We start from the raw sequence: 172,173 nt of genomic DNA, 5'->3' as shown, positions 1-172,173 counted from the left end.
TAAAAAATCGGTATCAACAAACATGGCACACTATTGAGTTCTCAAACAACAGACACACCCGGCACCACCCAAACCAAACATTCAGGATCGCTCCGGAGCAACTTTCCAAACTTACCCGCTGACTTCCAGCTTGTCAAACCGGCCACCGCGAACTTCCTCAGCGAGATGCTTGGGGTTCCGGTTTTCCGTCTGACTTCGTGGATCAGCGCGGAAATAAACTCTACCACCACTCTTCCGGGATGGCCAATCCAGGCTCGGGGACTCCTCCCCCGGTCGTCCTCAGGACAGCAAAAAGCCCGGAATCACGGGGGATCCCAGGCTTTCTACTGTCCTGAAGACGGAGGTGTTCCAGCCCGCCGTCAGCTTCCGGCCGAAGCTCCGGGCTTGAAGAACGAAGCTCCCAGCGGGGGAAGCGTAACGGTCAACGTTGCCGGCTGGCCGTCCTGCCCAACGTCGGTGGCCTTCAGTTCGCCCGCGTTGAGGACGCCGGACCCGCCGTAGGTGGCGTGGTCCGTGTTGAGGACCTCTGTCCAAAGACCGGAAACCGGCACTCCCAGGGTGTAGCCCACATGCGGGGCGCCCGAGAAGTTGATGGCGCAGACGATCGGGTCGCCGTCGGCACCCCAGCGGATGAACGACAGGACATTCCTGTCCGCGTCTCCCCCGTTGATCCATTGGAACCCGGCCGGAACATTGTCCTGGGTGTACAGGGCCGGCGTCGCCTTGTACAGCTCGTTAAGGTCCTTGGTCAGCAGCTGCAGGCCCTTGTGTGCGGGGATGTCCGCGAGCCACCAGTCCAGGCCGTGCTGCTCGGACCACTCCGCTTCCTGGCCGAATTCGGTGCCCATGAAGATGAGCTGCTTGCCGGGGTGCGCCCACTGGTAGGCGAGGAAGGCGCGGAGGTTGGCCAGCTGCTGCCAGCGGTCGCCCGGCATCTTGCGCAGCATGGAACCCTTGCCGTGGACTACTTCATCGTGGCTGATGGGCAGCAGGAAGTTCTCCGTGAACGCGTACACCAGCGAGAACGTGACCGTGCCGTGGTGCCACTTACGGTTGACCGGGTCCTCGGAGGCGTACTTGAGCGAATCGTGCATCCAGCCCATGTTCCATTTCAGGCCGAAGCCCAGTCCGCCGTGGCTGGTGGGGGCAGTGACGCCGGGGAATGCAGTGGATTCCTCCGCGATCATGACGGCACCCGGGTGCGTCTTGTAGACCGTCGCGTTGACTTCCTGGAGGAAGGAGATGGCCTCAAGGTTCTCCCGGCCGCCGAAGCGGTTGGGCCGCCACTGGCCTTCCTGGCGCGAGTAGTCGAGGTAAAGCATGGACGCCACGGCGTCCACGCGCAGGCCATCGATGTGGAACTCGTCCAGCCAGTAGAGCGCGTTCGCCACCAGGAAGTTCCGCACCTCGGTACGTCCGAAGTCGAAGATCAGCGTGCCCCAGTCGGGGTGCTCGCCGAGGGCCGGGTCGGAGTGCTCGTAGAGGGCCTCGCCGTCGAACTTTGCCAGGGCCCACGAGTCCTTGGGGAAGTGCGCGGGCACCCAGTCCAGCAGGACGCCGATCCCGGCCTGGTGGAGGGTGTCCACCAGGTAGCGGAACTCATCCGGGTGGCCGAACCTGGAGGTCGGGGCGTAGTACGACGTGACCTGGTAACCCCAGGAGCCGCCGAACGGGTGCTCGGCCACGGGCATGAATTCCACGTGGGTGAAGCCAAGCCACTTCACGTACTCCACCAGTTCCTTGGCGAGTTCGCGGTAGCCGAGCCCCAGTCGCCAGGACCCCAGGTGCACCTCGTAGACGCTCATCGCGGAGTTGTGCGGGTCACGCTTGGCCCGGGCCGCCATCCATTCGTCGTCCTTGAACGCGTAGGAGCGTTCCACCACGCGCGACGCCGTCAGCGGCGGCACCTCGGTGTTGAATGCCAGGGGGTCGGCCTTCTCCACCCAGTACCCGCCCCGGGTCAGGATTTCGAATTTGTAGCATGCCCCTGCCGTAACCCCCGGGAGGAAGACTTCCCAGACCCCGGACGACCCCAGCGAGCGCATCGAGTGTTCGCGTCCGTCCCAGGCGTTGAAGTCGCCCTTGACCCGGACTGCCTGCGCGTTCGGCGCCCAGACAGCGAACGAGACACCGTCAACGTCCCCCATCGAAGACTTGTAGTGCTGCACGTGGGCGCCCAGGACTTCCCAGAGTTTCTCGTGCCGGCCCTCGCCGATCAGGTGCAGGTCCACCTCACCCACCGTCGGCAGGTAGCGGTACGGCTCGTCCACCGTGACCGGGTCCTTCCCGGGGTAGGTGACGGAAAGCCGGTAGTCGGGAACATGGCCCTGCTGCGGCGGTTCAAGCACTGCCACCCACACCCCGTGCGCTTCGTGCTGCATGGGAACCTCGCCGCCGGCGGTGACGACGGTGACCGCGTCAGCGAGGTGCTTCACGGTGCGGATGGTGACATGACCGTAGTCATCGAGGTGCGCGCCCAGGACTGAATGGGGGGCATGGTGTTCGCCGTTTGCGATCCGGCCCAGGGTGCCTTCATCCACGTGCAGCGGCACCCCCGGGCGGTCAGTTCGTGCTGAGCCTGTCATTTCGTTACCTTCCGATGCTGCACCGACCTGATCGCCGGTGCCGTTACCGCTCAAAAGCCGCCTGGCGGCGTTCACTGGGATCGCCAGCCAGTCGGGCCTGTTACGCATTTCATAAACAACTTCGTACAGCGCCTTGTCCAGCCACAATGCCACAAACAGGGGCGAGGTCCGGTCAACCGTACCCGGAATGACCCCCGAATAACCCTCGAGGAAGGCGTCGGCGCAGTCGTCCACCCAGGAATCCGGAACCTGGGCGCCCTCCTGCTCACGCTGGGCCGCACCGGCCGCATAGTCGAACGACCGCAGCATGCCCACGACGTCGCGCAGGGGCACGTCCGGCACGTTCCGCTCGGCGATGGGCCGCAGCGGTTCACCCTCGAAATCGAGGATGGCCCAGCGGGACTGGTCGCCCGTTTGCCCGGTGACCTGGAGGATCTGGCCGAGATGGAGGTCGCCGTGGATGCGCTGGAGGGGGCTGCCGGGTGCGGCATCGAGGCCTTCCAGCAGGGCGTCCAGCGCCTGGTCATAGGGGCCGACGGCGGAACGGGCTTCCGCCCATGCGCTGCGGACCCGCTGGGCAACAGCCTGCCCCACTGACGGTCCAGTTCCCGTCCCGGCCGATTGCCCCAGCGTTTCCGCGAGGCGACGGTGAACGGTGGCGGTGGCCGCACCCAGGGCTCTTGCCTCCGAGGTGAAGTCGGTTCCCGAGCGGGCCGCATCGACGGCCAACCGCCAAGCGTCGCGGCCGCCGACAAGGAACTCGTGGGCCACCGCCAATTCGCCCTGGACAGGCTTGGTGCCCTGGCCGTTGCCGGCTTTGGCCAGCCACTCGCCGCGGACCCAGCCGAGGGTGGCCGGAACTTCAGCAGTGCCGGCCTTGGTCAGCGCTGCCCCGACTTCGATTTCGGGGTTTGTGCCGTCCGAAAGCACACGGAAGAACTTCACCATCGCCGCCGATTCGCCGTCGTCAACAATGACGGAACTGTTCGACTGCTCACCGCTCAGGACCTTCACCACGCCCTTGGCTGTGGGCAGGCGGTAGGGGCCCTCTACGCGGTACCCCCTGGCGCTTCCGTTCGGTGCCTTTTCCTCCTGCCGGATCAGTTCCAGCCAGGCGCCCACGAATTCGGGGTCGTGCACTGCGTCGTAAACCCAGGGGCGGGACGGGTCTGTTCCCGCGGCTTCCCCGACGAGCGCGCGCTCCATGCCGCCCGCGGGTGCCGGGCGGAAGCTGAGGGGGACCTGGACCACCGCAGTCCGCGTGCCGCCGTCGGGCGCTTCCGTGGTGACGTCCAGCAGGAAGACTGCCAGCGCGGCGTGGCCGGTGGGATCTTCCAGGCCCAGGCTGCCTGCCTGGGACATTTGGAAGTCGGGAGACTTGACGGGGAACCATCGCTGCCGGGGCAGCCATTCCTTGAGCAGCGCGGTCAGGGCGGGAGTGAGGATTGGCTGGTTCATCTCAGTTCTCTATCGACAGGATGGGCATGGCCTGGGTGTAGGGCGAGGACGGGTTGGACGCCGCGGACCTGACGCGGAGCCAGAAGAAGTCGTGGCTTCCCAGTGTCAGGGTCAGGCTCCCGTCGTCATTGATGCCGGGGAACGGCTGGCCGCCGAAAACGTCACGCAGGCCGCGCCCGGCGTAGTCGGGGACGCGCAGCCTGGCAGCGACGGGGTGCTGGGAGAGGTTGAAGGCGCAGAGGACGCTTTCGCCGGCGGCACCGGCAGGGTTGTTGTCCGGAAGCTCGCGGAGGTACGCCAGCACGGCGTCGTGGTCTGCTTCAACATGCTTGAATCCGCCCAGGCCGAACGCTGGGTGGTTCTTGCGGACGCTGAGGATCTGCCGGGTCCAGCGCAGCAGCGAACCCGAATGGGCAGCCTCGGCTTCCACGTTGGCCATGCTGTAGTTGTACACCAGCGACTGGATGGGCGGCAGGTAAAGCTTGCCGGGGTCGGCGTTCGAGAAGCCTGCATTCCGGTCCGGGTTCCACTGCATGGGGGTGCGGACCGCGTCGCGGTCTTCAAGCCAGATGTTGTCTCCCATGCCGATCTCGTCCCCGTAATACAGGAACGGGCTGCCCGGTAGCGAGAGGAGCAGGGCGTTGATCAACTCGATCTCCGCCCGGGAGTTGTCCAGCAGCGGGGCCAGGCGGCGCCGGATGCCGATGTTCGCACGCATGCGCGGGTCCGGCGCGTACCAGCCGAGCATGGCTGCGCGTTCATCGGCCGTGACCATTTCGAGGGTCAGTTCGTCATGGTTGCGCAGGAACGTGCCCCACTGCGCACCCTCCGGGATATCCGGGGTGTCGCGCATGGTCTCGATGATGGGTGCGGCCTTCTGGTCCCGGAGCGCGTAGTACAGGCGCGGCATGATCGGGAAGTGGAACGCCATGTGGCATTCGGGTTCATCTTCGGTGCCGAAGTACTCCACCACCTCGTTGGGCGGCTGGTTGGCTTCGGCGATGATGACCCGGCCTGGATAGCTTTCGTCCACCATGGCGCGCAGTTGGCGGAGGAACTCGTGGGTGGCCGGGAGGTTCTCGCAGTTGGTGCCTTCCTCCTCGTAGAGGTAGGGAATGGCATCAGCCCGGAACCCGTCGATGCCCTGGTCCAGCCAAAACCGGACGACGTCGAAGAGCGCGTCGATGACCTTGGGGTTTTCGAAGTTCAGGTCAGGCTGGTGGCTGAAGAACCGGTGCCAGAAGAACTGGCGGCGGATGGGATCGAAGGTCCAGTTCGATTCCTCCGTGTCCACGAAGATGATGCGGGCGTCCTGGTATTTCTCGTCGGTGTCGCTCCAGACGTAGAAGTCACCGAAGGGCCCGTCCGGATCCTTCCGGGATTCCTGGAACCAGGGGTGCTGGTCGGAGGTGTGGTTCAGCGGCAGGTCGATGATGACCCGCACGCCACGGGCGTGGGCTTCGGCCACCAGTCGCTTGAAGTCGCTGATGGTGCCGAACTCATCCAGGACCGAGTTGTAGTCCGAGATGTCGTAGCCACCATCCCGCAGGGGCGACTGGAAGAACGGCGGCAGCCAAAGGCAGTCCACGCCCAGCCACTGAAGGTAATCCAGCCGGTCGATGAGCCCGGAGAAATCTCCGGACCCATCGCCGTTGGCATCCGCGAAGGCCCTGACCAGCACCTCGTAGAACACGGCCTTCCGGTACCACAGCGGATCATGCTGGAGGCCGGGTGCATTGAGCTCGAATGTGTTCTTGGGAGTGAAATGGCCGGAACTTTGCGGATTGAAATTCACGAATGCATTCTCCTCACGCTCAGGATGTGGGCCGGCTCCACGTGCGGGTCAAGGCGCACGTAGTTGTACTCGCCCCACTCCCAGCTTTGGCCGGAGATCAGGTCATCCACGTAGAAGCCGCCGCCCGGCGTGAGGTCCTGCGGATCCAGTTCCAGGGCCGCCAGGTCCAGGGCCACGCTGCATTCCTTAGTGACGTGCGGGTCCACGTTGACCACCACGATGAGGGTGTCCTTGGACCCGTCGGGCAGCGTCTTGTGCTTGGAGTACACCACTGTGGACTCATCCGTGCTCTGGTGGACCGTGAGGTTCTGCAGGTCCAGCAGCGCGGGGTGGTCCCGGCGGATGTGGTTCAGCCGGGTGATGTAGGGAGCCAGGGTGCGGCCGGATTCAGAGGCGGCGTCCCAGTCGCGGTGCTTGTATTCGAACTTCTCGTTGTCGATGTACTCCTCGGCGCCCGGCCGGGCCACGTGCTCGTACAGTTCGTAGCCGGCGTAGACGCCCCACAGCGGGCTGCCCGTGGAGGCAAGGACGGCCCTGACCCGGAACGCGGCGGGGCCGCCGTACTGCAGGTACTCGGTGAGGATATCCGGCGTGTTCACAAAGAAGTTGGGTCGGAAGAATGCCGGGGACTCGTGGCTGACTTCGTTAAAGTAGGCCTCGATCTCCTTCTTTGTGTTGCGCCAGGTGAAGTAGGTGTAGGACTGCTGGAAGCCGGCCCTGCCCAGTGCGTGCATCATGGCCGGCCGGGTGAAGGCTTCGGCCAGGAAGACGACGCCGGGAACTTCTTTATTGACTTCCGCAATAAGCCATTCCCAGAACCACACCGGTTTGGTGTGCGGGTTATCGACCCGGAATATCTTTACCCCGTGGCTGACCCAGAGCAGCACAATCCGGAGAATTTCGCGGGAAAGCCCTTCAGGGTCATTATCGAAATTGAGCGGATAAATGTCCTGGTACTTCTTGGGCGGATTTTCCGCATACGCAATACTGCCGTCCACGCGCGTGGTGAACCACTCGGGGTGGGACTGCACCCAGGGGTGGTCCGGTGCCGCCTGGAGGGCAAGGTCCAGGGCAACCTCGAGGCCAAGTTCATTGGCCCGCGCCACGAAGGCGTCGAAATCGTCGAAGGACCCGAGGTCGGGATGGATGGCGTCGTGGCCACCCTCCTTGGCACCGATGGCCCAGGGCGAACCGGGGTCGTTGGGGCCGGCCACCAGCGTGTTGTTGGGTCCCTTGCGGTGCTGCACGCCGATGGGGTGAATGGGCGGCATGTAGAGGACGTCGAATCCCATGGCGGCCACGGCGTCGAGCCGCTTGGCGGCGGTGCGGAAGTTGCCGGAGGTCCAGGCGCCGGTGGTGTGGTCCTTGACGGCGCCTTCGGACCGGGGGAAGAACTCGTACCAGGCGCCGCGGCCGGCGCGGTCCCGCTCCACCAGCAGGGGGAACTCTTCGGAGACAGTGACGAGCTCACGGATGGGCTCGCGGTCAACGATGCCGGCAATCTCCTGGCTGAACCCGGCTGCGAGCCGTTCTTCCGTGCCGCGGGACTGGTCGGCCAGGACGTCGGCGGCGTGGCGGAGCGTTTCCCGGTCCGCTTCGCTGCGGAAGTCCTCCTGCGCTGCGTCGGCCAGCAGCTTGGCACCTTCGGCGAGCATGAGTTCGACGTCGATGCCCGCATCGATCTTCACCTCGGCATTGTGATGCCAGGTTCCGTAGCGGTCATGCCAGGCTTCGATGACAAAGGACCAGTTGCCGGTTTCCGACGGCGTGAGGATGCCTTCCCAGCGGTCCGTGCCCATGCCTCGTTCCCCGCGGGGCGGCGCGAGCCGTACACGCTGGCGCTCGGCTCCGGCTGGATCCAAAAGCACGGCGCTGACGCCGAGCTGGTCATGGCCTTCGCGGAAGGCGGTGGCACCGACAACGATGCCCTCCCCCGGCACTGCCTTGGCCGGAAACCTGCCGCCCTCGACGACGGGCTGCACGGCGGTGATGGGAAAACGCCCGAACCGCAGACCCTCGGTGATGCGGCGCTGGAGCATTTTGGTTGATGCGGCACTGGTTCCTGAGTTAGTCGTCACAGGCTCGACGTTAGCGAGAAACGGCGAAGATTGCTAAGGCTGCTCATCAATTTCGCCGTGCCGCCCGCCATTTTCTTCATGCCCCGGTCATTTACCCAAAAGAAACCCAATGCTGGTTCCCGGCAGGCAGGTTGTCGGTTAGTGTGACGCAGGTGAAGGCAATCCGCAGGTTTACGGTCCGTACAGTCCTCCCTGAGCCCATTCGGCCGCTTGCCCGGCTGGCCAGCAATTTGCGGTGGTCCTGGCACCGCCCCACCCGCGAACTGTTCGCTGGCCTGAACCCGCGCCTCTGGGAGGAAAGCGGGCAGGACCCCATCGGTTTCCTGGGCATGGTCAGCCGTGAGGAGTTCCAGCAGCTTGCGGCGGACCAGTCGGTGGTGGACCGGGTGCGGGCGGCGGAACAGGACCTTGACCGGTACCTCGACGAGCCGCGCTGGTACCAGGGGCTGGGTCCCGACGCGCCGGCCTCCATTGCCTATTTCTCCCCCGAGTTCGGCATCACCGAAGTCCTCCCCCAGTACTCCGGCGGCCTGGGCATCCTGGCCGGCGACCACCTGAAGGCCGCTTCGGACCTGGGCGTGCCGCTGATCGGCGTGGGCCTGCTGTACCAGGCCGGCTACTTCAAGCAGTCCCTCTCCCGGGACGCCTGGCAGCAGGAGACCTACCCTGTCCTGGACCCTGACGGGCTGCCCCTCACCCTGCTCCGCGAGCCCTCCCCCGACGGCAACGGCAAGGCGCTGCAGATCTCGCTCCCCCTGCCCAACGGCAGGCGGCTTCTGGCACACATCTGGCGTGCCGACGTCGGGCGTGTCCCCCTGCTCCTCCTTGACTCCAACGTTCCGGGCAACGATGACGCCGCCCGCAGTATTACCGACCGGCTCTACGGCGGCGGCGGGGACCACAGGCTTCAGCAGGAGCTGCTGCTGGGCATGGGCGGCGTGAAGGCCCTGCGCGCCTTCCAGAAACTGACTGGCTGCGCCGCCCCGGAGGTGTTCCACACCAATGAGGGGCACGCCGGTTTCCTGGGGATCGAGCGCATCCAGGAACTCATGTCCGGGGAGCAGCCGCTGACCTTCGACGAAGCCCTCGCCGCCGGGCGCGCCTCTACTGTGTTCACCACGCACACCCCGGTGCCGGCGGGCATCGACAGGTTCGAGATCGCCCAGATCAGCCACTTCTTCCAGGCCGGCCTGGCGCCGGACGTGCCGGTGGACCGGATCCTGGAACTGGGCCGGGAGAACTATGCGGACGGCAACCCGTCAGTCTTCAACATGGCCGTGATGGGCCTGCGGCTGGCCCAGCGTGCCAACGGCGTTGCCAAGCTCCACGGCGAGGTGTCCCGCAGCATGTTCTCCGCTCTGTGGCCGGGCTTTGACCATTCCGAGGTTCCCATCACCTCGGTGACCAACGGCGTGCACGTGCCCACCTGGGTGGACAGCCGCATCTCCAAGCTCGCCCGGGACCAGTTCGGCAGCGAAGCGGAAGCGCTGGGTAAATGGGACCTCGCCTACAACGTCAGCGACGCCGACGTGTGGGCGCTTCGCCGCGAGATGCGGGCAGCGCTGGTGGAGGATGTCCGGCGCAGGCTCCGGGCAGCGTGGAAGAAGCGCGGTGCCGCCGATGCCGAGCTCGGCTGGACAGACAGCGTCCTGGACCCGGACGTCCTGACCATCGGGTTTGCCCGCCGGGTGCCCACCTACAAGCGGCTCACCCTGATGCTGCGCGAGCCGGCGCGGCTGAAGGCACTGCTCCTGCACAAGGACCACCCCATCCAGCTGGTCATCGCCGGAAAGTCGCACCCTGCGGACGACGCCGGGAAAAAGATGATCCAGGAGCTGGTGCGGTTCACGGACGACCCCGAGGTCCGCCACCGGATCGCGTTCCTGCCAAACTACGACATCGCCATGGCCAGGACGCTGTTCCCCGGCTGCGACGTCTGGCTGAACAACCCGCTGCGGCCGTTGGAGGCCTGCGGCACGTCCGGCATGAAGGCGGCGCTGAACGGTTCGCTGAACCTCTCCGTCCTGGACGGCTGGTGGGATGAGATGTACGACGGCGAGAACGGCTGGGCGATCCCCACCGCCAACAACGACGCGTCCCCCGAGGAGCGGGACGACATCGAGGCGGCGGCGCTGTACGAGCTGCTCGAAACGCAGGTGGCGCCGCGCTTCTACGGAAGCACCGTGTCCGAGGCGGCAGGCGCGGCCGGCCCGTCGACCACCAGGAGCGAGAAGGTCCCCACGCACTGGGTGTCCATGATCAAGCACACTCTGTCCCACCTCGGCCCCGCAGTCTCCGCCGAACGCATGCTCCGCGACTACGTGAACATCCTCTACCGCCCCGCGGCAGAGGCGGGACGCAGTGCCACCGCGAACTCCTACGCGCAGGCGCGGGCCCTGGCCGCCTGGTCCGCGAAGGTGCGTGCCGCCTGGCCCCAGATCCATGTGGAACACGTGGATTCGGTGGGCGTGTCCGAGGACCCGCAGATCGGTGACACCCTCCAGGTCAACGCGTACGTGGCCCTCAATGCGCTGACCCCGGAGGACGTCTGCGTGGAAGTGGCATACGGGAAGGCTGAGGAGAATGACACCCTGGCCGACATCACCATGATGGAGCTGAAGGTCCAGGAACATTTGGGCAGCGGCCGCCACCTGTTCAGCGGTTCCCTGGTGATCGACCGTTCCGGGCCTTTCGGCTACACCGTCCGGGTCCTCCCGCGGCACGACGCCCTGGCTTCCAAGGCCGAGCTCGGACTGATCGTCAACGCTTAGGCGCCGCTCCGGTGGGTAAGGCTCCTGCAGGCAGGGCACCAACCCCGACGCAGGAGGACACCATGACCGAACGTACCGTGGCCGACGCCATCGTGGAGCGGCTCAGGACCTGGGGAGTGAACCGCGTCTTCGGATACAGCGGTGACGGCATCAACGGCTTCATGGGTGCGCTCCGCAGGACTGAGGGCAGCACCGAAGGGCAGGTTGAGTTCGTCCAGGCCCGGCACGAGGAAACCGCGGCGTTCATGGCGGTTGGCCACGCGAAGTACACCGGTGGCGTGGGCGTGGTGACGTCCACCCAGGGTCCTGGCGCCGTGCACCTGCTCAACGGGCTCTATGACGCCAAGCTGGACGGCGTTCCGGTGGTGGCGATCGTGGGCCAGCAGAGCCGCACCGTGCTGGGGTCCGCCTACATGCAGGAGATCGACCTTCCCGCCCTGTTCAAGGACGTGGCGTCGCAGTTCGTGCAGCTGGTCAGCGCGCCCGAGCAGGTTCCCATGGTTCTGGACCGTGCCTTCAGGACTGCGAAGGCCACCTCGTCGCCCTGCGTGGTGATCGTCCCCCACGACATACAGTCAGCACCCGCACCCGGGCTGGAGCAGCAGCACGGGATCGTGGTGACGGCACCGTCCTGGAGTGCCGCGGCCAAGACGCCGCGGGACGAGGACCTGGACGCCGCCGCTGCGCTCCTGAACTCGGCAGAGCGTGTTGCCCTCCTGGTGGGACAGGGTGCGCGCCGGGCCGGACAGGAAGTCGTTGCAGTGGCGGAGAAACTCCAGGCCGGGATTGCCACCAGCCTGCTGGGCAAGCCCTATGTCGACGAGAACCTGCCGTTTGCCGTCGGCACGATGGGCCACCTGGGCACCACCGCAAGTGCGCACCTCCTGGGCAACTGCGATGCCCTGCTCATCGTGGGCTCCAACGACCCCTGGACCGAGTTTTATCCGCCGCCCGGCGCGGCCCGCGCCGTGCAGATCGACATCGACGAGAAAAAGATCGGCAACCGCTACCCGGTGGAAGTGGGCCTGGCCGGGGACGCCGGCTCCGCCCTGGAAGCCTTGAACAGCAGGCTCGAACACCGTCCGCGCAGCCAATGGCGCTCCGACGTGGAGGAACAGGTCAGCCGCTGGCGCATCCTCGCCGCCGACCGCGCCGCTGTTCCTGCCAGCCCCGTCAACCCGGAACGGGTGGTCCGCGAGCTCAACGGCCGGCTCCCGGCGGACGCCCAGGTGAGTATCGACGTCGGCAGCTGCGTGTACTGGTATGCCCGGCAACTGATCTTGCCGCCCGGCGTGCCCGTGCACCTGTCCGGGACGCTGGCCAGCATGGGATGCGCCATCCCGTACGGCCTCGCCGCCAAGCTGGCCAGGCCCGACCTGCCGCTGGTGGCCTTGGCCGGGGACGGTGCCATGCAGATGTCCGGCCTGGCCGAACTGGTGACCGTGGCGCACCGCTGGCAGCAGTGGCAGGATCCGCGGTTCGTGGTGTGCGTCTTCAACAACCGTGAGCTGACCGAGGTCACGTGGGAGCAGCGCGAGTCCGAGGGCGAACCGCGGTTCGCCGACAGCCAGCAGCTTCCCGATTTTCCCTTTGCCGGCTATGCGGACCTGCTGGGGCTCCGCGGCATCCGCGTGGAAGATCCGGAGGACATCGGCGCTGCCTGGGAGGAGGCCTTCGCCGCGGACAGTCCCGTGGTGATCGAGGTGCTGACCGACCCCGAGGTGCCGCTGCTTCCGCCGTTTCCCGCGGGCCGGGAGAAGGCGGAGAGCATGCGCAAGGGCCTGGCAGCGGAGGACGACGGCGGCCGGGCCGCCGCGTTGCTGGACACCTACGCTTCGCAGGAGGAGCGCAAGCAGGCCTGACTCCTCCCCCGTGGCCTTCAGCCGGACGCGCTCCTAGAGCAGGACGGCGGTCACGGCCAGGTCCTTGCCGGCGTAGCGCTCGGCGTCCTGCAGGATTTCGCAGATGATGCCGAACGACCTGTCGGCGCGGAACGGAGCAGCCACCTGCCACAGCACGGTGACGGGAGGGTTGCCGTTGTCGGTGATGCTGTCCGCGAAGTCGTGGAGTGAATCGTTCAGGGCATCCAGGTTCACCCCATAGTGCTCCGGGAAGCTGAGGACCTCGCCGAAGGTTTCCAGGACGGCCCGCTTGCTGTCCGCGGGCGGGACCACGAGGCTGCGCCGGCCGGCGTCGGCCACCTGTTCCTGCAACTCTTCCAGGGTCCAGGTGTCGCCGGAGAAAATCTTCATGGTTGTGCTAGCTGCCTTCCGCTATGTACTTGAACGTTTCGTAGTGGTCTGCCGTGTAGTACTTTTCCCCGCCCCCGCCGGCCACGATGCGGCGGGCACCCCGGTCGGATTCGCCCGGCGTGGGAACCGTGTATTCGCGGTAGTACCCCCTGTTCCGCTGCGGCAGGACCCGTTCGAAGTTGCCGAAGGCCTGGTCGTCCTGGCTGTAGGCAAAGGGGCCGCCGGACCGGATCAGGGCCAGGACCTTCCGCCCCTCCGCCGGCAGGTCCGATTCCCGGATTTCCGGCAGGCTGGACGGGTTGGCGGCGCGGGCCGGGCTGGAAGTGGCGCCCGGCGTCGTGCCCTGGCTCTGTTGTCCTTGCCCCGCGTGCCCTTGGCCGAATTGGTCAAGGAGGCTGGTCCCCAGGCCGGTCCCGCCGAAGGCGAGCAGGGCTGCCACCACCAGGGCAGCCAGCAAGAGGGTACGGACGGAGCGGTTATGCACTGGCAGGCCGGCCTAGGTCCGGTAGATGCTGATGGACTGGGCTTCCACGAGATCCTTTTCCCCGGACAGCACCTCGGTCCCCTGGCGCAACTTGTGCAGCGGCGACGTGGTCAACCGAAGCTCGTAGGTGCGGGGGGAGGAACCCTGGACCGCGCGGGGCAGGGTGACCTGCACGTCCGAGGCGCCGCCGTTCACCACCACCAGGCCCGCCAGGTCGCCGTTCCCGGATCCGAGCAGGAGCTGCATCACCCGGTGATGGGGATCGTTCCAGCGGTCGGCGGACATGGGGTGCCCGTCCTGGTCGAACCAGTGGAGGTAGGACTGTTCGTCCCGTACCGGAAAGTCCCGTGGCTGCGCCGCAAGGAACTCCTTGCGCAGCCGGATGTACCGCTTTGTGCTGCGCAGCATCTCGTGCGCCTCCGGGGTCAGCGTCCAGTCCAGCCAGGTGATGGCGTTGTCCTGGCAGTAGGCGTTGTTGTTTCCCTGCTGCGTCCTTGCCAGTTCGTCCCCGGCCGTGATCATGGGGACACCGAGCGAGACCATCAGCGACGCCATCAGGTTGCGGCGGGACTGGGCACGCCTGGCCAAAATTGCGCCGTTCTCCGTGGGCCCCTCCACCCCGTGGTTGTAGCTGCGGTTGTCGCCGTGGCCATCGCGGTTCTCTTCACCGTTGGCTTCGTTGTGCTTCCGGTCATAGGACACGAGGTCGTTCATGGTAAAGCCGTCATGGGCGGTCACCAGGTTGACCGAGGCCAGGCGCGAGCGGCCGGATGGCTGGAAGAGGGCGGCGGAGCCGGACAGGGAATCGGCAAGCCTGGCCATCGTGCCGCCATGACCTCCGGACGCCAGTGAAGCCTGGTCGGCCAGCCAGAACGTACGGACGGCGTCCCGGAAGTGGTCGTTCCAATCCACCCAGCCGATGGGGAACCGCCCGGTCTGCCAGCCTCCGTAGCCAATGTCCCATGGCTCGGCGATCAGTTTGGTGTCGGACAGGACGGGGTCGGCGGCAACAGCAGTGAGGAAGGGGTGCTTCGGGTCGAATTCGTTCTCCGCGTTCCGGCAGAGCGTGACGGCGAGGTCGAACCGGAAACCATCGATGTGGTACTCGTCCACCCAGTAGCGCAGCGAATCGACCACCATCTGGACCACGCGCTGTTCGCTGAAATCCAGGCTGTTGCCGCAGCCGGTGGTGTCCACATACCTGCCATGGCTGTCCATCCGGTAGTACGTGTCCTCGCCGAGCCCGCGGAAGCTGAGGACCTGCCCGTCGGCACCGCCTTCGGCAGTGTGGTTGTAGACGACGTCGAGGATGACCTCCAGCCCGGCCGCGTGGAGCGACTTCACCATGGCCTTGAACTCGTCTTGGACTGCCTGGGGGCCCACTTCCTGGGCGGCCCGGGTGGCGTAGGCGGGGTGCGGGGCAAAGAACGCAGCAGTGTTGTAGCCCCAGTAGTTGGTGAGCCCGAGGTCCTGCAGGTGCGGCTCATCGATATGGAAGTGAACCGGCAGGAGTTGGACGGACGTGACGCCCAGGCTGGTGAGGTGCTCGACGACGGCGGGGTGTGCCAGCCCCGCATAGGTTCCACGCAGCTCTTCCGGAACATCCGGATGGAGCATGCTTTGTCCGCGGACATGGGCTTCGTAGATGATCGTGTTGCGCCACGGCAGGCGCAGGCGATCGTCAGTACCCCAGTCGAAGTCGGTGGCCGTGCGGACGCTGGTGATGACGCCGTCGCGCTGGTCGATGCCGTGGCAATACGGGTCCAGCAACAGGGGCTGGTTGCCGGGCCCGTCCACATCCGCGGTGGGCACCGCCAGCGGCAGGGACTGCCCGTCCCGCGCCGGACGGAAGCCGTAGCGCGAACCGTACGGCAGGTCCTCCACGATGCCGTGGTGCACGCCCCCGGTGGTGTTGGGAAGGGCCTGGACCCGCCACTTGCCGCCGGGCGGGCAGTACACGACCTCCAGGCTGGAAACGGCGGGGGCGAAGCAGGCCACGTTCGCACGGCCTCCGGCGTGGTGGCGGGTGCCGCCGGAGTCAGTGCGCGGAACGCTCACGCCAAGTGGAACAGCCGTGGAGGCCTCCATGGCGGACGTGGTGTCGAAAAGCGGCATGACCATCACCTAAATAGTAGCCGCCAGCGGCATCTGGCCAGCCCGGACGCCCCTGCGGCGCCGGGTGGTGTGTGGAATTTATGTGGGAGTTGGGCTACTTTGCGGCGCGCTGCCGGGAAACCTCGTACAGCGAGATGCCCACGGCCATGGAAGCGTTGAGTGATTCCATCGCGGAGTCGATCGGGATCGAGACGATCTGGTCGCAGTTCTCCCGGACCAGGCGGCTGAGCCCCTTGCCTTCCGAACCCACCACTATGCACACCGGTTCCTTCGCCAGGGTGAGGTCCGGCAGTGAAACGTCGCCGTCGCCGTCGAGCCCCAGCACGAAGATCCCCATGCCCTTGAACTGCTTGAGGGCGTTGTTCAGGTTGGCCGCGCGCGCCACCGGGACGCGGACCGCGGCACCGGCGCTGGTCTTCCAGGCTGAGGCGGTGACGCCAACGGAGCGGCGCTCGGGAACGATGACCCCGTGGCCGCTGAAGGCGGAGACGGAGCGGATGATCGCGCCAAGGTTCCGGGGATCCGTGATGCCGTCAAGCGCGACGAAGAGCGGCGCGTTGGCAACGTACCCCTTCTTCCACTTGTCCACTGTCTCTTCGGCCAGCTCGTAGGCGTCCGCATAGTCGTAGGGCGGGATCTGCAGAACCAGGCCCTGGTGCACGGCGTCGTCGGTCATCCGGTCCAGCTCGGGTTTGCCGGTCTCCAGCAGCGGGATGCCGCGTTCGGCGGCGATCTTCAGGGACTCCTTGACGCGGTCGTCCATTTCGATGCGGATGGCCACGTGCAGCGCCTTCGCGGGGATGCCGGCGCGCAGTGCCTCCACCACGGAGTTGCGGCCGGTGACGACTTCCTCGGTGGCGCGTCCCTTCGGGCCGGACTTGCCGGCCCCGGCGCTGCGGGCACCGGCGTTGCGCTTGGCGGCCGAGCGTTCAGCCAGCTGCCTGGCTTTGTGGGCCTTGTGGTAGACGCGGTCCTCTGCCTTGGGCGTGGGCCCCTTGCCCTCGAGGGCCTTGCGCCCGTGGCCCCCGGTTCCGATGGTTGGGCCCTTCTTCGCTTTAACCGATCGGCGACCATTGTTGGCCATGATGTTCCACCCTTGATTGTGCTGACTGACTCTGCCTACCAGTCTACTGACCAGGAAAAAATCGACTGGTTAAGGCGTCTGGATCCGGCCGCTGCCCGGGTGCGTTCAGTCGCGGCGCAGGTTCCAGGTGGCACCGTCCGGGCCGTCTTCGACGACGATCCCGGCCTGCTTGAGGGTGTCGCGGATGGCATCGGACGCGGCCCAGTCCTTGTCCGCCCGTGCCTGGGCGCGGGCGGCCAGCTGCGCCTCCACGAGGACGCTGAGGGCCTCAGCCTCGCGGGTATCCGCCGCTGCCGTGCCTGCGACGGCGTTGAGGCCCAGGACATCCGTCATGGCAGTGGCGGCATGCATCGCATTCCGTGCGGCCTCATCGTCGCCGTCAGCCAGCGCCGTGTTTCCGGCCCGGACGGTTTCGTGCAGTGCCGCCAGGGCACGCGGGACGTTCAGGTCGTCGTCCATCGCTTCCCCGAACGCCTGCATGCTCCCGCTGGACGGTCCGTAGTTCCCGGCGACGACCCCGGACCCGCCGCCGAAGCGCGCCACGGTCTTGGCCAGGAACCCGTCGATGCGCTCGACGGCGGCCGCGGCTTCCTGGAGGGAAGTGGGCCGGTAGTCCAGCACGGAGCGGTAATGCGCCTGGCCGAGGTAGTAGCGCACCACGCGGGGCGAAGCCAGCTCCAGCATCTCTGCGGGGCTGATGGTGTTGCCGATGGATTTCGACATCTTCTCGCCCTCGTAGGTCACCATGCCGTTGTGCATCCAGAAGTTGGCGAACGGGTGCCCTGCCGCCTGGGACTGCGCCATCTCGTTTTCGTGGTGCGGGAAGCGCAGGTCCAGGCCGCCGCCGTGGATGTCGAATTCGGTGCCGAGGTACTTGGTGACCATCGCGGAGCATTCAAGGTGCCAGCCCGGACGGCCCGCTCCCCAGGGGGATGCCCAGCTGGCCGTGGCAGGTTCCCCTGCTTTGGACCCCTTCCAGAGGGCGAAGTCGCGCGGGTCCTTCTTCCCCCGGGGGTCGGCGTCCGGGGCGGCCTGCATGTCCTCGATGTTCTGCCGGGTCAGTGCGCCGTACTTGCTCCAGGAACGGACGTCGAAGTACACGTCGCCGGAGTCGTCCAGTGCCGGGTAGGCGTGCCCGCGGTCGATCAACTGCTGGATCAGGGCGTGCATTTCCGGGATGTGCCCGGTGGCCCTGGGCTCGTAGGTGGGACGGGAAACGCCCAGGGTGTCGTATGCCTTCAGGAATTCCTGCTCGTAGCGGTAAGCCAGCGCCCACCATTCCTCGCGCGGCACCTCGCCCGGCTCGGGGCTGAAGTCCGACGCGAAGGACGCCTCGGATTTGGCGAGGATCTTGTCGTCGATATCCGTGACGTTCCGGACCACGGTTACGCGCAGCCCGCGGTACTGCAGCCACCGGGTCAGCTGGTCGAAGGCGATCGCGGAGCGGATGTGGCCCACATGCGGCATGCCCTGCACCGTGGCCCCGCAGTAGTAGAGGCTGGCCTTGCCCTCGACCAGGGGGACGAAGTTCCGGACTTCGGCGGAGGCAGTGTCATAGAAGCGCAGGGTCACCGCTCCAGATTAGCCGATGCCTTGCCGGTGCCGCGGGTAGACCAGGGCGGTGGCCACCGCGGAGACGCCTTCGCCACGGCCAGTGAAGCCCAGTCCGTCGCTGGTGGTCGCCGTGACGCTCACCTGCGCGCCGGCCGCCTCGCTGAGGACCCTCTGCGATTCTTCCCGGCGAGGCCCGAACTTGGGCCGGTTGGCGACGAACTGGACCGCCACATTGCCGATCTCGAAGCCGGCCGCCCTGACGATCCTGGCGGCTTCCGCGAGGAGCGTTGCCCCGGAGGCGCCGGCGAATTCGGGCCGGTCAGTACCGAAATGGGTGCCAAGGTCGCCCACACCAGCGGCGGAAAACAGGGCATCGGCAGCTGCGTGAGCCACGGCGTCGCCGTCCGAATGCCCGGCGAGGCCGCGTTCACCGGGCCACAGGAGGCCGCCCAGCCACAGGGGCCGGGGCAGGTCCTCGGGGGTGTACGCGTGGACGTCGATGCCCACGCCGGTACGCGGGAGGACCGGCTGCTGTGCGCCCATGACTAGCCCTCCACCCAGCGGGCTCCGAGTGGCCCTTCCAGCAGCCCCTCGGCGAAGATCAGGTCAAGGGGCGTGGTGATCTTCAAGGACTGCGTGGAGCCGCGGACCACGTGGACCGGCGTCCCCAGCATCTCAACCAGCATGGCGTCGTCCGTGACGGCCGCCGATTCCTGCCCGTCCAGGTCCTGCGCGGCCCGGTGCGCCGCCAGCAGCGTATCCAGCCGGAAGCCTTGCGGGGTCTGGACCGTCCGCAGTTCCCCACGCGCCACCGTCCCGGTCACCAGCTCGGGGGCGAGTGCGGCGTCGCTCCCCGTCGTTGCTGCCACCGTCTTGATCGTGTCCACAACCGGCAGGGCGGGAATGACGGCAGCCGCGCCGGAGGCCAACGCGTCAGCCACCCGGTGGAATACGGACTCAGGGGCAAGTGCACGGGCGGCGTCATGGACCAGGACCGCCTCGATGCCGTCCATCAGCGCCGCGATGCCGGCCCGGACGGAGTCTGCCCTGGTTGCCCCGCCGTCGACGACGGTTACCAGGGGGCCGCCGTCGGCAAGTTCCGCCCGGAACTCCTCGCACAACTTGCGCAGGCCCTCATCCCCTGCGGGCAGGGCAACACAGACCTGGGTAGCGACTTCGGAGGCGACAATGCCCCGCAAAGCATGCATCAGGATCGTCTCGCTTCCCAGCGGCACCGCCGCCTTGGGCATGCCGTAGCCAAGCCGTTGCCCCGAACCTGCGGCAACCACGACGACGGCGGTGACCAGGCGGGATGGTGTTTCACTCATGCGGACTAGCCTACGACGGCGCCGCTTGCTTGAGTGCCGAAGACGCCCGGGGTTTCGGGGCGGCAAAGTTTTAGGGCAAAAAGAAGCCCCGGTGGCACTTGGGTGCCGCCGGGGCTTAATTCTTAGGAAGCCAGGACCTCGTCGAGAACGCTTGCAGCCTTCTCCTCGTCGGTCTTTTCAGCCAGCGCCAGTTCTGAAATCAGAATCTGGCGGGCCTTGGCCAGCATTCGCTTCTCGCCTGCGGAAAGGCCCCGGTCGTGATCACGGCGCCACAGGTCGCGGACGACCTCTGCCACCTTGATGACATCACCGGAAGCAAGCTTCTCCAGATTCGCCTTGTACCTGCGCGACCAGTTGGTGGGCTCTTCGGTGAACTCGGCACGAAGCACATCAAACACGTGCTCCAAGCCATCCTTGCCCACTACGTCCCGGACCCCAACAAGGTCAACGTTTTCTGCTGGAACTTCAATGGTCAGATCACCCTGAGCCACCTTGAGCTTGAGATACATTTTCTCTTCGCCCTTGATGGTGCGCATCTTGATCTCTTCGATCTTCGCGGCACCGTGGTGAGGGTAAACTACTGTCTCGCCGACCTCAAATACCATGTGGACATTTCCCCTTTCCCGCAGACCAGTTTATCACGATTCAGGCATATGACCGGCCGGAGAAAGGGCTCCCAACCGCAGAAATACGCGGAAAAACGGCCCAATCGACCCCCTCAACCCCCTTGACGGATCGGGATAATAGTGCATCGCGTGAGCGTTCCCACTGCCGATGTGACAGTGCCGAATCATTGTTTGCCCCTGTTTGCGGATAGGCTATGGCTGAAAAAGACTTCAAAATTCTCGAGGAGTACGTGACGTGCGTTCCACTGCGATGAACCGGGCCCAGCGCGGCAAACTGGCACTGACGGCTGCCGCCCTTGGCGTCAGCCTGCTGACCGCAGGCTGCGGTTACATCACGCCCCAGCAGACCAGCCACCAGTACTCCGCCTCTGACGGCATCCGCGCGGACCTCGGCCCGCTGCAGCTGCGCAACATGCTCATTGTCTCCGCGGGCGAAGACAAGCCGGGCCGCCTGATCGGCGCCGTCTACAACTCCTCCTCGAAGGACGTGAAGCTCACGGTCAACGGTGCCAAGGGCTCCCAGACTGAAGTTCCGGTGAAGGCCAACTCCTACACCCTGCTGAACGAAAACTCTGACGAAGCGATCCTGAGCACCAGCGGCGGCAAGCCTGGTTCGCTGGTGGACGTCAAGATCAGCGAAAACGGCACGAACGTGTCCAGCACCGTCAAGGTTCCTGTCCTGGACGCCACCCTGGCGGAGTACAAGGACTACCTGCCGGCGTCCAGCACCCCATCGCCCAGCACCTCGGCTGGCCCGACGTCGTCGGCTTCCCCTTCCGGGACCGCCAGCTCTTCCGCAAGCCCCAGCGCATCCGCCACCACCGGCGGACACTAGGCGCGCAGGGCAGGAAACGCATAGCAAAAGGGAGGGACCGGACGGTCCCTCCCTTTTGCTATGCCTGCCTTTTCGCTATGCCTGCCGCCTACGGCTCGAACTTGTACCCGAGGCCGCGGACGGTCACCAGGTAGCGGGGAGCGGACGGGTCGGGCTCAATCTTGCCGCGGAGCCGCTTCACGTGCACGTCCAGGGTCTTGGTGTCGCCGACGTAATCCGAGCCCCAGACCCGGTCGATGAGCTGGCCCCGGGTCAGCACCCTGCCGGAATTCCGAAGGAGCATTTCCAGGAGCTCAAACTCCTTCAGGGGCAGCAGCACCTGCTCGCCGCCAACGCTTACCACGTGCCGTTCAATGTCCATCCGGACCGGCCCCGCCTGCACCGTGGACGACACCAGTTCCTCCGGCTCCCCCTGCCGCCGCAGCACTGCCCGGACCCTGGCCACCAGTTCCCGGGAGGAGTAGGGCTTGGTCACGTAGTCGTCCGCGCCCAGCTCCAGGCCCACCACTTTGTCGATCTCGGAGTCCTTGGCGGTCAGCATGATCACCGGGACGCTCGAACGCTGCCGCAACTGCCGGCACACCTCAGTGCCGGAGAGCCCGGGAAGCTGCAGGTCAAGCAACACCAGGTCTGCACCGTTCCGGTCGAATTCGGTGATGGCGTCGAGCCCGTTGTCCACCACCTCCACCTCGAACCCCTCTTTACCCAGCAAGTAGGACAGGGGGTCGCTGAAGGACTCCTCGTCCTCCACAATCAAAATCCTGCTCAAGCGCTAGCTCCTCGTTCTTTTGCGCCGGCGGCGCGGGATCCTTGGACAACACTCTGCTGGGCGGCCGCTTCACGGGCCGTCGCCAGGGCCGGGACCGGGGAAGCCGGAACCTTTTCGCCGCCCTCCTGCTCTTCCATCTCGGGAAGGCGGAGGGTGAAGGTGGAGCCCTGGCCCGGCTGCGACCAGAGCGTGACCTCCCCGCCGTGGTTTGATGCCACGTGCTTGACGATGCTCAGGCCCAGGCCGGTACCCCCGGTATGGCGGGAGCGCGCGGCATCCACCCGGTAGAAGCGTTCAAAGACCCGTTCCTGGTCCTCGGCGCTGAGCCCCTCCCCCTGGTCGGTCACGGAGATGGAGACCACGCCTTCCTTGGAACGCACCCCGATCCCCACCCGGGTGTTCGCAGGGGAATAGCGGATGGCGTTGTCGATGAGGTTCCGCAGCGCCGTGACCAGGAGGTCCTGGTCCCCGAAGACCTTCCCGTCGGTCCGGCCGCCCACCACGATGGTGATGTTCTTGCTTTCCGCCGGAAGCTGCGAGCGGTCCACGGCCTCGGCGATGACCGCGTTGATGTCCACCGGGCGGCCCTCCTGGATCACGCTGGCCCCCTGCAGGCGGGACAGTTCGATGATGTCCTGGACCAGGGCGGCCAGGCGGGCCGATTCCTTGTGCATGCGCTTGGCAAAGCGCCGGACGGCCTCTTCGTCGTCGGCAGAGGATTCGAGCGCCTCCGCAAGCAGGGAGATGGCGCCTACCGGTGTCTTAAGTTCATGCGAGACGTTGGCAACGAAGTCGTTGCGGATCTCCTCGGTACGCGTGATCTCAGTCCGGTCGTCGGCGAGGAGCAGGATGTATTCCTCACCCAGCATGGCTGCCCGGACCTGGACGATGATGGTCCCGTGCCCGAGCGGACCGCGTGGAAGCTCCAGTTGCCGCTCAAGGATGACGCCGTCCCGGCGCACCCCGGCGGTCATGTCCAGGAGTTCCTTGTGCACCACGGTGTGGCCGCGCACCAGGCCGTAGGCATAGGCTGCGGGGCTGGCACGGACCACGCCGTCCACATCGTCCAGCACCACGAAAGCGCGTCCGACGACCGCCAGTACCTCGGCTGCGCCCGCTGGCAGCGCGGGCTCCCCGGCGTCGACGTCCAGCAGCTCGCGCTGCTTTTCGCTCACCCGGTAGGCGAGCACGCCGAACGTGCCGAGCGCCAGTCCGATAAGGCCGGCCACCAGACCGATGAGCATAGGATCCACAGCTCCACTTTATGCTCCTGCTGGCAGTGGCCCGGCGCGTCCGGCCCCTTCAAGCCAACGGTTCAACTAACGTTCACCTTCATGCGCATAATCGTTTACCGGGTGCTGGCAAAGTTGCTGGTTGGAGCGCCCATTGGCGACACAATTCCTGCTGCCCTCGTGCGGGCGGGGGGAGTTACAAGGAAAGGACGCCGACGTGCGTAAGGTTTTTCAGGAAGAGCTCACCCAGGTCGGTGACCAGCTGGTGGAGATTTCGCGGCTTGTCAGCGAAGCGATGGAAAAGGCCACCACCTCGTTCCAGGTGGCGGACGTTGACCTCGCCCAGGATGTCATTGCGGCGGATGCGCGGATCGACTTCCTGCAGAACAGCCTGGATGAGCGGGCCATCGACATCCTGGCCCTGCAGGGTCCGGTCGCCAGTGACCTGCGGATGATCGTGGGTTCCCTCCGGATGAGCGCCTCGCTTGAGCGGATGGGCGACCTCGCCCGGCACATCGCCCAGCTCGCGCGCCTTCGGTACCCTTCGACCGTCATTCCGGCATCCATGACGGAGACCTTTAACAAGATGGCGGAGCTGGACCAGGAGATCGCCGAGAAGCTCACCGTCCTGCTGGAAACCCGGAACCTTGAGCTGGCCCGGGACATCCTGAAGGCGAACACGGCGATCAACGACCTGCACCTGAGCGTCTTCAAGGCCATCGCGGCCCCCGAGTGGGTCGAGTCGCCCGCCACGACGGTGGACGTGGCCCTGGCCAGCCGCTACTTCGAACGCTTTGCGGACCATGGCGTCTCCGTCGCCCAGAAGGTGACGTACCTGGTCACGGGTGCCTGGCAGCCGAACGGCATCGAGCACAGCTGACGCCCGGTCCGAACACGGGAAGCACGACGGCGGGCTGGTCACCTAAGGTGGCCAGCCCGCCGTCGTACGCGTTAATGCCTTATTTTTTGCCCTGGTTGGCGACGGCCAGGATGGCTTCCTCGGCGGCCTCCGGGTCCAGGTAGGTGCCGCCCGGCTTGACCGGCTTGAAGTCCTCGTCCAGGTCGTAGACCAGCGGGATGCCCGTGGGGATGTTCAGGCCGGCGATCGCTTCGTCGCTGATGCCGTCCAGGTGCTTGACCAGGGCGCGCAGCGAGTTGCCGTGCGCCGTGACGAGGACGGTCTTGCCTGCCTTGAGGTCTTCCTTGATGTCCGATTCCCAGTAAGGCAGGAGCCGCACCAGGACATCCTTCAGGCACTCAGTACGCGGCAGCGCATCGCCGAGGCCGGCGTACCGGGGGTCGTGGGCCTGCGAGAACTCGGAGTCGTCCGACAGGGGCGGCGGCGGGGTGTCGTAGGAGCGGCGCCATTCCATGAACTGTTCCTCGCCGTATTCGGCCAGGGTCTGGGCCTTGTCCTTGCCCTGCAGCGCGCCGTAGTGGCGTTCGTTCAGGCGCCAGTCGCGTTTGACCGGGATCCAGCCACGGTCGGCCTTGTCCAGGGCGATGTTCGCCGTGTTGATGGCACGCTTCAGCAGGGAGGTGTAGAGCACGTCCGGCAGGACGTTGTTCTCCACCAGCAGCTCACCGCCGCGCGCTGCTTCCGCGCGGCCCTGGTCGTTCAGGTCGACGTCCACCCAGCCGGTGAACAGGTTCTTGGCGTTCCATTCGCTGTGGCCGTGGCGCAGCAGAATCAGCTTGTAAGTCATGATTTTCATCCTAGCCGAGCCCTGTCGCCGCCTGCCCAGCGTTACAAGGCCCGCCGGACAGGACACCGCCGGGCAGGCAGGGATAGGGTTGGGCGGTGGTTCAAAAGGCTGAACGGGTCAACTCCCCGCAACTGTCCGGCCGGACGCCCGCCGCGCGGCAGGGCCGGCCGGTGGGCAACGTGACCCGCGGCACCACCAACCCCAACCGGATGCGGCGGGTGGACCGCTGGCTCACCGGACCGCAGGCCTGGCGGCTTCGCGCCGCCAAAGAACCCCTCGTCGTGGACCTCGGCTACGGCGCCACCCCGGCCACCGCCGTCGAACTCTATGAACGGCTCGCGGCTGTCCGCCCGGACGTGCGGGTCTGCGGGATCGAGATTGAGCCCGAGCGCGTCCGGGCCGCGCTGCCCCTCCAGCGGCCGGGCCTGACCTTCCACGTCGGTGGATTCGAACTTCCCGTCCCCGGACGCCCGGCCCTGGTCCGCGCCTTCAACGTCCTGCGCCAGTACGAGGAGCAGGATGTCCCTGGCATCTGGCGGCTGGTGCAGGACCGGCTCGCCCCGGACGCGCTGTTCATTGACGGCACGTGCGATGAGATCGGCCGCCGGGTCGCGTGGGTGGCACTTGATGCACAGCGCCCGCTGTCCCTGAGCATCTCGGTGCGGTTCGGCAGCTTCGACCTGCCATCGGAAGTTGCCGAGCGGCTTCCGAAGGCCCTCATCCACCGGAACGTCCCCGGCGAACCGGTCCATGCGTTCCTGCAGGCAATGGACCGGGCCTGGCTTGAGTGCGCGCCCCTCGCCGCATTCGGCAACAGGCAGCGCTGGGTGGGCATGTGCAGGGCATTGCGCGACGCCGGATGGCCGGTCCAGGACGGACCCGCCAGGTGGCGGCTCGGGGAGCTAACGGTGGGCTGGGAGGCGGTGGCCCCTGGCCACCAGGGTCCTGGTCACCAGGGTCCTGGTCACCAAGGGCCGTAAGGCCCCATGTTGCGGCTGCCGCCGCGGCCCGCATCCTTGACCGCTGGCCGGACATCAGCCAGGTAGACGGACGCTGCCACCACCGCGGCGAGGCCGAAAAGACCGAAGGTTCCGAGGAAGCCGCCGCCGGACGTCAGGAGCGAGAGGACGCCGATGAGGGCGGCGCCCCCGGTCAACGCAAGCCAGAAGGTCTTGGTCCGCTTCCCGGTGGCTTCGAAGGCGTTGGCCCGGTGCCTGGCGCAGTCGATGACAGCCCAGAGCTCAAGCCCCAGGGCCACCAACGCAAGGATCCAATACAGTGCCTGCTCTACAGGCCGAATAATCAGTTCACCGTCCACAGACCCAGCCTATCCGTCCAGCGCCTTCAGGGCCTGCTCCAAATCAGCCCAAAGGTCCTCCAGGTTCTCAATACCGACACTCAGCCGGACGAGGTTTTCCGGCACGCTGGCCGGTTCGGCCGTGTGCCTGCGCCGGCGCTCGATCAAGGACTCCACCCCGCCCAGGGAGGTCGCCGGGAGCCAGAGATCCAGGGCCTGGACCAGCTTGTCCGCCGCATCCGCCCCGCTCAACCTTGAGGTGGCGGCAACCTGGATGCAGATGATGGAACCGAATCCCTTCATCTGGTCCCTGGCCCGGTCATGGCCGGGATCGGTGGCAAGGCCGGGGAACCGGATGGACTCGATGGCAGGGTGGGCGGCAAGCCTTTCGGCGAGGAGCATCGCCGATGCCTGGGAACGCTCCACCCGCAGCGCAAGGGTCCGCAGGCCGCGCAGGGCCAGCCAGGCTTCGAAGGGACCGGCGATGCCGCCATGGATGATGCGGTGGTGCAACAGTTCGGAGCGGATCTCCGGGCTGGAGGTGACCAGTGCCCCCAGGACGACGTCGGAGTGCCCGGCCAGGTACTTGGTCACTGAGTGGAGGACGACGTCGGAGCCCAGCAGGAGGGGCTGCTGGACCAGGGGCGTGGAAAAGGTGTTGTCGGTGACCACGATGGCACCGGCGGCGTGGGCAGCGTCAGCGAGCGCACGCATGTCGGCAATACCCAGCATGGGGTTGGTGGGGCTTTCCAGCCAGAGCATCGCCGCGGGCCTGCCGGAGGGGCCGCCGGGAGCAATGGCTTCCTTCACGGCGTCTGTGTCGGCGATGTCCACGGTCCGGAGTTCGATGAAGCCCTTCTGCGCCAGCTCGGACGCCATCACCAGGGAGCCGGAGTAGCTGTGGCTCGGCATGACGAGCACTCCCCCGGCCGGGATCAGGGACAGCGCCGAACTGACCGCGGCAAGGCCCGATGCGTACAGCAGGCCGGGAAGGGTGGACCCTTCAAGCTGTCCGAGCGCCTCTTCGAAGGGGTCCCAGGTGGGGTTGGAGTAGCGCCCGTAGCCCCGGTCGCCGTCCCCCAGCGGTCCCGTGCCGAAATACGTGGAGGAAAGGGTGATAGGCGGGTTGACCGGCTGGTCCCTTTCCCGCGGCGGACGCCCGGCCGCCACCACCACGGTCTCGGCTGAAAGGGACGCGGCCTGATGCTCGGAAAGACTCATGGTGAAAGCGTACTGTCCGGCCCGGAACTGCAGGAAAGCAGTGACGTGCCATGTCCGCCCGGCTGGGTTCAGCCAGGGGTCAGGAAATGTCCGTGCGGCTCGGTAGGCTTGAGAAGTGAGCAAACAAAGCGCCGGCGTATTCATCGCATTCGAGGGTGGCGATGGTGCCGGCAAGTCCACCCAGGCGGCCCGGCTGGCAGCTGCCCTGGAAGGCCGCGGGTTCAACGTCCTGCGCACCCGCGAGCCTGGCGGGACACCCGTCGGCGAAAAACTGCGTTCGCTGGTCCTGGACCACGGCAACGGCGAAATCGATGCCCGCACCGAGGCCCTCATCTTCGCGGCCTCCCGGGCTGCCCATGCCGCGCAGGTGATCCGGCCCGCCCTGCAGCGCGGCGACGTCGTGCTGAGTGACCGTTACATCGATTCGTCCGTGGCTTACCAGGGCGCAGGGCGGAACCTCGGCAAGGATGCTGTCCAGTCCCTCAACGAATGGGCCACCGCGGGCCTCCAGCCGGACCTCACTGTCCTGCTGGACGTGGATCCGCAGCTGGGCCGGCGCCGCCGGACTGCGGGCGAAGCCGCCGAAGACCGGCTGGAATCCGAGGCGGACGAATTCCACACCCGGATCCGGGACGCCTTCCTTGAACTCGCGGCACGCCGGCCGGACTCCTACCTGGTGCTGCCGGCCCGCCTGCCGGTCGACGACCTCGCCGCGCAGATCCTGCAGCGCGTCGAAGCCCTGGTCCGTCCTGCCGCTGGCCGGCCGCTGCCGGCGGCGCCGGGAGCGTCCACAGGCGGTGGCGGCGCGTGACGGTCTGGGACGACCTCCAGGGCCAGCCCGCCGTCGTCGAACAACTGCGGCAGGCCGCACGGGGCGAGGGCCTGACGCACGCCTGGCTGTTCACCGGCCCGCCAGGGTCCGGCCGTTCCAATGCGGCGAAAGCCTTTGCCGCGGCGTTGAACTGCGACCAGGACGACGTGGGCCTGCGAGGCTGCGGCCAATGCCAGGCGTGCCACACGATCCTGGGTGAAACACACTCCGACGTGACGTTCGTCCGGACCGAAAAGGTCACCATCACCATCGATGAGGCCCGCGAACTTGTGGCCACCGCCGGAAACCGGCCGTCCTCCGCGCGCTGGCGGATCATCGTGGTGGAGGACGCCGACCGCATGGCCGAGCGGACCACCAACGTCCTCCTGAAGGCCATCGAGGAGCCCACCCCGCGGACCGTGTGGATGCTCTGCGCCCCCTCCCCGGCGGACGTCCTGGTCACCATCCGCTCCCGCTGCCGCAGCGTCGCACTGCGGCTGCCGCCTGCCGAGGACGTTGCGGCCCTGCTGGTCCGGCGCGACGGCGTGGACCCCGCCCTCGCGGAACGGGCAGCCCGCGCCGCGCAAAGCCATGTGGGTATCGCCCGCCGCCTCGCCAGGGACCCTGCCGCCAGGGAACGCCGGCTGGAAACAGTCCGTTTCCCGCTGGGGCTGCGGGGTGTCACGGCGGCCGTCATGATGGCAGACAAGCTGGTCAAGATCGCCACGGCGGAAGCCAACAGTTCCAATGAGGAACGCGATGCCGCCGAGAAAGCCGCGCTGCTGGCAACCTTGGGTGCGCCGGAGTCCGGAACCCTGCCGCCGGCGATGCGCAGCCAGCTGAAGCAGCTCGAGGACGACCAAAAACGCCGGGCCAAGCGGTCCATCACGGACTCCCTTGACCGGACCCTCACCGACTTGCTGTCCTTCTACCGCGACGTGCTGATCATCCAGCTGGGGAACGCCGTGGAGCTGGTCAACGTTGAGCTGAGGAGCGAGTTGGAGGAGTTCGCTGCCCGAACCGCCCCGGAGGTCACGCTGGCCCGCATGGATGCCATCAACAAGGCCCGCGAACGCATCACCACCACCAACGTTGCCCCGCTGTTGGCCATTGAGTCCATGGCAGCCAGCCTGATCCAGCCATCCAAGGAGACCCGATGACTGCCCGCCCACTGCCTGCACGGCCCCTGACGCTTGCTGTCCGTGCTGCCGGCGCCATGGTCCTGGCCATGGTCCTCGCGTCGTGCAGCCTCCTCAACGGCGGCGACAAGAAGCCTGAGGCGGCCACTGCGAAAGCCGATCCGTCGATCGTCGCTTCGGCACCCTCCGGCCTGGAAAAGTTCTATTCCCAGGAAGTCGTGTGGCAGCCCTGCGAAGGTGAGTTCCAGTGCGCCAAGGTGATGGTTCCCCTGGACTATGCCAACCCTGCGGGGGACACCATCCAGATTGCGGCACTGCGTGCGCCCAGCACCGGAAAGAAGACCGGCAGCCTCCTGGTCAACCCCGGCGGGCCCGGGGCCTCCGGGTACGACTTCGTCAAGGACGCTGCGGGAACGCATTTCTCCCAGGGCGTGCGCAGCACCTACGACCTCGTGGGTTTTGATCCCCGGGGTGTCAAGCGGTCCGCACCCGTCACCTGCATGACGGACGCGGAGCGGGATGCCTCACGCGCCAAGATCTACGACCTGCAGACGGACGCCGGCCTGGCCGAGGCGCTTGCCGACAACAAGGCAATCGGTGCCCAGTGCGCGGCCCAGACCGGCCCGGTGCTGGCCCACATCGACACCGTCAGCGCCGCAAAGGACCTGGACGTGCTCCGGGCGGTCGTCAACGACAGCAAGCTGAACTACCTCGGATACTCCTACGGCACCTTCCTGGGCTCCACCTATGCCTCCCTGTTTCCGGACAACGTGGGACGGATGGTGCTTGATGGCGCCCTTGATCCTTCGATCAGCAACGAGGACCTCACCAGCGGGCAGGCCCGCGCGTTCGAGAAGGCCATCCGCTCCTACGTGGCGAGCTGCCAGCGGCAGGACAAGTGCCCCCTCGGCGGGGATGTCGACTCTGGTGTGAAGCAGATCCAGGACCTCATCAGCGCCGTCCAGCAGACGCCGCGCACAGCCAAGGACGGCCGCCAGGTCAACGCGACAATGTTCGTCAGCGGCCTGATCACCCCGCTGTACAACGACCAAAGCTGGCCTGCCCTCACGCAGGCGCTTGAAGCTGCCATGAACGGTGATGTGAGCCTGGTGCTCCGCCTGGCCGATATCGGGGCCGACCGTGCGCAAGACGGTACCTACACCTCCAATTCGACGCTCGCCTTCAACGCGGTCAACTGCCTGGACTACCCAATGGTCTCGGACACGGCAGGCATGCGTGCAGAGGAGCAGCGGCTGGAGCAGGACTCCCCCACGTTCGGATATTTCTTCGCCTACGGAGGCGTCAACTGCGCAGACTGGCCGTACAAGAACCTGCGGACACCGGCCCCCGTCGAATACCGGGGGGACTCCCCCATCGTGGTCATCGGCACCACCGGGGACCCCGCCACTCCCGTCGACTGGGCTGCGTCCCTGCGCAAGCAGCTGGGTAACGCCTCCCTGCTGACCTGGAAGGGCGAGGGGCACACGGCATACGGCCGGGCCAACAGCTGCCTGGAAGATGCAGTGGACGGCTACTTGGTGAGCGGCAAGATTCCCGCTGACAACACGGTGTGCTGAAGGCCCCCACCGCCGGCGGGGCCCCATTTTGACCGCGGCGCACGGACTCCATTACAGTTGACTCTTGCATGAAGCCACCGGGTCCGCCCGGGAAGTTCATGCGGTGCTTCCTTAGCTCAGTCGGTAGAGCGTTTCACTCGTAATGAAAAGGTCATCAGTTCGATTCTGATAGGAAGCTCGGGATAAACCCCGGACAGCCCCTGGATTCAGGGGTTTCCGGGGTTTTTCGCTGGTTAAGCGGCCCTGCAAGGCCCCAGGCCAGGACCTCCGTGCAAGGCATGCTGACTCCCCTTCACTCTTCGTCCCCAAAGCCCGCACCCGGTTATTGACAAGAGCCCTGCGGAGTTTTTTCATCGACACATAAGTCGAGCAGTGGGCTTCCTTCCGCAGATCTTGGGAGCAACCATGGATTCCGGGATGATCCTCGGGTTCAGCTTCGGGTACCTCGTTACCATTGCAGGCGTATTCCTCCTCTACTCGCCGGTCATCGCCATGGTCCTCGTATTGCTGGTCGTGGTTGGCATCCTCAAGGTCGTGCTGCTGCCCTTCGCCGTCTTGATACGTAAACTGCGGCGGCGGCCCGAACCGGACATGGGCGGTCACTGGCTTCCCGGCACCTCGGAGCGCGCACCGGAATGAAGGGCCTGCGTGGCCGGCATGTGCCTGCCCTGTCCCTGACGGTGGCGCTCTGCGGAACGGCTGGATGCTCCTATGACTACCCCGAACCGTTGCACCCGCCAGCGACCAGCCCGTCGCAGGGCAGGGAGTCCCCGGCACCGTACCCCGATCCCCTGGTCCTGGAGCTCGAGGTCAAGAACTACGCGCAGCTGGACCGGCTCCTCAAGGCCGTTCCCGGGCCAGTCCTCCTTTTCGAGGAGGGCCCCCTGGACGGACCCGCCAGGGGCTTTGGCACGACGGCGAAGGTGCCGGCGGCCGGCCTGTACACCGTCACCGCAGCCTGTGTTGGTGCTTCCAGCGCGACGGTCGCCGTTGGACAGGAGCACCCCGGAGCCCCCTTCCGTCCGGAGGAGCTCGCGCTGGATTGCGCGGGGGCAACGTCGCGGGTCATTGCACTTGAGCAGGGGTACGTTTTCGCGCACCTGGTGCTGCCCGGCCCCGGCGATACGCCCTGGACGGGGGCAGTGGGAGGAATACGCGTGACTGGTTGAGGCGAGCGCGTGCAATTGTTACAGCGCGACGCTCCGGCGGTCACCACGGTTCAGGGAACCATAAGCAGAGCACGGTATCCTCCCGGCATGACCCCCCGCTTTCAGGCTGCCGTCCTGCACGCCGTACGAGGAGCCATGGCCCATCCGGCTGTCCCCGGCCCTCCGACCAGCGCCCCTGCTTCCGCCGTCCGGGAAGGCCGCGCACTGGCCCGTCCCTTCACTCACGGGGCGCACTGATGGAACGCTCCACCCCCCGCCACATGAGACGGGACGGGAAGGGCCCGGGCCGCCGCGCGGTGCTCCTGGCAGCGGTCATGACGTTGTCCGCGGCCGTCCCTGACCTCGAGCCGCAGCGGAACAGGCAACGCGATGAAGCGGGTGCTCCGGACGGGTTGGCCCAAGCCCCGGCCGACGACAGTACCGCACGGATCATGGATGGTGCCCCCGGCACGGAGTCGCAGCGGCAGCAGGCCCCTCCGGCCCCGTCGCGGACCGACATCATCAACACTTACGGCGCCCACGGTGCCCGGTACTGGGGCCTGGAGGCCCCGGGCGTCCTGGCCCGGCTGCCAGCAGGGACGCCGGGCATTGCCCTGACCTTCGATTTCTGCGGCGGTCCCGGCGGCAACGGCTACGACCAGGCCCTGCTCGACACCCTGCGGCAGCGGCACGTTCCGGCGACGCTGTTCCTGAACTCCCGCTGGATCTCCGCGAACCCGGCCACCGCCCGGCAGCTGGCAGCAGACCCGCTCTTCGAACTCGCCAACCACGGGACATCGCACAAGCCGCTGTCCACCACCGGCAACTCGGCATACGGAATTCCCGGGACCAGAAATGCCGGCGAAGTCTATGACGAGATCATGCCCAACGATGCCGGGATGGCCGACTTGACCGGTGCCCGGCCCCGGTACTTCCGCCCCGGTACCGCTTACATGGACGACGTCGCCGCCGACATCCTTCGCGCCCTGGGCGTAAGACCGGCGGGCTTCAGCCTCAATGGCGACGGCGGCGCCACCTTCCCTGCCGCCGTCGTCGCCCGGGAAGTGGGCCGGGCCAGGGCGGGGGACATCGTCATCTGCCACGGCAACCACCCCGGCGGCGGAACCGCCGAAGGCGTACGACAGGCCCTGGACAAGCTGCTGGCTGCAGGAAACTCTTTCCAGCACCTGCCCTGACGCATGCCTCCTGCACCGTGCTGGCGGGGCATCTGCTGATTCGATACTTTGGCAGTGAAACCTGTTCGCCTGCGCCGGCAGGACCGCCATCGCAGCCTTCCGTAAGGAGCACTCCCATGCCCGAACAGCACAGCACCACGGCCATGGGTTGGCTGCCTGCCTGGGCGGACCTGCAGGAGCGGCCCTTTGAGTCCGCCGGCTCCGGTTTCAGCGTTGGGGGCGGCGGGGGAACCGAGTATGTGGCGGCGTGGCCGGACCCGGGTGCGGAACAGTTGATGTCGAGGATTTCAAGCGAGCCCGGCGCGCGCCTGACACTGGTCTGCGCTGATGCGGACACTGCTGCCGGCCTGGCACCGGCGGGGTTGTCCCTGGCAGCTCACAGCATCCTGCTCATGGCTCCCGCGGCGGAACTGGACGTGGACGCGGGACTTCCCGACACCTCGCAGGTGGCCCAGGCACCCATGGAGACGTACGACGCCGTCGAAATCACCGTTTTCGACCGGCCGGTGGCCAAGGGACGCATCCAGGTCCGCGACGGTTTCGCGGTGGTGGCCATCACCGAACTTCCCGAAGGACCGGAACAGGAGGGCTTCCAGCGGGCCATGTTCGCCGCCATGGCCGAAGAGGCGTTCCTGCACGGCGCCGAGTACCTGCACATGATGGTCCCGCCTGCCGATGCTCCCCGCTACGAGGGGTCGGGCTGGACCATCGCGGGCCACCTCCTGACGTTCGAAAAGCAGCGCTAATCGGGCCTGCCGACCACCACCTGCGCCGGGCTGTGGGTCAGATAGCCGTTGGCCCAGGAGAAGAGGGCGCGCACCTTCTGCTGGAACCCGGGCAGCAGTGCCAGGTGGACCGCCAGCCATGACACGAACGCCAGCGGGCCCTGTAGCTGGAGGCGACGGCGCCCCATCTCCGCCACGGCAGCGCCGCGTCCCACCATCGCCATGTACCCCTTGTCCCAGTAGCGGAACGCCTCCCGGGCGCCGCCGGTGAGGTCGGCATGGATATTGCGTGCAGCCCATTTGCCGGACTGCTGGGCCACCGATCCGAGCTGGGGCAGCTTGTTGCCGGCAGCATCGGTGATGTTGGCGGCGTCGCCCAGGACGTAGACGCCGTCCACGCCGGGTGCCGTGAGATCCGGCTGCACGTCGATCCGTCCGCCCTTCCCCTGCTGCAGGCCGGATTCCGCGATGACGCGCCCGGCCTGGAGTCCACCTGCCCAGACCACGATCCGGGCGGGAATGACGGTCCCGTCCTTGAGGGTCACGCCGTCCGGCCGGACTTCGCTCACGGCCTGGCCCATGTGCAGCTGCACGCCGAGTTTGGTCAGGCGGTCACGGGCGTACGCCTGCGATTTTTCCGAGAAAGCAGCAAGCACATTGGGAACCATGTCCACCAGGTGCACGTGGCAGCGGGAAGCGAGGCCCCCGGAAAAGTACTTCGGCACCAGGTATTTGACGTTCTCCGCCAACGCGCCGGCAGTCTCCACGCCCGTGGGGCCTCCGCCCACCACGATGACGTCTGCCGTCTCACCGGGTTCGCGGTCGGCTTCATCCATGACGGCGGTGATGGCAGCGCTGAGCCGCGTCGCATCGGCCACCGAGTACAGCGGATAAGCGTGCTCGTCAGCACCCGGGGTGTTGAAGTAGTTGGGCACAGCTCCGGCGGCGATGACCAGGATGCGCGCACGGTAGGTGGAACCGTCCCCGGTCGTGACCGTGCGGCTGGCGGCATCGATGGCCGTCACCTCGGCGGTGAGGACCCGCACGTTGTTGATCCTCCGGAACTCCGCGCGCAGCGGCCGCGCCACGGCGGAGACACCGATCTGCGACGCCGCCACCTGGTACAGCAGCGGCTGGAACTGGCGGTAGTTGTTCGCGTCGATCAGCAGGACGCGGATGCCTTTGCGGCCGAGCTCCTCAGCGGCGGTGGTGCCGGCGAAACCGCCACCAACCACGATGACCTGATATGAATCCTCCATCCGAGCAAGATACCCCTGCCGGCCCACGAGCAACAGGGCACAACCGGCCGGCGCGGACGCGCGGCTGCCCGCGACCTAAGATGGCGGCATGGAAGACGAAGCCCTGGCTGGCATTGCGGACAGGCTGTACGCCGGTCCGCTGGAGGACTTCATCGCGTCCCGGGCTGCCGCAGCCAAGGACGCTGCCGGACAGGACAAGGAACTTGCTGCCGGGGTCCGGGCCCTGCCGAAACCCTCGGTGGCTGCCTGGGCCGTCAACATGCTCGCCCGGCAGCGGCCGGACGTCCTGACCGGGCTGGCCGGCCTTGGTGCCCGGATGCGCACGGCCCAGGGGTCGCTGGATGCCGCGGCCCTGCGTGAGCTGGGACGCGAGCGCCGCACCCTGCTGGCTGCCGCCGTCGACACCGCCCGGGCAGTGGCCCGGGAGCAGGGCCGCGCGATCAGCGACGCGATGGCCACGGACGTGGAGGAGACCCTGCGGGCCCTGACCGCTGACGAGGGCGCTGCCTCAGCAGTCATCAGCGGGCGCCTCTTGAAGGTTCTCTCGGCCGACGGCGTCAACGCCGTGGACCTTGACGGTGCCGTGGCCCTGCCGGCGATGCTGCCCGCCGTCGCGTCCCCTGCCCCGGCTCCTCAGCCGGCTCCGGGAACGGGCGCAAAGAAGCGTACGACGGCGGCGCGCGCCTCCCAGCCAAAACCGGCCAAGCCCCGGCTCGAGGCAGTCAGGCAGACCCCGCGGCCGGTGTCTCCCCCGGCCTTGGAACGGGCCAAGGCGGCCCTCGCCCAGGCACAGGCCGAAGAGGCTGAAACTGCGCGCCTCGCAGCGGAACTGCAGGACAAGGCGGAGGAAGCACGCACTGCGATCTCGGCGCTGCAACAGGAAACGGCCGGGCTCCGGGAGCGGCTCAAGGCCGCCGAAGAAGAGCTGGACCGGGCGCGGAAACAGCTGTCCGCCACATCCGCTGAGGCGAAGCAGGCGGCACGGGCAGCAGACAAAGCCGGCCGCACCGCCATGCTGGCGCAGGAACGGGTTCTCCGGCTGGGCAGCTGACGGAGTGCGTTCCCGGCCGCCGGGAAGATTACCCCTCGCCCAGGACAGCGGTGCGACCTACTGTGGTGCTATGGACGCCGCAGCAGCTCATGCCTTTGCGATCCCGCCGGTATCGGTGCACCGCCCCACCACGGCCGTTGAAGACGCCATCACCCTTGCCGCCGGTGTCTGGCTCCTCACCGGGACCTATGTGGACGGGTGGGCGCACAACAACCTCCGCGACCTCGAGACGTTCTTCACCCCGTGGCACGCGGTCCTCTATTCCGGCTTCGCCGCCTGCGCCCTCTGGATCGCCGCGCTGACCTGGCGCCGGCATGCCGCCGGCGTGGGGTGGACGGACGCGGTGCCCGCAGGCTACGGAGCCGCCGCCGCAGGCGTTGTCCTGTTCTTGGTTTCCGGGGTGGCCGACTTCGCCTGGCACTCGGCGTTCGGCATCGAGCAGGGCATCACCGCGCTGTTCAGCCCGTCCCATCTGGGACTCGCCACGGGCGCCTTCCTGATCCTGGGCGCGCCGTTCTCCGCCGCCTGGCAATCGCCGGCGCGGCCCTGGACCCGGCTGGCGCCCGCGGTCGCCAGCGCCCTGCTCGCAGGCATGGTTGCGGCTTTCATCCTGCAGGAGTTCGCGGTCTTCGCGCGCCACGGGCTGATCCAGACCTACATCAACGTTCCCGGGGCGCCCCCCATGGTGGCGCCTCCGACGTCCTCGAGCATCATGGTGTCCCTGGCAACGTTCTTCGTCTCAACGGCCGTGGTCTTCGTGCCCGTCCTGTTGGTGGCGCTGCGCTGGCGCCTGCACGCCATGGTAGCCGCCGCCATGGCGCTGGTCCCCGCCGTGGCGCTGCAGGTCATGGTGGCGCTGCGGGATGCGTGGCTGGTACCGGTGGCCCTCGCCGGCGCGGTCATGGTAGGCATGGTGTGGGCTGTGGTCCGCCCCGCCCCGGACCGTCCCGCAAGGATCATGACAGCGGCGGCCCTCTGCCCCATGGTGTTCTGGGCCCCGTACTTCGCGGGTGTGGCACTGCACGACGGGGCGCTCAGCTTCTCCCCCGAGGTCTGGGGCGGGACGCTTGTGTGGACCGGGCTTGAGATGCTTGCGCTGGCTGCGCTCACGCTGAAGGTGGGGGCTCCAGCGGGTGCAGATGGGCAGGTGTCCCGCAACACGCGGCGCTGATTCCGTGGAATGTCAGACCCCGGTTGCAGACTGGATTCATGGAACCCACACAGGAATTTCACGTCACGTACTTCGACGCCGACTGCGGCCGCGCCCGGTCCGAGATCTTCGAAACACTCGAAGAGGCGGAACGGTTCGCCAAGCGGCACTGCCACGGTGAAGACAGCTGGGCCGTGGTGGATGCGGTGGCGGTAGCGCAGGTCCAGGCCGCCGCCTGAACGGCATCCGCCGCGAGGCAGGAAACCCTGGCTTAAACGCCGAAGCCCGCGCTGCCGGGCATATTCCGGCAGCGCGGGCTGTTGACGGGTCAGGTTTTGGCGGGTCCGGCTGTTGACCGGGTTCGGCTGTTGACCGGGTTCGGCTGTTGACCGGTTCAGGCGGGCAACCCAGACCAGGGGCCTGTCTGCCCCGTCTGCCTCTTAGGCGAAGTCGGAAACCGCGGGGTCGGGCCCGATGCGGCCCTCGCCGCTGGCGGTCTTGTCCAGGGCGTTGATCGCCTCAACATCCTCCGCGTCCAGGGCCACCTCAAGGGCTGCGAAGTTTTCCCTGATGCGGGACTCGGTCACGGACTTGGGGATTACCACGTTGCCGATGGCCAGGTGCCAGGCGATAACCACCTGGGCAGGGGTTGCCTGGTGCTTCGCGGCAATAGACGCCACCGCGGGATCCTGCAGGAGCTCGCCGCCCTGTCCCAGCGGGGACCAGGCCTGGGTGAGGATGCCGTTCGCGGCACCGAACCCGCGCAGTTCACGCTGGCTGAAGTACGGGTGCAGTTCGATCTGGTGGATGGCCGGAACCACACCGGTCTCGTCGATGAGGCGCTGCAGGCCCTCGATGGTGAAGTTGGAGACACCAATGGACTTGACCCGGCCGCGCTTCTGGAGTTCGATCAGCGCCTTCCAGGTGTCAACGTACTTGTCCTGCTTGGGCTGCATCCAGTGGATCAGGTAAAGGTCCAGGGTTTCCAGGCCAAGGCGGTCCATGGATTCCTCGAAGGCGGCAAGCGTCGACTCGTAGCCCTGGTCCGCGTTCCACAGCTTGGTGGTGATGAAGATCTGTTCCGGGGAGAGCCCGGAGCTGGCAATGGCCCGGCCTACGCCTGCCTCGTTTCCGTAGATCTTGGCGGTGTCGATGTGGCGGAAGCCGGCCTCGAACGCCTGGCGGACGACCTTTTCAGCCACGTCATCCTCTACCTGCCACACACCGTAGCCAAGCTGGGGGATCGTGTTTCCGTCGTTGAAAGTCAAGGTAGGTGAAAGAGTCATGCATTCATCCTGCCAAAGACCCGCTGGCGCACGGCCCCGTTTTCGGTCCTGTCAGCCACACGCTTAACGGCAGGATTATCCCGCCGAAACGGGAATATTTTCCTGCCGCGAACGCAACTGCTACCCGTGAAGCTGCCGTTCGGCGTCGGCCACCTGCTGGAACACTGCCTCCGCCCGGCGCCGCACGGAGGCCGCCCCCACGGGCACGGGCCCCACGGCGAGCCGCAGCATGGCTGCCGCTTCCGCCGTGGTCGCGAGGGAATTTCCAGCTTTGGACAGGGACCGGTGCACGTCCGAGAGGCCCGCGGGAATATCCAGCCCCTCGCTGGGCGCACGCCGCTGCGCCTCCACGCACACTGCCCTGACCCGTTGCAGGAGGGCGGCCAGGTCATTGGCAATGTCCACCAGCTCGCCGTACAGCTGGTCGTCCTCCACGCCTTCCAGCACCTGGTGGAAGCGGTCCAGTCCCCGGTGGAACCGGTCGTGCGCGCGGCGCCACAACCCTTGGCCAAGTTCCGCGTCATCCTTCCGCCCCTGCCTGGCGGCGCTGAAAAAGCCCAAGCGGAACCTACAGGTACTGGCCCGGACCGTGGTCCGGGTCTTCACGCTGGCCGGACTTTGCGGGGGCTCCGGGCCGGGCACCGGCGGGGGCCCGCTGCGGCTCGCCGTTTTCCCCGATGACGACGCCGGGCGCGATCATGGTGCCCGGCGGCAGTTGGCGCAGCTGCAGCTGGGCAACGGCATGTTCCCTGGCTGCGTTTTGGGCCGCGATGGCGGTCTGGATGCCATGGAAGAGACCCTCCAGCCAGCCCACCAACTGTGCCTGGGCGATGCGGAGTTCAGCGTCGGACGGAGTGGCGTCGTCGGAGAAAGGCAGGCTGATCCTGTCCAGTTCCTCCACCAGCTCCGGCGCCAGCCCGTCCTCGAGCTCCTTGATGGACCGCTCGTGGATGGCAGCGAGCCTGCCCCTGGCGGCGTCGTCCAGGGGCGCGGACTTCACCTCTTCGAGGAGCTGGCGGATCATGGTGCCGATCCGCATCACCTTGGCCGGCTCGTCCACGAGGTCCTGCAGATTGCTGCCCCGGGGCTTGCCGTCCGGTGTAGCCGGGCTGGGGATCGGTTCCTGGCTGTCGTCGACGGGGGTGCCTTCTACCGGGAGGTCCTCAGCTTCCTGAGTGTCTTTGGGATCGCTCATGCGTTCATACTCTCATGTGCAATCCGCCGGAAGTCCCCGAAAAAGCTCCTCGGGGGGCTTGTCCGCTGCAGGCTCAATCAGCAGCACCTGCCTTGCGGATTGCTGTCCTGCCGGTCCGTACGGTCCCGCCAGAACTCCCGCTCGCCGAGCGGCGGCCCGGCGTGCCCGGCCGCCTTGTGGTGCTCCAGGTACTTGGCGTAGGCATCTGCGCCCATGACGCCGCCGAGGTACCGGGCGAACCCCCGGAACCCGTTCGCTACCACGGCGAGGCCGGAACCCATCAGTGCCCCGTCCGCTCAAGCCGGGCGTCGGCGGGCAGCTTGTCCCACTCGGCGGCAAGCTCGCGCTCGGCAGCGGTTGGCACCAGGCCTGCGGGCGCGAAGACGCGCGACGGAACGAACGGGTCCTCGTTGTCCGTCCTGGCGATCCCGGCCGCCCTGTTACGGAACGCCCTAACGGTGGCGAGGACCGCCGTCGCAATAACGATGATGCTGAGCACCACGAAGATCACGGACAGCCAGCCCTGGATGGTGGTGTTGCGGACCACGGCTTCCATGGCCGCCACCGTCTTGGCGGTGCCGAATTCCTTCTTGCCGTCCGCCAGCGCCTTGCTGAAGGCTGCGTTGTTGGCGAAGTATCCGACGGCGGGGACGGGCGAGAAGATCTTCTGGTAGCTGGCCGTGATGGTGACCACCGCGGCGAAGGCCAGCGGCAGCGCCACGATCCAGAGGTACTTGAAGGTGCCGCGCTTGGCGACGATGGCCAGGCACACGGCCAGGGCAATGGCCGCCAGCAGCTGGTTGGCGATGCCGAAGAGCGGGAACAGGGTGTTGATGCCGCCCAGCGGATCGGTGACGCCCATGAGCAGCACGGCGCCCCAGGCAGCGACCATGACGGCGGTGCACAGCCAGGCACCCGGCCGCCATGAGGCTTCCTTGAACTTGGGGACGAAGTTGCCGATCGAGTCCTGCAGCATGAACCGGGCGACGCGGGTGCCGGCGTCCACTGCGGTGAGGATGAACAGCGCCTCGAACATGATGGCGAAGTGGTACCAGAAGCCCATCATGGCCGTCCCGCCGATGAACTGGTGCATGATGTGCGCCAGCCCCACGGCCAGGGTGGGGGCACCACCGGTGCGGGAGACGATGCTCTGTTCGCCCACGTTGGCGGCGGTTTCACTGAGCAGGCCGGGCGTGATGTTGACGCCGCTCAGGCCCAGGCTGTTGACCCAGGTGGCTGCCGTTTCGACGGTTCCGCCGGTCAGGGCAGCGGGGGCGTTCATGGCGAAGTAGAGGCCGCGGTCGATCGAGATGGCCGCGACCAGGGCCATGATGGCCACGAAGGATTCCATCAGCATGCCGCCGTAGCCGATGTACCGGGTCTGCCGTTCCTTTTCCACCAGCTTGGGGGTGGTGCCGGAGGAGATCAGGGCGTGGAATCCGGAGAGGGCGCCGCAGGCGATGGTGACGAAGAGGAACGGGAACAGCGCTCCGGAGAACACCGGGCCGTTCTCGCGGCTGGCAAATTCGCTGAAGGCCGGGACGTTGACCTCGGGCCGGACGACGACAATGGCCAGCGCGAGCATGACGATCACGCCGATCTTCATGAAGGTGGAGAGGTAGTCACGCGGTGCCAGGAGCAGCCAGACGGGCAGGATGGCGGCGATGAAGCCGTAGATGATCAGGCCCCACGCGATGGTCACCTTGTCCAAATGGAACACGGCGGCGCCCCACCCGGTCTGGGCCACCAGGCCGCCGCCGATGATGGCGGCCATCAGCAGGACGAAGCCGATGATCGAAACTTCCATGACCTTGCCCGGCCGCAGGAAACGCAGGTAGACGCCCATGAACAGGGCGATGGGGATGGTCATGCCCACCGAGAACACGCCCCACGGGCTTTCACCGAGGGCGTTGACGACGACGAGCGCGAGGATGGCGACAATGATCACCATGATGAGCAGGGTGGCGATCAGGGCTGCGGTGCCGCCGATGACGCCGAGCTCCTCGCGGGCCATCTGGCCCAGGGACCGGCCCCCGCGGCGCATCGAGAAGAACATCACCAGGTAGTCCTGCACCGCTCCGGCAAAAACCACGCCGACGATGATCCAGATGGTGCCGGGGAGGTAGCCCATCTGCGCCGCGATGACCGGGCCCACCAGCGGGCCGGCGCCGGCGATGGCCGCGAAGTGGTGCCCGAACAGGACGTTCCGGTCAGTGCGGACGTAATCCTTGCCATCCGCCTTGTACTCGGCGGGAGTGGCCCGGCGGTCGTCAGGCTTGGTGATGTACCGTTCGATCACCTTCGAGTAGAAGCGGTAGCCGATCAGGTAGGTGCAGACCGAGGCGAAGACGAACCAGATGGCATTGACTGTTTCACCGCGGACGATCGCCAGCATGAACCAGGCAACGCCACCCAGCAGGGCGATGGCGGCCCACAGCGCGATCTTGCGGGGCGTCCATTTCCGCTCTTCGGCTTCCAGCCTTGCTTCGTCCACGGCGGCCGGGGGAAGATTCGGGTCTGTGGCCAGTCCGCCCTCCGCCCGTGATCCGTTCTTCCGTTGGTCAGGCACTCCGGCCATGTCTCCTCCTTGAGAGTTTTCCCGCTTCTGCTATCCGGCACCCTACCAACGGGTAGCCTTGCGGGAACGCGCGAGGGCGGCGTGGCGCCGGGCCGTGCGGCGAGCGGCGGCGAGGCGTCGACGAATGAGCCGGCGAACAGACGTGGAGGACGACGGCGGGCGGCGGCCAGGCGGAGGCTCCCGTCCGGTGTTCCGAACGGGAGCCTTGGCATCCACCGCAGCGAAGGCGCTGTCAGGCGTGGGCGTACGTGAGGCAGTCGGCGTTGTCGGCGCCCGGCCCAACATGGACCTCGGGCGCATTGCACATCAGGTGGTCGTTGTGGACGCACTCGGCGCGCTGGCAGGCCCCGACGTCGGCCAGCACCTTGGGCAGGCCGCCGTGGATGCCGGTTTCGATAAAGGTGGCGCAGGACGCGTGGTCCCGGGTTCCCGCCACGGTGATGGCGTGCGCCGTGCAGCCTTCGTGGTCATTGAACGAACAACGGGTGACACTGCAGTCGGCAACGTGGGTTGTCATGGAGCTCCTCCGTAGGTTCCGCCGCCCGGCGGGCGGCTTCTGCACCCACCGTAGGCCTGATCCCGGCCATCAAAAAGACCCAATTCTGTGACGTAATGCCTAACCGGACTGCGCCTGCTGGACCATCCGCGCCTCGCACAGGTCCAGCCAGCGGACCTCCGCCTCGGTCTGGAAGATCAGGGAATCCAGGACCAGCAGCCACGCGGTATCGGCCGCCCGCTGGTTGCCCGCGATGTCCCTGCGGGCCTTGGTGTAATCCTGCAGCGCCCGGATGGATGCCACACGCTGCGCCTGGATGATGGCCTGGACGTCCGCTCCGGGGATCGTGACGGCGAGCGCGAGCTTGATGGCGAGTTCGTTGCGCGGCGGGTTGTTCCGCTCCACGGGGGCGGCGAACCAGGTTTGCACCTCCGCTTTCCCGGCGGCAGTGATGCTGTAGACCACGTGCCCCTCGCCGTCGTCGCCCTTCTTTGCGACAAGGCCGTCCCGCTCCAGCCGGTCCAGCGTGGTGTAGACCTGCCCAATGTTCAGCGGCCAGGTGGCCCCCGTCCGGTTCTCGAACTCGACCCGCAACTGGTAGCCGTATCGCGGCTGGTCCTGCAGCAGGGCGAGGAGGCTGTGGCGAATCGACATAGTGCTCCCCCGGGCTTAGCCGTTACCGGCATGCACAGGCCCCCAAGACCTGTGCATACCGCGTATGGATAAGCCTAGCCCGCGAGGCAGGAGGACGCCAATACTGAGTATCTACCGCTACATGACCAGCAGGATCTTGCCCACGTGGTCGCCGCTGTCGAAATAGCGGTGCGCCGCACGGACCTGGTCCAACGGGAAAGTCTTGGCCACCAGTGGACGGATAGTGCCGTCGGCCACCAACGGCCAGACGCCATCCCGCACCGCAGTCATGATCGCACCCTTTTCCGCCACCGGACGGGGACGGAGGGCCGTGGCCACTACGGCAGCACGCTTCTTCAGCAGCAGCCCCAGGTCCAGCTCGCCCTTGGTGCCTCCCTGCAGGCCAATCACCACCAGGCGGCCATACTCGGCCAAAGCATCCACGTTCTGCGGCAGGTACTTGGCCCCCACCACGTCCAGGATCACGTCCGCGCCCTTGCCGCCATTCTGTCGGCGCAGGCTTTCGGGGAAGCTCTCCTCGGCGTAGTTGATGGCGATGTCCGCCCCCAGGAACGCCTTGGCTGTGCTGACCTTTTCGTCGGAGCCGGCGGTAGCGGCCACCTTGGCACCGAGCGCTTTGGCCAACTGGATGGCCATCGTGCCGATACCGCCCGTGGCCCCATGGATGAGCACGGTCTCGCCGGGCTGCAGCTGGGCAGTCATCACGAGGTTGGAATAGACGGTTGCCGCCACCTCGGGAAGCGATGCAGCCGTCACCAGGTCAACCCCGTCAGGAACCCGCAGCACCTGCTCCGCAGGCACCGCTACCTGCTGGGCATAACCGCCGCCCGCCAGCAGTGCGACAACCTTGTCCCCGATCGAGAAAGGTTTGCTCACGCCCGGCCCGAAACCTGCGATCCGCCCTGATACTTCGAGGCCTGGGATTTCGGAGGCACCCGGCGGGGGCGGATAGAAACCCCGGCGCTGCTGGACGTCGGCGCGGTTCAGGCCTGCAGCCACGACATCAATCAGCACTTCGCCCTGGCCGGGGACCGGGGCGTCAACGTCCCTGACTTCCAGGACCTCCGGGCCGCCCGGCTCTGTTATGTAGACGGCTTTCATGGATCTCTCCCGTTCCTGACTCAAACTGCCGGCCTGCAACCAGCCTGTACCGGACACCTTCCTTGGGCCTGTTTTGTTGCAGGCAAGTGCCTATGAAACACTACTAGCTGAGGAAGGTTGTCCGAGCGGCCGAAGGAGCTGGTCTTGAAAACCAGTGTGCGGTAACCCCGTACCAAGAGTTCGAATCTCTTACCTTCCGCGCAGGAAACCCCCGGCAGCCAGCCCTTGGCCGCCGGGGGTTTTGTTTTCCCCGCACCCCTTGAAAGTGTCAGACCCGGTCAATAGGGTCAGGGTGTTTCATCCCGAAGGCCACCGGACAGCCGGCACACCACGAGGAGACTTCCATGCCCAGCCCCGTACCCACTCCCGGCGCACCCTGCTGGATCGACCTTATGACGACGGACGTCGCCGGGGCACGGCGGTTCTACGCCGACCTGTTCGGCTGGGAGTACGAAACCGGCGATGACGAAAAGTACGGTGGCTACGTCACCGCCACGAAAGACGGGCGCCCTGTTGCCGGGATGATGAAGAAGGACGATTCCCCGGCCGGCACGCCGGACGTCTGGTCCACCTATCTTCGGGTGGACGACGCCGCGGCCACCGCCAAAGCCGTTGAGGTCAGCGGCGGACAGGTCTACGTACCGCCGATGGATGTCCCAGGGCAGGGCCACATGGCCATCTTCGGCGATGCCACCGGCGCCGCCGTAGGTGTCTGGCAGCCGCGCGAGATGCTGGGCTACGAGCTCGTGGCCGAGCCGGGAGCCGCCGCCTGGCACGAACTCCATGCCAAGGACTACGACGCCGCTGTCCGGTTCTACAAAGACGTGTTCGGCTGGGAAACCGAGGTACTGAGCGACACCCCCGAATTCCGCTATACCACCATGGGCTCGGGCATGACGGCCCAGGCCGGCATCATGGACGCCTCAGGGTACCTGCCGGAAAACATCCCCTCGCACTGGCTGGTCTACTTTGCGGTGGAGGACACGGATGCCACCGTCAAAAGGGCCACGGCCATGGGCGCTGTGCTGCAGGATGGCCCCTCGGACTCGGACTTCGGCCGCGTTGCCCAGCTCGCCGACCCCACCGGCGCCGTCTTCAGGATCATCCAGCCTGTGCCGGAACAGGGCAGGTAGGGCCTGCGGCAACCTCGGCAGCGGCGTCAGGCGCACGGACCGGGGACGGGATTGCGTGCTGGAAGCGGCCGACACTCACGGGGCGAGGATGGCGGCGGCGATCTCGTCGGCGTCCCGGAGGGTCCGCTGGCCGCTGCGGTACACGGGGCCGCCCGGCTGGATGGCCTCAGCGGCGATCGCCGTCCCCCACTGGGAGGACGACAGCTGCAGTCCCAGCACGTACAGGTTTTCCGTGACGGACCCATTGGCCCCTACCGGGCGGTAGGGGTGAGGCAGCACGTCCAGGCCCGTGGACTGCACGGGGGCGCCTTCCGCCGTCATCATCAGCCGCGGCCGCACCAGCCCGTCGGCGAGCAACTGTTCCAGCACGGGGGAATCGTTGGCCGCGACCCGGTTGCCCGGCGCGAGGGCCTCCACCATGGTCCGGGCGGTCACCGGCGAGCCGGCAACCCAGGGCGAGGACGCTGTAAACATCCTTGCCTTCCGGTCCACGGCGAACTTTGGATCGGGCCCCACAAAGCTGACCACGCCAGCCCGTGCCAGCGCGGCGAGCTGTTCGGAGCGCAGCGCCGGAGGCCCGCTGGCCAGGCCCTCAACGAAGGACTCGAACCAGCCACGCAGGCCGGCGACCCATGATTCGTCGGTGATGCCGCCGTCGGCCACTGCCGTCTTGAGGACGGCACGTCCGTGGTGCAGGGCGCCGATGGCCATCTTGACCGGATCATCCTCGCCGAGTGCCGAACGCCGGGCGTCGTCGAGCAGGAACTCGACCACAGCGGCGTCGTGCTCGGCGCGCGAGGCGAAGGTGCGGCCGGCAAGCGGGGCCGCCAGGCCCGGCAGGTCCAGGCGGTGCCGGGGGCCGACGTGGACGGCCAGGACGCTTTCGACGCCGTCCTCCCAGTTGGCGGCGCTGTGCGCATGCGGGCGCAGCGCTTCTTCCAGCGCGGCCAGGAACGCAGGCGCGTCCGGCACCGCTCCAGGCTGCGAGCGCACCAGCGTGGAGTAGTAGGCCCAGAGCGCGTCGCGGTGCAGCAGCGGCCACAGGTCGTGGTCGAACGAGGGCCGTATTCCGGCGGTGGCCAGCCGTTCCAGGGCCGCCTCGGTGAGATAGCGCAGCGTGAGCGATGAGGCATAATAACCGGCCTGTTCCGCCTTGGCCCGGTACGGTGTTCCCCGCCGGGACGCGGCGATGATGCGGGGCTCCTGCCCGGACGGTTCGTACTCGAGCCGGTTGCCCCTGGCGACGAACTTTCCCCCGCGGCCCTCCGTCAGCTGCCCCATCGTGTCGAAGAAATTCAGCCCCATGCCCCTGACCAGGACCGGTTCACCCCCAGGGATCCGGGTCCAGTCCACGTCCGCGGGGACTGCAGGGGGAAAGTACTGCAGGCCCAGCTGGCCGCCGGCGGCCTGCAGCTCCCGCTGTTCGGGGTTCAGCCGGGACGGGATGTGGCCCAGGGCGAGCACCACGGAACCGGCGCGGATCGTAGCCCCGGTGGCCAGGCCGACGTCGAACGTTCCGTCCGGGAGGCGGCGCACCGACTCAGCGGTCGTTTCGTGGAAGTCGATGGTGACGCCGTCGGGCGCCTTGTCGAGCAGGTCCGCCAGTGTGGACTGGAGGTAGCGGCCGTACAGCGCGCGGCTGGGGAAATCGTTGGACTGCAGCACGGCCAGCTCGGCCAGCTCATCCGTGGTGAGGGACGGCAAGGGCGTGCGCTGCTGGCGTTCCCGCCACTGGTCGAACGTAGTGCCGGCAACCGGTGCGGGCAGCGCGGGGTCCTGCGGAACCAGCGTGGGGTAGAAGGACTGGGTGTTCATCAGGAACAGCCTGGATTGCCCGGGCTGCCAGACATGCCCGGGGCCTGCCGGGTAGGGGTCCACGACGTCGACATGGAGCGCGGCCTGCCGGTCGCCGGATGCGTTGGCAGCAGCCATGTGGGCGAGCAACCGCTCCAGCACGCTGGTGCCGCGGGGGCCGGCGCCGATGATGACGGCCCGGATGCTCTGCGTTAATTCCACGGCATCCAGCGTACGGGCTGGGAGCGGCGGATGCGCCCGGGGCTTGACTTGCCAGCTCCAGGTGGAGTTGTTTGGATGGGGCGCATGACCACCACTGCAGCTGATTCAGCGTCCATTCCCGGTTCCGGCCAGGGCACGTCCGGCACCGCTTCCACCGGGACGGCTCCGGAACCGGTGGACGAGAACGTCTGGCTGGAGGACATCTACGGCGAAGCGCAGCTCGCCTGGGTCAAGGAACAAAACTCCCGCACCGAGGACCTGCTCGTGGACGCCGAGTACGCGGGCCTGGAAGCCGGCATCCTTGAGGTGATGGACTCCACCGACCGGATCGCCATGGTGGGCAAGCGCGGCGACTGGTACTACAACTTCTGGAAGGACCGGCAGAACCCCAAAGGGCTGTGGCGCCGGACCACATGGGAAAGTTACTGCACAGACTCCCCGGAGTGGGATGTCCTGCTGGACGTCGACGCGCTGTCCGCTGAGGAAGGCCAGGAGTGGGTCTTCCACGGGGCCACCTTCCTGCGGCCCGTAGCCGGCGAACCCTACCGCCTGGCGCTGCTTGCCCTCTCCCCCGACGGTGGCGACGCAAACCGATACCGGGAGTTCGACGTCGAGGCGCGCGGCTTTGTTGGTCCGGCGCAGGGCGGCTTCGACCTGCCGACGGCGAAGGGCAACGTGTCGTGGCTGGATGCGGACACGCTGCTGGTCGCCTCCACCGCCGACGGGCTGCCCAAAACGGCGTCCTCCTACGCCCGCACCGCGGTTACCCTGAAGCGCGGCGAAGCGCTCTCCGGGGCGCCCCTGGTCTTCGAAGTCCCCGAAAACCACATGATGGCCGCGGTGGCACACGACTCCACGCCCGGCTTCGAGCGCACCTTCGCCGTGGACTACATCGACTTCTTCAACCGCACCAACTTCGTGCTCCGGGACGGTTCCTGGGTGGCCATCGATGTCCCCACGGACGTGAACGTCAGCGCGCACCGGGACTGGCTGCTGTTCCGGCCGCAGCAGGACTGGGCGCTGGACGGCACCACCTACCCCGCAGGTTCGCTGCTCGCCGCGGACTTCGAGGACTACCTTGCCGGCAACCGGGCCATCACGGTGCTCTTCACCCCGGACACCGCCACCTCCCTGCAGTCCTGGAGCTGGACCCGGAACTTCCTGCTGCTGAACCTGCTCAAGGACGTCTCCTCCGAGATCCGCGTCCTGGATCCGGCCACCCCCTCCAGCAGCCCGGGCAGCGCCTGGGGTTCCACTGTCCTGGACGCGTGCCCGCCGCTGCACGACGTCAACGCCTACGCCGTGGACGACGAGGACGAGGCACCCGCAAACGGGGGCGCCGGTGACGATTTCTGGCTGGTCGCCACCGGTTTCACCACCCCCACGACGCTGATGCGGGGAACCCTCGAGCGGGACCGCCTGCAGCAGGACGACGCCGGGCAGGACGACGCGGGGACGTCCGGCGTGGTGAGCCGGCACGCCGTGGTGAAGACGTCGCCGTCGTTCTTCGCCGACAGCGACTATGGCGTGGAGCAGCACTTCGCTGTTTCCGACGACGGGACCCGGGTCCCGTACTTCCAGATCGCCCCGCGAAACCTGGCCTTGGACGGGCAGAACCCCACCCAGCTGTCCGGCTACGGCGGGTTCGAAGTCTCCCGGACCCCGGCCTACAGCGGCACCGTTGGCAGGGCGTGGCTGGAGCGGCGAACCACCTTGTCCGATGGCAGCGACGGAAAAGCTCCGCACTCGCGCGGCGGGGTGTACGTGGTAGCGAACATCCGCGGCGGCGGTGAATACGGGCCCGCCTGGCATCGTGCCGCGCTGAAGGAGAACCGGCACAAGGCGTACGAGGACTTCGCGGCTGTGGCCCGGGACCTGATCTCGCGCGGCGTCACCTCGCCTCGGCGGCTTGGCTGCGTGGGCGGATCCAACGGAGGGCTCCTGGTAGGGAACATGCTCACCCGGTATCCGGAACTGTTCAGGGCGGTCTCCTGCGGGGTGCCGCTGCTGGACATGCGCCGCTACACCCGGCTCTCCGCAGGGCACTCGTGGATCGCCGAGTACGGCGACCCCGACGTTCCCGGGGAGTGGGAGTACATCAGGACGTTCTCGCCTTACCACATGCTGAAGGACGCGGTCGAGTATCCGGAAACATTCATTTGGACGGCGACCTCCGACGACAGGGTAGGTCCGGTCCAGGCGCGGAAAATGGCAGCCCGGATGCTGGCCATGGGCATCCCCAACGTCTGGTTCCATGAAGCCCTCGAAGGGGGCCACGCGGGGGCATCGGACAACCGGCAGGCGGCGGCGCTGCATGCCCGCAGCCAGCACTTCCTGTGGAAGGCCCTGGCGGGCTGACGGCCGTGGGTTCCCGGCTGGAAATCCGGCGTGCGCGGCCGGCTGACATAGAGGCAGTGGCCCGGGTGCATTACCAGTGCTGGCAGGAGACGTACCGGGGGATGCTGTCGGATGGCTTCCTCGCGGCCGTGGAACCAGCGGGTCGGCTGGCGCTTTGGCGCCAGCTGCTGGACCGCCCGCAACCGGCCGAGGCGTGGGTGGCGTGCGACGACGGCAGCCCAGTGGGGTTTGCCGGCGTGCGGCTGCTGCCCGGGCCTGGGTCGCCGGAGGGGCACCCACCGCCGTCCTCAGGAAATGTGGAGCTTTGGGGGCTGTATTTGCTCGCATCGCACCAGGGCCTCGGCCTGGGGCGCCGGCTGCTCGCCGCCGCGCTGGGCAACAATCCTGCCAGTCTTTGGGTGGCCGCCGGCAACGGCAAGGCCATCGATTTCTACCGCCACTTTGGTTTTGTTGCTGATGGCGCCGAGGACACCCTGGCGGACTGGGAGGGCCTGCCGGTGATCCGCATGGTCCGCGCGGAACAGCATCTCCCCTAGGCCGAGCGGGCCGCCGGCAGCCAGGCCGCGGACTTCCGGGGAACCGTTTTGCACTGCATGGCCGGATCTGCGTATCCTTGGTGGGCTAGGAATAGCAATTGGAGACGTGCCAGAGCGGCCGAATGGACTTCACTGCTAATGAAGGGTCGGGGTTAAACTCGACCGGGGGTTCAAATCCCCCCGTCTCCGCGTTTGGCCCCGGTCCTTGACCGGGGCCTTTTGCGTTTCCCCGGGTCTTTGAGTTCCAGGGTCCTTGTGTTCGCGGGCCTTTGTGTTCCCGGGGCCACGGGGCTAGGAGTCCGTTCCTCCGGAGCTCGTTCGCCTGTCGGAACGTTGAAGATCCGGATGGGCGAACATGCCTCTGATAAGGCAGGAAAGGCTGAGGCCGGCGGACGGCGTTGAGGCCCGCTGGGCAGGGCCCGGCGGGTCCGGACTTGGAATGCGCTGTCCAACAACCGGACAGGGAGGGCGGCAGTCCTTGCTGCGGTGGCAGGATTAACGAATGGCGGCAAGCAGCGGTTTGGACCAACAGGGCGGCGGCACCCTGGCGCCATGGAACCCGCGCCTCGCACTCCTGGTAGCGGCAACGTTCTTCATGGAATTCCTGGACGGAACGGTCCTCACCACCGCCATCCCCAGCATTTCCACTGACTTCGCCGTCCCCGCCGCCGACGTGAACGTGACCATGACGGCGTACCTGCTCACCGTGGCGGTCGGCATTCCCATCAGCGGCTGGCTGGCAGAGCGGTTTGGAGCACGCCGGGTCTTTTGCCTGGCCATCGCTATATTCACCCTCGCCTCCCTGGCCTGCGCCGCCAGCCAAGACCTGGCCACTTTGACCCTCAGCCGCATCGCCCAGGGAGCGGGCGGCGCGATGATGGTTCCCGTGGGAACGCTGGTGGTCCTGCGCGGAACGCCAAAATCCGATCTGCTGCGTGCCACCGCCTTCCTGGTGTGGCCCGGGCTCCTGGCACCTGTCCTCGCGCCCCTGGTGGGCGGCGCACTCACTACGTACATGTCCTGGCATTGGATTTTCCTGGTCAACATCCCACTGGGTGCCGCGGCCTTTTTCGCCGCACTGCGGCTGGTCCCGGTGGCGCCCGGAGATCCCGGGCGGCGGCTGGACTGGCCCGGCATGGTGCTGACCACCCTGGGCGTGGGGGCCCTGGTGGTCGGCCTCGAGCTTGCCAGCAGCCACCCCGACGGCCACTGGCCAGCCCTCAGCGCAGCGGCAGGCGTGGCCGCGCTGGCCGCTGCTGTGCTCTGGATGCGCCGCACCCCGCATCCATTGTTCAACCTCCAGGTCTTCCGCACCCGCACGTTCCGCGCCATGGCCACCGGCGGGTTCGTTTACCGGGTAACCATCAGTTCCGTCCCGTTCCTGCTGCCCCTGATGCTCCAGGCCGGGTTCGGCTGGTCCCCGCTGTATGCCGGGGTCCTGGTGGCGGCGGTGTTCGTCGGAAACATCGGCATCAAGCCGGCCACCACCCCGCTGATCCGGCGGTTCGGCTTCAAGGCGGTGCTGGTGTTCGCTTCGCTTGCATCGGCGGCAACTTTCGCCCTGTGCGCCTTCCTGACACCTGAGACCCCCGAGGCGCTGATGTTCGTCCTGCTGGTCTGCAGCGGGGCCTTCCGCTCCATAGGTTTTTCGGCCTACGCGTCAGTCCAGTACGCGGACATTCCGCCCGCGCAACTGACCTCTGCCAACACGGTCTCCGCCACACTGGTGCAGCTGGGAACGGGTTCGGGAATCGCCGTGGCGGCCCTGCTGATCCGGAGCTTCGAGACGGTGGCGCCCCTGTCCCAGGATCCTGCCGGGCCCTTCCGCGGCGCGTTCATGGCCATGGCAATCCTGATGCTGGCCAGCACTGCGGACAGCATCCTGCTGCCACGGCACGCGGGTGCAGCAGTCGCCCAAGGCAGCCGAAAGCAGCCGAAAGCAGCCGCCCCCGGCCAGCCCGCACCGGCAAGCGCGGATCTTGAGCCTGGCGGCTCCGGCGGCTCCGGGGGCTCCGGGGGTGCGGCCGGCCTGGATGGGAGTCCTGATCGTGTGCGCAGCGAGCCAGGGGTTACCCGGCCTGTGCCAGGACCAAGGGAAGTACCGCTCCCGCGCCGGCCTGGCGGAGGGCGCGCCCCGCAACGGTGAGCGTCCACCGGCTGTCGGCCAGATCGTCGATCAGCATCACTGTCTGGCCCGGGACCGACTGCAGCGCGGCTTCAAGCTCGGGGCCCACCACCAGCCTGTCCCACACCCCGGCCAGCCGGTAGGCACTGTTGCCGCCGCGGCCGCCCGTGGGCCCGCCATGGGCCAGCTGGAGCTGGCCCAGGTAAGGGATGCGCCCGATCCCGGAGATGCCCTGCGCAAGGGAGTCCACCAGTTGGGGCTTGTTCCGGGACGGAACGCCCACAATGGCGGCCGGCCTGCCCGCGCCGCTCCACCCCGGGTTGCGGCCGTCGCCAGTCCCCCACTCCCGCAGGACCTGAACGCAGGCCTGCAGCATCGCAGGGTCCACGGGCCGGTCCTCCGCCCCGGCGGCAAACAACTCCCGTAACGCCCCGCCCCACCCCAGGTCCGTCAAGCGCGCCAGGACGCGTCCTTCCGCAACGCCCTCGCCCGGCTTGAGTTTCCCCTTCACCGGTACCCCCAGCCGATCCATGCCGCTGGGCCATTGCAGGCGCGGCTCCAGGACGCCGCCAGCCCTGCTGAGGGTCTGGCTGGCCGCAGCGGTAGCGTCTGCAGCCACGTCGGCGGGGAACCAGCGGCCGGCGCAGTTGTCACACCGTCCGCAGGGACTGGCCGTCTCGTCATCAAGGACTGACGTGATGTACTCCATTCGGCAGCCCGCCGTGTCCTGGTAGATCACCATGGAGTCCTGCTCATCCACGCGGGCCTCGGCGATTCGCCGGTAGCGCTCCGCGTCATACACCCAGGGCTGGCCCGTCGACCGCCAGCCACCGCCGACCCGCTCCACCGCCCCGTCCACGGACAGGACCTTCAGCAGCAGTTCGAGCGGGGTGCGGCGCAAGTCCACCCTCGCTTCCAGCGCCACCGTTGACAGCGCGCTCCCGGCCTCGGCCAGGGCGGTGAGCACAGCCGCGGCCTTCTCTTCCGAGGGCATCGACGCGGTGGCGAAGTACTGCCAGATTTCACGGTCCTCGGATCCGGGCAGCAGCAGGACATCGGCGTTTGCCGCACCACGGCCGGCACGTCCCACCTGCTGGTAGTACGCCACGGGCGACGATGGTGCGCCGAGGTGGACCACGAAGCCAAGGTCCGGCTTGTCGAAGCCCATTCCCAGCGCGGAGGTGGCCACCAGCGCCTTGACCTGGTTGTCCTTCAGCAATTGCTCGGCGCGTTCCCGGTCGGCCGGGTCCGTCCGGCCGGTGTAAGCGAGGACGCCATGTCCTGCCTCGGCCAGGAGCCGGGCAGTGTCCTCTGCAGCCGAAACCGTCAGCGTGTAGATGATCCCGCTGCCTGGAAGGTCGGACAGGTGCGTCAGCAGCCAGCCCAGGCGCTGTTTGGAATCGGGCAGGGACAGCACGCCCAGCCTGAGCGAGTCGCGGCCCAGTGAGCCCCGGATGGTCAGGACGCCGGCGCCGAGCTGCTCTTCGATGTCGTGCACCACCCGGGAATTGGCTGTGGCGGTGGTGGCCAGCACCGGGATGGACTCCGGCAGGCGGGAGATGAGGTCCGCGATCCTCCGGTAATCGGGGCGGAAGTCGTGGCCCCAGTCGGAGATGCAGTGGGCTTCATCGATGACCAGCAGGCCGGTGCGCCTGAGCAGTTCGGGCAGCTGGTTCTCCCGGAATGCAGGATTGGTGAGCCGTTCCGGGGAGACCAGCAGTACGTCGACTTCATCGGCGGCCAGCTGTTCCCGGACCGTATCCCACTCCAACTGGTTGGCGGAGTTGATGGCGACGGCGCGAACCCCGGCCCGGGCGGCGGCAGCCACCTGGTCCCGCATCAGGGCAAGCAGCGGCGAGACAATCAGCGTGGGACCATGGCCGCGGCGCCGCAAAAGGAGGGATGCCACGAAGTACACGGCTGACTTTCCCCAGCCGGTGCGCTGGACCACCAAGGCCCGCCGCGCGTCGTCGACCAGCGCCTCAATGGCCTCAAACTGCCCGTCATGAAAGACCGCCTCCGGGTGCCCAACCAGCCCGCGCAGGACCTCAAGGGCTTCGGCATGCGTGCCCGTCCCCGCCCCCTCCGGGCGTCCCGGGGCTGCGGCTGCTGTAGCGGTAATCGTGGAAGCGTACTGGTTATCGGCCATTGATTCAGTATCCCAGCACCCTCCGACAGGCTGCGCAGCGCGGTGTTGGTATGTGGATAGGGCTGCATGTGGAAAGGCGCAAAGTGCGCCGCAATGCCGCAGCTGTTACCAAAGCGGCGCCAAAACTCCCTGGCCCCTGCCGCCGCCCACGTAAGATAAAGCCCGTGACTAGCGAACAGACAACGACATTTGATCTCTCGGCATCCTTCAAGGCCTACGACGTCCGTGGGATTGTGGGCGAGTCCATCACCGCCGAAATCGTCGAAGCAGTGGGGGCAGCGTTCGCGGATGTCCTTCAGCTCGAAGGCCAGACCATCGTGGTGGGCGGGGACATGCGCCCCTCCTCGCCGGAGTTCACCAAGGCCTTCGCGAACGGTGCTGCAGCCCGCGGCGCCAACGTGGAACTGCTGGACCTGATCTCCACCGATGAACTGTATTTCGCCTGCGGTTTCCTCAACCGCGCGGGCGCCACGTTCACCGCCAGTCACAACCCTGCCGCCTACAACGGGATCAAGATGGCCAAGGCCGGCGCCGTCCCCATCTCCTCCGAAACAGGCCTCAAGGACATCCAGGCGCGCGCGGAGCAGTACCTCAACGAAGGCTCCATCCCCGCCGCCGCAACCCGGGGGGCCATCAGTGTCCGGGACGTGCTCAAGGACTACTCGGAGTACCTCCGCAAGCTGGTTGACCTTTCCGCGTCACGCCCGCTGAAGGTGGTAGTGGACGCAGGCAACGGCATGGCCGGCCTGACCACCCCCGCTGTCCTGGGCGACACCCTGCTGCCCAAGCTGCCCTTCGACATCGTTCCGCTGTACTTCGAACTGGACGGCTCCTTCCCCAACCACCCCGCCAACCCGCTGGAGCCGGAAAACCTTCGCGACCTGCAGGCCGCAGTCATCGAACACGGTGCCGACATCGGCCTGGCCTTCGACGGCGACGCCGACCGCTGCTTCGTCATCGATGAAAAGGGCGAGCCCGTGTCGCCGTCGGCCATCACCGGCATGGTGGCCCGCCGCGAAATTGCCCGCGCCAAGGCCCAGGGCGAGGAAAAGCCGACCATCATCCACAACCTGCTCACCTCGCGCGCCGTCGCCGAACTGGTGGAGCACGACGGCGGACGCGCCGTGCGCACGCGCGTAGGCCACTCCTTCATCAAGGCAGTCATGGCTGAGGAAGGTGCCGTGTTCGGCGGCGAGCACTCCGCCCACTTCTACTTCCGCGACTTCTGGAACGCTGACACCGGCATGCTGGCGGCCATGCACGTCCTGGCAGCGCTCGGCGAACAGGCCGCCCCGCTGTCCGAGCTGGCCCGCGAATACGAGCCCTACGTCAGCTCCGGTGAAATCAACTCCGAGGTGGAGGACAAGCCGGCGGCGGTGGAGCGCGTGCGCCAGGCCTTCTCGGATGAGGACCTCGCCATCGACACCCTGGACGGCAGCACGTTCACGGCCAACGACGGCAGCTACTGGTTCAACCTGCGCCCTTCCAACACCGAGCCGTTCCTGCGGCTCAACGCGGAGGCCACGGACCGCGCCACCATGGAGCGCATCCGCGACCGCGTCCTCGAACTCGTGCGGGCCTAGCACCGGATGGCTGGTGAGGCACGGACCCCGGACGGAAACGGCGGGCAGGAGGGCTGGCGCGACTCCGTGGCGGAAGGCACGGCAACGGACCTGGAGAACCTCCTGGGCACCGGCGTCAGCGCCGCCCAGGAGCAGCTCCAGCGCAACGGCGGCTTCCTGCCCTTTGCGCTGACCGTGCAGAACGACGGCGAGGTGCGGCTGGTTGCCGTCTCTCCCGCGGAAGCCGCAGAGGGCACCGACGGCGACTTTGATGCCGACGCCATGATCAGGGACCTGCATGCCCTCCTGCGGCAGAACCGGGACGATTTCCGCGCAGCGGCAGTGGTCTGCGACATCCTGCTGGTTGAGGAAGACTCGGACGCCATCCACGTGGCGGCCGAGCACCGCGACGGGTCCCTGTTCGCGGCAGTCCTGCCGTATGCGGCCAACGCCACCACCCAGACCTGGGAGTTCGGCGAGCTGGGTGCCGACGCCAGCGAGCCCGCCATCTGGGTGGACTAGACCGGTAGCCCGATGAAAATCAACGCCTTCGCCGATGTCAGCCTGCGTGCGCTCATGGTCCTCGCGGCAGTTCCGGGGGGCACGCTGCTCACCACGCAGAGCATCGCCGACTCGGTGGGAACTCCCTACAACCATGTCAGCAAGGCCATGGCGCGCCTGCGGAGCATGGGACTGATCGAGGTGGTCCGCGGCCGCTCGGGCGGGTCGCGGCTCAGCCCCGCCGGGCGCAAAGCCACAGTGGGCCAGATCCTGCGGGAGCTCGATACGCGTTCCGACCCCGCCGACTGCGTGGCTCCGGCCGGCAACTGCCCGCTGATCAACGAGTGCAAGCTTCGCGGCGCCCTGGCCCGGGCGCGCGAGGCGTTCTACGCCGAACTCGATTCCGTGGTGATCGCGGACCTGCCGGGAACGCGCCAGATGGCACCGGTCTTCCAGATGATCGGCCTTCGCCCCGGGCTGTAGACAGCCGCCATCCGGGGGCTTACTCCCGGTTTGATTTCCAACTTCTACAAGGTGTAGAACTGAGGCAGAAATACTCGTATTTGAAATATGAGTTTTCCTCCGGCCGGACGAAGGCCCCGGCCATAACCTCAGGAGTACAGATGCTCTCGGACAAGTCCCGCCCCGTCATTGAGGCCACCCTTCCGCTGGTCGGTTCCCGGATCGGATCCATCACCCCCAAGTTCTACGCCCGCCTCTTCGCCGCGCATCCCGAACTGATGGATGGCCTGTTCAGCCGCTCCAACCAGCGCTCCGGCGACCAGCAGCAGGCCCTCGCCGGGAGCATCGCCGCATTCGCCACCCACCTGGTGAACAACCCCGGCACCTTGCCCGAGACCGTCCTCTCACGCATCGCCCACCGGCACGCTTCCCTGGGCATCACCGAGCCCCAGTACAAGGTGGTCTACGAGCACCTGTTCGCTGCCATCGCCGAGGACCTTGCCGAAGTCATCACACCGGAAATCGCCGAGGCCTGGACCGAGGTGTACTGGCTGATGGCGGACGCCCTGATCAAGCTCGAAAAGGGCCTGTACGCAGCGCAGGCGAATGGCAAGATGTGGATGCCATGGCGCGTAGTGGCCAAGACCCCGGCGGGAACCGGATCCATGACCTTCACCCTCGAGCCCGCCGACGACACCCCCGTGACCCCCGCCCTTCCCGGCCAGTACATCAGCGTCAAGGTGGCCCTGCCGGACGGGCTGCGGCAGGTGCGGCAGTACTCCCTCTCCGGCGACGCGGGCACGAGCCGCAGCTTCACCACCAAGCTGGACGACGGCGGCGAGGTCTCCCCCGTCCTGCACAACACCGTCCAGGTGGGCGACGTCCTGGACATCTCCAACCCCTATGGCGAAATCACCCTCAAGGACGGCGAGGGCCCCGTGGTCCTGGCCTCCGCCGGCATCGGCTGCACCCCCACAGCCTCCATCCTGCGCTCACTCGCGGACAGCGGCTCCGACCGCCAGGTGCTGGTGCTGCATGCCGAAAGCACCCTGGACAGCTGGGCGCTGCGCAGCCAGATGACTGACGACGTCGAACGCCTGGACGGTGCCGAACTGCAGCTTTGGCTGGAGAAGCCGGTGGACGGGGCCAAGGAGGGGTTCATGTCCCTGCGTGAAGTGGACCTGCCCGCGGACGCCTCCCTCTACCTGTGCGGCCCGCTGCCGTTCATGAAGAACATCCGGAACGAAGCCATCAATGCCGGCATCCCGGCCACCCGGATCCACTACGAGGTCTTCGGCCCGGACATCTGGCTGGCCAGCTGATCCCACCGCCTCCCCTGCAATACGACGACGGCCCCGCACCTTTTTTCGAAAAGGTGCGGGGCCGTCGTCGGTGGAACGTTTGCCGGCTAGTGCGCGGCCATCCGTTCCTTCAGGGAATCCAGTTCTGCGCGCAGGGCGTCCGGCAGCGAGTCGCCGAACTTCGCGTACCACTCCTCGATGGAGGCGAGCTCCGCGTCCCACTCCTCGCGGTCGACGCGGACGGCGTCCTCAACGTGGGCGTGGGTCATGTCCAGCCCGGTAAGGTCCAGGGAGTGGCCGGCAGGAACGTATCCGATGGGGGTCTCGACGGCATCGGCCTTGCCCTCAATGCGCTCGATGGCCCACTTGAGGACGCGGGCGTTGTCGCCGAATCCGGGCCACGCAAAGCCGCCGTCGGCGGTGCGGCGGAACCAGTTCACCAGGAAGATGTGCGGCAGCCGTTCCGCGTTGGCCTTGCCCGAAACGCTGATCCAGTGCTTCAGGTAGTCGCCGGCGTCGTAGCCGATGAACGGCAGCATGGCCATGGGGTCGCGGCGGAGCACGCCGACCTGGCCGGCAGCCGCGGCCGTGGTCTCCGAGGACAGCGTGGACCCCATGAAGATGCCGTTGGTCCAGCTGCGGGCCTGGGTCACCAGGGGAACGGTGGTCTTGCGTCGTCCGCCGAAGAGGATGGCGGAGAGCTCCACGCCCTCAGGGCTGTAGTACTCCTCTGCGAGCATGTCGATCTGGGCAATCGGCGTGCAGAAACGGGAGTTCGGGTGCGCGGCGGGCCTGCCCGAGTCGGGAGTCCAGGAGTTGCCCTGCCAGTCGGTAAGGTGCGCCGGAACCTCGTCCGTCATGCCCTCCCACCACACACCGCCGTCGTCGGTGAGGGCAACGTTGGTGAAGATGCTGTGGCCCTTGGCGATGGCGCGCATGGCGTTGGGGTTGGTGCCCCAGCCGGTGCCGGGGGCTACGCCAAAGAGGCCGGCTTCCGGGTTGGTGGCGCGGAGTTCGCCTTCCTTGCCGATCCGCATCCAGGTGATGTCGTCACCCAGGGTCTCAACTTCCCAGCCTTCGATGGTGGGGTCCAGCAGCGCGAGGTTGGTCTTTCCGCACGCCGACGGGAAGGCCGCGGAGACGTAGTAGTTCTTCTTCTCGGGGGAAGTCAGCTTGAGGATGAGCATGTGCTCGGCCAGCCAGCCCTCATCCCGCGCCATCACGGAGGCGATGCGCAGGGCGTAGCACTTCTTGCCCAGCAGCGCGTTGCCGCCGTAGCCCGAGCCGAAGGACCAGATGGAGCGCTCTTCGGGGAAGTGGACAATCCACTTGTCCGGGTTGCACGGCCAGGCAACGTCATCCTGGCCCGGTTCCAGCGGAGCACCCAGGGAATGCAGGGCCGGCACGAAGAACGCGTTGGTGCGGGTGATCTTGTCCAGCACGGCCGTGCCGATGTTGGCCATGATCCGCATGGAGGCAACGACGTAGGCACTGTCAGTGATCTCCACGCCGAATTTGGGGTCCTCGGCGTCGAGGTGGCCCATCACGAACGGAATGACGTACATGGTGCGGCCGCGCATGGAACCGGCGAAGAGGCCGCGCAGCTTGTCCTTCATCTCGCGCGGGTCCATCCAGTTATTGGTGAAGCCCGCATCGCGCTTGTTCTCGGAGCAGATGAAGGTCTGCTCCTCGACACGGGCCACGTCGGCAGGGTCCGAGAACGCGGCGAAGGAATTCGGGAACAGGTCCGGGTTCAGCCGCGTCAGGGTTCCGGCAGCGACCAGTTCGTCGGTGAGACGGGTGTTTTCCTCTTCGGACCCGTCAACCCAGTAGATGCGGTCCGGCTGCGTAAGCTCAGCAACCTCTTCGACCCATGCCAGCAGGCCGGCATGTGTGGTGGGTGCTTTCTCAAGCAGCGGCTTCTGCGCCAGATCGCCCATTGCAGTTCCCTTCCTCGGGTTCATCGGTGTGTCCTAAATGCTATGGTCCGGACCACTGGACTTTTCGGGGAGCTTGACTGACAAATCCGGCCACCGAAAGTGAATTCCGCGGAAAATCAGGGAACTGTCGCCCGAAAACGGCCCGTTAAGTGACGAAGGTCACCTATACCGGTATAGTCGCGCACATTACATGCCTTTCGATTTGGCACTGGGCGCGGACTCGCGTAAAGTAATTCGAGGTTCGGGGAGAGCGGTTCTTCTCCCAGGAACACGAGATGCGCCCATAGCTCAGCTGGATAGAGCGTCTGTCTACGGAACAGAAGGTCAGGGGTTCGAATCCCTTTGGGCGCACCAACAAGGTCCGCACCGGTTCGCCGGTGCGGACCTTTTTTGTGCCCGCCCACGCAATCCCCGGCTAGGCTGTCCACATGAGGTCCGATGCCCTGGAGCGCGAATTCGACGTTGTTGTTATTGGCGCAGGCGCCGCAGGCGAGAACGTGGCTGACCGGGTGGTCCAGGGCGGGCTTTCTGCCGTGCTCGTGGAAGCGGAACTGGTCGGCGGGGAGTGCTCGTACTGGGCCTGCATGCCCTCCAAAGCGCTCCTGAGGCCCGGGACCGCCCTGCACGGAGCCCAGACGTCACCAGGCGCCAAGGAAGCAGTGACCCGGACCCTCGATGCAGCCGCCGTCCTGCAGCGCAGGAACTACTTCACATCCAACTGGCAGGACGACAGCCAGGTCGATTGGGTCAAGGAAGCCGGCATCGAACTGGTCCGCGGCCATGCCTGGCTCACCGGCACCAGGGAAGTTGAAGTCGCCGGAACGGACGGCACGCAGCACCGCCTCCAGGCGAGGCATGCCGTAGTGCTCGCCACGGGCTCCACCCCCAACACGCCTCCCATCGACGGCCTGCAGGACGTAGAGGTATGGGGCACGCGGGAAGCGACGTCCGCGGGCGAGGTTCCGGAACGGCTCGCGGTGCTGGGCGGCGGCGTGGCCGGGGCCGAGCTTGCGCAGGCCTTCGCCCGGCTGGGGTCGGCAGTCACCCTGATTGCGCGCAGCGGGTTGTTGGGCAACTTTCCGGAGGAGGCCGCCGCCCTGGTTGCGGCCGGGCTGCGGGCTGACGGCGTTGAGCTGCGGCTCCACACGGCGACAGAACGCATCAGCGAAAACGGCGACGGAACCCTCACCCTGGCACTGGGTGACGGCAGCACCGTTACGGCCGGGAGGGTGCTCGTCTCAACCGGCCGGCACCCTGCCCTCGAGGGCCTGGGCCTGGAGAGCGTCGGTGTCCGCCCGAACGAATCCGGGCACCTGTCCCTCACTACCGACGCAACGGGCCTGGTCCAGGGAGTGGCCGGAGACGGGCCCTGGCTTTACGCCGTGGGGGACGCGGCCGGCAAGAACCTGTACACGCACCAGGGAAAATACGAGGCCCGCGCCACTGGAGACGCCATCGCCGCGCGTGCCAAGGGCGAACTTAGGGGACGCCCGGCGGACTGGACCCGGTATGCCCAGACCGCCAACCAGCATGCGGTTCCCGGCGTCGTCTTCACCGACCCCGAGCTGGCGAGCGTCGGCCGGACCGTGCAGGCCGCGCGGAAGGACGGCTACAACGTTTCCTCTGTTGAACTCCCCATCCAGGTGGCCGGCTCCTCCCTTCACTCCGAGAACTATGAGGGGTGGGCCCAGCTAGTGGTGGACGAGGACCGCAAGGTCCTCCTGGGTGCAACCTTCGCCGGCCCGGACGTATCCGAGCTGCTGCACGCGGCAACGATCGCCGTGGTGGGGGAAGTGCCGCTGGAGCGACTCTGGCACGCCGTTCCTTCCTACCCGACCATCAGCGAAGTATGGCTCCGGCTGCTCGAAAAGTACGGCCTTTAACGTCTATTTGAACTGACCGGTCAGTTCGGTTAGCCTTAACGCAGCACCTCCTGCGAAAGGCCCTTCTTGCTTTCAGCACACCAGCTCCATGCCAAAGGACGCCGGGACCCGTTGCTTCCACCCACCACCCTTGCCGTTGCCCGCGGCGAGCTGCTGCTTGTCACCGGCGAGCGGCAGGACCAGCGCACTGCCCTGGCCCTGCTCCTCAGCGGCCGGATGAAGCCCACCGGCGGGGAGCTTGGCTGGGACAACAGCCGCCGGACCAAGCAGCTTCGCCTGGCGGCGGCGCTGGTGGACTCCCCCGGCGTCAATGAGCCCGAGGAACACCTGAGCGTCCGCGACCTGGTGACCGAGGACCTCGCCCTGATCCCCCGCCGCTACCGGGGCGCCCTGCTCAGCGGCCCATGGCTGAAGGTCAACCGCTTCGAGGACATCGCAGCCCTGTGGACGGAGCAGCTGGAGCCCGGGCGCAGGCTGGAACTGCTGACGGCCCTGGCCCTGGCCAACCCGCGCACGGACCTGCTGGTGGTGGATTCCCCGGACCGGCACAGCGCGGACCTCGACACCTGGTTGCCCAGGCTCCAGGAGCTGGCGTCCGACGCCGGGCGGCCGCTCGCCGTCGTGGCGGCAGTCAGCGCCGTCCCCGCGCCGTGGGACGGGCCGGTGGCGGTGATCGGCAACGCGGAAGCGGCCGAAACCGGGCAGGACCCAGAAGACCAGGAAGCAACAGAAGACCAGGAAACCGAACTCGAAACCGAGGTTGCCAAGTGACTGTCCTGCGGCTGGCCCGCTCCGAACTCAAGCGCATGACCGGCGGCCTGCTGCCCAAGCTGACGATCCTGGCGCTGACCATGGTTCCACTGCTTTACGGAGCGGTCTACCTGTATGCGAACTGGGATCCCTACGGGCACCTCAACAACCTTGATGCCGCCTTGGTAGTGGAGGACGCGGGTGCAACAACAGCTGGCGGCACACGCCTGGAAGCCGGCACGAAGGTGGCCGACAGCCTGGTGGAAAGCAACGTGTTCCATTGGGTGCCCGTAGCCAGCTCAACGGAAGCGGATGCAGGAGTCAGCAGCGGGCAGTACGCCTTCGCGCTGAAGATCCCCCGGGACTTCTCGGCCAACCTGGTCTCCCCCGGCAGCTTCGATTCCGCGAGCCAGGCCATGCTGAATGTCACCACGAACGATGCCAACAACTACCTCCTCAGCACCATCGTGGACAAGCTGACCACAGCCGTACACACCACAGTGGCCAAGGAAGTCGGCGAGGAAACAGCAAACCAGCTGCTCACGGGTTTTGGCACCATCCACAACCGGATGGTCCAGGCAGCGGGCGGTGCTTCCCAGCTTGCCGACGGCGTCGCCACCCTGCGGGACGGAACCGTCACCCTCCACGAAGGAACGTCGGCGCTGAGCCGCGGCGCGGACCAGCTGTACGCCGGCCAGCTCAAGCTGCGGGACGGCGCCAACCAGCTGACCGATGGCGCGGGCCAGCTGAGCAGTGGCCTGTCCGTCCTCAAGGACAAGACCGCCACTCTGCCCACCGACACCCAGACGCTCGCAACGGGCGCCGCGCAGGTGGCCGCGGGGAACGCCCAGCTCAACGCCAAGGTGCAGGACGTGGCAGCCCAGCTGGAGGCTGCCGACCAGGGCATGCGGACCCGTGTGGCGGATTCCAACGCAAGGCTGGTCGCGTCAGGCGTGCTCACGCAGGAGCAGGCGGACCGGATCCTCGCCGATTTCGACGCCACCGCTGCGTCCAGCCCCGTTGCGGCGGCGAAGAGCAAGATCCAGACAGACGCCGAACAGGTGCAGCAGCTGGCCAACGGTTCAGAGGCCGTCAGCGTCGGCGCCTCCCAGCTGGCCGCCGGCATGCCGGCGCTGAAGGAAGGCATCGCTCAGGGGTCGGCCGGAGCAGACAAGCTGCACACCGGCGCGGCCACCCTGGCCACCGGTGAGCAGACCGCCGTCGACGGTGCAGCAGGGCTCGCGGACGGGGCACGGAAGGTCGACGCCGGGGCAGCGCAGGTAGCGGACGGCGCAGGCCAGGCCGCCACCGGGTCCCGCACGCTCGCGGACGAGATCGGTAAGGGCGCGGGCCAGGTGCCCAACCCGGACGATGCCCAGAAGAACAACCTGTCGCGGGTGATGGCCGATCCCGTGGCCGTCAGCAATGTCTCCCAGGCGAAGGCGGACTCGTACGGAGCCGGGCTGGCGCCGTTCTTCCTGACGCTTGCGTTGTGGATCGGGATCTTCATGCTGGTCCAGGCCATGCGGCCCATGACCCAGCGGGCCCTGGCGTCCAACGCTCCCTCGTGGAAGATCGCCCTGGGCGGCTGGCTTCCGTTCCTGCTGGTTTCCGTGGCCCAGGCTTCGCTCCTGACGCTGGTGGTGGATGTTGGCCTGGGGCTGAATCCGGCGCATCCGGTCCTGATGTGGCTCCTGATGCTCGCGGCGGCCATGGCTTTCAGCGCCCTGATCCAGGGCATCGTGGCGCTGCTGGACTCGCCCGGCAAGCTGGTGGTGCTGATCCTGCTGGTCCTCCAGCTGGTCTCCTCCGGCGGGACCTTCCCGTGGCAGACCACCCCGGAACCGCTCCATGTGGTGCACCAGCTCCTTCCGATGGGCTACGTGGTGACGGGCATGCGGCACCTGATTTACGGTGCTGACCTGTCGATGATCGTCCCCACCCTTGCCGGCCTCCTGGGCTACACGGTGCTGGGCGCAGCCATGTCCACGCTCGCGGTCCGCAAGAACAAGTACTGGACGCTGAAGACCCTCAAACCGGAGATTGCCGTATGACCCTGGAAGGGCCTGCCGCTGCCAAAGGGCTCCGGCCGGCACGGACTACAGCCACCCGCCAGAAGCTCTTCGATGCCTCCATGGAACTGATCGGCGAGCGCGGCGCCGCCAGCGTGACCGTGGATGAGATCGCCGCTGCTGCCGGGGTTTCCAAGGGCACGGTGTATTACAACTTCGGCAGCAAGTCCGAGCTCATCGCGCAGCTTCTGCGCCATGGCGTGGACATCCTCAAAGCCCGGCTGCTGGCGGCTGCCGATGGGACCGGTTCAGGGGTGTCCGGCGCGGTGAAGGGCGGGGCGGAAGACGCCCGCGATCCGTTGCTGGCCATGGAGTCGATGATCGGCCAGGCCATGGATTTTATGGCCGAGTACCCGTCCTTCGCGCGTCTGTGGGTCAGCGAGAACTGGCGGATTCCCAGCGAGTGGCAGGGCACGTTCGCGGTGCTGCGCGGAGAACTGCTCGAGGTCATTGGGAGGGCAGTGGACAATGTTGCCCGCGCCTATCCGGTGGATGAGTCGGTGTCCCGCGGGAGCCTGGAGACCGCGATCTTCGGCGCCTGCTTTGTGGTGGGCCTGGACCGGCAGACGTACAACCCCGAGCGGACCCGTGACCAAAGCGTTGCAGCAATCATGGCGATCATGCGCGGCTACGTCCTGGCGGGGCCGGCTCCTCGGGGATGATGGAGCCTATGCGGCACATGGGGAAGAGCGGAAAGTTCGCGGTCATCTGCGGCGTCGTCACGGCAGGGCTACTGGTGCTTACCGGGATGACCCTCGCGGAACCGGTGTTCATCGCGTTCCTCGGCGTCCTGGCCCTGGCCTACCTGGCCGCGGTCGCCGAGGTGCTGCACCGGCGCCGGCGCCTGGTCCTGCTGGCCGCAGGCGCCGGCACCGCCCTCACCCTCGGCTTTTCCCTGGCGTTCCTCAGTACGTGGGAGCTGGCCTTCGACGGGCAGCCCTCTTTCCTGGGCACCCCGCTGCCCACCCACGACCCCGACAACTACTTCCTGGGTGCCGCCTGCGCGGCCGTGGCCACCCTTGGGGTCCTCTTCCTTGGCGCCATGTGGCCGGGCAGGAAGCGGGCGACGGCGGCCCGCAGGCCAGCAGTACGGCCGGCGGCACAGCGCGCCGCATCGCAGCGCGCCACAACTTCGCCGGGGCGCGGCACCACGGCGGCGCGCAGCCAGCGGGCAGCCTCACCACGGACTGGGGGCCAGGCGCCGGCCGGCCAGTCGCCCCCCGTTCAGCGGACGTCGGCCTCCCGCACCCCCGCCCGGGGGACGTCCGCCACGGCCAGGCGGGCGCCGTCATCCGCGTCATCCGCGCCCAGGCAGGCACCCCGCCCCGGCAGCGGTTCGGCGCCCCGGCGCTGACGCCGCGTGCCGCCCGTGAGCACCGCCGTCGCCACGCCTCCCAGCAGGATCAGCCCGCCCGCCAGTTCCGTGGGTGTGGGCGCCTCCCCCAGCACCAGCCAGGCCGCGCTCATGCCCACCACCGGGACCAGCAGCGTGAAGGGAACAACGGCCGACGACGGGTGCCCGGCGAGGAGCCGGTTCCAGATTCCGTAGCCCACCAGGGAGGCGAAGATTGCGGTGTACAGCGCGCTGAGGATAGTGGGCCCCTGCAGGTTGGACAACGAATCCCATACGGTGTCCGGCCCGTCCACCAGCACCGACAGCGCCCCGAGCGGCAGCGGCACCACCGCACCGGACCAGACCACCAACCCCAGCCCTGAAGCTGCCTTCGCCCTGCGGACGATGACGTTCCCGGTGGCCCATGACAGCGCCGCCGCCAGGACGATGAGCAGCGGCAGGAGCGGTGCCACTGCACTGCGCCCCACGGCCACCACAGCAAGGCCTGCCACTCCCAGCACAACGCCCGCGATTTGCCGCCGGCTGGGCCGTTCCCCCAGGAAACCGGCGGCGAGCAGGACGGTCAGCAGCACCTGGGCCTGCAGGACCAGCGACGCAAGCCCCGCCGGCATGCCCAGCGCCATGGCCAGGTAGAGAAGGCCGAACTGGCCGGCGCTCATGAAGAGTCCGACGCCGATGATCGCCTTCCAGCTGACGTCCGGCTTCCGGATGAAGAAGATCCACGGCAGGACAACCAGGACGAAGCGCATGGCAACGAACAGGAGCGGGGGGAAGTCCTGGCCCCCGGCGTGCAGTCCGATGTCGATGGCCACGAAGTTCAGGCCCCACAGCAGGGCCACGAGGACGGCAAGGAGGGAGTCGCGGAGGTTCACGCTCCCACTCTGGCAGAGGAATGGATGAAGCACCAGCGTCCAATCATGCATGGGATCATGTAGGTTTTCTTCATGATTGATATCGGATCGCTGCGGGCCCTTGCGGCCATCGAGCAGCACGGCTCCGTGGTGGCCGCCTCGGAGGTTACGGGGTTCAGCCCCTCAGCGGTCTCGCAGCAGGTGAAGAAGCTGGAAAAGGAGGCCGGGTTCGCCGTCCTGGAACGCCGCGGCCGGGGTGTGCTGCTGACGGAGCGGGGACTGGCCCTGGCGGCGTACGGGCGGCGCATCCTTGCCGAACTCGAAGAGCTGCAGTCCACACTGCTGGCGGATCCGGCCAAGCCCAGCGGCAGCCTCAGGGTGGTTGCCTTTTCCACCGCCTGCCGGGGACTGGTGGGCCCGCTGCTGGCGCGGCTGGAGCGGTCAGGGACGGCGCTTCGGCTTGCGGTCCTGGCGGAGGATCCGAGGGAAGCTGTGGCCAGGGTAGCCAACGGCGAGGCCGACCTGGGCCTGGTGCACAACTGGAACTCCGTGCCCCTGGTGATTCCGGAGCACCTCACGCTGGAGTGGCTGTGCGAGGACGTCGCGGATGTCCTGGTGCACCGGAGCCACCCGCTGGCACGGCGGCCGGAGGTGGAGCCGGCTGAGCTTGTTGACGAGCGCTGGATCAGCACGCCGGCGGGGGCGATCTGCAACGAAGCCCTGCTGCGGATTTTCGCGGATCTCGGGCGGGTCCCGGATATCCGTGTCTACGACCCCGATTTCGCGACGCACATCGCCCTGGTGGAACAGGCGGTCGCGGTGGCTCTTGTCCCCCGGCTGGGCAGGCCGGCATTGCCGCCGGACGTCGTCGCCGTTCCGGTGGTCAACCCGGTCCAGGCCCGGCAGGTGGGGCTCGTCCACCGGAGGACCATGACGGCGAGCCCGGGCATCAGGCACGTGGCGGGGATGCTGCACGAGATCGCCTCGAGCGGGCCTGCCGACGGCGGGACTGCCCCGGGTGCGGTGGACCCTAGTGGGCGCGGGGAACCTTGAACTTGGTAATCCTGGCGTCCTGCCCATCCAGTTCAGCCCAGGGCTTTTCGGTTTCGAGGACCGTGAGTGCATTGGTGGGGAACCTGGTGGCAGCGTCCATGTAGGCGTCGTGGTCGGAGTCGCGGGACGCCAGGTGCATGGCCAGGTCCTGCACGCCGGGCAGGTGCGCGATCAGCATCAGTGTCGTCACGGTGTCGGGTACATGGTTGACGACGGTCAGCATCCGGAGGGCCGAGGCAGCGTACAGGCCGTCCTCGAGTTTGGGCGTGGGCGCCTTGTCCCCCAGCTCGGAGCAGACCCACGTGCAGGTCTGGCGGGTACGCAGGGCACTGGAGCAGAGGATGAAGTCCGGGACGATGTTGTGCTTGAGCAGCCACCGGCCGGCCAGCGGCGCTTCCCGGTGTCCGCGCTCCTCCAGCGGCCGCTCATGGTCGGCTACGCCACCGGGCCAGTCAGCCTTGGCATGGCGCATGATCACAAGGCGTCGGACATGGTGCGAACTCATGGCTAAAGCCTAGCGCCAGGCGGTTCGGTCCACAGTGGCAGGGGAACGCGGAAGCGCCCGCCCAGTGGGGCAGGCGCTTTCGCGTGAAACCTAGATGGAGTATTCCGGAGCGGCCCAGACGATGACCTCCGGGTGCTCGTAGAACCGGTAGCCCTGGCCACGGACCGTGCGAACGGTGTTGGCGAGGCGGCCCAGCTTGGAGCGGAGGCGGCGGATGTGGACGTCGATGGTGCGCTCGTTGGGCACCTCTTCGGCGTTGCGCCACAGGCCTTCGAGGAGTTCGTCGCGGCCCACGGTGCGGGTGCCGTTTTCCACCAGGTAGTTCAGCAGTTCGAACTCTTTGAAGGTCAGGTTCAGCGATTCGCCGTCGAGGTGGACTTCGCGGCGGGCAAGGTCGATCAGGACGCCGGACGGGCGCGGCTCCTGCGGCTGGGCGGGGCGCGGTGCCTCGGTGCGCTGGCGGGCGTTGACGGTGGGGTCGCCAAAGGTGGAACGGACGACGTCGAGCGCGGAACCGGGGGTGCCGGCCGGGGCTACAGCAACAGCTGCGTAGCTCTCTGCACCGGATACCAGGGACTGGGCGTAGGCGCGGATCTCCTGGGCGAGCTTGGCGATGGAAGTGCCTGCTGCCGCAGCAGTCTCCTCGTCAATTCCCATGTAGAGCACGAACCCGCGGGCGACGTTGTCGTTGGCTACCGGACGTACCGGGTTTGAACCTGCCACCACAGGGGTAGGAGCCGTGATGGGAGCGGACTCGGCCGGGTGGACGGCACGAAGCTGGCCGTAGGAATTGGGGTTGTAGCCCTGGGGAGCGTAGCCCGGGGCGGGGAAGCTGCTTCCGGAGGACGAAGGTGCCAAGGAGGGGCGCGGCCCGAATCCGGGACGCAGGCCGGAGGCCTGGCCTGCCTTGGCGGCGTTACGGACAGAGATGTGGACGTATCCGGATGCAACTGACATGGAATGCTTACCTCAATGTGAATGGCCGCCTTCGCGGCTCGAATGCTGTCTTTCCCGTCTCACGGACCGGGAGGGGCGCCCGACGCTGGGCTGGGTGGGCGAATGCCTAAGAACTTCGAAGGGTGGGAAGGTCAGGCGTGCATTCGACAACAGCGCATGTCGGCAGCAGCGGATGTGCTGGGCCAATATTCTGCGGCTGCAGGTGCTGTTGAGTTCTTGTTCACATTGGAAGTGTGCCGCGTAACAATGACAACTTGCAAGTAACAATGGACCAAATCGTCCGCATGGTGAGACAAATCCGCGAATTGTGTTGCAGATCACGATTCTGTGTGGAGCAAAGAATAACGTTCGTTATCCAAGGCGAAGCCCGGCAGTTGACCTAATACAGAATTTCGTTCGCTCAGATCCTCGTTTACCGAATCGCAGTAAATTTCACGCGCTTGACATAGAATCGCCAACCCCGGCCGCAGCTTGTCCAGTCCGCGTCCTGCCTTCAGCGAAGAATTTTTGCGCCTACGCCGGCGCTGAAGGCAGGAGATGCCGGCGATGAGCATGGACGCGTGAGTTGGGGACGCCGGCGATGAGCATCCAACAGGGTCTTCCGCGTTGCTGTGCACGGGCTGTGCGGCAGGCCAAGCCGGCTGCGGCCTCACTACCAACGGGCAAACGGCGTGCCCGGCCCCGTCCCGCCGCACCAGCCAGGTGGCTAGGCTTGGGCTCACAGCTGCAGCACAGGAACCGCAAAGCATCGGCAAACCGACAGAACGGAGAGTTGTCCCATGGCATCCCCGCACTCCATGACCAACAACCTTCCGCAGCTCACACACCCTGACGGTTCCCCGATCCGCGCCCTGGTGGTGGACGACGAGCCGAGCCTTTCCGAGCTGATGAGCATGGGCCTGCGCATGGCTGGCTGGTCAGTGGCCGTCGCCGCGGACGGGCCCACCGCGGTGAAGCTCGCCAAGGATTTCCATCCCGATGTCCTGGTGTTGGACGTCATGCTCCCGGGCTTCGACGGCGTGGAGTTGCTCGGCAGGATCCGCGCCTTCGCGCCGGAGGTGCCCGCGCTCTTCCTCACCGCCAAGGACGACGTCCAGGACCGGATCGTGGGCCTCGCGGCCGGCGGGGACGACTACGTCACCAAGCCCTTCAGCATGGAAGAGGTCCTGCTGCGCCTGCATCGCCTGGTCCAGCGCTCCGGCGTTGCCGCCATGGACACTGCCGAACTGGTGGTGGGCGACCTGATCCTGAACGTGGACACCCGCGAGGTCACCCGCGCCGGAGAGGACGTCCAGCTGACGGCAACGCAGTTCGAGCTGCTGCGCTACCTGATGGAGAACCCCAAGCGCGTGGTCAGCAAGGCGCAGATCCTGGACCACGTGTGGGACTACGACTTTGGCGGCCAGGCCAACATTGTGGAACTCTACATTTCCTACCTGCGCAAGAAGATCGACGCCAACCACCCGCCAATGATCCACACCGTGCGCGGGGCGGGCTACGTCATCAAGCCCGCGGACTGACCAAGGAAACGCATGCCGTCGCTTTCCAGTGTTCCCCGGCCTGCGGGCCGGTCCTGGTTCAACCCTTCCACCTGGCACCTCCGCACCCGCCTGATCCTGCTCTCCATGGCCCTGCTGGTAGCGATCTCCAGTGCGATCGGAGTCGTCAGCTACGCCACCATGGACGTGGTCCTCACCAACCAGCTGGATTCGCAATTGATGCAGGCCTCCCGCGGCCGCCCGCCCGAGGGCAACCCCTCAGGACGCCCCGACCCGCTGGACGCGCGCGGACAGAGCGTCGGCACGCTCAACGCCCGGGTGGTGAACGGGCAGGTGGGCAGTGCAGCCGGTTTCCTGTCCTCCGACGCGACCCGCACCGCCCTGACGGCCCGGGACGTCACCATCCTGGAGGCACTCCCCCACAACGGAGAACCCGTTAACCGGACGCTCTCCAAGGGCGATTACCGGCTTCTGGCGACTGCAACCCCTTACGGAGACGTGGTGATTACTGGACTGCCGCTGGCGACGAAGCAAAATACCGAGGCGTCGCTCGTGCTGACCATGGTGTTGGTGTCCCTCGGCGGCCTGGCCCTGATCGGACTGGCCGGAACCGCCCTGATCCGCCGGACCATGCGGCCGCTGGAGCAGTTGTCCGACGTCGCGACCAAGGTGTCGCAGCTGCCGCTTGATGCCGGCGAAGTGGCGCTGGCCGTGCGTGTCCCGCCCGCCGCTGCCCACCCCGGGACCGAGGTGGGCAGCGTTGGCCATGCGCTGAACCTGATGCTGGACAACGTCTCCAACGCGCTGGAGGCACGGCAGCGCAGCGAAATGAAAGTGCGGCAGTTCGTGGCCGATGCCTCCCATGAGCTCCGGACCCCGCTGACGGCGATCCGCGGTTATACCGAACTGATGCGCATGACTGAGACCCTCACCGAAGACGGCTGGAAGTCGCTGGGTCGGGTGCAAAGCCAGTCCGAGCGGATGACGGCGCTGGTGGAGGACCTGCTGCTGCTGGCCAGGCTGGACGAAGGCAAGGCGCCCGACACCACCGACGTGGATCTGACCCAACTCGTGGTCGAAACCGTCAGTGACGAAAAGGTGATGGCACCGGACCACACCTGGCAGCTGCAGTTGCCCGACGAACCCGTCTCCGTCCGCGGGGACACCATCCAACTGCACCAGGTACTGGCAAACCTGCTCTCGAATGCACGCAAGCACACGCCCGTGGGCACCACGGTGACTACCGGTGTGATGCGCTCGGCCGACGGCAGCGTGGTGGTCACTGTGACCGACGACGGGCCAGGTATCCCTGCGGAGTTCCAGGGCAGGATCTTCTCGCGCTTCGCCCGGGCGGACGCAGCCCGTTCCGGCGCGGAAGGCTCATCCGGGGAGGGTTCGTCCGGGCTGGGGCTTTCCATCGTGGAGTCGATCGTCAAAGCCCATGGCGGCACCGTGGAACTGGCCTCCCGGCCCGGCAGGACAGAGTTCGCCGTGCGCCTTCCCGGAACCAGGCGCTGACAACGCAGCAAGCGTTAAGCCACTGCCAGGCTGATAACGACTGGTGACGGCGTGCAACGCGACGCGCCACTCATCGTGACTTCCGTTACCCAAATGTGACTTAAGCGCTGGCTTCCTGTACCGTCGATTGAGTGCGGCCCGCGTTCGGACCGCAATCCCGGGTTGACGCCAAGCTCTGCCACTTCCCGGATTCCGCTTTAGCAACGGCAGAGGCGGGGGACCCACCGTCCCGGGCATTGACTGCCCTTGGGGTTAAGCAGCACGTGATCATTCCGTGCTGCCGGATGCCCTCATCCGAACCCGACAGCTAACTCCGCAGGTGTGAGAGGCGATAAACCATGTCCAAAAACACGGCAGAACCCTGCCTGCAGTCCAAGTCAAAACACCGGGCCAAACCCGAGGCAGCCAAGAAAAGCACCCTCGGCCGGCGGGCCGCCATCCTTGCGGCGTCCTGCGCCGTGCTGGTTGGCGTAGGCGCCGCAGGCCAGGCCACCAGCAGCATCGCGCCGGTGTCGGCCACTGGGGCACACTCTTCCACAGCAGCTTCCGACGCCCAAATGAGCATCGAGAAGAGCGAGATCCGGTCGAATCCGGCAGTGACCGCCGCTCCCGCGCCTATCAGCGTGGCACCCCAGGCCGCCGAGCCGGCACCCGCTCCGTCCGCTCCCCCTGTCGAGGCGGCACCTGCTCCCGCCCCCGCACCCGAGCCTGCTCCCGCCGTCGCGGTCAATGATCCTGCCGGCGCCCAGGCTTACGCGGCCAGCCAGCTGGCATCCTTTGGCTGGAGCGCCGACCAGATGCAGTGCCTGAAGACGCTGTGGACCAAGGAATCGGACTGGACCACCACGGCCACCAATGCCAGCAGCGGGGCCTACGGCATCGTGCAGTCGTTGCCGGCCGAAAAGATGGCCGCCGCCGGCGCGGATTACCTCACCAATTACCGCACCCAGATCAACTGGGGCCTGGACTACATCAAGAAGAGCTACGACTCTCCCTGTGGCGCCCTGAACTTCCACCTGGCCCACAACTGGTATTAGGACCCACCCACACTTGCCGCCAAGCGCGTAATCCAGCACCCGCAGCAGCCCGCATCCCTGGATGCGGGCTGCTGCCGCGTTAATCAGCCTGCAGCCTGCCCCGCGTTCCGCCACGGGATGTACTGGACAGCCCACTTGTTGCCGTCCGGATCTGCGAAGTACACAAAGTGGCCCCACGGCAGCACTTCAACATCACTGACGTCCACACCGTTGTTCTTCAGGTGGTCGTGCGCTTCCTGGATGTCGTCGACCACCATCTGAAGAACGGTTCCCGTGCCGGCAGGGGCGTCCAAAAGCCCCTCGCCCATACAGATGGAGCAGGCAGAGCCGGGCGGCGTTAGCTGTACAAAGCGGACGTCGTCCGAAGGCCGCTCGTCGTAGTCCGCGTTGAAGCCCACCTTGTTGACATAGAAGTCCTTGGCGCGGTCAACGTCGGATACAGGGACAAAGACAAGTTCGAGTTTCCAGTCCATCCGCACAGGCTAGCGGCGGGACCCTGATGGGAAAAGGGTTGCAGGCTACCCGGCAATGCCGTAGAGGCGGTCACCGGCGTCGCCGAGGCCCGGAACGATGTACGACTTGTCGTTGAGCTTTTCGTCGATGGATGCCAGGACAATGTGCACGTTGGCGCCCGACAGCTCTTCCTCAAGCCGGGCAAGGCCTTCGGGTGCAGCGAGCAAGCAGATGCAGGTGACATCGGACGCGCCGCGCTTGAACAGGAACTTGATGGCCTCGCGCAGCGTCCCGCCAGTGGCCAGCATCGGGTCCAGGACGAAGACCTGGCGGCCGGTCAGGTCCTCGGGAAGGCGCTCCGCATAGGTGATGATGTCCAGCGTTTCCTCATCCCGGGCCATGCCCAGGAAGCCCACCTCGGCGGTGGGAACCAGCTTGGTCATGCCCTCAAGCATCCCCAGGCCGGCCCGCAGGATGGGGACCACAAGCGGCGTGGGCTTGGTAAAGGCCGTGCCGACGGTGGTGCTGACGGGAGTCTGGATGGTGACGGGCTCGGTGCGGACCTCACGGGTAGCCTCGTAGGCCAGCAGGGTGACCAGCTCCTCCGTCAACTGGCGGAAGACCGGCGACGGCGTGTTCTTGTCCCTCAGGACGGTGAGCTTGTGGGCAACCAGCGGGTGGTCAACAACGAGAGTGCGCATCCCCCAAAACTATCACCCGCCGGTACCGTGCCCCGGGCCGGAAGGACCGCCGTCGTGCAGTTCCTGGGCCACCACGTCGCGGACCACGGGACGGTCGAACGACGGCGGCGCACCGGCGTGCTCCCGGCGCCGGACAAGGTGGAAGAGCCTGTGTGCCAGGATCACTATGGCCACCCAGGCAAGCCCAAGGATCCAGCCGGCCATGACGTCGGTCAGCCAGTGGTGGCCGAGGAAGACCCGGCTCAGGCCCATGGCAATGATGAAGAGAGTCCCCGCAGTGATTGCTGTGACGCGGGTCCACATCACGTTGAACTGCAGGCAGATGAGGTAGACGATCAGGCTGATCACCACGGTGGTGTTTAGGGTATGGCCGCTGGGGAACGAGGGTGAATCCTCATAGGGCGGCACGGCGTCGGCGTGGTCCGGCCGGGTGCGGCCCACGAGCTTCTTCCCCAGCGTGGTGGCCGTGATGGACACTGCGGCCGCGCCGCCAACGAGGACAAGGGGGCGCCAGTTGCGGCTCAGGAAGGTCAGCCAGGCCGTGAGGATGCTGGCAAGGATGGGCATGCCGACGCCGCCCCCGATATTCGTGAACCCGGTGACCGCGGCATTGAAGCCGGGGTTCCGCAGGGTCTCCGCATATGCCAGGGCAGGCTTGTCCAGGTTCGCCAGTCCGGCCGAGTCCACCACGTCGTCGTACACCTCGGCGCCGAGCAGTGCCAGGGACACGATGATCACGCCGCCCACGAGGATGGGGAGGACCAGCGCGGCGTATGGCTTGAACCAAATACCCAAACGGTCCCGAAGACTGTCCATGGTGCCTCCCGGCATCGGTAAGTAACCTGAGTATCCCCGAAACTATCATTGAGCCATGCCGTTGCCCGAAAAGAAACACGACGCCTGGATGGGGCTCGCCCTGACGGAGGCCCGCCGGGCGCTCAGCACCGAGGATGTGCCCATCGGGGCCGTGGTGATAGGGCCCGACGGCGAGGTGCTGGGTTCCGGACGCAACCAGCGCGAGGAGCTGGGAGACCCCACGGCCCACGCCGAGGTTGTTGCGATCCGGGAGGCGGCCGGGCGGCTCCGGGAGCGGGCCAGGGCCGGCGGCGGCAGCGGTGACGGCTGGCGGCTTTCCGACTGCACGCTGGTTGTCACCCTGGAACCCTGCGCCATGTGCGCGGGCGCGATTGTCCTGGCCCGGATTCCCCGGGTAGTCTTCGGCGCCTGGGATGAGAAGGCCGGGGCCGCCGGCTCGGTGTTCGACATCCTCCGGGAGCGCCGCCTCAATCATTGGGTCGAGGTGTATCCCGGGGTCCGCGAGCAGGAGTGCGCCGTGCTGCTGCGGGAGTTCTTCGCCGCTCACCGGACCGGGCTCTAGCCTTTCCCTTCCCGGCCTGCCAGCAAATGCAGCACGGTCTGGGCGGTCCCGTTCCAATCCGGGAGCCTCGTCCGCGCCTCCAGGGCAGCCGCCTGCCAGCTCCGCCGGATTCCGGAGTCCTCCAGCCAGCGCCGCAGGACGCCGGCCAACAGCAGAGGACTCTCCTGCCCGCCTTCCGGAAGTGCCACGGCTGCCCCCGGAAGCCGGGCGCCGCCGTCGGCCGCTGCCAACTTTGCGAGGCTGAGCGCCTCCACCGCGCCGGTGCCCGCGCGCACCAGCGCAGGGATGCCGTGCGCCAGGGACTCGGTGACCGCCATCCCGAAGGCCTCGTTCCGGGACACCAGCAGGCTCAAATCGGTGCGCGCCCATTCGGCTTCCAATGCCTCGCCGGTGAGCTCACCAGTCAACTGCACCCGGCTTTCCAATCCCAAGTCCGCGATGGCGGCCTTGACCGTGCCGGCATAGTCGGGATCCGCCTGGTCCGAGCCCACCAGCGACGCGGTCCACTCCAAATCCTGAATCCCTGCCAGGGCTTCCACGGCGAGAAGTTGGTCCTTGTTCGGCAGCAGGGCCGCCACAACGGCCAGATGCGGAGGGTTGGAACCGGGGGCTTCCGGCGCCGGCTCGACCCCGGGAAGTGCCACACTGCTGCCCGTGATTCCCCGCTCCGCGAGCTTGGTTGCGGCCCAGGTGCTGGTGCAGATCACCCCCGTTGCCGCACGGAGTGCCCGCGCCTCCCGTTCCAGGCTGGCCGGGTCCGAAGTTTCCGGCAACGGCATATGCTCCAAAACCCATGTTTCCCGGCCGGCCTTTGCCGCAAGCTCCAGCTCGTCCGGCGCACCCACGGCGACCAGCCCGTCCACGATGACCACAGGCGGCCCTGGACCCACTTCCGGGTCCCGGCCCCCGAGCAGTGCGCCCAGCCGGCGTCGTTCCCTGGCACTGGGAGTTGGCCAGCCGCCCTCGGCGGCGACGACCTCCACCTCTTCCCCAAGCGCTTTCAACCCCGCGACCAAACGGGCGTTGTAGATATTGCCGCCAGAGCTGTGCTGGATGTTGCCGGGGACCAGCAGCCGGATGGAGGCCATGGTCAGGCGGAGAGGTCCAGGGAGTAGGTGGCCCAGGCGTCAGGGTTCTCGCGAAGGGTGACGTCGATCCCCGAGAGCGCGGGCCCGTCGTCAGTGTCCTTGATCCTGGCGGACACTGCCTGGGCAATGTACTCGGCAAGCGCTTCCGTGGTGGTCAGCTTGCCGGCGAAGTCGGGGTGCTCGTCCAGATTGCGGTAGTTCAGGCCGGCGAGTACTTCCTCGATGATGGTTCCGGCGGCACCGATGTCCAGGACGATGGCATCGGAGTTCAGCGCGTGACGGCGGAAGGCCACCTCGGCCACGAACGTCGCCCCGTGCAGGGCTTGGGCGGGGCCGAAGGCTTCCCGGGGAAGGCTGTGGGCGATCATGAAATGGCGGCGTACCGTCAGGCTGAACATATTTACCTCGGGTCCTTGGGAGTCGAATCGGTGCTGGCGTGGTTTGCGGGGCCGCTGTCTGCGGAGTAGTCGATGACGTGGCACAGGGCCTGCAGGGTGCCGTGGGACAGGCTTTGCACCACGTCCGGCAGGTCCTGGAACGCAGACGAGCCGGTCAGGAAGGCGTCGAATACTGGGTCCTTGAGCAGTGAAACGGCCAGGTCCAGGCGGTCGGCGTTGGTCCGGCGGTGGCGGCGGGCGCGCGCCACCATTCCCACCTGGCTCGCCCTGATGGACAGGCGCCGGGCATGGAAGTCCTCACCGAGCGGTACGGTGACCTCCCGGTTGGCGTACCAGGACATTTCGATGACATCGCCTTCGTCGCCCACGAGCTGGAGGCTGCGCTCCAGGCCCTCCTGGGACGCCGAGCAGTGGAATACGATGTCGCAGTCGGCAAGGGCGTCGGCCGGCAGGGCGAAGTCCACGCCCAGGGTGTCCGCCAGCTGCTTCCGCCCGGGATCGAGGTCCACCAACTGGAGGCGGGCCAGCGGGAAGGTGCGCAGCAGCGTGGCCACCATGCTGCCCACCAGCCCGGCGCCGACGACCGCGATCCGGTCCCCCAGTCGCGGCCCGGCCTCCCACAGCGCATTCACCGCCGTTTCGACGGTGCCGGTGAGGACGGCCCGGCGGGACGGGACGTCGTCGGGAATCCTGGTCAGGGAGTCGACGGGAACCACGTAACGGTCCTGGTGCGGGTTCAGGCAGAAGACGCGCTGGCCTTTCCAGCCCTCGGGCCCCTCCTCCACAACGCCCACGGACAGGTACCCGAACTTCACTGGCCCCGGGAAGTGCCCTTCCTGTCGTGGCGCCCGCATTTCCTCTGCGACACGTGGCGGGACCGATCCGGCGTGGACCACCATCTCGGTGCCCTTGCTGATGCCCGAGTAGAGGGCACGGACCAAGGCTTCCCCCGGGCCAGGAGCGGGCACTTCCTCGGACCGGAGCTCGCCGTGCTCCTTGGCGGTGGTCCAGTATGCGGTTGCGTGGATCGGAGTCTGTGGATTCGTCATCTTGCTGATGAATCTAGCCGGATGCGCAGGCAAGGGGAAAGTCCGACGCCGGATGTCGCGGTACTAGGAGCGCCGTCAGCACACGGCGAGGTGCTTGAGCAGTGCTTCTTCCAGGAGGCTTCGTTCCCCTGGCAGTATCCCCGGGGGCCAGTGGGTTGGTTCTCTGTCGTGTTGTTCGGCTGTGTAGGTGCGGCCGGTGGGTGAGGTCCAGCCGGGTGGTTCGTTGATGGTGGCGGGGGTGGGGGTCCAGCCGCTGGTGTGTTTGAGCCGGTGGTGCTTGGGGCAGAGCTGTCCCAAGTTGGAAGCGCCGGTTTCGCCGCCGTTGTGCCAAGCGGTGAGGTGGTCGGATTCGTTGTCCAGTGATCGGTTGGTGCAACCGGGGAAGGTGCACTTGCCGTCGCGCATCCTGATCCAGCGTTTGATTGTCTCGGGGAGCCGGTAGCTTCTGCGGCCGATTTCCAGGGGTGCCCCGTCGCGGGGGTCGACGAGGACGCGGTAGAAGGAGTCCGCCCCGTCTGCGACCAGCCGCCGTGCCATGGAGGCGGGGATCGGTCCGTGGCCGTCGAGGATGGCGGGTTCCTCGGTGAGGCCAAGGAGGGATAGCACCGGAACCATCACCAGCACATCAGCCCTCGGGACGGGAACCTGGCCGAGGGCCGTGGTTCCTGGTTGCGGGGAACTGCCATCGCCGTAGCCGGAGCCGGAGCCGGAGCCGGTGTCGCCGGAGTTGATGGTTCCGGCGCCGAGGAGCAGGCTGGCGGCGATGTCGGGGCGGAGTTGGGTGAGGGTACGGGGTTCGTCGGGTCCTTGGAGGCCGCGGGCGGTGGCGGTGGTGCGGTTCCAGATCGCGGAGGCGGTGTCACCGGGCAGGTAGAGCGTCACCCGGGCCATGCCGTCTTTGTCGGGCCGGTATTCCATCCGCCGGTCGGCGGCGCTTTTGGCGTGGCGTTCTTCGATCGATTCGGGGTGGTGGCGTTCGCGCCAGGTACGGGCCTTGGCCCGGAACCGTGACGGGACGAGCTCGCCGGGGGCGGCGCCGCGGGCAGGGTTCGGGGCTCCGGGGTCGAAGAAGTGCGCCACCAGGGACGCCGCCCCGGCAGGGCTCAGGCCCTCGGTTTCATCCACGACGACCTTCGCGTGCTGCCACGACACCGCCCCGGAAGACAAAGCCTCCATGACCGGCGGCAGCGAGCAGACCTGCTGCGCCTGGTGGACGAAAGCCCCGGCTGCCGCGGAGCTGATGGTCAGGACGCCGGCGATCTCCTCCACCGCGGACATTTCCGCGTAGGTGCGTTCCGGCACGGACGCGTCCGGCGGGGTCATGGCCTGCTGGATCCGGATGGATTCGGCCGCGTCCTGGGCTTTAGCGGCGGCGATCATTGCCTCCAGCTTCGAATAGCCGGCCAGCCGATCCAGCCGGATCCCGTACTGCCGCTGCAACACATCCACATCGGCAACAGCAGCGCCACGGCCATCAGCGCCAGCAGAAGCAAGCGCAGCCTCCTCCAGGAACAGCGCATCAAGCGCAGCGACAGAGGCGCGAAAACCCTCCATCGCCGTCCCTGAACCGCTCACTGCGCCCCTGCTGATTCCCATACGAACATCATCCAACGGGGGTCTGACATTTTGAGTTTGCCTCCGGTCGCAGCCACCCTGAGCCGGCATGCAAGGGCAATCCCTGCAGAACCCCTCGGAAAAAGTGCCTGGGCCAGCCACGTTTTGGGGATGTAGGCCTCGCTCCGGTACCCTATTGAGGTTGGTGACGTGTCCGAGCGGCCGAAGGTGCAACACTCGAAATGTTGTTTGGTGTAACAGCCAACGTGGGTTCAAATCCCACCGTCACCGCCACGTAGAAAGGTCCTGCTTTTCCTGAAAAAGGAAAAGCAGGACCTTTTGCTTTGCCCGGCGACGGTCATGCGGGTAGCGCGGCCGCGCGGCATGATTGCGGGACAGGACGGCATCCACGAGGATGAACGCAGTCCCCCGTGCTGCAAAGAAGGAGTCGAAGCGATGACCAAATATTTGATTTCGTTCCCGAGCGCCGCCATGGCTGTCACGAGCGAGGAATTGCCAGCCGTTTCGGATGCTGCGCATGCTGTGGTCCAGGAGGCCAAGGACGCCGGCGTCTGGGTGTTCGGCGGAGGTATTGATGAGAGCATCCCGCCAGTCATGGTCGAGGGTGATGGGACTGTAAGCGAGGGCACCTACCCGCAGACGGCGCAGCTCGAAGGCGGATATTCGGTACTGGAGCTGCCTTCCTACGACGCAGCCCTGGAATGGGCCGCAAAGATTGCCACCGCGTGCCGTTGCGCCCAGGAGGTGCGCGCTTTCCAGTTCGACCCAGCCAGCTAGATCCTGCCAAAAGCCCCTACTTGCCGGAATCCGGCGCGACCATGCTTGAGGAGAGGGCTTTCTACTGGCTCCCGGCGCAGTGAATGCGACCGTCGGGCAGGGCAGGAGGATTCACAATGACGACGCAGCCACAGCCTGGCGTGCCGCTTGTTCCGGGCGCCGCCCGCAGCGGATTTGCAGCGTTCATCAGGCGCCACCCGATGCCTGCCTATTATGCGCTGGCCTTCCTCATTTCCTGGGGTATGGTGGCGGCCATCATGGGAGCCGGACCGGTGTCCATGTGGATTGCAGTGACACTGGGCCCGCTGGGTCCGGCTGTCGCGTCCCTCCTGCTCACGAGGTTTCTGTACGGGAGGGCAGGCCTCCGGGACCTTGGCATTCGCCTCCGTCGATGGCGCGCCGGCGCACGCTGGTATGCGGTGGCGCTCCTGACCGGCCCTGTCGTCATGAGTGCAACCGCAGCCGCAGTCTCATACGCATTTCCGGGTTACTACGCGCCGCTCCGCACAACGGGCGAGCTAATATCCATCGTCGCGGCCGGGACCGCGGTCGGACTCATGGTCGGCATCCTCGAAGAATTGGGGTGGACAGGGTTTGCCACCCTGCATCTTCGGCGGCGTTACCGCGCCCTATCCACCGGCTTGCTGATGGGCCTGATGTGGGGAGCCTGGCACTACCCCATGTTCGCCGGGAGCGCTGACCCTTCGGGGGCCATACCTGCGCCTCTCGTTGTCGCCGTGTTCCTCTTTGCGTGGCTCCCCCCGTACAGGGTGCTGATGGTGTGGATATACGACCGGACGGGGAGCCTCCCCGTGGCGATGTTGATGCACGCGGTCCTCTCCACTGGTGCGTTCATCAATTCCTTTATGGCGTCCGGCACCGGGTCCGGGATTGCCGTCGTCGTACCGGCGCTGACCTGGGGTGCCGCGTTCTGGGCGATTGTCGCCGTCGTTTCCTCGGTCAAAGCCAGCCGAATGGGCAAAGCAAGGTTTCCCAAGAACGCATTGGCCGGTGAATGAGGGGATTGGGCATGGGCGAATCGCTCCCCCGGCGGCAGCGTGGAAAGCCGGTTCTGGCGGCAGCACAGCGTTTCGCCGCGATCCACGGCCGCGAGCTTATGGTCGGGAACGTCCACTGGCGGTACCTGCGCCTGGGCGAGGGACCGCCGGTGCTCTGGCTCACCGGCGGCCTGCGCCGGGCAGCTTTGGGCTACGACTTCCTTGAGCGGCTCGGGGCCAACCATAAAGTGCTGGCCCCGGACTATCCTCCCGTAACCCATTTCGCCGAGATCGACGACGGCGTCTCGGCGATCCTGCGCGCGGAAGGGATTGAGCGTTGCGACCTCGTGGGACAGTCCTATGGAGGGCTGCTCGCCCAGGCATTCCTCGCTGCCCATCCGGAGCGGATCCGCCGGCTGGTGCTCTCCAGCAGCGGGCCGGCCGACTACGGCAGGCCCTGGGCTCCGGTCCTGTCCCTGGCCGCCGCCGCGGCCCGGGTGCTGCCGAAACGGCTGCCCGCAGCCCTGCTGCTCGCAGGCCTTAGGGGACTGCTCCCCAGCACATCCGATCCGGACGGCCAGTGGTCCGCAGCTCTTCGCCGCATTGTCCGGCATGAACTGACCCGCGCGGACATGGTGTCCCATTTTGCCGTCGCGTCAGACGTGGCCAGGACGCAGCTGGTACGCCCCGGGAGTTTCCAAAGCTGGACCGGGGACGTCGTCATTCTGCGGGCGGAAAACGACCGCACCCAGGCAACCAATGACATTCCCCGGCTGGAGCGGTTGCTGGGACGGCCGGTGCGGACCATCTCAATGGGCCTCTCCGGGCACACGGCGGCGCTGCTCGAACCAGGCCGCTACGTGCAGTGGCTGGAGCAGGCGCTGGCGTGACCTCCGGGACGGGCAATCCTGTCGCACAGGCGGAACGGCTGAACCATGGCACCCTCGATGCCACTGGGCACCGATCATGATCGGCCCGGGAGGCTCTGGGCCCTTAGACGCTTCCCGGCGCCGGACGAGCTCCCGTGCAAATCCTCGCAGTGCTTGACGCCGGGTGTGGCCACCGGTAGAAAAGTAAGCAACCTTATTATTTACTGGCTGACAAAGGAGGACATTCCATGAGTGAAAAGCCGGGTAACCAGACACCGAACACTCCCGATGTGAGTGAAACCGAACTGCGCAACATGAAAGTGGACGAGCTCCGCCGGGAAGCGAAGGAGGAACACATCTCCGGTGCCTCCGGCATGCGCAAGGAAGAACTGGTGAAGGAGGTGGCCGCTGCCCGGCAGGAGGGCCACGACGGCGGCCGGAACGAGAGTTCCCGCTCTGGCGCAAAGGACCCGGAGGACTTGGGCGCCGGCCCCGACGGCGGCAAGGTCCGCTATGGCGATGAATCGTCCAAGTCGTTGAAGTACTCGCAGGAAATCACCTCCACCGAGGAGGAACCGGAGCGCGAAGGCCGCAGCCTGGCAACCACGCACCACGAAGTGATCCGGCAGTGGGCGGAAGAACGCGGTGGCGTCCCGGCAACGGTCGACGGCACGGAACACGGCGACCATCTGGGCGTCCTGCGCATCGATTTCCGCGACAAGGACGCCAACCTGCGCGAAGTGAGCTGGGAGGAATGGTTCAAGACCTTCGACGACCGCGGCCTCAACTTCATCTACCAGGAACAGCGGACCGACGGGAGCCAGTCCAACTTCTTCCGGCTGGAGAACCCTGACCGCGAAGACGCATAAGGAAACCCAGGCCTGGGTCCTCAGCACCAAGGAGGCGCCACCGCAGCTGCGGTGGCGCCTCCTTCCGTAGAGCTCCTAAAGCCTGGTGTCGAAGGACCCGCAGAACACGTTGTCGTTGAACGTTCCCTGGAACTCCGATTTGCCCTGGATCTTGTCCACGGCAGCCCGAATGGCCTCCCGCGTTCCCGCGTGGGCGTGGATGGCGGTTTTGACCATCGGCACGTCGATCAGGTGGTTCGGCTGGTTCAGGGACACGAACACGGTGGGCACCTCGGTGACGTACCAGGGGATCTCCGCCGCCATCGGTGAGGACCACTTGATCCGGATAGCTGCCTCCTGCGCGAAGCCCTTGACGTTGGCAAAGACGAACGCAGCGTCGTACTTCTCCGCGTAGTCACCGGTGGCTTCCTCTGCCAGGACCCGCAGAAAGTTCATCCCGGCCTCCCCCGCGGCTTCGCGCTGCTCTGCCGTGCGGAACAGGTGCACCTCGAACCCGGCGGCCTCCAGTTCCTCCTTGACCACCTCCAGGTACGCCAGCGGATCGGCGCGGGTGAAGTCGGCCCCGCCTGAAATCCCGTACAACCGGACACGAGGGTGGGTGGACGGGGTAATGGGCAGGTTCCCGGCAGTGTCCTTGACCAGCGTCACCGTCTTATCCGCGATGTCGGCAGCAATCGCCCGGTGCCCAGCGGAGCCGATGATGGAAAGCGCCGAGGCGGGCGGTACCAGCTCATCCCGGGACCGGCGGTGCAGGCCCAGCGATGCCTTGAGCCCGAGGATCCGCCGCAGCGCATCATGCAGCCGCTGCTCGGTGATGATCCCGGACTTGTACCCGTCCAGCATGTACTGGAAGTCCTCGGCAGGGTTGCGGAAGAACAGGAACATGTCACACCCTGCGGCGATCGTGGCAGGCACCAGGTCCCTGCGCTTCATCGCCTGCGTGAGCCCCACCATCTGCGAAGCATCCGTGAGCACCAGCCCGTTGAACCCCAGCTCCCCGCGCAGCAGGTCCTGCAGCAGCTCCGGAGACAACGTCGCGGGCAGGATCTCCGCGTCGGTGAGGCCGGGCCGGAAGTGCCGGGACACCTCCGGCGCGCCGATGTGCCCCACCATGATGGACTGCACGCCGTGCGCGATCATCTCCCGGTACACATGCCCGTACGTCCGGTCCCACTCCTCAAAGGAAAAAGTGTTGTAGGACGTCACCACGTGCTGGTCCCGCTCATCCACGCCATCTCCGGGGAAATGCTTGATGGCGCACACGGTGGCGGACTCGCTGATCCCGTTGAAATACTCCTTCGCCCGCTCCACCACCACCTCCGGCGTATTGCCGAAGGAACGCGTGGAGATGACCGTGTTCCGCCAGTTGTAGTGGATGTCCACGATGGGCGCGAACGCCCAGTTGCAGCCCAGCGCTGCGGTTTCCACCCCGGCCACCTGCCCCATCTGCCGGGCGATGTCCTTGTCCGGGTGCGAGCCGGCCTGCAGGTGCGTACACACGAACGTCCCGTCGTCGCAGCTGCCGGCGCCGCCCATTTCCGGGTTGGACGCAATCAGCAGCGGAATCCGCGACCGGGATTGCACATAGCGGATGTGTTCCTGGACAGCCGCGGACGGCCCGGGGCGGTACCGCATCCCGCCCACGTGGAAGTTCTCCAGCACGCCGTCCAGGTACTCCGGGGAGTAGTCGTTGTTGTGGTTGATGAACAGCTGCCCGATCTTCTCCTCGAGCGTCATGCCACCAATCGTGCCCTCCACCCAGGCGATGGCGTCGCCGTCGAGGTTGAACGGCGGGGCGGCAAGGTCGACGTCGAACTGCCGGGCACGTGTGCGCTGCCCGCCCGGGGCGGCAGCGTCCGGGGCGGCAGTGTCCGAGGTGCGCCGTACGACGGCGGCAATCCCCTCGAGAGCCGCGGCCACGACGTCCGCGACGGGCGCGGCGATGTCCACCACCACCCCGCGCTCATCGTCCTGCAGCGGTTCGAGGGTGGCGAGCTGGGATTCCAGCAGCGCTGGCGGCATGAAGTGCCCGGTCCGTCCTTCGGTGCGGGCCTTCAGGACCTCCTTGCTCCCGTTCAGGTGCAGGAAGATGGTGTCCGGCGCCTGCTCGCGGATGGCATCGCGGTAGGTGCGGCGCAGCGCGGAGCAGGCGAGCACCATCCCGCCGTCCCCGGCGGCAGCCAGTTCACGGCCGACGATCGCCAGCCAGGGCCAGCGGTCTTCGTCCGTCAGAGGCGTGCCGGCAGCCATCTTGGCCACGTTCTCCACCGGGTGGAGCGCGTCGCCGTCGATGAACGGAATCCCGAGTTCGCGGGCCACAAGATCACCGATGGTGGTCTTGCCGCAGCCGGAGACCCCCATGACGATGATGCGGGGCTTCGTCATAGCCTGTTCCTCACCAGTCGTGCCTGTCTCACCAGTCGTGCACCGTGCCGTCGACGAGGCGGTTGTAGGGCAGGTAGGCCTGCTGGTACGGGTAGGCCGCGGCGGCTTCTTCGTTGAATTCGACGCCGATGCCCGGGTTGTTGCCCGGGTGGAGGTAACCGTCGACGAACGTCATGGACTGCTGGAAGACTTCGTTGGTCTTGTCCGAGTGCTGCATGTATTCCTGGATGCCGTAATTGTGGATCGCCAGGCCCACGTGCAGCTGCGCGGCGAAGCCCACCGGGGAGATGTCGGTGGGGCCGTGGAAGCCGGACTTGATCTGGTACTGCGCGGCGAAGTCCATGACCTTCTTCAGCGGGCTGATCCCGCCGAAGTGGGTGGAGGCCGCGCGGACGTAGTCGATCAGCTGCTCCTTGATCAGGGTCTGGTAGTCCCACACGGTGTTGAAGATTTCACCGATGGCCAGCGGCGTGGTGGTGTGCTGGCGGACCAGGCGCAGGCCCTCCTGGTTCTCCGCCGGAGTGCAGTCCTCGAGCCAGAACAGGTCATACGGTTCCAGGGCCTTGCCGAGCTTGGCGGCCTGGATGGGCGTCATCCGGTGGTGCCCGTCGTGCAGCAGCGGGATCTCCGGGCCGAACTCGTTCCGGACGGCCTCGAACACGCTTGGCAGGTGCCGCAGGTAAGCGCGGGTATCCCAGTCCTCTTCCACCGGGAACGCACCACGCCCGGCAGGCTCGTAGTCATACCGTTCCCCCGACGCCTGGGCCTGCGCCGCCACGCCGTACAGGGCCTTGATCCCCGGTACGGCGGTCTGGATCCGGATGGACTTGTACCCGAGCTCCAGGTGCTCGCGCACGGAATCGAACAGGGACGGGATGTCCGCGCCGGAGGCGTGCCCGTAGGCCCGCAGCCCGTTGCGCGATGCACCGCCGAGGAGCTGGTACACCGGCATCCCCGCCAGCTTGCCCTTGATGTCCCACAAGGCCATGTCCACCGCGGCGATCGCCGCCATGGTCACCGGCCCACGCCGCCAGTACGCGCTCCGGTACAGGAACTGCCACGTATCCTCGATCCGGTGCGGGTCCTTGCCGATCAGCAGCTGCGCCACATGCTCCTTCAGGTAGGCGGCAACGGCGAGCTCACGGCCGTTCAGGGTGGCGTCACCGATACCTGTCACACCATCCTCGGTGGTGATCCGCAGCGTGACGAAGTTCCGCGACGGGCTGGTCACAAACACATCGGCGGCAATGATTTTCATGGGAGAAACTGTTCCTTCCGGACGTAAAAGCGGGGTCTAAGGATGTGTCGTTGTGGCGGAAACCGCCGTGGGCGCTGCGAAGGAGCCGCAGAGCGCCCCGACCATGGAAACGATCTCGGCGTCGTCTGCGAGGGCGGCGCTGACAAGGCGGAGCAGGGCTTCCGCCCTGTCGTTGCCCTCGAGCGCGTTGGCGGCGTGGATCCCGGCGGCGAGGGGGTCCTGGAAGTCGCTGGTGGCACCGACGTAGTCGATCCATGCGGCGATCATCAGTGCGCTGCCCGAGCCGCTGCGGCCGGCGGCCCGTTCCGCAGTCAGGGCCGGTACTGCGCGCATCCGCAGCTTGGTGGTTGCGTCCGCCGCGATCTGGGCCAGGCGGTGGGCGATCCGGGCGTTGCCGAAGCGCTCCAGCAGTGCCTGCCGGTATGCAGGGATGTCCAGCCCCTCCGCCTGCAGGTGCCGGGCGGCTTCGTCCCAGAAATCCTCCACGGCTTTGCGGCAGGCCGGATCGGCCAGGGCGTCGGCAACGGTCGCGTGGCCACGGAGCTGGCCGGCGTAGGCGAGCATCGAGTGGGCGCCGTTGAGCAGCCACAGCTTGCGGTTCTCGTAGGGTTCAATATCGTCAACGACGACGGCGCCAGCTTCCTCCCAGCGCGGCCTCCCGGCAGGGAAACCGCCGCTCAGCACCCAGTTCCGGAACGGTTCGGCCACTACGGGCGAGTTGTCGCTGTAGCCGCACTGTTCGGCGACTTCGGCGATGTCCGACTCCGTGGTCCGCGGCGTGATCCTGTCCACCGAGGTGCTGACGAAACTGACGTTCGCTGTAATCCACTCCGCCAGGTCCTGTCCCCAGGCCGACGCCAGGCCCAGGACGGCGCGGCGCGCCACCTCGCCGTTGGCTGAAAGGTTGTCACAGCTGACGACGGCGATCGGTCCCGCGCCGCTGTCCCGGCGCCGGGCGAGGGCCAGCACCAGCCGCCCCAAAGGCGTGCCGGGCACCCCGGCCTCCCCGGCTGCAGCCGCCGCAAGCGTCCGCAGGTCTTCCACCACACCCGGCGCCCCGGCGTCGAACGTTCCATCCGCGGCCAGCCCGTAGGCCGCCTCGGTGATGGTCAACGTAACGATTGCCGTCTGCCCGGCGGCGAGAAGCTCGCACAGCCGGCCAACGTCGGCGCCGTCCACTGCTTCCACGATGCTGCCGATGACTTCGAAGCTGTCCCCGCCGGCCGACCGCTCAATGAGTGTGTAGAGGCAGTCCTGGCGGGACAGCGCCTCCGCAGCATCCGGGCGGCGGCCGGTAAATGCTGCGATCCCCCATTCCGCCGCGTCCGGAGCCTGCTGCGTATACCAGGCCTGGTGGGAGCGGTGAAAAGCTCCCAGCCCAAGGTGCACGATGCGCACCGGGGGCTTCGGCAGTGGCTTCAGCTTCCGGTCCAGGGCCGGAACCGGGTGCTTTGCAGGCGGCACGGCGTTCACAGCTTGAACACCCGCCGCGGAGAGGCGTCGATGATGTCCACGATCAGTTCGTGGGCACGCTCCTCGGTAATCCGGTGCTCGGCCACCAGCCGTGCCAGGAAGGAAGCCTCGATCCGCCGGGCGGTATCGTGGCGGGCCGGGATGGAGCAGAACGCCCGGGTGTCATCGATGAAGCCCGAGGACCGGGAGAATCCTGCCGTCTCCGTGACCGCCGAACGGAAGCGGAGCATGGCATCCGGCGCGTCCAGGAACCACCACGGTGCACCGAGGTACACCGAGGGGTAGAAGCCTGCCAGCGGGGCGAGCTCCCGGGAGAACACCGTCTCGTCAAGCGTGAACAGGACCAGGTGGAAGTCCTTGGCCGTTCCGAAGTCCTGCAGCAGCGGGCGGACGGCCTCGGTGTAGTTGACCGCCACCGGAATGTCATGGCCGGTGTCGGCGCCGAAAGCCTCGAAGGTGGGCGAATGGTGGTTGCGGAACGAGCCCGGGTGGATGGTCATGACCAATCCGTCCTCCACCGACATCCGGGCCATCTGGTAGATCATGTGCGCCTCGAAGGCGTCCCGGTCGGCGGCACTTGCCTGGCCCGTCCTGCCGCGCTCGAAAAGGCGCTCCGCCTCGGCGTCGTCCAGCTTCAGCGTGGCGGGCGTGAAGACGCCGTGGTCCGCGGAGACAGCGCCGCGCTCCACAAAGTGGCGCCGGCGCGCCTCAAGGGCCCGGATGTAGCCTGCGTAGCCGGACGCTCCGTCCCCGGCGGAACCGATGAGGCGCTCCACGTTGTCCTGCCACGCCGGATGCGCCATGTTCAGGTACTGGTCCGGCCTGAAGGTGGGCAGCACGCGGCCGGCAAAGGAGGGGTCCGAGTGCAGGGCGGCGTGGCTGTCCAGGGAATCCAAGGGGTCATCGGTGGTGGCGAGCACCTCGATGTTGAACTCCTTGAACAGTTCCCGCGGCCGGAAACCTGGCTCCGACAGCTTGGCCTGCAGGGCATCGTAGAGCCGGTCGGCATTATCGGCAGAGGGCTCCTCCGCCAGGCCGAACACGTGCGCGAACTCCTGCCGGATCCAGTACCCGGATGCCGTTCCTTCGAAATTGGGCCAGGCCTCGCAGAAATGCCGCCACACCTCCCGCGAACCTGCGGGCTGGCTGCCGAGCCCCAGCTGGTCCAGGGGTACCCCGCCGGCGTGGATCAGCCGGGTGACGTAGTGGTCCGGGGTGACCAGCAGCGCGGCCGGGTCAGGAAAGGGCGTGTTCTTTTCGATGACCGCCGCATCCACGTGCCCGTGCGGGGAAATGATGGGGAGCGCCTCTACCTTCTTGAAGAGAGAACGGGCGATCTCCCGGACCCCGGGGTCGGCCGGCAGCAGCCGGTCCGGGTGGTCCGCTATCGGCTTTGCCATGGCTCAACGCCTCCCGGCCGCGACGGAGAGCCCTGCCAGGGCCGCGGTGGAGCGGAGGTAGTCGAGGTTGCCTGCCGTGCGCTCGGCCAGTGGCAGCTCCGTGGAGAAGTCCTCCACGGTCACCCAGCCGTCGTAGCCGAAGGCGGCGAGCGCCTTGAAGTACTGCAGCACGCTGCCTTGGCCCGAGCGAAGCGGGGCCCACTCGTTGCGGTATATGGCGGCGCCGGATTCGTCGGTCTCGCCGCTGTCGACCCACACGGCGTTCTTGACGTGCACGTGCGCCAGGTAGTCGCCGAGGAGCTCGAACGCCGGGAGGTAGTCCTCCTGGCCTTCGATCAGCAGGTTGCCCAGGTCGTGGATGACCCCCACGTGGCGGGGATCCAGCCCGTCCAGCAGGCGAAGCGCGGAGGATGCCGAAGCGGTGATGGTGCGGTGGTGCAGCTCCACGAGGGCCTTCACGCCATGGTGGGCTGCCCGTTCGGCGATCCACTCAAAGTCGCGGCGGGCTCCCTCGAAGAGCTCCGGGTAGGGCGTGCCGCTGGCCGGTTCGTTACCCCAGGCAGCGGTGCCCAGCGGTGGCGTGGTCACGCGGACCTGGCCCGCACCCAGCGCGGCGGTGGCGGCCAGCATCCGGTCCACGTCCGCGTGGTTGTCGCACCGCGCGTACCCGCCGATGCCGGAGAACTCCAGGCCGGCGTCAGCGGTGATGGCGGCGATGCGCTGCAGGTTCTCTTCCATGCCGGTGAGCGGGACCGTGGCCCTGTTGCCGGCCCAGAAGCCCGGCTCGGCGGCGTCGGCCTGATCGGTGATGCGCCATTCGACGCCGTCCCAGCCCTGGGCGGCGAGGTGTTCCACTGCCTCTTCGGGGGTCCATTCGGGGGTTGATGCCGTAAATACTGAAAACTTCATGGCCTCAGGCGCTTTCTGCCGCGGTGCTGCCGGTGCGGACTTCGAGGTCGTTGTACTTGCCGGCCAGGACATCCTCGAAGAGGACGGGCTGGCCGAGGGTGGCTGAGACGTAAACGGACCGCACAGCGGCGAGGGCGTTGACGGCGTCGCTGACGGTGACGCCTGGCTGTTTTCCGCCCGCGACGGCGGCCAGGATGTCCCGGTACTGCCGGACATGGCCCGCGGGGTAAACCGTGGGGTCGGCCGCTTTGTAGTCCTCCTCCGGGTACTTGGCCAGTTCCTGTTCCGCTTGGTTGCCCCCGCCCTGGAGGCCCATGTCCGCGGACGCGCCGCCAGCGTCGCTGCTGTGGAAGTACTGCAGGCGGTCGTTGTCCACCACCGCCGAACCTTCGGATCCCATCAGCTGAACGCGGACGGTCAGCCCCGGGTAGGCGGCGGTGGTGGCGTGCAGGACCGCCAGGCCGCCGTTTTCGAAGGTGACGGTGGCTACGGCCGTGTCCTCCACCTCGATCCGTTCGTGGGCGAGCCGCGCCGTGTGCGCAAAGATTTCCACGGGCCGGCCCATGAACCACAGGAGGAGGTCCACGGTGTGGACGCCCTGGTTCATCAGCGCGCCGCCACCGTCCATGGCCCAGGTGCCGCGCCAGTCGCCGGAGTCGTAGTACCCCTGGCTGCGCCACCAGGCAACGGAGGCGATGGCCGAGGTCAGTTTGCCGAAGCGGCCGTTGGCGATGGCCGTGGAGACGGCGACGCTGGCCTGGTCGAACCGGTGCTGGCTGATGACCGAGGCGACGATGCCCTTGCTGGCTGCCTCCTTGGCGGCGGCTTCGATTTCCTGCGCGCGGCTGAGGTCGACGTCGAGGGGCTTTTCGATCACCACGTGCTTGCCGGCGGCGAGGACCTCCAGGCTCTGCTGGATGTGCAGGCCGCTGGGGGTGGCCAGGGCCACGAGGTGGATGTCCTCGGCAGCGAAGGCGTCCGCCTGGGTGGTGTAAAGGGCTGGCCGCTCGCCGCCCTGCTTCTCGATGAAGTCGGCGAGCGCTTCGGCCGCCTCGGGAATGGCATCCACCAGGGCCACGATGCGGACGTCCGGGAACTCCCGCAGGGCAACGGCGTGCGTACGGCCGATGGTTCCGCATCCGGTGATGGCTACGTTAAGGGTGCTCATGCGGTCTGGACTCCTGCTTCTGCGGTGACTTTTGCGAAGGCGCGTGCTGCGATGCCGAAGGCGGTGGGGCCGGAGAATCCGCCCAGCCCGTGGGCTCCGGCGAGATGCGGTTCAAGGGAAGCGAATCCTTGGTAGCCGTCGTTCTTGAGGGCCTCCACGGTCTTGAGCACGTCTCCGTCGCCTTCACCGGCGGGCTTCACGTGGCCATTGGAAAAGAGGGCGTCCTTGACCTGGAGGTACTCCAGGTGCGGGCGGAGTTTCGCGTAGCCTTCGTCGAAGGGCTTCACGCCCACCTGGACGAAGTTCGCGGCATCCCAGGCCACCTTCAAGGCGGGCGAGTTGACGGTCTCGATGATGTCCAGAACGCGGTCGGGGGTGTCCCCGAAGATGTCCTTCTCGTTCTCATGCAGCAGGATCACGCCGGCTTCCTCGGCAACATCGGCCAGGGCCCGCATGCGTTCCATGACGTCGTCCCGGATGCTTTCCACCTGCACTGATTCCCCGTAATAGAAGGAGAAGATCCGGATGTACTTGGCGCCCAGCACCTTGGCGGCATTGACCGCCCGGCGCAGCCGCTCCACCTCGTGCTCCACGGGGAGGCTGACATCCACCTTCCCGATAGGGGAAGCGATGGCCGAGACCTTCATGCCTTTCTCCGCCAGGAGGGACGCGAGGGCCTGGAGCTGTTCGTCGCTGAGGTCCACGATGTTGGTGCCCCAGGCGCTGCGGACTTCGATGTGGTTGGCGCCGAGGGCCTGCAGCACTGCGATCTGGACTGCGGGGTCGTCGTCGATCTCGTCGCCGAAGCCTGACAGCTGCCAGGTGACCGAGGTGGTCGAAACCATGGTTATTTAACTCCTCCGGCGGTCAGCCCGCCTACTAGGTAACGCTGGAAAATCAGGTAAAGAATGACCACGGGAGCGGCGCACACCAGCGCCGCCGCCATCATCTGGCCGTAGTACGGGATCGCGCCGCCTTCCTGCGAAGCGCCGAAGATTTGGAGGGCGACGGCGGCGGTCTGGCTTTCGGGGCGCGTCATCACCGAGGCGAACAGCACGTCGTTCCAGCCGAGCAGGAACGCGAAGATGCCGGAGACAACGATCCCGGGCCAGCTCAGCGGCAGGATGATGCGGAAGAGCACTCCCAGGTTGGACGCGCCGTCGATCCTTGCTGCCTCTTCGAGTTCCTTGGGAAGCCCGCGGAGGTAGGTGACCATCACCCAGGTGGAGAACGGCATGGCGAAGGTCAGGTAGGTGACGAACAAGCCCCATTGGGTTCCGATGACCTGGATGCCGAGGTACGTCGCCGCCGAGGAGAACAGGACGAACACGGGCAGCACCATCAGGGTGCCCGGAACGGACTGCAGTGCCAGGAGGCCCCGCAGGATGGTCAGCCTGCCGCGGAAGGTGTAGCGGACCAGCACGAAGGCGGTGGAGACTGACATCGCGGCGGAGACCACAGCGGTTGCGCCCGCCACCAGCACGCTGTTGGTCAGGCCGGTGGCCAGGCCAACGCTGGTCCAGATCTTCGAGTAGTTCTCGAACGTGACCGTGGACGGCCAGAACTCGCCGTTGGCTACGCCGATGTCCGAGTTCAGGGAGGCCAGGAAGATGTACAGCAACGGAATCAGGACCATGGCGCCCAGGAACAACAGGACGAAGATCAGCAGCGGGTTCGGGAGCAGCCGCAGCACCTCGTGCTGGCGGTGTGAACCCGGACGCGGAATGTCTGTCGTGGGCGCACGGTGCCGTGTGGCTGTCGTGGTGCTCATTTCTTGGCTCCTGGTGTTTCGGCGTCGTCAAGCTTCACGGCGCGGAGGTAGACGAACAGCGGGATGGCGATGAGCACCAGGGAGATGAAGGCCATCGCCGCGCTCAGCCCGAAGCGGAAGCTCTGGAAGCTGGTCACGTAGGTCAGGATGGGCAGGACTTCGACGTCGGCCGGGGCCGGGACGCCGAACAGCACGAACGGCAGGGTGAAGTTGTTGATGTGGTGCAGCATGCCGATCAGGAAGGCCAGCGCCAGTGGGCCCTTCAGGTAGGGGAAGATCACGTACCGCAGCTTGTTCCACCACAGCGCCCCATCCAGTGCCGAGGCTTCGTGCACTTCGTGGTCAACGGACTGGAGCCCGGAGAGTGCCAGGAGGTAGATGAACGGCCAGGAGGCCCAGATCTGGACCAGGACCAGCGTCCAGAAGGTCTGGGGGCCGTTAAGCCACAGCCCAACGTGGATCCCCACGGTGGCAAGGGCCTCGTCCACGATCCCGCCGGGCTGGAGCATGGTCCGCCAGACGGTTGCCACCACGAAGGACGGGAGGACATACGGGATGAGGAAGACCGAGCGGATCAATGCCCGGCCCTTGAAGGCGTTCTGGGTGGCCACCGCGGCGGCGATGCCCAGGGGCAACGTCACCACCATGGCGAGCAGCGAATAGCTGACGCTCAGCCAGACGGCGTGCAGCAGTGGGGAATCGGTTACCGCTTCGACGAAGTTTTCCACGCCGATGAACGGCGAGCTGATCCACTTCCGGAGGGTGTACTGGTCCAGGTTGAGGGCGGACATGTAGATGCCCAGCAGGAGCGGGACCACGATGATGATGATCATCAGGGCCCCGCCGGGGATGAGCATCCAGAGCGGGCGGTTGCGTTCGCTCAGGCCCTTGCGGCGGAGTCCGCCCTTGTGGCCCGGCTGCTGCCCGGCGTCGTCGTTCCGGGGCGCCCGGCCTGCGGCGGTATCCGCCGCAGGCCGGACTTCATGTGAGGCGTCGGTTGACATCGGAACTTATCCCTTGGAGGCCCGGTCCAGGGAAGCCTGGCCCTTGTTCTGGGCGTCCTTGATCCTTGATTCGAGGGCGGACTCGTCCACCTTTCCGGCCGCCAGGTCCGGGACGGACTGGACGGTGACGTTGAGGAGGGCAAGCTGGATGTCGCCCCAGGCACCGGTGAAGGGCGTGGCCTTGGACTTGGCGGCGGCGTCAGCCATTGGCTTGAGCTTGGGGTCCGTCAGGCTGGCGAGGGCTTCGGCGTTGGCCGGAAGGTCACCGAAGGTCTTCTGGTAGTTCAGCTGCTCTTCCTTGGAGGTGATCAGCTTGATGTAGGCGAAGGCCAGGTCCTTCTGCTTGGAGTAGTCCGCGACCACCAGGTTGTCGCCCGAGAGGATGCTGGCTGCCTCGGAGTCGGACTTGGACTGCGTCTCACCGGGGGCGATGGTGGGCATCAGGGTGTACTCGTATTTGCCGGCAATGGCCGACTTATCGAGCGTGGGGATAGAGGTGGCAGTGGTCATCATCAGGTAGCCGGCCTTGCCGCTGGCGAAGGCGGCCACGGCGTTGCTGTTGCTCCAGCCGACAGAGGCGGGGTCAACGACTTTGTCCTCGGTCAGCCACCCGAAGTAGGTCTGGTACGCCTTCTTCACGGCGGGATCGTCCATCTTCAGCTTGTTTCCGTCGACCAGCGGGTTGCCGGCCTGCACGGACATGGCCCAGATGAACTTCCAGGGATCGTAGTTGTCCTTGTAGCCGGTGGCGATGCCGTAGGTGTCGCCGTTGGTCATCTTCTTGGCCTGCGCCGCCAGTTCGTCCCAGCTGGTGGCAGGCTTGTCGATGCCGGCAGCGGCCAGGATGTCCTTGTTGTAGGCCATCACGAATGGGCGGCTGACGAAGGGGATGCCTGCCTGGTGGTCCTTGTCCGGGCCGGAAATGCCGAGCGCGGCCTGGTTGAAGCGGTCCTTGCCGCCCACTTTCTTCCAGTCGTCCTCGGAGAGGGTGACGAAGGCCTTGGTGGCATAGGCCGTGGGAGTGAAGGTAGTGCCCAGCCCGTAGATATCCGGGCCCTGGCCTGACACTACAGAAGTCTGGATGCGGGTGAGCTCATCGTTGGCCGAAGCGAAGGTTTCAAACTTGACGTCCGCCCCGGTCTCGGCCTTGAACTTCGCGGCGATGTCGCTCTGCCACTGCTTCTGCTGCTCGGGATACTGCGGCAGGACACCCACCAGGACGTTGAGCGTCTTGCCTGTGCCGTCCACTTTCCCATCGGCGTTGGTTGAACCTCCGCCGCCGGTTCCGGAGCCTCCGGATCCACAACCGGTCAAGGCGAGCGCTGCAGCCGTGACGATCGCCGCAAGCCCAGTAGTCGATTTAAACCTCATTGTTTTTCTCCTCTAGGACACCCACATGGCCACATCCGTCCTGTGGCGGAAATCACTGCAGGCGACTCGAATGCCAGTCTAGGAAGCTGGCAAGCGTGTGGCAAGCGGTTGCCAAAAGTTGCCATAAATGCTCATATTGATGCATCAGGTATCCGTGGCGGGCAGCCCCGGACACCCCATTTGGCCGGCCCAGCCGGTCCGCGAGGAAAGGTCCGCAGCGATGGCAGACCCAGCAACCAAGGCGTCAACCGCGGCCGGGAGTGGCGCGGGCGCCCAGCGGGAGCGCCACCCAACCATCCGGGACGTCGCGGAACTGGCAGGAGTGGCAACGTCCACGGTGTCACGGGCACTTTCGCGCCCGGAGCGGGTCAACCCACGCACAAGGGCCCGGATCGAAGAGGCGGCAGCGGAACTGAACTACGTACCGAGCTCCCAGGCACAGGGACTGAGCTCGGGACGGACCAATGCCGTGGCGGTCCTGGTTCCCGACATCACCAACCCGTTCTACTTCGATATCATCCGCGGCACCCAGCACCAGCTCAAAGCCGCAGGCGTCACCCAGCTCCTGGTGGACACCGAGGAGTCAAGCGAGATGGAGCTGGATGCGCTGCACAAAATGCGCAAGTCCGCCGACGGGTTCATCCTTGCCGCCTCGCGCCTGACGGACGCACAGTTGGCGGAGGTTTCGCAGTCACAGCCCCTGGTGACGTTCAACCGGGCGTCCACCAGCGCCCCCACGGTCATGATCGATACGCCGTCCGCCATCATCCAGGCCCTGGAGCATCTTGCCTCGCTGGGACATCACAAGGTCTGCTACGTCGCCGGCCCGCCCACTTCCTGGTCGAACCAGATGCGGTGGAAGGTCTTCGAGGAGGATGCAACCAAGCGCGGCATGGAGGTCCACCGGATCGGCCCCTACGCCCCCAAGACGACCTCGGGAGCCGCCGCCGCGGACGCCGCGGTCCGGACCGGCGCCACAGGCTGCATTGTCTTCAACGACCTGCTGGCCATCGGCATGCTCCAGCGCCTGAAAGCCCGTGGCATCAGGGTCCCTGAGGACATGAGCATCATCGGATCGGATGACATTTTCGGTGCCGATTTCTGCAATCCCCCGCTGACCACCATCTCCAGCCCGATAGAACAGGCCGGCAGGGTGGCGGTGTCCATGCTGCTGGCCCAGCTCAACCCGCTGTCCGGAAACGCCAGCCGGCAGTTGGCGGTCATGCCCACCCACCTGACCATCCGGGAGTCCACCGGCCCCGCCCCGGCCTAGCCCAATCCACGGCTCCCCACCGGCACCCTGACCTCGCAAGCTCGGCCGGTGCCAAGCCATGCAAAAGGCGGGCGTACGACGGCGGGAGCCACCCGCCGTCGTACGCCCGCCCCTTAAAGCGGTACTTAGGCTTCCACGAGCTTGGCGCCGGCCGGAACTTCGGCGGGAACGCCGGGCTCCTCGCGGCCGTACAGCCAGTCGTTGTACTGGAAGTTGTTGTCGCCGCGGCTCTTGAACAGCATGTTCCGCAGGACGCGGGCCACGCCGTCCACGTGCCAGGACTCGCCCCAGATCCGGGCGGTGCGCTGGACCCGGGCAGTGCGGGCGGCGCGGGTCTCGTTGAACTCCTGGAAGGCGGCTTCCCAGGCGCCGGCGTCGATGCCTTCGGGCGTGAAGACGCGGCTGCGGGTGGCGTCCTGGAGCACGGCGGCGTCCTCCAGCGCCTGGCACGCGCCCTGGGCCAGGTACTGCAGCATCGGGTGGGCGGCGTCGCCGATCAGCGCCATCCGGCCCGCAACCCAGTTTTCGATGGGATCGCGGTCGTACATGGGCCAGCGGATGCCGGTGGCAAGGTTCTTCAGTGCTTCCTGCACGGCCGGGACGCAGCCGGCGTAAGCGGCCTCCAGCTCGTCAACGCCACCGTACTGCTCTTCACCGCGTTCAAAGGACGCGGACTTGAAGACAGCCACGGTATTCAGCAGCTCGCCCTTGCGCAGCGGGTACTGCACCAGGTGGCAGTTCGGTCCGAGGTAGACGATGACGTCCTCGAGGTCGGCGGCCGGCGTCTCCGGCGTAATCGGCACGGTTCCGCGGTAGGCCACGTAGGCCGAGGAGACGGGACCGTCGTTGGCGACGCCGGCACGCAGCGTGGACTTCAGCCCGTCCGCGGCCAGGACGGCATCAGCCTCGAACACCTCGCCCTTGGCGGTGTAGGCGCGGGCCTTCTCCCCCTCGGTTTCCACCTTCTGGACCAGGACGTCGTTCACCAGGGTGACCCCGGCCGCCTGGCAGGCCTCAAGCAGGATCCGGTGCAGGTCGCTGCGGTGGATCACGACGTACGGGGCACCGTAGCGCTCCTCGAACTCGCCGCCGAGGGTCTGGCGGGTCAGTTCCTCCCCGGTGACCGCGTCGCGGAACACCAGGTGCTTGGGCTGGACGCCGATTTCGAGTGCCTTCTCCAGCAGGCCCCAGCGCTTGAGGACGCGGGAGGCGTTGGGTGCCATCTGCAGGCCGGCACCCACCTCACCGAACGCAGGCGCGACCTCGACCAGTGTGACGTCCGCGCCGTTTTCGCGCAGTGCCAGCGCTCCGGCCAGCCCGGCCATGCCGCCGCCCACCACGAGGACATCGGTGGACTCTTTGACGTTAGACATTGGAAACTCCTACTGCTGTCGATTTCTTGATTTTGGTGCCGATGGCTGCGAGCAGGACTGCTGCTGCGGCGGCTGCTCCGGCAAATGCCAGGAAGTTGGAATTGACGCCCAGGCCCGCAGCGAGGAGGAGTCCCCCCGCCTGCGGTGCGGCCACGGCGCCGATCCGGCCCACGCCCAGCGCCCAGCCGAGTGCGGTGCCGCGAAGGTGGGCCGGGTAGTGGCTGGCGACGGCGGCGATGATCAGGCACTGCGTCCCGTGCGTCCCCACGCCGGCGAGCACCAGCATGAGGTAGACGACGGCGACGGGCGGCCCGCTCACCAGGACCACCAGGGCGGTGGCAGCCACCGCCGCTGCCGCGATCGCCGTCGGGATCGGGCCGAACCTGGTGCCCGCCCACGCGGTCAGCACCGAGCCGGCCACGGCGCCAAGGTTGAGTGCAAGGGCAAAGGTCAGGGCGGAGCCCAGGTTGTAGCCGGCCAACTGCATGAGGTTGGGCAGCCAGGTTCCCAGCCCGTACCAGGCGAAGAGGGTCACCAGGGTGGCGATGGCGAACAGGACGCTGGCGCCTGCGAACGGAGCCCGGAGCAGGGAGCCAAAACCTACGGGTTCCCTGGTTCCGGAACCGGGCTGCCCGGATGGCAGTGTTTCGGGAAGGTAGCGAAGGCCCAGCGGGACCACCACCACCAGGGCCAGCACGGCCACCAGGAACATCACGGGCCAGCCGAACGCCGGAATGAGCGGGATGCCAACCAGCGCTGCGATGGAACCGCCGATGGGAACGCCGGACATCATGAGCGTGGCGATGGTGGACCGCCATTTTTCCGGAACCAGTTCGGCCACGAGGGCATTGGCGGACGGCACCAGCCCGCCCAGGCCGATGCCGGCCAGCAGCCTCAGGACGCCGAAGACCGGTGCGTTGGGGGCGAAAGCGCACAGGATGGTGAAGACAGAGAAGACGACGGCGCAGCCGACGATGGTGCGGCGGCGGCCCCAGGTATCGGACATCCTGCCCGCGAAGACCGCCCCGATCATCATGCCGACGAACGCCATCGACCCGATGGTTCCGGCCGTGGCCTTGGTCAGGCCCCAGCCGGTATCGCTGATGAGCGAAGCCTGGACTGTGCCGTAGACAATCAGGTCATAGCCATCGAAAACGACCAGCAGCCAGCACACCAGGACGGCAAGCACGGAATGCCGGGGAAACCCGGAACGGCCCGCGCCCGGAGTGGGGGCGGCCGCACGCTGCGGCGCTGCAGCGGAAGTTGTGTGATTCATGCCACCACTGTGCTGGCACGCTGCCCGTCGCGCCCATAAGATTCTGGCATGCAGAATCTTCCTGCCCGCCGGAAGCCCACCTACTCCATTGAGGCCGTGGACAACGCCCTGCAGCTCCTCCAGCTCCTGCGGGACGTCGGCAGCCTGCGGCTCAAGGACGCCGCGGAGGAACTCGGCGTGGCTCCCTCCACTGCCCACCGGCTGCTGGCCATGCTGGTGTACCGCGGCTTCGCCGTACAGGACGAGACGCGCCGATACGTGCCGGGCCCCGCGATGGGCGCGGGCCCGGCGGGCTTCAGCTGGACCAGGCAGCTGCGGGACCTGGCACGCCCGCACATGGAACTGCTGTGCGCCCGGACCAACGAGACCGTCAACCTCATGATCCGGGTGGGCACCAAGGTCCGGTTCCTGGACACTGTGGAAAGCACGAACATCCTGCGGGTGGGCGACCGGCAGGGCACGCTGCTGCCAGCCCACAAGGCATCCGGCGGCAAGGCCATCCTGGCCGAGCTCGACCCTGCCGTGCTGGAGCAGCTGTTCCGCAGCCCGAACGCGGAGCTGGCAGGCGACTACATCCCGGACGCTGAGTACCCGGCGTTCCTGCGCGAGCTCGAATCGGTGCGCGCCAACGGATTCGCCGCCAACTTCGAAGGCACCGAGGAGGGCATCAGCGCGTTCGGGATGGCGCTGCACAACGGCAAGGGCATGGTGGTGGGGGCGCTGAGCGTGGCCACTCCTGTGGCAAGGTTCCGCAAGCTGTTCGACGCCGGCCTGGTGGGTGTGATGATGGAAACCCGGCGGCAGCTGGAGATCGACATCGCCGCCAATCCCGTGGACCGTGACGGGACAGCAAGCCCGGAGTAAACCTTCAGGGATTTCTGCTCTACAGAATATGCTGGGGATCACACCCCAATCTCCTTAGTGTCGGATGCACGTCGCAGTCAGTCCGCACGCAAGGAGAAGGCCAGTGTCGATCAGCGCTGAAAACCAAACGCACGAATCCGTGGCGCAGGAACACCATGTTCCCGAGCCGACCCCGGAGGAGGCTGCCCAGCTGGAGCAGCTCTACAAGGATTTTGACAAGGGGAACCTGATCCCGTTGTGGACGGAGATCGCGGACCTGATGCCGATGGTCCCGTCACCGAAGGCTGTCCCGCACGTGTGGCGGTGGGATGACCTGTACCCGCTGGCCGCACGCGCCGGTGACCTGGTGCCGGTGGGCCGCGGCGGGGAGCGCCGCGCGATCGCGCTGGCCAACCCGGGCCTGGGCGGCACCCCGTATGCCACCCCCACGCTGTGGGCTGCCATCCAGTACCTGGGCGGCCGGGAAACAGCCCCGGAGCACCGGCACTCCCAGAATGCCTTCCGTTTCGTCGTCGAGGGTGAGGGCGTGTGGACCGTGGTGAACGGTGACCCGGTCCGGATGTCCCGCGGCGACTTCCTGCTCACCCCGGGCTGGAACTTCCACGGCCACCACAACGACACCGATCAGCCGATGACCTGGATCGACGGCCTGGACATCCCGTTCGTGCACTACGCCGACGCCGGGTTCTTCGAGTTCGGCACCGAACGCGTCACCGACGAGGCCACCCCGGACATCTCCCGCTCCGAGCGGCTCTGGGCCCACCCCGGCCTTCGCCCGCTCTCCGGGCTCGATGACACCACCAACTCCCCCATCGCGGCCTACCGCTGGAAATACACCGACGCCGCCCTGCGGGAGCAGCTGCTCCTCGAGGACGAGGGCCACCCCGCCACCGTCTCCCAGGGCCACGCCGCGATCCGGTACACCAACCCCACGACCGGCGGGGACGTCATGCCCACCATCCGTGCCGAGTTCCACCGGCTGCGCGCGGGCGCCGGGACCGAGACGGTCCGCGAGGTCGGCTCCAGCGTCTGGCAGGTCTTCGAGGGCACCGGCACCGTGACCCTGAACGGCGACACCAGGGTCCTGGCCAAGGGCGACCTGTTCGTGGTGCCCTCCTGGGCATCGTGGTCGCTGCAGGCCGAGACTGGTTCACAAACAGAGTTTGATCTTTTCCGTTTCAGCGACGCCCCCATCTTTGAGCGCCTGAACTTCAACCGCACCTACATCGAAGGACGCACCAAGTAATGAAACTCCTCACCCTCCGCCTCCAGAATGGCAGCACCGGCACCGGCACTGGCAATACAGTGGCGGTCCGCCAGGACGGCGGCACCCTCACCGAGATCCCGGGGTTCGCCGACGTCGGGGCCCTGCTGCAGGACCCCTCCTGGGAAACCACCGCGAAGGCAGCCAACGGCGCAACCCACCCGCTCGACGGCGCGGACCTTGCCGCCGTCGTGCCCTCCCCGGGCAAGATCATCTGCGTGGGCCACAACTACCGCAACCACATCAAGGAGATGGGCCGCGAGGTCCCGGCGCACCCCACCCTGTTCGCCAAGTACGCCGAGTCCCTGATCGGACCCAACGACGACCTGGCCCTGCCGCAGGAATCGGACACCGTGGACTGGGAAGCCGAACTCGCCGTCGTCATCGGCAAGGCCGGGCGCCGGATCCCCGAGTCCGAAGCCGCGGACCACATCGCCGGCTACTCGGTCCTCAACGACATCTCCATGCGCGACTACCAGTTCCGCACCATCCAGTGGCTGCAGGGCAAGACCTGGGAGAAGTCCACCCCGTTCGGCCCCGCCCTGGTCACCAAGGACGAATTCACCCCCGGCCCGCTGATGACCTCCGCCGTGGACGGCGACATCCAGCAGTCCACCCCCACCTCGGACCTGGTGTTCACCCCTGAATACCTGGTCTCCTACATCTCCACGATCATCACGCTGAACCCCGGCGACGTGATCGCCACCGGCACCCCCGGCGGCGTGGGCCACGCCCAGGACCCCAAACGCTACCTCCAGGAGGGCCAGGTCCTGGTCACCACCATCGAGGGCCTGGGCCAGCTGGCCAACCGCGTGGTCAAGGAAGCCTGATGGTTGCCCGGCACGACCAGACCACCGACCCCGTCCTGCTCGAGGGGCTGCTGCAGGCCCGGCGCGGCACCGCGTTCTTCGCCCGCAAACTCAACGAGCTGACCGACGCGGACCTGGACGGGGACTCGCTGCTGCCGGGCTGGACCCGCCGCCACGTTGTAGCCCACGTGGGCTACAACGCCCGCGCCGTCGCCCGGCTGGTCGAGTGGGCAGCCACGGGGGTGGAAACACCGATGTACCCCTCGGTCGAAGTCCGCAACCACGAGATCGACTTCGGCGCCACCCTGAGTCCCATCGCGCTGCGGAACCTGTTCGACCACTCCGCCGTGCACCTGAACGTCGAATGGCGCGACCTGCCCGCCGACAACTGGCACCACAAGGTCAAAACAGTCCAGGGCAGGACCGTCCCGGCCGAGGAAACCGTGTGGATGCGCACCCGCGAGGTATGGGTCCACGCCGTGGACCTGGACAACGGGGCCACCTTCAACGACATCCCAGCACCCGTCCTGGCCCGGCTGCTCAAGGACATCACCGGCGCCTGGCACGCCCGCGGCACGGACGCCGGGCTCCTCATCACAGCGGACGGCACCGACATGGAACTAGGGGACACCGCGGCCACATCACCCACCCTGGTGTCCGGCTCCCTGCCCGCCATCACCCAGTGGGCCACCGGCCGGGGGACGGAAGGCGTGGCGGCAACGCACGACGGCGGGCCGCTGGACCTGGTGCCTATGGCACCTGCGTGGATCTAGCGTGAAGGCGGGCCAGGATCTGGATCAGTCGGATCCTGGCCCGCCTCAGGCCGGGGACCAAAAAACCTCTCTAAAGGTTGGACGCCGATCCATATTTCGGGGACTTTGCGCTGGATACCATGAGGTGACCGGACAGAGCCGTCCGGCGGGATCGACGCAAAAGGAACCCCTATGTCCGTGGTTACGGTGGATGACATCCTCTCGGACCTCCCCCTCGGTTTCGCCAGCCTCATCCTGCGGCCCGGCCCGTCCGCGCCCCCCATCGAACGGTTCCTCATCGTCGACGCCGACGACGAGGCAGTCGACGCCCGCGGCGCCTTTGTCCTGCTGATCGGTGTCCGGGGACGGTCCGCCCTGCCGGCACTGCGGCGGCTCCTCAAGGACCCGCCGCCCGTCGTTGCCGTCAAAGGCAGCCGCGGGGATCTTGCCGAAGTGGAGGAACTCCTGCTCTCCGCCGGGGCCGGCCTGCTGCTCGTGGACCCCGGCGCCGACTGGGACCGCCTGCTCTCCATCGCCAAGGAGCGCATCCAGCCGCGCAGCTACCAAAGCGAAGTCCTGACCCTGCTGGAAGAGGACCTGTTCGCCATCGCGCAGACCACGGCCAGGCTGACGTCCAGCCACGTGGTGATCGAGGACGCGGCCAACAAAGTCCTCGCCTATTCCACCGTCACCAACGACATCGACGAACTGCGCAAGGCCTCCATCCTGGCCCGCCGCGGCCCACGGAAATACGAACTGCTGCTCAAGGACCTCGGCGCGTACCGGGAACTCCACCGCACCCGCAAACCCGTCCGGGTGCCGGCCCGGCCCCAGGACGGGCTGCGCGAACGGGTGGCCATCGCCCTGTTCGCCGGCGAGCGCATCATGGGCTACATCTGGCTCCAGGAGACCGGCGAGGGTTTCGGCGACGACGTGGAATACGTCCTCACGGGCTCCGCCGCACGGGCTTCGGCCGAACTGATCCGCTACCGCAACCAGCAGTCCGTCCACATGCGGGAGGACCGGATCGTCCGGCTCCTGTCCGGTCCCGCGGAAGCCGCCGCCAGCGCCCACAGCGGGAAGATACCGGCAGAACGCCCGGCGGCACTGATCCTGCTTGGCATGTCGGACGACGACTCCCGGGCCGACGACGCGGCACTCAAGCACGGCGAACTGGCCAACCTCGCCTCCATCCACGCCGCCGCGTACAAGCCCTCCGCCGTCGTCGGCCAGTTCAACGGCGACACCGCCGTCATCGTGCCGGACCTGCACTCCAGCACCGCTGAACAGGGGCTGCGGTCCCTGGCCGAAGCCATCGTGCGGGATGCCCGGAAGCACCTTGGCATCACCGCCGTCGCTGCGGTGGGCCCCATGGTTCCGGACCTGCTGTCCCTTCACACGGCCACCCGCATCACCGAAGCCCTGCTCGCCTGCATGGGAAGTTCCGGGGCACGCGTGGCCGGCGTGGACGATTTCGAAGCGGAAATCCCCTACCGCGAGGCGGTCCGGAACTTCACCGCCTCCCCATTCCGCCACCGCAGCCTGGCCGCGCTGCTGCAGGAGGACGGCGAACTCGCCGAAACCCTGCGCGCCTATTTCGATGCCTCCTTTGACGTGGCCGAGTGCGCCCGGCGGCTGAAGCTGCATAAAAACACGGTCTACTACCGGGTGGGCAAGGCCGCCCGGGTGACCGGACTCGACTTCGGCAACCCGCGCGATTCCCTGGTGGCACTGCTCCACATCCAGGAATGGGCCACCGCCAACCACCCAGCAGGCAGGAAATGACAACAACACTGGACACCGCGCCCCTGGACGCCCTCATCAAGGACATCGTCCGGGACCACCGACCCCGCCGGGAAACGGGCACCGTCCCCCGCAACATCCCCTTCCTGGCAGACGTTCCCTTCGACCGCTTCGGCATCGCCATCGCAACTACCTCCGGTGACGTCTTCAGCTCCGGCGACGCGCACGTGCCTTTCTCCATCCAGAGCATCTCCAAGGTGTTCACCCTGGCCATGGCACTGCAGGGCAGCCGGGCCGGCCGGCTCTGGTCCCGCGTCCTGCGCGAGCCCTCGGGCACGTCCTTCAATTCACTGGTCCAGCTCGAGGCCGAGCACGGCATCCCGCGCAATCCCTTCATCAACGCCGGCGCACTGGTGGTCACCGACCACCTGATGGAAGAAGCGCCCGACGCCGCCACGCTGCTGCTTCGGTTCCTCACCGAACAGGCGGGGGGCCAAGAGGAGGGGCCGGGCGGACACGCACCCTTCATTGACGAGGCGGCCGCGGCCGGCGAACTGGCCAACAGCAGCCGCAACCTCGCCCTGGCGCACTTCCTGAAGGACTTCGGCAACTTGACCCAGCCAGCCGGCGCCGTGGTGGAAAACTACGTCCGCCAATGTTCGATCATGATGAGCTGCGTCCAGCTGGCCAGGGCCGGGCTCTTCCTGGCCCAGGACGGCCAGGGCTCCGGCGGAACAGTCCTCTCCCGGAATGAAGCGAAGCGCGTGGGCTCCATCATGCTGACCTGCGGCATGTACGACGCTGCGGGCGAATTCGCCTTCCGCGTGGGGCTTCCCGGCAAAAGCGGGGTGGGCGGGGGCATCCTGGCCATCGTCCCCGGCCAGTGCGCCATCTGCGTCTGGAGCCCGCGCCTGGACGCCAAGGGCAACTCCCTTGCCGGAACCGCAGCCCTCGCGGATCTCTCCGACCGCACCGGCTGGTCCGTCTTCTAGATTTCCCGCCCCCATCCAACAGAGAAAGAACATGACACCAGAGCCGCACTCCGCCCTGACCACCAACCCGCCACTTGCCGCCGCGCAGCCGCCGGCCGCCGTCGAACGCCTTTCCCGTGACAGCCGGCCAAGCCAGGCCGAACCCGCGCAGCCCGCACTGAAGTCCGCCGGACATGTCATCGTCGATTCCCTGGCGGCGCACGGCGTGGAGCGCACCTATGTGGTTCCCGGCGAAAGCTTCCTGGACGTGCTCGATGGACTGCACAATTCCGCCATCGAGACCATCGTCTGCCGCCACGAAGGCGGAGCCGCGTACATGGCCGAGGCCGACGGCAAGATGAACCAGCGCCCCGGCGTGGCCATGGTGACCCGCGGGCCCGGTGCCGCGAACGCCCACGTGGGGCTGCACACCGCGTGGCAGGACTCCACCCCGCTGCTGCTCTTCGTGGGCCTCATCCCCTTCGCCCACCGGGACCGCGAGGCGTTCCAGGAGTTCGACATCAAGTCCTGGTTCGACACGGGGGCCAAGCGCGTCATGGTGCTGGACCACCCGGAACGCGCGTCGGAGATCGTGGCAGAAGCCATGTTCGCTGCAATGAGCGGGCGGCCCGGACCCGTGGTGGTGGGCCTGCCGGAGGACGTCATCCAGCAGCAGGTCCCGGCCCGGCTGCACCCGCCGATCCCGGTTGCCGCCGGCGGCATGGGCAGCGCCGACGCCGAGGCACTGGCGGCCGCCCTCGCCGCATCCAGCAAGCCGCTGTTCGTCACCGGCGGCAACGACTGGACCCAGGATGCCGCGGACCGGCTCACGGCGTGGCTGGAACGGCACCGCATCCCGGCCGCGGCCGAGTGGCGCACCCAGGGGACGGTTTCCTTCGACTCGCCCTCCTACGTGGGGCCCATCGGGTACGGCCGGCCCCGCCCCACCTACGACCTTCTGGAAGAGACCGACCTGCTGGTGTTCGTCGGGACCGTCCCGGGCGACGTCATCACGGACGGTTTCGTCTGCCGGCAGGACTGGGACAAGGAAAACTTCCTGGTCACGGTGGACCCCTCACTGCGGGGACGCTCGGGTCCTGTGTCCCGCCAGATCCTGGCCAAGCCGGAAGCGTTCGTCCGCGGCCTCGAAGGCATCGACGTGCCGGTCAAGGAAGAGTGGAAGGCGTGGACGGGCAGGATGCGTGCCGAGCAGGAACGCTTCGCCGCGCTCCCGCCGGCTGCCCCTGCGTCTGGAAAGGCGCGAATGGACACCCTGATGGCCAACCTCGTTCCCCGGTTGCCGGAGGATGCCGTGGTGACGTTCGGGGCCGGCGAACACACGAACTGGGCGCACCGGTACTTCCCCACCCGCCGCTACGCCTCCATGCTCAGCGCCCGCAACGGGTCCATGGGATATTCCATCCCCTCCGCAGTTGCCGCCTCGCTGGCAGAACCACGACGGCGGGTGGTCACCATTGCCGGGGACGGCGAGTTCCTCATGAACGGACAGGAGCTGGCCACCGCCGCCCAGTACGGCGCCACACCCCTGGTGATCGTCATGGACAACCAGGAGTACGGCACCATCCGCAGCCACCAGGAACGGCACTACCCGGAACGGATTTCCGGCACCCAGCTGAAGAACCCGGACTTCGGGCTGATGGCCAGGGCTTTTGGTGGTTTCGGCGTCACCGTCACCGCAGACTGCGGCATCCCGGCAGCCCTGGACGCCGCTCTCGCCGCCATCGACGAGGAGGGCACTTTCGCCCTGGTCCACCTGGTGGTGGAGCAGCGCGTCAAGGCGTACTGACTGATGTGTTCAACAATTTCGTGAACTAAAAGCCGTAAATTGTTGAACAATCCAAGATTCTCGTGCATCCTGAAGTAACCACTTAAAGGAGACGGGAATCACTATGGCCTTCATTGACCTCAACAGCGACGTAGGGGAATCCTTCGGGAACTGGACGATGGGCGATGACGCCGCGATCTTCCGCTCGGTCTCCAGCGCCAATGTGGCCTGCGGCTTCCACGCCGGAGACCCCACCACCATTGCGCAGACGTGCCGCGACGCCGTGGCCGCCGGGGTCACCATCGGCGCCCACGTGGGCTACCGGGACCTGGCCGGCTTCGGCAGGCGCTTCCTGGACTGCTCCCCCACGGAGCTGGCCGATGATGTCCTGTACCAGCTGGGCGCCCTGGATGCGCTTGCCCGCTCCGCGGGCGGGCGCATCAGGTACGTGAAGCCGCACGGCGCGCTGTACAACACCATCGTCACGCACTGGGCCCACGCCCAGGCGGTGGTGGACGCGGTGAAGGCATTCGGCGGGGACCTGCCCCTGCTCCTGCTCCCGGGCTCCGCCGCCCTTACGGCGGCGGAGGCCGCCGGCCTGCGGGGCGTCGCCGAAGCCTTCGCGGACCGCGCCTACAACCCCGACGGCACCCTGGTATCGCGCCGCGAGAAGGGCGCTGTCCTGCACGACCAGGACATCGTGGCCGCCAACATGGTCCGCCTGGCCACCGAGGGAACCATCACGGCCCATGACGGCTCGATCATCAGGACCAGCGCAGAGAGCATCTGCCTTCACGGCGACACCGAAGGTGCGGTAGCCATGTCCGCCGCCGTCCGCCGTGAACTCGAGGCCGCCGGCGTGGGCATCAGGAGTTTCGTGTGAGCTCCCCCGCCATCCGCTGGGCCGGCCCGCGCGCCCTGCTCATCGAGCTCGATTCCCTGCCCGAGGTACTGGCCCTGCACGCCCAACTGCTGCAGAACCCGCCGGCAGGCCAGGTGGACGTCCTGGCCGCGGCACGGACCGTCATGGCGGTCTTCGACTCCCGTGCCAATGCTCTGGCGGCGCGGGACGGCATCACCTTCGCGGATCCCGGCGCGTCCCACGGACCGGCCGCCGACGCGGACCCTGTGCGGATCGAGGTGGTCTACGACGGCGAGGACCTCGCCGAAGTGGCGGCCCATACCGGCCTCAGCACCGACGGCGTGGTGGCCGCCCACACCGGACAGCTGTGGACAGCGGCCTTCGGCGGCTTCGCCCCGGGCTTCGCCTACCTCGTGGGCGAAAACGAGGCCCTCAACGTTCCCCGGCGGGCCACGCCGCGCACGGCTGTGCCCGCAGGCTCGGTGGCCATGGCCGGAAACTTCTCCGCCGTCTACCCCCGCAGTTCACCGGGCGGCTGGCAGCTGATCGGCCGCACCGCCGCGCGGATGTGGGAGCTGGACCGCGACCAGCCGGCGCTGGTGCGCCCGGGCCAGCGGGTCCAGTACGTGGCCGTGCGGGAACTGGTGGAGATCCGCGGCGGGGCTAAGGTAGCACCGCAGGCCCAGCCGGCAGGTGCCGGCCCCGCCCTTGAAGTCATGAACCCCGGCCTTCAGTCCCTGATCCAGGACCTGGGCAGGGCGGGGTACCGCGACCTCGGCGTCTCCGCCGCGGGCGCCGCGGACACCGCCAGCGCCCGGCAGGCCAACCGGCTGGCAGGAAACCCGCCCGGCGACGCCGTGGTGGAGAACGTCCTCGGCGGCCTGGCGGTCCGGGCCAGCGGCGAACTGACCGCGGCCCTCAGCGGGGCGCCGTCCGCGGCCACCATCACCGGGCCGCACGGATCCCGGCAGGCCCCCATGTACGGACCCTTCGCACTGCACGACGGCGAGACCCTGAGCCTGGACCAGCCGTCTGCCGGCCTGCGCACCTACCTGGCCGTCCGGGGCGGGATCGACGTTCCTGCCGTCCTGGGCAGCCGCTCAACAGACCTGATGTCCGGCATTGGCCCGGCACCGCTGGTTGCCGGCACCGTGCTTCCGGTCGGCGCGGCAGACCGGGGACGGATCGTGGGCGCGCCGGAACCATCCACCCTGCCGCCCGGCGTGGCCGCCGGAACCACCGACCAGCCCGTGATCCTGCGCATCACCCCGGGCCCCCGCCAGGACTGGTTCACGGCGGAGTCCCGCTCTGCCCTCACCGGCCAGACGTGGACCGTGACCGCGGAGTCCAACCGCATCGGCGTGCGGCTGGGCACCACCGGAAGCGGCGCCGCCCTGGAACGGGCACGGACTGAGGAACTCCCCAGCGAAGGCGTGGTGGCTGGCTCACTGCAGGTGCCGCCGTCGGGCCTTCCCGTCCTGTTCCTTGCCGACCACCCGGTGACGGGCGGCTACCCCGTGATTGGCGCCGTCATCCCCGAAGACCTGCCGACGGCAGCACAGCTCCCGCCCGGCACCCCGCTCCGGTTCGTCGCGGTGGACCCGGAAACCCTGCGGCCCCTGACCTCCACCCCAAGCCTGTGAAAGAAGCCACCATGAAGAAAGTCCTCATCGCCAACCGCGGCGAAATCGCTGTCCGGATCGCCCGTGCCTGCACTGACGCGGGGCTGGCATCCGTTGCCGTCTATTCCGATCCCGACGCCGACGCCCTGCACGTGCGCCTCAGTGACGAGGCGTACCCACTGGAAGGCTCGGCCAGTTCGGACACCTACCTCAACATCGGAAAACTCCTGGCTGTCGCGGCCCGCGCCGGCGCAGACGCCGTCCACCCCGGCTACGGCTTCCTGTCCGAAAACGCAGACTTTGCCCAGGCAGTGCTCGACGCCGGACTCACCTGGGTGGGCCCCTCACCGGAAGCGATCCGCAGCCTGGGCAACAAGGTCACCGCCCGCGAGATCGCCGTGCGCGCCGGCGCCCCGCTGGTGCCCGGCTCCGACGGCCCGGTGGCCGACGCCGCCGAGGTGCGCGCATTCGCGGAGCAGTACGGCGTTCCAGTGGCCATCAAAGCGGCCTTCGGCGGCGGCGGCCGCGGCCTGAAGATCGCGTACCGGCTCGAAGACATCGACGACGCCTTCGACTCCGCCGTCCGGGAAGCCACCGTTGCCTTTGGCCGGGGCGAGTGCTTCGTGGAACGGTTCCTGGACAAGCCACGCCATGTCGAGGCCCAGGTACTGGCGGACACCCACGGCAACGTGGTGGTGGTGGGCACCCGTGACTGCTCCCTGCAGCGCCGCAACCAGAAGCTGGTGGAGGAAGCCCCCGCGCCGTTCCTCACCGACGACCAGCGCAGCCGCATCCACGAATCGGCCCGGGCCATCTGCCGCGAGGCCGGCTACACCGGCGCCGGCACGGTCGAGTACCTGGTGGCGCCGGATGGAGTGATCTCCTTCCTGGAGGTCAACACCCGCCTTCAGGTGGAGCACCCGGTCACCGAGGAAACGTCCGGGATGGACCTGGTGCGGGAACAGTTCCGCATCGCGGCCGGGCTCCCGGTCTCCGTCACGTCCGATCCGGAGCCGGTTGGCCACGCCATCGAGTTCCGGCTGAACGCCGAGGACGCGGGCCGCGGCTTCCTGCCCTCCCCCGGCCCCGTGGACGTCTTCGAAGCCCCCACCGGCGCGGGCATCCGGGTGGATTCCGGGGTACGGTCGGGCTCCGTGGTGCCGTCCGAATACGACTCCCTCATGGCCAAACTGATCGTCCACGGGGCGGACCGGGCACAGGCGCTGCGCCGTGCCCGCGCCGCCCTGGACGAGTTGCGGATCGAGGGCGTGCCCACCGTGGTTCCCTTCCACCGCGCCGTGGTGCGCGACCCGGATTTCACCGCGGAGGACCGGCTCGGCGTGTACACCACCTGGATTGAGTCGGCTTTTGCGGGCCGGCTGGAGTCCGCCCTGGACAGCTTTGTGGCCGGTCCCGTGGCACGGCGGGAGACGCTGACCGTGGAGATCGATGGCAAGGCGGTCCAGCTTGGCCTCCCCGCATCCATCTTCAACGCGCTGATGCACGGTGGCGGCGCGGCCGTGGAACCATCGACTGCCGCCGATACAACCGCACCCAACGGCCACGTCACGGCCCCCATGGGCGGAAACCTGGTCAAATGGCTCGCCGATGACGGGGCGGAGCTTGGCGCCGGCCAGCCCGTTGCGGTCCTGGAGGCGATGAAGATGGAAACGGTGGTTTCCGTGGAAGAGTCCGGGACGTTCCGGCGGGGCGCGCAGGTGCCCGGCACTGCCGTGGCGCGGGGCGAGGTGCTGGGCACGGTTGCCTAAAACCGTCGCCTAGACTGGTTGTCCACGCTATTGGGGGGAATGCGGCATGAACGCTGTGTCTGGAGGGGACGGGTCTGGCGGCGCTGCCGAACACGCGCACACCACCGCCTGGATTGCGTCAAGGATCCGCAACGGCATCGCCGGCGGTGAGCTGACCCCGGGAACCAAGCTCTCCGAGCAGTCCCTGTCCGCGGCCCTCGGGGTGTCCCGCAACACACTCCGGCAGGCCTTCACCGCCCTCGCAGAGGAATCGATAGTCCGCCGGATCCCCAACCGCGGCGTCTTCGTGGCCTCTCCGGGGCCGGAGGACATCCGGGAGATCTACCGCGTCCGCAGGGCCATCGAGCCGGCGGCGGTGCTTTGGGGCGACATTACACCGCAGAAGCTGGACACCATGGAAGCCGTGGTCCAGCGCGCACAGGCTGCCCGGGATGCGGGCTCCGTTGCGGACATGGCCGACGCCAACCAGGCGTTCCACAGGGAAGTTGTGGGCCTTACCGGCAGCGGAACCCTGGGCCGGATGATGGACCGCGTGCTGGCTGAGATGCGCCTGGTGTTTTACGCCATGTCCTCGGCCCCGGACTTCCACAGCCATTACGTGGACCGCAACGTGCTGCTGGTCAGGCGGCTCCGGGCGGGCGAAAACGAAAAGGCCGCGGCGGAACTGCGCGAGTACCTCGATGCGGCGGAGGCAGAACTGCTGGGCCACCTCGCGGGGCGCGCCGCCTCCTGACGTCCGGCGCTGGACACGGGAAGGTCCAAAAACGCCAAGGCCGGTGCCGCCCCTGCGGGCGGCACCGGCCTTTCGGCATTACGGGACGGGCATTACGGGATCAGGTAATCGCTGTCCCGGGCGTCGGTGATCAGCATATGCCCCGGTGCGTGGCCGATGGCCAGGGGCGGGCGGGACTGCATGACGGCAGCCTGCGGAGTGACGCCGCAGGCCCAGAAAACTGGGATATGGCCTGCCGGAATTTCCACCGCGTCGCCGAAGTCCGGACGCGAAAGGTCACCGATCCCCAGCTCCTCCGGGTTGCCCACGTGGACGGGGGCACCGTGCACGGCCGGGTACCGGGAGGTGATCCGCACGGCATCGGCCACCTGCGACGCCGGGACAGGCCGCATGGAGACGACCGTGGGTCCTGACATCCGGCCGGCAGGGGCACACTCGCGGTTGGTGCGGTACATCGGCACGTTCACGCCCTGGTCGATGTGGGCGATGGCGATGCCGCCATCCTGCAGGGCCGCCTCGAACGTGAAGGAGCAGCCGATCAGGAAGGTCACGAGGTCATCGCGCCAGTAGCCGCTGATGTCCGTGGGCTCGTCCACCTTCACGCCGTCGCGGTACACCGTGTATTGGGGAACGTCGGTACGGATATCGCCCCCGGCCAGCAGCGGCCCGGTGGTCTCGCCCGCCTCCAGCACTCCCAGGATGGGGCACGGCTTGGGGTTCCGCTGCGCGAACAGCAGGAAGTCGAACGCGTACTCCCGGGGGATGGCCAGGACGTTCGCCTGGGCGTAGCCCCGCGACCAGCCCGACGTCGGTTCCACCAGGCCGGCACGGAATGCCTCGCGTGCGGCGGCGGGCAGCATGGAGGCCCTGTTGGTCACGACCACAGCTTCGCCAGGCCCAGCATCGAGTTCCAGCCCAGGAACAGGGTGATCAGCCACGTGGCCACGCCGAGCAGGAGGAGCCACTTGGGGTAGGCGTAACCGTGCATCAGGTCCCGGCGGCGCCACGCCACCCACAGGAGGACACCGAAGCCCACGGGCAGGATCAGACCGTTGAACGCACCCGCAAAGATCAGCAGCTGCTGGGGCGCCTGCCCGAGGAAGAAGTACACCAGGGCGCAGCCGGCGATGAAGACCACCGTGATGAGGTTCCGCTTGCGCTCGGGGGTCCGGGAGGAGGTGATGAAGGAGACGGAGGTGAAGGCCGCGCCGATGACGGAGGTGATGGCGGCGGCCCACAGGACAATGCCGAACATGCGCAGGCCGATTTCGCCGGCAGCGGCGCCGAAGGCCTCGGCTGCCATGTTGTTGCTGGTCAGGACGGTGCCGCCAGCCACCACGCCCAGGATTGCCAGGAAGAGCAGCACGCGCATGATCCCTGTGACGATGATGCCAAGGATGGAGCTGCGGGTGATCTGCTGGACATGCTCGATACCGGTGGCGCCGGAGTCCAGCATGCGGTGGGCGCCGGCGTAGGTGATGTAGCCGCCCACGGTGCCGCCCACCAGGGTGGTGATGATCAGGAAGTCCACGGTGTCCGGCAGGAAGGTGTTCTTCAGGGCCTCACCCAGCGGAGGGGCGGCGACGACGGCCACGTAGATCATCAGCAGGATCATGAGGGCGCCCAGGAGCACCACGATCCGGTCCAGGGCCATGCCGGCCTTCTTGCTGAGGAAGACCAGGATGGCGACGACGGCGGAGACGGTTCCGCCGATCTTCGGATCGACGCCAAGCATTGCGTTGGCGCCCAGGCCGGTGCCGGCGATGTTGCCGATGTTGAAGACCACGCCGCCGAGGAAGACCAGGCCCGAAAGCAGCCAGCCGATACCAGGGACAACTTTGTTGCCGAGTTCCTGGGCACGGAGGCCTGAAACACCGATGACGCGCCAGACGTTCATCTGGACCGCCATGTCAATCAGGATGGACGCCAGGATGGCGAAAGCGAAGGCGGCGCCGATTTGCGCCGTGAAAACGGTGGTCTGGGTGATGAAGCCCGGCCCGATGGCACTTGTGGCCATCAGGAACATAGCCCCCATGAGGGCTGTGCGCCGGGCAGAGGAGCTCAGTTTCAGTTTCGTGCCGGTATCTGCCATGGTCCATCCATTGTTCGGGGTGACTGGAGTCACAGTGGTCGTCCCGAACGACAATACAGGTTGTTGAACAATTCCGGCAAGACATTGTTCAACAAATTTTGTCCTGGGCTGGCGCCGGACGGCAGGAAGGCCGGGCCCGCACAGCGAAGTGCACCGGGCGCCGGCCTTCCATTCCATTCCAGCGGGACCGCAGGCGGCCGCGCTACAGGCGGTCCGTGCGGTCTTCCCCCTTGTGGCCCGCGCCGCGCAGGTTTTCCTGGACCTTGCCGAACAGGTCCTTGATGGTGGACTCCGCGTTGGAAATGACGTCCACCGGAACGTAGACCTCATGCGTCACGGGCAGATCGTATTCATCCTTGAGGTGCGTGCCGTTACCCACGCCCGTCAGGGAGAGGTAAACCATGGCCTCAGTCCGCGCGATTCCGGCGAGCTTGCCGAACACGACCGTGAACTCGTTCGGCTGGAAACTGATGGTCTGGCCAATATGGCTGCGGCCCAGATCACCGGCGGGAACCGCCTTTTCGGACTGGCTTCCGGTGTAGTCCATGAACTTCTCCTTCGATCGCCAACACTTACGCAGGCAGTCTAGCGCTGGAGCGCTGCACAAAGCGCGGGCAAGCGGCGTGGTCACTGCTCCATTGTCCAAGGCAGCGATGCGCCTGTTTGATGGCATCACCCGCTGCAATGGCCGCAGCCCCGCAACCATCCAAAGGACATGCCGTGACTTCAATGACGAGCCGCGTAAGAGCCCCCCGCTGGGATGACGTCGAGATCGGCGACAGCGTCGAACTGAGGAGGAACGGGCGCACAGTGTTCGCCGGGCTGGTGGACACCAGGACGGAGGACGGCGACATCGTCTGGGTAACGGCGGCCCCCGGAGGCCGCCGGCTTTTCCACATCGCCGACGGCTTCGACCTGGTGGGGAGCCCGGCATGACCGAGTGCCCGGAGGACTGCCATTACTGCTGCGGTCCGGAGACCGACTGACTGGAGGACCGCCCCGGCACCGGTAGGATTGCAGAGGCCGGAACACGTGCCATGGACCCCCGCTGCCGGCACAGGGAGGAGCAGCCGTGACTGGCCACCCTCCCCGCATTCCGTTCCACCTGCTCCGCGCCTCAAGCCTGGCTGCCGGCATCCTGTCCCTGGCGGCCGGTGCCCACGTGGCAGGCGGCGGTCAGCTCCCCTCGCCCGGCATCCTGCTGGCCGTCCTGGCGCTGACCGCACTCGCCAGCACGGCCGCAACACGCCTCCGGCTCTCCTTTCCCGCCGTGGGCGCGCTCCTGGCCGGCGGCCAGCTGGCGCTGCATGAACTCCTGACGGTTTTCAGCGCCCCCGTCCCCGCCGCCGGCCCCCCTGCACCCCACGTGCACGGCGCAGCCCTGGCCGGCTTCCCGGGGCTGGCCCCCTTCGCGGAGCACGTGAGCCCTGCGGACCCAGGCCTGGCGCCCCTGATGCTGGCAGCGCACGCCACGGCCACCCTTGGCTGCGCGCTCCTCCTTGCCAAGGGCGAGGCCGCGCTGTGGGCCCTCGCCGGATGGCTGCGTCCCCTGGCCGGCCTTCCGCGGCCGGTGGCGCCGGTGCCCGCCCCCCGCTTCCCCGGGCCGCTCGGGCCCCTTCCGCTGCCGCGGCAGCCGTGGCGCAACCTCCGGCAAGACAGCCGGCGCGGCCCGCCTTCCGCCGTCGTGCACTCCTCCTAAACCCCCGCGTCTGGCATTCCGGCCGGCGTCGGGGACCCAATTTTCCTGCACCCCGGAAACCCGGGCGTGCGCCAGAAAGGCAAACCCCATGACAACCTCCATGCTTCGCCGCGCCCTGACCACCGCCACAGCCACCGGGGGCGCCGCGGCCCTGCTGCTGGCAGCGGCAGGCGGCGCGTCAGCCCACGTGGGTGTGACACCGGACAAAACCGACGCCGGCTCCTACGCACTGCTGACCTTTGGCATACCGCACGGCTGCGACACCTCCCCCACCACCAAGGTGGCGATCACGCTTCCCCCGGAGCTCAATGACGCCCAGCCCACCGTGAACCCCAACTGGTCCGTGGAAAAGGTGACGGAGACTTTCGCCGAGCCCCGGAAGCTGGCGGACGGCTCCAGCATCACCAAAAGGACCAGCCAGATCGTCTACACCGCAAAGACCCCGCTGAGCCCCGAGCTCCGCGATGCGCTGGTCCTCTCCGTGCACCTGCCCGACGCCGCCGGGACCACCTTGAACTTCCCCACGCTGCAGACGTGCGAGAGCGGCCAGACCGACTGGTCCGAAACCGCCGAAGTCGGTCAGGACCCGCACAGCCTCAAGGCCCCCGCCCCCGCCATGACCATCACTGCCGCTTCGGCCGCGGACGGGCACGGGGACGCTGCGCACCCTGCCGGGTCTTCCCACTCCGCAGGGGCGCCCACCGAGCAGGCTGCGGCCGTTACGGACAGCGGCGCGGACGCCCGCAGCTGGGCGGGCCTCGCCGCGGGCCTGGGCGGCCTGGTCCTCGGCGCCGGGGCCCTGCTTCGGAGCGGGGCACGGCGCCCGGCGCCGAAGGGTGCGGCCGGGGGTGCCGCAGGCGCGGACCAGAGCGGCAAGTAGCCGGCATTTGATGCCCGGATCATCACGATCCGGGCATCAAATGTGCGGTTCCGCCGGTGGCATCGTTGACGCAGGGCACCAGTGCCGCGAAGGTAATGCCATGAGGTCTCACAGAATGTCCCAGGGGTTAGTCATGTCCACGGCGGCAGCAGCAGCTGCCCTCCTGCTCACCGGGTGCGGTCCGAGCCAGCCCCAGTCGCAATCCACCACGGCCCCGGCCACCGGCCAGGTGAGCCAGTCCGCAAGTCCCACCACTTCGGCCTCCTCTGCCACCTCGACGCCGTCCCCGTCCTCGCCGCCGTCCTCCGATGCAACCGGTGGCGGCGCTCCTGCCCTGTGCAAGGCGGCCAGCCTCACCGCGGCCACCGATGCCACCGGCGGCGGCGCGGCCGGCAGCGTCTACATGAAGCTCAACCTGACCAACAAGGGTGCCGAACCCTGCCTCCTCAAGGGTTTCCCCGGAGTCTCCCTGGTGGCCGACGCCGCCGGCGCCCCCATTGGTGCACCGGCCCAGCGCGACGAGTCCGCAGGCGTCGTCGACGTCGTCCTGGCCCCGGGCCAGACCGGTACCGCGGTGCTGCGCTACACCCAGGCCGGCAACTACATGGGCTGCACCCTGGTGGACGCCGCAGGCTACCGTGTCTACCCGCCCGAGGACACCGACTCGCTGTTCCTGCCGCAGCCCACCAAGGCCTGCAGCAACGCAGATATCGTCCTGCTCACCATCGGGGCGTTCCAGCCGGCCTGATGCCGGCCGTGCCCCTGGCATAGGTTTCCCTCGAAGCAGTAAAGGCGGCCCGGCTATCAAGCCGGGCCGCCTTTACTGCTTGTGCGCCGCCGTCGAAAATTCCAGCCCGCCGGGCCGCACCGTAAGTATACTTATCAACACCACGGCGGACAGGATGCGCCCATAACGGACCCATCACAAAAGCGGCCCGCAGGGCCATGTACCGGAGGCAGGTTGGACTGGCATGACGTCACTTTGGCTGGACCGCGCGCAAACCTTTACGTCTGATCCGTTCGAGCCGGACAACAGGTATGACACCGTGGTTGCCGGAGCCGGACTGACAGGATTGGTGTCCGCGCTGCTGCTGGCGCGCTCCGGACAGAACGTCCTGGTGCTCGAAGCCCGCTACCCGGGGGCGGTGACCACCGGCAACACCACCGCGAAAGTAACCCTGCTCCAGGGCACGTTCCTGTCCCAGCTGGCCCGGCAGTATTCAGCGAAGCAGGTGCAGGCCTACGTGGACGGCAACCGGGAAGGGCAGGCGTGGCTCCTGCGCTACCTGGACGAACAGAAGGTTCCCTACCAGCGCCGGGACGCGTACACCTACGCCGCCTCCGCCCAGGGCACCGAGAAGCTGCGCGAAGAAATCAGCGCCGCCTCCACCGCCGGGCTGGACGTGGATTACGTGCGCGACGCCGGCCTGCCGTTCCCCGTCCACGGCGCCGTCCGGATGCGGGACCAGGCGCAGATCAACCCACTCGAGGTCATCGACGCATTGATCGCCGATATCCGCGGCCGCGGCGGGCACGTTGTCAGCGGTGTCCGCCTGCAGGACGTCACCGGCGACCCGCCCGCTGCCGTCCGGACCAACCGGGGCAGCGTCAGGGCCGACCGGGTGGTGCTGGCCACCGGCATCCCGGTCCTGGACCGGGGCCTGTATTTCGCAAAACTGACACCAAGCCGTTCCTACGCCGCCGCGCTGGACCTGCAGGAAGGCCAGGCTCCCCCGCCGGGCATGTACATCTCGGTGGAGCAGCCCACCCACTCCCTCCGGGACTATGAGGTGGACGGCAGGAAGCTGCTGCTGGTGGGCGGCCACGGGCACCACGTCGGCCGGACGCCGTCGGAAAAGGCACACCTTGCCGGCCTGCTCGACTGGGCCGCCCGGCATTACCCCGGCGCCGTGGCCACGCACACGTGGTCCGCGCAGGATTACATGCCCACCAACCTCATGCCGTTCTTCGGAAAGCTCCCCCGCGGCAAGGGCCACATCTATTTCGGCACCGGCTACAACAAGTGGGGAATGACGAACGCCGTTGCCGCCGCGCTGGACATTTCAGCGGACATCCTGGGCGGCCAGGTGCCCTGGGCAAACACGATCCACCACCGGGTGACCTCTCCGGCCGGTGCGTTCTCCGCCGTCGCGTTGAATGCGGGGGTGGCCGCGAGGCTCGCCACCGACTGGGGAAAAGTGACGGCGGAAGGCCGCAGGTTCGACGGCGGCAAGGGGCGCGCGGGGCGGGCGCCGGCGCCCGCAGAGGCAAGCTCCGCGCCAGCCCCTGCCGAGGGCCAGGGTAAGGTCCACCGGAAAGGCAACCGGCCTGTGGCGGTGTCGACCGTGGACGGCACCACCTGCCGGCTCTCGGCCGTCTGCACTCACCTGGGCGGCATCGTGCACTGGAATGACAACGAAAAGACCTGGGACTGCCCCCTGCACGGCTCCCGCTTCACCAACGAGGGCAAGCTGCTGGAAGGGCCGGCCACCAAGGACCTGCCGACGGCGGGCACCGCCTGAGGGCGCGCGGCCAGGGGCGGGTGCCGGCACCGGGCCCGGCGCTTCCTTGCTGGGCGGCCGCGGCGGGGCTATGTTGGAGCTACCCACGGCTGGGCTGGGACGGCGACCGGCGGCAGGTCTCGCAGAGGTATCCCATGAGCTACATCCCAGTCAGCAGACGCGCTATCAGGCGGCACCGCGAATCCGAGAAGTCCACCCGGCGCCTTGTGTTCGTCCTCTCCGTTGCCGCGGCCGTGGCGTGGCTGTTGTCCGTAACGGCGTCGACCGCAGTCCAGGTGGAGGCCTACGCCCATGACATTGATCTGGTGGTGCATGACGTATTCCTCATCGTGGCTTTTGGGGCCATCATCCTGGTCGACTGGTATGGCTTCCTGTGGCTCATCGGCAGGCGCGACCTGGCAGAAATCATCCGGCTCGACGGGGCCGCGACTCCGCTGATCTGGGGTGGCCTCGCTGGCTTGATGGTCACCGGCGTGTTCCTGACCCCGCACCTGAGCAACCTGATAACCGACGTCAAGCTCGGGGCGATCCTTGTGCTCAGCCTGAACGGGATAATGCTCATCCCGCTGATGCGGCGGCTCGCACGGTTGCCCGCCAAGGCCAGGTTCACGGACCTGGCCTTTGGCCAGCGCGCGCACCTGGTGACCTGCCTGGTGATCTCGCAGGTGTGCTGGTGGACGGCAATCACCATCGGGTTCATTAACGCGTCGTCCTGAAGGCGGAGCGGGCGGCGGCCCCGACATCACTGTCAGTGCCGTGGGGCATGATGGAGGCATGAACCAGGATCTTGCCCCGTCCGGTGGCGGAGGGCACGGGAGGGAGCCGGCCTCCGCCGCGCCCATGGGCCAGTTCAGCAGGCCCACCCGTGAGTGGTTCCTGGGCGCGTTCTCCGAACCCACACCCGCGCAGGCAGGTGCCTGGAACGCCATTTCCTCAGGTTCGCACGCACTGGTGGTGGCCCCCACCGGTTCCGGAAAGACCCTCGCCGCATTCCTTTGGGCCCTGGACCGGCTCCTCGCCGCTGCACCGGCAGCACCTCCGGACGCCGCCCCGGAAGCCCCTGCCAAGGGAAGGCGGCCGCGGGCGCCGAAGCGCAAGACCCGGGTCCTGTACATCTCGCCTTTGAAGGCCCTGGGCGTCGACGTGGAACGGAACCTGCGGTCCCCGCTTATCGGCATCACGCAGACCGCCAAGCGGCTGGGACTTCCGGCGCCGCTGATCACCGTCGGCGTCCGCTCCGGGGATACACCCGCCGCGGACCGCCGCGCGCTGCTAAGCAGCCCGCCGGACATCCTGATCACCACCCCCGAATCGCTGTTCCTCATGCTCACGTCGAAGGCCCGCGAAACCCTCACGGAGGTGGACACCATCATCATCGACGAGGTCCATGCCGTGGCCGGGACCAAACGCGGCGCACACCTCGCCGTCTCGCTGGAACGGCTGGACGCGCTGCTGCCCAAACCCGCACAGCGCATTGGGCTCTCCGCCACCGTGGAACCCCGCGAACTCGTGGCCCAGTTCCTGGCCGGCTCCGCTCCCGTGGAGATCGTGGCTCCTCCGGCCCGGAAGAACTGGGACCTGACCGTTTCCGTACCGGTGGAGGACATGTCGGACCTGCAGGGCGCCGCGGGCGCTTTCGACTCCGGCCCCGCCTCCGGGCTGCAGCCGCAGGCCTCCATTTGGCCGCACGTCGAAGAGAAGATAGTGGACCTGGTGCTGGCCAACCAGTCCACCATCGTCTTCGCCAACTCCCGCCGCCTGGCGGAGCGCCTGACGGCCCGGCTCAACGAAATCTACGCCGAGCGCCAGCTGGTTGCGGTGGGCGGCGGCTGGGATGATCCGGCTCCGGAAGGGCACGCGGGCGCTCCGGACTCCTCGGCGGGACCGGTGCCTAGTGTTCCTGCCTCAACCGCCACACCCGCCCATATGATGGCGCAGGCGGGCAGCACTTCCGGGGCTGATCCGGTCTTGGCGCGGGCCCACCACGGCTCGGTGTCCAAGGACCAGCGCGCGCTGATTGAGGACGACCTGAAATCGGGGCGGCTGCGGTGTGTCGTGGCCACGTCGTCCTTGGAACTCGGCATCGATATGGGCGCCGTGGACCTGGTGGTGCAGGTGGAATCCCCTCCGTCGGTGGCCAGCGGGCTGCAGCGGGTGGGACGCGCCGGACACCAGGTGGGCGAAATCTCCCAGGGCGTCCTTTTCCCGAAGCACCGCGCGGACCTGGTCCACACCGCCATCACCGTGGAGCGGATGCTGGACGGCAAGATCGAGCGCCTCAGCATCCCCGCGAACCCGCTGGACATCCTGGCCCAGCAGACCGTGGCCGCCACCGCACTGGGCAGCATTGACGTGGAGGAATGGTTCAGCACCGTGCGCCGGTCCGCCCCGTTCGCCTCGCTTCCCCGCTCCGCCTTCGAAGCCACCCTGGACCTGCTGGCCGGCCGGTACCCGTCGGACGAATTCGCCGAGCTCCGGCCAAGGATCATCTGGGACCGGAACGCCGGCACCATCGAAGGACGGCCCGGGGCCCAGCGGCTGGCCGTCACGTCCGGCGGCACCATCCCGGACCGCGGCCTGTTCGGCGTCTACATCATCGGCACCGAGGCTGAGGGCGCCGCCTCCCCCGCCGAGGACGGCAAGCCGGCCCGCGCGCCGCGCGGGGGCCGGCGCGTCGGCGAGCTCGATGAAGAGATGGTGTACGAGTCCCGCGTGGGCGATGTCTTTGCCCTGGGCGCCACCAGCTGGAAGATCGAGGACATCACCCACGACCGCGTGCTGGTATCCCCGGCGTTCGGCCAGCCCGGGAAGTTGCCGTTCTGGAAGGGCGATTCCCTGGGCCGTCCGGTGGACCTGGGCCGCGCCCTGGGAGCGTTCGTCAGGGAACTGTCGGCCTCCGACGCCGGTCCTGCCGCCGAACGCTGCAAGGCCAGCGGCCTGGACGACTTCGCCGCCAACAACCTCATCCAGTACCTCAACGAGCAGAAGCAGGCCACGGAGGTGGTTCCCAGCGACACCACGCTGGTGGTGGAGCGGTTCCACGACGAACTGGGCGACTGGCGGGTGATCCTGCACAGCCCGTTCGGAATGCCGGTGCACGCGCCATGGGCCCTCGCTGTGGGCCAGCGGCTCCACCAGCGGTACGGGCTGGACGGTTCGGCGATGGCGGCCGACGACGGCATCGTCCTGCGGGTGCCGATGATGGAGGACGAGCCGCCAGGCGCCGAGCTGTTCCTGTTCGACCCCGAGGAACTGGAGCAGATCGTCACCGCCGAGGTGGGCGGAAGCGCGCTGTTCGCCTCCCGGTTCCGGGAGTGCGCCGCCCGTGCTTTGCTGCTTCCCCGGCAGACCCCGGGCAAGCGGCAGCCGCTGTGGCAGCAGCGCCAGCGGTCGGCGCAGCTGCTTGATGTTGCCCGGAAGTACCCCACCTTCCCCATCGTGCTCGAAACGGTGCGCGAGTGCCTGCAGGACGTCTACGACCTCCCGGCGCTGAAGGACATCGCCGCGTCCGTGGAGCGGCGGGAGCTGCGGATCGTGCAGACCACCACGCAGCAGCCCTCACCGTTCGCCAAGTCCCTGCTCTTTGGCTACGTGGCCCAGTTCCTTTACGAAGGCGACTCGCCGCTGGCCGAGCGGCGCGCGGCCGCCCTGGCCCTGGATTCCACCCTGCTCAACGAACTGCTGGGCCGCGTTGAGCTGCGGGAGCTCCTTGACGCCAAAGTCATCGAGGCCACCGAGCGCGAACTGCAGCGCCTGGCCCCGGACCGCCGGGCGCGCGGCATGGAGGGGGTGGCGGACCTGTTGCGGCTGCTGGGACCCCTGACGCCGGAGGAAACGGCCGAACGGCTGGACGGCACGGCGGCGGCCCAGGCTGCCGAAGCCGGGCAGCCGGTGGTTGAGGCGGGCGGCACCAGAACTGCCGAATCCAGTCCTGCCGGAACCGAAGCCCTTGAAACCGGCCCCGCTGAAACCAGCGCAACGGTCCCGGAGGCTGCTGCGCACCTGGCCGCCCTGCAGCGCGCCAACCGAGCGATCCGGGTCAACATCGGCGGTGTGGAACGCTACGCGGCGGTGGAGGACGCCGCCCGCCTCCGCGATGCCATCGGCGTGCCATTGCCCATGGGCGTTCCGTTGGCCTTCATCGAGCCCGTGGCCGATCCCCTGGGCGACCTCGTGTCCCGCTACGCCAGGACACATGGCCCCTTCACGGCCGCGGAAGCCGCAGCCCGGCTGGGTCTTGGCGTTGCGGTGGTGGGCACGGCCCTGAAACGGCTCGCGGCCGATGGCCGCGTGGTCGAGGGGGAATTCCGGCCCCACGTGACACCGCCCGGGGCCGGAACATCGGAGGCAACGCCACCTGAAGACGCACCGCATGACACGGCGCTGGACACCGGAAGCCAGCTGATTGACGCTGCGGAAGGACCGCCTCCGCACGCGCCTGCACCCGACGTTCCGCACGCTATCCAGAGCGAATGGTGCGACGCCGACGTCCTCCGCAAGCTCCGTCGTCGTTCCCTGGCGGCCCTTCGCGCCGAGGTTGAACCGGTGGACGCCGCCGCCTATGGGCGCTTCCTCCCCGCGTGGCAGCATGTCCGCACGCCCGGCGGCGGCCGCGGCCAGCCCTCGCTGCGCGGACTGGATGGCATCATCACCGCCATCGACCAGCTCTCCGGCGTGCCTGTCCCGGCCTCGGCCTGGGAACCGCTGGTCCTGGCCAGCCGGGTGTCCAACTACCAGCCAGCCATGCTGGACGAACTGATGGCCGCCGGCGAAGTCCTCTGGTCCGGGGCGGGAGCCCTGCCCGGGAACGACGGCTGGATCTGCCTGCACCTTGCCGACTCCGTGGAACTGACCCTCAACCCTGCCCCCGACTTCGAACCGGGCGACGCCGGCCGGCGGCTCCTGGACCACCTGCGCGCCAACGGCGGCGGCTACTTCTTCCGGCAGCTCACCGACGTTGCTGGCGGCATGGACGCCGTCCTCAGCGACCAGGAAGTGGTCACCGCGCTGTGGGACCTCGCCTGGGCAGGCAGGATCACCGGGGATACTTTCGCCCCGGTCAGGTCACTCATCGCGGGCGGCCATACCGCCCACCGCCAAGTGGCCCGGGCACCCCGGGCCAGGGCCCCGCGCCTGGGCAGGCTCGGCCGTTCCCACGGTACCGGGCTGATGGGATCCCCCGGCCTGTCCGGTAGCCGCTACGGCGACGGACGCTACGGCACGGGCGGGGCCGCCACGCCGCCCACTGCCGCGGGCCGCTGGTCTGCCCTTCCGGAGCCGGAACTCGATCCCACCATCCATGCCCGCGCCACCGCCGAGCTCCTGCTCGACCGCTACGGGGTGGTCACAAGGGGCTCGGTCATGGCCGAGCAGATCCTGGGCGGCTTCGGCCTGATGTACAAGGTCCTGGCACGGCTCGAGGAGGCCGGCCGCTGCCGCCGCGGGTACTTCATCGAACACCTGGGCGCCGCCCAGTTTGCCGTTCCCGCCACCGTGGACCGGCTGCGCTCGTACAGCGAGGACACCCAGCTGGCCAAGGCGGAGCCCGTGGCCTTGGCGCTTGCCGCCACCGATCCCGCCAACCCCTACGGGGCAGCCCTGCCCTGGCCGGCGGTCCAGGACGACGCCGGCACCGGCCACCGGCCCGGCCGGAAGGCGGGTGCGCTGGTGGTCCTGGTGGACGGCGCGCTGGTCCTCTACGTGGAGCGCGGCGGCAAGACGCTGCTGGCCTTCAGTGCTGATGACGACGTCCTGGCGGCGGCAGGTGCCGCGCTGGTGGGCGTCGTGACCCGTGGGGCCGTGGACAAGCTGATCATGGAAAAGGTTAACGGCCACGGAATCCTGGACACTCCGGTGGCTGCCGCCCTCAGCGCAGCCGGCGCCTATTCAACCCCGAAAGGACTGAGGATCCGTGCCTGAAGGCGACTCCGTCTGGCGGGCCGCCCACCAGCTGCACCAGGCCCTCGCGGGACAAACGCTGCTGGCCTCGGACTTCCGCGTCCCGCGCTTTGCCACGCTGAACCTGGCCGGCTGGACCGTTGCCGAGGTAGTTCCCCGCGGCAAGCACCTCCTGATGCGGGTTGTCAGCCCGGAGGACAAAAAGCTCACCATCCACTCCCACCTGAAGATGGAGGGAACGTGGCAGGTCTATCCTCCCGGCGGCAGGTGGCGGAAACCGGGCTTCACGGCGCGGTGCGTGCTGCGCACGGCGGCCGCTGACGCCGTCGGATTTTCCCTGGGCGTGCTTGAAGTAGTGGCGACGGACAACGAGGATTCGATTGTGGGCTTCCTGGGCCCGGACCTCCTGGGCCCGGACTGGGACCTTGATGAGGCGGAGCGCCGCATCCGGGCCCACCCCGAGGTCCCCGTGGGAGTGGCGCTGCTGGACCAGCGCAACCTTGCAGGCATCGGCAACATCTACCGCTGCGAGGCGTGCTTCCTCTCCGGTGTGCATCCTGCCACGCCGGTCTCCAAGGTGCCGGATGTCCGCACCATGATGACCGATGCCAAGCAGCTTTTGGAGGTCAACCTGGGCCCCGGCCGCCGTGTCACCATCCTCAACGCCCGCGGCATGCCCGTCGGCAGGATGGCGGGCCGCCCCGGATACTGGGTCTACGGGCGGGAACACCAGCGGTGCCTCAAGTGCGGGACCCCCGTCCGGCGCGGGCTGCTGGGCAAACCCAACGGCGAGGAAGAGCGGGACATCTACTTCTGCCCGACATGCCAGCCTGTCCCGGCGTGACGTCGGACCGCAGGCAGCTGGTCTTCAGCAGTTGGCGGGGGTAGGCTCCCCGGCGGACTGCGGCGCTGCGGCAGGAACCATGAAGCGCGGCAGCAGCAGCTGGACCAGGGGGCCGATGGCCAGGGCGTACACCACCGTGCCCACACCCACCGAGCCGCCGAGCACCCAGCCGATGGCCAGAACCGTCACCTCGATCAGGGTGCGCGACAACCGGACGGACCAGCCGGTGCGCCTTGCGAGGCCCGTCATCAGTCCGTCGCGTGCTCCGGGGCCGAAGCGTGCACCGATGTAGCAGGCGGAAGCGATCCCGTTCAGCAGGACCGCCCCGGCAAGGAGCCCGGCCTGCCCGGCCAGGTGCGGCACGGCAGGGATGAAGGCCAGGCCGACGTCTGCGAACACACCCACCAGGATGGCGTTGCAAAGGGTACCGAAGCCAGGCATCTGCCGAAGCGGAATCCAGAGCAGCAGCACCAGGAAGCTCACCGCGATCACCACCACGCCGATGCTTAGCCCGGTCCGGTTGGCCAGTCCCTGGTGGAAGACGTCCCAGGGGTCCAGGCCCAGCCCCGCGCGGATGAACATGGCCAGGGAGATGCCATACATGGCGAGGCCGGTAAACAGCTGGACGAGTCTGCGGGTCATCATGGAACCATGCTCCCAACGAACTGGCATTGAATAACATAGCCAGTCTGAAATACTGGCTACATGCCCACTTCCCTTACCGCCTCCGCGTTGTCCCGCCTCCTCGGCACATGGAACCACGGAACGGGGCCGGCGTACCGGGAGTTGGCGGATGTTGTGCGGCTGCTCATCCTGGATGGCCGCGTTCCGCTGGATACGGCACTGCCCAGCGAGCGCTCCCTGTGCGCGGCACTGGGGGTCAGCCGCACCACCGTCACGGCGGCCTATGCGAGCCTCCGGGAGCAGGGTTTCCTGAGCAGCGGCCAGGGCAGCCGAGGCAGGACCCGCATCCCCGAACATACTTCGTTCGGCCCGGCACTCTTCGGTCCCCGGCCGCCGTCGGACACTCCCTCGGCAGCACCCGGCCTCAGTGCCCCCGAGGGCCTGATCGACCTCGCTTATTCGGCGCTGCCGGCCAGCGGGGAGGTGGTGCACCGGGCGTTCGCGGCGGCGCTCACCGAACTCCCCGCCCTGCTGCCCGGGTTCGGGTACGACGCCCTGGGACTGATGCCGATGCGCCAGGCCATAGCAGACCGGTACTCGGCTGCCGGAGTGCCAACGCAGCCGGGGCAGGTCATGGTCACATCGGGCGCCCAGCATGCCCTGACCATCGTCATCCGCACCCTGGCGGATCGGCAGGACCGCGTCCTGGTGGAACACCCCAGCTATCCGCACGCACTGGACGCCGTTCGTGCCGCCCGCTGCCGCCCCGTACCGGTCGCCTTCGCCGAGTCCGGCTGGGACCTGGCCGCCCTGGAATCGGCAATGGCGCAGCAGCAGCCCAAACTCGCCTACTTGGTGCCGGACTTCCACAACCCCACCGGCATGATCATGCCCGATGCCCAGCGCCGCCGGCTGGTCCGTGCGGCCGCCGCGGCAGGAACCGTGCTGGTGGCGGACGAGACACTTCGTGAGCTGAACCTCGACAGCGTTGCCACCACCCCCCTGGCAGGTTTCAGCAGCGCCGTGGTGTCCATCGGCTCACTGAGCAAGTCGCATTGGGGCGGCCTGCGCACCGGGTGGATCCGGGCGTCGGAGCCCATGATCCAGCGGTTTGCCGCGGCACGCACCACCCTGGACCTGGGCGGCCCCGTCATGGAACAGCTGGCCGCCGCCCATCTGGTGCGGGCCCTGGACGAGCCGCTGCCTGCGCTGCTGGAGACGCTGCGCGCCAACCGGGAAGCCCTGCTCGGACTCCTGGCCGGCCACCTTCCCACGTGGCAGGCAACGCGCCCCGCCGGTGGCCTCTCCGTCTGGTGCCGGCTCCCCGCCCCCGCCAGCACCGCACTGACAGTCCTCGCCCCGGATTTCGGCATCAGGCTGGCGGCCGGACCCCGGTTCGGCGTAGGCGGCGCGTTTGAACGCTACCTGCGGCTGCCCTTCACCCTCCCGCCGGACAAGCTCGAGGCCGCGGTGCTGGCACTGCGGGCCGCCCAGGACAGGCTCGACGCCGCACCCCAGCTTCGACGCTCGCTCACCCATGCTCCCGCCGTCGCCATCGCCTGACCCGAGGCCCCGGAGGAGGCGCCCGCGCTAGGCGTACACCCGCTCCAGGAAGCCGCCCCACGCTTTGGCCGTGGTCTCGGAGTCGCCGGCTCCGCTGAAGTCGTGCACCGTCATTCCCACGGGGGCACCGAAGGCGTTCCGGCCGAAGAACCGGAACAGCGCGTCAGGGGTGCGGATGCCCAGGAAGTGTTCATTCGAGAAATCGACTTCACCCACCAGCCGGCCCACACCGTCGAGCTCCACGTCCACGGCCGACCCCCGCCCGGCCGACTCGACGCCAAGGGCCCTGCGCAACCGCGCGAAGCCATCGGAAGCCTGCGATGTGGCGGGAGCCTGGATATCGGTGAAGACCACGGGGCGGCCGTCGAAGTACTGCAGGTACTGGCCCAGTGTGTGCAGGTAGAACTCAGTGTGCCGGCTGGCACCGTCATACTGCTGGTCCCAGTTGTCCGCGAAGATGCCGCTGTGGACGTAGTGCAGCCGGGCGCGGCCGCCGTCGAGCGGTTCCAGGACATGCTCCAGCTGGTTGAACCAGCCGTCCGGCCCCTCCATCCGGGAGACCAGGTGGGTGGGGTACTCGTTGACGGTCTTGACGTCGGGCCACTGGTCCGTGGGAAACATCCAGGCCGGCGTTCCGTTGGTGACGGCTTCCCACACACGCTCCGGCGTGCCGGGAAGTTCTGTGTCGTAAACGATTTCGAAGTTGCGCTTGTCAGTCATTGCCGTGCTCCTTGCGTGTGTCAGTTTCCTTGGCTGCCTTGGTTTCCTTGGGGGCGCCGGTTTCTTTGAGTGCAGGGTGCAGCGCCACCACCAGGCGGTGCCGCCGGCCACCCGCGGACGCGCCGCCGTCGTGGTACTTGTCCACCAGCCGCGTGACCTCCACGCCCAGTTCCTCCGCAAAGGCGGCACGGTCAGCCGCGCTGCGGAAGGTGATGTCGCCGTCGATCGCGAAGGTGGCAAGTTTTTGCCGGGCGGCCGCGGCGCCGGTGATCAGCTTGCCCATCTCCTGCACCATCCTTCCGGCCAGCGCCAGCAGCCAGAAGGCCGAGAAGCGGTCGGAAAAGCGGTGCGGATCCGGCGAAACGGCGGCCAGGGCCGTGGGCGAGATCAGGTACGACGCGGCACTGGCCTGCAGGACCCGTTCGGTGACGTTGCCCTTGCGCCGCTCCTCCACCAGCTCCACCAGTCCGTGCCGCTCCAGCGCCTTGAGGTGGTAGTTCACCTTCTGCCGGGGCAGGCCCACCCGGACCGCCAGCTGTGTGGCGGATCCCGGCTGGACCAGCTCCCGGAGGATGGCGGTGCGGATCGGGTCCAGCGACGCCTCCGCCGCTGCGGGATCTTCGATGACTGCTATGTCCTGCATGCCTCCAGCATGCCAACCGACAACTTTTTTTGTCAAGAACTTTTTTATCGTCGGTTTTGGCGCGATTGACCGGGATCCAGGGCGGCCCACGTGGCGCCGCCGGTAGAATGGACCGGTGATGCAATCCCCCCTTCCCGTGCGCGACGGCGTGAACGCCACCCGCCTGCGGCTTCCGGAGGAGGGCCCGTGGGACACCGCAATGGACTACATGATGCACCGCTGGGGGCACATTGACCCGCAGGGCATCGAGGACAGGTTCGACGCCGGCGAGATTGTCGGCGAAGGCGGCGTACCCCTGAGCCGGCACACCAGGCTCGAGGACCACACCTTCATCTGGTACTACCGCACCCTGCCCCCGGAGACCCGGCTGCCGGTGGAGATCAGCATCCTGCACCAGGACGAACACCTGCTCGTGGTGGACAAGCCGCACTTCCTGCCTACCACTCCCGGCGGCACCTACATCCAGGAATCGGCCCTGGTCCGCCTGCGGAACCAACTGGACCTGCCGGACCTGATCCCCATGCACCGACTGGACCGGATGACCGCCGGAGTGCTGCTCTTTTCCACCAATCCGCAGACCCGCGGCAAGTACCAGGTGCTGTTCGAGAAGCGCCAGGTGCAGAAGGAATACGAGTGCGTGTCCGCGGCCGAGCCCGCACCGGGGCACGCCGCCGTCGAGTTCCCCGCGGTGGTCCGGAACCGGATGACCAAGTCGCGCAGCTACCTCCTCGCCGAGGTCGTGGACGGCGAGCCGAACGCGGAAACCAGGATCGAACAGTTGGAAACGTTCGACGCCGGCACGTCCTTGGATGCCGCGGCCACCACGCAGCGCCTTGCCAGGTACCGGCTGGAGCCGCACACCGGCAAGACGCACCAGCTGCGGGTCCACATGGCGTCGCTGGGGCTGGGAATCCTCAACGACGCGTTCTACCCCGACCTGCTGGACAAGGCCCCGGACGACTACGCCAAACCGCTGCAGCTCCTGGCCCGCGGCATCCGGTTCGTGGATCCCCTGTCCGGCAGGCCAGTGGAATACCGCAGCGGCCTGGAACTCAGCGAAGCGGCCCCAGCACGTTCCTGAAGACCGCCTCCACCTCAGCGCGGAAGAGCACGAACTCCACCAGCTCCAGGCCTGGCGCGGGATGGGATGCCTGGAACCCTGCCAGCGCGTCCCGGGCGGCTTCGGCCACAGCCGCCGCCGGCCACCCGTACGCTCCGGCGCCCACCGCAGGAAAGGCCATGCCCTGCGCCCCCAGGTCCTCGGCCAGCCGCAGGCTTTCACTGAAGCAGGACACCAGGAGGGCGCGGTTGGTCTGGCCCGCGTGCCGGTTGGGGCCCACGGTATGGACCACCCAGCGGGCCGGCAGCCGGAAGGCCGGAGTTGCCACGGCGGCGCCCACTGGGAGCCCGTGCGGCAGGCCGCCGGCGCGGAGCTCCCGGCAGGCGGCCAGCAGCTCAGGACCGGCCGCCCGGTGCAGCGCCCCGTCCACTCCCCCACCGCCGAGCAGCGAGGAATTTGCGGCGTTCACCACCGCGTCCACCCGCCGCTGGGTGATGTTGCCCTGCAGCACGGAAATCCGCATGCCGCCAGTTTCCCAAAGTGCGGTAATTTGTGGCAATGGACTTCGGCAGCGCTGACAGCTGGGGAGCCGCCCTCTATTTCTGGGTGATCCCGTTGGTCCTTGGCGATGCCATTTTTCCGCCCGTCCCGTCCGAGATGGTGGTGATCACGGGGGGTGCCCTGTCAGCGGACGGCAGGGCCAACGTGTTCCTGGTGCTCGTCCTGGCCGCGCTTGCCTCGTGGATCGGCGACATGGTGGTGTTCCAGCTCTTCCGGCGGCGCCTGAGCCACCTGCTGGACCGCTGGAAGTGGGGCCGGCGGGTGCACAGCGGCATCCACGACGCGCTGGCCAAGGCCGGCCGGTCCTCCACCTACGGCACCATCATCGGGGCCAGGTTCATCCCGGGCGGACGGCTGGCGACGTCCGCCGCTTCCGGCATTGCCAACGTGTCGGTCCGCGGCTTCAGTTTGTGCGCCGGCCTCGGCGCGGTCCTGTGGGCCTGCTGGCTGGTGGGCCTGGGTTACTTCACCGGTTCGGCCACGAGGCTGCCGTTCTGGGCCAGTTCCCTCATCGGTGTCGCGCTCGGCCTGCTGATCGGCGGCGTCGTCGGCATCATCGTCACCCGGCGGCGCGGCGACCGGTCCCCGGTCGAGGAGACCGGGCAATGACCAAGCCAGACGCCCTCCAGGCTAGACGGGCAGCCACTTGCCACGGCTGCGCCGCAGCACGCTGAGCGCACCCGTCAGCGCAACTTGTTCGACGGCGTCGCGCATCATGGCTGCCGATTCCCGGGCCTGCTGGTTCTCGCCGCTGTATTCGCTCGCCTCGACGAGGAAGCGAAGGTTCAGCTGCGGCACTCCCCCGGCGAGCTGCAACTGGTGCGCCTCGACGTGGTGCCGGGTTCCGAGCACCTCCACGGCCGTGTCCATGACGGACTCCGGCGGATTTCCCGGCCGCAGCCCGGTGATCTTGAGTCGGGTCTGGAAGGAAGGCATGCCCTCCACCCTATCCAACCTGCGTGCTCTATCACTTATGGTCCCTAACAGCGCCGGTTAGGGACCGTAAGTGATACGGCAAGCTGGGTTAACCGGTGTTGCGCAGGCCTGCCGCCACCCCGTTGACGGTGATGAGCATGGCCCGCTGGAGGCGCTCGTCGATTTCTGCCCCGCTGATGCTGTCCGCTTTTGCGGCCTCGCGGACGCGGCGCAGCAGTTCCACCTGCAGGTAGCTGATCGGGTCCAGGTACTGGTCACGGATCTCCAGTGAGCGCTTCAGCGTGGGCTGGGCGTCCAGGAGCAGGTTTTCCCCGGTCAGCTTCTGGATCTCGGAGACCGTGAGTTCGTACTCTTCCCGGATGGTCCGGAACAGGTGGTGCAGCTCTTCGGGGACCAGGGTGGCCACGTAGTAGCCGGCGATGTCCATGTCCGTCTTGGCGAGCGTCATTTCCACGTTGGACAGCACCGAGCGGAAGAAGTGCCACTGGTCCATCATTTCCACCAGCTGCGCCGCGTTGCCGGCTTCCCTGGCGGCCTTGAGGCCTGACCCGACGCCAAACCAGCCCGGCACGATCTGGCGCGACTGGGTCCAGCCGAACACCCACGGGATGGCGCGGAGGCCGCCCAGCCCGGCACCGGAGTCCGGGCGCTTGGACGGGCGGGAGCCGATGTTGAGCGATCCCAGCTGTTCCACCGGAGTGGACGCCATGAAGTAGGCGGGCAGGTCCGGGTGGTCAACGAGCTTGCGGTAACGCTCGAACGCTGCGTCGGAGATCGTCTCCATGACGTGGCCGTAACGCTCGCGCTGGTCCTCGGAGGTACGGGGGTCCCGGTGCAGGGCGGACCCCTGCAACACCGCGGCCAGCGACAGCTCGAGGTTTTCGCGGGCCAGCTCGGGCAGCGAGTACTTGTCCGAGATGACTTCACCCTGCTCGGTGAACTTGATCTCGCCTTCGAGGACACCGTTGGGCTGGGCCAGGATGGCGTCGTAGGTGGGCCCGCCGCCGCGCCCCACCGAACCGCCGCGGCCGTGGAACAGCCGGACGCGTACGCCGTGCTTGGCGGCCACGTCCCGCAGCTTGCGCTGGGTCTTGTGGATCTCCCACTGGCTGGTCATCACGCCGGATTCCTTGTTGGAGTCCGAGTAGCCCAGCATGACTTCCTGGATGTCGCCCCGCAGGCGGACCAGCTCCCGGTACGAGGGGTCGGACAACAGCTGGTCGATGATCTCGGCCGAGGCCCGCAGTTCCTCCACCGTCTCCAGCAGCGGCGCGAAACCGAGCTTCGCGTACGGCTTGTCGCCGAAGAGGTTCACGAGGCCGGCCTCGCGGGCCAGGACGGCCGCGGCCAGGACGTCGTCGGCGCCGCGGGTCATGGAGATGATGTAGGTCTCGATGACATCGGGGCCGTACATGCGCAGGGCGCGGCGGATTTCGCGGAAGACGTCGTACGTGCCGTCCGCGGCGCCGTCGAGCTTGATCGGGTGCCCGGACAGCGGACGGCGGGAGGCGAGCTCTGAGCCCAGCACCTCGAAGCGCTCCTCGCGGCTCAGCTCCGCGTAGCGCAGCCCGGGGCCGCCGATCCGGTCCATCAGCTGGCCGACGGCGTCATGGTGGTGGTCTGCGTGCTCGCGGATGTCCAGGGTGGCCAGGTGGAGCCCGAAGGAGGCGATGGCGCGGCGCACGCGGGCCAGGGAGCCGTCAGCAGCCAAGGCCGCAGAGTGGTTGCGCAGCGACAGTTCCAGCAGGTGCAGGTCCGCCAAAAGTTCTTCGGTTCCGCTGTAGTCCCGGCCGTGCTCGTGGTTCGAGTTGGCCGCCACGCGCTTGCCGGTGTTGATGAGCTTGGCCTTGATGCAGGTGAGCTTCAGCCGGTAGGGCTCCTGGGCATTCAGCTCCAGGACGCGCTTGTCCAGGCCGGGCAGCTTCTTCAGGTCCTCGTCGATGGAGGTGAGCAGCGATTCGTCCGCACCAGCCAGGGCGGTGGAATTGGAGAGGATCGAAATCAGTTCGTCGATCATGCCGATGCTGATCCGGATGGCGCTTTGGTTCTGGATCTGCAGGATTTCGCGGGTCACGGCGGCGGTGACGTTCGGGTTGCCGTCGCGGTCACCGCCGATCCAGGAGCCAAACCGGATGGGAGCGTCCTTGGACGCGAGGGTGACGCCGTGCTCGCCCAGGAGCTCGGAGAGTTCGGTCAGCATCTCCGGCATCGCGTCGGTGAGGATGCCGCCCAGGTAGTAGATGGCGTTCCGGGCCTCGTCCACGGGGGTGGGCCGGACCTGGCGCAGTTCGTCAGTCTGCCACATCTGGTCGATGATCTCGGCCAGCTGCCGGTCCTGCCGCCGCCGGGCGGTGGAACCCTCGGCGGTGGGGTGGGACAGGACGTCGGAGAGCTTGCGGATCTTGTCCAGGACGGACCGGCGGGATGCCTCGGTGGGGTGCGCCGTGAAGATGGGACGCACGTCCAGCCCGTTGACCACTTCCTGCAGGACGTCGGGGCCGGCCTGGGCGGCGATCTCGGCCACGGTCTTGGCCAGCCAGCCGTCCTTTTCAGCGCGGGTGCGCAGGCCCCGTACCCGATGCACCTGCTCGGCGGCGTTGGCCAGGTGGAAGTAGAACGCGAAGGCGCGGACCAGGTCGGTGGCCTGCTCGATCGGCAGGGAGCCCAGCAGCTCGCGGACCTGGGCGACGACGTCGTGGGCGCTCCACGGGCCGGTGGCATCCGCACCGCCGCGCGCCGCTTCCTTGGACTCCTTGGTCAGCAGGCGGACCTGCTCCACGAGGTCCAGGAGCTCGGGTCCGTGCTGCCGGACCAGGGATTCACCCAGCAGGGTGGACACGCGCCGGACATCCGCACGCAGTTCGGAGGCGAGATCGGTTTCGGGAGGTGTTGCAGTGTGAGCCATGGAAGCAATCTTTCGAGGGTTTCGGACTTGGCTCGTACACTGCGCTGGATACTGTGAGCCACGTTACTAGCTAAAGATGCTACCCCCGCGGCGGCGTCTCGTTCGAATCCGTCTCAAAAGATGTCACCCCTGACGGAATGAACACGCGGCGCGCGCGGTTATAGCCGGGGCATCCCCATCGGAAGGAACCATGGCCACCACCACAGACGCCAGGCTGGAGCGCTGGCAGCGCTTCCGCACCAACCGGAACAAAGCCCTCGCGGCCCGCCACGGCTGGCTGACCCTCACCTCCTTCCAGTGGCTGGAGCACTCCCCCGCCGCCGTCGACCTCGCCCCGGGATTGTGGTCCACCAACGGCACGACGGCGTTCCTCACCGCGGCACCGGCGGATGGGCTGGCGTTGGTGGAGACCGGGGAAACGGTGGACGGCACCGTGTCTGCGGCTTTGGCGGATGAAGAGTCCCTGATGTGGGTGCAGTTCGGCGGGCCGGCCGGGGACCAGGTGGTGGTGGAGCTGGCCATGCGCGGCGGCCGTTACGCCGTCCGCACCCGCGACTCCGCCTCTCCCGTCCTGACCGGATTCGACGGCGTTCCCACCTACCCCTACAACCCGGACTGGGAAGTCGAAGCCCGCTTCGAGCCGTACCCCGGGCCCGTGGACGTCCCCATCAGTACCGCCAACCCCCTGGTGGACGGGGTGCACCGCAGCGTGGGCGAGGTGGTTTTCCGGCTCCCCGGCAGCCCACACGAATTCCGGCTGCAGGCGGAGGAGGAGAAGCTCGGAGCCCTGACGGTCACGTTCCATGACGAGACCAACGGCGCTGCCCCGCCGGGACAAACAGCCGACTGGCGGAAACTCTCCACGCCGCGGCCGCGGCCGGACGGCACGGTGGTGCTGGACTTCAACCGGGCCATCAACTACCCCAGTGCCTTCACCCCCTACGGCACCTGCCCCATGCCGGTGAAGAACAACAGCCTGGACATCCGGGTGGAGGCCGGCGAAAAGGCGCCCTACCCCGCGTGATGGTCATGCCGCCAACACGGCTGCCGCCGGATGCAGCCCGCCGACCGGGGTTGCTACGGAATCCCGGTCTTTCCGGCCGTGGCACGCTTTCTGGATAGCGCGCGTTTCCTGGACACTCCGCGCGTGCTCGACACAGCGCCTTGGAAAGGCTGCGGGCGCCCAGCGATGCGCGCCGATACCACCCTCCCCAATACCTGGACAGCAAGGGGAGGTGGGACTTGTTCTGCCGCTGAAGGATGGCCGGCGTTCCCGTGTTGATCCGGCCCGGGCAGCGCCGTTCCCGGTAACGGTGGTGCGGTTGATCGGTAGGTGTGGCCGGTTGGGGTGGTTGTGGTGACGGTGTGCCGCGGGCGTGGTTCTGGTTTGGCGGTCCAGCCGGGGGTTTCCTTGGTGTGGTTGCAGGCTTCGCAGAGCCCCTGGCCGTTGCCGGCGGTGGTGGGTCCGCCGCCCTGCCAGGAGACGATGTGGTCGTGGTGCCGGATGGGGGCGTCGCAGTACGGGGTGCGGCAGGTGTCGTCCCGGACCTGGAGGAAGCGCTTCAATCCTGCCGGGAAGAGCCGGGCTTTGGAGTCCATCGCGACAAGTTCCCCGGTGCCGGGGGCGGTGTAGAGCCGGCGGAGGAAGAGGTTGAGTTCCTGCACGCCGGCTTCGCTCTTGCCGGTTTCGCTCCGTGCGGTGTCATTCCTGGCGGCGTCGTTTGTGCCGCTCTTGCCTGTGCCGCTTCTGCCGGTGAGGGCGAGGTCGCGGGCTACCGTTGCGGGGATGGTGCCGTAGCCGGGGAGGCGTGCGGGTTCGGCGTCTGCCTGGAGGAGGGTGCGGTCGGTCATGACGAGCTGGATCTCGACCCCGGTGATGCCGCCGGGGGTGCCGGTGACGCGTTCGACCAGGGTGTCGGCCATGACCTGCCCGCGGGACCGGTCATCGCCTGCCGAGCGGGCGGTGTCGGCGTCCCGGGTGAGGGCGGCGTAGGTGGCGACGCCCTGGGCGACGGGCAGCAGGGCGGTGAGGTAGGCCATGGTGTCCGGGGCGGGGCGCAGGCTTACGCTCCGCTCGCCCACAGCCCGGGCCGCACGCTTCGCCACAGAGGCAGGGTCCCGCCGGTAGGCCGCGGCACGCACCGCGGCCACGATCGCCCTATCACCGGCGCCGTCGAGAGTTCCGGTCTCGGCGGCGAGCTCCTCGTCAACCGCGGCCCGGTCCCCGGCCGACAGGCAGATGGTTTCCTTCACGACCAGCGTTGCCCGCCACTCATTCAACCGGCCGGCCCGAAAAGCGTCGAACGTATGCGGCATCCCCGTGAGGGTTTTAGCCATGCCCAGCAGCCGGGAAGCGCGGGCCGGGGACTCCCGCCGCGCGAGCGCGATCTGCGCCGCCACCCCGGCGCCCTGCTCATCCACGGGCAGCCCGGCAGAGGCCTGCTCCCGCCGCTGCTGAAGATCAAACGCCACGGCAAGCCGCGCCTGCTGCGCCCCCGCTAAACACTTCAGATCCTCCAACCCCCGGATCTGCTCCATCATCCCCGAGCCATCAGCGGCGAGCGGCGCGGCACGAAGCAGAGCCAGGACATCAGCAAGGGACGGAACACCAGACGAGGAAGCGGGCGCACTCCCGGCAGCCGAAATGCCAAGCGATGGCCGGGGTGCGCCAGCAACTGCAGTCAAGGTGGCCGGAACGACAGGCCCTGGCTGAAGGGCGCAAGCAGCTAACGGCCCCTGAGGCTCCGCCTCAAGTGCTGCCGCCGTCCCCACAACCGCTTCCATAACCGAAGTCTTCCACCAGGCACTGACATCAGCAGCCGCCCACGAACCCTATGTGGAAAACTTCCAAGGCCAAGGCCGGGGTTAAGGCAAAGCGCCAACGGCCGCCGCCAAGCCTGTAAAAGCCAGCCACCCGCCGTCGTGCCTCCTATAAGGCAGGCGCGTGCCTCCTCTAAGGCAGGTGCCTAGGCAATCGCGGAGACGCCCGTGATGGCGCGGCCCACGATGAGGGTGTTGACCTCGAACGAGCCCTCGTAGGTGTAGATGGCCTCGGCGTCGGCGAAGATCTTGGCCATCCGGTAGTCGGTGACGATGCCGTTGCCGCCCAGGATCGACCGGCCCAGCGCCACGGTCTCGCGCATCCGCGCACTGATGTAGGACTTGGCCAGCGCAACCTTGGGCATGTCCGCGTCGCCCTGGTCCTGCAGCCGGGCCAGCCCGGCCATCATGCCCATGCTCGCCACCGCATTCCCCAGCATGGTCACCAACTGCTGCTGGATCAGCTGGAACGCCGCCAGCGGCCGGCCGAACTGGTGCCGTTCGACGGCGTACTGCCGTGCGACGTCGAACGCGGCCAGCTGCTGGCCCACGCCCTGCCAGGCCACCATGATGCGGGAGCTGCGGAGCAGCTCCTTGGTGTCCTCGAAGCTGCTGATCCCACTAAAGCGGTCCGCCTCGGCCACGCGGACGTCCTGGAACACGATGTCCGCGTTCTGGACCGTCCGCAGCGCGATCTTGTTCTCGATCCGGGTGCGCCTGACGCCGGGCAGCGCGGCGTCCACGATGAACCCCCGGACCGCCCCGTCCGCTTCGTCGCGCGCCCACACCAGCATGTAGTCGCAGAACGTTCCGTTGCCGATCCACCGCTTGGCGCCGTTTAGCACCCAGGCGTCGCCGCCGCTGTCCGCTTTCCCGGTCCTGGACGAGATCCGCCGCGCCCGGGTTTCCATCCCGCCGGCGACGTCGGACCCGTGCAGGGGCTCGGTCAGGGCAAAGGCGCCGGTGACGCGCAGGTCCGAGGCGTCCGCCAGGAGCCGCTGCTTTTGGTCCTCGCTGCCGAAGTCGTACAGGGACTGGACGAACAGGTCATGGTGGACCAGGAAGAACGTGGCAATGGAGGTGTCCACCCGGGTCATTTCCGCGATGACCAGCCCGGCGAACAGGTTGCTGTACCCGCGCTGGGATGGCGTGCTCAATTCCAGCGCGGCCAGCTTGGGCAGGAGGTGCGCGGGGAACTCGGCCTTGTTCCACCAATCGCCGGCAAAGGGTGCGATCTCGGCGGCCAGGAAGTCCCGCAGCTGCGCGAGCTTGCGGCGTTCCGTGTCGTTGAGCAGGGATTCGACGGCGAAAAGGTCCGCTGAAGGAAGCTGTGACAGGTCCAAGCCGGTCATTTCGGCCCCATCCTGATGGCACCGTCCAGCCGGATGGTCTCGCCGTTAAGCATGGCGTTGTCCACGATGTGCGCCACCAGGTTGGCGTACTCCGCCGGCTTGCCCAGCCTGGAGGGGTGCGGAACCTGGGCACCCAGCGAGTCCTGGGCTTCCTGCGGCAGGCCCGCCATCATGGGTGTTTCGAAGATGCCCGGGGCGATGGTGACCACCCGCACCAGCGAGCGCGCCAGCTCACGGGCGATGGGCAGCGTCATGGCTGCCACCGCGCCCTTGGATGCGGAGTACGCGGGCTGGCCGATCTGCCCGTCGAACGCGGCCACGGAGGCCGTGTTGATGATGACGCCGCGTTCCGGGCCGCCGAGTTCGGTGGCCACCGGCTCGGTGGCCACCATGGCCTCAGCCGCCAGCCGCAGCACGTTGAACGTTCCCACCAGGTTGACCTGGATGACCCGGCTGAAGGTGTCCAGCGGCAGCACGCCTTCGCGTCCCAGCACCTTGCCGGGCGTGGCGATGCCGGCGCAGTTCACGACGATCCGCAGCGGTCCCAGCTCACTGGCGGTCGCGACGGCGGCCCGTACGTCCGCCTCGCTGGTTACGTCGGCGGGGGCAAAGACGGCGGACTGGCCGGTTTGGGCGCGGCCGTTGAGTTCATCCGCCACTGCCTGCCCGCCTGAGGAGGGAAGGTCCAGCAGCACCACGGAGGCGCCGTCGTCGAACAACCTCCGCGCCGTGGCGGCGCCCAGCCCGGAAGCACCCCCGGTGACAAGTGCCACGCTGCCTTTGCTGTCCATACATCCTCCTTGATGCGTGTCCCCCGGCTGCGGGCCAGCGGTATCAGTTAGTGAATGTTAACTGAAATCCGGCGTTCCCGCACGTGTCCGGCCTGGTTCACGACTGCTCCCGCCAATCGGAGGTGCGCGTGGTGGCCTGCGGCCCGCGGCTAGGGTGGACGGCATGAGCACCAGCAGCCCCGCTTTCACCGACTGGCCCGACCGGGCCAACCACGCCGCGCAATCCGTGACCGCCCTGTTCGGCCGGAAGCTGCTGTTCCTGCCCGGAACACACCTGGGCGCCGTGCTGTGGCAGGGAAAGCACCCGGCCGGGCAGGGCAAGCCTCCGGCGGGGCAGGAATCGGAACCGGACGGCCGGCCGCGGGATCGGTGGCTTGCCGCGCTGCGGCGCGCCAGGCCGGCCGCGGGCCTCGTCCTCCCTTGGCACTACTGGTGGCAGGCGCACTACGTGGACTGCCTGGTGGACACCGGCATGCGCGAACTGGGCGGCGGGGCCACCCCGGCAGCGCGGTTCAACGGCCCGCACCGCCCCAGCGCCGGACGCCTGGCCTCGCGGCTGGTCACGGGCGTCCGGCTGCGCAATGCGCTGACGTTCGTGAACAACTACTACGACGACATGGCGTGGCTTGCCCTGGCCACCCTGCGGCTCGACCGGCTGGCGGAGGACACCCGGCGGCCCGGACGCCGGCGCAACGCCGCCGTCCGCGCGGCACTGACCCTGCAATTCGATGCGGCGTGCACGGACGATCTGGGCGGCGGGACTTTCTGGAGCAAGAAGCGGGACTTCAAGAACACCCCGGCCACGGCTCCGGTGGCATTGTTCTATGCCCGCACCGGCCAGCAGGCCAAGGCCCAGGCGCTGCTGGACTGGCTGGACGCCACCCTCTTCGACGCCGGCCAGGGCCTTTACCTTGACGGTGTCCGGGTGGACCCGTCCGGCGGGACGCTGGTGGAGCGTGCCGTCTACACCTACAACCAGGGCCCCGTGCTGGGCGCGCTCCTGGAACTGGGCGGGGAAGCGAACCTGGCCCGGGCTGCGGCGCTGGTGGAGGCGGTTGGCCGGAAGCTGACCATCCCGGGCAGCCCAGTGCTCCGGTGCGAGGGATCGGGCGACGGCGGCCTGTTCACCGGGATCCTCTGCCGTTACCTTGCACTCGCAGCAGTCGACGGCCGGCTTCCCGACGCCACCCGGGCCGCCGCGGCCCGGCTCGTGACCGCCACCGCCGAGGCCTTCTGGTCCGGCCGCCGGGAGGTGGCTGCCGGCGAGGCGCGGCCCGCGTCCGCAGGCAGGAGCATTTTCTCCGTGCATGCAGCCCAACCGGCGGCCGAAACGTATCCGCCGGGCGCCGCCGTCGAACTCGCCACCCAGCTGCAGGCGTGGATGACGCTGGAAGCCGCGGCGAGGGTCAGCGCCGCCGCCCTTCCCGCGGACCCGGACCGCACCGCCTAGCGGAAGCCATGCCGTCTAGCGGATGCCAGCCAGCGGCGTCACCGCGCCACCCCTGAGCCGCACCGGACCGTCGGCTTCCAACCGGACTCCCTTATCGCCGTCCGGCGGGAAGACGAGGGCCGTGAGCGACTGTCCGTCACCAAAGACCTCGACGGAGGAGCGGTCCACGTAAATGGTGAGGTGGACGGTGTCCCCGGAGGGCCGGACGTCCACGGACTGGGGCTGGCGGTAGGCAGCATCCACGGCGGGACTCCCCGGCTGACCCTGGGCAGGGTGTCCGTGGGCGCCGGCTACCGCGTCGCCGTCCCGGGCCACGAATGCCCGGCCGGCCTTGAAGTCGTAACCGATGGTGGCGTAGGTAGCGCCCCCGCTTTGCAGGAGGAGCCTTGCCACGCCGGCGCCGTCGGCGGGCCGAACAAGTTCGACGTCGGCCTTGAACGCGCCGCTGTCCGGTACCGTGAGCGCCCGCCCGTCCCCGAGTCCGCCGCCGGGGATCTGCGCCGGCTCCCCTTCCAGCGATTGCAGCGAAGGGGTGGGCGCCGAGACCAGGGCGGGGCGGCCGCCGCGGGACTCCAGGCGAATGTCCCGAACTACGGAAGCCACGCCGTACCAGTCCTTGGTGGGCAGCTGCCGGGCGTAGGCCCAGTTGTTCATCCAGCCGATGGCGTGCCGGGACGCCTTCCGCTGGCCGTCGGGCAGGCGCGGATCATCAAAGGTGACGGCGGCGTAGAAGTCCGCTCCGCCGTCGAGCCACTGGTGGGCGCCCTGGGGCTTGAACGACTTGCCATCGAAACTGCCGGTCCAGTACGCCAGGCCAGTGGTGCGGCCCTCTGCGGAGCCGTTGGCGCTGGCGGCCAGGACCCAGGTGCGTTTGGCGGGGTCGCCGTCGATATCCAACTGGAAGAAGTCGGGGCATTCCAGGATGCCGAGCCCGTCCTGCTGGAAGTCCGAAACATAGCTCCACTGTTTCAGGTCCGGGGACGTGTAGAAGCCGATCTTGTGCCCCTCGGCGAGCAGCATCAGCCACTGGTTGCTGGCGTCGTCGCGCACGATCCTGGGGTCCCGCCAGTGCTCGGCGCCGGGGTTCTCCATCACCGGGTTCTGCCCGTAGCTCTGGAAGCTGTAGCCCTGGTCCGTGGAGAAGAACAGCGACTGGCGCTGGACTCCGTCGTGCTGCTGGGTGAGGACAGCAATGACGGCTCCCTTGCCGAATCCGGCGGTCCCCTCCGTGTCCACCACCGCTGACCCGGTTTCGATGTCGCCAAGGCCGTTGCGGAACTTGGGAATGGCCACGCCCTCGTTCTTCCAATGCACCAGGTCCGTGCTGGTGGCGTGGAACCACTCTGTGCCGTTCCCCTCCGGATAGTCGGCGTTGTAGAGGTAGTAGTAGTGCCACACACCGTCCAGGAGGAAGGGCCGCTGGGGATCGTTCATCCAGCGCTGGTCCGGGGTGAGGTGGTAGGCCGGCCGGTACCCGGACTCCTGCGCCGGGGCAGCCTCCGCCGGAGGAGCGGCGGTGGGTGTGCCGGTGCCGGGCCGGCTGTTGTCCTGGGCGGTGTTGTCGCGCGCGCTGTTTCCGGCGAGCAGCAGCGATGCGGCCACGGCCAGGGCGGCCACCGCGGCCAGCACGGCCCAGAGGAGGGGGCGGCGCCGGAGGGCGGCCAGGACTGTTCCGGAAGGTGTGGAGGGCATGGGATGTCGATCCGTCGCTGAACGCACAAGCGCCGTCCCCCGGGAGCGGGGAACGGCACCAGTGCAAGTGAACCGTCAATCTTACCGGCAGGGCCGCCCGGAGCCCAATCCGGAGCGTCATGTTAGCGGGGCACGCCCGGACCCGCCGGCCGCCTCTTCTGCGGATAAGGCGTCTCCCCCCGTGCCAGCATCTCCACGAACCCGGCGATCCGGCGCGCCCGGGTGGCCGCCTGCTTCGCCGAATTTGTCCGGTACACCAGGGAGAACAGGTTGGTTTTGGTGAGGACGTCGAACGTGGCCTGCGCTGCCGGGTTGGCAGCGATGGCGGCGGCGAGGTCCGGGGGGACTTCGACAGCGGCCTGCCCGCCATAGGCCGCGTCCCAGCGGCCGTCAGCCTTTGCCGCGGCTACCGCTGCCCTGCCGGCGTCGGTCATCTTCCCGGCTTCCTCAAGCCGGGCGACATGCCCCACGTTCCGCGCCGACCAGACGCTGCGGGAACGGCGGGGGGTCATCCGGACGAACATGCTTCCGCTGTCGCGGCGCCGTCCCTGCCCGTCGATCCAGCCAAAGCACAGGGCCTCGTCCAGCGCCGCGGGGTAGTCGAGGCCGGTCACCGTACCGCCCTTCTTGCTCATCACCAGCCACACGCCGGGGCTGGTGGCGTGGTTCTCCTCCAGCCAGGCACGCCAGGCAGCGGCATCGGGCACCAGCAGTTCCTCGAGGTCATCGGCCATGGCCTAATTCTGCCCATGAAAAGGCGGGCCACAAGCCCCGTGTGCATCGGCGCATCAAGTGGCATCATGGCCATACGGCAGCACACCACCGAGCACAAGGACAACGCCATGCTCCGAGTCCGTCCCGTCCACTACACCTCCCGCACCGGGTCCTGGAAAGAACTCCTCACTGCGCTGGGCATGGTCCAGACAGAGGACGACGGCGGGCGGCAGGTTTTCGATTCCGCGTCCGGCCGCCTGGTGCTGCACCCCGAGCCTGCCGGATCCGGCCAGGACGGCCGGACCATCCTGGCGGTGGAGGTGGGCGACGTCGCCGAGTTCGCCCGCCGCACCAACCTGTCCGCGCAGGAGGATGGCGGTGCGAAGGACGGCATGCCACCGGCCGAGCTGGTCGCCGGCGACCATGGCGGCGCCTGCCGGATCAGCGCGCCGGACGGGTTCACGTTCATGGCCAGCAAGGCGGACCATTTCGCCCAGTGCGCCGACGCCGATCCTGCCCTGGCCGTCGTCGGCGTCTGGTACACGGCTGACCCGGACGCCGCGGCCCATACGCTGCTGCAGGTGGGCGCCCGCCCGCGCCCGGTTCCGGACAACGACGAAACGGCCGACTTCACCGCCAAGAACGGCGGCGTCCTCCTGGTGCGCCCGGCTTCGGGGCCGTCCCGCTCGGGCCTGGGCTTCGAGTACGGCGGTGCCTTGGAACCGTTGCGTGAGCGCCTCACGGCCGCCGGTTTCCCCGCCAGCCTCACCGAGGAGGCCTTTGGCAGCACCCTCCACGTGGCAAATCCGGACGCGCCCGTTCCCAACGCGCCCGCCACGGTCTGGATCTCCGAGCGGCGCCCCATGGGGTAGAAATTAACCATGAACGTGCGCACCCCTGACCCGAATCCCGGCTGGCTCTCTGAAGAAGACCTCTTTGAGGCCCGGGGGCGGCTGCCCATGGTGTACGTGGAGGCAGTGCCGGTCAGGCTTGACCCGCTGGGATACGTGAACGAGGTGGGCACGCTGCTGCAGGCGGACGCCGACGGCACCATGGTCCGGTCCCTCGTATCCGGCCGCGTCATCTACCGCGAAACCATCCGCGCCGCGCTGCTGCGGCACATGGAAAAAGACCTCGGCCCACTGGCGTTCCCGCAGCTGCCGCTCAGCCCGGTGCCCTTCACGGTGGCCGAATACTTCCCCGCACCGTCTCAGACCGGGTTCACCGATGAACGGCAACACGCCGTGTCCCTGGCCTACATCATCCCCGTCACGGGCGAGTGCGAGCCCCGCCAGGACGCCCTGGAACTGACCTGGATGACCCCCGAGGAAGTCCTCAGCCCGGGCGTCCAGATGGAGTTTTCCGGCGGCCGCGGCGCCCTCATCCGGCAGGCCCTGGCGTTCGCGGGTGTGGGCTTCTGACATCCCCGCCGGGCCGTGGGGGTCCCCGGTTTTAGGCACCTGCCTTTGTAGACTGTAGGGCGGACCGCAAGAGAACTTAAGGACTCCCATGACCGAATCACCAGCCGCCAGGCACCACCGTGAACAGCAGGCTGGATCTCTGACCACCGGCAGCCACATCCTCCTTCCGGACGGCCGCCGTACCGCCGAAATCGACCAAGTGGAGCTTGAGCACGACGACTTCGGCTCCCCGGCCCTGGTCCTGGCGAGCCTTTCCGGCGGCGGAACGCTGCGGGTGGCCATCGGCACCTTGGTCACTGTCGTGGACGGGGCGCACGACGACGTCACCCAGCTTCCGCTGCCGGCCCCCCTTCCGGAGGCCGCCCCTCCCGCGGAAGCCGCACCCAACGACGGGCAGCAGGAGCAGCCCGGCGGCGGGACCGGTCCCATCGCGGTGACGCCCGCCGTCGTCGTACCTCCCCTGCCTCCCGTTCCGCCCGCGGTGACCGGGCCCAGCGAGGAGGAACTGGCCCTCATCCCGGCGCCGAGCGGCACCCCCGAATCCGTGGTGGAGGCTGCGGCCGAAGCCCACCCCGACGCAATGGGCGTGCTGCTCCTGGCCGACCGGCTCTCCAAGGGCGTCAACTTCAAATCCGGAAGCTGCCTGAAGGACCTCAGCGACCTCGCGCATGAGCTGTTCATCACGCTCAAGGACGCCGAAGGTGCGCTGTCCGTCGCGGACCTCATCACCGTCCTTCCCTATGACGGAAACCCCGGCCGGTGGACCTCCGTGGAGGCATCCCTTGCCCTGGCCAGCTACATCTGCCGGGAGGACGGCCAGGATGAACGCGCCGAGGTCTACGAGAAGCTCATCCGCACACCCGAAAACCAGGAGACGGACCCGTTCAAGGCACGGATGGCGGCCAAGGTCCGGCAGCGCTCGCTCAACGAGCCCAACCTGTACGACAAGGAAATCTTCCGCTCCATCGACAACTCCAACCACGACGCCGAGCGCGAATGGCGGCTGCTGCGGCTGGAGTCCCTGCTGTTCCTGCGCGCCCACGGCGGCTCGGAAACCATCGGAATGCCCGAACTGCAGCGGCGCATCAGCAACGAGCTGGAGGCCGTCCGCTCCTGAGCGTCGCCGCGGCCGGCGGACCGGGGAAATTCCCCCTACCCGGCGCTGTGTCCGGGGCGTACATTCGGGGCTATGACGAACAATCTCAGCGTAGTGATCAACGCCGACGCGCCGCAGGTCTGGACCATGCTGCGCGAACCGTCCAGGGTGGCCCAGTGGCACGGCTGGCAGGCCGAGGACCTGGAGTCCGAGATCAAGGAGATCTACTTCTCGGGCGACGTCCAGGAATCCGCGGACCACACCAGCCTCACCGTCCATGGCGGGGACACCTTCGAGCTTCATCCCGTGCCCGGCGGAACCCGGGTCAGCGTTACCCGCGGAGCCCTTGACCACGACTCCGAATGGGCCGCCTGGGACGAGGACATCACGCAGGGGTGGCTGACGTTCCTGCAACAGCTCCGCTTCGCCCTGGAACGCCACCCGCACGGCAAGCGGCACACCTTGTTCCTGCACCTGCGGGACGGGAAGGGCTCGGCGATCGACAAGCTGGGACTCTCCGACCTCCCGGCAGCGGGCGAGCCGTACCAGGTGCAGCTGGGGACCGGCGAGCAGATCAGTGGGAAGGTCTGGTTCCGGACCAGCCACCAGGTTGGCCTCACGGTGCACGACTATGCGGAGCATGGCGAGGGGCTGCTGGTGGTGGCCGACCATCCCGCCATCAAGAATGTCCGCGAGGAGGGTGATGGCTCCCTGGTCATCGCTTCGACGTATGACCTGGGCGCCGGCAGGCTCGAGGCGGTGCGTTCCGCCTGGGATTCCTGGCGGTCCGAAAACTACCCTGACTCGGATCCGGTGAGCTGAGGGCGGCGTCCTTGCTGGCGCCGCCGCGTTTGCTGGCACACTGGTAGGGTGCCCGCCGATCTTGCCACCACCCTGCCCGATACCCAGTCCCAGTTCTCCTTCACGGTAGGCACCCGCCTGGCCGAGTCCTGCCCGCCGCCGGCCGCGCTGGTTGACGAAAACGGCGGGGAATTCCTGGGCCGCACCGGCACCATCACCACCCCGCATGGCGAGATCCGCACCCCGGCGTTCATCGCCGTCGGGACCAAGGCCACGGTGAAGGCTGTGCTCCCGGAATCCATGGCGGGGCTGGGCGCGCAGGCACTCCTGGCCAACGCCTACCACCTGTACCTGCAGCCGGGCCCGGACATCCTGGACGAGGCCGGTGGCCTGGGCGCCTTTATGAACTGGCCCGGGCCCACGTTCACGGACTCCGGCGGTTTCCAGGTGATGAGCCTGGGCTCCGGGTTCAAGAAGGTCATCGACATGAAATCCGTTGATGCCTCCGGCCCGGACGACGCCGTGGCCCCCGGCAAGGAGCGGCTGGCACACATCGACGACGACGGCGTCTGGTTCAAGTCGCACCTGAACGGTGACCGCCACCGCTTCTCCCCCGAAATCTCCATGCAGGTCCAGCACCAAATCGGTGCGGACATCATGTTCGCGTTCGACGAGCTCACCACGCTGCAGAACTCCCGCCGGTACCAGGAGGAATCGCTGGAGCGGACGCGGCTGTGGGCGGAGCGGTGCATCGCGGAGCATTTCCGGCTGACCGGCGAGCGGGCGGCGAAGCCGTACCAGGCCCTGTTCGGCGTCATCCAGGGCGCCCAGTACGAGGACCTGCGCCGGAAGGCCTGCCGCGACCTCGGCGCCATGCCGTTCGACGGCTACGGCATCGGCGGGGCACTGGAAAAGGAAAACCTTGGCACCATCGTGCGCTGGTGCAACGAGGAACTCCCCGAGGACAAGCCACGGCACCTGCTCGGCATCTCCGAGCCGGACGACATCTTCACGGCCATCGAAAACGGGGCCGACACCTTCGACTGCGTCTCCCCCACCCGTGTGGCCCGCAACTCCGCCTTCTACACCCCCTACGGCCGGTTCAACCTCTCGGGCGCGAAGTACAAGCGCGACTTCGGCCCGCTGCAGGAAGGCTGCGACTGCTACACGTGCGCCAACTACTCGCGCGCCTACATCCACCACCTGTTCAAAGCCAAGGAGATGGTCTCCGCCACCCTGATTTCCATCCACAACGAGCGGTTCGTGGTGAAGATGGTGGACGACGCGCGGCTGGCGATCGAGTCCGGCAGGTTCTTTGATTTCAAGGCCGAGACCCTGGGCCGGTACTACTCCTAGGCGGTACCACCGGGGCGCTCAGGTAGGGTGGCCCCATGCCCATCGAGATCCCTGCCGCAGAAGGCACCGCCGAGGCCCTGGTGGCCCGCCCGTCCACCGGAACCGGCCCGTTTCCCGGCGTCATCCTCTATATGGACGCGTTCGGCCTGCGCCCCCGCATCCAGGAGATGACCCAGCGCATCGCCGACTGGGGCTACGTGGTGCTGGCCCCGAACGTCTTCTACCGGGAAGGAACCGTGGCCGAACTCGCCCCTGAAGGGGACATGTCCACCGAGGAAGGCCGGGAGGCGGCGGGCAAGGCTGCGTTCCCGCGCGTCGGCCGCCTGACACCGGACAAGGCGCTGCCGGACATCGACGCCTGGGTGGCCGCCCTGGCATCCCTCGACGGCGTCGCCCCCGGCCCGATCGGAACCACCGGCTACTGCATGGGCGCCAGGCTTGCTGTCCGCACCGCAACGTCCCACCCCGAAGTGGTGGCGGCATGCGGCGGCTTCCATGGCGGCGGACTCGCCACCGACACCCCGGACAGCCCGCACCTCAAGCTGGGCAACGCACGGGCCCGGTTCGTCTTCGGCCATGCCGACCACGACCGCAGCATGGGTCCCGATGCCGTCGCCCGGCTCGGCGAAGCGCTCAAGGACGCAGGGCTTGAGGCATCCAACGAGATCTACGCCGGGGCGCCGCACGGCTACACCATGGCTGACACCTCGGCCTTCCACCCCGAAGCCACCGAACGGCACTTCCACGAACTCCGGGCCCTGCTGGACGGGACGCTGAAGGCCTAAGCCGGCTGCCGCCGTCGAAATCGCCGGAAAGCTGCGGGATCGCCGGAGCGTTCCGGCGATCCGGACGGTTTCCGGCGAGCTGGGGGGCCGCTCACGTTTTCCACATGACGACGGCGGCGCCTTCCGGAGCTGCCGCGGCGGCAGGATCCTGTCGGGATGACACCGCAACGACCAGTCCCGCTCCCCGCCCTTCCGGGGACCGGCAACCTGTGGCGGACGGGGCAATTGAACGAGATGGGCCTCAACGCCCGGGCCATCAAGGCCTTGGTGCTCCACGGAAAGCTGGTCCGCCTCCGCCACGGCTGCTACATCCGCGCTGAGCTGTGGGAGAAGCAGTCGGGCCCGGTCCGCAGCAGGCAGCTGATTCGCGCCCACGCGCATGGGACACTGACCACCTCAGCGGGCGGCTATGTGTACAGCCACACCTCGGCGGCCCGGCTGCACGGTTTGTATCTGTGGGACGTCGATGATCTGATCCACCTTCTGCTGCCGGGGAACCCTTCCAGCGAGCGGCTCGGCAAGGATGTCCGCGGCCATACCCGGCCGTGGACCGCACCGGAGGTGGTGACTCTCGGCGGACTGAGGGTGACGTCGCTGGAGCGGACGGTGGTGGATTGCGCCATGATGCTGGGCTACCGGCAGGCACTGGTGCTGATGGACCACGCGCTCAGGCTCGGTGCAGACAAGGTCCTCATGGACAATATGGCCCAGGGCCTGCAAGGGTGCCGCGGGATCCGGACCCTTCGGCTGGCGCTCACCCACGCCGATCCGCGGTCGGAGTCAGCCGGTGAGACTCTCACCCGCGAACTCCTGGCACGGTTGAAACTTCCGCTGCCCGAACCCCAGGTCGCAGTGGCTACGCGTGCCGGCCGGTACCGGCTGGATTTCGCCTGGAAGGAGAAGCAGGTGGCCCTCGAATTCGACGGGAAAACCAAGTACTTCGACTACAGGCCGACGGCGGAGGTGCTGTTCCAGGAACGGCAGCGCGAAAATGCCCTCATCGAGGACGGGTGGACCTTTCTGCGCGTGAAATGGGCCGACCTGTTCCGCGAACACGAGTTCAAAGCCCGTGTCCTTGCAGCGCTCCGCCGGTAGCCATGCCCCGGCCGGAGCCCAAATCGCCGGAAAGCCACCAAGTCGCCGGTTTAATCCGGCGATCTGGCATCCTTCCGGCGTCCCGGGACGGGTAAGCCACAACGCACGACGCCGGGTGGCAGGATGGGTGCATGACTTCCGTTTCCCCTGAAGCAACGCTGTCCGCGGACGCCCCCGCCGTCGTCCTCACCATCGCAGGCTCCGAAGCCACCGGCGGCGCCGGAGCCCAGGCCGACCTGAAGACCTTCCAGGAACTCGGCGTCTTCGGCATCGCAAACCTCACGTGCATCGTCTCCTTCGACCCCAACGACAGCTGGAACCACCGCTTCGTGCCGGTGGACCAGCAGGTGATTGCCGACCAGCTGGAAGCGACGACGGCGGCCTACGGTCCGGCGTCGGGCGCGCCTTCGGCTTTGGACACGGTGAAGATCGGCATGCTCGGCAGCCCGGCCACCATCAGCACGGTGGCCGGCGCCCTGCAGGAGAACAGCTTCGCCAATGTCGTCCTGGACCCGGTCCTCATCTGCAAGGGCCAGGAGCCCGGCCACGCCCTGGACACCGACCAGGCCCTGAAGGCGCAGATCCTGCCGCTGGCCACGTTCGTCACGCCCAACCACTTCGAGGCGGAATCACTCTCCGGCCTGGAGATCACCGACGTCGAATCCCTCAAGGCCGCCGCCGTCCGCATCCATGAGCTCAGCGGCGCGGCAGTCCTCGCCAAGGGCGGGGTGCGGCTGGAGGGCCCGGACGCCGTCGACGTGTTCTATGACGGCGAGACCCTCGAAGTCCTGGCCGCGCCGAAGGTGGGCGAGGTGGCCGTCTCGGGCGCTGGCTGCTCGCTGGCCGCGGCCGTAACCGCGGAGCTGGCCAAGGGCGCCACCCCGCTGGAGGCGGCACGGACCGCCAAGGACTTCGTCACCGCCGGCATCCGGAACCGCCTGGCCTCCGGCGCCCCGTTCGATGCCGTGTGGCAGGGCGGCGCGCGGTAACCCACCCAGTGTGCGGGGGCCTAGCTCCTGGGGATGTTGCGCAGGTTGCTGCGGGCCATGCTCACCGCCTCGCCGGCACCGCGGTTCAGGACCACCTTGGACATGGCCGTGGCGAACCCGAGCACCTGCGAGCCGGAGACCTTCGGCGGGATGGACAGCGCCTTGGGGTCGGTGATCAGCTCCACCAGCGACGGGCCCGGGTGCGCGAAGGCCTGCCGGTACGCCGCCTCGATCTGGCGGGGATCGGTGACCCGCACGGAGTGGAAACCCAAGGCCTTCGCCACGGCGGCATAGTTGGCGTCCGGCACATCCACGCCGAAGTCGGGCAGGCCATCCACCAGCATCTCCAGCTTCACCATGCCCAGGGTGGAGTTGTTGAACACCACCACGTTGACCGGCAGCTTGTACGCGGCGGCGGTGATGAGCTCGCCCAGCAGCATGGACAGGCCGCCGTCGCCCGAGACCGAAATGACCTGCCGGCCCGGGTATGCCAGCTGGGCGCCGATGGCGTGCGGGAGGGCATTGGCCATGGAGCCGTGCAGGAAGGAACCGATCAGCCTCCGCGTGCCCAGCGGATTGATGTAGCGCGCAGTCCAGACGTTGCACATGCCCGTGTCCGCGGTGAAGATCGCGTCCTCCGCGGCCACCTGGTCCAGCAGCGAGGCCGCGTACTCCGGATGGATGGGCTGCTTCGTCTCCACCTTGCGGGTGTAGGCGCCTACGGACTTGTTCATCAGCCGGTCGTGCTTCTTCAGCATCTGGTCCAGGAAGCGGCGGCTCTTCTTGGGTATAACCAGCGGCAGCAGCGCGCGCAGGGTGGGCAGCACGTCGCCATGGACGGCGATGTCCACGTCGGTCCGCCGCCCCAGCCGCTGCGCCGCCCGGTCCACCTGCGCGGTGCGGGTGTCCGGCAGGAACTGGTCGTACGGGAAGTCGGTGCCCAGCAGGACCAGCAGGTCCGCGTCCTCGATTCCCTCCGCGGCGGCACCGTAGCCCAGCAGGCCGGTCATGCCGATGTCGAAGGGGTTGTCGTACTGGACGAAGTCCTTGCCGCGCAGTGAGTGACCCACCGGCGCTTTGGCCAGCTCGGCGAGCGCCATCAGTTCCCGGTGCGCACCCTGCACGCCGGCCCCGGCAAAAATGGCCACCTTGCCGGCGTCGTTGATGGCATCGGCCAGCGCCCGGACGCTGGCATGGTCGGGGACCAAAGCGGCGGGCCGGAAGGTTGCGGGGAGCGGGGTGGGCGCAGTGGCCTCCAGCCCGGCGATGTCACCGGGAAGGGTGACGACGGCGACTCCGCCGAGTCCGAGCGCGTGCTGGATGGCGCTGTGCATCACGCGTGGTGCCTGCTCCGCGGTGCTGACCAGTTCCGAATACACCGAGCATTCGTTGAAGAGCCGGTCCGGGTGGGTTTCCTGGAAGAAGCTGCTGCCGATCTGCTTGCTCGGGATGTGCGAGGCGATGGCCAGCACGGGCGCACCGGAGCGGTTGGCGTCGTAGAGGCCGTTGATCAAGTGCAGGTTTCCGGGGCCGCAGGAGCCCGCGCAAACAGCCAGCTTGCCGGTGAGCTGCGCTTCGGCGGCCGCGGCGAAGGCGGCGGCTTCCTCATGGCGGACATGGATCCAGTCGATGCCGCCCTTGGCAGAGCCTCCCGTTTGCCGGACAGCGTCCACGATCGGGTTGAGGCTGTCCCCCACGATCCCGTAGATCCGCTGCACGCCGGCAGCCTGGAGTTGTTCGATGAGCTGGGTGGCAAGTTCCTTGGCCATGGGTGCAGACTCCCGCGTTTGTGGTGGTGTTCTGACATGGCCCAATATAGTCCGCGCACCCCGGACAGCCAGTTGGGGCGAGGCGCTCAGCGGTCCAAACACAAGGAGGCGTACGACGCCGGCCTGGCAGCCGCCGTCGTACGCCGCCTTGGCAACGGCACCCCTTGGTGCCTGCCGGACTAAACGCCCAGGGGATCCTTATCCTTACCGCCGTCCACGGGCGCCTGCTCCCAGGCGTGGCCCTGTTCGTCGTCGAGGTGCGTGGTCTTCTTGTTCTTCAGCGCGAAGATGTAGACCAGCAGCGAAATGGCGATGGCCACGGTGACGTAGGTGAAGAACAGGTCCTCCCGCTCCGCCTTCTGGAAAGCCGCGCCGATCAGCGGCACGGTACCGCCGAAGAGCGAGTTGGCGATCGCGTAGCCCAGGCCCACTCCCAGGGCGCGGATGGAGGCCGGGAAGAGCTCAGCCTTCACCAGGGCGTTGATGGAGGTGTAACCGCCCACGATTACCAGGCCGCCCATCATGAGCAGGAACGCGGTGAACGGATCCTTGGTGCCGGCCAGGGTGGAGAGCAGCGGCCAGGTGAACAGCACGCCGGTAATGCCGAACCACAGCAGCAGGGGCTTACGGCCCACCTTGTCCGAGATGATGCCGTAGACCGGCTGGAGCAGCATGAAGATGAACAGTGCCCAGAAGTTGATCACGGAGGTGTCCGTCTTGGCGATCCCGGACGTATCGTTCATGAACTTCAGGATGAAGTTGGTGTAGGTGTAGAAGGCCACGGTGCCGCCCAGGGTGATGCCGATGCAGACCAGCAGCGGCTTCCAGTAGCCGGTGAACAGCAGCTTCATGGTGCCCGGCTGGGCCTGGCCCGGCACTGCAGGGGTCTTGGCCGCGTTGATCTGCTCTGCCGAGACGGTCTCTTCCATGGAGCGGCGCAGCCACAGCACCACGAGGGCGGCCACGCCGCCGATGGCGAACGGGATCCGCCAGCCCCACTCGCCCAGGTCGCCCTTGGGCATGACGTTCTGCAGGATCACCAGGACCAGGAGGGCCAGCATCTGGCCGCCCACCAGGGTGACGTACTGGAAGCTGGAGAAGAAGCCGCGGCGCTTGGACGTGGCTGCCTCCGACATGTAGGTGGCGCTGGTGCCGTATTCGCCGCCCACGGAGAAGCCCTGGATCACGCGGATGATGACCAGCAGGATCATGGCCCACAGCCCGATGACGTCCTGGGTGGGCAGGACGGCGATGCCGAAGGAGCCGGCGGACATCAGGGTGACGCTGAGGGTCAGTGCCGCCTTGCGGCCGTTGCGGTCCGCGTACCGGCCGAAGAACCAGGCTCCGATGGGCCGCATGAGGAACGACGTCGAGAAGACGGCCATCGCTTCAAGGCCCGCCTGGAGCTCATCCTTGGAGTTGAAGAAGTGGGCCTGGAAATAGGCGGCGAAGACGGTGTAGACGTAGAGGTCGTACCACTCCACGAGGTTGCCGGCGGATCCCTTCAGGATATTGCCCACCGCCCGCCGGGTCTGGGCTGCCTCCGTGGCAGGGATGGCTTGTTGGGTGCTCATCGGTGAGTTCCTCCTCGTAGTGATTGCGGTCTCCAGCGCCGGGAGCCTTATCCAAGTTATGGGTGATGCACGGCACAGCCAACGCGGAAGGGCATTTCCTAACACTTCCTTAGGTTTGGGCGGGGCCCCCTTCCCAACCTGCCGACCGCCGTCGGGCGTAAGCGCCCGGGGCGCGGTAGTCTCCAAAGGCGGGGGATGAACCGGAACAGCGCACAAACAGCAAGGAACAGGGCAATGGAAGTGCTGATCGTCGAGGACGACGACGCCATGGCCAGCGCGCTGGCCGCCGGCGTCGCGACGGCCGGGCATGCGGCTTCCAGGGTGTCCCGCGGCGCCGACGCGCTTCTTACCCACCGGGATTTCCAGGTGATCCTGCTGGACCTCGGGCTTCCGGACATGGACGGGCTTGAGGTGCTGCGCAAGCTCCGCCAGGTCACCGATGTTCCCATCCTGGTCCTGACCGCGCGCGACGACGAACGCAGCGTGGTGCTCGGCCTGCGGTCGGGTGCGGACGACTACCTGGTCAAACCCGTCAAGCTCGTGGAATTGCTGGCCCGGATAGAAGCGGTGACCCGCCGGGCCGGACGCAGCAGCGGGGCGACACAGCACAGCGTCGTCCTGGACGACCTTGACATTGACCTGGACCGGCGGGTCGCGTCCAAGGCCGGCGTCCCCCTCCCCCTCACCGCCACCGAGTTCGAGTTGCTGGCCCTGCTGGCGCGCCATGCCGGTTCGGTAGTCACGCGCGAACAGATCCTGGACGCCCTGTGGGGCGACGCCTTCCTGGCATCGTCACGCTCCCTGGATGTGCACCTCACCGGGCTGCGGGCCAAACTGCAGAAGCCCGGCTTCATCATCAACGTCCGCGGGGTCGGCTACCGGGTGGAGGCGGCTGCCCCATGAGGCTGCGGGTCCTCGGCGTCCTCAGCGTGCTCTGCCTCGTGGTGGTCTTCCTGATTTCGGGAACCATCCTGTCCTCGGCGTCCCGGGAGCTGACGCAGGAGCTGCAGATCAACCGGGCGGCGTCGCTGAACCGGCTGGCGCAGGTGGCGTTCGACGCATCCGGGGACGGCGACACCGCCCGGCTGCAGCGGGAAATGGACACCTACTCCGGGCTGTACGGGGAAGGCATTGTGGTGCGGCTGCAGCAGGAGACCTTGGCGTCTGGTGGGCTGGGGGCCGACCGCGCCGACGTGCAGGAAGCCCTCTCCGTGGCCCGGCTGAACGTGAGCAACACGGCCCTGGAACCGCTGGAGCCCTTCGGCACCGGTTCCCAGGTCATCTTCCGGCCCTTCGGCAATGCCAGCCAGGTTCTGGGGGCCGTGGTCCTGGACGTCGACGCTGCGACCGCACGGCAGAAGCTCCGGGAACGGTGGCTCGGTGTGGGAGTGGCTTCACTCGCCCTGGCCGCAATCCTCCTGTTCGGCGCAGCCCGGGTCACCAGTTGGGTCCTGCGGCCGGTCCTGCGCCTGAACTCGGCGGTCAACGAGCTGGGCAGGACCGGGCGCGCCGGGCGCCTGCCGGAGGCCGGGCCGCCGGAACTGCGGGAGCTGAGCAGGTCCTTCACCGCGATGGCCCGGACCGTAAGCGCCAGCATGGAGTCGCAGCGGCAGCTGATTGCGGACACCTCACACCAGCTGCGCAACCCGGTGGGTGCGCTGCGGCTGCGGCTGGACCTGCTCCAGCTCGAGCTGAAGGGCGCCCCCGAACACGATGCCGCCGAACGGGCCATCGCCGAGCTGGAACGGGTGGAGGAGATACTGGACGGCGTGTTGAAGCTTGCGGCGGCGGAGCACCGGGCGTCCGAAGGTTCCCTCCGGGCCGTTGGCAGCCACCCCGAGCCGCCCGCATCGGAAGCGGTGGATCCGTACCCCGTCCTCCAGGGCGAAGTCGAACGGGCGGCGCCGCTGGCTGCGCAGGCCGGATGCCGGCTGGTCCTGGCTCCTGCTCCCCGGCCGGCGGCACTGGCGGCGTGCAAGCCGGCGGAACTGGCCCAGATGGTGGGCGAACTGCTGGGCAACGCCTTCAAGTACGCGCCCGGAGCCACCGTCACCGCCCAGGTCCGGGCAGCGAATGGGAGGGTGGCCGTTGAAATTTCCGACGACGGTCCAGGGCTTTCCGAGGCGGAGCGCGCTTCGGCTGCCACCAGGTTTTGGCGGTCCCCCCGGCACGCCTCAGTCCCCGGGACGGGCCTGGGCATGACAATTGTTGGCGAGCTTGCGGCAGCCAATGGCGGCCGGCTTGTCCTGGCCGAAGCAGCACCGCACGGGCTGTCAGCAAGGATTGAGTTTCCCTTGTACACGGCCCAGGTCCCGTCAGAACCCGACAGCGGTGAGAACTATGCGTGACGTTCACGTGCCCCCAGCACCGCCTTCCCGCCGCTCGGTGCTCAAGTCAGCCCTCGCCGTCGGGCTCGTATCGTTGCTGCCGCCAGGCCTCAGCTCCTGCACCGCCGGCGACCGCCCGGACACCTTGACCGTGGCAGGCGGTGAGCCGGGCGGGTTCTACCTGGAATTTTCCACGCTGCTGGCGGCTGCGCTGGAGCGGCACGGCGTAGCCCGGCACGCCACGGCTGTGCCCACAGGCGGCAGCCTGGACAACCTTGCCGAGCTGCGGGCAGGAAGGGCGGCGTTTGCCGTGGCCCTGGCTGACGCGGCAACCCAGCAGCCCGGACTGGCCGGTGGAGCCGAGATTGCAGCGGTGGGGAAGGTCTACGAAAACTATGTCCACTGCGTGGTCCGCAGGGACAGCGACATCCGGGACATCTCCGGCCTCGCCGGGCGCAGGGTCGCCGTGGGCCAGCCAGGCTCCGGGACGTCCATCACCACACCGCGGCTCCTGGCCGCGGCCGGGCTGGCAACCTCCGCGGATGCTGCGACGCCAGCCCCGGGGACAACCGCCGTCGAAAACCTTGGCCTGAACGACGGCATCGCCGCGCTCAAGGCAGGAACGGTGGATGCCCTGTTCTGGTCCGGCGGCGTTCCCACGGCTGCGATCGCCGCCGCAACCAAGGAGGTGGCACTGGCACTGCTGGACCTGTCAGCGCTGCTGCCGGAACTGCGTCGCCGGTACGGCGGCGTGTACGACCGCGTCCTGATCCCGGAGGGCAGCTACCCCGGAGTGCCCGCGGTGTGGACCGTGGGCGCCCCCAACCTCCTGCTCTGCCGCCGGGACCTGGATGGCGCCACCGTGGAACGCACGGTCCAGCTGCTGGTGCACAACGCCGGCGAACTGATTCCCCAGTCCACCCTGGGCGTGCAGTTCCTCAGCGCGGAAACCCTCATCAACACCGCCGGAGTCCCCCTGCACCCGGCTGCGGCCGCTGCGTACCGGGAACTGCACGGCTAGCCAGGCGCCCCATCACTTCCCGCCCCAAAACCACTGACGCCCCATCAGCTCCTGCCCCACAAGTGAGCAGACGTTGGGGTTAGGTTTCGGCTTCTTATCCACATACGCGCTTCCGGCTGTCGCAGGGCCGGCAGTTTCCCCCTACTGTTTGGACGACCAGTAGAGCAGGAAGGAAGTGAGGATCACTGTGGGCAGGAACCAGCGCCGGCGGGCGGGACAGAGGGATCATGCCCGGAGCGGCTTCGGGGGCGCCATGCCAGATGCCCTCCCGAATGAATCGCTCACTCCGGACCGCACTATTCGCGACTTGGAGTCCCTACTACCGTCCTTCGCCCGCTGGTATGGCGCCCGAGGCGTCAACATGAACGTGGCCACTGTCCTAGAGCGCCTGATCGTCTTTTACAAGCTCCATGCAGAATATAGTGGGTGCCCGAAAGCAACGACTTTGGATACAGAGTTGCTGGCGGAACTGGTCCCCGCACTGCTCGAGCGCAATCCAGATGTTTGCACTTCGTTCTGCATCGCCCTGCACGAATTTGTGCGCTTCCTCGGAGCTTTCGGTAAATGGTCCGGCAGCGAAGACTCCTATTGGGCCGCGCTCGATATCCTGCGTGACGCAATACTCGATGGACTAGCCATGACGCCCAGTAGTTTGAGTGCTGCCCATGGGTACGCATTGGAAGGTAGACGATAACTCAATTCCCCGAGTGGGCCTGCAGGAAGCTGTACACCTCGGTCTCGTCCACACCGGGGAAGGCGCCGGGTGGCATCGCGGCCAGCAGGTGTGAGTGTGCCCGCGCCGAGGGCCAGGCGTTGCCGGCCCACTGGGTGGCCAACTCGGCGGGCGGACGTTTGCAGCAGGTGGGGTCCGGGCAGTTGGAGGTGGCCCGGGCTGTGGTTTCCCGTCCCCGGAACCACTTCACATGCTGGTAGGGCACGCCAATGCTGAGCGAGAACTCACCGCTTGCGGAGCGCTCAGTCCGTGCGGTGCACCAATACGTGCCCGAAGGCGTATCGGTGTATTGGCTGTAGGCGCTGAACTTGTCCGGAACGTCGAACACGGCGCGGGACGTCCAGGCCTTGCACGAGGGCTGGCCCTCGATGGCGCCGGTGTGGTCCTGGGGGAAGTTCACGCCGTCGTTCTCGTAGGCCTTGTAGATGATGCCGCTCTGGTGGGTCTTCTGGAAATGGGTGGTGATGCCCAGGTGCTTGGTGGCCAGGTTCGTGAACCGGTGCGCTGCGGTCTCATAGGACACGGCGAAGGCGTCCCGGATGTCCTCCACCGCGATTTCCTTGGCTGCCTTGGCTTTCTGCAGAAATTCCACGGTGGCCTGCTCCGGCAGGAGCAGGGCGGCGGCGAAATAGTTGGTGGCCACCCGCTGGGCCAGGAAGTCGCCGTAGTTCTTCGGTGTCTCGTGGCCCAGGACGTAGTGCCCCAAAGCCTGCAGCAGCACCGAGCGGGGGTCGTGGTCCTGCCGCTGGCTCTGGGTCAGGTAAATTTTGCGGTTCTTCAAGTCAGTCACCGAGCGGGTGGAATGCGGCAGATCCCCCACGTGGTGCAGGGTGAAACCGAGGTGCGCGGCAATGTCCGCGATGACGTGCTGGCTCAGCGGACCGGTGGTGTAGCCCACCTCCTTGAGGACCTTCTGTGCCTCTGCCTCATACTCCGGGAAATAGTTCCCGCGCTCCCGCATCATGGCCCGCAGTTCACCATTGGCGCGGCGCGCTTCCTCGGGGGTGGCCACCTGCTCGTTCATCTTCCGTTCCAGCTCGTGCAGCAACCCCACCTGGGCCTCCAGGACATCCAGCGGAAGCCTTGAGCTGATGCGGATTTTGGGCAGGTTCAGGGATTCGTACAGGGGCCCGCGCTGGTACCGTTCCAGCTCAATCTCCAGTGCGGCGCGGCGGCTGGGCGGCTCGGCCCCGAGCAACTGGTCGATGCTGACATTCAGCGCACCCGCCAGGTGCTGCAGCAGCGTCAGTTTGGGCTCGCGCTTGCCGTTCTCGATCAGGCTGAGCTGGCTAGGGGCGGTTCCGACGGCGGCGCTCAGGTCATCGAGGGTGAGCCCTGCTTGCTTGCGCAGGTGGCGGACGCGGCGGCCCAGCGCAAAGACGTCCAGTTCGGGGGCGGCGGCGGGGGACGAGTGCTGGGAAACGTCCCTGTTCCAGCTTGAAGGCGACATTTCTGAAGAATACGTGAAGAAACGCATTTCTTTCCATACCTTTTCTCTGGAAAGGGGGTTGAAAGTGCTGAAAAGTAGTTGTCACGGAAAGAAACACCGCACCGGATAAGCCGGTGGGAGCCTCAACGGCGCGGTTCCCACCTACTCCATCCGGAGCTCAATCAAGGAGATCAACGATGACTGCAGCATTTGAGCCCACCTCACAGACGGCCGAAGAGCAGGCTGCCGCCCTGGAGCTCGAGTGGGCCGCCAACCCCCGCTGGGAAGGTGTGACCCGGGACTACTCAGCCTCCGACGTCGTCCGCCTCCGGGGCCGCGTCTCCGAAGAGCACACCCTGGCCCGGCGGGGTTCGGAGAAGCTGTGGAAGCAGCTCACCGAGGAGCACAAGACCGGCGGCTACACCAACGCCCTGGGCGCCCTCACCGGCAACCAGGCCGTCCAGCAGGTCAAGGCCGGCCTCCGCGCCATCTACCTCTCCGGCTGGCAGGTCGCCGCGGACGCCAACAACTCCGGCCACACCTACCCGGACCAGTCGCTTTACCCCGCCAACTCGGTCCCCACCGTGGTCCGCCGCATCAACAACGCCCTGCTCCGGGCAGACCAGATCGAGTTCTCCGAAGGCATCCAGACCGTTGAGGACTGGCTGGTCCCGATCGTCGCTGACGCCGAGGCCGGCTTCGGCGGCCCGCTGAACGCCTACGAGCTGATGAAGTCCATGATCCAGGCCGGTGCCTCAGGTGTTCACTGGGAGGACCAGCTCGCTTCCGAAAAGAAGTGCGGCCACCTCGGCGGCAAGGTGCTGATTCCCACCCAGCAGCACGTCCGCACCCTGAACGCGGCCCGGCTGGCAGCCGACGTCGCCGGCACCCCCACCGTCGTCATCGCCCGCACCGACGCCGAAGCCGCCACCCTGATCACCTCCGACGTCGACGAACGGGACCAGGAATTCATCACCGGTGAGCGCACCGCGGAGGGCTTCTACAAGGTCCGCAACGGCATCGAGCCCTGCATCGCCCGCGCCAAGGCCTACGCCCCCTACTCGGACCTGATCTGGATGGAAACCGGCACCCCGGACCTTGAGCTGGCCCGCAAGTTCGCCGAATCGGTCAAGGCCGAGTTCCCGGATCAGATGCTCTCCTACAACTGCTCGCCGTCGTTCAACTGGCGCAAGCACCTGGACGACGACACCATCGCCAAGTTCCAGCGTGAACTCGGTGCCATGGGCTTCACGTTCCAGTTCATCACCCTGGCCGGCTTCCACGCCCTGAACTACTCGATGTTCGACCTCGCCCACGGTTACGCCCGTGACGGCATGAGCGCCTACGTCGAACTCCAGGAGAAGGAATTCGCCTCCGAGTCCCGCGGCTACACCGCAACCAAGCACCAGCGCGAAGTCGGCACCGGCTACTTCGACAGCATCTCCACGGCGCTCAACCCGAACGCCTCCACCCTCGCTTTGGTCGGATCGACCGAAGAGGGCCAGTTCCACTAATCCCAGCCTTCCCCGCTCGTTGCTCTATCACTTTTGGCCCTTAACGGACCCCCTTGGGAACCAAAAGTGATAGAGCAACGAGGGTTTACCAGGAGAACTCCCATGAACAGCTTCACCGATAGCTTCACGATCAATGGCATAACCCTCACTGCGCAGCCCATTTGCCGGCAGGACGAGGTGCTGACCCCGGATGCCCTCACGTTCATCGGCAAGCTGCACCGGGCTACTGCCGACCGGCGGCAGGAGCTGCTGCAGGCACGGCGGACCCGGCGGGCTGACATTGCCGCCGGCGCCGACCCCCGCTTCCTCCGGGAGACCGAGCACATCCGCAACGACCCGTCATGGCGCGTCGCTCCCCCGGCCCCCGGCCTGGAGGACCGCCGCGTGGAGATCACCGGCCCGGTGGACAAGAAGATGACCATCAACGCGCTGAACTCCGGGGCCAAGGTGTGGCTCGCGGACATGGAGGATTCCTCCACCCCCACCTGGCGGAACGTCATCAAGGGCCAGCTGAACCTCACCGACGCCCTGGAACGGCGGATCGACTTCACCACGGACGAAGGCAAGGAATACAAGCTCCGCCCCGCCGGGGACCTGCCCACCATCGTGGTCCGCCCCCGCGGCTGGCACCTGCCCGAGAAGCACATGCTCATCGACGGCCAGCCGATCGCCGGCGGCATCGTGGACTTCGGACTGTTCTTCTTCCACAACGCCCGCCGCCTGCTCGCCCAGGGCAAGGGACCGTACTTCTACCTGCCCAAGATCGAGAACCACCTCGAAGCCCGGCTCTGGAACGACATCTTCATCCTCGCCCAGGACCTGCTCGGCATCCCCCAGGGCACCATCCGCGCCACCGTGCTGATCGAGACCATCACCGCAGCCTTCGAAATGGAGGAAATCCTCTACGAACTGCGCGACCACGCCTCCGGCTTGAACGCCGGCCGCTGGGACTACATCTTCTCCCTCATCAAGAACTTCCGCACCCGCGGCCCCCGCTTCGTCCTCCCGGACCGGGCCCAGGTGACCATGACCGCCCCCTTCATGCGCGCCTACACCGAACAGCTGGTCCGGGCCTGCCACAAGCGCGGCGCCATGGCCATCGGCGGCATGGCCGCAGCCGTGCCAAACCGCAAGGACCCGGAAGCAAACGCCAACGCCCTCGAGAAGGTCCGCGCGGACAAGACCCGCGAGGCCAACGACGGCTTCGACGGCTCCTGGGTGGCCCACCCGGACCTGGTGCCCATCTGCCGCGAGGTCTTCGACGGCGTCCTCGGCGAGCGCAGCAACCAGCTGGACCGGTTGCGGGAAGACGTCACCCCGGACGACCGCGCCCTGATCAACGTGGCCGCCACCCAGGGCACCATCACCGAACAGGGCATCAGGAACAACATCGAGGTGGGAATCCGCTACATCGAGTCCTGGCTGCGCGGCAACGGTGCAGTGGCCATCCACAACCTCATGGAGGACGCCGCCACCGCCGAAATCTCCCGGTCGCAGCTCTGGCAGTGGATCTACGCCCGGGCCATCACGGACCACGGCGAGATCGTCACCCACGAGTGGGTGGAGGAGCTCCTCGACGAGGAATTCGCCCGGCTGGAACGCTTCGACGGCGACCGCTTCGAAGACGCCCGCGACATCTTCGAGGAAGTCACCCTGGCCACCGAGTTCCCGTCCTTCCTCACCCTGCCCGCCTACGCCCGCTACCTCACCGAAGCCCGCGAAAGGGCCACCGTCGAGGAGCTCGCCGCGGCATAACCCAATCTTCCGCTTGCCGGGCCGGCACGCCCTTCGCAACAGGCCCCCCGAAATCCGGGGCGCCGGCCCGGCAGCGGAGCAACCCCACGTCCCCCAGCTGACGCGGGACAACCCGGGACGCCCGCTCACTTTCCTCAGAAAGGTGAGCGGGCGTCGTCGTGTTTGTTGCGCTAAGTGAGCAGGGGCTTGAGGCGGGACGACGGCGGTGTCTTGCCTTAGCGCCCCTTCGGCACCTTCCGCACGGACAGGGTGGTGCTGGCAAAGAAGGTCAGCACCGAGACCAGGATGACCAGCAGGGCCGGGGTCCACGATCCCGAAGAGTCGTGCACGAAGCCCACCAGCGGGGGCGCCACGGCGGCGAGGCAGTAGCCCAGGCCCTGGACCGTGGCTGACATCCTGCCGGCGGAGGCCTGGTCGCGGGCGAGCTTGATGATGGCGATGAAAATCAGGGTGATGCCGCCGCCCTGGGCAATCCCGCCGGAAATGGACCACAGCCACCACAGCTGCGGCAGGAAGAGAAGCCCCACCGGAACGGCCAGCCACAACGTGCCCAGGGTGACCGCCACCGCCGTCGTGCTCATGTATTTGGCGGCGAAGGGCACGCCGAGGCCGCCCAGGATGGCGAGGATCTGGAAAATCGAGGATGCCGCGCCCGCTTCCGAAGCGGACATGGCCAGTTCGTCATGCAGGTAGCTGGGCAGCCATGCCGTGACGCCGTAATAGGAAAACGCCTGTCCACCGAAGCCCGCCGTCAGTCCGGCCGTTATCCAGCCGGCGCCGTTCACCGGGGGCAGTTGCGTGCTGCTGCGGCCATCCTCGCCGGCCGCCACGAATGCACTGCGCGGCCCCACCGCCAGGACCCACACCGCAACCGCGGCAACGGCCAGGACGGCCACGGACCCCAGGGCAAGCCGCCACCCCGCGGCGGCGGCAAGCGGGGCCATGGCCACCGACGTCAGGAAGGATCCGATGTTCAGTGCCGCGGTGTAGATGCCCATTGCGGTCCCCTGTCGCCGCGGGGCGAAATCGCGCCGGATGATCAGCGGCACCGCGATGTTGCCCACCGTGATGGCCACGCCGATCAGCACGGTTCCGGCCACCACCAGCACCGGTCCCCCGCCGGATCGCAAGAGCACACCCGCCAGCACCCCCAGGATGGTCAGTGTCACGGCCACCTCGGCACCGAACTTCCTGGCCGCCAGGGACGCCAGGGGCGCAGCCAGCGAGAAGCAGAGCACCGGGATGCTGGTCAGCAGGCCCAGCAGGACCGGCGAAAAATGGAGTTCCGCCTGCATGAGGTCCACTACCGGGGCGACGGCAACAAACGGGCCACGCAGGTTCAGCGCGAGCAGCCCGATGCAGGCCAGCAGGATCCAGCTGTTTGGGACGCGGGAGAGGAGCCGGCCGCTCACAGGGGCAAAATCGGGAATGGGCGCAGTTTCATCACTCCCATTGCTATCATGCCGCGGCTTGCGGGAGTTTCAGGCACCCCCGCCGCCGGCCCTGCCATACGATGAACGTGACCCTGGCCGAAGGACACCGCGAAGGACCCGCCATGCCGCACCGCCTTGCCATCCTTGACGACTACCAGGACGTGGCCCACGCTTTCGCCGACTGGGCTTCCCTGGAGGCCGACGGCGTCACCGTCACCACCTACCGTGAACCCTTTACTTCCCGGGATGCGCTGGTTTCGGCGCTGGCGGACACGACGATCGTGGTCGCGATGCGGGAGCGGACCGCCTTCCCGCGCGAGGTGTTCGAGAAACTGCCGGCCCTCCAACTGCTGGTCACCACGGGGATGGCGAACGCCTCCATTGATGTGGCCGCGGCGGCGGAGCACGGGGTGACGGTATGCGGGACGCCCGGTTCACCCAACGCCGCACCCGAGCTGACGTGGGCCCTGCTGCTGGCCGCCGCCCGGCACCTGCCCGCCGAGGAAGACTCGCTCCGCGCCGGCACGTGGCAGTCCACGGTGGGCGTCGAACTGGCCGGGAAGACCCTGGGCATCGTGGGGCTGGGCAAGATCGGGCGCCGGGTGGCCGCCTACGGGCAGGCGTTCGGGATGGACGTGGTGGCGTGGAGTGCCAACCTGACCGCGGAGGCAGCCGCCGGGGCCGGCGCGCGGCTGGTGTCCAAGGAGGAACTGTTCACCGTCGCCGACGTCGCCACCCTCCACCTGCGGCTGTCCGAACGGTCCGAAAACACCGTGGGCGAGGCCGAACTGCGGCTGCTGGGGCCCGACGGCATCCTGGTGAACACCGCCCGGGGGCCGCTGGTTGACCAGGAAGCACTGGTCAAGGCGCTGAACGAGGGGTGGATCCGCGGCGCGGCCCTGGACGTGTTCGACCAGGAACCCCTGCACGCCGGACATCCGCTCCTGGCCGCGCCGAATACGGTGCTCTCGCCCCACCTCGGCTACGTCACGCAGGAAAGCTACCGGCAGTTTTACGGCGGCGCGCTGGAGGACGTCTCCGCCTGGCTCGCCGGGTCCCCCCTCCGCACCATCACCGCCTGACAGGAGGAAGAAGCCGCATGAGCCACACCATCCGCAAGGCAACAGCGGACGACGCCGGCCCGCTGGCTGAGCTGGCGGCCGTCACCTTTCCGCTGGCCTGCCCGCCGTCGTCGTCACCTGCGGACATTGCGGCGCACCTGGCCAACACGCTCAGCGAAAAGCACTTCCAGCGCTACCTCGCCGACCCGGAGACCACTGTCCTGGTGATCGACGCCGACGGCCGGCTCAACGGGTACAGCCTGCTGGTGAACCGTGCCGCGGCGGATCCCGACGTTTTGTCCGCCCTGACCCTGCAGCCGTCAGTGGAGCTCAGCAAGTGCTACGTCCACCCGGACTACCACGGGCTCGGCGCCGCCGCAGAGCTCATGCATGCCAGCCTCCGGGCTGCCGCAGCCGCCGGCGGCGCGGCCGCGTGGCTGGGAGTCAACAGCCAGAACGCGCGCGCCATCCGCTTTTACGAAAAGTCGGGCTTCCGCAAGGTGGGCACCAAGTCCTTCCAACTGGGCAGCACCGTGGAACATGACTTCGTGCTGGAGCGTGCCCTGCCCTGACCCTGCCGGGCAGGCCGGCCTCCTGGAATCCGTCAGGCACCGGGCTGGTTCAACCCCCGGCCTGCACCTGCCGCCACCCCGTTAGGCGGGTACGCCAGCGGCGGACGCGGCTTGCTGAGCAGTTTGAGCCCGGGTGGCAGCCCTTCGATGCTGCCCTGGGTTCCGGCGGCGGTGATGGTGACGCGGCTGGTGTCCAGGAGGACATTTTCCGCCCGGAACGTACCGACGATCTCCGGCAGGATCGGGGCGAGGTGCACCACGCCGCGGGTGAAGACGGGGTCGAACCGGAGCAGGATCCGCGCGAGCTGGACCGGCGCCGCGGCAGCCCAGGCCTGCGGGGAGCACGCGGTGGGATACGGCACGGGGCCCGGGAACTCCCCACGGTCAAAACCGCAGAAGAGCTCCGGGAGGCGGTTGTCGAAATGCCCTGCGGCGTCGAAGATTCCCAGCGCAACCCGCTTGGCCTCGTCCACGAAGCCGTAGCGCATCAGGCCGGTGGCCACCATGGCCGTGTCGTGGGGCCAGACGGAGCCGTTGTGGTAGCTGACGGGGTTGTAGGCCCCCATGTCCGAGGCGAGGGTGCGGATGCCCCAGCCGGTGAACATCTGCGGGGACATCAGGTGCTCCATCACGGACTGGGCCTTGTCCTCGTCCACGATGCCGGTGAAGAGGCAGTGGCCGATGTTGGAGGTCAGTGCGTCAACGGGGCGCTTGTCCTTGTCCAGGGCCACGGCGAAGTAGCCCTTGTCCGGCAGCCAGAACTTCTTGTTGAACTCCTCCTTGAAGGCTGCCGCACGTGCTGCCCATTGCTGCTCGAGGGCGGTGTCCCCGTCCCAGTGGGCCAGCAGGGACCGGCCGAGGTAGGCCGAGTAGACGTAGGCCTGGACCTCGCAGAGGGCAATGGGTGCCTCGGCGATGGTCCCGTCCGCAAAGTTGATGCCGTCCCAGGAATCCTTCCAGCCCTGGTTGACCAGGCCGTGATCGTTGGGGCGCAGGTATTCGACAAATCCGTCGCCGTCCTTGTCGCCGTATTTTTCGATCCACTCAAGCGCCCGGTCCGCGTTCGCCAGTAACGGCCGGATCTTGTCCCGGGACAGGCCCCACCGGCTCAGTTCACCCAGGACCGCCACAAACAAGGGCGTGGCGTCCACCGTGCCGTAATACGCCGTGCCGCCCAGGGACAGTCCGGCCGTGACGCCCAGCCGGACCTCATGCGGTATCCGGCCGGGTTCTTCCTCTGAGTCCGGGTCCACCTTCCTGCCCTGGATGCCGGCCAGGGTCTGCAGGGTGCCCAGCGCCAGGTTGGGGTTGACCATCAGGCTCATGTACGACGTCAGCAGTGAGTCCCGGCCGAACAATGCCATGAACCAGGGCGCCCCGGCAGCAACCGCGGCACGTTCAGGGTGGTGTGCATCGAAGATGCGCAGGGCACCGAGGTCGCTCTGGCTGCGGTTGAGCAGGTCCTGCAGGCCCGCGTCCTCGATGGTGATCCGCGGAACCGCCTCTTCCCAGTCAAGGTGCCGGCGCACTCCTTCGCGGTGATGCGGCAGCTGCCCCTCGCGGAAGGGCTTCTCCGGCGCCTCCCCATTGACCAGCGGCACCACGATGATGCTGGTGGCCCATTTCCCCCTGGCGGGGACCGTTACGTGGAAGCGGAGCCCGTCGGTACTGGCCTCCGCGCCCCGGGCGCCCACGGCGGATCCTCGCTGCTGGCCATGCCGGAAGGCCTCGATGACCAGCCGCCCTTCGTCCAGCCTCCGCGTGGTGTCGTCGGGTCCCGTGGTGCGTCCACCCTTGACGTCGAAGAGGTCCGCCTGGTCCGCGTCCACCAGGAGCTCGATGTCGCACTCGACGGGTTCCGCCGCATAGTTTTCCAGCGTGATGTCGTCCTGCATGCCCGGCCCGATGTGGCGGACCTGGCGCACCACAAGCGGGCTGTCGAACCTGCCGCCGGGCCACTTGGCCCGGCCCACGAACGTGGCCTCGAACGGATGCGGCCGCTGCGCGGACAGCGGCTCCCGGAGCGAGCCGTTGATGCGCAGCACCCAGCGCGAGACGATGCGGGTGTCCTGGAAGAACGCGCCGTTCGTTCCGCCCTCGGGACTGATGTCGCCGCTGCCGGACGAGATACAGAACGAGGACCCCTCCAGGACCGTGACCGAACCCGAATCGGACACGGAGGCTTCGTTGTCTGCGTTCCAGGCGGTCATGGGAGACTCCCTTCTCAGGCGGCATGCTGCCCGGGGGACTCCGGCGAAGCATTGATGCCTCTATAGATTTTGGTGCACCCGGCCACCATCCGGAACCCCCGGGAACGCCTTGCCTTCAATAAGGTCGCCGTAGAGCCGCAGGTGGTCAGCCACCATGCGGTCGGCCGTGAACCGCTCCTCGACAGCTTTCCGGCACGCCGCCCGGTCCAGTTCCGCGGCCGCCGGCACGAGGGCAGCCAGCTCGCCAGTCTCTCCCAGGAACCCCGTCCGCCCATGCTTGACGATCTCCGGGGCGGATCCTATGCGTGTGCCGACCACCGGCGTTCCGGTGGCGAGCGCCTCGATCATGACCAGGCCGAACGGCTCGGACCACTGGATGGGATTCAGGAAGGCCACGGCCTCGCCCATCAGCTGGTACTTGGCGGCGTCGTCCACCTCTCCAACGAAGTCTTCGTTGGGTCCCAGCCTGGGTTCGATGACTTCCCGGAAGTAGCGGATCTCCTCCGGTTCCCGCATCTTGACCGCAATCTTGAGGTGCATCCCGGCTTCCCGGGCGATGGTGATGGCCTCCACCAATCCCTTGTCCGGGCATGACCGGCCCACGAAGCACAGGTAGCCTCCGCTGCCGGTTCCCACAGGCACGCGGGAGAGGTCCATTCCGTGATGGATGACGCGCGTGACCGGGACATCGGGCGCATGCGAGGCCTGGTCCCGGGAGATCGCCACCACTGCCGCGTTCCGGGCAACAGCCCGGTAGATGTCCGCAGCCTGCGCATTGATGGGGCCGTGGATGGTGGTGGCCAGCGGCACCCCGGGCGGCCTGTGCATGTACAGGGGACCCGTTAGCGTGTGGTCATGGATGACGTCCACGTCCTGCAGCCCGTCGTAGGCCCTGGTGACGTGGCTGAGTTCGGAGATGGTGGTTCCCAGTCCGTCATAGTCGGCCGGCCGCATGTTCGGAACGAGCTGCACGGGGCACTCGCTCTCGGTTGGGGCTGCGAGCAGCACCTCGTGGCCGGCAGCCGCGAAGCCCCGGGCAAGGGTATCCACCACTCTTTCAGTGCCGCCGTAGGTTGCAGGTGGAACGGGAATCCAGGGTCCCGAAACCAGTCCAATGCGCATTCCTGGCCTCCCAGGGTGACAGGCCTGGCTCCCCAGCTGGCCGGGCAGAAATTCCACCGGGGCGCTCTTGCCACGGTGCTTCCGCTATGAAAGGGCCCGCTGCTTGACCTCTGCTCCGACTATCTACCACGCCACGGCTCCGAGACAAGACCCAATGTGCCCGATGTCATAGCGTGCACAGGAATGGCGTCCCGACGGGGCCGGTTATGGAAACCATGAGGATTGAGATCTGGTC

149 protein-coding genes, 5 tRNA genes and 1 riboswitch (1 of these 155 running past the window's edge) are annotated in these 172,173 nt (G+C 67.6%); of the genes, 84 read left to right on the top strand and 70 right to left on the bottom strand.

Going from position 1 to position 172,173, the window contains the following annotated elements:
• Positions 1 to 359: 359 nt before the first annotated feature.
• The 3 genes from K4G53_RS10310 to K4G53_RS10300 are packed head-to-tail and all read right to left on the bottom strand — an operon-like array spanning position 360 to position 7,877.
• Positions 360 to 4,043: a 1,4-alpha-glucan branching enzyme gene (locus K4G53_RS10310; RefSeq protein ID WP_221385587.1), complete on the bottom strand. Its 3,684-nt coding sequence runs from the start codon at positions 4,041 to 4,043 to the stop codon at positions 360 to 362.
• Position 4,044: 1 nt separating this feature from the next.
• On the bottom strand, positions 4,045 to 5,838 hold the full coding sequence (gene treS, locus K4G53_RS10305; protein WP_221385586.1) for a maltose alpha-D-glucosyltransferase: 1,794 nt from the start codon (positions 5,836 to 5,838) through the stop codon (positions 4,045 to 4,047).
• Positions 5,835 to 7,877 carry an alpha-1,4-glucan--maltose-1-phosphate maltosyltransferase gene (locus tag K4G53_RS10300; RefSeq protein WP_221385624.1) on the bottom strand — a complete coding sequence of 681 codons (2,043 nt, stop codon included), beginning with the start codon at positions 7,875 to 7,877 and terminating at the stop codon, positions 5,835 to 5,837. The genes treS and K4G53_RS10300 overlap by 4 nt, the downstream gene beginning before the upstream one ends.
• Before the next feature lie 191 nt (positions 7,878 to 8,068).
• Between K4G53_RS10300 and glgP the strand changes: the two genes are divergently transcribed.
• Positions 8,069 to 10,687: an alpha-glucan family phosphorylase gene (gene glgP / locus K4G53_RS10295; RefSeq protein WP_221385585.1), complete on the top strand. Its 2,619-nt coding sequence runs from the start codon at positions 8,069 to 8,071 to the stop codon at positions 10,685 to 10,687.
• A 62-nt stretch (positions 10,688 to 10,749) separates the two neighbouring features.
• Positions 10,750 to 12,549 (top strand): thiamine pyrophosphate-requiring protein, encoded by a 1,800-nt coding sequence (locus K4G53_RS10290; protein ID WP_221385584.1) that lies wholly within the window; start codon positions 10,750 to 10,752, stop codon positions 12,547 to 12,549.
• Between the two features lie 33 nt (positions 12,550 to 12,582).
• On the opposite strand, the gene K4G53_RS10285 is transcribed toward K4G53_RS10290, so the two are convergent.
• The 8 genes from K4G53_RS10285 to K4G53_RS10250 all read right to left on the bottom strand — a co-directional run bounded on the left by K4G53_RS10285 (position 12,583) and on the right by K4G53_RS10250 (position 20,109).
• Positions 12,583 to 12,939 carry a barstar family protein gene (locus tag K4G53_RS10285; protein ID WP_221385583.1) on the bottom strand — a complete coding sequence of 119 codons (357 nt, stop codon included), beginning with the start codon at positions 12,937 to 12,939 and terminating at the stop codon, positions 12,583 to 12,585.
• 7 nt (positions 12,940 to 12,946) lie between these two features.
• Entirely contained in the window at positions 12,947 to 13,423 is a 477-nt protein-coding gene (locus K4G53_RS10280; RefSeq protein ID WP_221385582.1) for a ribonuclease domain-containing protein, read from the bottom strand.
• Between the two features lie 12 nt (positions 13,424 to 13,435).
• On the bottom strand, positions 13,436 to 15,544 hold the full coding sequence (glgX, locus tag K4G53_RS10275) for a glycogen debranching protein GlgX (RefSeq protein ID WP_221385581.1): 2,109 nt from the start codon (positions 15,542 to 15,544) through the stop codon (positions 13,436 to 13,438).
• An 88-nt stretch (positions 15,545 to 15,632) separates the two neighbouring features.
• Positions 15,633 to 16,622, bottom strand: coding sequence for a 23S rRNA (guanosine(2251)-2'-O)-methyltransferase RlmB (rlmB, locus tag K4G53_RS10270; protein ID WP_221385580.1), 990 nt, complete (start codon positions 16,620 to 16,622; stop codon positions 15,633 to 15,635).
• A gap of 105 nt (positions 16,623 to 16,727) precedes the next feature.
• A complete protein-coding gene (gene cysS, locus K4G53_RS10265) occupies positions 16,728 to 18,194 on the bottom strand; it encodes a cysteine--tRNA ligase (RefSeq protein WP_221385579.1) in 1,467 nt (488 codons plus the stop codon).
• Between the two features lie 9 nt (positions 18,195 to 18,203).
• Positions 18,204 to 18,719 carry a 2-C-methyl-D-erythritol 2,4-cyclodiphosphate synthase gene (gene ispF, locus K4G53_RS10260; protein WP_221385578.1) on the bottom strand — a complete coding sequence of 172 codons (516 nt, stop codon included), beginning with the start codon at positions 18,717 to 18,719 and terminating at the stop codon, positions 18,204 to 18,206.
• A 2-nt stretch (positions 18,720 to 18,721) separates the two neighbouring features.
• Positions 18,722 to 19,504, bottom strand: a complete 783-nt coding sequence (gene ispD, locus K4G53_RS10255; protein ID WP_221385577.1) for a 2-C-methyl-D-erythritol 4-phosphate cytidylyltransferase — start codon at positions 19,502 to 19,504, stop codon at positions 18,722 to 18,724.
• A 122-nt stretch (positions 19,505 to 19,626) separates the two neighbouring features.
• Positions 19,627 to 20,109, bottom strand: a complete 483-nt coding sequence (locus K4G53_RS10250) for a CarD family transcriptional regulator (RefSeq protein ID WP_009357288.1) — start codon at positions 20,107 to 20,109, stop codon at positions 19,627 to 19,629.
• A 271-nt stretch (positions 20,110 to 20,380) separates the two neighbouring features.
• On the opposite strand from K4G53_RS10250, the gene K4G53_RS10245 reads away from it, so the two are divergent.
• Entirely contained in the window at positions 20,381 to 20,965 is a 585-nt protein-coding gene (locus tag K4G53_RS10245; protein ID WP_221385623.1) for a hypothetical protein, read from the top strand.
• An 88-nt stretch (positions 20,966 to 21,053) separates the two neighbouring features.
• Here K4G53_RS10245 and K4G53_RS10240 read toward each other — a convergent pair whose 3' ends face one another.
• Entirely contained in the window at positions 21,054 to 21,734 is a 681-nt protein-coding gene (locus K4G53_RS10240) for a response regulator transcription factor (RefSeq protein WP_221385576.1), read from the bottom strand.
• Positions 21,731 to 22,978, bottom strand: coding sequence for a cell wall metabolism sensor histidine kinase WalK (locus K4G53_RS10235; protein ID WP_221385622.1), 1,248 nt, complete (start codon positions 22,976 to 22,978; stop codon positions 21,731 to 21,733). Before K4G53_RS10235 ends, K4G53_RS10240 begins: the two co-directional genes overlap by 4 nt.
• A 205-nt stretch (positions 22,979 to 23,183) precedes the next feature.
• On the opposite strand from K4G53_RS10235, the gene phoU reads away from it, so the two are divergent.
• The gene (gene phoU, locus K4G53_RS10230; RefSeq protein WP_221385575.1) at positions 23,184 to 23,846 is read left to right on the top strand and encodes a phosphate signaling complex protein PhoU; all 663 of its coding nucleotides are present in this window, start codon (positions 23,184 to 23,186) and stop codon (positions 23,844 to 23,846) included.
• A gap of 79 nt (positions 23,847 to 23,925) precedes the next feature.
• On the opposite strand, the gene K4G53_RS10225 is transcribed toward phoU, so the two are convergent.
• Complete coding sequence (locus K4G53_RS10225; RefSeq protein ID WP_221385574.1) at positions 23,926 to 24,672, bottom strand: phosphoglyceromutase; 747 nt, start codon at positions 24,670 to 24,672, stop codon at positions 23,926 to 23,928.
• 95 nt (positions 24,673 to 24,767) lie between these two features.
• Between K4G53_RS10225 and K4G53_RS10220 the strand changes: the two genes are divergently transcribed.
• On the top strand, positions 24,768 to 25,652 hold the full coding sequence (locus tag K4G53_RS10220) for a class I SAM-dependent methyltransferase (RefSeq protein WP_221385573.1): 885 nt from the start codon (positions 24,768 to 24,770) through the stop codon (positions 25,650 to 25,652).
• Here the strand turns inward: K4G53_RS10220 and K4G53_RS10215 are convergent.
• Positions 25,637 to 25,990: a DUF2516 family protein gene (locus tag K4G53_RS10215; protein WP_221385572.1), complete on the bottom strand. Its 354-nt coding sequence runs from the start codon at positions 25,988 to 25,990 to the stop codon at positions 25,637 to 25,639. The two genes, K4G53_RS10220 and K4G53_RS10215, sit on opposite strands and share 16 nt — an antisense overlap.
• 9 nt (positions 25,991 to 25,999) lie before the next feature.
• Positions 26,000 to 27,190: a PLP-dependent aspartate aminotransferase family protein gene (locus K4G53_RS10210; protein WP_221385571.1), complete on the bottom strand. Its 1,191-nt coding sequence runs from the start codon at positions 27,188 to 27,190 to the stop codon at positions 26,000 to 26,002.
• A 115-nt stretch (positions 27,191 to 27,305) separates the two neighbouring features.
• Here K4G53_RS10210 and tmk point away from each other — a divergent pair, with 115 nt between their 5' ends.
• The 9 genes from tmk (at position 27,306) to K4G53_RS10165 (ending at position 33,807) form a co-directional block, all read left to right on the top strand.
• Entirely contained in the window at positions 27,306 to 28,001 is a 696-nt protein-coding gene (tmk, locus tag K4G53_RS10205; protein WP_221385570.1) for a dTMP kinase, read from the top strand.
• A complete protein-coding gene (locus K4G53_RS10200) occupies positions 27,998 to 29,161 on the top strand; it encodes a DNA polymerase III subunit delta' (RefSeq protein WP_221385569.1) in 1,164 nt (387 codons plus the stop codon). Before tmk ends, K4G53_RS10200 begins: the two co-directional genes overlap by 4 nt.
• Complete coding sequence (locus tag K4G53_RS10195) at positions 29,158 to 30,717, top strand: alpha/beta hydrolase (protein ID WP_221385568.1); 1,560 nt, start codon at positions 29,158 to 29,160, stop codon at positions 30,715 to 30,717. The genes K4G53_RS10200 and K4G53_RS10195 overlap by 4 nt, the downstream gene beginning before the upstream one ends.
• Before the next feature lie 105 nt (positions 30,718 to 30,822).
• A tRNA-Thr gene (locus K4G53_RS10190) sits at positions 30,823 to 30,895 on the top strand.
• A 227-nt stretch (positions 30,896 to 31,122) separates the two neighbouring features.
• A complete protein-coding gene (locus K4G53_RS10185) occupies positions 31,123 to 31,356 on the top strand; it encodes a hypothetical protein (RefSeq protein ID WP_221385567.1) in 234 nt (77 codons plus the stop codon).
• The gene (locus K4G53_RS10180; RefSeq protein WP_221385566.1) at positions 31,353 to 31,886 is read left to right on the top strand and encodes a hypothetical protein; all 534 of its coding nucleotides are present in this window, start codon (positions 31,353 to 31,355) and stop codon (positions 31,884 to 31,886) included. Before K4G53_RS10185 ends, K4G53_RS10180 begins: the two co-directional genes overlap by 4 nt.
• 87 nt (positions 31,887 to 31,973) lie before the next feature.
• Entirely contained in the window at positions 31,974 to 32,123 is a 150-nt protein-coding gene (locus tag K4G53_RS10175) for a hypothetical protein (RefSeq protein WP_221385565.1), read from the top strand.
• Positions 32,123 to 33,061, top strand: a complete 939-nt coding sequence (locus K4G53_RS10170; protein ID WP_260323462.1) for a polysaccharide deacetylase family protein — start codon at positions 32,123 to 32,125, stop codon at positions 33,059 to 33,061. Before K4G53_RS10175 ends, K4G53_RS10170 begins: the two co-directional genes overlap by 1 nt.
• A gap of 116 nt (positions 33,062 to 33,177) precedes the next feature.
• Positions 33,178 to 33,807: a hypothetical protein gene (locus tag K4G53_RS10165; protein WP_221385564.1), complete on the top strand. Its 630-nt coding sequence runs from the start codon at positions 33,178 to 33,180 to the stop codon at positions 33,805 to 33,807.
• On the opposite strand, the gene K4G53_RS10160 is transcribed toward K4G53_RS10165, so the two are convergent.
• Positions 33,804 to 35,045: an NAD(P)/FAD-dependent oxidoreductase gene (locus K4G53_RS10160; protein ID WP_221385563.1), complete on the bottom strand. Its 1,242-nt coding sequence runs from the start codon at positions 35,043 to 35,045 to the stop codon at positions 33,804 to 33,806. The genes K4G53_RS10165 and K4G53_RS10160 overlap by 4 nt on opposite strands.
• 88 nt (positions 35,046 to 35,133) lie before the next feature.
• Between K4G53_RS10160 and K4G53_RS10155 the strand changes: the two genes are divergently transcribed.
• The 3 genes from K4G53_RS10155 to K4G53_RS10145 all read left to right on the top strand — a co-directional run bounded on the left by K4G53_RS10155 (position 35,134) and on the right by K4G53_RS10145 (position 37,485).
• Positions 35,134 to 36,096 carry a hypothetical protein gene (locus tag K4G53_RS10155; RefSeq protein WP_221385562.1) on the top strand — a complete coding sequence of 321 codons (963 nt, stop codon included), beginning with the start codon at positions 35,134 to 35,136 and terminating at the stop codon, positions 36,094 to 36,096.
• Between the two features lie 70 nt (positions 36,097 to 36,166).
• The gene (locus K4G53_RS10150; protein WP_221385561.1) at positions 36,167 to 37,267 is read left to right on the top strand and encodes a hypothetical protein; all 1,101 of its coding nucleotides are present in this window, start codon (positions 36,167 to 36,169) and stop codon (positions 37,265 to 37,267) included.
• Between the two features lie 38 nt (positions 37,268 to 37,305).
• Positions 37,306 to 37,485: a hypothetical protein gene (locus tag K4G53_RS10145; RefSeq protein ID WP_221385560.1), complete on the top strand. Its 180-nt coding sequence runs from the start codon at positions 37,306 to 37,308 to the stop codon at positions 37,483 to 37,485.
• 201 nt (positions 37,486 to 37,686) lie between these two features.
• Here K4G53_RS10145 and K4G53_RS10140 read toward each other — a convergent pair whose 3' ends face one another.
• The 8 genes from K4G53_RS10140 to K4G53_RS10105 form a co-directional block, all read right to left on the bottom strand.
• A complete protein-coding gene (locus K4G53_RS10140; RefSeq protein WP_221385559.1) occupies positions 37,687 to 38,532 on the bottom strand; it encodes an aldo/keto reductase in 846 nt (281 codons plus the stop codon).
• 120 nt (positions 38,533 to 38,652) lie between these two features.
• Positions 38,653 to 39,093, bottom strand: coding sequence for a hypothetical protein (locus K4G53_RS10135; protein ID WP_221385558.1), 441 nt, complete (start codon positions 39,091 to 39,093; stop codon positions 38,653 to 38,655).
• A gap of 7 nt (positions 39,094 to 39,100) precedes the next feature.
• A complete protein-coding gene (locus K4G53_RS10130) occupies positions 39,101 to 39,727 on the bottom strand; it encodes a bacterial proteasome activator family protein (RefSeq protein ID WP_221385557.1) in 627 nt (208 codons plus the stop codon).
• A gap of 77 nt (positions 39,728 to 39,804) precedes the next feature.
• Positions 39,805 to 40,008 carry a YbdD/YjiX family protein gene (locus K4G53_RS10125; protein ID WP_221385556.1) on the bottom strand — a complete coding sequence of 68 codons (204 nt, stop codon included), beginning with the start codon at positions 40,006 to 40,008 and terminating at the stop codon, positions 39,805 to 39,807.
• Positions 40,008 to 42,305: a carbon starvation CstA family protein gene (locus K4G53_RS10120; RefSeq protein WP_221385555.1), complete on the bottom strand. Its 2,298-nt coding sequence runs from the start codon at positions 42,303 to 42,305 to the stop codon at positions 40,008 to 40,010. Before K4G53_RS10120 ends, K4G53_RS10125 begins: the two co-directional genes overlap by 1 nt.
• A gap of 232 nt (positions 42,306 to 42,537) precedes the next feature.
• The gene (locus K4G53_RS10115; protein ID WP_221385554.1) at positions 42,538 to 42,822 is read right to left on the bottom strand and encodes a DUF1540 domain-containing protein; all 285 of its coding nucleotides are present in this window, start codon (positions 42,820 to 42,822) and stop codon (positions 42,538 to 42,540) included.
• A 99-nt stretch (positions 42,823 to 42,921) separates the two neighbouring features.
• Positions 42,922 to 43,455 carry a PadR family transcriptional regulator gene (locus K4G53_RS10110; RefSeq protein WP_221385553.1) on the bottom strand — a complete coding sequence of 178 codons (534 nt, stop codon included), beginning with the start codon at positions 43,453 to 43,455 and terminating at the stop codon, positions 42,922 to 42,924.
• Between the two features lie 117 nt (positions 43,456 to 43,572).
• On the bottom strand, positions 43,573 to 44,556 hold the full coding sequence (locus K4G53_RS10105) for an NAD(P)H-quinone oxidoreductase (protein WP_221385552.1): 984 nt from the start codon (positions 44,554 to 44,556) through the stop codon (positions 43,573 to 43,575).
• A 111-nt stretch (positions 44,557 to 44,667) separates the two neighbouring features.
• Here K4G53_RS10105 and K4G53_RS10100 point away from each other — a divergent pair.
• Both K4G53_RS10100 and K4G53_RS10095 read left to right on the top strand, forming a co-directional pair.
• Positions 44,668 to 44,755, top strand: a tRNA-Ser gene (locus K4G53_RS10100).
• Positions 44,756 to 44,900: 145 nt separating this feature from the next.
• Positions 44,901 to 45,689 carry a VOC family protein gene (locus K4G53_RS10095; protein ID WP_221385551.1) on the top strand — a complete coding sequence of 263 codons (789 nt, stop codon included), beginning with the start codon at positions 44,901 to 44,903 and terminating at the stop codon, positions 45,687 to 45,689.
• Between the two features lie 75 nt (positions 45,690 to 45,764).
• Here the strand turns inward: K4G53_RS10095 and K4G53_RS10090 are convergent, their stop codons facing one another.
• Positions 45,765 to 47,705, bottom strand: a complete 1,941-nt coding sequence (locus K4G53_RS10090; RefSeq protein WP_221385550.1) for an FAD/NAD(P)-binding domain-containing protein — start codon at positions 47,703 to 47,705, stop codon at positions 45,765 to 45,767.
• An 84-nt stretch (positions 47,706 to 47,789) separates the two neighbouring features.
• Between K4G53_RS10090 and K4G53_RS10085 the strand changes: the two genes are divergently transcribed.
• From K4G53_RS10085 to K4G53_RS10070, 4 genes are all read left to right on the top strand, one after another.
• Positions 47,790 to 50,063: a prolyl oligopeptidase family protein gene (locus K4G53_RS10085; protein WP_221385549.1), complete on the top strand. Its 2,274-nt coding sequence runs from the start codon at positions 47,790 to 47,792 to the stop codon at positions 50,061 to 50,063.
• A complete protein-coding gene (locus tag K4G53_RS10080) occupies positions 50,042 to 50,599 on the top strand; it encodes a GNAT family N-acetyltransferase (protein ID WP_308287860.1) in 558 nt (185 codons plus the stop codon). The genes K4G53_RS10085 and K4G53_RS10080 overlap by 22 nt, the downstream gene beginning before the upstream one ends.
• A gap of 100 nt (positions 50,600 to 50,699) precedes the next feature.
• Positions 50,700 to 50,788, top strand: a tRNA-Ser gene (locus K4G53_RS10075).
• Positions 50,789 to 51,101: 313 nt separating this feature from the next.
• A complete protein-coding gene (locus K4G53_RS10070) occupies positions 51,102 to 52,745 on the top strand; it encodes an MFS transporter (protein ID WP_260323461.1) in 1,644 nt (547 codons plus the stop codon).
• On the opposite strand, the gene K4G53_RS10065 is transcribed toward K4G53_RS10070, so the two are convergent.
• A complete protein-coding gene (locus tag K4G53_RS10065; RefSeq protein ID WP_221385548.1) occupies positions 52,669 to 54,873 on the bottom strand; it encodes an ATP-dependent DNA helicase RecQ in 2,205 nt (734 codons plus the stop codon). The two genes, K4G53_RS10070 and K4G53_RS10065, sit on opposite strands and share 77 nt — an antisense overlap.
• A gap of 164 nt (positions 54,874 to 55,037) precedes the next feature.
• Between K4G53_RS10065 and K4G53_RS10060 the strand changes: the two genes are divergently transcribed.
• The 4 genes from K4G53_RS10060 to K4G53_RS10045 all read left to right on the top strand — a co-directional run bounded on the left by K4G53_RS10060 (position 55,038) and on the right by K4G53_RS10045 (position 58,720).
• Positions 55,038 to 56,456 carry a phosphomannomutase/phosphoglucomutase gene (locus K4G53_RS10060; protein WP_221385547.1) on the top strand — a complete coding sequence of 473 codons (1,419 nt, stop codon included), beginning with the start codon at positions 55,038 to 55,040 and terminating at the stop codon, positions 56,454 to 56,456.
• 6 nt (positions 56,457 to 56,462) lie between these two features.
• Positions 56,463 to 56,957, top strand: a complete 495-nt coding sequence (locus tag K4G53_RS10055) for a hypothetical protein (RefSeq protein WP_221385546.1) — start codon at positions 56,463 to 56,465, stop codon at positions 56,955 to 56,957.
• Between the two features lie 12 nt (positions 56,958 to 56,969).
• Positions 56,970 to 57,419, top strand: a complete 450-nt coding sequence (locus K4G53_RS10050; protein ID WP_221385545.1) for an Rrf2 family transcriptional regulator — start codon at positions 56,970 to 56,972, stop codon at positions 57,417 to 57,419.
• Positions 57,420 to 57,559: 140 nt separating this feature from the next.
• The gene (locus K4G53_RS10045; protein ID WP_221385544.1) at positions 57,560 to 58,720 is read left to right on the top strand and encodes a globin domain-containing protein; all 1,161 of its coding nucleotides are present in this window, start codon (positions 57,560 to 57,562) and stop codon (positions 58,718 to 58,720) included.
• Positions 58,721 to 58,806: 86 nt separating this feature from the next.
• On the opposite strand, the gene K4G53_RS10040 is transcribed toward K4G53_RS10045, so the two are convergent.
• Positions 58,807 to 60,639 carry a phosphoenolpyruvate carboxykinase (GTP) gene (locus K4G53_RS10040; RefSeq protein ID WP_221385543.1) on the bottom strand — a complete coding sequence of 611 codons (1,833 nt, stop codon included), beginning with the start codon at positions 60,637 to 60,639 and terminating at the stop codon, positions 58,807 to 58,809.
• Between the two features lie 277 nt (positions 60,640 to 60,916).
• Here K4G53_RS10040 and K4G53_RS10035 point away from each other — a divergent pair.
• From K4G53_RS10035 to K4G53_RS10015, 5 genes are all read left to right on the top strand, one after another.
• Positions 60,917 to 60,993 (top strand) — tRNA-Arg (locus K4G53_RS10035).
• Positions 60,994 to 61,067: 74 nt separating this feature from the next.
• The gene (locus K4G53_RS10030) at positions 61,068 to 62,522 is read left to right on the top strand and encodes an NAD(P)/FAD-dependent oxidoreductase (protein ID WP_221385542.1); all 1,455 of its coding nucleotides are present in this window, start codon (positions 61,068 to 61,070) and stop codon (positions 62,520 to 62,522) included.
• 66 nt (positions 62,523 to 62,588) lie between these two features.
• A complete protein-coding gene (locus K4G53_RS10025) occupies positions 62,589 to 63,293 on the top strand; it encodes an ABC transporter ATP-binding protein (protein ID WP_221385541.1) in 705 nt (234 codons plus the stop codon).
• A complete protein-coding gene (locus K4G53_RS10020) occupies positions 63,290 to 65,326 on the top strand; it encodes a YhgE/Pip family protein (RefSeq protein ID WP_221385540.1) in 2,037 nt (678 codons plus the stop codon). Before K4G53_RS10025 ends, K4G53_RS10020 begins: the two co-directional genes overlap by 4 nt.
• Positions 65,323 to 66,006 (top strand): TetR/AcrR family transcriptional regulator, encoded by a 684-nt coding sequence (locus K4G53_RS10015; protein ID WP_221385539.1) that lies wholly within the window; start codon positions 65,323 to 65,325, stop codon positions 66,004 to 66,006. Before K4G53_RS10020 ends, K4G53_RS10015 begins: the two co-directional genes overlap by 4 nt.
• Positions 66,007 to 66,568: 562 nt before the next feature.
• On the opposite strand, the gene K4G53_RS10010 is transcribed toward K4G53_RS10015, so the two are convergent.
• On the bottom strand, positions 66,569 to 67,570 hold the full coding sequence (locus K4G53_RS10010; protein WP_221385538.1) for an EamA family transporter: 1,002 nt from the start codon (positions 67,568 to 67,570) through the stop codon (positions 66,569 to 66,571).
• 72 nt (positions 67,571 to 67,642) lie between these two features.
• On the opposite strand from K4G53_RS10010, the gene K4G53_RS10005 reads away from it, so the two are divergent.
• Positions 67,643 to 68,602: a LysR family transcriptional regulator gene (locus K4G53_RS10005; protein ID WP_221385537.1), complete on the top strand. Its 960-nt coding sequence runs from the start codon at positions 67,643 to 67,645 to the stop codon at positions 68,600 to 68,602.
• Here the strand turns inward: K4G53_RS10005 and K4G53_RS10000 are convergent.
• Both K4G53_RS10000 and K4G53_RS09995 read right to left on the bottom strand, forming a co-directional pair.
• A complete protein-coding gene (locus K4G53_RS10000) occupies positions 68,580 to 69,107 on the bottom strand; it encodes a histidine phosphatase family protein (protein WP_221385536.1) in 528 nt (175 codons plus the stop codon). The genes K4G53_RS10005 and K4G53_RS10000 overlap by 23 nt on opposite strands.
• A 90-nt stretch (positions 69,108 to 69,197) precedes the next feature.
• A complete protein-coding gene (locus K4G53_RS09995; protein ID WP_221385535.1) occupies positions 69,198 to 70,064 on the bottom strand; it encodes a winged helix-turn-helix domain-containing protein in 867 nt (288 codons plus the stop codon).
• 779 nt (positions 70,065 to 70,843) lie between these two features.
• On the opposite strand from K4G53_RS09995, the gene K4G53_RS09990 reads away from it, so the two are divergent.
• The 3 genes from K4G53_RS09990 (at position 70,844) to K4G53_RS09980 (ending at position 74,118) form a co-directional block, all read left to right on the top strand.
• Positions 70,844 to 71,584, top strand: coding sequence for a response regulator transcription factor (locus K4G53_RS09990; protein WP_221385534.1), 741 nt, complete (start codon positions 70,844 to 70,846; stop codon positions 71,582 to 71,584).
• Between the two features lie 12 nt (positions 71,585 to 71,596).
• The gene (locus K4G53_RS09985) at positions 71,597 to 73,081 is read left to right on the top strand and encodes a HAMP domain-containing sensor histidine kinase (RefSeq protein WP_221385533.1); all 1,485 of its coding nucleotides are present in this window, start codon (positions 71,597 to 71,599) and stop codon (positions 73,079 to 73,081) included.
• A gap of 173 nt (positions 73,082 to 73,254) precedes the next feature.
• A riboswitch (cyclic di-AMP (ydaO/yuaA leader) is annotated at positions 73,255 to 73,416 on the top strand.
• Between the two features lie 3 nt (positions 73,417 to 73,419).
• Entirely contained in the window at positions 73,420 to 74,118 is a 699-nt protein-coding gene (locus K4G53_RS09980; protein ID WP_221385532.1) for a hypothetical protein, read from the top strand.
• 83 nt (positions 74,119 to 74,201) lie between these two features.
• Here the strand turns inward: K4G53_RS09980 and K4G53_RS09975 are convergent, their stop codons facing one another.
• From K4G53_RS09975 to K4G53_RS09965, 3 genes are read right to left on the bottom strand one after another with little or no spacing between them, the layout of a single operon-like run.
• Positions 74,202 to 74,591 carry a glyoxalase superfamily protein gene (locus tag K4G53_RS09975; protein WP_221385531.1) on the bottom strand — a complete coding sequence of 130 codons (390 nt, stop codon included), beginning with the start codon at positions 74,589 to 74,591 and terminating at the stop codon, positions 74,202 to 74,204.
• Positions 74,592 to 74,636: 45 nt separating this feature from the next.
• Positions 74,637 to 75,272, bottom strand: a complete 636-nt coding sequence (upp, locus tag K4G53_RS09970; protein ID WP_221385530.1) for a uracil phosphoribosyltransferase — start codon at positions 75,270 to 75,272, stop codon at positions 74,637 to 74,639.
• A 12-nt stretch (positions 75,273 to 75,284) separates the two neighbouring features.
• Positions 75,285 to 76,088 (bottom strand): phosphatase PAP2 family protein, encoded by an 804-nt coding sequence (locus K4G53_RS09965; RefSeq protein ID WP_260323459.1) that lies wholly within the window; start codon positions 76,086 to 76,088, stop codon positions 75,285 to 75,287.
• 55 nt (positions 76,089 to 76,143) lie between these two features.
• On the opposite strand from K4G53_RS09965, the gene tadA reads away from it, so the two are divergent.
• Entirely contained in the window at positions 76,144 to 76,650 is a 507-nt protein-coding gene (tadA, locus tag K4G53_RS09960) for a tRNA adenosine(34) deaminase TadA (RefSeq protein WP_221385528.1), read from the top strand.
• On the opposite strand, the gene K4G53_RS09955 is transcribed toward tadA, so the two are convergent.
• From K4G53_RS09955 to K4G53_RS09940, 4 genes are all read right to left on the bottom strand, one after another.
• Positions 76,647 to 77,738 (bottom strand): glycosyltransferase family 4 protein, encoded by a 1,092-nt coding sequence (locus K4G53_RS09955; protein WP_221385527.1) that lies wholly within the window; start codon positions 77,736 to 77,738, stop codon positions 76,647 to 76,649. The genes tadA and K4G53_RS09955 overlap by 4 nt on opposite strands.
• A 2-nt stretch (positions 77,739 to 77,740) precedes the next feature.
• Entirely contained in the window at positions 77,741 to 78,136 is a 396-nt protein-coding gene (locus tag K4G53_RS09950) for a 6-carboxytetrahydropterin synthase (protein WP_221385526.1), read from the bottom strand.
• Positions 78,137 to 78,138: 2 nt separating this feature from the next.
• Positions 78,139 to 79,185: a zinc-binding alcohol dehydrogenase gene (locus K4G53_RS09945; RefSeq protein ID WP_260323458.1), complete on the bottom strand. Its 1,047-nt coding sequence runs from the start codon at positions 79,183 to 79,185 to the stop codon at positions 78,139 to 78,141.
• Between the two features lie 75 nt (positions 79,186 to 79,260).
• On the bottom strand, positions 79,261 to 80,781 hold the full coding sequence (locus tag K4G53_RS09940) for an HNH endonuclease signature motif containing protein (RefSeq protein ID WP_260323457.1): 1,521 nt from the start codon (positions 80,779 to 80,781) through the stop codon (positions 79,261 to 79,263).
• 162 nt (positions 80,782 to 80,943) lie between these two features.
• On the opposite strand from K4G53_RS09940, the gene K4G53_RS09935 reads away from it, so the two are divergent.
• From K4G53_RS09935 to K4G53_RS09915, 5 genes are all read left to right on the top strand, one after another.
• A tRNA-Ser gene (locus tag K4G53_RS09935) sits at positions 80,944 to 81,033 on the top strand.
• A gap of 162 nt (positions 81,034 to 81,195) precedes the next feature.
• Entirely contained in the window at positions 81,196 to 81,537 is a 342-nt protein-coding gene (locus tag K4G53_RS09930) for a YciI family protein (protein WP_221385525.1), read from the top strand.
• Between the two features lie 116 nt (positions 81,538 to 81,653).
• A complete protein-coding gene (locus K4G53_RS09925) occupies positions 81,654 to 82,556 on the top strand; it encodes a CPBP family intramembrane glutamic endopeptidase (protein ID WP_221385524.1) in 903 nt (300 codons plus the stop codon).
• A gap of 11 nt (positions 82,557 to 82,567) precedes the next feature.
• The gene (locus K4G53_RS09920; RefSeq protein WP_221385523.1) at positions 82,568 to 83,425 is read left to right on the top strand and encodes an alpha/beta hydrolase; all 858 of its coding nucleotides are present in this window, start codon (positions 82,568 to 82,570) and stop codon (positions 83,423 to 83,425) included.
• Positions 83,426 to 83,652: 227 nt separating this feature from the next.
• Complete coding sequence (locus K4G53_RS09915; protein ID WP_221385522.1) at positions 83,653 to 84,273, top strand: Rho termination factor N-terminal domain-containing protein; 621 nt, start codon at positions 83,653 to 83,655, stop codon at positions 84,271 to 84,273.
• A 75-nt stretch (positions 84,274 to 84,348) separates the two neighbouring features.
• Here the strand turns inward: K4G53_RS09915 and K4G53_RS09910 are convergent, their stop codons facing one another.
• Genes K4G53_RS09910 through K4G53_RS09865 form a run of 10 tightly spaced genes read right to left on the bottom strand, consistent with a single transcriptional unit; the run spans position 84,349 to position 97,012 of the window.
• A complete protein-coding gene (locus K4G53_RS09910) occupies positions 84,349 to 86,658 on the bottom strand; it encodes a gluconokinase, GntK/IdnK-type (RefSeq protein WP_221385521.1) in 2,310 nt (769 codons plus the stop codon).
• Positions 86,659 to 86,686: 28 nt separating this feature from the next.
• A complete protein-coding gene (gene manD, locus K4G53_RS09905; RefSeq protein ID WP_221385520.1) occupies positions 86,687 to 87,916 on the bottom strand; it encodes a D-mannonate dehydratase ManD in 1,230 nt (409 codons plus the stop codon).
• A 36-nt stretch (positions 87,917 to 87,952) separates the two neighbouring features.
• The gene (locus tag K4G53_RS09900) at positions 87,953 to 89,380 is read right to left on the bottom strand and encodes a mannitol dehydrogenase family protein (RefSeq protein ID WP_308287859.1); all 1,428 of its coding nucleotides are present in this window, start codon (positions 89,378 to 89,380) and stop codon (positions 87,953 to 87,955) included.
• 5 nt (positions 89,381 to 89,385) lie between these two features.
• Positions 89,386 to 90,789: a glucuronate isomerase gene (gene uxaC, locus K4G53_RS09895; RefSeq protein WP_221385519.1), complete on the bottom strand. Its 1,404-nt coding sequence runs from the start codon at positions 90,787 to 90,789 to the stop codon at positions 89,386 to 89,388.
• A gap of 3 nt (positions 90,790 to 90,792) precedes the next feature.
• Positions 90,793 to 91,698, bottom strand: a complete 906-nt coding sequence (locus K4G53_RS09890; protein WP_221385518.1) for a sugar phosphate isomerase/epimerase — start codon at positions 91,696 to 91,698, stop codon at positions 90,793 to 90,795.
• Positions 91,699 to 91,702: 4 nt separating this feature from the next.
• Complete coding sequence (locus K4G53_RS09885) at positions 91,703 to 92,866, bottom strand: Gfo/Idh/MocA family protein (protein ID WP_221385517.1); 1,164 nt, start codon at positions 92,864 to 92,866, stop codon at positions 91,703 to 91,705.
• Positions 92,863 to 93,711 carry a sugar phosphate isomerase/epimerase gene (locus K4G53_RS09880; protein ID WP_221385516.1) on the bottom strand — a complete coding sequence of 283 codons (849 nt, stop codon included), beginning with the start codon at positions 93,709 to 93,711 and terminating at the stop codon, positions 92,863 to 92,865. Before K4G53_RS09880 ends, K4G53_RS09885 begins: the two co-directional genes overlap by 4 nt.
• A gap of 2 nt (positions 93,712 to 93,713) precedes the next feature.
• Entirely contained in the window at positions 93,714 to 94,637 is a 924-nt protein-coding gene (locus tag K4G53_RS09875) for a carbohydrate ABC transporter permease (protein ID WP_221385515.1), read from the bottom strand.
• A complete protein-coding gene (locus K4G53_RS09870; protein ID WP_221385514.1) occupies positions 94,634 to 95,641 on the bottom strand; it encodes a carbohydrate ABC transporter permease in 1,008 nt (335 codons plus the stop codon). The genes K4G53_RS09875 and K4G53_RS09870 overlap by 4 nt, the downstream gene beginning before the upstream one ends.
• Before the next feature lie 6 nt (positions 95,642 to 95,647).
• Positions 95,648 to 97,012 (bottom strand): ABC transporter substrate-binding protein, encoded by a 1,365-nt coding sequence (locus K4G53_RS09865; protein WP_221385513.1) that lies wholly within the window; start codon positions 97,010 to 97,012, stop codon positions 95,648 to 95,650.
• 220 nt (positions 97,013 to 97,232) lie between these two features.
• Between K4G53_RS09865 and K4G53_RS09860 the strand changes: the two genes are divergently transcribed.
• Positions 97,233 to 98,285: a LacI family DNA-binding transcriptional regulator gene (locus K4G53_RS09860; RefSeq protein ID WP_221385512.1), complete on the top strand. Its 1,053-nt coding sequence runs from the start codon at positions 97,233 to 97,235 to the stop codon at positions 98,283 to 98,285.
• Positions 98,286 to 98,410: 125 nt separating this feature from the next.
• Here K4G53_RS09860 and K4G53_RS09855 read toward each other — a convergent pair whose 3' ends face one another.
• Complete coding sequence (locus K4G53_RS09855; protein WP_221385511.1) at positions 98,411 to 99,658, bottom strand: FAD-dependent oxidoreductase; 1,248 nt, start codon at positions 99,656 to 99,658, stop codon at positions 98,411 to 98,413.
• Positions 99,651 to 100,934 carry an aromatic acid/H+ symport family MFS transporter gene (locus K4G53_RS09850; protein WP_221385510.1) on the bottom strand — a complete coding sequence of 428 codons (1,284 nt, stop codon included), beginning with the start codon at positions 100,932 to 100,934 and terminating at the stop codon, positions 99,651 to 99,653. Before K4G53_RS09850 ends, K4G53_RS09855 begins: the two co-directional genes overlap by 8 nt.
• Before the next feature lie 48 nt (positions 100,935 to 100,982).
• Here K4G53_RS09850 and K4G53_RS09845 point away from each other — a divergent pair, with 48 nt between their 5' ends.
• From K4G53_RS09845 to K4G53_RS09795, 11 genes are all read left to right on the top strand, one after another.
• Entirely contained in the window at positions 100,983 to 101,798 is an 816-nt protein-coding gene (locus K4G53_RS09845; protein WP_221385509.1) for an IclR family transcriptional regulator, read from the top strand.
• Positions 101,799 to 101,901: 103 nt separating this feature from the next.
• On the top strand, positions 101,902 to 103,044 hold the full coding sequence (locus tag K4G53_RS09840; RefSeq protein WP_221385508.1) for a cupin domain-containing protein: 1,143 nt from the start codon (positions 101,902 to 101,904) through the stop codon (positions 103,042 to 103,044).
• Complete coding sequence (locus K4G53_RS09835; protein WP_221385507.1) at positions 103,044 to 103,892, top strand: fumarylacetoacetate hydrolase family protein; 849 nt, start codon at positions 103,044 to 103,046, stop codon at positions 103,890 to 103,892. Before K4G53_RS09840 ends, K4G53_RS09835 begins: the two co-directional genes overlap by 1 nt.
• The gene (locus K4G53_RS09830) at positions 103,892 to 104,644 is read left to right on the top strand and encodes a maleylpyruvate isomerase family mycothiol-dependent enzyme (protein WP_221385506.1); all 753 of its coding nucleotides are present in this window, start codon (positions 103,892 to 103,894) and stop codon (positions 104,642 to 104,644) included. The genes K4G53_RS09835 and K4G53_RS09830 overlap by 1 nt, the downstream gene beginning before the upstream one ends.
• Positions 104,645 to 104,815: 171 nt before the next feature.
• Positions 104,816 to 106,408: a CdaR family transcriptional regulator gene (locus K4G53_RS09825; protein ID WP_221385505.1), complete on the top strand. Its 1,593-nt coding sequence runs from the start codon at positions 104,816 to 104,818 to the stop codon at positions 106,406 to 106,408.
• Positions 106,405 to 107,358 carry a glutaminase gene (locus K4G53_RS09820; RefSeq protein ID WP_221385504.1) on the top strand — a complete coding sequence of 318 codons (954 nt, stop codon included), beginning with the start codon at positions 106,405 to 106,407 and terminating at the stop codon, positions 107,356 to 107,358. The genes K4G53_RS09825 and K4G53_RS09820 overlap by 4 nt, the downstream gene beginning before the upstream one ends.
• Before the next feature lie 31 nt (positions 107,359 to 107,389).
• On the top strand, positions 107,390 to 109,144 hold the full coding sequence (locus K4G53_RS09815; protein WP_221385503.1) for a thiamine pyrophosphate-dependent enzyme: 1,755 nt from the start codon (positions 107,390 to 107,392) through the stop codon (positions 109,142 to 109,144).
• A gap of 103 nt (positions 109,145 to 109,247) precedes the next feature.
• Positions 109,248 to 110,006, top strand: coding sequence for a LamB/YcsF family protein (locus tag K4G53_RS09810; RefSeq protein ID WP_221385502.1), 759 nt, complete (start codon positions 109,248 to 109,250; stop codon positions 110,004 to 110,006).
• On the top strand, positions 110,003 to 111,628 hold the full coding sequence (locus tag K4G53_RS09805) for a 5-oxoprolinase/urea amidolyase family protein (RefSeq protein ID WP_221385501.1): 1,626 nt from the start codon (positions 110,003 to 110,005) through the stop codon (positions 111,626 to 111,628). The genes K4G53_RS09810 and K4G53_RS09805 overlap by 4 nt, the downstream gene beginning before the upstream one ends.
• A gap of 11 nt (positions 111,629 to 111,639) precedes the next feature.
• Positions 111,640 to 113,376, top strand: a complete 1,737-nt coding sequence (locus K4G53_RS09800; RefSeq protein WP_221385500.1) for a biotin carboxylase N-terminal domain-containing protein — start codon at positions 111,640 to 111,642, stop codon at positions 113,374 to 113,376.
• A gap of 46 nt (positions 113,377 to 113,422) precedes the next feature.
• Positions 113,423 to 114,109 (top strand): GntR family transcriptional regulator, encoded by a 687-nt coding sequence (locus tag K4G53_RS09795; protein ID WP_221385499.1) that lies wholly within the window; start codon positions 113,423 to 113,425, stop codon positions 114,107 to 114,109.
• Between the two features lie 92 nt (positions 114,110 to 114,201).
• Here K4G53_RS09795 and K4G53_RS09790 read toward each other — a convergent pair whose 3' ends face one another.
• From K4G53_RS09790 to K4G53_RS09780, 3 genes are all read right to left on the bottom strand, one after another.
• Entirely contained in the window at positions 114,202 to 114,969 is a 768-nt protein-coding gene (locus tag K4G53_RS09790) for a putative hydro-lyase (RefSeq protein WP_221385616.1), read from the bottom strand.
• A gap of 14 nt (positions 114,970 to 114,983) precedes the next feature.
• On the bottom strand, positions 114,984 to 116,201 hold the full coding sequence (locus tag K4G53_RS09785) for an NRAMP family divalent metal transporter (protein ID WP_221385498.1): 1,218 nt from the start codon (positions 116,199 to 116,201) through the stop codon (positions 114,984 to 114,986).
• Between the two features lie 202 nt (positions 116,202 to 116,403).
• Entirely contained in the window at positions 116,404 to 116,748 is a 345-nt protein-coding gene (locus K4G53_RS09780) for a hypothetical protein (protein ID WP_221385497.1), read from the bottom strand.
• A 182-nt stretch (positions 116,749 to 116,930) separates the two neighbouring features.
• Between K4G53_RS09780 and K4G53_RS09775 the strand changes: the two genes are divergently transcribed.
• The 8 genes from K4G53_RS09775 (at position 116,931) to K4G53_RS09740 (ending at position 128,044) form a co-directional block, all read left to right on the top strand.
• Entirely contained in the window at positions 116,931 to 117,137 is a 207-nt protein-coding gene (locus tag K4G53_RS09775) for a hypothetical protein (RefSeq protein ID WP_221385615.1), read from the top strand.
• Between the two features lie 136 nt (positions 117,138 to 117,273).
• Entirely contained in the window at positions 117,274 to 117,900 is a 627-nt protein-coding gene (locus K4G53_RS09770; RefSeq protein WP_221385496.1) for a hypothetical protein, read from the top strand.
• 88 nt (positions 117,901 to 117,988) lie between these two features.
• The gene (locus K4G53_RS09765) at positions 117,989 to 118,780 is read left to right on the top strand and encodes a YcnI family protein (protein WP_221385495.1); all 792 of its coding nucleotides are present in this window, start codon (positions 117,989 to 117,991) and stop codon (positions 118,778 to 118,780) included.
• A gap of 100 nt (positions 118,781 to 118,880) precedes the next feature.
• Entirely contained in the window at positions 118,881 to 119,528 is a 648-nt protein-coding gene (locus tag K4G53_RS09760) for a DUF4232 domain-containing protein (RefSeq protein WP_221385494.1), read from the top strand.
• A gap of 223 nt (positions 119,529 to 119,751) precedes the next feature.
• Positions 119,752 to 121,302, top strand: a complete 1,551-nt coding sequence (locus tag K4G53_RS09755; RefSeq protein WP_221385493.1) for an FAD-dependent oxidoreductase — start codon at positions 119,752 to 119,754, stop codon at positions 121,300 to 121,302.
• 134 nt (positions 121,303 to 121,436) lie between these two features.
• The gene (locus tag K4G53_RS09750) at positions 121,437 to 122,018 is read left to right on the top strand and encodes a hypothetical protein (protein WP_221385492.1); all 582 of its coding nucleotides are present in this window, start codon (positions 121,437 to 121,439) and stop codon (positions 122,016 to 122,018) included.
• A 58-nt stretch (positions 122,019 to 122,076) separates the two neighbouring features.
• The gene (locus K4G53_RS09745) at positions 122,077 to 127,221 is read left to right on the top strand and encodes a DNA glycosylase AlkZ-like family protein (protein WP_374226156.1); all 5,145 of its coding nucleotides are present in this window, start codon (positions 122,077 to 122,079) and stop codon (positions 127,219 to 127,221) included.
• A complete protein-coding gene (locus tag K4G53_RS09740; protein WP_221385491.1) occupies positions 127,214 to 128,044 on the top strand; it encodes an Fpg/Nei family DNA glycosylase in 831 nt (276 codons plus the stop codon). Before K4G53_RS09745 ends, K4G53_RS09740 begins: the two co-directional genes overlap by 8 nt.
• Positions 128,045 to 128,068: 24 nt before the next feature.
• On the opposite strand, the gene K4G53_RS09735 is transcribed toward K4G53_RS09740, so the two are convergent.
• Positions 128,069 to 128,689 carry a YitT family protein gene (locus tag K4G53_RS09735; RefSeq protein WP_221385490.1) on the bottom strand — a complete coding sequence of 207 codons (621 nt, stop codon included), beginning with the start codon at positions 128,687 to 128,689 and terminating at the stop codon, positions 128,069 to 128,071.
• Positions 128,690 to 128,749: 60 nt separating this feature from the next.
• Between K4G53_RS09735 and K4G53_RS09730 the strand changes: the two genes are divergently transcribed.
• Complete coding sequence (locus K4G53_RS09730; RefSeq protein ID WP_221385489.1) at positions 128,750 to 130,231, top strand: PLP-dependent aminotransferase family protein; 1,482 nt, start codon at positions 128,750 to 128,752, stop codon at positions 130,229 to 130,231.
• Positions 130,232 to 130,258: 27 nt separating this feature from the next.
• Here K4G53_RS09730 and K4G53_RS09725 read toward each other — a convergent pair whose 3' ends face one another.
• Together K4G53_RS09725 and K4G53_RS09720 are read right to left on the bottom strand one after the other, a co-directional pair.
• A complete protein-coding gene (locus K4G53_RS09725; protein ID WP_221385488.1) occupies positions 130,259 to 130,951 on the bottom strand; it encodes an SRPBCC domain-containing protein in 693 nt (230 codons plus the stop codon).
• On the bottom strand, positions 130,944 to 131,594 hold the full coding sequence (locus K4G53_RS09720) for a helix-turn-helix domain-containing protein (RefSeq protein ID WP_221385487.1): 651 nt from the start codon (positions 131,592 to 131,594) through the stop codon (positions 130,944 to 130,946). The genes K4G53_RS09725 and K4G53_RS09720 overlap by 8 nt, the downstream gene beginning before the upstream one ends.
• Before the next feature lie 118 nt (positions 131,595 to 131,712).
• Between K4G53_RS09720 and K4G53_RS09715 the strand changes: the two genes are divergently transcribed.
• Entirely contained in the window at positions 131,713 to 132,675 is a 963-nt protein-coding gene (locus K4G53_RS09715; RefSeq protein WP_221385613.1) for an RluA family pseudouridine synthase, read from the top strand.
• Here K4G53_RS09715 and K4G53_RS09710 read toward each other — a convergent pair.
• Positions 132,647 to 133,177, bottom strand: a complete 531-nt coding sequence (locus tag K4G53_RS09710; RefSeq protein WP_221385486.1) for an O-acetyl-ADP-ribose deacetylase — start codon at positions 133,175 to 133,177, stop codon at positions 132,647 to 132,649. The genes K4G53_RS09715 and K4G53_RS09710 overlap by 29 nt on opposite strands.
• Positions 133,178 to 133,212: 35 nt before the next feature.
• On the opposite strand from K4G53_RS09710, the gene K4G53_RS09705 reads away from it, so the two are divergent.
• Positions 133,213 to 133,824, top strand: a complete 612-nt coding sequence (locus K4G53_RS09705; RefSeq protein WP_221385485.1) for a DedA family protein — start codon at positions 133,213 to 133,215, stop codon at positions 133,822 to 133,824.
• Positions 133,825 to 133,845: 21 nt separating this feature from the next.
• Here the strand turns inward: K4G53_RS09705 and K4G53_RS09700 are convergent, their stop codons facing one another.
• On the bottom strand, positions 133,846 to 134,151 hold the full coding sequence (locus K4G53_RS09700) for a hypothetical protein (protein WP_221385484.1): 306 nt from the start codon (positions 134,149 to 134,151) through the stop codon (positions 133,846 to 133,848).
• Positions 134,152 to 134,239: 88 nt separating this feature from the next.
• Positions 134,240 to 137,056: a phosphoenolpyruvate carboxylase gene (gene ppc / locus K4G53_RS09695; protein WP_221385483.1), complete on the bottom strand. Its 2,817-nt coding sequence runs from the start codon at positions 137,054 to 137,056 to the stop codon at positions 134,240 to 134,242.
• Between the two features lie 190 nt (positions 137,057 to 137,246).
• Here ppc and K4G53_RS09690 point away from each other — a divergent pair, with 190 nt between their 5' ends.
• Complete coding sequence (locus K4G53_RS09690; RefSeq protein ID WP_221385482.1) at positions 137,247 to 138,080, top strand: DUF1684 domain-containing protein; 834 nt, start codon at positions 137,247 to 137,249, stop codon at positions 138,078 to 138,080.
• A 53-nt stretch (positions 138,081 to 138,133) separates the two neighbouring features.
• Here the strand turns inward: K4G53_RS09690 and K4G53_RS09685 are convergent, their stop codons facing one another.
• The 3 genes from K4G53_RS09685 to K4G53_RS09675 form a co-directional block, all read right to left on the bottom strand.
• Complete coding sequence (locus K4G53_RS09685; protein ID WP_221385481.1) at positions 138,134 to 139,597, bottom strand: HNH endonuclease signature motif containing protein; 1,464 nt, start codon at positions 139,595 to 139,597, stop codon at positions 138,134 to 138,136.
• 425 nt (positions 139,598 to 140,022) lie between these two features.
• Entirely contained in the window at positions 140,023 to 141,228 is a 1,206-nt protein-coding gene (locus K4G53_RS09680) for an acyl-CoA dehydrogenase family protein (protein WP_221385480.1), read from the bottom strand.
• Positions 141,225 to 142,019, bottom strand: a complete 795-nt coding sequence (locus K4G53_RS09675; protein WP_221385479.1) for a 3-hydroxyacyl-CoA dehydrogenase — start codon at positions 142,017 to 142,019, stop codon at positions 141,225 to 141,227. Before K4G53_RS09675 ends, K4G53_RS09680 begins: the two co-directional genes overlap by 4 nt.
• Positions 142,020 to 142,182: 163 nt before the next feature.
• Between K4G53_RS09675 and K4G53_RS09670 the strand changes: the two genes are divergently transcribed.
• Positions 142,183 to 143,469: a glycoside hydrolase family 76 protein gene (locus tag K4G53_RS09670; RefSeq protein ID WP_221385478.1), complete on the top strand. Its 1,287-nt coding sequence runs from the start codon at positions 142,183 to 142,185 to the stop codon at positions 143,467 to 143,469.
• A 15-nt stretch (positions 143,470 to 143,484) separates the two neighbouring features.
• Here K4G53_RS09670 and K4G53_RS09665 read toward each other — a convergent pair whose 3' ends face one another.
• Both K4G53_RS09665 and K4G53_RS09660 read right to left on the bottom strand, forming a co-directional pair.
• The gene (locus tag K4G53_RS09665; protein WP_221385477.1) at positions 143,485 to 145,161 is read right to left on the bottom strand and encodes a glycoside hydrolase family 32 protein; all 1,677 of its coding nucleotides are present in this window, start codon (positions 145,159 to 145,161) and stop codon (positions 143,485 to 143,487) included.
• Positions 145,162 to 145,283: 122 nt separating this feature from the next.
• Positions 145,284 to 145,895: a YdeI family protein gene (locus K4G53_RS09660; protein WP_221385476.1), complete on the bottom strand. Its 612-nt coding sequence runs from the start codon at positions 145,893 to 145,895 to the stop codon at positions 145,284 to 145,286.
• 108 nt (positions 145,896 to 146,003) lie between these two features.
• On the opposite strand from K4G53_RS09660, the gene K4G53_RS09655 reads away from it, so the two are divergent.
• From K4G53_RS09655 to K4G53_RS09620, 8 genes are all read left to right on the top strand, one after another.
• On the top strand, positions 146,004 to 146,747 hold the full coding sequence (locus tag K4G53_RS09655; RefSeq protein ID WP_221385612.1) for a VOC family protein: 744 nt from the start codon (positions 146,004 to 146,006) through the stop codon (positions 146,745 to 146,747).
• A 9-nt stretch (positions 146,748 to 146,756) separates the two neighbouring features.
• Positions 146,757 to 147,296: an NUDIX hydrolase family protein gene (locus K4G53_RS09650; RefSeq protein WP_221385475.1), complete on the top strand. Its 540-nt coding sequence runs from the start codon at positions 146,757 to 146,759 to the stop codon at positions 147,294 to 147,296.
• Between the two features lie 88 nt (positions 147,297 to 147,384).
• Entirely contained in the window at positions 147,385 to 148,413 is a 1,029-nt protein-coding gene (locus K4G53_RS09645) for a DUF6707 family protein (RefSeq protein ID WP_221385474.1), read from the top strand.
• 72 nt (positions 148,414 to 148,485) lie between these two features.
• Complete coding sequence (locus K4G53_RS09640; protein ID WP_221385473.1) at positions 148,486 to 149,214, top strand: SRPBCC domain-containing protein; 729 nt, start codon at positions 148,486 to 148,488, stop codon at positions 149,212 to 149,214.
• Between the two features lie 48 nt (positions 149,215 to 149,262).
• A complete protein-coding gene (tgt, locus tag K4G53_RS09635; RefSeq protein WP_221385472.1) occupies positions 149,263 to 150,549 on the top strand; it encodes a tRNA guanosine(34) transglycosylase Tgt in 1,287 nt (428 codons plus the stop codon).
• A 35-nt stretch (positions 150,550 to 150,584) separates the two neighbouring features.
• Entirely contained in the window at positions 150,585 to 151,334 is a 750-nt protein-coding gene (locus tag K4G53_RS09630; RefSeq protein WP_221385471.1) for a dienelactone hydrolase family protein, read from the top strand.
• Positions 151,335 to 151,490: 156 nt separating this feature from the next.
• Positions 151,491 to 152,429: a type IV toxin-antitoxin system AbiEi family antitoxin domain-containing protein gene (locus tag K4G53_RS09625; RefSeq protein WP_221385470.1), complete on the top strand. Its 939-nt coding sequence runs from the start codon at positions 151,491 to 151,493 to the stop codon at positions 152,427 to 152,429.
• A gap of 131 nt (positions 152,430 to 152,560) precedes the next feature.
• Positions 152,561 to 153,418 carry a hydroxymethylpyrimidine/phosphomethylpyrimidine kinase gene (locus tag K4G53_RS09620; protein WP_221385469.1) on the top strand — a complete coding sequence of 286 codons (858 nt, stop codon included), beginning with the start codon at positions 152,561 to 152,563 and terminating at the stop codon, positions 153,416 to 153,418.
• Between the two features lie 20 nt (positions 153,419 to 153,438).
• Here K4G53_RS09620 and K4G53_RS09615 read toward each other — a convergent pair whose 3' ends face one another.
• Together K4G53_RS09615 and K4G53_RS09610 are read right to left on the bottom strand one after the other, a co-directional pair.
• Complete coding sequence (locus tag K4G53_RS09615; protein ID WP_221385468.1) at positions 153,439 to 155,187, bottom strand: pyruvate dehydrogenase; 1,749 nt, start codon at positions 155,185 to 155,187, stop codon at positions 153,439 to 153,441.
• A 179-nt stretch (positions 155,188 to 155,366) separates the two neighbouring features.
• On the bottom strand, positions 155,367 to 156,761 hold the full coding sequence (locus K4G53_RS09610) for an MFS transporter (RefSeq protein WP_221385467.1): 1,395 nt from the start codon (positions 156,759 to 156,761) through the stop codon (positions 155,367 to 155,369).
• A 234-nt stretch (positions 156,762 to 156,995) separates the two neighbouring features.
• Between K4G53_RS09610 and K4G53_RS09605 the strand changes: the two genes are divergently transcribed.
• From K4G53_RS09605 to K4G53_RS09590, 4 genes are all read left to right on the top strand, one after another.
• Positions 156,996 to 157,664: a response regulator transcription factor gene (locus K4G53_RS09605; RefSeq protein WP_221385466.1), complete on the top strand. Its 669-nt coding sequence runs from the start codon at positions 156,996 to 156,998 to the stop codon at positions 157,662 to 157,664.
• Entirely contained in the window at positions 157,661 to 159,109 is a 1,449-nt protein-coding gene (locus K4G53_RS09600; RefSeq protein ID WP_221385465.1) for a HAMP domain-containing sensor histidine kinase, read from the top strand. Before K4G53_RS09605 ends, K4G53_RS09600 begins: the two co-directional genes overlap by 4 nt.
• Positions 159,102 to 160,109, top strand: coding sequence for a TAXI family TRAP transporter solute-binding subunit (locus K4G53_RS09595; protein ID WP_221385464.1), 1,008 nt, complete (start codon positions 159,102 to 159,104; stop codon positions 160,107 to 160,109). The genes K4G53_RS09600 and K4G53_RS09595 overlap by 8 nt, the downstream gene beginning before the upstream one ends.
• A gap of 361 nt (positions 160,110 to 160,470) precedes the next feature.
• Complete coding sequence (locus K4G53_RS09590) at positions 160,471 to 160,803, top strand: hypothetical protein (protein WP_221385463.1); 333 nt, start codon at positions 160,471 to 160,473, stop codon at positions 160,801 to 160,803.
• A gap of 1 nt (position 160,804) precedes the next feature.
• Here the strand turns inward: K4G53_RS09590 and K4G53_RS09585 are convergent, their stop codons facing one another.
• Positions 160,805 to 162,319: a helix-turn-helix transcriptional regulator gene (locus tag K4G53_RS09585; protein WP_221385462.1), complete on the bottom strand. Its 1,515-nt coding sequence runs from the start codon at positions 162,317 to 162,319 to the stop codon at positions 160,805 to 160,807.
• Between the two features lie 149 nt (positions 162,320 to 162,468).
• Between K4G53_RS09585 and aceA the strand changes: the two genes are divergently transcribed.
• A complete protein-coding gene (aceA, locus tag K4G53_RS09580; protein ID WP_221385461.1) occupies positions 162,469 to 163,785 on the top strand; it encodes an isocitrate lyase in 1,317 nt (438 codons plus the stop codon).
• A 102-nt stretch (positions 163,786 to 163,887) separates the two neighbouring features.
• Positions 163,888 to 165,540: a malate synthase A gene (gene aceB, locus K4G53_RS09575; RefSeq protein ID WP_221385460.1), complete on the top strand. Its 1,653-nt coding sequence runs from the start codon at positions 163,888 to 163,890 to the stop codon at positions 165,538 to 165,540.
• A gap of 215 nt (positions 165,541 to 165,755) precedes the next feature.
• On the opposite strand, the gene K4G53_RS09570 is transcribed toward aceB, so the two are convergent.
• Entirely contained in the window at positions 165,756 to 166,952 is a 1,197-nt protein-coding gene (locus K4G53_RS09570; protein ID WP_221385459.1) for a CynX/NimT family MFS transporter, read from the bottom strand.
• 143 nt (positions 166,953 to 167,095) lie between these two features.
• Between K4G53_RS09570 and K4G53_RS09565 the strand changes: the two genes are divergently transcribed.
• Positions 167,096 to 168,055, top strand: a complete 960-nt coding sequence (locus K4G53_RS09565) for a D-2-hydroxyacid dehydrogenase family protein (protein WP_221385458.1) — start codon at positions 167,096 to 167,098, stop codon at positions 168,053 to 168,055.
• Positions 168,056 to 168,072: 17 nt separating this feature from the next.
• The gene (locus K4G53_RS09560; protein WP_221385457.1) at positions 168,073 to 168,606 is read left to right on the top strand and encodes a GNAT family N-acetyltransferase; all 534 of its coding nucleotides are present in this window, start codon (positions 168,073 to 168,075) and stop codon (positions 168,604 to 168,606) included.
• A 32-nt stretch (positions 168,607 to 168,638) separates the two neighbouring features.
• Here the strand turns inward: K4G53_RS09560 and K4G53_RS09555 are convergent, their stop codons facing one another.
• Both K4G53_RS09555 and K4G53_RS09550 read right to left on the bottom strand, forming a co-directional pair.
• Positions 168,639 to 170,816: a glycogen debranching N-terminal domain-containing protein gene (locus tag K4G53_RS09555; RefSeq protein WP_221385456.1), complete on the bottom strand. Its 2,178-nt coding sequence runs from the start codon at positions 170,814 to 170,816 to the stop codon at positions 168,639 to 168,641.
• Between the two features lie 60 nt (positions 170,817 to 170,876).
• Positions 170,877 to 171,938, bottom strand: coding sequence for a glycosyltransferase family 4 protein (locus tag K4G53_RS09550; RefSeq protein WP_221385455.1), 1,062 nt, complete (start codon positions 171,936 to 171,938; stop codon positions 170,877 to 170,879).
• Positions 171,939 to 172,153: 215 nt separating this feature from the next.
• On the opposite strand from K4G53_RS09550, the gene K4G53_RS09545 reads away from it, so the two are divergent.
• Positions 172,154 to 172,173 carry the start of a DsbA family oxidoreductase gene (locus tag K4G53_RS09545; RefSeq protein ID WP_221385454.1) on the top strand. Its footprint extends 679 nt past the window's final position, so only the first 20 of its 699 coding nucleotides appear in the window; it begins with the start codon at positions 172,154 to 172,156; the stop codon falls past the right edge of the window.

Source organism: Arthrobacter sp. MAHUQ-56 (genome assembly GCF_019710585.1).
Taxonomy (GTDB): Bacteria; Actinomycetota; Actinomycetes; order Actinomycetales; family Micrococcaceae; genus Arthrobacter.
This window is presented reverse-complemented; position numbering and strand designations above follow the sequence as displayed.

Excerpts from the sequence above, each read along its gene's own strand:
- K4G53_RS10175 (WP_221385565.1), top strand. The coding sequence starts at position 31,974 with ATGACCCCCCGCTTTCAGGCTGCCGTCCTGCACGCCGTACGAGGAGCC.
- K4G53_RS09560 (WP_221385457.1), top strand. The coding sequence starts at position 168,073 with ATGAGCCACACCATCCGCAAGGCAACAGCGGACGACGCCGGCCCGCTG.
- K4G53_RS09550 (WP_221385455.1), bottom strand. The coding sequence starts at position 171,938 with ATGCGCATTGGACTGGTTTCGGGACCCTGGATTCCCGTTCCACCTGCA.
- K4G53_RS09915 (WP_221385522.1), top strand. The coding sequence starts at position 83,653 with ATGAGTGAAAAGCCGGGTAACCAGACACCGAACACTCCCGATGTGAGT.
- K4G53_RS09925 (WP_221385524.1), top strand. The coding sequence starts at position 81,654 with ATGACGACGCAGCCACAGCCTGGCGTGCCGCTTGTTCCGGGCGCCGCC.
- K4G53_RS09630 (WP_221385471.1), top strand. The coding sequence starts at position 150,585 with ATGCCCATCGAGATCCCTGCCGCAGAAGGCACCGCCGAGGCCCTGGTG.
- K4G53_RS10250 (WP_009357288.1), bottom strand. The coding sequence starts at position 20,109 with ATGGTATTTGAGGTCGGCGAGACAGTAGTTTACCCTCACCACGGTGCC.
- K4G53_RS09555 (WP_221385456.1), bottom strand. The coding sequence starts at position 170,816 with ATGACCGCCTGGAACGCAGACAACGAAGCCTCCGTGTCCGATTCGGGT.
- K4G53_RS09825 (WP_221385505.1), top strand. The coding sequence starts at position 104,816 with ATGTCCGTGGTTACGGTGGATGACATCCTCTCGGACCTCCCCCTCGGT.
- K4G53_RS09665 (WP_221385477.1), bottom strand. The coding sequence starts at position 145,161 with ATGCCCTCCACACCTTCCGGAACAGTCCTGGCCGCCCTCCGGCGCCGC.
- K4G53_RS10110 (WP_221385553.1), bottom strand. The coding sequence starts at position 43,455 with ATGTCGATTCGCCACAGCCTCCTCGCCCTGCTGCAGGACCAGCCGCGA.
- K4G53_RS09995 (WP_221385535.1), bottom strand. The coding sequence starts at position 70,064 with ATGTCAGTTGCATCCGGATACGTCCACATCTCTGTCCGTAACGCCGCC.
- K4G53_RS09625 (WP_221385470.1), top strand. The coding sequence starts at position 151,491 with ATGACACCGCAACGACCAGTCCCGCTCCCCGCCCTTCCGGGGACCGGC.
- K4G53_RS10180 (WP_221385566.1), top strand. The coding sequence starts at position 31,353 with ATGAAGGGCCTGCGTGGCCGGCATGTGCCTGCCCTGTCCCTGACGGTG.
- K4G53_RS09870 (WP_221385514.1), bottom strand. The coding sequence starts at position 95,641 with ATGTCAACCGACGCCTCACATGAAGTCCGGCCTGCGGCGGATACCGCC.
- K4G53_RS10150 (WP_221385561.1), top strand. The coding sequence starts at position 36,167 with ATGGACGCCGCAGCAGCTCATGCCTTTGCGATCCCGCCGGTATCGGTG.
- upp (WP_221385530.1), bottom strand. The coding sequence starts at position 75,272 with ATGCGCACTCTCGTTGTTGACCACCCGCTGGTTGCCCACAAGCTCACC.
- ispD (WP_221385577.1), bottom strand. The coding sequence starts at position 19,504 with ATGAGTGAAACACCATCCCGCCTGGTCACCGCCGTCGTCGTGGTTGCC.
- K4G53_RS09845 (WP_221385509.1), top strand. The coding sequence starts at position 100,983 with ATGCAGAATCTTCCTGCCCGCCGGAAGCCCACCTACTCCATTGAGGCC.
- K4G53_RS10050 (WP_221385545.1), top strand. The coding sequence starts at position 56,970 with ATGAAAATCAACGCCTTCGCCGATGTCAGCCTGCGTGCGCTCATGGTC.
- K4G53_RS09975 (WP_221385531.1), bottom strand. The coding sequence starts at position 74,591 with ATGGACTGGAAACTCGAACTTGTCTTTGTCCCTGTATCCGACGTTGAC.
- K4G53_RS10095 (WP_221385551.1), top strand. The coding sequence starts at position 44,901 with ATGCCCAGCCCCGTACCCACTCCCGGCGCACCCTGCTGGATCGACCTT.
- K4G53_RS10015 (WP_221385539.1), top strand. The coding sequence starts at position 65,323 with ATGACCCTGGAAGGGCCTGCCGCTGCCAAAGGGCTCCGGCCGGCACGG.
- K4G53_RS10195 (WP_221385568.1), top strand. The coding sequence starts at position 29,158 with ATGACTGCCCGCCCACTGCCTGCACGGCCCCTGACGCTTGCTGTCCGT.
- K4G53_RS09670 (WP_221385478.1), top strand. The coding sequence starts at position 142,183 with ATGAGCACCAGCAGCCCCGCTTTCACCGACTGGCCCGACCGGGCCAAC.
- manD (WP_221385520.1), bottom strand. The coding sequence starts at position 87,916 with ATGAAAATCATTGCCGCCGATGTGTTTGTGACCAGCCCGTCGCGGAAC.
- K4G53_RS09640 (WP_221385473.1), top strand. The coding sequence starts at position 148,486 with ATGACGAACAATCTCAGCGTAGTGATCAACGCCGACGCGCCGCAGGTC.
- K4G53_RS09705 (WP_221385485.1), top strand. The coding sequence starts at position 133,213 with ATGGACTTCGGCAGCGCTGACAGCTGGGGAGCCGCCCTCTATTTCTGG.
- K4G53_RS10310 (WP_221385587.1), bottom strand. The coding sequence starts at position 4,043 with ATGAACCAGCCAATCCTCACTCCCGCCCTGACCGCGCTGCTCAAGGAA.
- K4G53_RS09620 (WP_221385469.1), top strand. The coding sequence starts at position 152,561 with ATGACTTCCGTTTCCCCTGAAGCAACGCTGTCCGCGGACGCCCCCGCC.
- K4G53_RS10185 (WP_221385567.1), top strand. The coding sequence starts at position 31,123 with ATGGATTCCGGGATGATCCTCGGGTTCAGCTTCGGGTACCTCGTTACC.
- K4G53_RS09585 (WP_221385462.1), bottom strand. The coding sequence starts at position 162,319 with ATGCGTTTCTTCACGTATTCTTCAGAAATGTCGCCTTCAAGCTGGAAC.
- K4G53_RS09760 (WP_221385494.1), top strand. The coding sequence starts at position 118,881 with ATGAGGTCTCACAGAATGTCCCAGGGGTTAGTCATGTCCACGGCGGCA.
- K4G53_RS09910 (WP_221385521.1), bottom strand. The coding sequence starts at position 86,658 with ATGACGAAGCCCCGCATCATCGTCATGGGGGTCTCCGGCTGCGGCAAG.
- K4G53_RS09750 (WP_221385492.1), top strand. The coding sequence starts at position 121,437 with ATGAGCTACATCCCAGTCAGCAGACGCGCTATCAGGCGGCACCGCGAA.
- K4G53_RS09765 (WP_221385495.1), top strand. The coding sequence starts at position 117,989 with ATGACAACCTCCATGCTTCGCCGCGCCCTGACCACCGCCACAGCCACC.
- K4G53_RS09700 (WP_221385484.1), bottom strand. The coding sequence starts at position 134,151 with ATGCCTTCCTTCCAGACCCGACTCAAGATCACCGGGCTGCGGCCGGGA.
- K4G53_RS09720 (WP_221385487.1), bottom strand. The coding sequence starts at position 131,594 with ATGCAGGACATAGCAGTCATCGAAGATCCCGCAGCGGCGGAGGCGTCG.
- K4G53_RS09880 (WP_221385516.1), bottom strand. The coding sequence starts at position 93,711 with ATGGTTTCGACCACCTCGGTCACCTGGCAGCTGTCAGGCTTCGGCGAC.
- K4G53_RS09680 (WP_221385480.1), bottom strand. The coding sequence starts at position 141,228 with ATGACCGGCTTGGACCTGTCACAGCTTCCTTCAGCGGACCTTTTCGCC.
- K4G53_RS09835 (WP_221385507.1), top strand. The coding sequence starts at position 103,044 with ATGAAACTCCTCACCCTCCGCCTCCAGAATGGCAGCACCGGCACCGGC.
- K4G53_RS09735 (WP_221385490.1), bottom strand. The coding sequence starts at position 128,689 with ATGATGACCCGCAGACTCGTCCAGCTGTTTACCGGCCTCGCCATGTAT.
- K4G53_RS10120 (WP_221385555.1), bottom strand. The coding sequence starts at position 42,305 with ATGGCCGGAGTGCCTGACCAACGGAAGAACGGATCACGGGCGGAGGGC.
- K4G53_RS10125 (WP_221385556.1), bottom strand. The coding sequence starts at position 40,008 with ATGGGTTCCGGCCTCGCCGTGGTAGCGAACGGGTTCCGGGGGTTCGCC.
- K4G53_RS09980 (WP_221385532.1), top strand. The coding sequence starts at position 73,420 with ATGTCCAAAAACACGGCAGAACCCTGCCTGCAGTCCAAGTCAAAACAC.
- K4G53_RS09685 (WP_221385481.1), bottom strand. The coding sequence starts at position 139,597 with ATGATGGAGCAGATCCGGGGGTTGGAGGATCTGAAGTGTTTAGCGGGG.
- K4G53_RS09730 (WP_221385489.1), top strand. The coding sequence starts at position 128,750 with ATGCCCACTTCCCTTACCGCCTCCGCGTTGTCCCGCCTCCTCGGCACA.
- K4G53_RS09985 (WP_221385533.1), top strand. The coding sequence starts at position 71,597 with ATGCCGTCGCTTTCCAGTGTTCCCCGGCCTGCGGGCCGGTCCTGGTTC.
- K4G53_RS10130 (WP_221385557.1), bottom strand. The coding sequence starts at position 39,727 with ATGAGCGATCCCAAAGACACTCAGGAAGCTGAGGACCTCCCGGTAGAA.
- uxaC (WP_221385519.1), bottom strand. The coding sequence starts at position 90,789 with ATGGCAAAGCCGATAGCGGACCACCCGGACCGGCTGCTGCCGGCCGAC.
- K4G53_RS10285 (WP_221385583.1), bottom strand. The coding sequence starts at position 12,939 with ATGAAGATTTTCTCCGGCGACACCTGGACCCTGGAAGAGTTGCAGGAA.
- K4G53_RS09725 (WP_221385488.1), bottom strand. The coding sequence starts at position 130,951 with ATGACTGACAAGCGCAACTTCGAAATCGTTTACGACACAGAACTTCCC.
- K4G53_RS09815 (WP_221385503.1), top strand. The coding sequence starts at position 107,390 with ATGACACCAGAGCCGCACTCCGCCCTGACCACCAACCCGCCACTTGCC.
- K4G53_RS09660 (WP_221385476.1), bottom strand. The coding sequence starts at position 145,895 with ATGGCCGATGACCTCGAGGAACTGCTGGTGCCCGATGCCGCTGCCTGG.
- K4G53_RS09945 (WP_260323458.1), bottom strand. The coding sequence starts at position 79,185 with ATGACGAATCCACAGACTCCGATCCACGCAACCGCATACTGGACCACC.
- K4G53_RS09650 (WP_221385475.1), top strand. The coding sequence starts at position 146,757 with ATGAACGTGCGCACCCCTGACCCGAATCCCGGCTGGCTCTCTGAAGAA.
- K4G53_RS10245 (WP_221385623.1), top strand. The coding sequence starts at position 20,381 with ATGAACCGGGCCCAGCGCGGCAAACTGGCACTGACGGCTGCCGCCCTT.
- K4G53_RS09860 (WP_221385512.1), top strand. The coding sequence starts at position 97,233 with ATGGCAGACCCAGCAACCAAGGCGTCAACCGCGGCCGGGAGTGGCGCG.
- aceA (WP_221385461.1), top strand. The coding sequence starts at position 162,469 with ATGACTGCAGCATTTGAGCCCACCTCACAGACGGCCGAAGAGCAGGCT.
- K4G53_RS10105 (WP_221385552.1), bottom strand. The coding sequence starts at position 44,556 with ATGAAAGCCGTCTACATAACAGAGCCGGGCGGCCCGGAGGTCCTGGAA.
- K4G53_RS10055 (WP_221385546.1), top strand. The coding sequence starts at position 56,463 with ATGGCTGGTGAGGCACGGACCCCGGACGGAAACGGCGGGCAGGAGGGC.
- K4G53_RS09655 (WP_221385612.1), top strand. The coding sequence starts at position 146,004 with ATGCTCCGAGTCCGTCCCGTCCACTACACCTCCCGCACCGGGTCCTGG.
- K4G53_RS10005 (WP_221385537.1), top strand. The coding sequence starts at position 67,643 with ATGATTGATATCGGATCGCTGCGGGCCCTTGCGGCCATCGAGCAGCAC.
- K4G53_RS10115 (WP_221385554.1), bottom strand. The coding sequence starts at position 42,822 with ATGACAACCCACGTTGCCGACTGCAGTGTCACCCGTTGTTCGTTCAAT.
- K4G53_RS10170 (WP_260323462.1), top strand. The coding sequence starts at position 32,123 with ATGGAACGCTCCACCCCCCGCCACATGAGACGGGACGGGAAGGGCCCG.
- K4G53_RS09745 (WP_374226156.1), top strand. The coding sequence starts at position 122,077 with ATGAACCAGGATCTTGCCCCGTCCGGTGGCGGAGGGCACGGGAGGGAG.
- K4G53_RS10070 (WP_260323461.1), top strand. The coding sequence starts at position 51,102 with ATGGCGGCAAGCAGCGGTTTGGACCAACAGGGCGGCGGCACCCTGGCG.
- K4G53_RS09865 (WP_221385513.1), bottom strand. The coding sequence starts at position 97,012 with ATGAGGTTTAAATCGACTACTGGGCTTGCGGCGATCGTCACGGCTGCA.
- K4G53_RS09820 (WP_221385504.1), top strand. The coding sequence starts at position 106,405 with ATGACAACAACACTGGACACCGCGCCCCTGGACGCCCTCATCAAGGAC.
- K4G53_RS09775 (WP_221385615.1), top strand. The coding sequence starts at position 116,931 with ATGACGAGCCGCGTAAGAGCCCCCCGCTGGGATGACGTCGAGATCGGC.
- K4G53_RS09990 (WP_221385534.1), top strand. The coding sequence starts at position 70,844 with ATGGCATCCCCGCACTCCATGACCAACAACCTTCCGCAGCTCACACAC.
- K4G53_RS10290 (WP_221385584.1), top strand. The coding sequence starts at position 10,750 with ATGACCGAACGTACCGTGGCCGACGCCATCGTGGAGCGGCTCAGGACC.
- K4G53_RS10165 (WP_221385564.1), top strand. The coding sequence starts at position 33,178 with ATGCCCGAACAGCACAGCACCACGGCCATGGGTTGGCTGCCTGCCTGG.
- K4G53_RS09795 (WP_221385499.1), top strand. The coding sequence starts at position 113,423 with ATGAACGCTGTGTCTGGAGGGGACGGGTCTGGCGGCGCTGCCGAACAC.
- tadA (WP_221385528.1), top strand. The coding sequence starts at position 76,144 with ATGCCGTTGCCCGAAAAGAAACACGACGCCTGGATGGGGCTCGCCCTG.
- K4G53_RS10235 (WP_221385622.1), bottom strand. The coding sequence starts at position 22,978 with ATGCTCATCGGTCTGGTGGCCGGCCTTATCGGACTGGCGCTCGGCACG.
- K4G53_RS09675 (WP_221385479.1), bottom strand. The coding sequence starts at position 142,019 with ATGGACAGCAAAGGCAGCGTGGCACTTGTCACCGGGGGTGCTTCCGGG.
- K4G53_RS09645 (WP_221385474.1), top strand. The coding sequence starts at position 147,385 with ATGACCGAATCACCAGCCGCCAGGCACCACCGTGAACAGCAGGCTGGA.
- K4G53_RS10155 (WP_221385562.1), top strand. The coding sequence starts at position 35,134 with ATGGAAGACGAAGCCCTGGCTGGCATTGCGGACAGGCTGTACGCCGGT.
- K4G53_RS10160 (WP_221385563.1), bottom strand. The coding sequence starts at position 35,045 with ATGGAGGATTCATATCAGGTCATCGTGGTTGGTGGCGGTTTCGCCGGC.
- K4G53_RS10030 (WP_221385542.1), top strand. The coding sequence starts at position 61,068 with ATGAGGTCCGATGCCCTGGAGCGCGAATTCGACGTTGTTGTTATTGGC.
- K4G53_RS09785 (WP_221385498.1), bottom strand. The coding sequence starts at position 116,201 with ATGGCAGATACCGGCACGAAACTGAAACTGAGCTCCTCTGCCCGGCGC.
- aceB (WP_221385460.1), top strand. The coding sequence starts at position 163,888 with ATGAACAGCTTCACCGATAGCTTCACGATCAATGGCATAACCCTCACT.
- K4G53_RS09940 (WP_260323457.1), bottom strand. The coding sequence starts at position 80,781 with ATGGGAATCAGCAGGGGCGCAGTGAGCGGTTCAGGGACGGCGATGGAG.
- K4G53_RS09850 (WP_221385510.1), bottom strand. The coding sequence starts at position 100,934 with ATGAATCACACAACTTCCGCTGCAGCGCCGCAGCGTGCGGCCGCCCCC.
- K4G53_RS09565 (WP_221385458.1), top strand. The coding sequence starts at position 167,096 with ATGCCGCACCGCCTTGCCATCCTTGACGACTACCAGGACGTGGCCCAC.
- K4G53_RS09955 (WP_221385527.1), bottom strand. The coding sequence starts at position 77,738 with ATGGCCTCCATCCGGCTGCTGGTCCCCGGCAACATCCAGCACAGCTCT.
- ppc (WP_221385483.1), bottom strand. The coding sequence starts at position 137,056 with ATGGCTCACACTGCAACACCTCCCGAAACCGATCTCGCCTCCGAACTG.
- K4G53_RS09755 (WP_221385493.1), top strand. The coding sequence starts at position 119,752 with ATGACGTCACTTTGGCTGGACCGCGCGCAAACCTTTACGTCTGATCCG.
- K4G53_RS09710 (WP_221385486.1), bottom strand. The coding sequence starts at position 133,177 with ATGCGGATTTCCGTGCTGCAGGGCAACATCACCCAGCGGCGGGTGGAC.
- K4G53_RS09610 (WP_221385467.1), bottom strand. The coding sequence starts at position 156,761 with ATGAGCACCCAACAAGCCATCCCTGCCACGGAGGCAGCCCAGACCCGG.
- K4G53_RS09600 (WP_221385465.1), top strand. The coding sequence starts at position 157,661 with ATGAGGCTGCGGGTCCTCGGCGTCCTCAGCGTGCTCTGCCTCGTGGTG.
- glgX (WP_221385581.1), bottom strand. The coding sequence starts at position 15,544 with ATGGTCATGCCGCTTTTCGACACCACGTCCGCCATGGAGGCCTCCACG.
- K4G53_RS09615 (WP_221385468.1), bottom strand. The coding sequence starts at position 155,187 with ATGGCCAAGGAACTTGCCACCCAGCTCATCGAACAACTCCAGGCTGCC.
- K4G53_RS10140 (WP_221385559.1), bottom strand. The coding sequence starts at position 38,532 with ATGACTCTTTCACCTACCTTGACTTTCAACGACGGAAACACGATCCCC.
- K4G53_RS10210 (WP_221385571.1), bottom strand. The coding sequence starts at position 27,190 with ATGAGTCTTTCCGAGCATCAGGCCGCGTCCCTTTCAGCCGAGACCGTG.
- K4G53_RS10300 (WP_221385624.1), bottom strand. The coding sequence starts at position 7,877 with ATGCTCCAGCGCCGCATCACCGAGGGTCTGCGGTTCGGGCGTTTTCCC.
- K4G53_RS09965 (WP_260323459.1), bottom strand. The coding sequence starts at position 76,088 with ATGGACAGTCTTCGGGACCGTTTGGGTATTTGGTTCAAGCCATACGCC.
- K4G53_RS09920 (WP_221385523.1), top strand. The coding sequence starts at position 82,568 with ATGGGCGAATCGCTCCCCCGGCGGCAGCGTGGAAAGCCGGTTCTGGCG.
- K4G53_RS09605 (WP_221385466.1), top strand. The coding sequence starts at position 156,996 with ATGGAAGTGCTGATCGTCGAGGACGACGACGCCATGGCCAGCGCGCTG.
- K4G53_RS09800 (WP_221385500.1), top strand. The coding sequence starts at position 111,640 with ATGAAGAAAGTCCTCATCGCCAACCGCGGCGAAATCGCTGTCCGGATC.
- K4G53_RS09715 (WP_221385613.1), top strand. The coding sequence starts at position 131,713 with ATGCAATCCCCCCTTCCCGTGCGCGACGGCGTGAACGCCACCCGCCTG.
- K4G53_RS09590 (WP_221385463.1), top strand. The coding sequence starts at position 160,471 with ATGAACGTGGCCACTGTCCTAGAGCGCCTGATCGTCTTTTACAAGCTC.
- K4G53_RS09875 (WP_221385515.1), bottom strand. The coding sequence starts at position 94,637 with ATGAGCACCACGACAGCCACACGGCACCGTGCGCCCACGACAGACATT.
- K4G53_RS10000 (WP_221385536.1), bottom strand. The coding sequence starts at position 69,107 with ATGAGTTCGCACCATGTCCGACGCCTTGTGATCATGCGCCATGCCAAG.
- K4G53_RS10040 (WP_221385543.1), bottom strand. The coding sequence starts at position 60,639 with ATGGGCGATCTGGCGCAGAAGCCGCTGCTTGAGAAAGCACCCACCACA.
- K4G53_RS09690 (WP_221385482.1), top strand. The coding sequence starts at position 137,247 with ATGGCCACCACCACAGACGCCAGGCTGGAGCGCTGGCAGCGCTTCCGC.
- K4G53_RS10225 (WP_221385574.1), bottom strand. The coding sequence starts at position 24,672 with ATGACTTACAAGCTGATTCTGCTGCGCCACGGCCACAGCGAATGGAAC.
- K4G53_RS10085 (WP_221385549.1), top strand. The coding sequence starts at position 47,790 with ATGACCACCACTGCAGCTGATTCAGCGTCCATTCCCGGTTCCGGCCAG.
- K4G53_RS09890 (WP_221385518.1), bottom strand. The coding sequence starts at position 91,698 with ATGAAGTTTTCAGTATTTACGGCATCAACCCCCGAATGGACCCCCGAA.
- K4G53_RS09855 (WP_221385511.1), bottom strand. The coding sequence starts at position 99,658 with ATGTCTAACGTCAAAGAGTCCACCGATGTCCTCGTGGTGGGCGGCGGC.
- K4G53_RS09790 (WP_221385616.1), bottom strand. The coding sequence starts at position 114,969 with ATGCTGCCCGCCGCCGCACGCGAGGCATTCCGTGCCGGCCTGGTGGAA.
- K4G53_RS09810 (WP_221385502.1), top strand. The coding sequence starts at position 109,248 with ATGGCCTTCATTGACCTCAACAGCGACGTAGGGGAATCCTTCGGGAAC.
- K4G53_RS09830 (WP_221385506.1), top strand. The coding sequence starts at position 103,892 with ATGGTTGCCCGGCACGACCAGACCACCGACCCCGTCCTGCTCGAGGGG.
- K4G53_RS09780 (WP_221385497.1), bottom strand. The coding sequence starts at position 116,748 with ATGGACTACACCGGAAGCCAGTCCGAAAAGGCGGTTCCCGCCGGTGAT.
- K4G53_RS09885 (WP_221385517.1), bottom strand. The coding sequence starts at position 92,866 with ATGAGCACCCTTAACGTAGCCATCACCGGATGCGGAACCATCGGCCGT.
- K4G53_RS10045 (WP_221385544.1), top strand. The coding sequence starts at position 57,560 with ATGCTCTCGGACAAGTCCCGCCCCGTCATTGAGGCCACCCTTCCGCTG.
- rlmB (WP_221385580.1), bottom strand. The coding sequence starts at position 16,622 with ATGGCCAACAATGGTCGCCGATCGGTTAAAGCGAAGAAGGGCCCAACC.
- K4G53_RS10145 (WP_221385560.1), top strand. The coding sequence starts at position 37,306 with ATGGAACCCACACAGGAATTTCACGTCACGTACTTCGACGCCGACTGC.
- K4G53_RS09950 (WP_221385526.1), bottom strand. The coding sequence starts at position 78,136 with ATGTTCAGCCTGACGGTACGCCGCCATTTCATGATCGCCCACAGCCTT.
- K4G53_RS09595 (WP_221385464.1), top strand. The coding sequence starts at position 159,102 with ATGCGTGACGTTCACGTGCCCCCAGCACCGCCTTCCCGCCGCTCGGTG.
- K4G53_RS10065 (WP_221385548.1), bottom strand. The coding sequence starts at position 54,873 with ATGGCCGATAACCAGTACGCTTCCACGATTACCGCTACAGCAGCCGCA.
- ispF (WP_221385578.1), bottom strand. The coding sequence starts at position 18,719 with ATGGGCGCACAGCAGCCGGTCCTCCCGCGTACCGGCGTGGGCATCGAC.
- K4G53_RS09930 (WP_221385525.1), top strand. The coding sequence starts at position 81,196 with ATGACCAAATATTTGATTTCGTTCCCGAGCGCCGCCATGGCTGTCACG.